Raw genomic sequence first — 230,686 nt, forward strand, 5'->3', positions numbered from 1 at the left:
TGAATAGTATGAGTACTTAGGAGTACTACTTTTTAATATATCTTCTGCTTGTAAACGGATCGTCATATCCTTCTTTTTGTTGGTATAATGTAGTCCAATATTCAACAAGAATGAATTTCTGAACTTTCGATAATTATAATAACCTGGTAAGTTATCTTCCATATATATCGAAGCCGACAATTTTTTATTTATGGCAATTGTATTATCCAGTGTGAAATTCACGCCCCATCCTTTTATGCTTTTAAATTGAGCTGCTTTAGAATTGTAATTGGTATAGGTAATATCGTTAGACAATTTTGATTCAATCGCCGTACCTATTTGAAGATTAAGCTCCGAGTTAATTCCAAACTGATATATATCTAGATAATTATCAGCCCTTTCTATTTGATTTTGGATATGGTCTGCATCTAGGATAACCATTTTTCCAAAGTCGTTGGTCGTGTTAGAGGAGTAAATTCTAGTAAATAAAAGATCCTTGTACATATAAGTAAGACTTGCCAAGTGTATATTTGATGGTTTCAGAAAAGGATTTCCTTCCGAGTAATCATATTTGCTGCTGTACCATCGAAAAGGATCTAATAAGTGATAATCAGGTCTTTTAATTCTTCCAGAATAGTTTACATTGATAACGTTGTTATCATTGATCACATACCTCATATCAATAGAAGGAAAACATCTAAAATAGTGATTCGTATGAGTTTGCTGGTATGTATATGATATTCCTTTCGTATAAGTGAGTTCTCCTCGAAGACCAAGATCTACAGATAAAGCCTTGTATGAAAAAGATGAATTCAGATATAAAGCATGACTTGTCTCTCGGTAGCCAAAGGTATTTTGTGGTATGGCATTAGGCGATAAAGTTTCGTTATTTTCATTAAATGATGTAGAGTTTGTATATGAAAATTTATAGCCTTCTGTAAAATCTATTTTTTTATATTGATTCTTACCATCTATCTTAAAGGTAAAAATATCATAATTCTGATGACCACGACTGAAATATGTTTCGTCTTCAGAAAGTAGTGGGTTGTAGGTCATAGATCTCCAACCTCTATAGTTTTTGATATAGTTATTAATATATCCTGCTGTTACATTTATATCTGAATGATCATTAAAGGAGTGTGCATAATTCATTTCTCCATTAAACTGATGATTTCCAGAATACCCCTGTCCAAGAGAAGACATAATCGAGTCTGTAACTGTATTATTTAAAGATTGGTACCTAGTAATGTTCTCGATATCATGATTTTTATCTTTGTCATACCATGGTATTTGCAGCGTAGCTGATAAATTATTTTTGTGATCAAAAACATAGTTGAAGTTCGTGAGCATCATTACATTTGTAATCTTGTTTTTTCTTGGATTATTGGTAGAAATGACCTCATTTTCGAAGTAATTAGAATATCTGCTATGTGTGAAATTATTGGAATGGCTACCTAAGATGATATTTCCTATCGTTAATTTCTGGTTAGAATAAATGATATTCGCTGAACCTCCAGCAGACAAATCATGAGCTGCTGATATTTTGCCTAATAAGCGAGTTTGCCATCCTGGATTAACAGAACGTTTCGTTATGATTTTCAAAATTCCGATGTTTCCTTCTGCCTCATATTTTGCAGGAGGATTAGAGATGACTTGGATACTTTCGATATTATCCAATCCTAGTGAATTTAAATATTCTAGTAAGTCGCTACCTTTAATATATAGTTGATGATGATTCAAATATACTAAAACGATGTCCTTTCCGGCCATTGTAATCGTATTATTTTTGAGATGTAGAGTTGGTATTTGGGGTAGGATATCAGAGAGTATTTTACCGTCTTTTTTAATAGCATCCATACGGACTAATAATCCATTATGTAATAGTTGAATAGGCCTTTTTCTACCCCTTATTTCTACCTCGCCAAGACTCAGGGCTTGATCATTTAAATAGACATCATGTTGGCTTTGATTAGTAACATGGAATATTTGATCTAAACATCCAATATAGCTATATACAAGACTATCAGCATGTTGGGCTTTAATTTCATAATAGCCTAAGCTATCAGAATAAGTTATTGCTTTAGAAGTAGCGTTTCTTACTGTTGCATAAGCGAGTGGTTCTTTTGAGTTTTGTAGATAGATATGCCCACGAACGATATTGTTTTGTGCATCAACGGGCATATATGCTATGAGTAGAAAAATGATAGTACTTAATAAAGTATGAAGAGATTCAAAAAATAAATCTTTCATTTTCTAATTGGTTTCTAATTGGTTTTGTTTTTTTATTGAATTAGTTGTCCTGGATATAACGTTTCTGGGTAGGTATACGCCTTTTTTACCAGACGGGGCTGGATATTATTCGCATGCAATATAATATCAGAATAATCGTTCAAATAGTAAGTAAATGCAGCGGTATAGTTGAAATTTTATTTCATTTGCAAATATATTATAACAATCTGAAACTTATAATGATTATTTTTTATATTATAATAATTAAGACTTGTTTTACACAATTTAAATTTTTAGTAAATTTTCGCGATTTGTGAATCCAACAAGCAGGTGTTCATTTAGTTGATGTTATTCATCAAGTACTTTTTAGGTATTGAAAAGTTGTATATCGCTTTTGGTCTATTGTTAATCTTCTCCCTTATCTTTGTAATTTGTGTTGGTTTATGTTTTTCCTTCTTAGGTAAGTTTGCTTTATTAAAGTTAAAAACTGTGTTCGTACACAAAAAAATTGATATAAAACAAGAAAAGGGTGAAAAATATGCTAAAAAACATATTTTTTACTTGTTAATTCAAAAAGTATTTGTACTTTTGCAGTACCAAACTAAGGTTAATTGATTGTTTAGGGTAATTAAGGGTTTTACATTAGGTAATAGATAGGTAAATAAAGATTGTATATATAGACTAGGTTAACATATAGGTTTTTAGGTTATAAGTAGGTAAAGATTCATTTTAGGTTAACAATTTGCGATTTAAAGGGGTTCAGCCAATTGGGCTGGATATCCCCTAAATTGGCGAGGGAATTTTCCTTCGTTTTTTTTGTTTTATACAGTATGTGATTTATGTCTATTCGTTTATTCATCAAAAGGTTTTGATTTGAATAGTTATTAATTCAAATTTTTTTATTATTTTTGCAATCAAACTTTATATAAACCAGAGAGATAATCTTTCTCTTGATTTAGAACCTGTAATAAACATGAAAAAAATCTTTTTTTTACTTTTCGTTCTAAGTTGTCTAAAACTCCAGGCAGCCCAGGAACTTAAATTGTGGTATAATCATCCTGCTTCTATTTGGCAAGAAGCCTTACCAATTGGTAACGGACGTATTGCCGGTATGATTTATGGTGGTGTCCAATCTGAGGAAATTCAACTCAACGAAGAAACCGTGTGGGGTGGAGGTCCCCATAGTAATGTACGTGCCATTCCCGTTGATACCTTGCGTCAAGTTCGCCAACTTATCTTTGATGGTCAAGAGAAAGCGGCTCATGCTATGATTAATCGGAATTTTATGACGGGTCAACATGGTATGCCCTATGAAAGCGTAGGCTCTCTAAAAATCGATTTTAATTATCGTGCTGGCGATACCCGTAATTATCGTAGAGAGTTAGATCTTAATCGTGCAGTTTCTACGACTACTTTCCAAGTAGGTAAAGTAACCTATAAGCGTGAAGTCTTTACCACATTCTCATCGCCAGAGCATCATGCAAATGTTATGGTAATACGCTTAACGGCTTCTAAACGTGGTTCTATATCCTTTAAATTACATTATACCTCTCCACTTCGCCATGCTATCACCTTGAATCAACAGGGCGATCTTTGTATGCTAGGTTATGGTGCAGATCATGAGGGCATAAAAGGAGTTATTCAGGCGAGTACCGTTACCCGTGTCTTGAATATTGGAGGTAAAATAAAGCGAAATGGAGAGTCGATTGAGGTGACGAATGCGAATCAAGTAGAGATTCGCTTGGCTATGGGTACCAATTTCAAAAGCTATAATGAGGTTAGTCTGGATGCAGAGGCACAAACCTTTGGCGAATTGCAGACAGCATCTCCATATACTTACGAAGCATTACTTCAGCAACATGAGCAAGTGTATCAGAACCAGTTTGGTCGTGTTTCACTCGATTTAGGCGAAAACACGAATGAAACTTCTTTACCAACAGATGAACGCTTACGTCGTTTTCAGCAAAGTAATGATCCAGCTCTTGCTACACTAGTATTTCAGTATGGACGATATCTTCTCATCTCTTCATCCCAGATAGATAGTCGAACCCCAGCCAATTTGCAAGGTATTTGGAATAAAGATATGAATGCGCCATGGGATGGCAAATATACCATAAATATTAATACCGAAATGAATTATTGGCCCGCTCAGACCACCAATCTTTCAGATAACGAATGGCCTTTATACCGTTTGGTGCAAAATCTTAGTAAGACTGGTGTAGAAGCAGCATCTAAGATGTATGGGGCGAAAGGATATATGGCTCATCATAACACAGATATCTGGGCAACTACGGGTATGGTAGATGGTGCCACCTGGGGTATTTGGCCGAATGGAGCTGGTTGGCTTTCTACCCATCTCTGGCAACGGTATCTCTTTACAGGAGATCAACAGTTCTTACGTACTTTTTATCCGCAGTTGAAAGGAGCAGCTGATTTCTATCTTACCGCTATGGTTCGTCATCCGAAATATGGCTATATGGTTACAGTACCAAGTATTTCGCCCGAACATGGTCCTCATGGCAAACCGTCTGTAACTGCTGGTTGTACGATGGATAATCAGATTGCTTTTGATGTACTTCAAGATGCATTGCAGGCAACAGAAGTATTAGGAGAGTCGGAGGCTTATGCCGATAGTTTGCGACAACATATTCGTCAGCTTGCTCCTATGCAAGTAGGTCGATATTGCCAGTTGCAAGAATGGCTTGAAGATGCTGATGATCCGAAGGACGGCCATCGCCATGTGTCTCATGCCTATGGCTTGTTTCCAAGTAATCAGATATCAGCTACCCGCACACCAGAGTTGTTCGAAGCTATTCGCAATACATTAGTTCAGCGTGGTGATGAAGCTACGGGATGGAGTATTGGTTGGAAAATTAATCTTTGGGCACGCTTGTTAGATGGAAACCATGCTTATCAGCTTGTGCGAAATCTGTTAAGTGTATTGCCATCTGATGCTGATGCAGCCAACTATCCTAAGGGTAGAATGTATCCGAATCTTTTTGATGCACATCCGCCTTTCCAGATTGATGGTAATTTTGGCTTTACTGCTGGAGTGGCAGAGATGTTGCTCCAGAGCCAGGATGGCATGGTACAACTGTTACCAGCTCTTCCTGATGTATGGCAGCAAGGACAGGTTTCGGGTTTGAAGGCTCGTGGAAATTTTGAAGTAGCCATGAACTGGAAACAGGGTAAACTGGTTACAGCCGAGGTGAAGTCTGTGATCGGTGGTAATCTTCGCATAGCATCGTATACACCTCTGCAGAGTAAAGATAAACAGCTGGTTGTTGCTCAGGGCGATAATCCTAATCCGCTCTTTAAAGTGGCACAGGGTAAAAAAGCTATCGTCTCTTCTGAAGCTCATTTGCAATTGCAGCCACAGAAGAAGTTGTTTGTCTATGATATCATGACATCACCTGGTGAGGTCATTTATCTTCAAGCCGTTCAATAAAACAATTCTATTGGATGATATCTCTGTTGATCAATTGGTTTAGCCAGTTGATGAACAGAGATTTCCATTTGATAGCCTCTGGAGAAGTCTTTTCTGCAGTAGCACCAAAACCGTGTCCACCCGTTTTAAATTGGCGATAAAAGTGTGGTTTATGATGTGCTGTCAATGCACTGTCCATTAGTTCTGAATTGCGATAATTTACGATAGGATCGTCCGTGCAGTTGATAAGAAATACAGGACAGGTGATACGATCCGCATGCTTTTCCATAGAAAGCGAATCGCACAACATCTTGTTGCGTTTACGATATTCGCCTAACAGTCCGCGACGAGAGCGCTTGTGAGTGCAAGCAGCAGATAAACTTACTACCGGATATATCGGAGCGACGAAATCGGGTGCGATGTCTTTAGGACTATATTCAGCCGACGTCAGTACCAGGTGTCCACCAGCAGAGAATCCCATTGCACCGACAAATTGGTAGCCTTTGCTACGAACCTTTTGAAGAGTCTTATTGAGCGCATTGATCTGATCGGGATACTGGTGACCTCGATAGATCAGGCGACTATGGTATGCAAAAGCCGCCCAACCGGCTGTAGGATAGTAGAGAACATAAGCAGCGATACCATTTTCGTTCAACCAGTGTGCCACATCTATCCCTTCTGTCTTTTTATCCAACCAACAGTAGCTGCCACCGGGACAAACGATAATTGCCGTTTTGGCTTTTCCTTTAGGCAAAAACTCGATTACTTTTTGTGCTTGTATGGAGAGTACCATCGAGCAGGCTATTGTGAAAGCGATGATTCGGATCTTTATATTCATATCTGATAAATCTTTCTATATTTCTCGTATGCAGACCAGTATTGCTCCGTTTCTAATTCATTCTGCATTTCAGCATAATGTTTTTGGTACATTTTGTGGATGAGCTGGGTAAGTTGACGAGCATTTATACTAGCATCATAAGGTATACGATCGCCAATCTCTAATGTGATTTGTCCGTTGCGTAAAATATGGTCGTACTTTGGCATAACATGTCCTGCTCCATGTAGATAGAGTGGTAGTATATCCGCTTTTAACTGTTGTGCAAGTAGAAAAGCCCCTTTGTGAAAACGTTGTATGTGACAGTCGCTACTTCGGGTTCCTTCCGGAAAAATACAGATGCTATAACCTCGACGGAATAAGTCGTTTAGGTGAATCATATTATCATCTACACCATTTGTTATCGGATAAAACTCGGCATGGCGAATAATTGGTCCGAAAAAAGCGTTATTCCATACCCAGTCTTTGGTCAGGAAAACCATTTTGGGTGAGAGTTGTAGTAATGTGATAAGGTCAAGATGACTCTGATGGTTGCAGATGATAATAGCAGGTTTACTGAAATCTTCCAGATTCTTATTTTTGATATTAAACTTTACACCAGGAAGGTTTCGTACCGCCCATGCATTCCAATACTGTATGACATGATGCAGTTTCAACTTACGTTTTTCATCCATCTTGCCCAGATGAGTGAGAAACCATGTATAAGGATAGCCTATACACAGCATGACGAAGGAAAAAACCGTATAGGTAAGACCACTATAAATCAAGCGTTTCAGCGTAAGAGGCACTTCCCGCTTAGCACCATGTTTCATCGTAAGCCAGTGGAACACAAGTGGAGGAAGATAATAGGCCATCATCACGACAGTAATCATTCCGATAATTGTCACCGCTCCCAATGATTGCAAGGCAGGATGTTTGGCGAAAACGAGGCAACCGATGCCGATAAACATCAGGATAGCTGATATCATGACAGAGTTTTTATACGATTCCAGTCGTTTGCGGCCAGTGGTATATTCATACATCAAACCTTCTGTGATAAAGATGGTATAGTCATCACCTTGACCAAAGATAAAAGATGCAAGAATAATATTGACGATATTAAACTGGATTCCGAATAATTGCATTATGCCTAAAATCCATATCCATGATACCGCCAGAGGAAGGAAAGATAAGGCCGAGAGTTCGATGCTTCCAAACGAAATCCACAGGAACAAAAACACGATAAATCCACAAACGATACCGATATAATTGAAAGAATCGTTGAGAATAGTGACCAGTTGATTACTGAGATCCTCGCTTGAGAAAGCCAGCGGTGTCATGGCCTTCGTTTTGTTTTTATCAGCGGTATAGACATAGTTTACTACCTGATAGCCCGTCTTATCCTGGAGGATATAGCTATCAGCAACCTGTCCCACAATCGGTTTGAAGTATGCTATCGGTTGAGTGGTGTAGTTTTTATCGAGGTTAGCAAGGAAAGGTGCAAAAGTTTCCTTATCGAAATCATGTATTTTTCCAGTTTTTATAATTTCATCTTTGAGTCGCGCTGCATATTTTTGCTTGAAAGCGTTCCAGTTTTTCAGTCGTTCTTCCTGTCGCTTGCGAGAAGGAACAAAGTCTCCTATACCCGTGATATGCGATATCTCTTGCTGTTGTGAGATTGTATCAATCAGTTTTTCGTTTTGTTGCAGCGCTTCTTCGAGCGATTTACCCTCAGCCACCATATACACCGGAGCCTCTTTAACGGTAGCGGCGAGTAATTTCAAATCATGTTTCTGGTCGCTCGTCATATAGTTAATATTCTGCAAGTTCGAGTCAAACGATGTAGACAGCGAGAAATAGCCTAGTATGATCGTTATGACGATCACTAAGGGCAGCAGGTGCGGAATATGTATATTCCATTTGATATGTTCAGCTACAGCCCTAGGTTTTAGCTTACTTCCTTGGGCATACACTGGTAGAAATACAAGTACAAAAAGTATCGTACCGATAAGCATGAGCGACCCAAAAAGACCTAAGTCGCGCATGGCTTGAGCATCTAATCCTATCAAACAGAAGAATGCGGCAACGGTGGTGATATTGCCGATAAGCAGTGGGGGTACCATATCTTTGAGGGCTACTTTACGATCGTGCTCCTCGCGAATATGATCAAGAAAATGAAGCGGATAGTTTACGGCGATGCCGATAATAACAGAGCCGATACCGAGTACGATAATAGATATAGAATCTTTAAACAGGGCCATGCCTGCCAAGGCAAAAAGCCAACCGAATGCCAGCGAACAGCCTATCCATAGCATATCAGCGATGCGGCGATAATGCCACAGTAGCAGGGCTAAGATAAAGAACACGGCTATTGCTACCGAGAGCATGGAGTCTGATTTGATCTGATTGGCATTGGTTACAGCGATGAGTGGAGCACCTACCATGGTTATTTTCAGGGTAGGGTATTGGTTCTGCATACTGTCGACAACCTGTTGTAAGTCATCGGCAAGCAAGGCATTCTTCTGGGTTTCACTCGATCCGTATGGGGTGGAGCAGGTAATCATACCATATTTTTCGTCGGCTGTAAACAAATAGCCGTCTCGCATTTTCACCTCATTATCGATTTTCAGATTTTTTAGTCGTTGTAAGAGCGGATTAAACAGGTGTGCGGGATCATGTCTTACCGTTTCCATGACCACGTCGTTCATAGGCATTTGTACCAGTTGTACGTTTTGTGCCATCTGTTCTTCCACATAGTCAGGATTAGCCAGAAGCGAGTCGATATGTTGGTAATCTTGCTCAGTAAGGAAATAAGGTGCATTTTGCAGGATAAACCCAAGCATATTTTGAGTTTGGATCTCATCGATAGTAACCTGCAGATTTTTTACCTTTGTCTTACTTTCGAGAGTTTCCCCAAGTTCATCCATAGCCTCTTCGAGTGTATCGATGTCAGCTTTCCGGGCAGAATCTTTCGATGTTAAGAGAAAGATAATCCTGTCTTGAGCAGAAATTTTCTGATAGATATTCTGGAAACGGGCGGTCTTCTCATTTTTAGGAAGGAATTTGGCGATGTCTTCCTCATAATGAATATGGAGTGCAAGCAGGGCAAACACTCCAGTCAGTGCCAGCAGAAGTGCAAGGGCAATGTACTTATGCTGGTTGAAAAAACGATATATTTTTAGAAAAAAAATACTCATGATATAATTTTTTTAATCATACGTTTCGGTATGAAATAGACGAGTGCTATCAATGTTAGAAACGTATTTAATATCGAGATTCGTGTAAAGTCATAACCGGGACGGAAATGACTGATACGTTCTTCTTTAGGTGGATAGTACACCTGGATAGGTACGCTGACAATTGGAGCGCCATGCCAGGCTGCATATACCAGAAATTCCAGTTCTGATTCGTAACGAGATGTTATAAACCAACTGGAGTGGATATAATGGAGCGGATACATGCGATAGCCACACTGGGTATCACGAAGATTAATACCAGTCTGCAGATGAAACCAGAAATTAGAAAATTTATTAGCAAAGTTGCTGCCATTTCTCATTAATTCCGGGTTTAGTGTACGTTCGCCGGTAATAAATGATCCTTTATTTTTAAGATGTGCATCTACCAATAACGGGATATCCTCAGGATAGTGTTGCCCATCGGCATCGATAGTTATCGCATATTCATAGCCTAGGTGTATAGCTTTTTTGAACCCTTCCTTTAATGCGCTCCCTTTACCTTTATTTTTCTTATTGGTTACCACTTCGATATGTTCGAAAGCAGCTTGTTCAAGGCTTTCGGCGGTCTGATCTGTACATCCGTCGTTAACCACGATGACATGATTGGTGTATTTGTAGATACGTTTGATAACGTCTATGATAGTACCTCCATTATTATAGGTAGGTACGATAACGCAAATTCTTTCTTTGTCAATAATTTTACCAGTATTATCCATAACAAGTCCAGTTAGATTTTGAATAGAATTGAAAATTTGGTGAAGATTTTATCACTTTTAATGTATCCTTTTACGTTGAGGTTTTCGCTGATATTCAAGATAACATCTAATTTCTGATGGTCTCCTGGTGATATAGGATTTACAAATTTCAGGTTGTTAACTTGGTCAAGTTGAAGTTTTTGGTGGCATTTTATTTCAGCAAGTTCTTGTATGATCTGCAGTATGCATACACCCGGAGTAATCGGTTTTTCAGGGAAGTGAGCCTGATAGATGATATGCTTTGCATTCAGTTTTATACTGAAGGAATCATCTTTCTCTTCTATGATGGTATATAATGACTGCAGTAATTTCATTGTAGATTTTTTATTTTGTATCTTATTTTGCGACCAGTACACAACCGGTCATGATCAGGAATATACCCATCCATCTCGTCATCGGGATATCCTCGTGGAAGATAAACATGGCTGCCAGCATTCCGAATATATAGCTTAGCGATACCATCGGATAAGCCATCGAGAAGGGGAATGTTTTGATAATATACATCCATAAGATGGATGCTGCAAGATAACAAAGGCCACATGCTAAGAACCACCAATTCGTAAGTTGGCTTGATATAAATTGCCATGTCCATGAGCATATCCCCATGCGACTAAGGGCAAATTTTAAGAAAACTTGTCCACTGCATAGTAGCAAACTTTGTATGATGGCTAATAGGATGAGTTGCATATCTCTTATTGGTTTGTACAGGGAATGGTGATGATCTTTGCTTCGTCTCCATGAGGAGTATGGTGGATGATGATATCGCTGATTTCAGCAATCGCGTGTTCACCTTTTTCCGTAGAAAGCATATAGGCAATCGCATCATCATTCACCAGGTTTGCAGGATGAAGTCCCGCTTTTTCGATTTTATCCTTTAATCCAGGAGTCAGTTCATCATTCTGGCAGACCAGTGCTGTCTTGATTTTACCCATTTGTAATTGCAGAAACGCATCGAGCATCGCCGATTCGAGCGACACTTTCCCCTGGCTGTAGGTATTGTTATACCCATGATTATGTGTATAGATGCCTATAATAGAAGCAACCGTATTATGGGTACAGAGCATAAAGTGTGTAGGCATACTTACGTCTTCGCCTTCTGCTGTCATACCGTCGAGAATCTTTTCTGAATCTTCCCAACTGCCTAATGCAGTACCGTTGATAATCGCATCAGGCTGATCTATACCACTCTCTTGTATACATTTTAGAGCAGTAGCCAGTGCACGCTTCACCAGTCGGCCGTATCGACGAGTCTTTATCGGATGAATATACTGTCGATATTCTTCTGGTGTTACAGCTTGAGTCTTGGCGATGATATATACTTTATTCATGATAGGTACCTATGATAATTGAAGAATCGTTTCCACCAAAACCAAAAGCATTACACATGACGTGTCGCAAGTCATGAGCAGTTTGGTCTTTATCGTCAGTAAAAGGTATGATACAGTTTTCGTCAGCTTCTTGCCAGTTGGCATTCAGAGGGATAAACTGATGCGCTAAGGCAAGCATACAGCATACACACTCTATACTTCCACTGGCGCTTGTCGTATGTCCGGTTAATCCCTTTGTGCTGCTTACAGGTGGTATAGCCTCGCCAAATACTCGACGAATGGCTTCACTCTCGCTCGTATCATTATTAGGAGTAGCTGTGCCGTGTGCATTGATATAGTCTATGTCTTGCGGCAGTAGATGAGCATCAGTCAGCGCCTGGCTCATGGCCAGATAAGCCCCATCTCCATGTTCAGACGAAGCTGTAGAATGGAATGCATCGCAAGCATTTCCTGCTCCTTCGAGTATAAATCTAGGGTGTATATTTCTTTGTTTTACTGAAGCTTCGCTTTCAAGAACCACATAGGCAGCACCTTCACCAAGATTAAGTCCAGCTCTTGTCTTGTCAAATGGTCTGCAAGGCTGTTCATCGAGGATAAGCAGTGATTTAAATCCATTGAGGTGGAATTTAGATAGACTTTCGGTGCCTCCCGCAACCACAATATCGTATCTACCACTTTCGATAAGCAGTTTACCCAAGATAATCGCATTGAGAGCAGAACTGCAGGCTGTAGAAGCGGTTGTGGTATAGTCGAAACAGCCGAAGTGGTCTGCTATGCTATTGGTACTGTTACCACATGGATGCTGGCAAATCATGTCGGCCGATAAGGCATCAGGATAGTAACATTCAGTCTGATCCATACCAGCCACCGTTGTTCCTGATATGAAAGCGATGCGCTGCGAACCATCGAGTCGGGCATCTGTCAGGGCTTCTTGAACGGCCACCATACCCAATAGAGCTGTTCTGGAAACAGCCTGAGTTACAGGTCGATGTAGTAAGGCCGCCAGTTCTTCATTGGTAGCCTTTACTTCTCCCAGCGGAAACTCCAGATGGGTTGTTTTCAGATAGACAGGAGCAGCAATGCCCGAGCGACTCTCTTGTAGAGAAGACAGCATCTCCGTTTGATTTTTACCGATGGCAGAAATCACACCTGCTCCAGATATAAATACGTGCTTTGTCACTTGCCTGCTAATATAAGTGAAGTTTACTTCGTACGGTTTTCTTCTACGAAAGTAGCCATGGTTTCAATATTCTTGAAAACCTCTTTACCCTTTTTGGCGTCTTTAATTTTGATACCGAAATGTTTTTCGAGCAATACGATAAGTTCAAGACCATCGATAGAGTCGAGGCCCAGACCATCTTCTCCAAAGAGCGGCATGTCGTCTTCGATATCATTTGGAGTAATATCTTCGAGGTTTAAAGCCTCGATAATCATAGCTTTTAATTGTTCTTTCAATTCCATATTTATATTTCCTTGATTATTGTTTATTGGGGTTGTTCGGTAAGAGACATTTTTAGCGTACCTTCAGCGATGAGGTCTTCGCCCCTTTTAATCTGAGCTTCTACGAGAAGCATCCCCATGATTTCTTCTTTGATCTCAACTTGTGTTTCGAGTAAATCACCAACGAGAGGCGTGGCATATACCTTCAGGTTTCTGATGGCTCCGATAAATCCCATTTGTATGGTACGTTTCAGTATATATTTGTTGATATATCCGATTCGTGCCGCACAGGTCTGGGCTATCACTTCTGCCAGCGCACAGGTTTGTAGTTTACCTTCTTCTACATAGAGATGATTTGGGCTGACTCTGAATAAGGATGTCGTTAATCGTTCATCGTAATAAGTCATCTGGTCGATAAAGACAAAAGGCTCTTGTTGTAAGAGCAGTTCATGCACATCTATCTGTCTGATATCGATACCATCGTCAGTTTGGACCTTTTTTTTATTTTCATCCATGATTATGCCCAAAATTCGTAATAGTTAAACCATTGAGTAGGATAGGCATTAACCACCTTCTCCAGTCCAGCCACATAGTCTCGCGCCAAATTTTCAGCACGTTCCTTTATATTTTTTCCTTCGCCATGTATCTTCTGAATGTAAATATGATACAGGTGTGTCTTTTCCTTCATCACATGGATAGCGATAGCAGGAGTCTCTCTTTGGGCGGCAATAGCAAACGGCCCCAGTGGGAATTTTGCTTTAGCTCCCATAAAAGAACAAGTAATATGTCGCTGACTGCCAAACATACGGTCGCCTGGAATACTTAAAGACTCCCCGTTGCTCAGAGCATTATTCATTTCGAAAAGATGGCTCAAGTCATCTTTCGTGACAATCATATTAATATTATTCTCGGCCATAAGTCTTCTTCGGTTTTCCATCACCGTTTCCGATTCGCCCCCATATACTAACGCATTATAGCGTTTGTTGTTCGCTTTCAACTTATATCCGGCAGCTTCATAGTTACCGATGTGTGCACTATAGATAACAAAAGCCTCATCGCTCTTCGCCAGCTGTTCGTAGAGTTCGAAATTATCGATTTCAAATTCCATTTTACCACCCGAGTAAATGTAAAATCTGTCCAGAATAATTTGAGCAAATTTACATTCATTACGGTATACATTCATAAACGCACCCAGCATACTGCATCCACGTCGCTGTCTGTAGAAATGGTACATGGCCAGATAAGCCTGATGCACAAAAAGCATATAAAAAGGAATCACAAAGATGTCGATGACGACATACATTATTCTCAGCGGAATAAACTCCATCATAGTGATGAGGCTCCGTTGCATCCATGTTGTTCCTCCTGTATTTCCTTTCCAAACTTTATCAGCCATCTTTCTGGAATTTGCTACAAATAAGCTGTTATTTATTCATTCTATTTTCGATATAATCGCAGAATTGAGCCAGCGTTTTTACCTGTCCCATTTCCTCCGGTTTAATTTTGAAACCGAATTTATCCTGCACAATAGCCACGATATCAACAAGGTCAAGTGAGTCGATTTCTAAATCATCCTTCAAACTTGCCTCAGGACTAATCATTTCTTCTTCCACTTCCAAATCTTCGATAAGGAATTCGCGTACAATCTCTTCGATTTTTTCTCTATTCATGTATCTGTTTTTTATGCCTTAATGGCTTTTAGGTATATATTCTGGTTTTATTTTTTCTGGCATACGATAATACTGTGGCCTTGCCCTAAATGGTCATGTATTTGAGTAACCTTTAACCCAGCTTTTTCGATGATTTTAATTAGGTCTTCACTGTGGTACATCTTGCTGTTGCCATTAGCGATATCTGTAAAATACAGACTGGTCAGTGTTAGGCATAAGGCGGCAGGTTCGTATTTCTGTCTGTCCCATAAGGTCTCCATAATATACAACTTAGCGTTGCCATCCATAATTTTAGCCGCTCTTTCCAGTATGCTTTGTATTTCTGGTTCTGCGAAACAATCCAGAAATTGACTCATCCAAATAGCATCAAAATGCGGTTGGGTAGGAAACTGATTGGTTGTATGAAGCATATCAGTACCATATCCATGGATACGGTCTGCTCCAGGTTTACCAGCGGTCTCTTTTTCCATCAGTTTTATCTGTTGAGGCAGATCCATGATCGTTACCTCTACATCCTGATTATAGTTTACGCACTGCAGCGCCCATCTTCCGGTATTACCACCTACATCGAGTAAGGTCTTCGGATGATTCGCAAATACAATCTGCAGCGCCTCTTCAAAACTACTGTCACTATAGAAGTGGTCAAAATTAAACCAGCTCTTCTGTGCGTCGGCCGGCAGTTGAGAAAGTCCTTCGTATACCGTTTTCCAGTTGCCAAGATATTTTAAACCTTCCGGTTTACCATGGTCAAGCGCCTGTTCCAGTTCAAACATGCCCAGATAGTTTACATCATGGTTGAAATTCATGTTTACCACCGTTGCCGGGTCGTTGATAAGAAACCATCCCGTCTTGGAGATAGAGAACCGGTCAGTTACGTCGTTAATCAGAACCAGTCCGATAGAGAGAGAGGCCTCCATGAGGCATTTGATAGCATAAATCGTTTTGCCAGTCGTTTCAGCGATTTCGTTGATCGTCATCTCCTTATCGCGAAGCATATCCAATATTCCCCATTTCACCATAATGCGGGCCACCTGGAAAATGATTGGACCAAAAGCGATAAACTCAGCATTACGTTGAGCTTCGCGTGCAGACAAATGTTCTGTTGTATATTGTTTACGAACTGATTCTGATAAATGCATATGATATCTAAAAAAAACTCCTAATTTAGTTATTAACTCTTCATGTCCTTATATAAATAAGGTATAACTATCTTTTGTATTGGTTTATCTGATGTCTTTGATCACGAGTGCAGAGTTTGTACCTCCAAATCCAAAACTATTAGACAGAATATAATTCAAGTCGGCATCTTGCGTCTGAAGAGCCAGATGAAGAGGTTCTGAGTATTCGTCCGGGTTATCGAAATTCAAGTTGGGTGCCACAAAATGATTTTTCATCATTAAGATGCTATACACGATTTCGCTAGCACCAGCCATCCAGCATTCGTGTCCCGTCATACCCTTTGTCGAAGAGATAAGTGCATGCTCACCTTGGAAAAGCTTTTGGAGTGCGATAGCTTCAAACATATCCCCCTGTTTGGTACTTGTAGCATGCGCGTTGATATAATCGATATCACTCGGTTTTACTCCAGCCATATCCATCGCTCTCTGCATCGCCACAGCACATCCCACATCGCTAGGCTGCGAAATATTACCACCATTAGAAGAGAAACCATATCCAGTTACTTCTGCCAAAATGGTAGCTCCACGATTAACAGCATGCTCATAATCTTCAAGCACGAGTGCGGCAGCTCCGCCACTTGGAACCAGTCCGTCTCGGTCTCTGTCAAAAGGTCGCGATGCTTTCTGCGGTTCATCCATGTGCATAGAGAACGTGCGAAGAGCATCAAAAGACGACATTGCTTCATAGTTTACCTCTTGGGCACCACCACAGAGTATCATATCCTGCATACCTTGCTGTATGAGCATCATACCCATACCGATAGCATGGCTGCCACTGGCGCAAGCAGAACTTACCGTAAAGTTGATGCCACGAAGGTGGAAGATGGTACTTAGATTCATCGTTACCGTAGAATTAAGCGATCTGAATACGAGTTCAGAGCCCAGGAGCTCAGAATCGTGCTTTTCCTCCATAAGCTTAGACGTCTCAATGATAGGTTTTGCTGATGTATCGTTTCCGAAGAGTATGCCCACCTCGTTTTGGTCAAGATAATCCTGACTGATGCCAGCTTGCTGAAAAGCCTCTCGGGCAGCCATATAAGCATATTCACCCTGTTCAGCCAAGTCAAGACGAAGACGACGCTTGAGAAACGGTTTGAGTTGTGGACGCTCTACAATACCAGTAAGAGCAGATCGATAACCATATTCTAGTCTTTTCTGGTCCAGTCCGATGCCCGATTTCCCTTGTCTCAGTGCCTCAGCCACGCAGTTCTGGTTAGTACCGAGACAAGACCAAATTCCCATACCCGTGATAACTACTCTTCTATTCATTCGCATCGTTTATTATTATATTCCTATCGACAATATTTCTTTTTATGCTTTTTGCTAATTAGAACGACAAAAATACAAACTTTATTCGACTAGTACAAATATATTCAGCAAAAAGCGTTTATTCTTCTGTTTAAGGCCTTATAATCGGGTCATGTGATAGCCCAGGCGATGCAATTGGATACCCATACCCATGAGATACATTTGGTGTATACAAGCCACATAGCCTTGAAAAGCTTCTTTGGTACCAGGCTGGATATCTGCATGTTGCAGGATATTGAGTACGCGAGCAGCACACTCGCTGATCATTTCAGAGGTAGCCTTTTGCTGATCTTTTTCCAGATGGAGTACTTCTTCACAGATATATTCATCGAGATGGTCAAAATCTCTTTTGTCGCGCATATAAACATACAGATCAGGTACTTGGTCATAGATTTCCCATTCTGTGTCCCAGTATTGAGCCAGCGCCATGCCGATAAACATCATCCAGCCGAGAGAGGCTGTAGGATAATTCGCAAATTCGCGCATACCATCTGCCAGATAAGCGTTAGCTATAGCTTCCCATTTTTCTTCTACGTCTGGGCATTCTGCAAATCGCTCATCGAGTTCTTTTTTTCCCTTGAAATATTCATGAAGATCATGATGAAGATCTTCCTCAAACTTTTTAATGTCCATTTTCAGTAAATTTTATGCAAAGTTACAATTTTGATGGGATATATCGAATAGTTTAGCAAAATAATGTCTGAGCTATGTCATTTAACACTTTTCAGGATGTATCATGGATAATAGCAAAAAGGCATTGAAATCACTTCAACACCTTTTTTGTTTTTTTGAGCGGTTTTTGTTTCGGAGTGTACTCAACAAGTTCCCTTGTTGAATTATATTCGCATCAAAACTTTTCTATAGGCAAATATACTATTTTATTTGATAAATAGTACACTTCGTGCCAGTTAATAATCGTTAAAAGATATTTGGATTAAACTTGCTACGCTTTTACTTGACTCGCCACACTTTTAGTGAGATGTAGTCTTTTACCTGTGGAATGCAGACAAAGATGGCATGATTAAGCCAATCGTACTTACTGTCGTTAGGGGCTTCAAACTTGGGAGCAGTGCGAAAATAAAAGTTGCCGTTTTTGGTAGACAGTATACCTTCGTTGCAAACATGGATGTATACGCCATCGTCAGTCTTAATGTCATAAATAGCCTTGAGCTCAGTGCGTTCCTGATTTTCATCTACCAGCTGATAATCAGCTCCACCTCTTACCACAGTACCCTTGAGTTTGGGACCTTCAAAGCTACCACCGACAATCGGAATGATAACACGCTTGCCATGAGAAGTTTTTCCCACACTATAAGCAGGGTCGCACTTTACTTTTAATTCGCATACATACTCTAGTTCTGGTATTTTCTCCTGAGCGTTCGCTGCGAGCGTTAAAAAGCTCAAACATACGAGTAATAAAAATTTTTTCATAGATTTAAGTGATTTATTTTCGCAAAAATAAGTGTTTTTGAGTAAATATACAATACAAAATACGTTTTGCAAACAATTTGATACATCGTGCAAAGCTCTTCGTATTTATTTTACATATGTTTGCCACGATTAATAACCTAAAACATTTTATAAATCTAAAACAATTTATTAACAATGAAGAAAATTTTAGCCTTTATTGGCTCGTTGCTTTTGTTGCCTATGGCAGCACTGGCACAGTTCGGAGTTGTAGCGCCTCTGCATGTCTCGGGCAATCAACTCAATGATCAGTATGGGAATAAGGTTGTGCTTCATGGCGTTATGGACACCCCAAGTCCTTATTTTAATAAGCACAGATGGGGCTGGAACTGTAATGATGAGGCTGTACCTGGATGTATTAATTATTTTGACAAACTCTTTACTGCGATTACCAAGACCAGCTCGGGTGCGTATTGTAACTTGTTTCGTCTCCATCTAGAGCCAGGGTGGACGAATGACCCTAATAAGAAGGCTACTAATGGTGGTGGAGAGAATGATATCTCACGTTTCAGCTCTGCTCGCTTGCAAAAATATCTCGAAACACTTTATCTGCCTATTGCTCAGAAGGCTCTGAATCATGGTCTTTTTGTTGTGATTCGTCCACCTGGAGTGTGTCCTCAGGAATTGCGTGTAGGTGATGCTTACCAGAACTATCTCAAGACGGTTTGGGATATCGTCTCTAAGAGTCAGACGCTGAAGAAGAATAGTGGTGTCATCTCGCTCGAATTGGCTAACGAACCTATACATATTAAGAATCAGTATGGTCAGAACTCGGCTACGGCGATGCGCGATTATTTCCAACCAATCATCGATATCATCCGTCATAATGGCTATACGGGTATTATCTGGGTACCAGGAACGGGCTATCAGAGTCAGTATGCTGACTATGATAAATATCCGGTTAGCGATAGTAATTATGGTTATGCCGTACATGTATATCCTGGATGGTATGGTGCAAGCGACAAGAGTTATGATCACAATGCTTTTATCTATAATTTCCAAAAGCAAGTACCGGTTGTCACCAAGAAACCTATCTTAGTAAGTGAGATAGACTGGAGTCCAGAACAGCCTGGTACAGGTAAACTGAATGAGTTCGGTCAGTGGGTAGCAAGCAACTATGGTACGTGGGGTACGGCTTCTACATCTAAGTGGGGTAATGCCTGGAAGGCTGTTATGGATCATTTCGGCAATATCTCGATGAACCTTACTTCTGTAGACGATTATATCGATATTGACGCTTATATTAATAATGGTGTGGTAAAACCTGCTTTCAATGGTATGAAAGAGGCTTGTAGTGGTGCATGTTGGGATTGGTATCGCGAATATGCCAAGGTAAACTATGCACATGCATCTGGTAATACTCAGCCAAGTACCGGTGGCAATCAGGGTGGTTCTACTTCTGGCTCAACAACAACCCCAACGGGTACCAGTCTGATTCCTGCATGGGCTAACACAGCCAACTATATTCCAGAAGGATGGATCGTAGCTGATAATGGCAGTCAGGTATATCCAGGCAGCGATATTACCCGTGGCCCTCGCATAATGACATTTGCGGGTGGCGATTTCAAGAGCGCTTTCTATTGTCGTGAAATAGCAGCAGATAAAGCTGGCTATATCGAATATGGTGCCATGGATGGTCATCGCTTGAATCTTGGTTTCGGCGAATATCTCCTTACCTGTAATGTTGCTGCGTGGAAGGGTACACCTTATCTTAAAGTAGAAGTGTTTAACCCTGACAATCAGATATTGTGCTCTACAATAGTTAATGCTACTCCTAATATGGATGGTCAACAGGGTACTGTATCTAAATCAAAGAAAGTGGCTCTGAGCTTCTATGTTATGGATAAGGGCAATTATCGTGTCCGTTTTACTCCTGTAGCCGATGCTCAGGGTAATGGTGGTGCCTGGGAAGAAGTGCTCGTCGGTAATGTAAGTCTTATCAATATGGATAATCCTCTTGCTTTCAATACAGAGAATATGGTGCCTGCTGGTTGGACTATTGTCGATGATGGTGAACAGGTGGCTACAGGTGCTCTGGCTGGTGTAGGTCCTCGCATATTTAAGTTTACTCAGGCTGGTCAGTTGCCTACAGCTCTTTATGTACGTCAGAAGGCTGCTACTCGTGCTGGTTACGCTGAGTTTGGTACAGCGCAAAACTATGGACTGAGTCTTGTTGCGGGTAATTATAACTTTAGTTATTTTGCTGCAGCATGGCAAGGGGCTCCTTATCTGAAATGTGAAGTCTTTGATAAGAACAATCACTCTTTAGGCAGTCAGATTATTAATGTTACCAAGAATGTGGACAGAAATCTAAATACAGGTACTTACGATGCAAATTATGGTGTAGTAAACTTTACGGCTCCATCTACAGGGTATTATCATGTACGTTGGACTCCTGTAGCTGACCAGTGGGGTAACGGTGGTGACTGGCTTGAAGTAGTTTTGGGTCATATTAAGATCTCTCATGGTACTGCTAATGCGAAGTCTAATCAATATAATTCTTCAGAGACTACAGCGATACAAGGTGTTGCGACTGAATCTGAAGTTACCGATGGACCTGTATTCAATTTGCAGGGTATTCAGGTAGCTCCAGCACTTCATGGTGCTTCGCTCCCAGCGGGTATATATATACATCATGGTAAGAAAATTACCATTCACTAATCATTTTTTTTAGTTGATATTAGATTAACTTTCGGGTATGTGCTTGTCGCATACCCGTTTTTTTGTAGGTGCTATTAACGATAGTGTAACATGATGTGTGCATGGTGTAACATTGTATTTTTAAATTTATCAAAACGTAACATTTTTGGCTGATTTACTTGCATATTAGAATGTATTAGCTTATTTTTGCAACGAAAATTAAATAGACTTAACAGGAATATTACAAGAACTACTAGTTACATTTTGAGACTTTATTGTGGTTTGACTTAGGATATCACGAGGAAAAATAGAGTTTTAAGAGAGAAATTAGAGTCTAAGAGAGAAATTATAAACCAACACAAATTACTTATGAATAAAAAATTAGGTTCAATAGCATTGAGCCTGTTCCTTTGTGGAGGGACAGCTCTAGCTCAAAACGCAGTGTCGGGAACTGTAGTAGACGAAAACGGTGAGCCCGTTGTTGGTGCTTCTGTTATCATCAAGGGTACCCGTTTGGGTGTAGTAACTGATGTCGATGGCAAGTTTGTTTTGCCTTCAGTACCCAAGTCGGGAAAGTCTGTTACCATTTCGTATATTGGTATGGAGACGAAAGAGGTACAGATTAAGCCTAACATGAAGATTACTTTATCAGAAGACGCCAATAGTCTTGATGAGGTAGTGGTTCAAGTAGCTTATGGTTCTGCCAAGAAGTCTACTCTTACAGGAGCTGTAACTCAGGTTGGTTCAGAGCAACTCGAAAAGCGTCCGGTTTCAAGTGTTACAGCAGCTCTCGAGGGTTCTACTTCGGGTGTGCAGATCAACAGTACGTATGGTCAGCCAGGTGAAGATGCTTCTATTCGTATTCGTGGTTTTGGTACCGTAAATGGTAACAGCGATCCTCTCTATGTACTCGATGGTGTGCCTTATGATGGTAATATTTCTGACTTGAATCCGAATGATATCGAGAGTATTACGGTACTCAAGGATGCTGCTTCATGTGCCCTCTATGGTAACCGTGCTTCCAATGGTGTTATTCTTATTACGAGCAAGAAGGGTAAGAATGGTAAGATGCAGTTTGAGTTTCGTGCGAATTTAGGTACGTATAATCGTGGTATCTCAGAGTATTCTACGATGAATGCCAACCAGTTTATGGAGGCCAGTTGGATGGATCTTCGCAACTCTCGTATCTCTGCGGGCGATGATGCAGCAACAGCGGCTGCCTATGCTACCAATAACTTGATCAGCGAGCGTCTGTATCTCAACATTTATAATAAGGCGGATAATGAGCTTTTTGATTCTAATGGTAAATTAGTATCTGATGCTCAGATATTGGATGGCTATCTTGACGATCTTGACTGGTATGACCAAACCATACAGAGTGGAGCTCGTCAGGAGTATAACTTCAGTGGTTCACAGTCTAGCGAGAAGAGTGATTATTATTTCTCATTGGGCTATCTCGATGAAAATGGATATGTATCTAATTCTGGATTCAATCGTCTGACAGGTCGTGCCAATATGAATTTCCGTCCAAAGAAATGGTTTAATACAGGTTTCTCTATCAATGGTAGTCATCAGACCACTGATTTCTCTAATGGTGATGCTTCCAGTTCATATACGAATGCCTTTATGTATTGCCGTTATATTGCACCGATCTATCCGGTTCACTTGCATAATTCGGATGGTACCTATATGCTTGATGCGAGTGGTAACAAACAGTATGATCCGGGGTATTATACCGATTCTGACGGTAATATCGTGTTTACCCGTAACCAGTTCTCTGACCGCCATGTCATCTGGGAGAATGAGTTGAATGAAAATCGTACCTATCGCAACACCTTGGCTAGTAATGCCTATTTTACCTTCAAGCTACCTTATAATTTCAGTTTCACGGTGAACGGTAGTTTAAACACAGTAAACAAGGAAAACCGTTACTATAACAATGCTACTATCGGTGATGGTAAGGGTAATAGTGGTCGTGCTATGCGTGAATATTATCGCTATAAGACGTATACGGTACAGGAGCAGCTGAAATGGAATCATGAGTTTGGTAAGCATAGTGTAGATGTGCTCTTGGGTCATGAAAATTATTACTACAATTACGATTATACTTACAATTTCAAGACAAACGAGGTCTTTGCAGGAAAGGATAATCTGAGTAACTTTACCTCGATTACCGCCGCAGAAGGATGGGAGAACAATTATCGTACAGAGAGTTATCTGGGACGTGTACGCTATGTATACGACGACAAGTATACGGGTGAAGTGTCTTTCCGTCGCGACGGTTCTTCACGCTTCTCTAAGGATAACCGATGGGGTACCTTCGGTAGTGTAGGTGGTAGCTGGATGATTAGCAAGGAAAACTTCATGAAGAAGTACAGATGGATAAACAGCTTGAAACTTCGTGCCGATTATGGTCTTGTCGGAAATGATGCCGGTGCCAACTATTATGCTTATATGGCTCTCTATACTTCAGACCAGAATGCCAACAAGGGTGCTTATTATCTTTCTCAGAATTCTAACAATGATTTGAAATGGGAAACGGGTTCGTCACTAGGTATCGGTCTGGAAGGACGATTCTTCAACCGTTGGAATCTGAGTCTGGAATATTTTGACCGTCGCAATCGTGACCTGCTCTTCGATGTGTATATGCCACTATCAGCAGGTGCTACATCGGTTACTGAAGCAGAGTCTACCATTACCCAGAATATCGGTACCATCGCCAATTATGGTTTCGAACTGAATACTGATGTTGATATCGTGAAGAAAAAGGACTGGGGACTGAATTTTGGCTTCAACGCTACAACACTGAAAAATAAGATTACTAAACTACCAGAACAAAATAAAGACGGTATTATCAGTGGTATATACAAGATAGAAGAAGGCAAAAGCCGTTACGAGTTTTATACCTACACCTATGTCGGCGTAGACATGATGACGGGTAACTCGCTCTATAAGGCTAATCTGGAAGATTACTGCTATACCGAGACAGATGGTACCATAGTAGGAAACGCATCGGGTACCGATATTACTTCAAAGGTAACTAAGATTAATGGTGAGTATTACGTCAATAATACAAGCTATGCGCTTAAGGAATATCAAGGGTCTGCCATTCCTAAAGTATATGGAAGTTACTCTCTCACCGGTAGATATAAAGACTTTACGCTCAGTGCGATGATGACCTATTCTATTGGTGGTAAGGTGTACGATTCTATCTATCAAAGTTTGATGTCAACCTCTACGAGTGCTTCGAATATGCATACCGATTTGCTTCGCTCGTGGAGTGGTGTACCTGAAGGGATGACCGAAACTTCCGTGAATCGTATTTCAGCCGATGCTATTCCACAGATTAATAGCACGCTGAGTGCATATAACAATGCCACCTCTTCTCGCTGGCTTACTGATGCCAGCTATCTGGTTATGAAAAATATCTCTCTGGGTTATAAGTTGCCACAAACACTGGTTCATCGAATCGGTCTCGACCAGGTAAATCTTAATGTTACCTGTGAGAATCTCTTTACGATCTCAGCACGTCAGGGACTTAATCCACAGCAGTCGTTCGATGGTTCACAGAGTAATTATCTTGTAACTCCACGCGTGTTTACATTCGGTATAAATGTTAAGTTCTAAAGTATAGCATCATGAAACAAATAAGATATATATTCATAGCATGTATGGCCAGCATGCTTTTCAGCTGTAGCAGCGATTATCTTGATACTACTCCTACAGCTTCGGTAAGTCCTTCGGTTATCTTCGAGACGACAGACAATGCCAAATTAGCCATTAATGGAATCTGTAAAATGATGACGACCCAGTATCTCGAGTCGCAGGGCTTCAATGGTGAGGGTACTATCAAGACCTACTATGGTAATTATCCTGGCAATGACTATCAACGCTGTCAACTTACGGGATGGGCTCCTCTGATGAACAGTACCTATCATGAACGTTCTACCAGTATCTACTGTTACTATCCTTGGTATTATTACTATAAGATTATCGGTAATGCCAATACCGTTATCGCTAATATCGATGCTGCAGAAGGAAGTGATGCAGATAAGGCTTTCATTAAGGCGCAAGCTCTTACGTTTAGAGCGTATAGCTTCTTGATGCTCTCGCAGATATATAGTCATCGCTGGAAAGACAGCAATGAGGGAGCAAGCCGTGGTATCGTATTGCGTACCGATGTGAGTACAGACAGTATGAGCTGCTCTACACTTGGCGAAACTTATGCGCAAATCTATGCTGATCTTGATGAGGCTATCGCCGACTTTACAGCATCGGGAGAAGATCGTGATGCAGATGATAATTATTCTCCTAATTTGAGTGTGGCTTATGCGGTATATGCCCGTGCAGCATTGACACGTGAGGATTGGAGTAATGCTGCTAAATATGCACAGATGGCCCGTGAGGGTTATCCGTTGATGAGTGCTTCTGAATATAAGGATGGTGGTTTTAATACTCCGAATGATGAATGGATATGGAGTGTTTATAGTTCATCTGAAGAAACGCTTTATTATTACCAGTATTTCGCTTACGAAGGTAGTAATTCGAGTGCGAGCATCGCACGTAACTATCCAGCTGCTATCAGCAAGGAACTCTATGATGTTATTCCAGAGACAGATATCCGTAAAGATATGTTCCTTGATCCTAAGGAATATGCATATAATACCAGTACTTCTGTGGCGGGTACAGACCTTAATACGTATGCGAAGAGTAAGTATGGTGATAAACTGTATAGTACTAGTATTGTGTGTGCTTATATGCAGTTTAAAACTCAGAATACAGATCAGCCTGGTGTCGGTCAGTTGAATTTGTTCCGTTCTTCAGAAATGTATCTTATTCAGGCTGAGGCCGACTGTCATCTGGGAAAGGATGCTGAAGCACAACAGTTGTTGCAGACATTGACCCGAGATTCTGGTCGTGATGAGGCTTATACTTGTACCAAGACCGGTGATGAACTGCTTGAAGAAGTGCGGTTGTATCGTCGTATCGAACTATGGGGTGAAGGCTTCGACTGGTTTGATTATAAGCGTTGGGGTATCACTATGGTTCGCCATTCTGCCGAGGATGGTGGCAGCTTCAATATCAACTTTGTTATTTCTCAAGCTCCGGAAGATAATAACTATTGGACATGGGTTATTCCGAATAAGGAAATCGATTACAATGCAGCCATTTCTTCTACAGTAGAGTAGAAGTTTAACCGTGTATTTATAATTGTAACGAGCGGACAGCATAAAGCTAGTCCGCTTTTTACTTTTTATCTTAAAACCTTTTTCCGCCCCAAAAGAATGGAAAGATGAGACCAATCTAATATTTTAGCTATATAGATGCTACCAATAATACTAATCAAAATCGTAAAAACAGCATGTAATACCCCAGTCGAATCAAATCTGAAAGCAGGTAATAGATATTTTGATAACATTGTAAATATCGGATGGAAAAGATAAATCGGAAAAGTGTTTCTACCTATATATTCTACAGTGAGTTCAGCCCTTCCTTTTATGAAAGAGAAAAAGTATGATGAAAAAGATAAGAAACAAATGACACATATCAAAACAGAGATAGTACCCCAATCATAAAAAATGGTATTTGTAATGATTAATCCAAAAGGAATTATGGGCCATAAACTTCTCTTGTATATTCGCGAAAAGTCTTTACTATATTGTCTTATACCAACGCCAATAAAATAGTAGATAGCTATCTTGATATTCAAAAAAGGTGTTAGTAATGAAATAGCAATAAGTAAAGTAGCAAATATGGAGTATTTTGCAGTGATATTGATTTTGTGTGTAAAATGAAAAGCAAAGTAATATATGATTCCACATACTATCATTGCATGTAAAAACCAATAAGGACCAATGGATTTGATAAAAAGAACATGAAGAATGGTATATGTATTTAAAACTTTAATACCATCACGAACCGGAAGAAACAATGATAATACCGCAAATCCTGTTACAAGAATCATATATGGTAGCCATATTTTCAGTATATAAAGAACATAATCTTTTACAGACTTGTTGATATTTACTAAATATCCGGTAATCACAAGAAAAGTAGGCATTATAAAAGCTAAAATAGCCTCCTTTATGGATGGATATATATTACCAAAATTTACGATGTGTACAAGTATGACTAATCCAATAAGAATAGTTCTAAAAAAATCAATTTCGTTATTGTATTTCATGTGGAAATGTCTTTATTCTGTCCATAGGACAGAAAAAATTATTCAACAATAAATGTAGCACTTATCGTTATTTGTTACTTTTACTTGTACAAAACTTTGAGTTAAAAATGCGGAAAAAAAAGTGAGTATTACTATTTTATTCATGTTAGAATTAATAAGATTTAATTTTTTTTTTGCAAAATTAGTTATTTTATTTTAATATTGCAAATGGAATGTAATTTTTTTACTTTTTATATCAAGTTTTCTATGTATAAAGCTTTAATAAAGTGTAAGTTAATGATGGTTCTTAAAAAAACTTAAAAGGGGTGCATTATCGCTTGCGATGTGTGGTAATATATGTATATTAGTGCAATAAATGTGTGAAATTATTAAGTCGTAGAAAGATAGTCTAAGGAAGGAGTGTAAAATCTTAATAGAAAAAATAGAGTACGACTTTTCTGTTCAATTATTAAAAGAAAGAATTATGAATTACATCAAAACTTTTTTTCACTTGCTTTTAGGGGTATTTATGACATTTGCAGGATTTTCGCATCTTACACTTAGTCGTTTGGAGTTTGTTGCCCAGGTACCAACATGGATTCAGTTTTCACCGGAATTTACTGATTTTGTTGTATTGGCATCAGGGGTAGTAGAGATGATACTTGGTTTAGGTATGCTTTTCCTTTATAAGCACAAAGGAACAGTAGGTATTTTGCTGGCCTTGTTTTATATCGCAATCTTCCCAGGTAATCTGAATCAGTATTTTAATCATATCGATGCATTCGGATTAAATACGGATTCCGCTCGATTGATAAGACTCTTTTTCCAGCCAGTACTTATCTTCCTCGCTCTTTGGTCTACAGATGGATATGCTGAGCTGAAGAACAGTCATTTCTTAAGAAGATGAGTCTTAACTTCGTATAAATAGATATTTCATTTTAGTGTTTGAAGTTCCAAGGTACTTATATGGAACGTAGTGATACCCTCGATGTCATACGATGATGCGTCGAGGGTATCTTTTTAAATGTTCTATATGGGTATTGTAGCAAATCTAACTTTTTTGTAACTTTGCATGGGAAATGGAACATATTATGGTATTAAAAGACAAGGTATTAGGATTTGTATGGCAGCATGTGTTGCTGCTTTTTTCTTTGTATGTAATGACTTTAGGAGTAGCTGTATGTGTGCGCTCCGCTGTAGGGTCAAGTGTTATTTCTACGCTTCCTTACGTTTTTCAGCAGGCTGGATCACAAGGTATTCACGTTCCCCAATGGAGTATAGGTGTTTATACTATTGTGGCTAATTTCATTTTTGTACTTGTGCAGATGATGATACTTCGTAAGCAGTTTGAATGGGTACAATTGTTTCAACTTGTTATCGGTGCTTTCTTTGGTTCGCTGATAGATGTAAATATGCTGCTTACTTCGTGGCTTGTTCCTACTGTCTTATGGAGTAAATTGCTGGCACAGTGGGTTGGCTGTACCATTTTAGGTTTAGGTATTGCGTTGGAAGTACGATGTGGTAGTGTCACGATGCCGGGTGAGGGTATGCCGATTGCAATTAGTCGCGTTACAGGTGTTGAGTTTCCTAAGGTGAAGATAATGGTCGATGTTACTTTAGTGGTTCTGGCTGTAGTATTCAGTTACATATTCTTTGGTACATGGCAGTGGCATATAACGGGTGTGGGTACGCTTTTTGCCATGGTTTATGTAGGTATTGTTGTAAGAATTGTAGCTAAACATCTTGGATGGTTCGATAGTGTACTCAACTATCGCCCTGGTTTTCGTCGTTACATTTACGGTTTGGCGCGTTACATCAAGCCATAATTATAAATATACATGGCGGCAGCAAATCGGCGAGGAGGGTGAAGCAAAAAGAGTTTGCGAAGCCCTCTTATGAAGGCAGAAAAAGAAAAAAGGATGTAAACCATTATGATTTACATCCTTTTTCGTGGGTAGTGATGGATTCGAACCACCGAAGCTAGAAGCAGCAGATTTACAGTCTGCCCCATTTGGCCACTCTGGAAACTACCCAAAATGCTTAAAAGGAAAGAAGTAATTTATGACAATCACCACGTAAAACGTGGGTAGTGATGGATTCGAACCACCGAAGCTAGAAGCAGCAGATTTACAGTCTGCCCCATTTGGCCACTCTGGAAACTACCCCCGTGCCTTAAAAGCGAGTGCAAAGGTAATAAAAAATTGCGAAATGCCAAATTTTTATTATACTTTTTTTATTAAAATCTATAAAAAAACTACTTATAACCATAGTTTTGTATCCATCCTTTATGCAATTGCAATACATCATACGGAATAGGGAACACTGTGGTAAAGCCTATTGTATCGTCAATAGCATTGATTCGGTCATTATAGTGGCTGGTATATTTGCCAAATCGTATCAAATCATTACGGCGCCAACCTTCCCACATCAGCTCAAGCAGTCGTTCGTTAAGTATATTGTCAAGTGTAGCTGCGATATGAGGCATACCTACGCGATCGCGTATTCTGTTCAGTTCGTTGTCACCGTTTTGTCCGTTTCGTACTAATGCTTCCGCTTTCATCAGTATGGCATCAGCCAGGCGATATAAAACGATATCATTGTTTTGTACTTTATGGTCATCGAGTGCAGTATAATCTATTTCATATTTACGCATACGAGCACCAGCGATCTTTTCGTATACACTTCCGGTAAGGTCTTCTGTTACTTCCATCGGATGGTATACCAAGGCATGTCCGTAGCCATCGTTTACCAGATTGCCACGATCATAAACGGTATCGATAAAGAAATTGATGGCAAGCCGGTTATCAGGTGTTGTCGTGCGACGGTTAGAGTCGTCCTCGGTTATGCCATAAGCCTTCATTGTACTGATCGTTGCACATGTGCCGTTTTCTGCATCCATACCAATAGCAGATGCGTGGGCATAATGTATAGAGCGGAAGATATACTTGAATCGGTTGGTGTTCTGATAGTTATTCATCGGGATGGTGAATATGTTCTCCTTAGAATTCTCATTGTATACGCTAAAATTTGTTTGATAATCTGATTCAAGCTGATAATAAGGTTGTCTTGTTTCGAGTGAGTCGCAATAAGCTATTGTGGCTTCCCAGGCATTTAACTTTTTTTCGCCTACCTGTATCGTTATTTCTTTGCCGTCAAGGTGGTTACCGTCGGTCCAGTTATCGTCCATATATATTTCTGCATTGAGTGCCAATTTAGCCAACAGGAAATATACTACTCCCTTGGTTATCCGGCCATACATTGCGCCTTCATGGTTACTGGCTTCTGCTGATAAATAAGGCAGTGATGCCTGTAAATCGGCGATGATACGTTGGTAGGCTTTACTACGGTCGAGAAGTATAAGGTCGTCATCCATCGTGATGCGTCCAAAGAGATCCATCGTGTAGAAATAAAACATGGCCCTTATACTTTTCACCTCGGCGGTGTAAGCCTGATACTGTGCATCGGTGAGTGTGCTACGATGTTTCTCGATGATATTGAGCGAACGGTTAGCCAGTCCGATTACCTTATATAGATAATTCCAAGTATCGTTGAGTTCAGTCTCAGTCGGTTTCCAGGTATGGTTATAGAGCCGGTTCCAGAATCCGCCGTCTTCCCAGTCACCGCCTCTTACGGGTATCATCTGTTCGTCTGTGGTAAGCGAATTAAAGTCGTATACTCCTCGTTCGGTTCCCATTAGTCCTTCACTGACATTTCCTGATCCGATATAGTTATACAGATCGCCTACACAGTTGCGTTCAATATCGGCAGCAGACTGGTAGGCCTCGTCTTCCGTGAGTTGTCCTTTAGGATACTCTTTCAGGCAAGAGGTTGTAAGAAGAGCAATGGCTATAAATGCGATATATTTTTTCATAATCATCTGAATATTAGAATTGTATGGCGAATGATACACTATATGAGCGGTAAGGTGGATATGAGCGTTTGTCATCGATACCAAGTGTATTGTTTACGGCAAATGAGTTAATCATTGGAGTAAGCCCGCTATAGCTGCTTATTGTACCCAAGTTATTAATGCTAAGGGCAACACGAAGGCTGCTGATAAAGCGGTTTTGGTTAACAGGTACATTCCAGCCGATAGTGAGATGTTCAAAGTTAAGATAGTCGCCACTTTCGAGCCAATAGTCAGTAGCTGTCTGGTCTTGTATACGATAAAGCGGAGCATCGTGCATCACATTATAGTCTGGGAATGAAGACATATTCATATAAGTTAAACTCGTACCATTATAGATTTTATGTCCGAAGGCTCCATTCATTTGTAAAGCGATATCCCATTGCTTATATCTGAAGCTAATATTGCTACCCAGCGTCCATTTCGGTGTAGCCTGCCCGGCAATGTATCGGTCTTCGCCATCACTGATGTCTACTTTGTCATCATGGTTCAAATCAGCTATCTTATAGCTGGTGGTACCATCGGCATTGGTTTGTAAACCTTCACAGTGGGGCAGATAGAATACTCCTAGTGGTTGACCAACTATCTGGTATACGATATTGTTATTGCCTCCATGGAATCCTGCACCATTCAGTTGACCGATACTCGTACGATCGGGCGCCGTGAAGTAGTTACCATCGTAATCGCCACTGAGCGATAACAGTTTATTCTTCTGCCACGCCATATTTACGTTGATATTGAGTTCCATATCCTTCTTGTGTATCGGAGTATAACCGATACCAAATTCCAAACCTTGGTTACTCATGGTACCCAGATTGGCGAGCATTTTATTAAAAGGATATGGTGGTACTGGCACATCGTAAAGATAAAGCATATCCCAAGTCTTACTGTAGTAATATTCAGCTTTGAGTACCAGCTTATTATTCCACAGTGCCATGTCTGCACCTATATTAAAAGTACCACGACTTTCCCATTTCAGGTTAGGGTTGGCATTATTAGTAATATTATAGGTGGTAACCATACTTCCTTTCCACGGAATCAGGCCAGACGGATTAAGCAGAGAGAGAGAATTATAAGCCTCAACACCACCGAGATTACCCGATATACCATAACCGGCCCTTACATCGAGTTGGGATAGCCAGTCGATATGCTTCATGAAGTTTTCCTGCTTCATATTCCAGACTAGCGATACAGAAGGGAATACGGCCCACTTATTTCCATCGGCAAAGAGACTTGAACCATCGGCACGCGCATTGACCGATAGGGTATAGCGATCCATTAGGCGATAGTCTACCTGTCCCAGAAATGACATCAGACTCGTGTTTATATAGTCGGCAGTGGTTCCTCCGAACGGCATAAGATAACCTGCTTGCAGATCGTAAAAGCTAACTACGTTATTGGCGAATCCTTTGACCAGTGTACCAAATCCATTGGTATTGCTGCTTTGATATTCAGCCATGGCTTTGGCTTCGAGATGATGCTTGCCCCAGGTATGTTGATAGTCAAGCATGACATGACCCAACCAGTCTTCCCGTTTGCTTTCGTAGCGTGAGGCTTGTCCTTGAGCCCATACCCATGTCGGTTTAAAGTTATCGTTCTCGTCAGAGGTATACGAATAAGAACCGAAAAGGGTAGCGGTGAGGCTCGGTGTAAGTTGGAAAGTGAACTTCATATGGGTATTGAAGTTCATGATCTTGTCTTTGTTTTCTCGGTAGAGGGTTGCCAGTGGATTATTGATCTGTGAAGCATTGGTGTTGCGATCCCATCCACCTGATGCGTTCATGGCAGCAGGATAGGTAGGATTTTGTGCGGCAGCAGAGTAAAAGAGTTTCTGTATATCGTCTATCTCATTATTCTTTTGTGTACTGCCTGTTACCCCCAAATCGATAGTAAGCAAATCGTCGAACGCTTTCTGTTTTACATCTATTTTAGCTACAAAGTTCTTGTAACCATTATTCTTAATGACGGTATTTTCCTGCATTAAGGCCAGTGAGGCACGATAATTTTGAGTATCGCTACCTCCACTGAAGGCGATATGATGGTTTTGTACGAAACCGGTACGTGTCAGAACATCGCTGAAGTTGGTATTATATCCTCCGTCTACATAATCCTTACCAAGTGCTTGTGCTGTGGCCACATACGACGAGGCATCGAGCATGTTGATATTATCGCTGACCGATTCAATACCGATATTACCATCATATGAGATATGAAACTGCTTACTCTGTCCCTTCTTGGTAGTCACCACGATGACACCTGAAGCACCACGTGCTCCATATGGAGCTGTCTCTGCCGCATTCTTGAGAATACTGAAGCTCTCTATATCTGCAGGATAGAGTATATTGAGTGCTGAGATATCGCTATATACGCCATCGATGATGATCAGTGGGGCATTGCCACCAGTCAGGGATGTGGTACCACGTACTCGCACACTGTTTAGAATGGCCATACGGTCGGCACCCGTCTGCACATTAAGTCCGGCAGCCTGACCGCTGATGGCTTGTAAGGTATTGGTTACCAAACCTTTATTCATGCGTTTTTCGTCAATAACATCTACCGAACCAATCTGATGTTTTGGAGCGACACTGTCTATGGGCATAATCTTTTTATATTGAGCTTTTGCAGGCATAGCTAAAGCTGTAAGCGCCAAGACGAGAAGCGATGTTTGAGTATAGCGAATGTGCTTCATATCTTTATTTTTGGTTGAATGTTTTGGTTATATGCTACAAATATAATAAAAATATCGTATTATTTTTATATCATGTCTTCTAAAAAAAACGAACTTTGCATCATAGCGTTCTCTGTGAGAACTATATATTATCCAGTTGGGTGCTATAATAATGTTTCGAGCATCGCTTCAGCTCGCTCCATATCTGCAGCGAAAGTGGCATGTGAGAGCAGGAAGTCGCGATTACCTTGACTCAGTTTTGCATAAAGTTCAGGATTCATCTGTTCAACAAAACTGCTGATAGCGTATTCGATTTCATCCTTTTGAGTTTCACTGTTAGAGTGAGCATACACTCTATATTTCTGGTGAATGAAGCAGTATGCAGCTTCTATTCCGTCTTTACTTATCATATTTTTTCAATTTAGAAAGCAAAGTTACTAAAAGTTGCCAAAAAAGCAGTACAATTGATTAGCGAATTTGAGCAATCCCATTTTTCATTAGTATAAACAACTGATGTTTATCGTTGTAAAACAGTTTTATATGATTTGAACAGGTAAATGCATATTCCACCTCTTTACTGTCTTTTTTCATTTTAGGCAATGGAGATTTGTCAAAGATGGAAGTTGTCGTTTTTACACAAATCGTACGTAATCCTAAATTGTTGGCAGTTTCATTGATGCCTAACATAGAAACGTGACAGCCACCTTCATATTGTCATATACCATCGTATGAGGGACACCGTGCACATCGTGGAAGAAATTGCGGTGAGACTCCATAAAGGCAAGATTATCCTGATAACGGAAAAGGTATGCCCATCGCCCCTCGCTGTGACACAGAGCAAACACGGCCATAGTAAACGTAACAGGCTTGCTTCCTATGCGTAGTTTAACCTCTCCCCAGTCAAATTCGCACTCCTGTCCTGGCTCGTAGTACTGTTTGACAAATACATCCTTGGGTTTCTTTGACTTCTCCGTCTTGCGCCGTTGGATGTACTTGCAAACGCTGGAGTAGCTGATGTTGAATCCCTTCTCTATCAAGACACGATGTATGTCCTGTTTTTTCAGGCATTGCTTACGCATGCCTGTCTGCCGGCGCTTTGCATTTTCCTGAAGCCAGTATTCTATCTCGGCACATACAGGCTCAGTCATGCGGGTACACTCCACATTGCGTGCAGGATACTTAGGCTTACTGGCAAGACAGATGTCTAACCCCTCTTCAGGATTCTCCCTGATAGATGCTTCATAATCACGGATGTAGCGTGTTACGGTCTTTCTGTTAAGACCAACTCTACGGGAAATCTCCCGTAAGCTCAAACCATCAACACGATGGTAATGAAGGATTTGTTCTTTCTGATCCATCTCAATCATTTTTAAACTCTCTGTACGTTAAACAGCACTCATGCGAGCTATTATTTTATAACGTAAACTCTGATTGGATGGTATACTTTTCGATTATTATGGTGGTATACTTTTCAATTACTATTTACATATAACATGGAATAGTGAAACGTTCCCTCTGTACCAAAGATGTAATGAGACCTCGCTAGACCTCATACAGTTGCAAAGGTAGTTATTTCTATTGAAATAAACCTTGTATTTGAACAGTTTTGTTGCATAGATTATATGGTTTTGTGCAAATGATGGTGAAAAAAGGAATGAAAAATGTCATTTTGTAAGCAACTATGGAATGTTTTTCGTAATTTTGCGCTATTATATTGTAACAAAAAAAGATTGATATGATGAAGAATCTATTAAAAACAGTCATGGTGATTGTGGCAATTTCATTTTGCTCATGTGGAAGTGGTGAGGATAAGTATGCCATAGAAGATGCTTTGCAGAAGGAATGGGATATTAGTAATTCAAACAGTGCTGTTGGTGCAGTGGATTGTAATGTATTCAGTGTTAAGGTTGATAAGGTCGAAGGAAACACTGTGTATGTTTCCTATAGTCTGAAATCTCAATATGCCTCTGGTGATAAGAAGATTGTTAAGTTGAAAGATGCCAAACTAACAAAAGATAGTAACGGTAATTATAAGGTCGAATCTACTGGGTACTGATATGAATAAGATTTTATATACCTCTATCGGCATATTCATTCTGCTAATTGTTGGTTGCAAGAACACTAACAAGGCAAACGCCTATGTTGAGGAACAAGCCAAGAAAGATTCCGTAGCATTAGCTCTAAAAAATGATTCTACTGATAGGGAACGTAAATTCGCAGCTAAAGGAGATACTGTATTTGGAAGAGTATGTTATGGCATGAATAAGGTACAGTCACAAAAAGCTGCAAAAGAGTTTTGTGAAGCATTAAAAAGTAGAAGCGGCTACGGATTCATTTTTGATACTTATGAATTTTTTCCTATAGATTACTTTGAAGATATAGAAGAGTTTTCTGCCTATGACCTCAAACATTCTTCAAATAATAATAGATTATATAAGGGAAAACTCTATTCTGTAGAATGGAAATCTTTCCGTAATTACGGAAAATCTGGCCAAGACATTGCTAATAGACTAAACCATTTAATTGAACTATTTGAAGTCAAGTATGGCAAGTGCAATGAAAAACCTCTTGACCTATGTAATTATTTCGGTCAATATATATCCAATAGGGAAGTTGAGGTTCATGGCTATGTGGCTAAATGGGAAACAACTCAAAGAAGGATAGTTATATATATTGATGAATTGATAGGCTCAGATAGAGGAAGTGAAAGCGCAAATGAGCCATATCAATATAAGGTTTCTGTTCACTTTGTTAATAAGGAAGTAGAAAAGGAGGTTGATGAATACAGTGAGAGGGCATATAAAGCTGATGAAGATGCTCAACGTCAAAAACAAATAGAAGATAGCATTAAAATGGTTAATTCTTTATAAGTTACAAACATTTTCATTCGAGTTTATGAAGAAATTATTAGCCTTGGTTAGTTTTGTTCTTTCTGTTGCCTCACTTGCGGCACAAAGTCACCACGATTATATGGATGACAGTGCTGTTGCTGGCGGTGCAGATAGAGCGCTGACTGCATTACAATATATCAACTACATTAACAATAAGCCCATAGGCAGGATTAAGTACGCACTAATTTAATTCCGCCAACGGGTAAGACTACATCTTTTGTTCTTGCCATAGCTTATGCTGTTTTATTTGTTAGTATAGTGGTCACGGTTTGCACCATTGACCGATTGTCGGGTGCAAAGTAAGTGTACTGAGTGCAGCCATGCAACTGATTGGGTGTAACGTGGCAATTTAGTTGTGGCTTGCTTATTTGCATAGTTGTGAGAACTTCAACGTATTTCTCAACTCTTCATTGTTCATGTATTCGTTGCAGTCGTGCAAGTTTTTCTTGTTGTTTTTGGCGTTGAAGTCGGCAACCCCCGGCAACATACTGCCACAAAAATTGAAAACGCTTGTTTTTAGATTGCCGTGCCTTATCTTTGCACTCACAAACGTGGAGCACAGCATATGCGTGGAGCTTTGCGCCAGGCTGCAACTGAGCCGAAGAACCCTGCAGGACTACCGAAACAACGGTGTCATCCCGTATATCCAGCTTGGCGGAAAGATACTCTACCGCGAGTCCGACATTCAGAAGATTCTGATGGCTAACTATCGTGAAGCGTACAGAATGAAAGGTGTGTAGGAGAATGTCCTTGATGAGTGTGTGAAATGAACAAGGCGACAACGTATAACTTACCGAGTGTGGCTGTTATAGGTTGTCGCCTCGTTTTATTGGCTATACCGAGTTGTTCGTGTTTGCCGGGTATCATTTGTGTTACCTGTATAAATCTAATACCATGCTAAAACACTGCGGTGGTTCGCCCAAGTGGCTGGAGGCGCAAAGCCTCCAAGGAATGTTGCGTTATGGCAGGCCTATGCCATTGCATTCTCTGTAAAGATACAGACCAGTTTAATGCGGCTTGTCTGTCTGCCGATGACGGACTGCATGATGAATTCCCGAAAGGCTCTGCTCTCAATGCTGTCAATACGGAAGGCTACCGCAATGACGAGTTCAAGGCTATACACATCATAGCTGATGCGCTCGTTCTTCCTGACATGACGACGCACACCCTGCTCTTTCAGAATGCCATCCTTGAATATAGCCTTGACAGCCTTGCGCACATAGCAGCCGAATACATTATACGTGTCGGCAATCTCATGCATGGTCATCCATACAGTATCGGTCGGCATGGATACCGTTCCGCTCTTTTTTAGGTAGAGCAACACCTTGAATTTTTCGATTTTCATAACGCTTACATTTTGAGTGTGCAAATATAATCATTTTGCAAGCGTTCCTTGATACGCAAAACATTGAGAATCAGCGCAATAAAATCCGTTGATGCACAAAGTTGCCTTTCCGCATTGTTACCTGCTTTGCATAGGTAACTGTGGCTCACGATTTAGTAACTGAACTACTTCAATATTCCTCACTCGCTTGCTTTATGCCGATTTGGCAACTTTGTGCAAATCTACTCATTCCTAACTGTTTACGTTCCAACCTCTCTTATTCTCCTTTGGCTGCTTTAGAGCTTTATGTTAATCGAAATATCCCTTTGTTTTTCTCCTCTTTTATAAACAGAATTGCTTGAATTCTCTCAAATCTGTCTTTAGTTACAACCTTTTTTGCTAACTTTGGAAGAATTCTCAGCTTTTCTTTGTATAAAGGCAGTTTGTGGGATTGAAGGAAAATGGGGTTACGAATTGGAGACCGTTCTCAATTCCACATTCTGCTATGAAATGCACTCAATGAACACCCGATGATGTGGCACCCGCCAGGAAAGTGCGTATTAGGCTACGTCCTATTACTGAAATAGTATGTGGCATAGGAATCTTACTCACCATCAAAAGGTAACTCACCTAAATACTTATCAAAGTCGCTTTGGAACAAACGATCTTGAACGATGCGATATTTCTCAAACTCAGTCTCAGCGTGTAGCACTGCCTCTTCATGGCTTACGCTACCTGCATTGTCAAGCAATGGGCGTTCGTCACTGCTCAGATAAGCATCTATACGCTTAGCCCAATATTCTCCATACGTTTCCTATCAAGCACATAGCCACGAATGGCGTAAACCTTTAAAACACTTGTTGCCCATTGACGAAATTGCGTGGCACGAACGCTGTTTACGCGATAACCCACAGCGATGATAGCATCGAGTGAATAAAACTGTGTCTGGTAGTTCTTACCATCAGAGGCAGTTATTTCCATTTTGGAAACAACTGAATCAGCCTTCAACTCTCCCGATTCAAAAATATTCTTCAAATGCTTACTGATAGCAGGAACATTGACATCAAACAACGTAGCCATCGCTTTTCACTACTTTCTGCTTGCAATGCAGCAATTAAGTTCCGTTGAAGGGTGTAGCCTAATACGCACTTTTCTGTGGAGTGCCACACAAAGATACTTGTCTGCTTTCTGATGAGCAAACTCGGCAGACATTAGGCTTTTGTTTCCCTGAATTGTTATTTCACAACAAGGAATTACCTAACTCCTTCACCAATCCTCCCCAATTTGCTTTTAGTCCAAATTTGAACTTCCCCGTTCTTCCCCGTATTGCCTTTATTATAGGCCGAATTGCGTTAATGTTCCAAAATCCGTCTTTAGTTACAACCTTTTTTGCTAACTTTGCCGAGCAATTTTTTTTCATGTTATGGAGAAGATAAAGAAAATCGTTCTTACTGGAGGTCCATGTGCTGGTAAGACTACAGCATTGGTTAAAGTTATTGAGCACTTTTCTAATTTAGGCTGGAAGGTGTTTACTATACCCGAAGTGCCTACTATTTTTACCCAGAGTGGTATGGATTACCTTACTACCAACAAGGAGTTCTTCTATGAGGGTGAGAAGGCTACTATGGAGATGCAGTTGTCTCTTGAAGATAAGTTTATGAAAATGGCTGAGGCTTATGGTGATAAGAGTATTATTATCTGTGACCGTGGTGCACTCGATATTTCGGCTTATATGGATCCACGCCTTTGGGCACAACTTATGGACGATTTAGGTACGACAACAGCTCAACTTCGTGATGAGCGCTATGATGCGGTACTCCACTTGGTTAGTGCTGCTGATGGTGCAGAACAGTATTATACGACAGCCAACAACTCTTCTCGTGTAGAGAAAAATGATGAAGCTGGTTTGGCTATCGCTCGTATGCTTGACAAAAAAGTGATTACTGCGTGGAGTTCACATCCACATCATCGCGTGATTAATAATCACGATGATTTCGATACTAAGTTACGTCGTGTTATCAAGGAGATTTCAGGTGTGCTCGGTTTGCCACAACCTATCGAGGAAGAGCGTAAATATATCGTGGAACTTACAGGTGAAATGCCAGAGAGTATCGATAGCGAAATCGTACAAACCTATCTTGTAACTGAGCCAGGCAGTGAGGTACGTATGCGTAAACGTAGCTGGCAGGGTGGCAAAGTCGTGAATGTACTTACCACGAAGAAAAAAATATCTGCTACTTCGCAGATCGAAACGGAGCGACAAATTGGTAATAATCTTTATGAGAGTTTGTTGCAACAGGCTGATCCTTATCGTCAGACGATTCATAAGATGCGTAGTAGCTTTGTATGGAAAGGACAATACTTTGAACTCGACCGATTCGTTGCTCCTGTAAATAATCTGATGATACTCGAAACCAAGGGTGTCGCTGCACAGGAGTGCGTTAATTTCCCTCCATTTATCAAAGTAGTGAAGGATATTACAGGCGATACGCAGTATTATAATTATAATATCGCTTTGAAGTAATATACCAGAAGAATTGATGTGTGTTATTGATACATATCATGTATACCGGTAGAAAAACTATATTATGATGTAAGCCTTCGGCTGCATCGTATAAAATATGTACCTTTGTTTTGTGTTTACAGTTTTGCTTTAGCATTCTAAAGCATTACTGTAGACCATGATTGATTTTAGAATAACATAAATTAAGGTATAATGATTATTACAATAGCACGACAGTGTGGATGTGGAGCTCTCCATGTGGGGGAAATATTAGCTCAACATTATAATATTCCTTTATATACGCGTGAATCGCTCAAGGAAATGGCAAGGCAGAAGGGGGTCCTTTCAGAGATGGATGACTTCTTTGATGAGCGACCGGTAGACGATTTGATGTTTGCCATTTCTTATGATTATGCTGATGCTGCAGGTAAAGTTCATCAGAAAGCCATTCATATGTTGGCTGATCTTATAGGACAGCAAGACTGTATTATTATCGGCCGATGCGGTAACTATATTTTCCGTGATCGTGAGGATTTAGTGTCAGTCTTCTTGAAAGGTGATGAGACTACACGTATCAAAAATACGATGATAGAAGAAAACATGAGTGCCGAAGAAGCTATGGAGTTTAATCATCTCATGGACGAGCGTCGAGTATTTTATCATCGTTATTATACCGGTTTGATTTGGGGCGATGCCAAGGACTATGATTTGTGTATAGACAGTTGTCGTCTTTCGGCGGAAGATGCAGCTCAGATTATCGAGAGTTATATTGCAAGTGTGCATTTACAGTTGAAGTAATATGAAATTTTTAATTCAGTTTTTGATTATCGTTACCTTTGCCTTTGTCGGTGAAGTACTCCATGATATTATCCCATTACCTATTCCTGCCAGTATTTATGGTATAATCTTGCTTTTTGTCTTCCTTCAGAAGAAATGGATTAAGGTGAAAGATATTCGGGAAACAAGCATATTTCTTATTGCGATAATGCCGGTTATGTTTATTCCTGCTGCTGCCGGATTAATTAATTCGTGGGCGGTTATCCGTCCTTCTCTAGTACAGTATATCTTTATTACTTTCTTTACCACTTTCTTGGTTATGGGGGCTGCAGGTATTTCCACCCAGTATGTCATAAGAAGAGGTAAGGCGAAAAATAATCAAGTCAAGCAGGTGGTAACTAAGGGAAAGGAGAGTGCTGAATGAATACGATAGTAGCGCTGGCTTCAGTGTCAGCATTAAAGGCAATGTTAGAACAGTCTGTTTTTTTAGGTGTTTTTTTAAGTTTAGGTTCGTACGGGTTAGGTATGTGGCTCAAGCGCAAAACTGGTTGGGCTTTGATGAATCCGTTACTGATTGCTGTCGTACTGGTAGTAGCTTTTTTGGCCATCAGTGGTGTGAGCTATACTTCCTATAGTAATGGAGCTCGTATTCTGGATTATCTGCTTACGCCGGCTACAATCTGCCTGGCTGTACCTTTGTATCAGCAGATAGAACTATTAAAGAAGAATTATAAAGCTGTGGTGGCAGGACTTGTTTCGGGTGTGCTTACTTCCCTGATATCTGTATTCCTTCTTGCTTTACTCTTCCAGTTCGACCATGCTTCTTATGTTACATTCCTACCGAAGTCTATTACTACTGCGATAGGTATGGGTATCAGTGACGAGCTTGGTGGTTACGTATCTATTACCGTAGTGGTTATCCTGCTTACAGGTGTGTTTGGCAACATTTTTGCCGATAAAATATTGAAACTCTTTCATGTAGAAGAACCTATTGCCAAGGGTATTGCCATAGGTTCAGCTGCTCACGCTATGGGTACTGCCCGTGCGATGGAAATGGGACAGATAGAAGGTGCTATGAGCGGTCTGTCTATCGTCGTTTCGGGTATTCTCACGGTGATCGGTGCCAGTGTTTTTGCTTGGTTTATTTAAATAAAATCGTTATCTTTGCGTCCGATAACATGCAATTTTTAAAAAAGGAAGTTGATATAACAGCAATATGAAGTATCAGATAAGTGTTGCAGAAATGCAAGATACGGAAACATTGGTACAGTTTCAGTTGGCTATGGCGCAAGAGAGTGAGGGTACCCAGTTAGATTATGTTACCGTACGCGAGGGAGTGAAAAATGCCATTGAGGATGAAAGTAAGGCAATCTATCTTATTGCTCGTAATGAAGATAACGAGGCGATAGGTTCGTTAATGCTTACTACCGAGTGGAGCGATTGGAATAATACTCGATATTACTGGATACAGTCGGTATACGTGCATCCTGAATTCAGACGTCAAGGTGTGTTTCGTGAACTTTTTGAGTTTGCGCGTGTTATAGCTGAGAATGATAATGCTGGTGCCCTTAGACTTTATGTAGATAAGGAAAACATCGTGGCACAGAAGGTTTATCAGAGTCTGGGTATGCACGACAGTCACTATCTGATGTACGAACTATAATGTGATAGGAAACAACGATGATATAGAAAAAGTCCTGTTAGTATTTCTTAGGGAAGAACTAACAGGACTTTTTTCTTGTGTATGCTTCAGAGATTTTCTATCTTTCTAATATACTTGCATATCTCAAAATATTGGTCTCTTCAATACACTCATATCTTCATGACTTTTAGTACTCTATAGATACCATCTCACCGGCAGGAATATCGATAACATCGCGACCTGGCAGATGCAGATGTCCTAAACCTTCTGTCGATTTGATGATGATACGATTCTCATCCATGCGAAGCACGATAGCACCGTTAGGCGTAGGTACGCTTCCTTCTATCCACTTCAATCCACCTAATGAAGGACGAACATCATACTCCTCATATCCCGGTTTGGTAGGTTCTACACCCATGAAGTAACGACCTAAGAGATAGATAGGACTGGCACCCCAAGCATGACAAAGACTCTTGCCGTATGGACGACCATACATAGAGAGATGATTTTCAGCGTTCGGGTCATAAGCCTCCCAGAATGTAGTAGCACCATTACGAATCATACCACCCCAATAGTCTTTCATCTGGCGGAGTACGTCAGCCTGTTCGCCCATCTTACACATGGCTTCCATTTCGTAGAAACGCATGTAAGGCGTGGTAATCGGCATGATCGCATCATTATGAAGAACATGCTCCATTACCTCTTTCTTCTGCTGTTCATCGAGATAGTCGAAGAAAATAGCAAACATATTGGCATAGCGAGTGATAGCAGCATCGGTCGATGGCATGCGACAGTCTGATGGTACACTGTGTACCAGTGCATGACGTGTTGCATCCCAGAAAGTTGGCAATAACTGTTTGCGCAGATGATTAGCCAAACGTTCAAATCGCAGATGATCATCGCCTTCGCCTGCTATTTCAGCACAAAGGGCCATGGTCTCCAGGCTCTTACAGAGCAATATCTGCTCAAAAGAGAGTTCGCCCTGCTTAGACATCGGTTTTGGACTCCAGTCTACGAATACCCAGTCACCACTTTGACCTTCAACCATTCCATTACTATTGGTTCGGCCGAGAACATACTCCATCAGCGTCTGCATACGTGGGTATATCTGGGTTACAAAGTGAGCATCGCCTGTATAGAGATAGTAATCGTAAATACCCATAAACCAATAGAACGTATAGTCCATAATGGTGTTGATATGAGCGGTTACAGGGTCTTTGCCACGTAATTGCCAGGTGGTACGCTTTACGCATTCACTGTTGAAGAAGAGGTAATAGTTCATCAGATAACTCTGATAAGCATCACCGCTCCATGTCCAGCGATCACGCTTGATACCATCGATAAAGAATTCGCGTGTGGTGAGATGTAGGGTATAGATACCGATGTTCCACATCTGGTTTACTTCCTCATCATTGCACTTAAACGATCCACGGATATCAACCGGTAGGTATTCGTATTCCATACTTATACGGTCTACCGTTACGGTATCATCACATTCGATATAGACATAGCGGAAGGCTTTGTTATTCGGTGTGATACCATCGGTAAAAGGTGTATTCGATTGGAGATCGACCATCGTACCGTCTTGCTTTACCTCAAACTGGTCGAGGGTTTCGCAGAAGTCCTTATCTTGAGCCTCTTCAGCACTCTCTCCGTAGTATACATAAATAATACCTGTGCCCTTGACACCATCAAAATGCAGATAACCAAAGGTCTCTTTGCCGAAGTCATAGAGTCTGCCGTTAGACTTAGGCTCCATGGCTACCGGTTCCTGGTGTTGACGTGTAAGTTTAAACTGCGAAGGCAACTCGTCTATCGTGTTGAAATTCCAGTAACCAGCGTCCATGTAGACACTGGCACTGGTATCACTTGCCTTGCCCGAATCGTCTATCCATTCTTTATCCTCATTGGTCACCTTCCAGGTGCCATCGGTATGGACAGTCTCTCCCTCGACAAAGAGGGCAGGCGGAGTGAGTTGATTCCACACTTTAATATTGAGTTTGTGCTCACCAGCAGGAAGCACCAAACGGGAAGGCATGCCAAAAAGCATCTTCCCGTCGATTTTAATATTATATTTACCTTCAGCTGCAAGAGTTACAGTTTCTTCTTTTGCAAGAGAAAGGGTCGTGCTAAACTCTACCGTGACATAGTGACTATCCTGTTTCCAAAAAGGTGGAAAGAATGCACCACGGTCTGTACGGCGATTATTGACTTTGTTACCTAACCAAATCTCGTAATCGCCAGGATACCATATCCATGTCGCTGTAGAGTTGGCACTGTTTTGTTGATTTGTCATATTTGCTTATTATTCGTGTACATAGAGATCCCATCCGAGATAGTTCTCGATGGCATCCTGCAGAATGTCGGCTACATCGGTGCGAACGAGCGCTACGTGGTGCTCGAAACCATTGCGACAGATATGTTTCATCAACTTCTGCAGATTGTCTACCTTCGTTACAGCGATACAACCATCCATACCATAAGGTTCGTTGGTTATTTCGCCTTCGCCTACGTAAGCTCTAATCTTACCAGCAGCATCGTCAGTAGATATACGGAAGAAGGTGAAGTCGCCTTCGCTTACTTTAGCATCGATAGCACCGAAAGTGCGTACCTTACCTAAAGTACGACCGAGTACACCTAATGGGGTAAGTTTCAGATCGCTGTTGCCGATAAAGCCGCGTGGGAAGTTACCACAGTGTGTACATACGCACTTGTTGCGGTCTTCAGCGAAGTTATTGTTCCAGTCTGCCAAAGCTGCAGCCTCGCCTGAAGCCAAGTGGAGTGCCAACATAGATACAGCACCGGCGATATCTGTTTCGCATGCACATGGTACACCCATATCACCGAGCATAGCCATAGTGATACATGGAGCGCAACCATAGTTCTGCTCCAAAGAGTCCCAGCACTGTAAAGCTAGAGCGTCTACCTTATTATCTTTTACCCATTGCTCTACAGCTACACCAAACTTAGCCTGAGTGCGGAGCTTATCTTCGTAAGCCTCTGGCACCTTAGCATAGTCGTGAATGTCTTTAAGCTTCTGGATGAGAGCAGGATCATTGTCCTCAATCTTCTGAGCAGCGAAAATAAGCTCAGAGAGGTCTGCAGGAACTACAGTAATGCCGCTGCGCTGTAATAATTTCTCGCTAGCGCGACAAGTGTTGAAACCGAGTGGGCGTGTACCAATCTGTCCGATACGACAGTGGCGTAAGGTATTAACTACGCGGCAAATACCAGCAAACTTGTTAATATCCTTAACCAACAAGTCGCTATAGATACTGTATGTATGTAGAGATGTCAGAGAGAAAGGAATGCCATACTGATAAAGGTTGTTGCAAACAGAAATCTTACCACAGAAAGCATCACGACGGCTGTCGAGATCTACCTTGTCGTTCTCATCGTCACAAGCCTGAACCAATACAGGTACATTCAATTCTGCACGGGCAATCGTATTGATAATACCGATTTCGTAACCGAAGTTTGGCAAAGATACGATAATACCATCGATCTCATCGCGATGAGCGCGGAAGAGTTCTGCATTCTTGATACCGTCTTCGATGGTCTCAATAGAGCTGGCTCCTGTTGGAGTAGCATCCTCAGGAAGGATAATATACTCATAGCCCTGTTCGTCGAGCACTTTGAGCAACTGCTTCTTCACGTCTTTAGCCAACTCTGAGTTGAAGTAGGCGCGAGTACCAATGATCACGCCAAAACACACTTTACCATTTTTCATATCTTGTTCGTATATAGTATATAGTTTTTATTGCTTTATAAGATGCTCTACAGCCTGTCTCCAGCCTGCATAAGCCTGGGTTGTATCATGAGTTGCATCGGGGCTGATGCGCTTCGTGATATTCTTTAGACGGATAACCTCGTCTGTTTGTAACCACACTTTACGCGCAAATCCGTTAACGACGACTGCTCCAAGGGCTGAAGCATCTTCTACATCGGTGCATACGATGTCGGCACCAAGCAGATCGGCTTGCATCTGCATCAAGAACTGATTGTTGGTCGGACCGCCATCGGCAGAGAGTTCGCTGATACTGATGCCGGTGGTTGATGTCATGGCTTTCACAAGATCGGTTACTTGATAAGCGATGCTTTCTACAGCTGCACGTACGATATGTGCTTTTGTTGTGTTAAAGGTCATCCCCACGATAGCTGCCTTTACTTGATCTTGCCACCATGGTGCGCCTAAACCGGCAAAGGCTGGTATGCAGTATACACCACCATTGCTGTCTACACTATTGGCCAATGCTTCGGTTTCTACCGGACTGTTGATGAGTTTTACCTGATCAGTGAGCCATTTCAGAGTAGCACCTGTGCTGTATATATTACCTTCATAAGCATAGTAGGTTTTGCCTTGCAGGGTAAAACCAATACTGGTAACGAGACCTTCTGGAGCCTTCTGGGCTTTTTCTCCGATATTAATCATGACAGAAGAACCTGTTCCGTAAGTTACTTTACCAGTACCTGCTCCGAAACACATTTGTCCGATGAGGGCTCCGTGACTATCTCCTAATACACCAGCTATCTGTATAGGTTGCTTAAATAGTCCTGCTACTGTAGTCTCGCCATAGAGGGCGTCGCAGGCGCGTGTTTCAGGCAGAATAGCGGCAGGGATATCCATCGCTTTCAGAATATCGGCATCCCAGGTCAGGGTGTGGATATTGAAAAACATGGTACGCGATGCATTGGTATAGTCGGTGGCAAATACTCGACCTTCGGTGAGTTTCCATACTAACCAGCAGTCGATGGTACCCACGAGCAGTTTGCCTTGCTCTGCTTTTTGGCGAGCCCCTTCTACGTTGTCAAGTATCCAACGTATTTTACTTCCACAGAAAGACGGATCTATCTTCAGTCCGGCATGTTCTGTTACCAACTGTTGTAAGTGGGCATCTTGACGCCATTCCTGACAATAGTGTGTGCCGCGAGTGTCCTGCCATACGAGTGCATGGTATATCGGTTCACCTGTTGCTTTATCCCAAGCAACGATTGTTTCGCGCTGATTGGTGATAGCTAAAGAGAAATGGTTGTCAGTCAGGAATGTATCCAATGAAACTTGACTGTTGGCAGCTTCGCTCTCTAACAGTTCGCGAATGGCCTGCACCATGTTATGGAATATTTCCTCAGCGTCATGCTCCACCCATCCTGCTTGAGGATAATGTTGCTGATGAGCCACAGAGGCTCTGTTCTTCAACTTACATTGTTCGTCGAAAAGCAGTGCCTTAGTAGCCGATGTACTTTGGTCTATAGAGATGATATAATTCATAGAAGTAGTCGTTTAGGATAGAATTACTTCAACAAATCTTCAGCAGCTTTCATGATGCCTTCGTAATCGAAACCGTAATAGTGGAATACTTCCTGTGGTTTAGCGTGGATTACGTTCTCATTAGGCACACCGAGGATACGCATCTTGGTAGGACATTCTTGAGCGAGAATCTCTGCACAGATACCGCCTAAACCGCCGTATACACTGTGCTCCTCTGCCGTTACTACAGCACCTGTTTCTTGTGCAGCCTTAATCAAGGCTTCTTTGTCGAATGGCTTCAGTGAATGGTATGCCAAAACACGAGCCTTGATACCTTTCTTAGCCAACTGATCTGCAGCTTCTACACAGTGTGCTACGGTTTCGCCACAACCTACGAGGGTAATATCGTTACCTTCGCGAAGGGTCTTGGCTTTGCCGAGTTCAAATCCGAAGTTCTCGTCATCGTAAACATCAGGTACAGCGTTACGACCTACACGGATATAAGCAGGTTTGTTGCGGTTAACCAAAGCTTTGCAGAGCTGGCGAGTCTCCCAGTAATCGCATGGCAGATATACTTCCATACCAGGGAATGTGCGCAATACTGCAATATCGTGCAAACTATGATGGGTTGCACCCAACTGACTGTAAGCTACACCGCCACTCACACCGAAAATCTTAACAGGCATCTGTGAGTATGCCATATCTACCTTAACCTGTTCCAAAGAACGTGCTACATAGAAGCAAGCTGGACCAAAGATGAATGGCTTTTTGCCGCAAGAAGCGAGACCGGCAGCGACGCCTACTGAGTTTTGTTCTGCAATACCTACTTCTACAAACTGTTCTGGAAGAGCCTTAACGAAATCACCCAGTGTAGCACTACCAGTAGCATCAGAAGTAACAGCAACGATATCTTTATCTTCACGAGCCAATTCCAACAGAGTACCTGTGAAACTATGGCGACATGATAACTTATTGATTTCTTTCATTTTCGTAGATGAGTTTTAAAGTGCATTGATTTGTTCGTCCAGTTCTTTCATGGCTTCTTCATACTGCTCCTTAGTAGGAACACCATGATGCCACTTGGCAACATTCTCCATGAAACTTACGCCTAATCCTTTGGTAGAGCGAGAAATAAAGAGATGTGGCTTGCCATTGCTGTAATCTACGGCATCAAGAGCTGCCTTTACTTCTTCGATGTTATCTCCATGAATAGTTTTAACATCCCAACCAAAGGCTGTCCAGCGTTCTTCGATAGATTCGAGTGGCATAACATCCTCTGTAGAACCGGAAATCTGCAAACCATTACGGTCGATGAAAGCTACGAGGTTATCTAGTTTATACTTGTTGGCAGCCATAGCAGCTTCGTAGATACTGCCTTCTGCCTGTTCACCATCACCCATAACGACATACACGTGGTAGTTTTTCTTGTCTAGTTTGCCTGCTAATGACATACCTACACCTACAGAGAGACCGTGACCTAATGCTCCGGTATTGATTTCGACACCAGGAATGGAATTGTCTGGGTGACCACCAAGATGTGCGTGGAATGTACCATATGCATCGAGTTCGCTCTGCTCGATGAAGCCTTTATCGCAAAGTATGGTATAGAGGGCTTCGGCACAGTGACCCTTGCTCAGAATGAAACGATCGCGATTTTCCATCTTCGGATTCTTGGCGTCTACATTCATCGTGTGATAATACAATGTGGTGAGTACGTTGAGTACTGATAGGTCGCCACCGGTGTGACCTGTACCACCCTTATAAATCAGTTCTATCAGATTCTTTCTGAGAACTGCAGCTTTCTTTTTTAGCTCAAGAGCTTCCATATTTATAGGTTTTTGACGTGTTATATTTCTTATTTTTACGGCAAAAATAGAAAAACGAAAGGAAATTCGAAAGAAAACGAAACGTGTTTAACATAGTTTTAACTAAATTCATAGATGTGAAGGTTGGCTTACATCAGCGATCTCCCCCTTTGTGAAAAGGGGAGAGTCACTGCGATATCTCTTATTCCATAAGTTTGGTTCGCAAGTCATCATCAGGCTTCAAACCGAGTTTTTTGCGAATACGTCCTCTTACGGTACTTACGTTTGATTCGGATTTACCTGTAATTCGGGCTATATCTTTCTGAGTATTTCCCTCGATAATATATTTACAAACTTCTATTTCAGTCGGAGTGAAGTCGGGATAGCGCTTTGCCAGATCAATTTTTTCGGAATCTATTTCTGCCATTCTTATCTTTACGGCTTTAATAATGTTGTGTTCGGCCCTTTTATCCATTTCGCTAAAAAAAGCATTGATAATATGTTTATCTTCTTTTTTGTTACGACTGAGTCGTGCATAGGCGATGAGTTCCTGGCGGGTCATATGGAAAGAATGGAGCAAACCGTTAAGGGTGTCTTGATATACGGTGTTCTCTTGCTGCAGGCTGTTCACGGCTTTTTGACTGAATCCTGACATGATATATGTTAATATCGTCATGATGGTCATAAAGATGACTAGGTCCAGACCAAGTCGGCCACCGTCGTAAAAACCGGCAAACGCTAAACTTATCAAACTCATAGCAGTAATGTAAAAAGGTGCTCGTGGTACAAAACAGATGGTTATATAGAGCAGTATGGTGTACGAACCAATTTGGTTTATAATCAGTAGAGGAAGCACATTAGGCGGATTGATAATGCTGAGATATACCACACGAAGTGACTGTATTAACTGTGTGAGATATGCTAAGCAGACTATATTCATCACCAAGTCAACTTTCTTACTGAGATATAACCACAAACTTGCAAAGTTTGCTATCAGTAGAATAACAGAGAAAGTATAGAGTACGGAATCTTTCATGCCTGTTAAGCCTGTCAGATGTAGGGTCCAGAAAACGACCTGTGTAATACAACCACAGATATACACTACTAGTCTTACTCGCTCCAATGCATTTTGTGTGCGAGATGTTATAAATGACGTGATTCTTTTTTTTAATGCCTGTTGGGTCATATCGCTTAATTGAAGTATATATATATTAAAATTTTGCACAAAGATAAGACAATTTTAAAAATTGTGCGTTAATTTGCGTCACTTTTTTTAGATTGTGGGTCTTTTTGCGTCTTGGTTTTCTTGGTATGTATTGTTTTCTTTTATATATTTGCATCGTAAAGTTAAGGTTATCTGTATCAACATGTGTTCTAAAAATAACAGTTAACGATATATATATTATTACGCACAACTTTTTAGATCTTAATTGAATGTATTTTACGGAAAAAACGAAAGTGAATAAAAAAGGATTTCCTGTGAAGGAAGTCCTTTTTTGGTTCGCCCAATATGCGTACGTTATAGGGTGAAAGTCCCGAACGAGTCTTGATCGTGGGAAGATACTATAATGAGTTTTCTATTTTATTTTTTAGAAAGATTGATGTTTCCGCTACCTGTTTTATTTTCCTTTATTTTTTGATAGCTCAAGTTTCCGTATATGCTTCCAGATCCAGTGACATCTGCATCAACTTTTGTAATGCTACCGTTTACTTCAGTAGATCCGCTTCCGATGATGTTGAGATCAGCTTCGTTAGCTTTTATATTGTTGATGTAGATACTTCCGCTACCACATACCTCGGCGTCAAGTTCGTCACATATTAACTGGTTAATGCGAATATCCCCGCTACCAACTTCATTGAGGTCTAAATCATGCCTTAGCTTCAGTGTCTTGCAGATAATGTCACCACTACCGGTCTGATTGATTTCTTTGATGTCATTTGAATAAATGGTTATTCTCAGCCACAAGTTGTGATAAGTACCTGGTTGCATGCTAATGGTAAGGTTAGAACCCTCTTGCTTGGTTTGTACTTTATTAAATAGGGCAGTGTCTCCTTCTAAGACAACGGCTGGTTTGTCTGCATAGGCATAGTATATCTGCAACGGTCCTTCGTTGGTTATGCTATTAAAATTCTTAACTTTTATCTCCTTTTTAGGAGCATTGTCGTAAGCTTTTGAAGAAAACGAAAGAATATTTACACTTCTTCCAAAATTAATAGAGCAGCTACTTAATAGCGAAATGCATAGTAATGATAGTATCAGTTTTTTCATTTTCGGTAATATTTGGTTTATAATTATTTGCAAAGTTATATATTTTTGTGATAAACTGTAATTGATCTTTGCACTTTTTTTAATTTTTCTTATGCTTTTTGATGTTATCTTAGTCTTGTTGTTTTTTTTATGGTCTTTCAAGGGTGATTCCATTCCCATTATAATGCTTTCAATACAAATTGAACAATATTTGTGTACGAAATCGTGTTAAATTCCTTAAAATTGCAGCTTTTTTAATTTTTTTTTTGTACTTTTCACCAAATTATATATCCGGTGAGACCCACCGACGACGTGGACGTGGAGAGGGAGTGCCAGCTCATTCTTATCGACAGTTTATAATCATTATTTCATTTACTAACATATTAAATTCTTTCAATTATGATTAAGAAAAGATTTCTTTCAATGTTCATGCTGCTTGCAGCAGTAGTGATGGGCGCATGGGCACAAGAAACGCAGGTAACTTTTGTGCCTGGTGAATTTGATGCAAAGACAAGTGTTGAATACCAGTTGGTAAAGCAAGGTATTACCATTGCAGTCAGTAATGGTACAGTAACCCAAGATCAATTTCGTGTCTTTAAGAATGAAACTTTCACGGTTACCTCCACCGTTGGCAATATCAAGAGTGTTGAGTTAACAGCTTATGCTACGGGTGAGAACAAGTATGGTCCCGGCTGCCTCACTACTCCCACCACAGGCCAATACACCTTCGAAAGTGAGGGATATAAAGGAACGTGGACTGGCGATGCAGCAACATTTACACTGACTGCATCCAAAAATCAAGCACGTGTGACGCAGATAGTAGTTACCATCGGAGAAGCCGCTACAGGTATCAGCGATGTGAAGGTAAACGGCGCAGAGAAAGCCAACTGGTATGACCTCAGCGGCCGCCCATTGAATGGCAAGCCAACCAAGACTGGTGCCTATGTAAAGAACGGCAAAAAGGTTGTGATTAAGTAAACATTCTTATACCCAATATCATTCTGGGACGGAGCACTTTCGTATGCTTCGTCCCCGATCTTTTTGTGCCAACGCCATCAGGTAGTACTATGCACATCATTATCCGTTCACAGAAGAGCTTCTTTAAAAGTCTGTATAGCTGATTCTATTTGATCATCGCCGATATATACAAACCCTTTTTTCAGTAAGCTACTTAATGTTGAGTCCATATTCGATTATTCTAATAAATATTTTAATTCTAATTTTTCGGCAACGATATTCATCGTTGTGGCGATTTGTGTACAGAAGTTGGAACTATACATTGCTTCTTTGCAAATTTGATAAAGCTCTTCTGCTTTCTTAATCAGCTCCGACGTTATCGGAATGTCTGTTATCTGATTCATACCATATAGTTCTTTTAAATTTAAGAATTCTAAATGATTTATTATCATAATTTTATGGAAAATCTCTGTAGGCATATGGTTTTCGAATCCAAGCGTTCTCTTTTCTATTCGTTTATTTTCTGCAATGGTAGATAGTACCTGTAAAGGTCTTAATTCTGGAATCTTATAGTATATTTCTTTTTCAATAAAAAGATCTATAATGTTCGTTATAAGGAGTGCATAAAGTTGAGTGAAGTCATTTGACATTCTCTTGTTAAGATCTGTTGGACTAAACTTTTTATACTTATTTTGATATGTGGCAATGTTTTTGTAATAGAAAAGTTGGTAGGCTTTATTACTAAAGGTGTATGGCAGTTTGATGCCTTTTTTATGATTCTCTATCTTGAACTTCAAGTGAATAAGTTCGTGGAGTATACGATATTCTGAATCAGGCAATGCTGAATTATAAACAATGTTGTGGAAGTCTTGATTATAATCTGGACCAAATCCCAGAAAGGAGGATATTTCATCTTGTTTAAAATCTTTACAATATATTTTGCAATTTCCTTTTTGCTCCAGTTCTTTAAATACCGAATTGTTATAACTTACAATATTGATTTTTTCGGCAAGTTTACTTGCAGAATCCAACATGATTTGACCTAATTCGAAATGTATTGGATCATGATATTTACTATAGTCTGCTTCTTTTACTCCTTGACAACTCTTTTTGAAGGCGATGTCATATGCGCCTTGTTGAAAGTATATATAGGACATGCCATACCAACCATGAGGGCATGTGGAATCTGCAGTGATGCTTTTGTTATAGAAGATAAGGGCGTCATCAGTATCACCAGCATCCTGACACTGTTTGGCGTAATTATACAGTGATATTGGATCGTCATCTGTTATTTGGAATTTGTAATCGTCTGTCATCAGTCCGAAGCGTATTTGGTTTTTTGTTAATATTTATGTTGTATATAAATTTTAAGTCTGATAATGAAACAGTTATATGTGTTATTATCAAATTGTAGCTGCAAATATACAATTTTTTAGAAAATTTACAGTAATACTATGTTAATTTATTTCACGCGTTAAAGATAGCCAATTATATTCACAAAATAAGACTATATGCATAAATTTGCAAAATCAATCGTTGTCGTGATAACAATCCTATATTATAACATTAAGAATTTCAATCGTTTTATGGTTTATACCTCTCGTATAGATTTAGTTTAATATTTTTTAAAATGTTTGTTACTTTATGAAAAAAGATTTATATTTGGGACGTCATTTATAGAAGGTTGGCTTGTGACTTCAATGACAGATATAGATAGAATGTTGATAGCGAAAGCTAGAATAAGGACGAATTCCTCAATTTTGATGAACTGATCTGCAAACTATGAAAGACTTTAAAATAATTCTGACTATCCTTTTCTTGATGGGGTGCATCTTACCAGGTGTTGCACAAAAACCTTCACGTGAATTACACTATTATCCTGAAGGTGAAGATATCGTTTGTGTTAATGGAGATAATCGCTATACGAGAGCGCTTTATGGTACCCATACTCCTTTCAGACTCGAAACTTCCGACCGTCCTGTGTTTGCTTGTTGGGATAAGCAGAAAAATTATCATTTTCAGTTTATCGTCAGAGTAGGGAATACCACCAAAAAACTAGATGTTACTGATTATTGTGAGGCTCGTTATCGTGGTGGTCGACGTACCTATTTGCTTCAAGATGCAAGTTGGGGCAGTCAGGCTACCCTACAGATTGTCGCTTTAGCGTCACAGTTTGAGGACGGTGCAGTGTGGCAATTTACGGCTAAAAATTTTGAAGAGCCCTTGCAGATAACCCTCATCACTTCTCCTGTACGCAAGACAAAGATGGAGCGAAATGGTGATTTGGGTAAAGAACCACGATCTAGTTTTGAGGCTTCCGATGTGGCATTAGATTCAGTAAGTTGCACCGTTTTTTCTAAATCTTCCACATCGCGTCGTAGAAATAGGCGTTTACTTTATCGTACACAGCGTAATTCCGAGCAGACAGCTTATTTCTTTTATCATCATGAAGGATGCAAAATTGAAGTCGCGCTTACAGACAAGGCCAAGGCGCAGATGGCTCGTGAGGAAAAAGCTTTAGATCAACTTACCTCTATCATCTCTTTTCAGACGCCAGATGCTTTTATCAATACCTTAGCCCCTAACCTGGTTGCGGCAGCTGATGGATTATGGGATGGCGAAACCTGGCAACATGGTTGTATTGGTTGGCGTACACCACTTGCCGGTTGGCGAGGAGGATATGTCGCTGATGTACTGGGATGGAATGATCGGGCTGTCAGTCATTTCGATGCCTATGCCAATAGTCAGGTTACCGATATTCCTGCTGTCGAGAAGCATCCTACTCAGGATACAGCGAGTCATCTGGCTCGTGCCGTAGAGCGATGGGGAACACCGATGTATAGTAATGGTTATATTTGTCGGGTGCCCAACAATAATCATAAGATGCATCACTACGATATGAACCTGAATTATATCGATGAACTCTTGACTCATTTCGAATATGATGCAGATACGGTCTATATGCGCAAGATGTGGCCTGTGTTGCAGCGCCATTTGGCGTGGGAGAAACTGAACTTTGACCCGGATGGCGATCATCTGTACGATGCCTATTGTTGTATATGGGCTAGCGATGCCCTATATTATAATAGTGGAGCTGTTACCCATAGCTCAGCTTATAATTATCGAGGTAATGCTTTGGCTGCCCGTATAGCACAGATACTTGGCGAGGATGCAGTGCCGTATCAGCGTGAGGCCGAAGCTATTCATCGTGCGATGTGTGAGCGACTCTATGATGCGTCGGAAAACCACTGGGTGGAATTTCAAGATTTCATGGGTAAAAAGCGATTGCATAAAAGTGCTGCATTGTGGAGTATCTATACTCCGATAGACTGTGGTGTCGATTATAAAGATTATGAAAATACGAAATATGTCGATACACAGATTCCTCATATTCCTATAGCGTATATCATTCCGGAAAAATATCGTGGTAAGATCTTTATCGATTGGACCCCTCATACATTGAGTACTACCAACTGGATGCCTTATGACTGGAGTACGAATAATGTAGCTCATGAAGAGGTGGCTAATATGGCTTTAGCTTATTTTCAGGCTGGTCGACGTCAAGAGGGCTTCGAACTGCTAAAGAGTGATTTGCTCGATGAAATGTATCTCGGACAGAGTCCGGGCAATTTCGGTCAGATTAGTTATTATGATGAGGCTGTCAGTGAGGCTTATCGTGATTTCGGCGATAATATAGGTATTACGGCGCGTGCTGTTGTTAATGGACTGTTTGGCGTTCAACCGAATGCCTTAGCGGGTACATGCACGATTCAACCGGGATGGCCTGAAGAGTGGGATAGTCTCTCGTTTAAGTCTCCTTATTTGTCGTATAAGTTTCGTCGTGAGGGTGATAAGGAGGTCTTTGAGATTCATCAGCATTTTAAGCAACCTCTGAAAATGCAAATTCAGGGTAAAGTTCATGGAGTAAGGTATTGTGTCGAAGGAAATAGAGATTCGGTTCAGATCATCGAAATTTCCGATGAAGAAAAACATCGTTTTGCCCATATACAGTCGCCAGCTACGTCTGCCGTGATTGCATCAAGTATCAATTATGGTACCGTTCCTCCGGCAGTATCGCATCGTCCTTTCCGCATGATTGATCTTTCCACCTTATATAATAGTAATATAGACGATATCTTCAAGAACAAGTATCTCAGTCCTCGTTCGCCTTATACTACCCTTGAGATACCAGTGCAGGGTATCGGACAGTGGTGTATTCCTCATCGAACGGCAGCAATCGAAGACGAAGGCTTCCGGTCTAGTCTTGTATCTGATGCAGCAGCATTGAAGGACAGCAAGACCATCGGTTTGGGAGTCTTTCAGGCGAAGCTCGATGATCAGACCGTCGATTTCATGAGTGCGAAAGAAGGTAAGAATATCATTTACACATCACTTTGGGATAATTATCCGGATAGTGTAGAGATACCATTAACAGGCAAAGCCAGTTGTGCATGGCTGCTCTTGGCCGGAAGCACCAATAATATGCAGAGTCGTATCGACAACGGCGAAATCGTGGTAACCTATAAAGATGGTACAACGGATATATTACCTTTGCGTAATCCAGATAATTGGTGCCCGATAGAGCAAGACTACTTCATCGATGATTATGCTTTCAAAGTAGAAACCCCAAGACCTTATCGTGTTCATTTGGGCAGTGGTTTAGTGTCTCGTCATCTTACCGATGCCTTGCAACTGCATCAATCTCCTCAGTTTAATGGGGCTAATCCCTATATTCCGGATGGTGCTGCAGAGATATTGTCCATGCCGCTCAAGAGCGACAAAAAACTGAAAAGTATTACGATCAAAACACTTAGTAATGATGTAGTTATCGGACTCATATCACTTACTCTTCAATAGAGAAAAAAGTAAGTGAAACTACCTATATCTCTTGTTATTTTTTCTTTCAAAATAAATATAAATATTCTTGTTATTTCATAAAAAAATAGTACTTTTGCACACGAATAAAGAAAGCCTCCATAGAAGTGGCTCTAATGCGTTTAATTAATAATCTTTCTTCTGAGTGCGAGAATCAGATTTACATGAAATAGTATAAGGTGTTAGCATGGCATAGAATGCAGCATAGTATTTATATATCACTTTCGTTCGTATAGCTTGTTCTAGAATCGTACTAAAAGAGATTGATTTTTTATTTTTTACTAATAAGAAGAGATTTAATGAGTTTAAAAAAGAATTTTTCACCTCATTCTGAAGAGCCCCATTTCGGGATTAGAAGAGTTATTGTTGAGATTTTGTGTATTATCAGCTTGTTGTTGATGCTGTTTTTTAGCATATTTTAAATTTGCAGTTGTACGAAATCATTTCGAATTACGATAAAAAGTTGTATCTTCGCAAAAATTATAACTAGAATTGAGAATGATGAATACAAAAGAAGTACCTGTATTGTTACTTACAGGTTATCTAGGTAGCGGTAAAACGACATTGGTAAATCGCATCTTGGCTAATCAGCAAGGTATTAAGTTTGCAGTTATCGTAAATGATATCGGTGAGGTAAATATAGATGAAACACTTATTCAGCAGGGTGGTGTTGTCGGTCAGAGTGAGAGCGACGACAATTTGGTAGCCCTTTCTAATGGTTGTATTTGTTGTACACTGAAGATGGATCTTGTACAGCAGATTACAGACCTTGTCAACGAGGATAAGTTTGATTACATCGTGATCGAAGCCAGCGGTATCTGCGAACCTGCTCCTATCGCTCAGACCATCTGTTCTATTCCTACTTTAGCTCCACAGATGATTAAGAAGGGTGTACCTCGTCTTGACAGTATCGTAACTGTAGTCGATGGTCTTCGCATGATAGAGGAGTTTGATAATGGTAGCGCACTCCAGAAAGCTGATATCGGTGAAGATGATTTGGAAAGTCTCGTTATCCAGCAGATAGAATTCTGTAACACGATACTTCTCAATAAAGCAGAAAATATGACCGATGAGCAGAAGGGTAAACTGAAGGGTATTATTCGTGCCATCCAGCCTAAAGCCGAAATTATTGAGTGTAATTACTGCGATGTTCCTTTCGACAAACTGATTAATACGCATAATTTCGATTTCAATAAAGTTGCCACTTCTGCTGCATGGCTTGAAGCTGTAGAGGAGGATGTCGACCTTGAGAACGAGGAAAGTGGTGAGGCTTTGGAGTATGGTATCGAAACTTTTGTTTATGAAAACCGTCGTCCTTTCGACTTGGGTTCTTTCGATGAGTTTGTTTCTACGAAGTGGACAAAGAATATTATTCGTTGCAAGGGTTTGGTTTACTTCCGTGATGAACAGGAAACTTGTTATGTATTCGAACAGGCTGGTAAGCAGATGAATCTTACCAATGCAGGTCAGTGGTATGCTACTATGCCAGCTGATGAACTGAAACAACTGCTCGAAAATAATCCTAAGGTGAAGGCACAGTGGGATGACAAGTATGGCGACCGTATGCAGAAGTTGGTTTTCATAGGCCAACATTTGGATCGTGAGGCTATTACTAAGGGACTCGATTCTTGTCTTGAAGACTAAAAAAAATGCTCGCTATTGATTCACAATAGCTTGAGTTATATCAATAAATAGGCTTGATCTGAAATTTCTTATTTTAGGTCAAGCCTTTTTTTATGCTTATTTGCATAATAAACTGTTCTTGATGAGAATAATATGGTTATATATGACAATTTTTTAATTTATTTGTCGAAAAATGCAGAAAAATTATGTTTTCTTTAAAAAAACAGGTTTAAAATTTTGGTTGTTTAATAAAAGTTGCTATCTTTGCAGTGTTATCCTAAATACAATCTTTTTACCTTAAATAAAAGCTAATACCTATTGAAGATTTGGAGCGGGAGGCTGTGAAGTCCACCGCTTTTTTTTTGTGTTTTTTATGATTACATTATTGCCTAATTAACAAATAAGTGTTATATTTGCACTCATATAGCAATAAACCATATTTTTGATACTCATTTAACCTAAGAAATGAAACCTTTAAAACCAATCGTATTCATGTCTGCTTTATGGATGTCAGCGTCGCTGTCAGTGCAGGCTCAGAGTCAAATTTATCCGAATCACTTTGATCTTCAGGATGTTCAACTTCTTGATGGTCCGATGAAATCGGCCATGGAAATCAATTTTAACACGTTACTAGCTTACGATGTGGATCGACTGCTTACCCCATTTGTTCGTCAGGCGGGTTTGCACGAAGGTCGTTATGCTGATTGGCAGAAGAAGCATCCTAACTTTAAAAACTGGGGTGGTGACGGCTTTGACCTTTCTGGTCATATTGGCGGGCATTATCTTTCAGCGCTGGCTATGGCTTATGCAGCTTGTCAAGATGCTGCCACCAAGGAGCGCCTACAGTCTCGTCTTCTTTACATGATTGATGTTTTGAAAGATTGTCAGAACTCTTTCGATCAGAATACCACGGGGCTTTATGGCTTTATCGGTGGACAGCCTATCAATGAAGATTGGGAGAAACTCTATCAAGGCGATATCTCAGGTATCTGGCAACATCGTGGATGGGTGCCTTTTTATTGTGAACATAAGGTGATGGCTGGTCTGCGTGATGCGTATCTTTATGCGCATAATCAGGATGCTAAGTTAATGCTGAAGAAGATGGCAGACTGGTGTACTCAACTTATCGCTAAGGTAAGCGATGCTGATATGCAGAAGATGTTAACCATCGAGCATGGTGGTATCAATGAGAGTATGGCCGATTGCTATGCTATATTTAAGGATACTCGTTATCTCGAAGCGGCTAAGAAGTATAGCCAGCGCGAAATGTTAGAGGGTTTGCAGTCGCTCAATGCTACTTTCCTCGATAATCGTCATGCTAACACACAGGTTCCTAAGTATATCGGGTTCGAACGTATCGTAGAGGAAGATCCTGCAGCATTACAGTATGCTACTGCTGCTTCAAACTTCTGGCAAGATGTAGCTCATCATCGTACGGTATGTATCGGTGGTAATAGTATATCTGAGCATTTCCTATCTAAGACTAACAGTAATCGCTATATCGATAACCTCGAAGGTCCAGAGAGTTGTAATACCAATAATATGCTTAAACTCTCTGAGATGTTAAGCGACCGTACTCATGATGCTGGTTATGCTGATTTTTATGAGTATGCCATGTGGAATCATATCTTGTCTACTCAGGATCCTCAGACGGGTGGCTATGTGTACTTTACCACACTACGCCCACAGGGGTATCGTATCTATAGTGTGCCTAACCAGGGTATGTGGTGCTGTGTGGGTACTGGTATGGAGAATCATAGTAAATATGGCCATTTCGTATATACTCATGATGGTGACCGTACTTTGTATGTAAATCTTTTTACGGCAAGCAAACTTGATGGTAAGAAGTTTAAACTGACTCAGCAAACGAATTATCCTTACGAGCCTAAGACCACGATTACGATAGAAAAGTCTGGACGTTATGCCATCGCCATTCGTCGACCATGGTGGACGACATCAGATTATCGTATCCAGGTAAATGGCCAGACGCAGCAGTTGAATATTCCATCAGCAGGAACTTCTGCTTATGCGACACTCGAGCGTAAATGGAAAAAAGGAGATGTTATCACTGTCGATATTCCGATGACCTTGCGCCAGGAAGCGTGTCCGAATTATGAGGATTATATCGCTTTGGAGTATGGACCGATACTGTTGGGCGCTCAGACCACATCACAGAATGAGGCCGAAGCACGTGCTACAGGTTTACAGGTAGAAAAATTGCAGAATGAGTATGCTGGTGATGGCCGAATGGATCACTCTCCTGGTGCTGTCGGTAGCAGTAAAAGTCTGATCAGTGCACCGATGCTCATTGGTGATCGTAGTGAGGTTCTCCGTCGTGTGAAAACGCTTGACCCTAGTAAACTTACCTTCACCATTGATGCTTCTCGCACAGACTCTCTGATTGGTAACTATGCGTGGAAATCGCTTACTTTGAAACCATTCTATAGCATCCACCATTCACGCTATATGTGTTACTGGTATCAGCAGACCTTAGGTAACTATGCCAAGAGTGATATTGCCATGCATGAAGCTGCCCGTCAGGCACTCGACGCACGTACGATCGACTTTGTGGCAACAGGTGAGCAGCAGAGTGAAGCCGGACATGAGTATAAGTATAGTGATGACAGTAATCGTGGTAACTGGCATGGCGAAACCTATCGTGATGCACAACCTAATGGCTATATCCAATATGCCTTATATAATAAGGATAAACAGAAGGATGGCTTGTCGCTGCTTTGTCGTTTTGCCACAAGCGACCGTGGACGTATGGCTACGCTTACGGTAGATGGAGTAAAAATAGCTGATATCAAGATACCTTCTCATGTGGAAGGAGCTGAAGGAATATTCTTTAATGTAGAGTATCCGATACCTGCTAACTTGTTGGTAGATGCTAAAGGTAAGGTAAAAGAGAAAGTTGCAGTTAAACTGACGGCTTCATCGTCTACACCTTGTCCTGGATTTTATTATTTGAGATTATTGAAAAGTAATTAAATAATTATTTGGTGCAAACCAAAAATTGTATTACTTTTGCATTGTCAAGAGACATACTATCGCTGGAAGCCATATAATATTAATATTATTGTTTTCAAATCGAATGGCTATCCAGCGTTTTTTATGCTTTTTGGTTTAATATTTTTTTACATTTTTCACTCTCCACTTATTTTCGTCAGAATCCATGATTTTAATCGGTCAGAAACATTTTATTCTCTTGGTTTAGATGCTATATCTTCATTGGTCAGAAACTTGGTTTTAAGCATTTCCCTGACCGTATTTTGGATATTCTTTGTTGCTATTTCCGGTTTCATTGCTTCTTCCAGAATGATTCCTGGTGGATTAATACAGGCAACTTGGTTGAAACCAGCCTGCAGAAGTTCCTGATGGTCACTTATCTTACCGGCTATCAGCCACACCTTAGCCTGGCCCGCATGATGTAATATACCTATTGGCAGTTTACCCATTAGCGTTTGTCGATCAGCAGCTCCTTCCCCAGTAATAACCAAGTCTGCATCTTGGGTCAGTTCGTCAAACCGAAGCGTTTCAAGCAATAATTCGATACCAGGTTTACAGTCAGCATGCAAATATTGCATCAGTGCATAGCCCAAACCACCTGCCGCTCCTGCACCTTCCTCATTCTGCTTATCATAACCAAAGTGGGAAGCTGAAATTTCAGCAAACTTTCGTGCCCGTTCGTCCAACAGCTTTACCATTTCCGGCGTAGCGCCCTTCTGCGGTCCGAATACAGCCGCAGCCCCGTACTTACCACAAAGTGGATTCTTTACATCAGAAGCAATTGTAAACTTTACATCATCAAGCTCCTCGATACTATTCCAGTTGCCATGAGGTGCAAAGGTATCTATGAGCGCTTTAAGCATCCCCATTCCGGCATCACTGGTAGCACTACCTCCCAAACCGATAATAATATGTTTGGCTCCCCGTTTTACAGCATCAGCGATAAGCAGACCTGTACCGTAAGACGTAGTCCGCATCGGATTGCGTTCTTTCTCCGAAAGCAGAGTAAGTCCGCTTGCTTCAGCCATCTCAATAACCGCCAGTTTGTCTTTTAACATATATTGAGCCGTAATAGGTCGCATCAACGGATCTCGTGTAGGCACTTCAATGCTATTTCCATCTACAGCATCACAGAAGGCTTCTCGATACCCTTCGCCTCCATCGCTTACTGTAAGTATTTGTATATCAGCATCTTTTATGGCATCTTTTATACCTTTTGCTGCAGCCATACCTGCTTCGGTAGAGCGGAGACATCCCTTAAACGAATCTATGGCTATGATAATTTTCATGTTTCTCTATTTCTATTACTATCTTACCACGTTATGTTTCTCGACCTGCAATAATAAATACGCATCGGTATTCATCCTGGTCGATTATTTAGCAAATTTACATATTTTTTTTAGGAAAGAGATATAATGGCTGCTTAGATATCAACAATTACGGCTACGGAACGTTGTCCGTACAGGAAAGAATGTCAAATAAAATATCAAAAAAACATCGTCACTAAAAATCGTCATCTAGCTCAAAATATTCAACTTTTGGTTAGCCTCTTTGGACTTTTTTCCACCCCTCGATTTTCTCTCCCGCCAAAACCCAAGCTCCTGGGGGTCGAAACCTAAGACTTTGTTCGCTAAACTCTATGACCTTATCGCGTCAACCCTAAGCTTTTGACCCCTAGGAGCTTGGGTTTTGGCGCCCCTTTTTTTAACCGACGAAACGTTAAGTCTGTAACGTGTTGATATTCAGATAGTTACAAATATACCGCATAATTTTCATATTTGAGACCATCTGGCATACCGAATCCAAATACGCAAACCTCAAGGCGCCTAATGTCAAATAAATTCAATTATCTTAGCTTTTAAAAAAAGCAAATAAATTCTCAAAAATAGAAAAAATAGAGTGTGAATGAGATTTTTTTTGTAATTTCACAAAAGATAGTAGGTATCTTAGCGCTTTATTGCAATAATGAATAGACCGCGTATCGGTTAGTTGTTGCAATAAATAACATTATTTGTAATATAAAGAGTAAGAATTATGATTAAAATGTATGTGATGGAAACTTGCCCCGACTGCGAATATGTAGAAAAACAGGTGGTAGATAATCCTAATTTCAAAGTGATAGACATTGGTAAGCACGTGAGGAATCTAAAAGAGTTTATCAAATTGCGTGATACGAATCCTGCATTTGATGAAGCTAAAGCTGCGGACGATTTGGGTATTCCATGCTATGTGCTCGAAGATGGAACGGTAACACTCTATTCAAAGGATGTGGGTCTTGAACCTAGACCACAAGAGGAGGGTGCAACTTGTAGTATAGACGGAAGAGGATGTTAAGTATATGAAGAAGTTTTTTATGTGTATGTTGGCCACACTTGGTCTGACCACAGCTTGTGCCCAACAGAATTTTGAGAATGTCGATGTTCAAGGGTTTGCTAAGCTGCTCACTGATACCAGTGTCGTAGTACTCGACGTAAGGACGAACAGTGAATATGCAGAGGGACATATCCAGAATTCTATTTTGATAGATCAGGGACAAAGTGATTTTGTGGAGAAGGCTAAAGCCACCTTACCGCTTCACCGAAAGATTGCCGTCTATTGTCGTAGTGGTCGTCGTTCAGCCAATGCTGCCAGCAGGTTGGCCGAAGTCGGGTATAAATGTGTTAATCTGAAGGGGGGCATTATGGCCTGGCGAGCTGCCAATATGCCTATTACGAAAGAGTAAAGCGTATACAGCGATGAAATATTTTACCACCTTTTAAGGTGTATGATAAAAGCATCGTCGAATAGCTCAGACGGATAGGTTACAGTCGCATCCTTATCGCAGCTATTGATGTATTTCGACTTATTTACGATAATACTTTTGTAATCTGGTAGTCGCTCGATATTCGTCACCCTTATTTTATAGCTACTGAAAATTTCATTCAAATCTTGTCGAAGTGAAGTTTCCGCTACTGCTTTTTCAATCTCTTCTTGAGTAGGATGAAGAGGGTTCTTAGCGATTCTCTGGTAGTTTTTCGCGTACTCAGCAGCCAGTTTGGGATAGGCGAGTGATGACATGGTAATACTCTCCAGTCGGCGGAAGTTATATTTTTGTGAAGCCGACTTCAGACTTAAACGTAAAATATGTAGGAACTGATGAGAGTTAGGTTTTTTACCAATACACTTAACGTCATCAGTTTCTTCCGACAATAATCTGGTATTGATAATGATTCCTTTTTTACTAGGTACAAACTGAAAGCACAAATCGTTTTTGATACTGTCATGATCCAGATAATAATATTCTATGTTTTTGATATCATAAAACTTTTTGATAGTTTCATGAGTTGTTATCTTTTTGTCGCTACAGGCATCGGCTAAACAGACTATTAGCAGCATCATTAATCCAGAGAACCATTTGTTGTATTTCATAGTTGATATAGAATGTCAAATCTTAAGCAAAAGTACTTAAAATAAACGACATTTACAAGTAAAAAGTAAAAAATGCATTCTCGATGCCTTCTTTCAATAGAAGGATGCGGTATCTGAGTCTCCAGGTATAAGGATACAGCGTAGGGCAGTACGGAGTATGTTCCAGACCACTTTCTTGTACCACGGTTTTTAAGTTAGCATCCATAGTCTTAAGCTCATAATGATAGCTCGAGTCAAGAAGTTCCATCTCGTCTTCATTATCAAAAGGGATATAATTAGCCATCAGCCCTATCAGTAATAGACATGCAGCGATGAATCGAACTATGATTTTTATAAAAGTTTTCGATTTGTTCATATTGCAAAGATACAAATAGTTATTAAAAATCTTTTTTTCTGATGATTCTTTTTCTATACACCATTATCGTTTTATGGTGTTATCCTGTTATTTTGTATAAGTTTGTTATTCTAAATATCCATAATTTTAGCGTACTTATTTCTTGATGGTTCACGATAAAAACGCTTGTGCTCGCACACTAGAAAACAGGTGTATATTTTCCTATTGAAAAGTTTGGAATATATTTAAAAATAACCTATCTTTAACCATTCTCCAATGCCCTAGATATCAGCGTGTTGATATTGTGAACTAGGCTTTATGATATAGTATTTACAAATGCCGAATATGGAGGCTGTAGGCATCAAAACAAGTTCAAAGACCATGATGAGATTATTATTTATTTTGACAATGGCCTTGATGACCATGACTATGTCAGCTCAAGAGGCTGTAGTGAGTTTTAAGAGTGCTGTTCCTATGCCTAAAGAGATGAAGGGTAAAGATTGGAATGTACTGAGTAATTATCAAGATGAGTTTATCATCTACTCCTTTAAAGAGGGCAAACTACATTTGGTAAGACTTGATGTTAATGGCAATGTAAAGCAGTATGTGCAACATAAGAATACGCAGTTTACCCTGATGAATATCTTTTCTAATGAGCAAGAGATAGCTGTATTATCATATGATTCAAATATCGGCGGACTTCAGTATAATACTTATGATGCGAACACGTTCGCAGCAAAGGGGCAAAAGGCTTTGACCGAAAAGCGTAAGGATGTTTTTGATAGTTATTATTTGAGCGTCTCGAAGAATGGGCAATATATTGCATTGTTGACGAATTATGTTAAGAAGTTTATAACTTGTCATAAACTCTATATATTCGACCGTGATTTTAACATATTGACCACCTGTGAAGCGCTGCCTCATCCAGATATTAAGAATTTGGCTACATCTTTAGAGGCCGACATGGAAGTTACTGATGATGGAAAAGTAATTATAACGGCTTTTAGAACCCTGTTTAATAATGCTCGTCGTTATGATGGAGATAAGTCTAAACTTAATTTTGGCAAAGCTGGTTTAGCTACAGCAGATTACTCTGTGCAAATGTTTGTAGATATCATATCCAAGGATGGGCAACAACATTTGGATATCGAAACACCTGTGAACGGTTTGGCTTTACGTCCTAATGTGATGAGTTATGATGATAATCATATTTTATTGGGCCTTTTTGTTGGAAATATTCACGGTATGTATGCAGGAGCATTTGCTCTGACCAATGATTATATTACCTTAGATTGTGATCTTACATCCAAAAAGGCTATCGAGAAAGGTCGCCTATCATTGCCTGGAGCTCCTTGGTCGTGCTTGTTAATGTATAACAATCGACCTGTAAAAATGAATAATGTTATCACCATGGCAGATGGCTCTTATATCGTACCTACCGACAAGAATCCGCGCGATCCATATAACCGTTTTGAAGTAAATTTCAATCGGGAGTTTATTTGGGCCGATGCAGATGGTAGCAACCTTACCTTTGGTAGTTGGGGCAGTATGGCCGTTAAAAAACAATTCTTTATATTAGGAGGCGTCACTACGGATGGTGGCTTAAGTGTTCGTTTCCCATTCGCAGGCCGATACTGGCTGATAGATGTACCAGATACAGAAGTAGGAACAGGCACATTACGTAGTTGTACGCGTGATGGTAAAATGACGGAAACTACACCAGAAGGTTTTCAGAATATTAAGATAAATAGTCATTTCTTCAGTAAGGGAGGCGGTAATTTTGCTATTCTAAATATTGGAAAACAGAATAAAGAAGACATCATCCAGGTAGGATCTTTCGAGTTGAAATAATATTGAATTTTAGCGTCCTTAAAAAAATCGCAGTGAGACTTATTTAATTCTCACTGCGATTTGTCTATGATTTATATTTTACTCAAATTCTTTCCAACTCTTGATCTGTAAGTCATTTAGACCTAATGTACAGAACGACTCAATAAATGCACAGGCAAGACGTGCATTCGTAATCAACGGAATATTGTGGTCGATAGCACCACGACGGATACGATAGCCATTGGTCAATTCACGTTTGGAGTGATTTTTCGGAATATTGATAATCAAGTCAAATCTATGGTCGTGTATCATATCCATAATGTTTTCTTCACCCTTCACATGTTCGTCTGGCCATGCCACAGCGGTAGCCTTTGCACCATTTTCGTTCAGATAACGAGCTGTTCCTTCTGATGCATAGATCGTATAGCCCGCTTTCACAAGCATGATGGCAGAGTCGAGTAGAGCAGCCTTTTCTTTGGCGCCACCACTGGAAATCATGATACCTTTTTCTTTTGATGGAATCTTGTAACCTGTGGCGATGAGTGCATCGAGCAAAGCCTCTTCGAGCGTATCGCCTATACATCCCACTTCACCCGTACTACTCATGTCTACACCCAGTATAGGGTCGGCATTCTGTAAGCGAGCAAATGAGAATTGTGAAGCCTTTACACCTATTCTGTCGATATCAAACTCACTCTTGTCTGGTTTACTATAAGGCGCATTCAGCATAATCTTGGTAGCTGTCTCTATAAAGTTGCGCTTGAGCACTTTAGATACGAATGGGAATGAACGAGAGCTGCGAAGGTTACATTCGATAACCTTGAGAATACGCCCTTTGGCGAGATACTGAATGTTAAATGGTCCCGATATATTCAGTTCCTTAGCTATCGCCCGTGATACCTTCTTAATATTGCGTACTTGAGCGAATGAGATATTCTGAGCCGGGAATACCATCGTAGCATCGCCAGAATGAACTCCGGCATATTCCACATGTTCAGAAATCGCATATTCTACGATTTCACCATTCTGTGCTACCGCATCAAATTCAACCTCGTTGGTGTCTTGCATGAATTGAGAGATGACCACCGGATATTCCTTACTTACTTCGCTGGCCAATGCCAAGAAGCGTTCTAGTTCTTCGTTGTCATAGCATACGTTCATGGCTGCACCAGAGAGCACATACGATGGGCGAACCAATACAGGGAAGCCTACACGATTTACAAATTCTTTCACATCTTCTAGAGAGGTCAGTGCACTCCATTCTGGTTGGTCTACCCCCAGTTTATCGAGCATGGCAGAGAATTTGCTTCGGTTTTCGGCGCGGTCGATAGATACCGGAGAAGTTCCGAGAATAGGTACACCCTGGCGATAGAGTTTCATAGCCAGATTGTTTGGTATCTGTCCTCCTACACTTACGATGACGCCATTCGGATTTTCTAAATCAATGACATCGAGCACTCGCTCAAAAGAGAGCTCGTCAAAGTAGAGATGGTCGCACATATCATAGTCGGTACTTACGGTCTCTGGATTATAGTTGATCATGATACTCTTATAGCCCAACTTGCGTGCGGTGTTAACAGCATTAACCGAGCACCAGTCGAACTCTACAGAGCTACCGATGCGGTAAGCACCAGAACCAAGTACGATAACCGATTTCTCATTGGTATAGTAATTGATGTCATATCCTTCGACGGCATAAGTCATGTAGAGATAATTGGTCAGGTCAGGATGTTCGCTGGCTACCGTAGGAATACGTTTTACGGCCGGTAAGATACCCAGTTTTTTGCGATAAGCACGAACCGCCAGATTCTCTTTCTCCATATTCCCCTCAACCTTGCCCAAGACAAAACGAGCTATCTGAAAGTCAGAGAAACCTAATACTTTAGCCTGGCGAAGTACATCAGTAGAGAGATCTTCCAGACGATTGTACCCCTCTAATACCCGTTTATAGTCTACGATATTCTTGAGTCTTTCCAAGAACCAAGCATCTATTTTGGTGAGTTCGTATAGACGATCTATGGTATATCCTTCTTCGAGTGCCTGAGCAATGGCGAATATACGAAGGTCGGTAGGATTGGCCAGTTCTTCATCAAGATCATCAAATCGGATGTGTTCATTACCTACAAAACCATGCATGCCTTGTCCTATCATACGAAGACCTTTCTGAATGAGTTCCTCAAAACTGCGGCCGATAGACATGATTTCGCCGACAGACTTCATCGAACTACCAATCTTGCGACTTACACCCGAGAACTTGGTTAAGTCCCAGCGAGGTATCTTGCAGATTAAATAGTCAAGAGAAGGAGCTGTATAAGCAGAATTGGTAGTACCCATTTCACCAATCTGATCAAGTGTGTATCCAAGGGCAATTTTAGCGGCAACGAAAGCTAAAGGATAACCGGTGGCCTTAGATGCCAAGGCAGAAGAACGACTTAATCGAGCGTTGATTTCGATGATACGATAATCATTCGTATCCGCATTAAAAGCAAACTGAATATTACATTCGCCTATTATATTGAGGTGTCGAACACATTTGATAGTAATATCCTGCAGATATTTCACCTGCTCATCAGTTAGCGAACAAGTAGGGGCCACTACAATACTCTCACCCGTATGGATACCTAATGGATCGAAATTCTCCATTGATGCTACGGTAAAACAGTGATCGTTAGCGTCTCGAATACATTCAAATTCGATTTCTTTCCATCCCTTCAGACTTTCCTCCACTAAAACTTGAGGGGCGAAGGTGAAAGCACTCTCAGCAATCTCTTTAAATGTTGCCTCGTCGGGACATACACCAGAACCGAGGCCACCCAGTGCATAAGCAGAGCGAATCATGATCGGGTAGCCTATCTTGCGGGCTGAAGCAATGGCTTCGTCGAGAGTTTCGCAAGCTTGAGATACAGGAACCTTCATATCGATCTTATTCAGCGCTTTGACGAATAAGTCACGGTCTTCTGTGTTCATGATGGCTTCTACACTAGTACCCAGCACCTGCACACCATATTCTTTCAGTACACCCGTTTTATAAAGTTCTGTACCGCAGTTAAGTGCCGTTTGTCCACCAAAAGCTAACAGGATACCATCGGGGCGTTCTTTCTTAATAATCTCGGTAACGAAGTGTGTATTTACAGGTAAGAAATACACTTGGTCTGCAACCCCTTCACTCGTCTGAATGGTTGCAACGTTAGGATTAACCAGCACCGATTTTATACCTTCTTCACGTAAGGCTTTGAGAGCTTGACTTCCTGAATAGTCAAATTCACCAGCTTGTCCGATTTTGAGGGCGCCAGACCCCAGTACAATTACTTTCTTTACTTGTGTCTTCATCTTCTAGTTTATAATCTTGGATATTAGAAATATTAGTTTGCGCAACAAATATATAAATAATCACGAATAAAAAGGGAAAAATAAGGTAGGAAAGTCGTAAAAAATAACTTGATGAATATTTTTTTAGAAAAAAACATAGAAAAAGTTTGTGGGTTTAAAAAAAAGTGTTACCTTTGCACCCGCAATTGAGAAATTACTTTTCATGGTGCGTTAGTTCAGTTGGTTAGAATGCCTGCCTGTCACGCAGGAGGTCACGAGTTCGAGTCTCGTACGCACCGCATCAGAATAGGGAAGTAGCACAGTTGGTAGTGTTCCTGGTTTGGGACCAGGAGGTCGTCGGTTCGAGTCCGGTCTTCCCTACTAATTTTGAAAGGTAAGTTCAGTATTGTATAATAGGGAAGTAGCACAGTTGGTAGTGTTCCTGGTTTGGGACCAGGAGGTCGTCGGTTCGAGTCCGGTCTTCCCTACTATTATCATAAGGCTTTAAATACCAGTCGGAGAGGTGGCGGAATTGGTAGACGCGCTACTTTGAGGGGGTAGTGTTAATTGTGACGTGGGAGTTCGAGTCTCCTCCTCTTCACTTGATATTTAAATGCGGAAATAGCTCAGTTGGTAGAGCACAACCTTGCCAAGGTTGGGGTCGCGAGTTCGAGTCTCGTTTTCCGCTCATAATAGAGGTGATTATGAATTTAGTTCATAGTCACCTTTTTTGTTTTTGTGCATATTAACAGTTTCTCGCTAAATGCGCAAAGGTGTAAAGTCGATGCTACTGATAGGGAGAATCAAGTCGCCCAAATCCATCATGGCATTGATAAGAGCCACTTTTTCAAATGAAGCTATATCTTTTTTCGTTATAGGCGATACTATTATCTTTCCCTCGTCGAGCAAATGCTGACGCATAGTACCCTTGAGTAGGGGAGTATCAGGAGTGAGCCAGCGATGACCATCATAAAAACAGAGATTCGTATAGGAAGTATCGGTAACTTTACCATTTTTAATGATAATCACTTCATCATACTTTGGAGCTTTATCGCGTTGTGCAGTAAGTACATTTCTATCCGTACTTTTCCAAGTATAGTCTATCCTATTATCTTCTACCACACAGATAGATTTTACGTCGCGAATGGTGTACGCATGATATTCACGAAGCGTAATGCCAGATGCGTCATATACCACACGAGCCTTCTGCAGACCCATGACTTGAGGTATATCGGTAAGAAGTTCCGATTCAGAGATAGGTTTACTTGAAGGCCAGAAATGATTTCTAGTCTTGTTCAGTCTTTCGATATGATAGCGAGTGTTCATGGCAACGCCATCTTTAATTCTTATGGTTTCAACAAATTGGCACATATATCTTTTCTATGATTTCGTTATATTCACTTTCCTCATCACTCCTCGCTGTTATGCCACCGCCCGCTTTATAATACAGCTTATTATTTTCTTGGTCGATAAATCGTATCATGACAGCGCTATCGATATCGCCATCCTTCCATATCCCCATAACCCCTGTGTAAAAGCCGCGGTCATAGTTTTCAGCCTCATGGATAATCTCCATCGTTTTCGGTTTCGGCGCACCCGTTATACTTCCTGCAGGAAGTTGTTTCATCAGCATATCGCCTGGGTGTTGGTGATAATAAGGTAGGATATTTCCTCTAATTTCAGAACTCGTTTGAAGAATGGCACCATGATTCGTTTCGAGTCGTTCTACATAGCGATAACGCGGTACATGCACATGATTGGCCACCATACTGAGATCATTACGTATCAAGTCTACTATCGTAGCATGTTCAGCAGCTTCCTTTGCATTGTTTATCAGTAGGTTCTGTGCATCAGGTAGTGTGGCATCGATTGTACCTTTCATCGGAAAAGAACTGATTTCATTTCCTTTTACTTGAATAAATATCTCCGGAGAAAAACAAACAAGGGTATCTTTAATCCAGAGTCGATACCGTGCTGATGAGCGTAAAAATATCTCTTTCAGAGTGAAGTTGGTATGTATAGGAATCTTGCATGTCAAGTTGGCCAAATAACTATTACCCGCCTTCTCATTTGAAACAACCGTATTGAAACTATCGTGATATTGTTTGCGGTCAGGGCGTAAGAAATCCCATTCTAACTTGTGTTCTTGAAGATAGCTATGGTCAGGAATATTCCCCTCCTGACCAAACTGATACATGATTGTATTGGGGTCGATGCTATCTAATGGCTCAATATATGCTTGTGTTCTGTCATAGTTAATGACGAAAAGGAAAGGGATGTTAAGTCTTGCCAGTTCATTCATCCTGGCAGCTATATCATCTTTTTTCAGTAATTCTTCTTTTTTCAAGAACTTCATGATACCATTTATCATTAGAAAAACCATCTCCTAAGGGATTAGAGTCCTCAAGAGATGGCTATAGCTTATTTTATTATGCAATAATATGTCTACCTTCTTCTACCGCTTTCATATTCAGCGGAATAAGATCATGATGACGTTCAGGCAGCGTCTTATAAAGAGCCTTTTCGAGTGCAGAGTCGGGTACGATAGGACATACCTTGAGCAAACCACCCAATACGATCATGTTAAACACTTTCGCATTTTTCATCTCGGCAGCTTTTTCCATAGCCGAGATAGTGTGAATCTCAATATCAGTACGAGTAGGAGGGTTGAGTATACCATAATCATCGTAAATCAGAATACCACCCGGTTTTACCTTAGATTCAAACTTATCAAGTGATGGTTGATTGAGCACGATAGCAACATCATAATTACTTAAAATCGGCGACGAAATACGTTCATCGCTGATAATGACCGTTACATTTGCCGTGCCACCTCGCTGTTCAGGACCGTATGCTGGCATCCAAGTCACCTCTTTATCCTCCATAAGCCCAGAGTAGGCTAAGATCTTACCCATAGAGAGAACTCCCTGTCCACCAAATCCAGATATAATGATTTCTTTTTTCATTGACGTATAATTTTCCACATGAAGTCAGTATCACCAATCACGCTGACTTATTCTTGTTTTGTCGTATCTTTTAGATCACCCTTTGTATAAACCTGCATCATATGGTCTTCGAGCCACTTATTCGCTTTTATCGGAGACATTTTCCAACCACTGCTACAGGTAGAAGTAATCTCAACCAGACAACTGCCTTTACCCGCCATGTTAGCTTCGAAAGCTTTACGGATAGCCTTCTTCGCCTTATTGATAGCGCCAACCGTTTCCACACTCTGTCGGGTTACATAGCAAGTACCTTCAAGCTGAGCAGCTATTTCAGGCATCTTGAGCGGGTAACCATGAAGTTCAGGGTCGCGACCATACGGACAAGTAGAAGTTTTCTGTCCAACCAGTGTAGTAGGGGCCATCTGTCCACCTGTCATACCATAAATCGCATTATTGATAAAAATAATGGTAATATTTTCGCCACGATTTAAAGCATGGATCGTTTCTGCTGTACCGATACAAGCCATATCACCATCGCCCTGATAAGTAAACACCAAGCGGTCTGGCCAAAGTCTCTTGATAGCAGTAGCCAAAGCAGGAGCACGACCATGAGCAGCTTCCTGCCAGTCGATATCAATATAGCGATAAGCGAAAACAGCACAACCAACCGGACTGACGCCCACCGTTTTATCCTCCATGCCCATCTCAGCTATGACTTCAGCCACGAGCTTATGTACCACACCGTGTGAACAGCCTGGGCAATAATGCATGTTCACATCGTTCATCAATTTAGGTTTCTCGTACACCAAGTTTTCTGGTGCTATTATATCGCTATTCATGATTCATCATTTTTTTGAGATTGTCAACAATTTCCTGTGGTTCAGGAACGATACCCCCTAAGCGACCAAAATGTCGTACTTGCGTAGCCCCATTAGCTGCCAGTTTTACATCCTGAATCATCTGTCCGGCATTGATTTCAGTTACCAGTATACCTTTAACTTTCTGCGCCAGTTCTGCTATCTGTTTTTCAGGGAAAGGCCAGAGTGTAATAGGTCTGAACAGTCCCACTTTGATACCTTCACCACGAGCGATTTCAACCGCTTTTTCAGCGATACGGGCAGCACTACCGAAAGCTACGATGATATAATCAGCATCATCGCATTGCTGTGTTTCGAATCGTACTTCACGTTCTTTACAGCGTGCATATTTTTGCTGAAGGGCAAGGTTTCGTTTTTCCATTTCTTCAGGCTTCAGTTCCAGAGAAGTGATGATATTAGGTTGACGGTCCTTAGTCCTACCGATAGTAGCCCAAGGACATTCTTTCTTAATTTGCTCTTCAGTGCGACGAGGCTTCATCGGAGGCAAAACCACTTTTTCCATCATTTGTCCGATGATACCATCACTTAGAATCATAGCAGGGTTACGATATCTGAAAGCCAGTTCAAAGGCCAAGTCAACGAAATCAGCCATTTCCTGTACACTGTTTGGAGCCAGTACGATAACCTGATAATCACCGTTACCACCACCACGAGTAGCCTGGAAATAGTCAGCCTGAGATGGTTGGATAGTGCCCAGACCAGGACCACCACGCTGTACATTTACGATGACGCCAGGCACCTCGGCACCAGCCATATAAGCGATACCCTCTTGCATCAAGGCGATGCCAGGGCTAGAAGAAGTGGTGAGTACACGTTTACCGGCACCAGCACCACCATAAATCATATTAATAGCAGCCACTTCGCTTTCAGCTTGTAATACCACCATACCAGTGGTTTCCCAAGGTTTCAAAGCAGCCAAAGTTTCTATAATTTCAGTTTGGGGAGTTATCGGATAGCCAAAGAAACCGTCAGCTCCACAACGGATAGCAGCGTGGGCGATAGCCTCGTTGCCCTTCATTAATTTTACTTCTTGATTCATATCAGGTTAATCTTCTGTTTTTTTACGATACACAGTTATGCATCCATCTGGACATACGATAGCACACGAAGCACACCCTACACACGAGTCACTCTGTGCATTAGGTTCAACATAAGGATAACCGTGAACGTTTACCTTTTTCTCCGCTATCGAAATACAATTTTTCGGACAGGCTACAACGCAAAGGCTACAACCTTTGCATCTGTCTGTATTAACGACGATAGCGCCTTTGATTATTCCCATTTTTATATTGTTTTAATCTAATTCTTTTTTCCCGTTATGTCTGAGTACAAGTTTATGGATTATACATATCCTTACAATAGAAGCTGTAAATATCTTCCAGCATCTTCTTGGCTTCAACAGCTTTACTATTCGGATCTAGTGCAATAGCCTCCATGTAGCAATGCATCGCTTTCTGGAAATCTTGTTCTTTGCGATATACATTTCCCTGCTGATACCATTCTTCACTTGTCATTGACGATTCATTCATAATTACAAAGTTATATATATATAAGGTGAAAAAAGAAAGATTCTTTAATTTTTTTGCAATATGAAGTGTATTTCTTTCTCAATTTGCACACATCCTTTTTGTTATGTGCAAAAATATGTAATAAAATAGTTATGTTCTTGGTAGAGTTAAAACAGGATAGTAAAGAATTCGAAAGGGGAGAAATAAAAAATCGCTTCAACGAAAATTTCATTGAAGCGATTAACAAGTAGTCCCTAGGAGAGTCGAACTCCTCTTTAGAGAATGAAAATCTCTCGTCCTAGCCGATAGACGAAGGGACCTTGTCTCATTTGCGGGTGCAAAGGTAGTGTTTTATTTTTATTCCTGCAAGTTTTTCTCAAAAAAAATCGCAAAAAAGTTCTATTTTCTTGTTTTCTTACACTTTTAAGACCATTTTATGTCTATTTTTTCACGCTTTATCTACTTTTCTCGCGTATAATTTTACTTCACTCAAGTTTATCAAGTAATAGAAGTTTTTCAGAATAGAGTAAAGGAAATAGTGTTAAAATATGTATAGTGCAATTCTATTGCACTATACTTCTCGAAATTTGCAATTGTAAAGAGGTTGAACTTACTCTTTCATCTAACATTATTAACTTTTTAATCAAGATCAAATGAAAAATTATTTAAAAGATTCTGTACACAGCTTGACAGCTGAAGAGATGAAACAGATTAACGGTGGTGAAAAATGGAAGACACATTGGTCAGGCACAAGTAATCCTCTAATCTACTTTGGTGAAGCATGTTACAATGGAGTTGTATTAATTCATAATGCAATCTTTGATTGATAATCATTTTCTAATTAACTAGAATCTGATTTTAATAGAGGGTGTGCAAAAAAAACTAAATTGGCACACCCCCTCTTACCATATATTGAAGTATCATCAGAGATGTAAGCAATCTTGGTGATCATTTTTCTTTGATAGAATATTAAAATTTCTTTTTGCAAATCAAATAATTTGATATCTTTGCAGTAATAAAGAAGATTTGTTAGTCTTACCTTTACGCTTAGTTAAAATAACCTGACACCATACAAAGGTGTAAATTAATATCATATGTTAGAAAACAATAATGTGAGCAAGTTTTTCCCCAACAGAATTTGGGAAGTTATTGCACTATTGATATTGTCTATAATACCAATTGGTGTTATCATGTCAATCTTGATAGAGAAGTCTTTTAGCCAACGATTTATAGAAGTGGCTATTGTATTTATTATGGCGGTATTTGTCGTAGGAGTATCCTGTCTTGTTAACCGTGTTAAGGGTTGGCATCATGATGGATGGTCTGTCAAAGATTTCTCCTTTTTTGGCCATGCATTACTCCTTAATGTCATATTTACGGCTCTGTTAGCTTTCCCTTTGTTTGGCATTATAAAAGATGGCAACACCCAAGATTCAAGTGATTTTCTTTCAATTTTGGCAATATGCCTTATTGGTCCTGTATCAGAAGAAATCATGTTCAGGGGTGTTTTTCTAAGGGGCTTATTGAGCCAATATAAACCGCTGACAGCCATTTTGGCTACATCTCTAATCTTCTCCATAATGCATTGGCTTCCATTGCAAATATTGTTCGCCTTTCCTCTTTCTGTCTTATATTGTTACATTTATTTTAAAACACACAATTTGCTCTATACCATCATTTTGCATGTCATCAGCAATAGTATCACTACACTATTAGCTATTGAGCTAGGCTACTCTGTCTTCACCGGACATGTATTAATTAGTATCTGCTTATCATTGGCAGGTCTCGCTTTGACGGCTTATTTTTCGCACAAGCTTTATATGAAGTTCAGTAGACAGTAATGTTTTTAAATCATGATATTCCAGAGCCATATTGATGGAAGAGACTATTGGGCTACCAATCTATCTCATGGATATAAGTATAATGGCAAGGAATTGAACAAGATACATGGCCTGAATACTTTGTTACCGAGCTTTTTGAAGGTAAAAATATGTTTTTTTTGAAATTTTCTTGGAAAAAGTTTGGTAGTTTCGATTTTATGTCTTACCTTTGCACCCGCAATCAAGAAATGATGCAGGGCTTAAATAGGTCTAAAAAATGGTGCGTTAGTTCAGTTGGTTAGAATGCCTGCCTGTCACGCAGGAGGTCACGAGTTCGAGTCTCGTACGCACCGCATCAGAATAGGGAAGTAGCACAGTTGGTAGTGTTCCTGGTTTGGGACCAGGAGGTCGTCGGTTCGAGTCCGGTCTTCCCTACAAATTGCGGAAATAGCTCAGTTGGTAGAGCACAACCTTGCCAAGGTTGGGGTCGCGAGTTCGAGTCTCGTTTTCCGCTCATATATTTCTTAATAATAAAAAAAGAGGTGGTTATGGATTTTATTCATAATCACTTTTTGTTTTATAGTATGATTCTTATTTTTTGTAAGCTTACAAATTGTTGAGATTAGCAAATTTTTATTTTCTTTGCTGATACAAAAACAACAGCGTATAAGTAACTAAGTAATCAATATTTTTTGTATCTTTGTGGCGAAGCATTCAAACTAAGTGTTATGGAAAAGGATTGTAAGAGCATCAACCACATACCAGAAGCCGCAACAAACGATGTAGCGAGTAAGCCTGAAAACGAAATCAGGGTAGAACTTGTTAGTGTCGAAGTCGTAGGCGAGGATACGCCACACAAGCATTCAAAAAAGTATGAAGTTTGGGGCGTAATTGCCTTGTTGTCTCTTGTTGTTTGGGTTATCTGTCTGGCGTATTTTGCTTTTTTCAATAACCAATCAGTCAACGGCTTGTTAGCACTTGGCGGCTCTTCTGCATTGTTTTTCTATTCCATCTGTCAAATGTCTTTTATTAGTTCGGATGAACGAACGAATAGATAACACTATTTAGTCGTTTCCTACTTTTCCCAACACTTCCTCAAAACGCTTTAACGCATCTTCCTTAGATATTGCCGGGACTACTTTCGTATGCTCCGGCTTTTTCTTCTCCCATGGAAAGGGTAGAAGTCCGTGGGGCGTTAGCCCTTTCTTGGCATACGGCTGTATGGTTATTGCCGCAAGCATACGCATACGTTCCCAACGGTCTTGATACTGCGCCGTCCGCCTTGTATATGTGGCTGAACTCCTCGGGCGTGAGGCTGTCGGCAAAGTCCATAAGCGACATATCGAACTCTACGCCATCGTGCTTATAGGCTGACGCCACGCAACAAAACAGATAGGCGCACATATTGGTAAACTTCGTTAAACGCCTTGTAATTTCAAAATATTATGTGTAGCTTTGCAGCAAAAGCAATAATAAAATGAAAAGTAAGTTAGTAAAACGGATTGACGGACCTACACCTAACGGAGGTGTTTATGCCGAGGTTTCTTTCACCAACAAGGATGGCAAACCATGTGTCGAGGAAGAAGCCGCAAAATGTACCATCAATGAATTTGCCGAAGATGGTACTCTGATAAACTCCGTTTATAGTATTGTACAGGTAAAAAAATAATTAGCTGAATTTTTACTATCTTTGCTGATACAAAAACAACACCCACATTAAAGCTAACATCACAATAAGGATTATTCCGTTGTGAAAACAAATGGACGGGGAGACTCGCCCTTTAACTTGAAAACATATAAAAAAGCCTTTGCGTCTTAGCGTACTTGGCGAGAATCATAACTTATCCAAACCTTCTTAGATAAGTATTTCATTCACGCTAAGAGTGCTAAGACGCAAAGGCTTATGAGAGAACTTTATTGTTTCTTAACTTGCTTCTTGCAACAAGCCTTAGCCTTTTTATCACAGTTGGCTTTGTCCTTCTTACAGCAAACTTTATCCTCCTTTTTCTCACCGCAAGTCTTAGCTTCCTTCTTGCAACAAGCCTTAGCATCCTTTTCACAGCAAGCTTTAGCCTTCTTCTGGCAACACTCTTTCTTGCTCTGGTTACTCTCGTTAGATTGTGCGCTAACGGTTGTTGTCATGCACATCATTGCCATAACCATGGCACTAAATAAAATTTTTTTCATGTTGGTCTTTTTGTTGATGTTATAAAATGATTCGCTTACAAAACTAACCATTTCATGATAAATATTGACAGATGCTTAATTCTTTTTAACTTAAATAATCTAGATGAATCTTTTACTGTATTATACCCACGGCCGAGAGTATGTTGTACCGAAAATCAGCGAGGGATTATTTTTGCAATGTTTTCTGTAAACGCAGACGTCTCTATCGTGTTAATCTTTTTAATACCCCTGAGCCATCTTCAAATTCATTTCCTTCTTAAATCGAAGATAATACTGTATGCCAGCAACTGAAAGTGAAATAGGGAAGGCTGTCCAAATTCCTACTAAGTCAAACTTCAGATGAATACCTAACAAATATCCCAAAGGTAAACTAATTACAAAATATGCGATGAAGGCATAAAGTACCATCGGACGCACACAAGCAATACCTCGAAGTGCATTTGCATAGGTATACTGTAAACCGTCGCCAAACTGATAGGCTATCAAGGTGAAGATAACTATTGACACCATATGCTGAACCTCTGTATTATTGGTAAAGCAACCGCCTATTTGATTGCGGAATATAATAACCGGTATCGCAATAATCATTGCGATAATCAGTTCTAACCGAAAACAATCCTTGGCATTCTCGATAACTGCCGAATAATTATTCTGTCCATAAAATACACTGATACGGATAGATGCTGCTGTGGCAACACCCGAAAGAATCAGACAGAACAACTGTCCGATGGTAACCATTATTTGATGAGCGGCAAGAGCAGTGGTGCCTATCCATCCTACCATAATACAACTCAGCGCAAAGGCTGCTGTCTCCATACCCAACTGCAATGCTATAGGCCATCCCAGTGCGTTCAGATCTTTCATATCTTTACGATTAATGATACCTTGCATCAGGCCTTGCTTGTATATGGCAAATTTACGACTTCCAAGTAGAATGCATAGTAGTGCTATGCCCATAAACACGCGCGACCCAAGTGTGGCTATACCGGCACCAAGCAGTCCGAGTTCGGGAAAACCAGCATATCCATAGATGAGTAAACCGTTAAATAGGATGTTTAGCAGATTGGCGATAATCATAACCCACATAGATACCTTAGCATGGGTGATGCCATCAAAGAATTGTTTGAGACCATTAAAAAGGCCGATAAAAGGAAGACTTATCACATTAACGATAAAATACGGACGTATCAGTGATAAAAGTTCTTTCGGTTGCCCCATGTTCTCTAGATTAAAATAAACAATCGTCATCACCAACATCAGCAATAGGCCGATCAAGAAATTAGCCAATAAACTATTCTTTACTTTCTGACCGATTTCTTGATGTTTGCCTCTTCCATATAAGTTGCCCACTAATGGAATAAGACCATACGAAAAGCCGAGATAAAACAAAAGTACTAGGTTGAATACGTTATTCACGAGTCCTGCTGCAGCCAAGTCTTCTGTACCATGATGACCAATCATCAAGGTATCTGCAAACCCCAAAACAATAGTACCCAACTGGCCGATAATAATAGGAATACCTAACTTAATTAAATCTCTATAATAATTATTTTTGCTGAAATTTTTCATATTTATTGCAAAGTTACTCATTTTTTCTTATTTCCCTTAAATAATTGCTAAATATGTAGTAAGAATTTATAATATTTTATGAATATACTATCAATATTAATACACAAATCTTCAATATGAAGCAAATAATCGATAAATGCTAACTATTTGATAACAAAAAAAGCAAGTTGTATACCAAATGTACGGTATATTCAACAGAATTAGCGTTAAAAAATGTAAAGCATTTGATGTTTTCTATACAAATGTTTGGTTATGCAAGTAGTATACTCTATCTTTGCATACGTTTTCAATATAGAATCATATACCACTATATAATAATAGACTGAAAGTAGATGTCAACTATTAATGTGAATATATAAGTAACCTTCGGAAAGACCAAACGTGAAAAATCACTAGTAAATAGGATGAAATTAATTGCATTTTCAGTGATACTTACACCATCGTCTCAAGAAGTATTGTTTAATTTTTAATTTTTATGAGAGAGATTTTTATGGAAAAAAGACTAGCAATGTTTTTCGCAAGTCTGTTCCTTTTCGTAGGAACCGTTCTTGCCCAAAACAAAGTTACAGGTACCGTTGTCTCAGCTTCAGATGGAGAACCGATTATCGGTGCTTCTATCATCGTGCAAGGTACGAAGACTGGTGCTGTTACCGACATTGATGGTAATTTCACCCTCAGTGTACCTTCGGGTAAAAAGTTGATTGTCAGTTATCTTGGCATGAAAACCATTACGGTTTCTCCTAAGGAAGGTATGAAGATTAGCCTTGTTGCTGACGACAAAACACTTGGTGAAGTGGTGGTAACGGGTATGCACAAAATCGACAAGCGACTTTTCTCTGGTGCTTCTACCAAGGTGGATGCTGCTAAAGCCAAAATTGACGGTGTGGCTGATATCAGTCGTTCGCTCGAAGGTCGTGCTGCTGGTGTAAGTGTTCAGAATGTTTCTGGTACCTTTGGTGCTGCTCCTAAAATTCGTGTTCGTGGTGCTACTTCTATATATGGTAGTAGTAAACCGTTGTGGGTGGTTGATGGTGTCATTATGGAAGATGTTACTGAGGTCAATGCTGATCAGCTTTCTTCGGGTGATGCTTCTACCGTTTTGTCATCTGCAGTTGCAGGTTTGAATGCAGATGATATCGAGAGCTTTCAGATATTGAAGGATGGTAGTGCTACTTCTATTTATGGTGCGCGTGCGATGGCTGGTGTCATCGTTATCACAACCAAGAAGGGTCGTCAGGGTAGTACCCGTATTAACTATACTGGTGAGTTTACCATGCGTCTTCGTCCAAGCTACAGCCAGTTTAACATCATGGACTCTCAGGAGCAAATGGGTGTTTACAAAGAAATGGAAAGTGCTGGTTTGCTATCTTACAGTAGAACCTTACGTGCTGAATCGAGCGGTGTCTATGGTAAGATGTATCAGTTGATGAGTACTTATAATGCTTCTACCGGCACTTTCGGACTTGCGAATACTCCTGAAGCCCGTGCTACTTATTTGCAGGCTGCAGAATTCCGCAATACTAACTGGTTTGATGAGCTCTTCAGTTCTGCTATCATGCAGAATCACTCTATCAGCATGTCTACAGGTACGGATAAGGCACAATATTATACCTCTTTCTCTTATTTGACAGACCCAGGATGGACAGAAGCTAGCAAGATGCAGCGTTTTACTGCAGCTATCAATGCTGACTATAAACTTAGCTCTAAACTGTCTTTAGGTCTTCGTGCCAATACTTCTTATCGTATGCAGAAGGCTCCGGGTACAACCTCTCAGAGTGTAGATGCTGTAACTGGTAAAGTTAGTCGTGATTTCGATATCAACCCTTACTCTTATGCGATTAACTCTTCTCGTACTCTTGATCCTAATGCTTTTTACGTGCGTAACTATGCTCCGTTTAACATCCATCATGAGTTGGCTAACAACTATATGGATTATGACATCGTAGATCTTAGATTCCAGGCAGAGTTAAAATATAAGCCTATCTCTAAGGTAGAATTGTCACTGATGGGAGCCTATAAGTACTCTACTACCACACAAGCGAATACCATCACAGAGTATTCTAACATGGCTCAGTCTTTCCGCGCTATGGATGATGCTACCATGATAGATTCTAACCCTTGGTTATATCAAGATCCTGATCAGGTAAATACACAGAAATTCTCAGTACTCCCTGAAGGTGGTTTCTATCGTGAAACCAAATATAAAATGAATGGTTATGATTTCCGTGCCTCTGTCAACTATAATGATGTATGGAACGAAGATCATATCTTCAACTTCTATGGTGGTATGGAGGTGAATAATATCGAGCGCAACCGTAGCTATTTCAATGGTGTAGGTATGCAGTACGACATGGGTTATCTCGGTGCTTACAGCTATTATTACTTCAAGCAGGCTTCTGAACAGAACGATATCTACTATTACCTTAAAAACTTCTACAACCGTAAAGCGGCATTCTTTGGTAATGTAAACTACTCTTACAAAGGTCGTTATAGCTTGAACCTTACAGCTCGTTACGAAGGTAGTAACCGTCTGGGTAAAGCTACTTCTGCTCGCTGGTTGCCTACTTGGAACGTTTCTGCTGCATGGAACCTCCATGAGGAGAAGTGGTTTGAACGTATTGAGCCAGCCTTCAGTCATGCCACTTTGCGTGCTTCATACTCACTTACCGGTGATGATCCTTCTGTATCTAATGCCGAAGCGATTATTAAAAGTACCAATGTATGGCGTCCTTTTGCTTCAGATAAAGAGTCTGGTCTTGAAATCAAGGATATCGCAAACCCTGATTTGACATACGAAAAGAAACATGAGTTTAACGTGGGTGTAGATCTTGGTTTCTTAAACAATCGTCTTAATGTAGTCTTCGACTGGTATACCCGTAACAACTACGATTTGATTGGTTATCAGACTACGAATGGTACCAAGGGTGCTATTCGCCAGTTGGCTAATGTTGCTGCCATGAAATCGCATGGTGAGGAGCTTACCATTTCAAGCAAAAACATCGTGACTCCTAAATTCCAGTGGAATACAGACTTCATTTTCTCTCATGTAAAAACGAGAGTAACCGAACTGGATGATAATAGCCGTATCATCGACATGATTGCTGGTGAAGGTGGTGTCGGTTTTACTCGTAAGGGTGATCCATACCGTGCCCTCTATTCTCTTGATTTCAGAGGCTTGAACAATGATGGTATCCCTACCTTTATTAATGAAGAAGGCAACTTGACTACCAGTGATATCAACTTCCAGTCTACTAATCTTGATTATCTGATATATGAAGGTCCTTCAGACCCAACTGTCACTGGTTCATTTGGTAACAACTTCACCTATAAGAACTGGCACCTAAATGTCTTCATGACTTACTCTTTTGGTAATGTAGTTCGCTTGGCAGATTCATTTAACTACAGATATTCAGATCTCGACGCAATGCCTAAGGATTTCAAGAATCGTTGGACCCAAGCTGGTGACGAAAAAACAACAAACATTCCTGCTATTGCAGATCTTCGCCAGATACAGAATGATCTCTATTTGAAATATGCCTATAATGCTTACAATCGTAGTACAGCACGTATCGCTAAGGGCGACTTTATCCGTATGAAAGAAATCTCTCTGAGCTACGATTTCCCTAAGAGCTTCGCAGAAGCATTACGTATACAGAATGCAAGTATTAAACTTCAGGCTACTAACCTCTTCTTGATTTATTCTGATAAGAAGTTAAACGGTCAAGATCCTGAATTCTTCAATGCTGGTGGTGTAGCAGTTCCAATGCCACGTCAGTTTACATGTACTTTGCGTTTGGGCCTCTAATTTTTTAAAAGAGTATAATAATGAAAAAATATAAATATTTCTATATAGCTGCAGCCTTATTGAGCTTGACTTCATGTGGTGACTATCTCGATAAGATGCCTGATAACCGTACAGAAGTCAACTCTGTAGAAAAAGTAAAAAGCCTTTTGGTTACCGCTTATCCGAATAAATCTCCTCTTCTGGTAGAGGAATTCTCTTCAGATAATGTAACCGATAACGGTACACAGTATGCTACCTACGATTACATCGACCAAATCTATCGTTTGCAGGATGTTGAAACGATATCTTATAACGATTCACCGTATAAAATTTGGAGTGATACTTACCGTTCTGTAGCAACTGCTAATAATGCGTTAGAAGCACTCGATAAGATGGAAGATAACGCTTATAATCGTGGTCTTCGTGCTGAGGCTCTTCTTTGTAGAGCGTTTGCCATGTTCCGTCTCAGTAATCTGTTTTGTATGGCTTATAATCCTGACAAAGCCGAAAAATACTTAGGCTTGCCCTATCCGAAGCAGGCGGGTGTAACAGTGCCAGAGCGTGGTACGCTGAAAGAGCTGTATGCAAATATTAATGAAGATATTGAGAAAGCTCTGCCAATGATTGATGACAGTCATCTGACTTCAGCAAAATATCATTTTAATAAGAGTGCTGCTTATGCTTTTGCTGCTCGATTCAATCTGTACTATCTGAATTTCAAGAAGGCAAAAGAGTATGCTTCTGTTGTAGTAGGTTCAAATCCTGGTTCTGTACTCCGACAGATGTCTAGCTATTCCAACCTTGCTGGTACAGAGGATATCGGTAATAATTATATCAAGAGTGGCAATCCATCCAATCTGTTGCTTTTGACATCGTATTCTCTGATGGGACGTGCTTCTTACGCGACAAGCACGAAACGATATAACCATAATATGGATGTCGTTTCATCACAAACATTCTGGGCACTTATGCCTTGGACCAAGAGCATCGGTTCTTCTGCCAATACGCTCTATGAATCTCATATGATGTATGGTAATAACCAGACGGTATGGATTCCTAAGCAGATAGAGTTTTTCGAAGTTACGGATAAGATTAACAACACAGGTTATGCTCACATCGTAGAGGCTGCTTTCACCACCGACGAAACGCTGCTTGTTAGAGCTGAGTCAGAAATTCTCCTGGGTGAGAACGAAGCTGCTATTGCCGATATGAACAGCTGGTGCGATGCCCACTGTGAGGCGTCACATGGTGGCTATACCCGTCAAAGACTGACGGTCGACAATGTGAATAAATTCTTTAATCAGTTAGATACTGTGGCTGACAATGAAGTGGAAGTAAAAAAGCAGAATGTGAAGAAGACTTTGCATCCTCAGGGCTTTACCATCAGCAATGCCACCCAGCGTAACTTGTTATACTGTTTGTTGCAGATGCGTCGTATCGAAACTTTCTGGCAGGGACAGCGATTCATGGATTTGAAACGTTATGGTATACCTTATACGCATTATATTTCTCACGAGAATCCAATCTACATTAAGCCGGGCGATCTTCGTTTGGCTATCCAGATTCCAGCTGATGTGTTATCTACTGGTCTCGAAGCTAACCCACGTTAATTTTCTAAGCATATTATACAATGAAATATATTAAATTATTATTTATAGCCTTCTTTACCATCGTCTTGGCTTCTTGTCAGGACAATGGTATCGAGAATGAGTCTATCTTTGATACGTCTTCTCCGAAACGTACCGAGTTTGATACCTGGATATTAAATAATTTCACACTACCTTATAATATTGATTTCCAATATCATTATAATGACAAACTCTCTGATAATGAGTATAATGTAGTTCCTGCTCGTCTGGATAATTCTAAAGCGATGGCCATTCTCTTGAAGCATGTATGGCTTGACTCTTATCGTGAGGCAGTAGGAGAGGACTTTGTGAAAGCTAATACCTTCCGTGTTGTTCAGCTTATCGGTTCACCAGAGTATAGTGGTCAGGGTAGTATCGTGCTGGGTACTGCAGAAGGTGGTATTATGGTAACTTTATTCCGCCTGAACGAATTGGATATTCATAACATCCATATCGAGCAGGACGATCCTTTCCGCTCAAGAGGTGCGCTTCCACTCGACTTAAACCACTGGTATTTTCATACCATGCACCATGAGTTCTGTCATATCTTAACTCAGAAGAAGCAGTATACTACCGATTTCCAGGCTATTTCAGCTGGTAAGTATCATTCTACAGACTGGATTAATGTGTCTGACGAAGAATCAGGTCAAGAGGGTTTCGTTACTGGTTACGCATCAGATCAGTATAACGAAGATTTTGCAGAAACTTATTCTACATATATCACCCTTTCAGATGAGGGCTGGAATGCACTGCTCAAGAAGGCTGGCGATGAAGGCGCTGCTATTATTCTGAAGAAACTGGATATCATCCGTACCTATATGCAGGACTCATGGGGTATAGATATCGACAAGTTGCGTACTGTCGTAAATCGTCGATGCAATGAAGTAAAAACCCTTGATCTTACCAAATTAAACTAAAGACGTATACGTTATGAAAAAAATATCATATATACTTTTAAGCTTTGCTGCTTTATTGTTGACAGCATCTTGTACCAATGAGGTAGATGATCTGTTTGAAAAATCATCAGCTCAGCGTATTCAGGAGGCTATTACGACAGATCAACAAATACTTGAGAGTGCTTCAAACGGATGGGTTGCACACTACTATGCTGATACACGATATGGTGGGTATAACCTCTATCTGAAATTTAAGGATGACCAGGTAACCATCGGTAACGAGTTGTTTGGCGATTCTTTGCAGACCTCTCATTATAAGTTTGAACAGAGTGATGGTGTTATCCTGTCAATGGACGAATTTAATAATCTTATTCATATTTTCTCTGAGCCATCTTCCAAGCGTAATGGTGGTGTTGGTAAAAGTGGAGAAGGCTACTTAGGTGACTTTGAGTTCCGTGTACAGCAGTGTTCTGCTGATAGTGTTATCCTTCAGGGTAAAAAGCATGGTTCCAAAATCGTTCTTATCCCATTGGCGAAAGATGAGACATGGGCTGGCTATATCAACAAGGTTGCTCAGGTAGAAACAGTAATGAATTATAAGAAATATCAGTTGGTATTAGGCGAAGATACATTAGCTTGTGCCAAGTCTCATTATCGTAACCTCGCAGTAACATACGAATCAGACGGGACGACAAAGACTCTTGATGTGCCTTATATCATTACTCCTAATGGTATCGAGTTGTATGAAAACAATACCATTAACAACTATTCTTTAGATGGATTCAACTATGCGAAAGGCACGGAATGGTCAGAGAAGAAAGGTAAGTCTGATATCAAATTAATTGCCGTTTTACCATCATTAGCAGACCAGATTGCAGATGGAACATTCTATCTTACTTATGATGCTATTGGCAGTTTCGGTAAAAAATACTTTAATGTTGCCATTAAAAATGCTGGTGATCTTGCCGAATCACTCAAGTATGTTATCTTTGGTAACTTTGCAACAAGTAGTTATGGTGAAGGTTTTGGTTTAAGCTTCTATAGTGGTTCAGCGGAAGATGGATACTATTATGGTATGTACACGATGAACTGTACCATTAAGAGCGAAGACGAAGTCGTATTATCATTTACAGGTCAAGGTCTGGGCAATGCTTCATGGTATTCCAAGAATGCTAACTACGACTATATGGTTTTCCCATTAGGCTACGTCAATCAGCCTCGTACCTTTAAGCTTACAGCCGACGACACGAGAAATCCTTCATACATTTTGATGACGGATGAATCTAATCCTGAAAATACCTTCAAACTTGTACCTGATGGTAAGGAAGTATTGTTTAAATAATACGATACTCTCAGTCTCTTAAGAAAGAATTAGACAGAGTTCTTGGGTATGGTGAGGCTTTGCAATAGCCTCACCATATATACATCATTCGGGGATGTTATTTCTGTGTCATATTTAAGTAATAATCAATTATGAGACGATTTTTCATCATAACATTTTTTCTGACGGTTGTGGCATCGACATTCATTTATCTTCATCACAGAGATAATGTAATACCGATTGCTAACTTGCTGCAACAGAAAATTAATGGTGCTCATATGAAAACTTATCATGATAGCACTTTTGGTTATATCATGCGATATCCAGACTTTTTCGTACAACTTCCTGATTCTCTTGATCCAGAGCCTGGATGCTGCACTTTCCGCTTTTGGAATGTAGAACAGATCAATCTTTCTGGTTATGTGCTTGGTAATCCTGAACAATTAACAGTACAACAGATGAAAGACAGTCTTGTGCATGAAAATCATGATGTAAAGATACGTACTCTTGCGGATACCCTCATCATCTCAAGTCCACTGTATGCTGAAGATGGAGTCGTAGATGGGTATCGTAATTATGCTAAATATGTAAGACACCGAAAACTGTGGTTTGTACAGTCGCTCTCTTATCCTGTAGAGTGCGAAGATGCTGTTCGTCGAATAAAACATCAGATAGATAGCTGGACAGTTTGGGAGAATGTTATTCCTCAAAAATGCTTTATACCCAAACGACGTAGACAGACGTTCATGTATAGCCACAAATCATACTCTTGAAATGACACCACGAAATGAGATCATAAAAAACGTACCGAATAATAACATTAAAACAAAATAACAATGAATAAACTATTAGGATGTATTTATATATTTGCAGGTGCACTGCTTTGTGTATCTTGTGAGAACGATGATCTGCCAACACCTACCACACCGTTGGCGATTGCTTCTCAGAATGTCGCCTTTACCAGTGTCGGCGGTACTGGAAGTGTTGTAGTAGGTATTCCTGAAGATACTTTAACAACGGTTAGAGCGGTAACAGATGCAGACTGGGCAACCGTTTCGGTATCGGGTAATACCATAACGGTCGAAGCAAAAGAAAATCCGAATATTACCAGTAGAGCAGCTTCGTTGAAAATCTATTCTGGTAGTGACTCCGTGACGACCTCTATTTCGCAGTTGGGTCTTACGTTCAATATAGAAGCTGATAAGGAGAACTATCTGGATGATCAAGCGCAACAGGGTGAAGTTACTATTCAACACACTTTACCGGTACAGTTAGTACATGTACCTGAGTGGGTGGATATTACGTCTACTGACAATGGGTTTGTTTATCAAGTTGAAGAGAATAAAACGGGTGCTTTCCGTAGAGATTATATTAAGATACAAACGGGTAATGTAGCAGATTCTATCCTGATTGCTCAGGGTGAGTTGGCCGATTTAGTAGGCGATATTATTCTTACAGGTTATAATAGCAAATTTAATACAGTTAGTTATTCTGCATCTATCCAAGTGGCAAAAGACGATAAGCCTTACTTGGTCGTTCCAGATTTAGGAGTAACTTATCCATTCCAATGGAATCAGAAGTCACATCAAGCTATATTCTTGAGTGGAACCCAACTTGGTACGTTCAATTATCAGAATACAGCTTACAGCATTTATCCGATATTCGTTTCTTTGACAGATGGTGCTACAATCTTTGAATCTGGTTATGGCATTGGTGCTGATTTCGTAGGTGAAGACGGAATAACATTATCGGAATTTAAATTATTAGGTCTCAATAGCAGTGACGCAACAGAAATGGGTATCGCCTTTGGTCTTTTTGATGGAGAGGAAGCTACAAAAGACACCTATACAGGTATTAATCTTGCATTTTTGTATTATCCATCACTCATCAAATTGCCAGCCCAAGCTGCTGCAAAAAGTAATATTCCAGCAGCTTTGCTCAAAAAGAAGCAAAAAGCGAATAACAAGCTTATTACACCATTTGTCAAATAGTATTTTTTTAGCATAAATCATTAAACTTTTCCTTTTAAAGGAAAAGTTTAACGAAGAAATATGAAAGAATTAACAATGGATGAGAAGAAGGGCTTGCTGGCCGAGGTTAATAAGCTCTTAGCTACAATCCCCGACTATCAAATGGCTATGCCCGTGATTGAGATGGAAAACAATGATATTTTCTTCACCGATGGAGCATATATTAGGCGTTTATTCATTGATCACGGAGAAATATGTTACGATTTTCTTGGCGAAACGTGCGAGGAAGCAATAGCGAGTCTTGCCCACGGAAGTATGGTCTCGTATGGCTATGAACTTTTCCCACCACGGCGCAAATGGTCTTGGGAGAAAAGCAACTCTCAACTCAACAAGTTTGAAAGCTTTCGAGCCTACTGCGATTCCTATATCTTTAAAAACATAGATCAAGCTTCACTTACCTATATGATTACTAACAGTCCAGTCTTTGATGCGATCAACCAGAAAGCTGCCGCCATACTCCAGAAGATTACAGCATACGATGTGCCGCTGGTTCGACTAATGAACAATAATTTTTCCTCCCAACTCGTTTGGTGGTATAAGAAGGAAGGGGAACGTTGGTTGTATTGTACTTTTGAGCAGGGAGAAGTCCACACAAGTATCTGTGCGGAGAATGATGATGAAATGGTATATAAAACTGTTTACGACAGCTTGGCTAATTATGCACAGAAGGAATTCGTTGTGTTCAGGGAACGCAACGGAAAGAATCCGTATCGGAAATACGATGATTTTATGGAGGAATGCCTCCATAAAGTGTACCCCGATTATAAATATCACCGTCCTCCCGAATATGATGACCGGAAATACGAAGAGCTTGATGCTGACTATCTCAAAGGCTCGTCTCTTTCAAGTAAATAATGTTTAATGGGAGCCATTTTTTTAGCATAAATCATTTATCTATGCCAAAGTGAAATTATAAAACAGATAGAAATGAATGCTTTAAAGTTATCTATAATTACTTGTTTTTCAATACTATATTCTCTCACATCTTTTGCAGAGGTAAAATCGAATGTCAGCATTGAAATAGGAAGCTTCGACTCTATACCATCAGAGATAGATGGTGGATGTTGTGTCTTTTATAAGTATCCAAACAAAATGCGAAATAAAAGCTACATAATGGTGAATGACCTTGCAACCACGGCCTACATGGTGATTAATCGTCGTCTAGAAGAGTTTACTCTTGTATCCAATCGGAAAGACGTATTTTGGTACAAGAATAAAAGGTTTACTTTAAAAGTGACAATCAACCATACACAAAGCAAAGGTGATAGTGAATTCTATAATGTGAAAGGCATTCTTATTGTGGAAGATCGTAACAAGAATCAACGGAAACTAGCTTTTTGCGGGAATTGTAGCTGGTAGTTTATACTTTGTAGCATTTGATGTAATTGATGTCTTACCCATAAGTAGTAATGAATAGCAGGTGTGTGGGGATTAGCATTCGCAAGTCCCTACACATTATGTCCTAAGACTCTGTTGGCAATTGGGTGTCTCGCTGACTATTGCTTCTTATATACCTACAACAGTAATAACCAGCTGTCATTATTAGTGCTATATTTTATAGCTATTACTGAATATTATCCTTTAATAAGATTATATTAAGTAGTACAAATTTATGAAATATTTTATTTTAAAGTGGTCATCAGAAAAAAAGCAGAACAATAAAACAAAACGAAGCTTATGGTGTCGTTTGCTGCATAAGATGATCGTTCCACTCAGTGCAAATCCTGATTTTGATGATAAAATAGAGGATGTTACTCTATGGTTTATTGAATATGACGATGTGGTAAATCATATTGCAAACAGAGAAATTGGATTTGCTAAAGATGGTAGGATTATTGTAAAAATGCCAGACGATAGAAATTATGGTTATTGGCTGGATACAAATTGCGAATTGGAAGATTTCAAAAAGATGGGTATAAATATGATAACCGAAAAAGAATTTAACGACTTATGGAATTCGGTCTATTACGATAGAGAAGCAAAAGAATTCAAGCAGACTGTTATCAAAAATGGAGACTAAAGAATGTATGCAATCTTGCCTTCACGGACATTTTAATTTAGAAATTTTATGATAAGATTGTTAATATTGTCGATATCGTTCGGCATAACATTTAATTCATTGGCTCAATCAGCTAAAATATATGATCATAATACTCATAAAGAGTTGGTTAAAGCTGAAAAATACATCCCAGGATTTGTCAAGGATTCTGTGAAAACATGCTTTCCCATATATCGTGTGCTTATCAAGAAAGAATATCGTAGTATGAAATTTGAAGCAGTGCCCAAATATATGCGAATAGAGACATATCTCGATTTCGATCATGCTACATTAGATGAAGTAATCGCAACCACATCAAATTGGGACTACATATTATGGGGCAAATATTCAAACTATAATTCTTACTGCTATTCTAAATCGAAAGATAATCCCTTGCTTTCATTCGTCAATGGTATTAAGCCTGATAAATTATACTTTTTATTTGGTCAATCCGATTTTCTGCTTGTCGAAAAATCCGCAGAACGTTACCTTGTACAATATGTAGATCATATGTGGAAGAAATGCGATTTACCAGAACTTACAAATAACATTAACGAATTCAACACCTACATATTCCCATATAAACAGAAAAAGAAGTTAGTATATTCTAAGTAGGTCTATAGTAGTACTAACTTATTATTTAAGGAAAAGTTTAACGATATATGAAAAAAATATTTTTTATTTCAATAGTAGCTTTTGCCCTGTTGTCTTGCATGGCCTCTTCGCCTCAACAAAGTCTACAGTCCCGATTATTTGGTTTTTGGGCGCCAAGTGGTGATGAGGTTACAGTGTTCAAAATCGATAAGGATAGTTTGTATTATGTAGATGAATATCCTATTGTGGCAGTCCCTTATCAGTTTGCAGGCGATAGTATGTCCCTAGATTATTGGGGAGCAACTATCGTACAACATATTTCATTTCGCAAGGATACACTTGTTATGAAAAATAAATTAGGCGAGGTTAATTGTTTTGTACCTGTTAAATGAGCTTATAATAAATCCTGAAAGAAGCATTTTCTTAAATAATATGCTATCTTTCAGGTATTTACATCGCTTTAAATCTACAATTTTAGTTATTTACACTTATGCCACTTCTATTTTTTTTGTGTTATGGAGCTCATTATTTTGCTTTCGCAAGTACGCTCAGGTAAATAAAGTGAAACTGAAAATGATTCGGCATTCTGATGCACCACTATTTTCTTGCCTTGCAATTCATATTGCATAGCTAGATTCTTTAGGCCGATACCACTTTTTACCACATCATATCGTAATTGCAAATTATTGGTAACCGTGATGATGCCTTTTTGATAAACGATGCTGATATGTAGTGGAGTGTCTACCGTGCAACGGTTATGTTTGATGGCATTCTCTACGAGAACCTGTATGCTTGCGGGAATAACTGTTCGCTGCATCGCCTCTTCTGGTATGGCATATTCCACCTGTATACTTTCACCAAAGCGTACCTTTTGCAAATAGATATAATTATTGACGAATTCAAGTTCCTCTGCCAGCGTTACCGTAATATGCTTGTCTGTACCTAGAAGATAACGATACACTGCTGACAATTTCTTGGTGAATACATTCGCCTTGTCGGCATCTTGATAAATCAGAGATGAAAGCACATTCATACTATTAAACAGGAAATGCGGATTCATCTGATTCTTGAGTGCCAGAAATTGATAATGGGCTTTTTTACGCTCTGCTTCTACGGCCCTCTGCTCAGCTATACGTCTGTTGGTATAGTATATATACAGTTCGATAAGCAACACGAAGAGCACATTACTGAAGATGGCCGGCACAATCAACCTAAGTAAGTCGACCGTACGATTAGGATACATGAAGGAGAAGAGTAGACGGCCCTCGATGGTTATGATCAGCGAGGTCATAAGACTAGTGCACACCACATCAAGCAGAAATCCCAAGACGGGATGTTTGCGTAAAACTTTTTTCAGCAGTGAGATAATAACATAATCTATCAAGAATATTAAAAGACCAGGGATAATGTTGTGTTCCCAAATATGTAGCACCTCTTGCCAATCAAAATTATTGGCAATAACTAGAAAGGTACTGATATTCATAAACAGTACCAGGATGAGTCCCAGGACCACAAGAGGAATATACTTCATTTCCATTTTAATCATAATGACTTACATATTATCATCCATCCATCGGAGTACATCAGTAGCGCGATTTCTACTGACAATAATCTTTGCTGGTGCCTCTGGCGATAGGGTTATACTCAGACGACCTGCAAAATAACGGGTACACTTGCGGATACTCTGAATAGATGCAATACAGTTACGGGAGACACGATAAAATGTATGCTTATCGAGCATATTCTGTAGCGCATCGAGGGTATACGACAGGATGTACTGCTTGCCTGCATGCGTATAAAGATAGGTATATTTTTCCTCACTGTAGAAATAGGCAATATCCTCTACCTCTACATGGCGGTATTCATCACCGATCTGCACCAAAAACCTGTTTTTGATGATATGCTGCTCATAATCATTGATTAACTGTCTTACCTCAGAAGAGCTGACGGCTGGCAAACCGTGTTTCTCCAATTTTACCAAAGCCCGTTCCAAATACTCTTCCTCCACTGGTTTAAGCAGATAATCCACACTATTGCTACGAAAGGCTTGAATGGCATATTCATCATAGGCCGTAGTGAAGATGATGGGTAGATCTGTAGGATGCTGAACGAAGATGTCGAAACAAAGTCCATCAGACAGTCTGATATCGGTCAGCAAAAAGGTAGGGTGAGTGGTATCCAACAGATTTAAAGCACTACCGATACTGTCGGCTCGCCCCACACATTCGTATGCAGGGCGCAGTTTATGCATCATACGCAGGAGTTCATCTGCAGCAAACTGCTCATCCTCTATAATAAGATATCGCTGATTCATACCGACAAAAATAGGAAAATTTACTTGAAATGAGCCGCATTATAGATAATTTCTTTTTCCGTCATGCCATAGGCAGAAAAATAACCCATGCATAGTCCACCGAAATTAAGATATGGATTACTTCGGTTATTGGTACTCATACGCAGACTGGTGAGGTAATCATAGGTTCGCTTATCGATAACCAGCAACTGTAGTCGGATACGGTCACCTTCGTACACCATCTTATCGTGATCCTCATCCTCGTTCTTCTCCAACTTCGACTTTGTAATCATCGTCAGGGTACGGTCTATGCACTGATTTTCATATCCCATATCCTTCATGACATTCCACATATAGATGGTATCATTGCGATATACTCGCAGACAGTAATAATTGCTGTCGTTCTTAATATCATCAAAATTAACATGAAGACCCAGTATTTCCTCGTTCATCACTTTTTCCCAAGTAAAGTTAAGTGCATTGATCGTTGTCGTATCCTGCATGGTAGAGGATGACTGGAAAGTATTACCACCCACATTCACCTGCAGGGTATAGGTAACACCTTTCTTGCCACAGAACCCTTCTTCTGCAATATACTTGCCATAACCTACAGATTGCAGCATCTGCATACTTCCATCATCACCGGTAATGATAACCCGAGCATCGTTTACTGGTACAGAGTCAGACGTACTCTCCATGTCCTGACTCATGCTTACCGAAACAGCAGCATCTGTATTCGTAACCCTACCTTCAACCACATACATCGGATCAGTAGAATGATACTCAAAATCTATATTATCCTTGCACGACCACAGACACATGGCCAGCAATATACTAAGAACATACTTCATATTCATCAAAATTTAATACTGTAAGCTACAGATGGGATAATGCCAAAAAGAGAAAATTGATAAGCCTGAATACCAGAAGCGGTACGAGAATCATTCTCAAAACCCACGATAAACGGATTTCGGCGGTTATAGGCATTATAGATGCTAAATGACCAGGTACTGGTATATTTAGCTTTCTTGACCGTGTAATTAGCACCCAGATCAAGACGGTGGTAACTTGGTGACCGATAGCCATTGCGTTCACTATAATAATAGAAATACTCGCCATTGATCTTGTATTTGGCGCTTGGCGCTGTAAGCGCCTGTCCTGAATTGTATTTCCAGCTGGCACTAAGATCCCATTTGTCGGTCAACTTATACATGGCCACTATCGACAGATCGTGTCTCCGGTCATTATTAGCAGTATACCAGCGACCGTCGTTGATGCCGTCAATCTTATTCTCTACCCAAGATAGAGTATAGCTGAGCCATCCTGTAAACTTGCCAGTATTCTTGTGCAGTCCCAGTTCTATACCATACGCATGGCTCCTGCCCTCCAGAAGCAATCGTTCTATTTCGATTTCAGAATTAAATGATTTACCATCACGATAGTCGTATACATGGTCTACATCCTTATAATAACCCTCCAGTGAAAAATCGTAAGCACCATGTTGCAACAATCGGGTATACCCCAGACTCACCTGTTGGGCCATCTCCGGCTTAATGATGTTACTGCTCATGGTATAACGGTCGAAAGGCATTGACCAGGAACTCGTTCTTACCGCACGTATTTGTTGTGTAGAGAACGTATAGCCCAATTTCAGGCTCTGAGATGAGGTAAGTTTATAGTTGACAGATAGACGAGGTTCCAACGTGGTATATGTCTTGACGAATTTGCCTGATGAAGAAAAATAAGTAGACAGGATATTGCCGTCTGCATCGAGTTCATAGTAAGGCGATCCACCCAAAACAGTAAACAGATTGAGTCGCAGACCCGAAGAGAAGGATAGTTGACTGCATGGTGACCAGATACCATTCATCCAAATTGCATTCTCCCAAGCTTTTCGCTCCTCATTCTGATGAGTATTACCCACATTCCAATCAGCAGAGCGCAAATGGATAAGGGCGGACTGCAATCCTATATTCCATTGGAGATTCTTCATAGGAAACCATTGTAGGGTATGGTTCAGACCATAATGACGTATAAAACCATTCTCATCGAAATCAAGCCCAAATCCGTCTATTTCCATAAAACTCTTATAATTGGAGTAGTATAGACTGGTCGTAGAAAGCAGTTTGTCACTATACGAATGCATCCATCGCAAATTAAGTGATGTATTCATCCAGTTAATATGAGACAGGTTCTGCACAGCCATGACATCCTTACCATTGAAAATAGCCAGAGACAAACGGTCTTTCGCATTGGCTTGCCAGTCTATCTTGGCATTGATATCATAAAAATAAAGTGAAGAATTTTTATAATCATGTGATAACTTCAGAAAGAGATCGGCATACGAACGTCGAGCTGTTACCAGGAAAGAAGCCTTATCCTTGACAAGCGGTCCTTCGGCAAACACCTTGGCAGAAAGCAACCCCAAAGAGCCTCCAAAGTGATGATCGTTCATATCACCCGATTTGGTCGATACTGTGAGTACCGACGATGTCGCATCGCCATACTGTGCCGGAATCATACCTTTGGAAAGCACGGCATTGGTCAGGGCTTCATCATTGAAACTGGAGAACATACCCATAAGATGACCGGCCTGATATATTGTAGTATTGTCCAGCAGCACGGCATTCTGTGCAGAAGTACCGCCACGTACCTGAAAACCACTCGAAGCTTCGCTTTCCGCCTTGATACCCGGCAACAGCTGCAATGACTTGAAAATATCACGCTCACCTAGAAGTGAAGGCACTTTCACGAGATCGGACAGTTGGATCTTCTCCTGACCTATCTGCACATTATTCAACCTCTGCTTGGCCGAACGAGAACTTACTACAACTTCATTCAACTGTTGCACCTGGTTAAATCTGGAGGTTGTATCCTGCTGTTCCTGCGCCATGGCAGGAACAGCACAATCTAATACTATACCTAGAAAATAAAACCTATGAAAATTAGAAATCATTACGAATTATTTGATTAACGAAAACAAAGATAATGCTTTCTATAATCAAAATAAAAGTGATTCTGATGAGGTGACATTTCCGTAAGATGAAATGAAACATAGCTGAGATAAAGTTTATTTTCAATCCATGAAGATACAATATGAAAGAATGTAATGAAAAATGTTGAAGCAAATCCCCAAATGTAACATAGAGAATAGTAAAAGGTACGTTTCACAAAGTTTATCTCATTGGTTTTTGGTAATTTTGCAGCCGAACTAAAATACCTAAACCAATGAAACAAATTATTTTTGCGAGTAAATGTATGCTTACGCTGGCTTTAACCTTGGCCAGTGTACATGTAGCCCCGGCATTTGGTCAAACGATAAATGTACCAGCAGATGCTGTTGTCGCTTCAACTGCAGAGCCGGGTAATCAATTTCCTAAAGTAGACTCACAGCGCCGTGCTTATTTTACTCTTTCTGCTCCGGAAGCGAAAGATGTAAAAGTAGATATTTGTGGCAAAAAATATGATATGAAGCGAGATGAGAAAGGCGTGTGGAGCGCTGTTACTGATCCGCTCGTAGTGGGCTTTCATTATTATTTTATGATTGTTGATGGTGTGCGTATGTCAGACCCTGCCAGTGATACGTTCTTTGGCTGTCATGTGCAAGCAAGTGGTATCGAGATACCGGAAGGAAAAGAGGGCGATTACTATCGACTGCAGCAGGGCGTGGCTAAAGGACAGGTTCGTTCTATGCAATATTTTGCGAAGAGTACAGGGCAGTGGCGCAGAGCAATGGTCTATACTCCGGCAGAATATGAACAGGGTAATAAGCGCTATCCTGTACTTTACCTGCAGCATGGTATGGGTGAAGATGAAACAGGATGGAGCAAACAGGGTATGATGATGAATATTCTGGATAATGCGATTGCCAAGGGTGATGCCGTTCCTATGATCGTGGTCATGGAGAGTGGTGATGTGAAAGCTCCTTTCAATTTTGCTTCAGGGGCAAGTAATAAAGCGGGTAATAGTCAGTATGGTGCCAGTTTTTATAAGGTTTTGCTCAATGACCTGATTCCTACTGTGGAGAAGACTTTCCGTACGTATACTGATCGAGATCATCGTGCGATGGCTGGTCTCTCTTGGGGTGGTCATCAGACTTTTGATATGGTATTTACAAATCTTGATAAGTTCTCGTATGCGGGTGCTTTCAGTGGAGCTATCTTTGGACTCGATATTCATGCTACTTACGATGGTATATTCTCTCGTCCTAAGGAGGTGAACAGTAAGTTACATTATTTATTTATGGGGTATGGTTCTGAAGAACACTGGATTGGTACCCAAGGGTTGGCTAAACAGCTACAGCAAGCGGGCATCAAGTTGGATACCTACGTTTCACAAGGTACAGACCATGAGTGGCTTACGTGGCGTCGATGCCTGAATCAGTTTATTCCTCATCTTTTCAAGTAAATCGTAATCTATAATTAAAATGAAAAATATTCTCTTAGGTTTAGCTTTGACAGCATCAACTTTTGCTCAAGCTCAAAATCCTGTTATCCAAACCCGTTATACGGCTGACCCTGCTCCGTTGGCGACAAAAGACAGACTTTATCTCTATGCTGATGTGGATGAACCGCATGCAGATTTCTTCTGGATGTATCAGTGGCGTGTGTATTCGACAACAGACATGGTGAATTGGACTGATCATGGTGAAGTTATCGGACTGAATACATTTTCATGGGCTGATGACCGTGCCTGGGCCACACAGTGTTGTGAACGTAACGGCAAGTATTACTGGTATGTATGTGCCCATAGTAAACTCTCTGGTGGTATGGCTATCGGCGTAGCTGTAGCCGACAGTCCGACGGGGCCTTTTAGGGATGCACTCGGACATCCACTATACGATGATGGTAAGTGGGATAATATCGACCCTACCGTACTTGTAGATGGTAAGAAAGCCTATCTGGTATGGGGTAATCCAGAGATTCACCAGGCAGAACTTAACGATAATATGGTTAGTTTTGTAAGTGATGTCACCCTCGTGCATCAAGATGAGAAGAGTTTTGGAGCACCTTCTCCGCTGTTCCGTGATTCTGCTAAAGTAGCTAATCATGCATATAAGGATATCTATACCGAAGGTCCATGGCTTTCTAAGCATGGTAAAAACTATTATATGCTTTATGCTGCAGGTGGTGTACCAGAACATATCGCTTATTCGATGAGTAAGAAACCTATGGGACCGTGGACTTACAAAGGCACGATTATGCCGCAACTGAACAGTACGCAGTCGTTTACTAATCATTGCGGTATTGTCGATTTCAAAGGACATAGTTATTTCTTCTATCATACTGGAAATCTTCCTGGTGGCGGCGGATTCGACCGCAGTACAGCCATCGAGGAGTTTACTTGGAATGCTGATGGTACTATTCCAACGATTATGCCTACTAAAGAGGGTGTAGCTCCTGTAGGTACACTTAATCCTTTCGAACGTGTAGAAGCTGAAACCATCGGTTATTGCGATGGACTTACGACCGATCAGAATGACAAAGATGGTGTGTATGTGAGCGAGGTTAAGAATGGTAGTTGGTTAAAGGTACGCGAGGTCGATATGAATAGTGGTGCCAAGAATATTACCGTTCGTGTGGCCAGTGCTACACAGGGTGGCTACATAGATATCTTTGCTGATAGTATCAGTAAAACTCCTCTCGCAACCATCGAGGTGCCATCTACTAAGGGATGGGAAAACTGGATAACCCTTTCTGCTCATCTCAAAGACAGCCCTGTCGGTGTGCATGATATCTATTTTGCTTTCCGTGGGCAGAAGGGACGCAAACTCATGAACTTTTACTGGTGGAAGATGGATTAAAAGTCTATAATCCAATAGTATTCATATTAATATAAGATAAAACCTGTGCAGAAGCAAATGGACAACTTCTGTACAGGTTTTATCTTATATTTTATGTCATTTCCGAGATATTTACACGTATTTTTAAAAAAAATAGCAAGAAATCTATATACTATCCCCAAAAAAATGTATATTTGGCAATAGTATATAGAGATGAAAAAGTAGTATATATTCGCTCAAGAAAACATAATTATATCAAGTAATAGCTTATGAAGCACTATTTTTATATTTGCATTTTACTAGTCGTTTTGGTTTGTTCTTGTACAGAACAAAAAGAACATAAATACGTTATTGGTGTTTCTTTATCTAGCATGGACAATTGGAGAAATCAATTGAGTAAGGAGATGAAGGAGTTTAAGTATTTCGATCCAAATATTGATGTAAATATTGTTTCTGACGAGGACTATTCGCAAAAGCAGTCTGATCAGATTAATATGCTTATCGATGAAGGTATAGATGTGCTGGTGGTAGCACCTAATTATAAAGACTCTCTTGTCGAAGCTATCAATCGTGCGTATGAAAATCACATTCCTGTTATTTTTTACGGTCATAAGGTGAATACCAATCATTATACGGCCTATATCGGTGCTGATAATTATAATATCGGCTATTCTATCGGGCAATATATGTGTGCCCGACTTCGTGGCAGGGGTAATGTCGTAGAATTAAAAGGCTTTAAAGATTATATGCCTACCATAGAGCGCCATCAGGGTTTTATGGATGCTATCGCTAAATGCCCAGGTATACGTATTATTGCATCAGAATATGCCGACTATAAAGCAGAACCGGCTACTAAGGTGATGGATAGTATTCTTAATAAGCGTACGGATATCGATTATGTCTTCGGACATAATGATATTATGGCGCATGCTGCATACAAATGCGTAAAGAAACATGGCATTAAGCGTACTATTCTTTATTCTGGCGTAGATGCGCTTAACATACCTGGTGGTGGAATGGAATTGGTGCGTGATGGTAAAATCAGTGCTACTTGTACTTATCCGACGCGCGGTGATAAGGTCATAGATTTGGCTCTGAAAATATTGCATGGTGAAAAATATGCCAAAGTTAATAAACTGAAAACGACTGTGATAACACCTACTAATGTGGGTATTATGATACAGTTTGCTGAGGAGTTAGAGCGTCAGGAAAATAATTTGGAATTGCTTTACCATCAGATAGATGACTACCTAAAGGAATACAAGCAATACCGCATGATTAATATTTTCGTTTTTGTTTTTATTCTATTTATTATTACACGTACAATCATTCTTTATATAGCTAATCGGAAAAAGGGAAAAAAGATTAAAGAGTTGCAAGACCGTATTATACGATTAACGAGAAAATAAACTGTACCAGAATAGTTCTGCAAGAGATAATTCTCGCCAAGAACGTCAAGACGCAAAGGCTTTTGTATCTTGGTGTCTTGGCGAGAAAATTTTTTATTTTTAGGAATACAAGCCGAAAGAGATCAACTTTAACATAAAAATCCTTTGCACACATAGTGCTCTTTGCAAGAATAAAATGTACCTTTGCAGCCGTAAAAAGATAAAACATGATTTCAGTAGATAATTTAACGGTTGAATTTGGGGTAAAACCACTGTACAAGAATATTTCTTATGTCGTAAACGAGAAAGATCGTATCGCCCTCGTCGGCAAAAACGGAGCAGGTAAGTCTACTATGCTCAAGATTCTCTGTGGGTTACAGAAACCTACCTCAGGCTCTGTCAATATAGGTACCAATACCACTGTGGGCTATTTGCCTCAGGTAATGAAACTGAGCGATGATACTACAGTTCGTGAGGAAACTCGCAAGGCTTTTGCTGATACCACCAAGTTGAAGGCGAAGATAGACCAGATGCAGGAGGAAATGAATACACGTACCGACTATGAAAGCGATAGCTATACCGAACTGGTTACGCGCTTTACAGATGCTTATGACCAATATATGATGCTCGGTGGTGATGGTTATGAAGCAGAGATGGAACGTACTCTTATCGGTTTGGGATTCGAACGTACTGATTTCGACCGTCCTACCAGTGAGTTTTCTGGTGGATGGCGCATGCGTATTGAGTTAGCTAAGATTTTGCTTCGTAAACCGGATGTGCTTTTGCTCGATGAGCCTACCAATCACCTCGATATCGAATCTATCCAGTGGTTGGAACAGTATCTGCAGTCTTTTGCCAAAGCCGTAGTTCTCGTTTCGCACGACCGTACCTTTATTAATAATGTCACCAATCGTACACTCGAAATTACATGTTCTCATGTAGAAGATTATCGTGTAAAATATGATAAATACTTGGAGCTTCGCAAAGAGCGTCGTGAACAGCAGTTGCGTGCTTATGAGAACCAGCAGAAGGAGATAGCTGATATCAGGGCTTTTGTTGATCGTTTCCGCTATCAGGCTACTAAGGCCGTACAGGTGCAACAACGTTTGCGCCAGTTGGATAAAATTGTACCTATCGAGGTAGACGAAGTGGATAATAAGGCTATGCACCTCAAATTTCCACCTTGCCTTCGCTCTGGCGATTTTCCTGTTATTTGTGAGAATGTGAGCAAAACTTATCCTAAACGTCTTTATCAGGAGCGTCAGCATTTAGAAAGTAGTGGCGATCATACCGTATTCTCTGGTGTAAATCTGACGATAAGAAGAGGGGAAAAAGTTGCTTTTGTCGGTAAGAATGGTGAAGGTAAGAGTACATTGGTAAAATGTATTATGGGACAGATTCCGTTTGAAGGTAATCTGAAAATCGGTCATAATGTGCAGATTGGTTATTTTGCTCAGAATCAGGCTCAGCTTCTCGATGATGATTTAAGTATCTATGATACCATCGACCGTGTGGCAAAAGGTGAAATCAGACTCAAGATTAATGATCTGCTGGGAGCTTTCATGTTTGGTGGTGAAACTTCAGAGAAAAAAGTAAAAGTTTTATCCGGTGGTGAGCGTTCTCGATTAGCGATGATAAGACTCCTCTTAGAACCGGTTAACTTGCTTATTCTCGATGAGCCTACTAATCACCTCGACCTTCAGAGTAAAGATGTGCTTAAAGAGGCAATCAAAGCCTTTGATGGTACTGCGATTATCGTCAGTCACGACCGTGAATTCCTGGATGGACTGGTAAGCAAAGTATATGAGTTTGGCGGTGGTAAGGTAAGAGAGCACCTTGGGGGTATCTATGATTACCTTCGTCATCACAATGCTGAAACGATTAATGATGCACTCCAAAAGTAGGGAGTGCATCATCTGTTTATTACCATTTCAATTCATCCTTCAAGATGACGCCATCGGTAGCATCTTCTGCAGTAAAAGTATTACCTTTATACTGTACGCAGAGCATGATCATTTCTTCAGAACCCGTGTTCTTGATAGCACGCTTTCCCTCAGGAGAAACTCGGATAATGCTTCCTTCAGATACAGGGATGTTTTCACCGTCTACTTGATAGAGACCTTCACCCTTGAGAATGAAGTAAAGTTCCTCATGGTTTTTATGAGTATGAAGAAAACCATTATCGTGTCCAGGAGCAAATGATTGGAATGAAAGTTCGCTGCCTGTTGTTCCCAGTGCCTGACCGATAAATACCTTGCCAGGAATCTGAATATCTCCCAATGGAAGAACATAATCTTTAATCTCGTTGAGATTGCCGACATTTACTGCTGTAAAATTCTTACCTGTTTTTGTAGTCTTTACTGATTTCATTTTCTTTATCTTTTTAATTGTTATATGTGTTAAACTCTAATTTTCGGTTGCAAAGTTATTGTGATTCAATAAATTATACAAGTAGGCACACTTTTGTAAGTCGGTTACTTTAAGGTAACTAATGTCTGAATACAAGGGAAACGCAATCATAGTTTTACATAGTTTAACATATATACTTTCTTGCTGAGCAATTTAATAGTTACTTTTGTGCAGTAATATAACAAAAAGAAAATATTGGAATGAACAGAACCGAAGTTAGAGATGCGTTATTTCCAGATTGTCCTATCCGTAATGTGCTGACTCGCATAGGTGATAAATGGTCATTATTGGTACTTTTCACGATGGAGCGCAATGGCAATCAGCGCTTCAAGGAGTTGCAGCGCAATATCCCTGATATCTCACAAAAGATGCTTACAGCTACTCTTAAAACGCTTGAAGCAGACGGATTGGTATTACGTAAAGCTTATCCGGAAGTTCCACCACGAGTAGAGTACACTTTAACAGATAAAGGTAAGAGTTTATTGCCTCATATCGATAGTCTTATTGGGTGGGCTCTTGACAATATGAATGACATTATGGAAAATAGAAAGAATTATCTCTTAAAATAAAAGGTGTGCCGATAATATGATGAAAAAAGAAAACAAACTTGAATATTATATTTCAGCCCATTTAGCTGTTTTATTAGGTGGTTTTACAGGCTTGTTTGGCAAATTGGTAACCCTTAATGAAGTTGACATCGCGTGGTATCGCATGGCTTTTGCCACCATTTTTCTCATGGTAATTGCAGGAATCCCAAAGATATCAGCCACGAAATTACTCAGATTAGCCGGCGTGGGTTCTTTATTAGGACTGCATTGGATATTATTTTATGCATCCATCAAGATGTCGAATATTTCCATAGGTGTAATCTGTTATTCTCTCGTAGGATTTTGTACGGCCATCATAGAACCATGGGTATATCATAAGAAGATATCGGTTACAGAGCTATTTTATTCGATGCTCACCATGGCTGGTCTATTACTTATCTTCTCTTTCGATTCGCGTTATCGTGCAGGTATTGCAGTGGGAGCCGTCTCAGCGGTTGTAGCTTCGCTTTATGGTGTACTTAATAAGAAGGAGAGTGAGGGTGTGAAGGGTAGAACGTCATTGTTTTATCAGATGAGTGGCGGTGTTACTATTTTATCGGCTATCATACCGCTTTACCTATATTTCTTTCCAAGTACACAATCTGTTGTCGTTATACCAGAAGGAAGTAATTTGTGGTGGTTGTTAAGTTTAGCATTGTTTTGTACAGTAGGAGAGTATTTATTAGTTATCAAGTCTCTTCGTGGCTTATCTGCTTTTACCATGAACTTAAGTTTTAATCTTGAGCCCGTATACAGTATCATCATTGCCTTCCTATTTTTTGGTGAAGGTCGCGAATTAAACTTTTCCTTTTATGTCGGCATAGCATTGATTGTACTGAGTGTGATATTGCAAACGATGCGATCGAAACATAAATAGGGGAGATTGAAATCTCCCCCCCCCAACAAAAACCTCCGTTAATTTCTTGCATTTCAGACGGTGTCTTACTCATCAGACAAGCCTTCGCTGTCGGCTAATTGACTCCGCCCATGTGTTTACAGTGCTTGAAATGTTAAAAATGCACTTTCTTCAGAAATTTTCTTCGATTTTTTTGGCAAATTCATTTTGATACTTTATTTTTGCGATATAATAGTAAAAGATCTTGGAGTATGGAATACCTGTAGACTATTTTGCTATATGCCTTGTACATGTCGCATATCCTTCCGATTCGTGGCGTTTGACTTTTCGGTTAGTCTATCGCAATTCCATTTTTTTCTTCCCCATAGTACCTTTTTGCCTTTATACTGGATATTACCAAAATATCCTTTATAAGTTTAATTTCATATTAACGTAAATGTTTTATAAGTATCCATTTAATAGCTAACTAAAATTATAAACCGATGAAAAACAAAGCCATTTTATCTATACTGCTATTTGTCTTTACATATACTAAGGCAGAGGGACAGACGATTGTTTACACATATTCAATGTCTCGGTAAATGGAAATGGACTGGCTTTTCCCGTAGAGAAAAAATGGTAAGTTTTTTCATAATATTTTAAATTTAAAGGAATGTATAAAGTTATATTTTTCTTAATATCGATAACTCTCTTATGTCTTTCATGTAACAATGAAGGCTATAAGGAGACAGACAGGTACATGGAGATAGACAATCAAGATTTGAAAAGGGAACTGGCTTTTTATGTTGACTCCTTGGATTCCATTCATAAAGGCGAGGACTATGTCATAAGAGTATATTGTCGGGATATCAGCAACATTCTGAAGCGATATACAATATCCGATGAGATTGATTATGATTCGTGGAATAGATGTCCATATAATTTTAAAAGCAAAGTTCATGGTAAGGACATCTTGTTTGTGATGTGGACGGTGGATCCGAGACAATCGCTGGCTATGAGCCCCGTTTTCAAATTAGATGACAAAAGCTTTGGCAAGGAGGTAAAGAAATACTTTCCAAAAATATACAAGAAATATGGCTTGAAAGATTCACGTTATCCTCAGATAATATACGAGCCAGACTTGATATATCTTACTTTCTTAGGGAATAAGCTCATTGGAAAATATAGAAGTAGAGGACTGCCTGGAGAACATGTTCCCGTCAACATTAATAAAAAAATAATATATATGTGACATCAATCAATCATTGGTTTCATCACTGGTGTATGGGGAAGATATAATCATAAATTCAGAATTAAATAATAAACCAATAAGTTTCTATGAAAAAAATATTGTATTTTTTTATTGTCTTCGTATTGATTGTAGTATGTGCCAAAGGACAGAATCAAGAAAATCTCAATACCCTTCGTGATAGTTTAGCCAAAATGGTCCTTTGGGGGAATCTGCGTAACGACACGACAATGCTCGAAAGAGCATTGAAACTTTCAGACTTCTTACTTAGTATTGATACTACGAACATCGGTAAGAGGCATTGTTATCATCACCGTTCCATGATTTTCTTTTCTTTGGGACACAAGGATGAGGCTATGGCCAACGCTGAACATGCAGTTTTGACCCTTCAAGCAAATAATCCGTTACGGCTTATCTTTATGTCGGCAAAATACTTAAGGGAACATAATAAAGACTCGGCTGCTTATTACATTGAAAAGACAATTGCTGTTTGTGACAGTTCATTGAATGAAGAGTATAACGAAGATATGGCTATTAATAAGATTAAGGCAATTTATCTGCGCGATGGAGAGAAGAAAGCAAAGATTTATTTGTCAGAACTATTAAGGACACATCCAAGCCCATTGCTAAAATTATTTAAGGAAGACTGGGATGAATGGGTTCGCATGAATAATGAGGAATTAAAACTGATGAATATTAAGATCTTGAGATAGAAATGGTATGTTGGAAAGCAAACTTAGTATTCTATTTAACAAATTCTTTGACTTTCACATATTCTTAAATTAAGATGAATAAACTCAATATATTATATATGCTTATCTCTACGATATTTACATTTGTTTCTTGTACCCGTGTCAAAAACAAAGACTTGAAAGTAAATATTCTTGCTCTGACTGAATCTGAAAGTGTCTATTTCATTCAGAAAGCAGATACAATAGAAAATAAATGTTATATTGTTACAGGAGATAACGATAAAATAAGTATAACTGTACCATATAGTACTAATTATATTATTGATGATTTAAAGAGAAAGGGCAAGGGCAAGGGCCTTTCAGCTTTTCCAATATCCCAAAGACAGAGGGGGTATAAAGAAACTTTGCAAGAAATGAATACATGTTTAAAAGTTATTTTAAGCAAGTATTCAAAAGAAAAAAACATCAACATACATTGTGATTTGTCTGATTTTAGTGATATTGCCATCATTGTTTCGCAATGTCTCCCAGAATATAAGTGTAAGAATAAATCTCAGATAGAAGAGTGTATAAACCATACTACATTAGCAGCAGATTTGACCGCAATATTGGGAATGTATAATATGAGCGTACAATCCATATCATTAGACTTAGAAGCAAAAAGTATTTATATGAATAAGGAATTATTTTTATCAAATCGCACTACATCTATTAAGGATATACCTCAAAAAATTCTTGCTGTTCCAATCAAAATAAATATCGTAAATAATCAAAGTGGTATAAATAGAATAACGAAGAAACAATGAACTGTAAAAGGAAAACGAATAAATTCGGTTCATCCGACAAATATCAGTTAGCGATGATATGAGAGGATAACAAAAAAAGTGGTTGTTTTTTTAAAAAAAACAACCACTTTTTTGTTGAGATTTCAATTTTTTTTGGCAATAACATCGAAGTTGACCCAAACTTCTAAAAAATGAGCAGCCAATCACGGTTGCTCATTTTCATTATACCAAATTCTTTTTTAGATATTTCTCTATTGTTTCTTTTATGATATTCCTTATTCGTATTTCTTCAGTCACAATTCTTCCATTTTCTGCTACCTCGTCAACAACAATGATAATATCACCATTTTTTTTTATTTTCTTGAAATATGAAAACATAAGTTTACCAACAACCAATACAAGTACATTGTCTCGCTTCCAAGCATAAGGTGCGTTAGCTACAGACGATGCATAAACATTGGCTACAGTTTTGTCTAAATTCAAAATGGCTGTTTGTGCTTTGGTATACAGAGACGGTATTTGACCATTATATGCTATTCCTACAAGGAAAATTCTGTTTAAAACATTTTCTACCTCATTACTTGCTATTACCATTACTTTCTATTCTCCTAAACATATCTTCAGCTAAACTATAGCCGTTATTAAGATACCAATCAACGTCTATATCGTAATTGGAATACTTTTGTTCATTCAACAACTCAGATTTAGAAAAATCTTTGCGTTCAACCTCTATTCTATCACCAGCTTCATTAATCAAGTGTACTTTCTTACCCATATGACTCATATATGTTTATAATTCTACAATAAATATCCTTATTTTTGCAAAAAAACATAAAAAATCTGAGAAAAACAAATTCTACGTGATATTTATATTAAAAATACGTATAGAATATGAATAAAAGACTTACAGAATCTGATTTACATAGAATTGTTAGAGAGTCTACTAATAGAGTTATAAAAGAAACAATGGTGAATAGTTTAAATGACATCATTATGGTTGCAAGTTTTCCGATGGATACATACGACAAGCATATCCTTGATAAACTTGGTGATGAGGAACTAAGAGAGATTACTAACCAAGATGAAAGATGTGGTATATGGGACATATACGATTTCGAAGACGAAATCAACAACAATAATATTGATAATGATAATAATTGGATTAAAGTAATAAGATAACATATGAGTAAGAAATTGATAAAACTAACAGAAAGTGACCTTCATAGAATTGTAAAGCAGTCAGTTAACAAAATACTGAAAGAAGGAGTTGGCGATAATGCATATCTTCAACAGAATATTCAACAAGCAATTTTTTCTTTATCGGCTGTTGCAAGTGTCTTGCAGAAAGAATCTGAATCCCATGTATATGGTGGCGATAGTGAAATGATTCCTGATGGAAATGCGCACTTTGAATACAACAAAGTATATGAACTTTGTCTAAAAACTATGAGGGCTTTAAAGAGCATACAGTAATATTATGCAGCAACCAAGCCAATTCTGATTTCAGACCACTTACGAACAAGTCCAATCGACTTGGCGAACATATGGGCGAATCTTGCTGATTCGCTCATTTTTCTTGTGTTCCAACGATACACAGCCTCGTCAATATACTGCTGTAAATGCTCATCAGATACATCGTGATAGCAACCCACAATCATACGTCTGAAGTGACTCCCAAAACCCTCAATGCTGTTGGTGAACACGTCACCATTGGCATACTCTTCAGCACCGTGATGTACTCTCTTGTGGTCATAACCCAATGCAGCGAGTCCGTTATAAGCGTTCAATTCATCAGTGATGACTCTTGAACCATCCTCAACAAACTGCTGAATATAAGGTAGCAAAGTAGCACCGTCAGTCTGTTCAACAACGAATGCGTGAACGTAAGTAATTGGCTCAATTTCGCCAACACCATTGATGAACTCACTGCGTTCCATCATACCAAACACAGGAGTCTTGGTCTTTGTAGAACGACCTTGTGTATGAGGTGTTTTCATTGACTTGTGCTTCCACTTCTCTTTACCACCAATGTACGCTTCATCACATTCTACTGTACCCTCGAAAGAATCTTCATCAGACTGTTTATACAGCAAGCGTACCTTCTGAAGCATATACCACGCTGTTGACTGCGTAACCTTGAGGTCACGACTCAACTGATGACTGCTGATACCCTTCTTGTGACTGCTAATAAGATACATTGCAACGAACCACTTGATAAGTGGCAACTTGGTATTGTGGAAAATCGTCTTGACAAGACAAGAGAAATTCTTGCCACAATGTTTACAACGGAACTTACCGTCTTTGCGTACCACACAGTGATGCTCGTGGCAGTATGGGCATTCAACATCTTGCTCATCACCCACACCCCAACGTGCTTCTGTGATAGCTTGCTTGCACTTCTCGTCTGTGTTGAAGTACATTGTCATATCAATGATGTTGTCGAATTTTGAAAAGTCTATCATAATATCTTTGTTTTTTAAATTATACTACAAAGATACGAAAAAGTCCAGTGTTAAGGGGCTATTTTATACGTATAACGTTACAAATTTCGACAAATATACGAATTTCAATTTACTTTGTAAATTGTATTTGATGATTCTATAGTAAAAATCAGATACAAAAATAATTTCCTCAGAATCTGTTTGACTCTGAGGAAATCTTAAAAGTTGGGTCAACTTCTATATCATTGCCTTTTTTTTATTCCTTTGTAATAAATAACTATATTATGAAATCTTTACAAGATACTCAATACATAAAGAATAAACGAAAGAAGTTAAAATTAATTTATGGTTTCATTGCATTTCTTCTTTTAATATTGTGCGTATTATTAAGTTATGTATATCGCCCTTATGTTTATTCTCATCACATAAACGATTATCATATAGCTGATTGCTACACAAGTTTTTTGGGTGTTCCCATTATTGTATTTTTGACACAAGCTTTACGAAAAGAAAAATGGAGTATACCTACTAATATTTTTTATGCCACAGTTTTTTTGATAGGGTGGGAAATCGTTGATGGTTTTTTAGCAAAGCAATATGATTGGATAGATATTATAGCTTGTATTTTTAGTGGAGTAATACTATATGTGATTCATCGAATTACTTGTTTTAAAAGTATTCATGAATAACTTCTGGTGATTTTCTATGAAATTTAATTTCTTGTTTATTTGGTTGTTTATCAGAAAGTTAGTATATTCGTGGCATGAAACGATATTTCGTGATATGCGTGTTCGTATAGGTGCAGAAGGCGGGCGTGTGCCAAATTCAGTTTTAACAGAACCTTTGAAGAGTGTCCTTGACAAACTTCAGCTACTCTTTTCTGACGGTCAGCCCAATAATGCAGCGGCAATGCTTTTTACGAAGAACGAGAAAGGTTATTATCCGCAGTTCACCATTCAGATGGCAAGGTTCAGAGGAACTGACAAGAACGAATTCATAGACAACCAACGTGCTTACGGCAATTTCTTTGACTTGTTGGACGCTGGCATGGCGTTTAGTTTCAAGCATTGGGAAGAATACAATGCCTTTGTCGGTATCGCTATTTATGATGACCGAATAGAGGTTCTTAATCCAGGAGCACTTCCCCGCGGGATGACGCCAGAGAACATCAAAGACCCTCATGGCTCTTTCCCCTATAATCCCATCACGGCTTTTTTAGGTCCCATCTTTGGAATGTAGGTTTTACTCATTGGCATAAATTGTATTAGTGAAATAAAAAAGTCGGCTCTTTTTAGGGTCGGCTCTATTCTTATCGTTCACAAAAATAGGAATTTAGTTTCAATTTTACAATATAACGCAATAATAACTTATTGTCTATTAGGATATTTTAGAATTTCTATGTGGTCTGTTAAGACCTCTGCGTGGTCTGTAAGTGGTCTGAGGGAAATTTATCGATTTGAGAGAGCTTTGAGACACGCTGCAAAGCAAAATATCCTTTTCTCATCATTTTCAAAAAAACTTTCTGATTATTCCCTATCCTTAAGGCAAAAGGAAGCGTAACTATGGGCTCAGCTGCCGAAGTTCTCGTATCTTCACCTTTTCGTCGCTCCCTTTCCCGACATTTTTTTTGCGTTTTCCTGTCGCATCGGTCGTTTCGTTTCAGGTGCCTTTCAAGGGCGGCAAGGCTGGAAATACAAGGTTTTTCGGAAAAATACTACCTAACGGTGTGGAGATTTTTTAGAAAACCGAAGGCTTGACTTTTATTTCCAAAGCCCGCTGCCATACCTTTACACCTGCACGATTATCGCAAACTCATTTCTGAGAAATGGATACAATTATTGTTTTCAAATGTTTTTAGGAAAATGGAAATCGCATACAAGAATGGTAAAGCCTTCAGAGAAATTTCGATGAAAGAATGTATTATTAGTTGATTATCAGTATTATACACTCTAAACGGTAGAAAAGTGCCCATATGGATTCTGATTAGATACGAAAAGGTAAGGATTTAACGTTTTTAACCTTTTGTTGCACCAAAATTACAGAAAATATGGGTGATGTGGGGTGGTTAGCAGTCACTCCATATGCCTTTTATTGCCACAGTGGTTCGTTTTCCCAACCAGAAGGAAAACCCAGGGCAACTTTATCTATTTCTGGAAACGTAGCAAAAAGTCTGTTCATCTTGTCAAGTATATCGTTATTTGGAGATATGATGTCGAGGAAGTACTTGATGATGCACATATCAAAGTACACTTTCAAAGGATCTGTCGGCAAGGTAATCCAAGGACGTGACATTCTAATTGGCATGGTAGCACGAATAGAGAATACCCTATTCCATACACGTGCATGATGACAACATGAGTTCCTTGTTACAGTGATAATGGTAAGCCAAGATTCAAAAGGTGCAACTTGCAAGCCAAAAGACTGTGCAATACGTTTCTTTATCTTCTTATTCTTGATGTTGGAATAAATATTGGTGATTACACCAAATGGCAATATCTCGGTCAGCATCCATGAAGGTGGGTACTGATTGGTATATGTCTCTTTGAAATGGTTGATGAAATCCTCTTTTGTATGGTTCAGTTCATCTTCTATAAGACGTATAGAGCGATTGAACTTGGACGGATTTGAGAAATTGTTGGCATCAGTCATCCAAAAAGGGTTACCTGTCATTTCCGTTCCAAAGTTCACGATTGCACAACGCACTGCGACCTCTATCTTTTCAATTTCATTGAATAAAAGTAGGCGTAGCTTCTTGTCAAAACGATACAACATCATAACCTTACCGAAAGTCACTCCTTGCTTGAATAGATGTTGCTCCTTGGGAATAGAAAGCAATGGGTACATATAGGCAGACAAGCGATAGTAACCGATGTGGGAAAGATAATGCTGAGCCTTTTCCTCATCAGTTATTTCCATACCTCTTGTTTTGAGAAGCTGCACTAACTCATGGGGTGTGGAATATGTTTTTATAAACGGAATTTTTGCTGCCATATACCTATAAAAACAAAAACGACCCGCACATTTGAGCATCGTTGAGAGGCTTGGCGGGTTCTCGTATTGCAAAGGTACGAATATTCATTGATAATACAAACTTTTTTGCAAGAAAAATCATACGAAAGTGGATTTCTTTGACTTAGACTAGAAAAAGTTGTCACTTTAGGAGTCAAAAAGAAAGTGACAATGAAGCACAAGACAAGAACAGAACGCGTGTATAATGAAGCCACAGGTTGGTATGAGACACGCGAGGTAGAATTGAAAGGTTACACATTCACGGACGATGATCGTATTTTGATTGTCCGTGAATACCTTGAAAATGGTGTGGCCGCAGAGAAAATCATCAAGAAGTATCACATCAGCAGCCGTTCAGTGCTGTTTTCTTGGATGGACAAGTTCCTGAATGAAAAAGATTCATTACCTTTGCAGCAGGAACCTGTAGACGATGATGATATGGCAAAGACAAAGGATGAACGCTTAAAGGAGAAAGACGCAGAGATAAAGCGCCTCCGCAAAGCTTTGGAACTGGAGAAGCTCCGTTCCCATGCCTATTCGACCATGATTGATCTTGCAGAGCAGACCTTCAATATCCCTGTAAGAAAAAAATCTGGCACCAAACAGTAAGTCTGCTTCGCGAAGACGGCTCAGGGGCGGCCCTGAGCACGCTTTGCGGGCTGTTTGGTTACAGTAGACAGGCATATAATAAGCGAGACGATAAAGACGGTTTTGCAGAGGATGCCATAGAGCCCATCATCATGGAGAAGGCCCGTGAGTATCGCAAGGCCAATCCTGGTCTGGGAGCATCGAAACTGCATGCCATCCTGAAGAAGATGTTCGATGACACAGGTTGCTTCCCGGGGCGTGACGCATTCACGGAAATGCTTCGCAAGCACGGGCTTATGGTGCGCATCAAGCGTCGCAGACGTTACAAGACGACAAACTCTGAGCACAACTACCGTAAGTATCCCAATCTCATCAAGGATCTCATGCCGACCCGTTGGAAAATGCTGTTGCCGAGCGTGCTAACGGCATATTGAAGACAGAATGGCTCTATAGGATGACCATCCCAACACGCAAGGCCTGCAGGAAGGAACTGACCCGCATCATCGCCTTCTACAACGACGAAAGACCGCATATGAGCATTGGAAACCAAACACCATCAGTAGCACATACTCAGAGCGGACCGCAGCAACGAATGTGGAAAAATCCTTGGATAAATCCTGATTCTTAAAGAATAGTTTGTATCTTTGCACACGATTCAGAACGATAAGAACGTAACCGAGTCAGTGAAACTACCGCGAAAGGGTTAACCCTTTCAGTTGTAAGAACAAAATGAAGACAACCTATATAGTCTAATTGAAAACTAATATCGTTATAAGCATCAGAACAGGTAAACGCTTTTAGAGAGATAGTAATTATAGTAATAACCAGTTAAGTTTAACTCTCTAAAAAGTGACAACCTTTTTCCGTTAAGGTCATATGATAGAACTTCTTTCTCGATAGCATTGTTTATGTCTGAAATAATTGCTACATAAGCAACATTATTGAATTAAATTTAGGAAATACGTATTTTTATTCGTTTGCTTTTCTCTCCTTAAGAATATCCACTATAAGACTCAGTCGTCGTCGCAGAAAGACAGTCATCGTTCCTCAGACTAACTTTCCCCGACTATGGCACGGTAAGAAAAATCCTTGGCGGTATGCCTTGAAAGACTTCAAGACTATACTGCCAAGGACTTTTCTTTGTTTGCCGTGCTGACAACGGCTGACTTTTATAGCCACAACTCGCAGTTCCATTTTCATCGCACCGCGAATTCAACAAGCAAGTGCAAATTTAGTTTATATTCTTCATAAAGCACTCTTTTGGTGTTGAAAAGTTGAGTTTTGCTCTTGGTCTATTGTTAATTTTTTCCATAATCTTTGTAATTTGCTGTTGGCTTATGTGTTCAAACGTTGTTGATTTTGGTATGTACTGTCTGATTAATCCATTTATATTCTCAATAGCTCCCTTCTGCCATGAGGAGTATGGATCAGCAAAATAGACAGGCGCTCCAATACTCTTGGTAATCTTCTCATGTGAAGCAAATTCCAAACCATTGTCGGTAGTGATAGTTTTGATCACATCTTTATATGGCCAAAGTAAATGTATGATAGCTTCAGCCAGTTTATCAGTGTTCTTGCCATGCTTCATTTTCTCATAAGTAGCAGATTGGTACTGCGTTCTGTAAGAGTAACAATCGCTCCATGATTACCTTTTCCCACAATAGTATCCATTTCAAAGTCTCCGAAGCGTTTCCCGTCAGCTTCTACAGGCCTTTCACTAATGCTTACTCTATTTGGAATAGCCTGTCTCTTACCTCCAACAGGTCTAGTTCGATGCTTCAGCCGATGACGGCAATTACGCTTCAATTCGCGTGAAATGGTACTTGGACTCACTTTTATTGCAGTTGCAATCTGCTTTTTATTTATTCCGTTTTGGAGTAAGATAAAAATTGTGTACCTTTGCTTCGAGTTTAACTGTTTGTACATAGCAATGCAAAATTAGTTATTCTTGGGGAAATTTCGGTCTCCCTTTTTTCTTTTTTATGCATTGCTTGTTGAAATTCCAAGTTTATGCTATCATGGGGGCTGCTCGCCCCCCAAACCCCACGGTGTTTTCAGGTATTAAGTTTTCATACCACTACACCTTAGAAAATTGCACTTCTATTGTGAACTTGCATCACATTCACTTGTTCTAGCAAATCCTTTTCAATTTGATCAGGAGAAATATTTCCGGAGTAAGTTTTTATGATTTTTCCGTTGTGAATATAAAAAATGACATCGCAAATATCAGTTAGCGATGATATGATATGAGAGGATAAGACAACTGTTTTTTGCTGAGCACCTATTTTTTTCAACCATTTTTTCAAGACAACTACACCTGTTAAATCTAAGCCATTAAAAGGTTCATCTAAAATATATAGATTGCTATCTCTTAGCATCATGATCATAAGCATGAGTCGTTTTTTCATACCCAAAGAATATTTTGTAGGAAAACGATTTAACGGTAATTTGAAAATCTGGTTCAGATGGTCTATATCTTGCTGGGTATATTTTATTTTTCCAGCTTCCAGGCAAAATTTTATAAATTCATTGCCAGTAATTAGTGGATAAAAATATAAAGTGTCAGAGAGAAATCCGATGTCTGTGCTGGAAGGAATTATAATTTCTCCTTCGTATTTTTCGAGACCAGATAAACATCGAAAGAGAGTACTTTTCCCAGCTCCGTTTTCGCCCATAAAGCCATAAATTTTTCCAGGTTCTAATGTTAACGAAATATCTTCGATAACATATGAGGTATCGTATTTTTTCTTAATGTGTTTCAACTCTATCATAAAAATCTTTATATTTTAATTGGATATATTTGATAAATATGAGTGATATTATGCATGAGATCACTATTATAGATAAGTATTTTAGTGCAGCTACATTCACTGAAAATAAAGTGGTAAGAAGAATTATTGAAATGAAATCATTTCCTATATATATATATCTTAGACAATTTGCTTCAAAGAGGAAAATAATGGATATCAATAGGAGTATAATACATGAAAAGAAATAATTAGGTTGATAAAATAAGGATATAATAAGAAATGGAGATAACAATACTATACTATTTCCTACAGAATATTTTAGTTTATTGAATATAATTCTATTAGCAGATTTGTACAAAAGTAAGTGTTGCTTTTCTGGTTTCTGAAATAAAGTGATTCCCAGTAAGTATATAAATGTCAGAACACTTACCAGAAAGATCTTATTATTTTCGTAGACTAAACCTATAAAAGAAGCACATATACCTAGAATGTATGGTACGATTAATATTCTTAAGCTATTTTGATATTCATAGCTTCCTTTTAAAAGTAAAGGGTGTGTAAATAACTTTAGATGAATATGCCAATTAGGAAAGAATGAAGGGATAAAAGCAAGTAATAAGCATAATATAGCAGTTAGTAGGGAATCTTTTAAAATACAAGTGATAGAAAATGGTATTAAGATGATAAGGTAATCTATGCAAAATAACCATTTTGTTTTTTTTCTATATATTTCTTTTACAATTCTTTTATCCCCTCGTTTAATATGTAAACTCAATATTAGTGAAAATGCTATAGCGATTATTTCTATTGGAGATAGTTTTGAGACAACATATAGAAAAATCGCTAGCAAAAAAATATTAAAATCGAGATTATGCCAAGCTGTTGGCATAATCTCGATAGTATCTTTACATGTAACTGTAAATAGTTGACCATATTATTCAATATTCAAATATAATATAGCAGATAGTGAGAAACTGTATAATTGCTATCACGATTCATATTATGGTATCTTTTAGCGATAAAAGAAGTCTTATTATTTATTCATATCACGTAATAGTTTCACAAACATAAAAACAATAATTAAAAATCCTACACCCATTTCAAGAATATAGGGTGTTGACATAAATTTGTTGTTGTTTGCACTTATAATCAAAATTACTACGAATATATATAATATATATGTTGGAATATTAAAGATCTTCTTCATTTCTAGCACAATATATCAACTTGTTTTATAATGGAAAATCCATTGGTGGTATATTCCAGATACAATAGATTGGTCCATGTTATTTAGAAATTTAAAATTATTTTCTTCGCAGCTTTATATTTGTGTAGATATAGTAACCTATTATGAAAAAGAGAATAGCTATAACTATCGTGGGTTGTAATTTTGTGATTTGCGCTGAACATACTGTAATATATAATAATACTAAAAGAATCAGTGATGCTACAATACTAATATATCTTGACAGAAGTTTAGTATTATCTGGTGTCACTTCTATCTTTGAAATCTGATTCATTTTATAAGGATTTCTCTTGTAATAGCGAAATAATGCATATATTATTAATGAAATAATAGGCAGGAATATTATGTAATATTTTGAACAATAACTTGTTATATTTCCCCATAAATCCCAATGTAAGATAATTTTTTCTGTATTATCTACTATTCTAACTATTGCTACTATAAAAATTGCAATAATTGCAGAAATCTGTAAAATTTTATTCTTCATATGACAAATTTTTAGATATATTGAGCAAGATTAAATTTCTTAATGTGTTTGCATCTACTATTTTTACTTTTGCTTTATGACACCTACTCCTTTTATAAAGTCTGGCCTGCTTACTGCGTTCCGAAATCCGGTATGTATCTTATTTAAATGTAAGGGACAATAGTAAGGGAGTATTGCCACTAAAAAAATGTATCTAATTTTCGAAAGTGAGCTCTTCTTTAATCGATGAATTCAACAAACTCATTTGCTAACTCATTTCCTTGTGATACAACAGAAATAGTATAGCTTCCAGCTATAAACAAGTCAAATGATAATTCTGTTGTAGGGTCAGCCTGTCCTTCATAGCTGTCAATTAATACACCGTCAAGATAAATTAGAACGGTAACATCTTCAATATTTTCATAGAAAGAAATATTAGCTATTCTGCTATTTTCATCTATATTTATAACAGATTTAGGAGTCGTGTTTTTAGGAGCTTTTCGCTTCATTGGCGGTGTTATAGGTTCACCTGCAGAAATAGGGAGAGTGCCAACTGCAATTATCACTACTAACATTGCCACTATTACTTTCATAGAATATTTGTTCATTGTATTTAACTTTTGAGGTTTACAAATTTTTAATTATTCGAATGGATTATTTTTAATTTCGATGGCAAATATAGGGCAGAGATTATAGAAAAGCAAATTTTAGCGTAACATTTTTCATTTCAGATTTGCATAGCGTTTTGAGCGTAAATACCTATAAGAGAGGCGGTTGCAGAAAATGCAACCGCCTCTCTTATACTATTTTGCAACCAGTAGATGCTTTATTGTGCTATTAATTTGGCTTTTATTCGGGTTCGATTACTTTTGATAGTACTCTTACTAATGGCAAGAATATGTTCACCAGTATTTAAAAAAGAGTAAGTCGATAAGGTCTTATTTTTCCACATGAATTTAAACTCATTTCTAAACAAGGAATCTGCGATAAAGTTTACCGGTCATAAATAAGAATATCCCACTCTGTAATAATAGTAGGATAGCTGATATCATTATGTGTTGCATAGATATTCCATAAGGAAGGACAGCTGGGATAACCAAATAGCTAGTTAGTGGAAAATATGATGCAAACTCTGTTATCCCACTGTTAGGATTCGTGGCAGCGTACATGCAGAAGTAAATGGCTGACAAATTGAGCATATTGCTCAGTACCATAGGAACTGACGAACTTTTACAAGAAGAACATATTGCAAATATCGTAGAAAGAGAACCATTAAGAAGAAAACCCATAATGAAGTATATGATCAACCATGCCAGCAATGAACTAGTAAGCGGTATTGAACATATGTCTATATTCAAAGTATCATTTACTTTGTCTATGAAATTGAAATGCTTACCTATCAACACTATTACTTTGCTATAGGTAAAAAATGCAACTAACCAAATTGTTAGTTGAACTAATGATGCTGCGCCCAATCCTAGAATCTTTCCGATCATTAGTCTTCCTGGCTTAACAAACATACACAAAACTTCTGCTAACTTGTTCGATCGCTCTTCTGCAATACTCTTTACAATATTATTATTGAAGAGAATGAACATGATATAGAGCAGTAGTCCCATTCCATAGGCCATAACCTTGGCATTTTCAGCCCCACCTTTGTTTGAGGGTGTATTACTATAGACAACAGATACTTTTGCAAAAGTCGTCAATTCCAATAATTCTTCTTCTTTGACGCCATGCATAGTCCCAAACTGATATACAAATTCGCTATTGATATATGATTCGATATCGTGTATGTATTCAGAAGATGTCTTAGCTTGAGCCTCCGGCATATACAACTGTACCTGTGTAGCACCATTCTGATGCTTAAAAGAGGCATTCTGCATATCTACTACTCCAACGTAATCATTGTAGCAAAAAGTACCATTCCTCACTTTTTCGACATCTTTCTTGTTTAGTAAGACAAATTTCAAATTTCGATAATCTATAGTGTCATAGGGGAAATCGTGACTAATGATTCCCACCAAGTGCCTTTGACTAATTTTAGAAGAATTAGGTGTCCCTGAAAAGATAGAAAAAATTACGGGTAGTACAAAAAGGAGTGGTGTTACTAAAGCAAAAAGATAAAAACTTCTGCTATTAAGTTTCACCATGATTTCACGGCGTATGATATAATATAACTGTTTCATGATTTTATCTTACAGAATTTATGAAGATTTCCTTCAGATCAGGAATTTTGTGATTTAACGAAAGTATTTCCGTATCATTTATATCTTTCATCAACTGTTTGTATGTGTATGCTTTATCAGTCTTTATAACATATCGGTATATATCAGCTGTCTTTTCTTTAACAACTAGATGTTTTTCATCAAACAATAATGGGGTCTGTGATTCTATCTGGTATTCTGACATTAGATGCATCAACTTCAGATGTTCCAGTTCGTCATCAATGATAAGATTTCCTTTATTAATCATGAATATGTGATCACAGAATCGCTCAGCATGTTCCATAAGATGAGTGGAAAGCAGGATGGTTACCCCTTCTTTCTTTTTTTCGAGAATTATCTTCTCCATCTCAATAACACTGATAGGATCCAAACCGCTGAAAGGTTCATCTAATATTGCAAGGGAAGGATGGATTAGAAAAGTGCAGACGAACTGAACTTTCCTAGCAGTTCCCTTTGATAGAGCCGCTATAGGAGTTTTCATATATTTTAATAGTCCGAGGCGTTTAATATTGTTCGATGCATTTTCCATTGCTTCTTTTGATGTTAGTCCCCTGAGTTGTCCGATGTATTTTACTTCATCTGCCAATGACATGTCTGTATACAGACTCGTTTGATCTGGCATATAAGCAATATTCTGCATAGAGTGGCCATCTTCATAGATTACATTTCCGCTGCTTAAAGGAAGTATTCCACAAATTGACCGTATCAAGGTTGTCTTGCCTGCGCCATTAGGACCTATCAGTCCATATATTATGGGCTTGTCTATTTGTAGAGTGATGCTATGGAGCACTTCTTTATGTCCAAAATTCTTGCAAAGTTTTTCAAGTTTCAGCATAACCTTATCGTCCTATAATTATTGATGAAAATGTAGGAGTGTTGCCTGAAAGGTCGAAAGCCTCTTCCACTTCATTTTCTACATATCCGAGAACCTCACAGATTTTCATATCCATTGCAGCGCACGTTAAATAAAAATTTTGTGCTACGTGACCAGCATCGAGAAGGCAGAGGCGTAAGGTACGTTGTCTATATTTCTGATAAAGACGAGTATAATCAGCAGCCAAGAAAGCAATGACAGAAGCATCAGCCCACTCAGATTGGTATAAGGCATCGTTTTTTACCCAGTCTCTGTAATCTCCTTTTCTAATGCATCTTATGGTAAAATCTTTTGCAGAGAAGTAATATAGTCCAGGTTCTACTTCTTCAGAGTTCAGAATAATAAAGAATACTTCTGTTGTATTGAAACCTCCAGAAGATGGAACATGTTTGCGTCCAGAATGCTCACTTCTTTTATAGCCAGCTGAATAAAACAGAAGTGTAGACAGTTCCTTTAGCGTTATTTTATAATTTTTGAAGTCTCTTCGGCTTTTTCTTCTCTCCATCACTTCATCCAGCGGCATCTGCAGTATATTAGGATTTGGTAGATGAATAGCATTTTTGCTCTCATAACCTTTCAAACCCTGATCCATTTCGAGTTTTACAATATGAGGGTCAAAATGCCTCAGATGCTCTGTTTTACCTGTGAACAAAGCTTTTATGTTCCTTGAAGAAAGAAGATACTCTATATCAGTTAATATTTGTTTATTTAACATAATTGAAGATATTAAGAAAATGGTTGAGGGTATGGGTTGATATCGGCTAACGTCTTACCATTCTTGAGCAAAGATGACAGCCAGCGAATATTATTATATTGGGTAAGGGGAATCATTTGGGGAATCATAACTTTATATACCATTCCTATAGGTTTGACCTCATCTATGGTAAGATCTTTGTAATATATATCAAATCCAAGCTCTTTCAGTCTTTTCGCTTGCTCTCGCAAATCATTCATAGTCCTAATTTCTATACAGTCGAAATCCTCTGGGTCAATTTTCTCTGAATCCTTGGCCATAATAGTCTGGATTACAGGTGAGTCCTTCCAATTGGAGTACAATACCATGTGGTCTTCCAACTTTTTTACCCAACTGAAATTATCAATATCTATTTGCTTCTGACCTACAAATTCTGACATATAGCGTATAGATACAGCTTCATCAATTGACTTGATTATAGCATGTTTAATATCTGTACAGCAGGAAGCGCCACATGAGAAATAAGGAAATTGATCGCTCTGCATCATACAGAAAACAACTGGGAATTTGGATATTGGTGAAATCTCAAAAAGACGCATTCTTATGTTTTTAGATTTGATACGGTCTACACGCTCATGGATATCAAAATCCGTGCAATTATCGAGATCTAGAGATCTCTCTTTTCTGTCTTTATCATACCACCAAGCCATGAGAGCATGGCGTTCTAATACTTCCTCTAATCCTCTTTTAAGAGCTTTAACTTTATCCGTCTGGAAAGCACATCCAGTAGAAATAGGAGAGGCAAATAATTTGTTTATATCTGCTTTACGATACCCAAGATGCACCAACTCATAAGGTAGGTAGTCCGGAGTATCGTCAATAAGTCTATGTACTAAAGCATGTTCTATGGGTACCGTCACTCCATTCTTCTTAAAGCTTGCAGGAGCGTTTTCTTCATCAGCACATCGAATGTATCCTTTGGAATAATCTACTTTTCTTATATAGGGTTTATCCTTCATGAAATAATTCATACTGCTATAGCGCTCAAATCCTTCACACACACAGCTAGTATAAGATTCTTCTAGATAGATCGAAGATCCTGCTGCACCTCCAAGATGTTGGTTCTCGATAGAACCAATTGGAGTATTGGCTAGAATAAGTGAAGATACAAACCAGTTCGGGTTATCGCCTCTTAGAGCTTTACACTTGAATTGACGAAAAGGATTCGGCTCCATATCCCATTTTTCAAATGGCTCAAAACCAGGTATTTTGATAAGTTTTTTATATTCGATTTCCATGGCATTTATCTTTTATTCGTATCAGAACAAGATGGACAACTTGGTACTTTGAAGAGATTTTGCAAAGACGTAACATAGGTAAGGCTATTAAATTTAAATACGTTACCTATAAGATTAGGTTGTGCTACTTTTGCTAGTGCATTCTTGAATTGACAAATTGCAATATTAACCACAATCGCTAGAGAATTGTAATCAAATCCTTTGATCTCGTCATCTGTCTTTTTTCCTTCATTATGCAGACCTTGCTGATAAATATACTCGTGTGCAGAATCTAATCGATAGCTCTGTTCTCTCAGATTGTAGCATGAAATACATGGAGAATCCATTTCTGGAAAATAGAAAGGTCCTATTTCATAATCATTATCCTTGATAGATATAGATAGCATAGGTATATTGAGAATAGTGCACATGCGACAGATCTCATTAAGGAAGAAAATGCTCGGGTTGTTTAAAGCTGTAAAGATATATTGATAATCTGGCATTTTCTGTGACAAAATGTTACGTATGTCTCCTCCTTTCAGGTTGGAAATATCTTCATAGGTCATGATGTTTATCAGATCGCTAATATAGTCTTTAGCACCTTTAGAATCTTCGCTAGTGATAACAAGAAATCCCATATCGGTAAATCCAGCCATTAGCATTTGATAACTTATCAATGGAGCAAATATCTCATTTGTAATCAGTAATACTTTGCAACTACGTATCCTCTCTAAAACGTCCATACCACTTTTATTCAAGCCAGACCGAGGTACTACGCGATTATAATACTGTGCCTGCTTTTCTGAGAATAGGTCCAAATCCATCTTAATAGGACTTTCTGCAATAAATGCATCAGGTTCCAATAAATGATAGCTATGTAGAGTTTTTAAAAAAGACCCTGTGTTTATTCGGTCTAGTTTGAACTCGTCCGCTCCTTTGCTCAATATTTCTTCCAAAGTATGCTTTCCGTCAAGCGTATTTTTGAGATACCCCCAGATTTGGTAGGCTTCGGCACCTCTAATAAGAAATTTCTCTGTTCCACCTCGGAACTGGATTCCTAGACCTTTTGGTGCTTCATACACGTGAATTCCATCCACCAACTTAGGCTGATGTGGAAATTTAACATTCTTATCTCCAAAAAATTGATTAAGAATGTTGTTTTTCTTACTTTTATCTTCCATAATGTTTTTTAGTAATTGTTTAAAATGTTTTGTTCTATCTGCATATCTTTCTCCATATCATGCTTTCCGAACTTATAGATAAAGAAAACTCTTATACCAGTATTTCGGTACCTGATACTTGAATGATACTCTTTGCCATCTATACAATAATCTCTTTTGACATTTACACCATTGCTAAAAGGGTTATCTACTGATAAAGCTAATCTGTAGTGATCATCATGCCAACTTTTTTGTACTGATAGATTGCTGTAAAGATAACTATTTTCGCTGCCTTGTAGATAAATCTTACGGTTCTGCCATGACCCATAGCAATTCACGTATAGTGTTTGAAAGAAACGATATGTTACGTTCATAGAATATTGCAGCTGCCATCCGCTATTACTTATACCATGATCTTTCAATTTCTTATACTTGATATCCATGCCACCATTGAAATTCAATTTTCCATTCATCAAGACTAAAGTAGACCATATTTCAGAACCCCATGAATGGCAACCGTCAATATTGACTGCATATTGCTGCATTACATTATTGTCCTTCTGCACCATCAGTGAGATAGATTTATCGGTATACCTGTAGTAAGGAGAAATCTTGAAAAAGCAGTCTCCTACATATAATGATGTTCCTGCTTCCAACAGGTAACTATACGATGATTCCACATTACTGTTTCCATATAGTATTACATTCCCTCCTTGGTAGTTTCCTTCACTAAGCAATGTTGAGTATGTCGGACGATCCGTACGTCTGCTAAATAGTAGACTCAAGGTGCAGAAAGGCGAAGTTTTATAATTTATCCCCAAATTATAGAATAGATCATTATATTTACGCTTTCTTTTGAGATCTGTGTCAATGTGATAATACTCATATCTTAGCCCTCCATTTATCGTCAACAAAGGTGTTGCCTCATATTTAAGTTCAGAATAAGCTCCGAGATTATTGATATATCTAATCATCGTACTGCGATATACGTCTTTGAAATGACTGTAATTGTTACTCAATCCTACATCGAATTCTAATTTCTGCCAAGGCTTTAGCGTACAATCTATTTGCGACATTTGTCCGAGTATGTAAGTACCAGTCTTGTTTTCAAGGTTATCCCAGTCGCCTATCTTATTTCTTGTTGGCAGATAATACCATTGAGTTTGAGCATTCATTTTTACAATTTCGCTTGCTGTCCAACTATAATCGATAGACGCACTCAAATAATGATATTCATTGTTTGTTTTTTTATTCTCCCCTGACGCCAATTTCTCCTTGTAAAATGCACCTTGGTACATATACAGTAGTTTTAAATTCAGTATAGATTTATTGTCGCTTCGTAAAGCTCCTGTCTGTAAACAATATATTTGACCGGTATTTTTTCCGTCTTTGCTGTCCGAAAAATTGCTATTACTAGTTGTTTCAGAATATCCAAAAAGTCCATAGAATGAATTTTGGAACGCCCAATGTTTATCAACTGCATAATTGAAATTGCCCATTAGGTGGCTTCCTTTTGTGCCTACACCCGTATTTAAATAGCCTGAAGACTTAAAGTACATTCTCCTATGGGTGATAATATTGACAATGCCACCAGTACCTTGTGCTTCATATTTAGCTCCAGGTGTAGTCATAACTTCTACCTTCTGGATGTCTGCTGGTGATAATTGTTCCAGAATTTGAGTAGATGAAAGTATTCCATAACTATGTCCATTAACCAATATTTTTATATTACTATTCCCTCTTATACTTACATTGCCATTCATATCTACAGAAAGCATTGGAACTTTTCTCATCAGTTCTATAGCCGATGTTTCAGATCGTACTTTATCTAGATAAGCATTGTAGACAATTTTGCCACCCTTGTCGTCAATTTTATGGGAGGCAGTTATGTTTACCTCTTTCAGATTGACAACATGTTTGACGGTATCGTTCGTTGCCTGTGTCTGAGGAATAGCAGAAAGCATACTAAGGGCGAGCGAACATATCATTTTTTACTTTGCTGTTTACTTTTATACTTGATACTACAGAAATAATAGTCCCTCTATTGTTGGTAACCTCAATGTAGCGTGGAATCATCACTTGATCAACTTTCTTATAGTTCCTGTATTTAAATATACCCACTGGTGATTCAACCTTTCGTATCATGTAATCCAAAGCAGAAAGATAAACAGTAGCTTTATATCCAGATTTATAAGTAACTCCGAGCTTAAAACACTTCTCTCGATCTATCGTGGTCTCTCCTTCTTTAGCAATTGATTTCACATCACTGTTACTTCCATTGATGTAATAGTCACATAAAGGGCCATAAAATTTAGAATCAATGATTAGTGAACGTGCCATATTTGAAGGAAGATCCGTCACCTTTGTTGGTTGAGCTGAAGAATAAGACCAACCTTTATTATCATAGACGCAGGTTGTGAATATTCCCATACTTGTTCGTACTTTCTGGTAGTATGCTTTGCCAGGCAGTATTACTGTTGTTGTTGGCATATTCAGACCATTTGATGTTCCAATCTGAGTAATCCTTAGAGTCTTCACACGTTCAATAGCTACCTTACCTCCTAACTTCTCCACATTATGTTCACAAAGTTCTTTTACACTTTGTGCATTAATAAGCATAGGAAAAGCAAGCATAAATGCAAGAAATGTATTTTTTTTAATACTAATGTTCATAGAATAAAATTTAAACTGTTTCTTGAATTGAGAGGAACTGTAGAATCTACAAATATCCTCTCAAAAGTCAGTGATAATAGCGACTTAACCAGCGCATCCATATGTCCCTAAAGTACCGATACAACCACTAAAAGTGCCCAATGTTCCTAAAGTTCCAGCACAAGCATATGCAACAGATTGATCTTCCATTGTTGTAACAGGAGCAGCTTCCAAATCCATTACTTCTAATGGCTCAGAACTAGTAGCTACTTCCATGTTCTCTACATAAATTTCATTCATTGAATTTGATAACATAATTTTATTTGTTTAAGATTATAAGTCATGTTTAAAGTCACAGACTATTTTCGACTTTTTTTTGATACGTTCAAGCTCATAATGAAGTTATTGACAGACCTATGGTTTTGTCGCCAAATATTGCATTTTAATTTTTAAGGTTTACAAATTTTTAATTATTCGAATGGATTATTTTTAATTTCGATGGCAAATATAGGGCATAGATTATAGAAAAAGCAAATTTTAGCATAACATTTTTCATTTCAGATTTGCATGGCGTTTTGAGCGTAAATACCTATAAGAGAGGCGGTTGCAAAAAATGCAACCGCCTCTCTTATACTATTTTGCAACCAATAGATGCTTTATTGAGCTATTAATTTGGCTTTTATTCGTGTTCGATTACTTTTGATAGTACTCTTACTAATGGCAAGAATACGTTCTACATCCTGATCATCTTTTCCCATGTGATAGAGTATTTCAAAAAATTTATATCGAGGGGATAAGTCGTCATAATCATTTTCTAGATGATTTACAAAAGGAAGATCTTTTACCTTATAGTATTCTATGAAATGTATAAAGTCACTTTTATTCCATCGAATTACGGTTTCGCCAGATTCTATTTGTTCAAACAACTTTTGACCTTCATACAGTATTCTTGATTGCTTGTCTTGTAATTCAGAAATTTTATTTTTAAGTTCTTTTATTTCATGATCAGATTTATCTTTAGACCCTTTTAAGGCATTAATTTTTTCATTATAGATATTGATTAGAAGTTGAGATTGTAATACATTTTTTTTGTCTTTACTCAATTTGTATTTTTTAAGAGTATATTGTATCAAAAGCAAGAGTAAGCCGATACTGACGATATAGATGATAATTAATATTTCCTGTTGATATTTTTGGGATAATATTTCATGGTCGTATATGGCTTGAATTTGGTATATTTCATTCATTTTATCTTTTGCCGTATTTTTATCTTTTAATTGTTCCATCTTGCGCATAAGCTCATAGGCCGTTTGATAATCATGTTGCTGTGCTTTCATTTCGGCAGCTGTTTGATACAGTTCAATCTTATGGTCATCAGTTGTAATATTCATACCTTTTGCCATAGTTTGATTGGCGAGATCATTTTTTCCTTCAGACATATAGATACTTGCCAGCTCATTATATGCGTAGGCTAAAGGTTTAATAGCAAGTGATTTATGCAGGTAATACTTAGCCTTTTGTCTGTCTTTCTTTTTATAGAGTAAAGATATATTATAGTAGAAATAGGCTTGATCTTCTTGATCAATAAAATTTATGTAAGGTTCACTCTTCCGGATATAGTATTCGGAAGAATCTATTTTATTGATATAGTGATAGTCCTCGCTGAGACTACTCATGGTATATGCTATCCAGTCATACTTACCTAATGCAGTTGTTATTTTCAAGCTTTTAAGATCATATTTCAGTGCGAGGGTGTAATTGCCTGTAGAACGATAGGCATAGGCAAGTAAATCGTATATTTTGTATTGTAGTGATTTGTTATCTGTTTTTTCTGCATGGTATTCAGCTTCCTTTCCGTTATATACAGCTTCCGTGTAATCGCCATCATAATAATGGCAGGCTCCTTTATAATAATAAGCCTCTGAAAGTCTATTATCGTCTTTCTCTTTTTGATAGTAGTTTATACTGTAATTTATCAGCGTATCAGATAATAGTGGAATGTTTTTGAGATAATCTGTCCTTGTTTTCAACAGATTATAGAAGGCACGGTCGCCTTCTTCTTTGAGATCAGAGGTAAAGATTGTTTGTAATTCCTGGAATGCAGAATCAGTTTTCTCTTGATTTAAAAGATTATCAATTGTATTGAGTTTTTCTGATATATTACTATTGCATGAGGTTAATCCGAGAATAACCAATATAATCAAGTGTATGTATTTCATGAGCATTGATATTTACTTTGCTACTTCTTGTCGTCGTATAAACTGATGCTGCTTATTGGAGAGCAGCATCGAGTTTTTCTTTGAATTTTTCGTCTGATGGTCTGAACGCATCTGCATCGTTTATTGTTCCATCGGCATTGATGAGTAGAAAGCGTGGTATTGACATTACACCGAATGTTTTTGATATCATCTTATTTTCTTCAGCATTGGCTATGAATTGTGGCCATTGAAATTTTTCTTTGGCAATTCTGTTTTTCCATGCCTTCATGTTTTCATCAAGACTGATGCTGATAAATTCAACCTTGTTGTTTCCTTGATATTCCTCTATGTGCTTGGCGAGTTTAGGAATCTCCATGGCACATGGTCCGCACCATGTGGCCCATAAATCGATATATACCAATTTGCCTTTGAATTCACTCAAGTGATGTTTGTTTCCTTCAGCATCAGAGAAAGTGATATCCGGACATTTCATACCTGCTTTCGTGTTTTTCTTGGCATCAACAATATATTGAAACCGTTCGATGATAGAAGGGTCTACTTTTTCCTTAACTACCTGCCAGAAAGCGTCTATATTGAAAGGTGTGGTTGTGCCCAACATATTGTTGATGATACCTTCCATGAGTAAATCGCGAATCTTCTTGTTGGTTACATACTTGTCAACCGTGTTGATATACCCGATGCCGTAGTTTTCGGCAGACATATCCTTCGTTATTCGTTCTGGGAAATGAGCATAGATAAATGATGTTATAAGGTCATTGCTGAGGCTCAGAGTATCGTTAGGGTCAATCTCTGCTACAAGCTGCATCACTCTGTTGTCTTCTCTTGGGTCACGATGGGTTAAGTAATCCTCATTTTCAAGGAGCGAGAGTCGATTTTTCAGATATGCCTTTTCGATGTCTACCAAGTTTTGCTCAACATCCTCCTTATTCTTGAGTTTTTTAGCCAAAATGACCAATCGCTTATATTGCTCATCAAGCTTATTTGAAGCTTCTGTGCTCTTTTTCTTGATATCTGCAGGACTTGTCTTCTCATTATAATCCATCTCTGGTGAGAATTTTGTATATTCGGTAAATAGTTCTGCCATATCAGCATTAGCCCCAGACAGTTTTCCTATCACTTTGCCCGTTTTGTTACGTTCCAGTTTTAGTTTTTGTGTCTTTTTAGGTTCACACACCATTACATACATGGTTCCATCTTGCAGTATTAGCGTTGTATTCGCCTTATCTTTTATGGTATTGCAGCTATATGTAGCCACTCCCTTTGCATTGAAGGCTAATTGGGTGTATTCGCCATTAGGTGTTGTAAACAAATGATTGCTTGTTATTGTGGTATCTGCTGTCTCAACAATGATTTGTTGGGCATTTACAGGCAGAATCATCATCATGCCTGTAAATGCCAATATACTTTTCAGTTTCGTATTCATTCTCGTTTTATAAATGCTGTTTCAATATTTCTTTGATTTCCTCTACGCTTTGTGGTGATTTCATCACCTTTCCGTTGGGAGCAATCAATACAAAATAAGGTACACCGTTTCCTATCTGATATTTAGTAAACAGATCTTTGTATCCTTGATTTGTGGTGCGATACTGTTGCCATATCTGTGGATGTTTGGCCATAGCTTTTCGCCATGCTTCTTCCTTCACGTCAATGGAAAGATCTATGATAGTAAAGTTATCTTGGTATGCTTTGCCGATAGCTTCCAATTTAGGGAAGGCTGCAAGACATTGTCCACACCAGCTTGCCCAAAAGTCAATAAGAACAAATTTTCCATTCTGTGGCACGACATCTTTGAGATGAGTAATCTTGTTGTTCGTGTCGTATATTTCCAGATCTATCAGCTCTGCCCCTACAGTAGTTTTCCTGGCAAATTCCACACGCCATTTGAATTCTTCAAAACGAGAAGGGTCATCTGGTACAGCTTTTATGGCCTGAGCCAAACGTTCCACTTCTGTTTTTTGCAAACCATATCCACGTTTCAGCATATTATTTACGAGCATGGCAGAAACAATAGATGTGGGATGTGTCTGAATGAATGACCACGCCAAAGTATCGTTATTCAGCCATTCTCCCATGGCCTGTAGCTCGTCAAAATCACTTTGTATTTGCGTTCCGTGTATTTTCAGATCCTTGTCAACTGTAATCTCATCATTTGAAATGAACATATCAATATAGTTCCAATGAATAGAATCATCAGGCCAATGATTTTGAGCTACCAAATCAAGATTATTGGTAGTCAACATGCCCTTAACAGGTCGTTTTACGCTTCCTTTCAGCGTAAAATGGCCGTTTTTTACTACAGTTGTAGCACACTCTGTGATAGAGTCTTCATTCTCGCCAATACCAACTACTGTTCCATCGGGTAGTGAGGGAACATATCCTTGGATAACAAAGCCCTTTTGGGCGTAGCTGCTAATCGTTAATGTAGCAAGTAGCAGTAATAATATTTTCTTCATACTTATTTTATATAACCTAATTCTGTGATGATTTGTTTCATCAGTTTATATTTGCTGATGATATCAGGATATTCTGTATATTTTTCTTCTACTTCTTCTAACGTAGTATTCATAGCCAAGTTAATAAACGCTTTTACGTCCTCGTCAAGAGTAGGGTAGGCAGTCCACCATACTCCCCAGATGTCCTGATGGGGTGCGATAAAACTCTTGGCATTTTGCAGAGGCATACCATCTTCTTCGCCCTCAACCCATCCTTCCATCCATACGCCATAGTACTTCTTACCATAGCTTGTGAACGCATTGAAGGTTTCTATAGTTTGATGTGAGATGATGTTGGCCAAGATTTCGATGATCAACTCTTTGGAGTAATCGTTTTTCTCGCTTTCACCCATTTCTGTTATAGCACTCATGGCTATGGCAGTAGCTCTGACACCCACGACAAACGATGGATTTGTGATTCCATCGTCAGGCTCCCGTAGTTGGCCATCTTCATAGGTGAAGTGGTTGATGTTATTGACAAGAAGGAAAGAGAAGGGACGCAATTTCTTTCCTAAATGTGGAAGAAGATACTGCTCTACAAATTGTGTTGCAAGGTGCTTTTCTTCTATTGTCGCAAGATAATCATACGTGTAAGCATTGTTATTCTGAGAAGCTGTCATCATATATCCTAAATCGAGCAGTTCGCCTGTATTTAAGGTGTCATTGAAAAGCAGATAACAGCTGTTTTTAGAATAGAATTCCTTACGTAGCAAACTCTCTTCGTCATCGGCATTATCATCGGTGATAAATGGATTTGTATCGGCGTTGCTAGGCTGTAACGGGTCTTCACTCTCGCAGGCTGTGAAACACATGGCAGCAGCAAAAAGCCATATTGTAGCTAATATTTTATTCATAAACTTTTTCCTTTATAGAGTTATGGTGGTGTATGTACGTTCTCCACGAGTATTCTGTGGCATTCCAACGTTATAGTCTATAACGCTTTGTGGCAGTGGCAATACCCATCCCCAGTCGTCAGCCGAAAGCTTGAATGTACACATAGATTTAATCACATCCGATTGACGATCTTCATAATAGTAATAGTGATGAGTGATTTCCGTCTTCTGCTGATATTTTGTATTTACGGCATAGCGGCGAAGGTCAAACCAGCGGTGCCCTTCGAGTAACAGTTCTCGTTCACGTTCATCTCTGATATCTTCTATCAGTTTGTTGCCTGTAGAAGTAATTTCGTAATCAGCTCCATCGGTGAAGCGATATTTTCTAAGGGTGTTCACTGCGTTGCGTGCTTCTGTTTCTTTGCCCATGTAAGCCATAGCCTCAGCAAGGTTTAGATAAGCCTCACTGCTTCGGAAGAAGTTTTTATCGCTGACACTATTGAGTTGTTTCTGCAAACCGTAATAATAGCCATTGAAATAATAGTTCACATCATCTTCTGATATTTTCTCTTTGCCGTCTTCTGTTTTTAAGGCATTGGTATTGGCGGGATGTTTCTTGTAGCCATGGAATTTGCCATTTGTCCAGATATACTGAGTTTTGCGCAAATCGTCATCACCATACATGTCATAAATATGCTGACTGATAGTAAATGATTTCGCTTCATTCATAGTATATTCCATAACACTATTGCTACCCATGCTGAATATAAGCTCTGGCGAGGTCTCTGAGATGATACCTGATGTATGACTCATGACTTTAAGATTAGCCAATGAAGGATGCTCGTTAATGGTCTTTTGAGCGTATTCAGCAGCTTTCTCCCAGTTTTGCATGTAAAGATATACTCGGCTTAAAAGCAAATGTACGGCAGTAGTGCTGGCACGATATTTGGAAGTCTGTGTACCATATTCTTCCAGTTCCTTTTCAGACGAGAGCAGGTCGCTGAGAATCAGGTCATAACATTCCTGCACCGTATTGCGACTGAAAAATCGGTCTTCCACCTCCTGAGAGGTTTTGATAGGTACAGCTAAGTCTGTGGAAGCTGTTGCGGGGTCGTATGCTTTTCCATAGAAATTGGTAAGCATAAAGTAGTAGTATGCTCTCAGGAAGTGGGCCTCTCCACATACCTTGAGCTTGCCTTTACGCTGCTCTTCTGTGTTGTCGTCCAATGTCTTTGCACTCTCTATTACATTGTTGGCCACATTGATAAGTCTGTAGTATTCAGCCCAACTGTCATTTTCTTTGTTAAATCCAGTGTATGTATCATTCTGTCCACTACGTGCCTGCCATGTATAATAACCAAATACACGTTCTTTGCCGTCATACTCCATGCTTCCTTCTTCGTGACTTGGACCATCGTATTCGTCAAGTTCGTCGGCCAGGAAATGAATAAAGTATTGATTATCGTTAGTTATACTCAGCAAATCAGCAGATATGATGTTCTGATAGCCAGAACCTATCAGCAGTTCGTCAAGATCTCGCCATGATCGCACATAGTCTGTGTCTTGAGAATATTCCTTCAGAAAGTCGCCACATGAAGTCAATAGCAGAAGGGCAAGTGGAATAATACCAGTTGCCATGATCTTCTTTCTTATATTTTTATTTATCTTTATCATATTTTTTATCTATTCTACGTATTAGAACTGAATATTCACACCGATGGTGTAATATGGGGTATCGCTTAATTGTACTTCGGCAAATCCACTCTGTGTTGGTGTTTGTCCCTTTAGCTTACTGTTACACCAGGTATAAAGGTTGTTTCCTGTGAGCGTTATTGCCAGGCGTTGCAGACCATAGTTGAGGAGTACTTTTACGGGTACTTCGTAGGTAAGACTAAGACTCGTAAGTCTCAGATAATCAGCGTTTACTACGCGTACGTTACTGTAATCGTACATACTCCACGCATCCTTTCCGAACGGTACGCCCTGATAGAAACTCTTCTCTGACCAGTGTGTAGTATAGTCATAGAATCCATATTGATCATGGCTCATGATAGAAGGAATATTGGTGAATTTCTCGTCACCAGGTTTCATCCAGCGATTGAGCAAAGCCCTATTCAAGTTATTTTCAGGATAAATATATCCAGGACCGAGGTTTGTTCCTGTACCTTGGTTAAACAAATGGAATAAGCGCACTTTGTTGCCGAGAGAGTAATCCATAAAGATACCCAGACGCCAGTCTTTGTAGGTGAGCGTAGAACTCAAACTGCCAGTTATATCAGGATCTCTTTTTCCACTCAGTTCAAGTACACGTGTAGCGGTTTCATATTTGCTGAGTCCAATCAGTTCATCTTGTCGATCTTTCCAGTCATCAAAGGTAGGACCACCATTTTCAGGATTCAATCCTGCAAAGCGATAGGAGTAAAACACTCCTATAGGTTCACCGTTTACAATGGCTGTACCATTCAGGTAATCGTTTATGTCATAGGCATCCTCTCCGGGAGCAGTGTTCATCTTGTTCATCACCTTAGACAAAGTAGCAGACACCATCCAGTTCCAGTCTGTATTTTGAACAGGTGTTGCTGTGATTGCAAAGTTGTAACCCTTATTGATAATCTGTCCAGAGTTTACGACATAAGAAGTAAAACCATTCACATCCGAGATGGTTTTGTTCATGAATGCGTCATTGGTCTTTTTATAATAATATTCTGCAGACAGCAGCAAGCGACTGTTGAAAAATGCTCCCTCGATACCCATATTGAAAGATTGCGTCTTTTCCCATTTCAGGTCAGGGTTGGCAAACTTATCTACAGTAGAAACCATCTCATCATAGTGTGCGTCGTAGGCTCCTTTGGTAATCGTGAGTTTTGGCGTTTGTCCTTCAAGCATATTTCCTTGGCCACCGTAAGACACCTTATAGGTAAGGGCGTCCAGCCAGTTGGCGTTGATGTGTGCTATTTCCTTCAGATTAGCATTTGCAGACACCGACCATACAGGTAGGATCTTTTCATTACTTCGATCACCGAAGCGGTTAGAGCCATCGTAGCGTGTGTTGGCATTTATGGTGAAATACTGCTTATAGCTATAAGAGGCTGTACCATAAATAGAAGCCAGATTGGTAATATTATCTGTGATGGTAGGCATATTTCCTGCTAACCAACTCAGATAAGCTGTATACTTCTCTGGGATGGATGTAGTGAATTTACGTCCACGATCGGCATAATAGCCACGCTGTGTAAATTGGTTGCCTTTATATTTACTTGAGCTTGCCTCCATACCGACGGCAATGTTGATGTTGTGCTCTTTATTGGCGCCAAAATCTTTGTTGATGTTTGCCTGTAAGCGGGCAGTCCAGTCATGTAATTCGGTGTTATCCTCTGAAAGTTCACCACCGAAAGGCATTTGTGAGTTTGTTGGTGCAGGTACACCATATTGGCTCATGCGCAAAGCAGCAGCATGAAAACTGCGTTCGCCATACCACCCTTCAATATTGGTATTCGTTCCGCTATATGCAAATATAGCATTAAAGTTTAACCATTCCTTAGGTACATAGCGTAAGTTGATGGTAGCTTTAAAACCGTTTGTTCTTTGGCTTACATAGCTGTTGTCAAGTTCGTTGAGAAAACTATAGTCGTATGCTCCAGAGCCTACAGAGTTCTTTTTATAATAATAGTAGTTGCCATCCGCATCGTATGCTGGGATAGTACGTGAAGTGTTATAGGCATAGTCAATAGGTGACAGCTCACTTTGGTTATAATGTTTCTTGTTGGTATACATAGACAGGTTCAAACTGGCTTGAATCTTATCACTAAGGGTGAAATCCAGGTTGGTAGCTGCTGTATATCGCTTGCCTGTGTTGCTGTTAATCACATCATCGTCACCCGTATAACCTAAAGAAGCATAATAGCGGAATTTGTCGGCACCACCAGAGATATTCACACTATGATCTTGCGAGAAACTATCATGAGTGAGGAGTTTAAACCAATCTGTGTTCTGTGTTTCAGCTTTAGCGACAGCCTGTTCAAATTCTTCACGTGTGTAAACTCCGCTGTAGTATTTTTGCAAAGCATCCTCATAGCCAACATACGACATATCGCTTGGGAAACTGTAATGCATATTGGCAAGTTCTCTTGAAACCTGAGTTCGTTCCTTCGAATTCATCAGGTCTATCTTTGAGTCAGTATATCTTGGGCGTTGACGTAATGTTCCTGTGAAAGAGTAGGAGATGACAGGCTTTCCTGCACGTCCTTTTTTAGTAGTAACAACGATGACACCATTGGCAGCACGTGTTCCATAGAGAGCAGTGGCAGCGGCGTCCTTTAGTACGTCAATACGGTCTATATCCTGTGGGTTAATGCCCGAAATAGCGTTACCAATGCGGTTGACATAGTCAGGGTCGTTGATAACATCCGACTTCAAGTTTACCGGGTCGTTGATAATAATACCATCAACCACCCACAGTGGTTCACGGTTACCAATGAGCGTTGATGTACCACGAATACGAATTTTAGGTGTAGAATTGATTTCTCCACTATTGTTACTCAGTACCAGGTCAGGAATACGACCTTGCAACATTTTATCGACCGACGAAATACCGGCTCTTGCGATATCCTCCATCTTAACGCTTGTAACAGAAGAGGTGAGATTTCTACGGTCAATCTGCTGGTAACCTGTAATGACCACCTCTTCAAGAGTAGCTTTGTCATCCAGCATAAAGATGACAACATCATCTTCGCCCGACTTTAAGGTTCGTTTCTGTGTTTTGCAACCAATATAGCTACACGTTATATTAATCGATTTACCTTTTGCAACCTGTATACTGAATCTGCCGTCGTAATCAGATGCCACACCGTTTTTGGAGCCGTCAATGCGGATTGTTACTCCAGGAAGAGGTTGTCCTGTTTCATCCAAAACTTGTCCACTAACTATACCATCATCCTTGCTAGTAGTCACCCCTTGAGGTGTTGAAGCCCATGAAGTGGTAATTGTAGTTGTGCATAAAGAAAGCAGAATTGGTAACATGATTCGCTTCTTACCCATAATGAAAAATCTTTAATTATATTTTATAAGTTCTCTAATAATACTAAATATCTGTGGTATATCCTTGTTTTATTATAAACAGAAATGATATAATGGCTGCAAAAGTACAAATTATAAGTAAAACATGCAAAACTATTATAAATTAATTTCATATTTTTTCTATTTTTCTTGAATGTGCAATCTATAGTCTTTGGGCGACATACCCATTAGTTTGGTAAAGAGGCGAGAAAAATAAAAGCTATCATCAATGCCGACCTTAAAGCTGATTTGGTTTATCTTCATGTTGGTACTCGACAACAGTTGGCAGGCATACTGTATCTTGAGCAGGTTAAAATAGTTGAGTGGGCTGTGACCGGTTTCCTTTTTAAAGAGCATAGAGAAGTGGCTGCTGGAGTAGCCTGTATATTGTGCCATCTGCTGCAACGAGATTTTTTTCTCCAGATTTTCCTTCATGAAATGTACAGAAGCGTTTACGATTTCGTTTTCTGCTACTTCTTCCTTATTTTTCTGATGTATCTCTCTGCTTCTATACTGGCCGAGGTAGCGCATGGAGGCCAGATAATAGTGTAGAAGTGAAGATGAATAGCGCAAATTCTCTCGTGTATAGCCGTTTGCCAATGTGAAATAGATATCTTCAAAGAGATGGTTTCGGTCGTTGATACGAGAATTCATGGCAGGCGTAATACTCTGGGGGGTAGCAGCTCCTTCCGCATAATATGATGCGTGGTTGCCACAAAAATGAATCCAATAGATAGTCCATGGGTGGTTTTCTGATGATGCGTATCTATGAGGTATACCTGCTGGTAAGATAAAGTATTGGTTGGCTCCGACGTCCTGACGTTTGCCTTGCCCTATCTGATACCAGCCTGTTCCCTCTACACAATAGATTAGTACATTCTGCTCGATAGGATCCTTGCGTTCGCGATAATGAAAGTTGGCTACGGGATAATAGCCGATATCTGTAATGTAAAGACTGGATACCAACGGATCTTGCTTTTCCATCTCTATAATCATCTTGGGTAGAACGATACAGCGTTCTCCTGTAAAACCGTCTTTTCGTTTCAACATGGTATTTTTTCCTTATTTTGCGCAAAAATACCAAGAAATCATAAAATAATCCATGTTTTTATGTTTTTTTTCTATTGTAAAGTGGGTTGATATTTCATACATTTGCAGTCGAATCTAATAACCTATACGAAACATGGAAAAATTAAACCAACGATTTATTTATTTCATCTGTGTTGTAGCTGCTTTTGGAGGTCTACTCTTTGGTTACGATTGGGTGGTCATTGGTGGTGCCAAACCGTTTTATGAGGTTTATTTCGGTATTACCGATAGCGCTGCCGATCAGGGACTGGCCATGACCGTGGCCCTCCTCGGATGTATGATTGGCGCTACATTATGTGGCACGTTGGCTGATCGAATCGGTCGAAAGAATTTACTTATTATATCTTCCTTAATATTTTTGTTTTCTGCTATAGCAACAGGTGCTTTTCATACTTTTACAGCATTCCTGGTTGCGCGTTTCTTCGGTGGCATCGGAATTGGTGTTGCCAGTGGTTTGTCACCGATGTATATTGCAGAAGTGGCCCCAGCTGCTATTCGTGGCCGATTGGTAAGTCTCAACCAGATGACCATTGTACTAGGTATTCTCTGTGCTCAGATTACGAACTGGCTCATAGCAGATGATATTCCTGGTGGAATAATCACTTTAGAGAGTTGGAATGCTCAAATGTCTTGGCGGTGGATGTTTTGGGCCGCAGCTGTTCCTTCGTTTGCCTTCTTTGTGTTGGCATTGTTTATCCCAGAGAGTCCGAGATGGCTGAGTACCCGCCATGCTGCCAAGGCTTTTGCTATCCTTGAGAAAATCGGCGGAAAGGAATATGCGCAGCGCGAGATGGATGCTATCAGGGCTGCCCAAGCTGAGGCCACGCAGACGGCAGGACTTGGTATCCTGTTTTCTCAAAAATATAAGTTTGTGCTTGTGCTGGGTATCATCATAGCTGTTTTCCAACAGTGGTGTGGTACTAATGTCATCTTCAATTATGCGCAAGAGATTTTTCAAAGTGCTGGTTATGAAGTAGGCGATGTATTGTTCAATATCGTTGTGACGGGTATCGCCAATGTACTGTTTACGATTCTTGCCCTCTTTACGGTGGATAAATGGGGGCGCCGCTCGCTGATGTTATTAGGAGCAGGTGGCTTGTGTCTGATTTATGCTATCCTCGGTATATGCTACTATTTCGGAGCAACAGGATTCGGAATGGTCATCCTCGTTGTTGCAGCCATCGCTTGTTATGCGCTGACCTTAGGGCCGTGTACCTGGGTGCTCATCGCCGAACTTTTCCCGAATCGAGTTCGTGCTGTTGCTGTGGCTACTTGCACCTTTATGTTATGGGTAGGCTCATCCACATTGACATATACCTTTCCATTCCTTAATCAGTGTTTGGGTAGTTATGGTACATTCTGGATTTATAGTGGTGTATGTCTGTGTGGTTTCCTGTTTTTCCTGGTCAGATTGCCGGAAACGAAGGATAAGTCATTAGAGGAACTGGAGAAGGAATTAGTAAAATAAGATATCAATATACGAAATAAGATACTATGGTAAAAGCTTGGAAAGAAATTGTAACGATTCCAACGTATCAGATTGGAGAACCTGAAAAGAATCCGATCTTCCTTGAAAAACGAGTTTATCAGGGATCTTCTGGTGTCGTATATCCTTATCCTGTCATCGAATCTATTTCTGATGAGAAGGAAGATGTAGACTATCAGGCGATTTGGATTGAAAATGAATATATTAAGGTCATGATTCTGCCACAGCTTGGCGGGCGTGTGCAGATGGCTTACGATAAGATAAAAAAGCGCCACTTTGTGTATTATAACCATGTCATCAAACCAGCCCTTGTAGGGCTCACCGGTCCATGGATTTCAGGTGGTATCGAGTTCAACTGGCCACAACATCACCGTCCATCCACTTTCCTTCCGGTAGATAGCACCATCAAGGAAAATGCAGATGGATCGGTCACGGTATGGGTAAATGAACAGGAGAAAATGTTCCACCAAAAGGGGGCTGCGGGGTTTACCTTGCGACCTGGTTGTGCCTATCTGGAAATACAGGGAATGGTCTACAATCGTACCGACTTGCCACAGACTTTTCTGTGGTGGGCTAACCCGGCTGTTTCGGTGAACGATCATTATCAGAGTGTTTTTCCGCCTGATATTAATGCCGTGTTTGACCATGGTAAACGTGCTGTTTCTAGTTTTCCGATTGCCACGGGTACCTACTACAAGATGGATTATAGTGCAGGGGTAGACATCTCCAACTATAAGAATATCAAGGTGCCAACCTCTTATATGGCTGTTAACTCGAAATATAACTTCGAGGGTGGTTATGAGAATGATACTCATGGTGGTATGCTGCACGTAGCCAGTCATCATCTGTCGCCTGGTAAGAAGCAGTGGACATGGGGTAATGGTGATTTCGGTCGGGCGTGGGATCGTAACCTTACCGATGAAGACGGTCCATACATCGAACTCATGGCTGGTGTCTATACCGAAAATCAACCTGATTTTGCCTGGTTGATGCCGTATGAGGAAAAGCATTTTACGCAGTACTTCATGCCTTATCGGGAGTTGGGTATTGTGAAGAATGCAAGTAAGAATCTCGTGATGAATATCGAGGAGACTGCTGTGGGTGCCCACTTGATGCTTCAGGCTACGAGGAAGTCTGTTTATCGCATCGTACTCTTCGGTCAGGACGATGAAATCCTTTTCGATGAGGTGGTAGAACTTTCACCAGAGGAAATCTTCGACACCACCATTGATATGAAAGGTTGTGCATGGCAGAATATCCGTTTCATGGCTTATAACCGGGAAGAAGGGCGTAATGCCCTGGAGATGGAATGGATGCCGGAGCCTGATGCTGTCCGTCCGATTCCAGACCCTGCAGAAGCGGCTCTGTTGCCACAGCATATAAAGACTAATGAGCAACTGTATCTTACCGGTTTACACATCGAACAGTATCGTCATGCTACGTATAGTCCGCTTGATTATTATGAAGAGGCCTTACGCCGAGATCCTGATGATTATCGTTGCAACAATGCTATGGGTTTGTGGTATATTCGTAAGGGTCGTTTCAAAAAAGCTGAAGAGTATTTGCGTAAAGCCCAACATGTACTTTACAAGCGTAATCCTAATCCATACGATGGGGAGCCATTGTACAATCTGGGTGTCTCATTGAAGTATCAGGGAAAACTGGACGAAGCCTATCAGTGGTTTTGGAAATCTACCTGGAATAAGGGGTGGGCAGATGCTGGCTACTTTGCAGCAGCACAGATCAGCATAGGTCAGCAGCGTCTGGATGATGCCCTTGACGAAGTAGAGCGTTCTCTTATCAATAACAGTCATAATCACAAGGCTCGTGCCTTGAAGGTGGCTGTGCTCAGATATGCCGGTAAGTCGTATGAGGAGGTGAAGGCATTTATAGAGGAGAGCCTTCAGATTGACCTTTTCAATTATGGTATTCTGTACGAGAAATACCTTTTTACTGGCGATGAGCATGTGCTCAATCAGCTTATCGAACTGATGCATGGCAATAGCAATAACTATCAGGAACTGGCACTCGACTATGCACAGGCTGGACTTTGGAAGGAGTGTATCGCTGTTCTCGATCTTGCTGTTCGTGAAAGAGCCGCTGATGCAATGACCTATTTTTATAAAGGTTGGGCTTATTTCAAGATGGGTGATGAGATGACTGCCGTTGCCACTTTTAAGACGGCAGAGACCATTAACCCTGCTTATTGTTTCCCTAATCGTTTGGAGGCGATTCTTGCTTTAAATACAGCCAAACATTTCAACGATAAGGGTAGTTTTGCTCCTTATTATTTAGGTTGTCTCTATTTTGACAAGCGTCAGTACAGTCAGGCTCAGCAAAACTGGCAACTTTCTGCTCAGTGTAACCCTGAATATCCAACAGTATGGCGCAACCTTGCCCTCTATTACGCCAACAAGTTGGCAGACCATGATACAGCACTCGCATATATGGAGCGTGCATTCTCTCTGAATCAGAATGATGCCCGTGTCTTGATGGAACTGGACCAGCTCTATAAACGTCTGCAGCGTGCTCCCGCAGAACGTCTGGCTTTTCTGAAGAAATATCCAGACTTGATTGCTCAGCGTGACGACCTTTTGTTGGAGCAGATTACCTTGTACAACCAAACCGGTAATTACGAAAAGGCGATGTCGTTACTTGATGGTCATATCTTCCATCCATGGGAGGGAGGTGAAGGTAAGGTTAGTGGTCAGTACCAAATTTGTCGTACAGAACTTGCGAAGAAGGCTCTTGTGAATAAAGACTATCCGTCAGCGGTGAAGTGGCTGGAGGAGTGCCTGGTGTACCCACATCATTTGGGAGAAGGTAAACTTTACGGAGCCCAGGAAAACGATTTCTATTATTTCCTCGGTCTTGCCTATGAAGGACTGGGTAATCTGGATAAGGCCCGTGTTTGTTGGGAGAAAGCATCTGAAGGTCATCAAGAACCGGCAGCAGCGATGTATTATAACGACGCCAAGCCTGATAAAATATTCTATCAGGGTAAGGCACTGCTCCGATTAGGTAGAGTAGGAGAAGCGCATAGCCGTTTCTATAAACTCATCACTTATGGTAAGAATCATCTTTTTGACCATGTTGTGATGGATTACTTCGCTGTTTCTCTGCCTGATCTTCTGATTTGGGATGATTCTCTTGATCTTAAAAATGTGATTCACTGTAAGTACATGTTAGCTTTGGGTTATCATGGACTTGGAGACCAAAAGCATGCTGAGCAGTATCTGCAGGATGTGGAAAAGTTGGATTGCAATCATCTTGGCATTATGCAGTTTAGAACACTTATTACTTTAGGTTTATAAAATAGATAGTTTTTTTTGAAAATGGTTATTTAATCTCACAAAGCATGTGTCAATGAACGATGTGACCCCGAAAAGTTTTTTGTCTAACTTTCGGGGTTCACTTCAATTGAAAGGGGGGTCTCACGAAGAAATAGAGCGTAAACAATCTTCTTGCCTTTGCAACCCTTTAGGGCAGCTTCCAAGCGGCCTAATTCCCTATTTCTATCGATAAAATTCATAAAATGTATGTTTTGAATATACTATTTTGCAAATATAGTTCTTTAGAATGAGAAAAGCATTTCCTGATTATATTCTAAAAGTCAAAAGGCTCTACCATACTTCCTTGAAGGGTGGCAGACAGTATGAAGAGGCCTTGAATAGGACTATGCAAAAGCAGAGGAAATCAGTCCTGAGACACTAGAATATGTTACCAGAAACCGGATACAACTGGCTTTTTTATAGGGAACGATATACCTGTTGGCAGTAGCGTCCTATTTTGAATAAATATACACGAATCTGCAAGACTAATAGAAATCTTGCAGATTCTTTTGTATCCATTTTTTACTGTACTATTATATAAGCATTTTTATAGTTATGGGAAAGAATAATAAGACAGTTAAAATTGACCTTGGCAATGGATGCTTGTTTGAAAATGGTGAGATAAAAAGCGTGCTGACAGAAGAACAAGAATCTGAAATTTGGATGTCGTGGGATGAAGGATGGCAATGGGTCATTAACTCTCTTCAGAAAATAGCAGATGAGTATGAACACCAATAAACCAATGACATTTAGTTTAACCGTATGGAAACGAATACTTCAATTCTATTGTAATGCAACCTTGAAATACCATATATACACTCTAATGGATGCTATCAAGGATGCACAATTAGCATACCAAGACAGAAGACTGTTAGACACGAACACAACGCTACCACAATGGGCAACACAAGGATATAAGGTGTGTAGGAACAAAAGAGGATGGTACTTCGCTTACATTGAAACAGAAGGAAATTTACGTTTCTATAGTTCTGAGAATTACAGGAATATGTCAGATAATGCAACTGTACAGCCTATCCCATCAGTACCATCAATGATAAAGCAAGCAAGTGATGCTTCTCAATCATATCTCAACTATGAGAGACCTTTTCAACCTGTATTTGGTGGATATGCACCTCCTAAAGTCATAAACACATATAGAGGCTTTACTATTGTCCAAGACTCAGATACAGAAATGTTTAGAATAGTAAGAAAAGACGGAAGCCCATTGCTTAAATATTCATTCCATAGTATTACTTAGAATAAGAACAGACAAAGGAAAGATATTCTTGCATATGGAATGATTGATAATAGGAAAGTAGTAATCTACACTACGTAAAATTCGAAAAACAGCACTACCTTATCAGATGCTCTCCAGAGGATAAGCAGTTCATCGATGAGCATTACCAAATTATCAATGATGAGATTGCCCGTCTGAGCATTGGAGAACCTGTTAGTGGGTTTGAAACACGGTTGATAGAAATTCAATAAATTTAAAAGACTGGGGTTGTAAAAACTTCCCCCGTCTTTTGCTTTCAAAATATTTTTTGTACTTTTGCAAGCAGTACAATGTAGGAATACAAAACTATAAACGTATCTATTATGAAAAAAGCACTATTCATATTAATGCTGGTGCTCTCAAGTATTAGCTGCTTTTCCCAGTCTCCAGTGAAATTTCTGGGGATCCCGGTTGATGGTAAAGAAGGCGAGGTAAATCTGCAATTGAAGGCAAAGGGGTTTAAACCTGTGATGGCTGGAGGGCATTTATGCTTTAAAGGGGAATTTGCTGGAGAGGATGTTCATGTCTTTGTTGCTTCATATCATGGGAAAGTTTGGAGAATTTATGCTTGTGAACAAAAAACTCGTGATGAATCTCAAATTAAGATCCGCTTCAATAAGTTGGTTGAACAATATTCAAACAATAGTAAATATCAGAGTTTAGGAGATTCCAAAATTTCAGATGATGAGAATCTTGAGTACGGGTTTGTTATTAAGCATAAACAGTATTCTGCGCCTTTTATCAAGAACTACACAGAAGATGAAACCAATATACTAGTTAAGGAATCCTTAGCCAAAGTTACAAATGAGCTTAAAGCTAAAGGTGCATTGGGTTCAACATCTAAAGAGGACTTGTTGGAACAGGTCAAAAATGCTTATAATCAAAGGCATTTAAAAGATATGGTTTGGATTCAGATTGAACGACTTTCGTCAGGTGAATACTATATAGTGTTCTTCTACGATAATCAGAACAATCATGAAGTAGAAAATGAACTTTAAAACAAAAGGCTGGGTTAACAATACTCCAGCCTTTATTCTTTATAGTCCCAGGTGATATCTGAGTCTCCAGGTATGAGGATAGTTATGAGGGCATGCTATATGATAGGGTCTTATCATATATTTTGCATAAGCAGTGTCTCCTTCAGCAATGGAATTATGATATGTAGTACACATATCTTTGACATATTGCTCATTATCGATAGGGGCTGTATTAGCCCACATTGCCCATAAGATGACTCCAGCTGTTAAAATACTCAGTGTGGTAATTAAATATCGTTTCATGTTTACATATTGTTTATTCAATACAAAGTTACGCAAATTTACGTAACACACAAAACAATTATTTTGTTATTTTGTAGAAAAGACTTACTTTTGCCTGAAGTATAACGTATAAACCAAACGATTATGAAAAAGTTTATTTTATTAATGTTATTAGCTTTGAATATCTGTGTTCAAGCCAATGCACAAAACGTAAAGAATGACGGAAAACCTTATGCTTTCTATTGTATAATTGTCGGTTCTCGAAATTTTGCTGGCCAATTACGATTACAGATTTTGTGGGATAATATGAAGACGGAAAACAATCTTCGTGATAAGGATGGTAAGAAAATAGAATTCAAGTCAATGGTTGATGCCCTTAACTATATGTCTAAACGAGGATGGGATTATGTAGAAAGTGTGACTTATGAAAAAGTTGTCCATTTTGTATTTAGAAAGTATGTTACCAAAGACGAAGATGCAAAAGAAGATTTGTATTTTCAATTTGATAATAAATAGTAGTATGTATTCATCATGAAAACAATTCTTATATAATAATAATGAAAAAGATATTATTTCTTCTCGGAGTATGTGTTTTAATAGCAGGATGTAATAGTAAAAAGACATCTGATAAAGCTGTAGTTAAGGATAGTGTTGTTACAAAAACGTTTGGTTCTGAGTCCGAAGAGGTAATGATGAGAGTAGTTGGTGAAAATTTTTCTCCTAACGCAGTTGGACTTCTTCCAATCACAAAGAAAGAGATCGTTGGCTCGGATGATTCGATGTTTGTGGCAAAACTAAAAATTGCAAATCCTAATGGAGGATTGGCTACAAATTATTGGTTTGTTAGAGTTAATTACGGTGATCATGTGAGACACGCTTTAAGCGAAGTTGACTACTTCCAGGTAACAGGACAGGTTGAGGGAATTGCACAGGCAAATGGAAAAGATACAGGTAATACATTTCTCACTGGAGCTAGGGCTTATTGCCTTGCTTATGGAGAAGGGGAATAAATGTTCTTAATTATTATTATGGAAAAATTTATTTTAGTTGTAGGTCTTATCTTTGGCATTCTATGTAATCATGTTTAATTAATTTATTCTCCTATTTATCATAACACTGATTATCACATAAAAGTGATAGTACTGATCTGGTCGATGATATTTACTTAGAATTATTCCGACAAAAAGTGTCGTGAGATTTGCGTTTTAGTCAGGAATCCGATAACGTGCTTTGAATTCGCGAATTTCAACGAGGTTGTAAATGTCTGTCAATCAGCGAGTTGCAACATGATGATTGAAGGACTAAATTATTTTAAGGCTAAAGGCGCCAAAACCCAAGCTCCTGACCTCTAAAACCTTAGAGTTTAATAAACTAACTCGCTCTAAATTGGACTTTGATTGAATATCAAGAAGTTGGGCGTTTGCCTATATTATATAGGTAACAATATGGAAACGAGCGGACTTCTGCTCGTTTCTGTATTTTGCAATATGCAAAGAACGCCTTAATTCGGGGACAAAGATACGATATTTTTCTAAATCTCGCATAGCTTACAAGGAGAAAAACTTGGAAATTAGAACTTTTTACGTTAAAATCCATATTTGACAAGCAGATTTTGAAGAAAATATTTGGAGTTTCCAATAAAAAAGAGTATTGTTTGCAGCAACAAATCCCACCACGCCTCTCAACGATGCGTACCACGGTGGGACTTCGCTTTTTATAAAGGGTATATGGATTACGACAAACAACCGATAAATGTAGATGAACAGGTTGCCTTGTTCCAGAACAGAGGGCTGGTGATAGAAGAGAGAGCCTGCGTAATAGGCAAACTGGAGAACGAATGCGTAAAGGCATTCCTCGACCACGAGGAAGAGATTCTTGCCGGCACCTTCGAGGGAGCCCTCATCGACCACATCTCGGAGCACGAGCGCAATGCCTACATCACCTGCACTCAGGTTTCGAGAAAGAAGATTTATGCCAGCAAGCCCGTTCTCGACATCGAACTTTCGGGTTACAAGATCATGGCTACGCTGATGGAGGTATTCATCGATGCCGCCGTCAACCCGTCCCGTTTCTACTCCAAGCAGCTTCTGCGCCGGGTAAGCAGCCAGTACGATATCGAGAACGAAAGTCTGGAAGAGCGAATCATGGCAGTATTGGATTACATCAGCGGCATGACGGATATCTATGCCTTAGATATTTATCAGAAGATCAACGGAATAAGTCTGCCGATAGTATAGAAACAAAACAGGCGTTTCTTATATTTTGAAGTAAAAAATAAAGTGATGAGAAAGGTACAATTAGTCTTTCTCATCCCTTTTATTTCAAATTTACTTACTTGGAGCAGCTTGGACTATATAAATTGTCTCAAAAACATCTCCTACTGTCATTTCCATTTTTATGGTACGAGGTACAGAAGATATATTCTCCGAAATAGTACATTTAAGTTGATTGGAAGCAACCATAGCATTGAACCAATCTTTATAAGATACTTTTTTATTGTCTATTTTAGGGACTAATACATAACTATTACTCGACAGTTCTTTTACAGAAAACGAATGTATCCACCAATCATCATAATTAGTAACTTTCAAACTAAACGTGCTTTCTGCCGCAGGAACATCTATGTACAGAGTTGCTTCACCTTTAGAATTATCCAACGTGGCATTTTCTGCCGATATTTCCATTATTTCCCCTTTACCTACAAGGGCTGGATCATCATCACTACTGCAACTAGAAAACGAAAACAGCACTGCAAAAAGCATTAATACTATTTTTTTCATCATAAATTAACCCTTTCTTTATCTCTATTAATCCTAAAATTTGCTATATATTGTAAATCCTTATACTTATTTGTGGCTTGATTACCATTATCTCCACCAGCAAATAATGAGGCAGAACCACCAAGCTGACCATTATTCAAATAAAAATAGCCATTATTGTCACCATCCCATCCCCAAATGCAATGAAATAGAACTGTATTATATTGAATCGAACTATTTTCTGCATCTACAACATTTGTACAATAGCCATCTATTACCCATGCATGGCGACTGTTTCTACTCACATTTTTACCACAAACAATCACTGGACCAAGTCCAGTTTGAAATCTATCAGACAACCAATTACAAATTGCTTTTTCGGAAAAATCTTGTAATTTATCAGGAGCATAATACCCCATTCTGACAAATGTACGCGAAACATTTTCCATATATGCCCCACTCGAACTAACACCATAGCTCATATCTAATTGCTTGGGTTCTCCCAACTTTCCAAAAACATAATCAATGTCATGATCAAAAGTATATTTCTTCATTCCATGCCACCCTATATGTTTGTCGTTTATATACACAGGCCATTCATAAAAAGTCATAACAATTCCACAAGCTACAGCTACACATCCTACCTTTGCTTTCTCACCCGACTTTGTAAAACAATAAGTATTATAAGGTTCTCCTTGTCCCCATTGTCTTGGAGCTCGCCATATTATTGGACTAACTTGAGGATTGACAACACTTGTTTTACCACCACTATTACGTAATAGAAGAGTATCGCTTGTAACACTTCCCATATCACTTTCTACTCCATGAAAGAATAATGCCAGACTTTTATTCGTAATAGTATCTGAAATTGCGATATTACCAGTATCAGAAATAGCATATAAAGGTCTTAATCTCTTATCACTTGAAACTATTGCAAAACCTTTATTGTCTTTATAATTAATGATATAAAGGGAAGAACTAATAGCATTTTCATTTTGGCTTCTTGTCGCCATATTTGAAGCAAGATTAACCAATTTCACACTATTAACTTGTCGTTTACTTTGTGAGCTTCGAGTTTCGCTATTTTCAGAAATAGCACGAATAGCTTGATTAGAAATTGCTATTGCAGAATCTGGAGACACAATAAATGAAGACACCTTGCTGCCTTGCACTTTCTCAACTTGCGAATCATCATCCGTACATGAGAAAAACAAAACTAATCCCAAAACTAGGAATAACAAACTTAACTTTTTTTTCATTTTTATTATAATTTATAGAGCTATAATATTATGGCGCAACTAGCCCTATAGAATTGCGTCTATAGCATAAAATTGCACATATCTATTTTATGTAAAGGTACAAAACTTACCGATACGATGCAATACCTAAAAAGCGTGATTTTTAAAAAAACAATACTTGCAAAACATCATCATTCAAGGTGATGCTTGGTAATCTCAAAAAATTTAGAGCCTTGGTAACTTGCTCATTACGCCTGTAATCATTCCTGTCTGATATGAGCTTGCCCTCGTTATTGATGCGGTTGTACACAATATGGCAATGTGGATTGTCCGTGTTGTGATGCCTTACGATGATGAATTGGGTATCAGTGATGCCCATCATCTGCATGTATTCAAGGGCTATCTTAGCCATGAGTTCATCCGTCAAACGAGGCTTGTCCTCGGGCTTGAAGCTCAAGGCGATGTGTCCCACAGGCTTTTTAATCTTTGGATTTAGTTGCCTTTGTAGCTCAAAACTTTGCGTCATCTCGGCATTCGTGCCGAGTAACACACCATCAGAGGCAAGGATTTTCGCCTCGTCCTTGCCTGTAACATAGCGGATGCAACCAGCAAATGAGCTGCCCGTAAGCGTCCAATTTCGACCCTTGTGGTAAAAAACGACCCTTTTTAACTTTGCATGGTCAATAAATAAAACGATTATGCAAACAGACGAAAGAACAATTTCTAATCAGGTCGATGATATTTACTTAGAATTATTCCGACAAAAAGCGTCGTGAGATTTGCGTTTTAGTCAGGAATCCTATAACGTGCTCTGAATTCGCAAATTTCAACGAAGCTGTAAATGTCTGTCAATCAGTGAGTTGCAACATGATGATTGAAGGACTAAATTATTTTAAGGCTAAAGGCGACAAAACCCAAGCTCCTGACCTCCAAAACCTTATATTTTATCGTGTAAGAGCTTAGGTTTTGTCGGATAAACCCTTAGGTTTTGGAGGTCAGGAGCTTGGGTTTTGGAGTCGGTCTAAAAAAAAATGTATTTTGTGGTATGGTAATATCTCAATTTTTTTTCTAGATGGTCCATTTGAAATGTAACAGATTTTGTGATATTATCTTAACATTTTAGAATTTAATCTATTGAACCGATTTTTGCAATAATTAAAAAAAATAAAATAAAGTTCATTACAAAAAATAAAAGCCATCGTCTTTAGGTTATATTTTCTTGAAAAACTTTTTATTAATCTAAAAACCTAAAGTAGACTTATTTATGAGAAAGTCTTTGAAGAGTGTCAGGTATAGTGTACCCATAAAAACACTACTTGCGTTAACATTAACCGTGCCTGCTTCTGCAGATGTTTTAGCGAACAATGAAAGCAGCACTAGTCTTTCAACCCAACAAAATCAGAGCGTACAAGGTCGTATCGTTGATGAATATGGCGAGCCGCTTATCGGTGTTACGGTAAGAGCCCTGAATGGCAACAAAGCTACTGTAACTGATCTTGACGGTAAATACACTCTGCAGATACCAAGGGGGGCTAAAGTGAAGCTCTCGTATACGGGGTATAAGGATAAAGTTATCACTGCTGGTGGTAACGCTGCTATGGAGCCTGATGTGCTCGGTCTTGACGATGTGGTTGTCATCGGATATGGTCAACAGAAAAAACGTGACCTTACTGGTGCGATAACTACTGTAAATGGTGCCGACCTTACCCTTAACCCTGGTAGTAATCCGATGGAAGCTCTTCAGGGTAAAGTTGCCGGTCTTGATATTACTCGTACCAGCGGTGCTGCCGGTGAAGGGGTCAATATGCAGTTGCGCGGTACCCGTTCGTTTACTGCCAGTGGTACTCCTACTTTCATTATCGATGGTATGCCAGGTGATTACACCAAACTGAATCCGAATGATATCGAGAGTATCGAGGTGCTGAAAGATGCTTCGTCTACCGCTGTTTATGGTGCCAGTGGTGCCAACGGTGTTGTACTCATCACAACGAAGAGCGGTAAGGCGGGTAAAACGAAAGTTGACTTTAATGCTTACCTTGGTGTAAATGGATGGTCATCACTTCCTGAAATGCGTTCGGGCGAGAGTTACCTACAGGGTATCAGAGATGCACAGCAGGCTGTAGGCAACTGGAATAGTACGGCAGACGATGAGACGGTTTTCAATAATGTGCTGGGTGATGGCGCTTGGAATTATCATAAAAATGGCCAGTATATCAACTGGGCTGATGAACTGCTCAAGACTGGTTTTACTCAGAATTACAGTGCTTCAATCTCTGGTGGAACCGAACGTACACAGAGCTATTTCTCGCTGAACTATTCAGATGAAAAGGGTCAGTATGAGAACGATAACAACAAGATCTATTCAAGCAATGTTCGTGTGAAGCATAAGATCAAAGACTGGTTGTCGGTAGGTATCAATTCGCAGATGAGCTATACTTATCGTAATCGTGCTTTCTCTGATCTGGAAACAGCTCTCCGTATGGAACCATTGGGTACCGTTTATGACGAGGCTGGCGAAGTTAAGGTGAACCCTACCCTAACCAGTAGCAACTATAACCTGTTGCTGAATAACTATAGCAACTATCGTAACAACAACCAGGGATTTAATCTCTATTTCAATCCATATATCGAGATTAATCCGGTGAAGGGTCTCACGATTCTTTCACGCGTTTCAGCCAATATCGGTTATAGCCGAACAAACTATTTCCAGGGTATCAATTCATATCGATTCTACAATTCCGGTGGTCAGACTGATATTACCGACGATAATGTTATCGCACGCGTTACCCAGAGTCACACTTATAATTATAAATGGGAAAACGTGATTACATATAACTTTAAGATCGCTGAAGATCATGATTTTACCCTTACCGGTGTAAGTTCATGGGATCACAATCAGAACGAAGCTACGATGCAGCAGGAAACGGGCATCACCGATAATGCTTACTTGTGGCATAATATGGGTCTCAACGGTAGTAGCAAGAGCACCATCACATCGGGTTATACCATGTCTAAGAGCTTAGGCTTCGTGGGGCGTCTTGCTTATTCTTATCAGGGTAAATATTTGGCAAGTGTCTCTGTACGTCACGATGGTAGCTCTCGACTCTCTGAAGAAAAGCGCTGGGATACGTTCCCTGCATTCTCGCTGGGTTGGCGTATCTCTGACGAAAACTTCATGAAGAACACTCGTTCTTGGCTCGATAACCTGAAAGTGCGTTTCGGTTGGGGTGTTACCGGTACAGCAAGCATAGATCCCTACTCTACCGTTTCTAATCTGGAACAGAGTACACTCGCTTTCAGTGGTAATACAGAGACCATCTATCGTTTCTCTCAAGAGTATACCAACAAGAATCTGGGTTGGGAGAAATCGTACAATACCAATATCGGTGTCGATGCTACATTCTTAAATGGTAGAATCGATTTCACCGCTGATTATTACTGGACGAAGACCAACGGCGTCATCTGGACTCGTGAATTGCCGATTACCGATGGTGGATATAATTCTACGACCTATTATACCATGGCTCAGAATATCTGTGAGACCAAGAATAATGGTATCGAACTGGCGTTGACAACGCGTAATATCAAGACCCGCGACTTCTCATGGGATTCCAATATCACTTTCAGTGCTAACCACGAGGAAATTACAGCGCTCACCGGTAATACGGCTAATAATATTACCAACGGACAGTATACACTCACTATAGGTGAACCGGTTAACTCATTCTATAACTATAAACTCGACGGTGTATGGCAAAAGGGTGAAGAGGCTGATGCTGCTGTATTTGGTATGCAACCAGGTGACTTGAAGATTAATATTCCAGGATTGATTCACGAAAGTGAAGGAGTATACTATAAGATTGATGAGGAAACTGGCGAAAAGGTTTATTACAACGCTGATAATCACTATACCGTCAGTTCGGCCGACTATCAGACTCTTGGTCACGCTTCTCCTGACTGGACTCTTGGCTTCAAGAACACGCTGCGATACAAGAATTTCGACTTGAGCATATTCATGTACTGGCGCTATGGACAGACGATGTACTATAGTCTGCTTAGTGACTATGATCCAACAGGTGTAAGAAACTTCCCTACCTACTTCGATTATTGGACAGAAAGTAATCCGTCTAACTACTTCCCTGCTATCAATGCCAGCCGTTCTATCGATAGCTATACCGGTTACTACTCATTGGGCTATGTAGACGGTTCTTACTTCAAGGTTAAGAATATCACACTGGGCTACACACTGCCAAAGAGCACGCTTGCCAAACTCGGTCTGAGCAACTGTCGTGTATATGGTACCATTACCAATCCGCTCGTTATTGCCAAGAGTAGTCTCGTCAAAGATTATGACCCTGAAATGGGGGGCAGTCTGAACTATCCACTTACCCGCCAGTTGGTATTTGGTATAAACTTAACATTCTAACACTTTATTAAACAGAAACACAATGAAAAAGATAAAATTACAGGTATGCGCATGGCTCAGTGCATCGCTCATGCTGGGTTCTTGTGGACTAGATGAATATAACCCTGCCGGTGGTACTGGTGGCGATAAACTGGCTACTTTCGAGGGCTGGTCGGGCATGGAAACGTATTGCTATGAACCGCTTTACGGTCAGCTCTTCTCTTCTTTCGACTTCCTCGCTGTGGCTGAAGGTGGTACAGACCTTTTCCTTACATCCAATAACCGTACATGGGGGCAGCAGGTATTCTACTATGAGGGGTTGACTACCAACACGAACTATACCAACAAACTGTTTAAGCAGGCTTACTCACAGATTAATAGTTGTAACGCTGTTATCGAAGGTGCCGACGATGTAGCCGATGGTAACGCAGATAATATCAAGGTGCTCACAGCAGAGGCCAAGTGTCTTCGTGCATATTACTACTCGCTCCTGGTAACTTATTATGGTAACATTACGCTCAACTTGAAGCCTTCTTCTGAGGGTAGTAATCTATCGCCACAACGTTCTACGTACGAGGCTCTTTATACCCAGATGGTCAAAGACCTGACTGAGGCTGCTGCCGACTTGAATGTAACGCCCTATAACGGCGATTATGCCCGTGTAACCAAGAAAACCGCTTTAGGTTTGCTGGCTCGTGTATACGCTCAGGGTGCAGGCGAAGGACTTACTGAGAACGGTGTAAGCTATTGGAAACGCGCTGCCGAAGTTGCAGAAGACCTGATTACGAATCAGGCTGCATACGGAGCTGATATGTATACCGATGTTGCGGATGTATGGGCTAATGCCAATAATAAGAACAACAAGGAGTCGCTCTTTATTGCAGCCGGACCGGCCAGCAAGGATGCTGCTAATTATACCAGCAGCAATATTTTCACTTATATGTATCCTAACCCATACAAGTTGAGTGATATCTATAAGACAGCCGACAAGTCTAACTATCTTTACGGTCGTATCAACAACAATATCATGGCGCCATCTAAGTATCTTATCGATCTCTTCGATGCTCCACACGATACCCGTTGGGATAACTGTTTTACCACTGCGTTTGGCGAAGAGTCTATGGTACAGGCTGGCTGGGGTACGTATGCCTCAATGAACCGTACACTGACTGCTGAAATTTGTCAGAAATATGGTATCGCAGATTCTAATGTAGGCAAGACGATTTATGCCTATGCTGACCTGGCTTATAATTCTACCAATGCCAATGGCAATCAGTATCCGGCTAAGGTATGGCCTAAGGGTGATCACTCGGGTAATGTAGCCAACCTTATTGAGGTGAAGAATATCTACGCTACAGAGTATCCTCTTCCTGAAGACGAAGATCGCTTCTCTATCTATCTCAGTAAAGACAAGCTTACCGCCGAAGAGAAGGCCAGACGTGCATATGTTACCATCAATATCGATGACCTCTTTGACAGTGAAGGTAAATATATTGAGAACTCTACCGATGGCACCAACTGCTATCAGATGTTCCCAGCACTCAATAAGTTCAGTTGGATGTACGATGGAGCTTTCACCAGCAACTTGCAGCGTAGAAATGGTGATGTAGCCATTATGCGTATGGCAGAAGTATACCTCATTGCAGCCGAAGCGGAACAGCAGTTGGGTAATGGCACCAAGGCAGCAGAATATCTGAATGTATTGCGTAAGCGTGCTTGTCGTCATGCATCAGATTACGAGAATTATATGAAGCTCGACACCGCATCAGAGCAGGATGTACTCGATGAGTACGCTCGTGAGCTTTGCGGCGAGTTTAACCGTTGGGCTCTTCTGAAACGTCATCATGCTTTCGAGACACAGTTAGCGAAAGGTAATCCTCGTGCCGCTGCATCATTCGAGTCTAAACATTATCTCCGTCCGATTTCATACGACTTCCTCAATCAGATTTCGAATGCTGATGAGTATGGTACCAATGGGTATTAAGGCCATGCACCGATAAGGGCATGAAAATGGCATCAGCGCTAAATGCGTGAACTTATCGGATAATATAAAATGTAAACGGAGGTGAACCCGAATCAAGGTGTTCACCTCCGTTTTTAAACAAAACGAAATTTTATCGAGAAATTTACAAACCGACATATTAAGCTGAATATTAGCTATAGAAAAAACATTCTTAAAGGATCATACCCTTTTTCTGTTATCATGTTTTACACATGTTAATTTGTGAATCTTCAGGATTTATTTGCCTTTATGATAACATTGAATGATATCCATTGTGCTTTATAATTAGAAGGTGTATCCCATACCATTTTTTGATATAGTATATCCTTTATAGCTGAAGTGATTTGCTCAGGTATAATAACCTTCGCCTGATTTTTATCTCTCGAAAATCTTACTTCAACAGTTTTTCCACCATGAATATTACATGATACGATAATATTCAAATCATGTTCAATGATGAGATTGTTATACAAGTTTACATCTTATATCCTCACCACTTTTGGAAGACATATTGAGTTTATTGAGTTCTTTCATTAACTTTTTAAGTCCATGAGGAGTACTTTCGGAATAGATCTTATAATCTATACAAGCTTCGTAATTTGTACAATCAACACTGATGTCCGTAATTAGATCCCATGATACATACTTTATAACAACACTATCTACTTGTGAGCTTATATTTTGGCTGAAAGCTGATAGTGAACAAGCAAACATTATGAATATTAATAAAAATCTCATACTATTGGTTACTTGGTGTAATAATTATTTTATTTAATTCCTCATTAGAAATGGGACTATTTGTTGGAAAAGGGCTTCCGCTATGACGATTACCAGAATTTATATTTCCATCTTTTTGTTTTCATGATAATTCATTTGGTCATAATAGAATTAAGTTATACGATTTAATCAGATATATAAAAATAAGTGATTAATTTTCTTACAAAATTATATATAAACTAGATACTTTGTTTATTTTTTTAACTTTTTTTGTATTCAATAGGTAACTTTCATATTCGAGACCACAAAGGTGGTACAGGTTCTGCGCTGCTGTCAATGGATACTCCAGGACGCTATCTTTTCTCATTTACACGTATGTATTGGGTTGTACCTTCTTCATTCTTCATAAAGAGCGTATCTTGGACTATATTATACTTGCTCTTTTGAATTATCCCATCAAAATACCAAATAATCGTATCTTTATTTATAGAATATTTGATAGGAGAAGTTCCTTCTTCGTCTACGAAATAGATGGAGTCACTCGTTATTTTTAACCATGTAACTCCCTCTAAACTCCAATAACCATATAATGATTTTGGGGGCATGCAATTATGTCTTGTCACATTAGCCAAACAGCTTGTTAATATAACAAAAAATACAAATAAAATAATATTTTTTTTCATCCATATAAGTTTTAATGTTGTGGAATCTCAATATGAAAGACAGGGTCATTAGAGGGTGTCTTTCGATAAATCTCAGCTTGTCTTATTGCTTTTTAGTTGCTGTAAGTTCGTAGTTAAACAAATCAAGTAGCTGGTTGACCTTATCCATTCTTAGCGTCGGCTTTCCCTGTTCCAGATTGCGTACAAAGCACAAGCCTACGCCAGACTTCATCGCCAGATCTTCTTGCGTAAGGCCATATTCCTTGCGCAAATCCTTAACCACCTTCGATAACTTTGTCTTTTCCATATAAATTATATTCTTTCGAATGCAATATTACAATATTATTTGCAAATTACATGCGTTCTGATATAAAAAGTGTGTCATCAATTTAAATTTGGTTCATATGTATAATTATTAGAATTTACTAAGCACATATATTCATTCAAGGTAATTTCAAGAGGAGAATACCAACTATCAGTTGGTATTCTTTAATTTTTAACTGTCTTACTTTAAAAAAAGCTGTATTCGACGATATGGAATGCCAAAATTAAAGTTGTCGCTACCTACAGTTCCTGCAAAGTTCACAGCCACAACATCACCATAAGCATTGACTACTGGTGAACCGCTTGAGCCTTGCATCGATGGCATGCTATAAAGCACTCTATCTCCATCAGGCTCCTGAGTTACAGTTCCACTTGTAAACTGGGCACGTACACCTTTATTCGTGTTTGCCAATTGAATTCCATGATTATATCCAATCATGTACAGTGGATCGTTGACTAGGAGTTGATTGCCTTCATCGCCATATGAGTCATTCAAGATGAATATGAACTTATCTTCTGGTGTCTTCTTACTCTTCAGCTGAAGCAACGCAAGGTCCGTACCCTCATCTTTTGAAGCTTTTACCAGAATACAAGGATTTTTCTGGAAATCAGCGAATGAAGTTACTGAAGAACCATCATATGCAATACCAAAGGTCGAATGTAGCTGAACAGAGAAATGGTCTCCCAGAAGATTACTCTGTAGATTCTGCTTATACTCTTCTGCTTCTGCATACTGGCTCTTAAGGGTATTGACCTCTTCCTCCAATGCACTGATCTCGCTATCATCCAATGATGTATATTGGTTGCCATAGTCATCGGAATACACACTGTTTGCAGCATACTCTCGAATAGCTGCATACTTTTTATTCATCTCCTCCTGAAGGCTTTCGATATATGCAGCATATCCACCAATAATCTGGTTGAGATTTTCCTTTACAGCTATCTTGTCAATTTCTGGAGCAACAATATGTCGATTAGTAAGAATTTTGCCTGTTTCGTCAATAAAGAAGCCTGTACCGTTGAGTACACCAGGCTTTTTCTTCACTTCATTAAGATCTTCGGTTAGGCCAATAATACCATCCTCTTTGTCAAGACCAGTGAAGTAGAGCGACTCACCATTTGGCATCTTGATCTCATAATAGTAGTTATTGAATATCAGTACAACGCCTGATCTTTCCTCCTCATATATTTGTGCAGGATCTTTAGGGGTATTACAACCTGTTAAGGTCATTATTAGCAATAATGCTATTAAAACTAAATTATTAATCCTTTTCATCACTTTTTTATATTTAACGATTTAACTATCAGACCGAAAAGAGCTATAGCAACTATTACATCAACAGCATTCCATATTGTTCTTCCCAACGCGACTTTAAGGAATGGCTGGAATAATAAACTATTGAAAAAGACTTCTTGGTGGATGTGATCTTCCTAAATGTACGGAGCCTTTGCTCAAGTAAGCCCATGAACATGGCGAATAGAATGTTCCACTTATGCCTAAAGCGTTGACGATTTGTTTGATGTGATGCAGGCATACCGTTTCAAAAGAATAGTCAGACCATGCTGCATATTCAGGTGTACCTATCTTCTGGAGCCAATATATTTTGGCATAAAGTTAATAAAAATATTAGATTATGCCAAATAATAATGCTATATTTTGGCGCAATCTATGCAAAATATTGAGATTATGCCAAGATATAGTACTATCTATTGTGTCAAGACTAATATACCATTTGGTCATTTGGCCTAATTTCGTTTGGTCATTTGGCCTAATTTCGTTTGGTCATTTGGCCTAATTTCGTTTGGTCATTTGGCCTAATTTCGTTTGGTCATTTGGCTTAATTTCGTTTGGTCATTTGGCAATGTCTTGTTAGGTGATTTAGAGCAAATTCATTCGGCCATTTTTGGAATTGAAGCATGAATGATAGTTGTATCCTATACCTATTGACTATTAGTCTGGAGACCATTCACTTCTTCAAAACCTATCGAGGTTGTATTTTCGTTCTTTTTCTTTGCCATATAATGCTATTATTTGTATTACTTCATGCACGATTTGTCCGATCTTCTTCGTTAATATGTTCTTGAAAGGCATTCATTAGCCTCCCATATTCAAGTTTATAGCGTTTCTGCCTTTCCATATCCTTTTCCGTTGGCTCTGCAATGCGGCTGATATCCATATTGTTGCGAAGATCATTCAACTTCACTTTGAGAGCAAGTTTATTAACACATATACGAGAAAGGTATTCTTCCCTGTTTGGTGCTGTGTGGTGATTGAGCAATTGAAGGGCGGTGGCAATTTCATCCCACTCTTCCTCGGTAGGCATATGGCACTGCTCCGCTGGATACTGAAAGAAGTCCTCTTCAAAGTCATCAATCCATGATTTGTCGTCTGGATTGTTCATCCATGTCTCTAATTTCTGTTTTACTAAATGCAAAATCGTGGATATGTCGTTGGTCGTGTCTTCCGCTGCGTCATGCAGTAATCCCACCACCTGTTCTTTCCAATCATATCCACTTTTTCCTACAGGAAGTAAGTGAGAACTAAAGTAGTCATTACCTCCTTTGTCTTTTTGCCCTTGGTGTAAATCTCTGGCTACATAGGCAGCTGCAAATACCACATGAATTTTATATCCTAAATGCTCATCTAAAGACTCTTCGTACTTCTTAGCCTTTTGAGGATTAAAAGTCGCTACATGAGCTAGGTAATCACGATAAACAGCCTCCGTGTCACCACCTGGGTCCATGAAATCAAACAGAGTATCCATGTAGTTATCCATGTATGAAAGATCCTGCTCATTGGTCGCCTTAAAACCCGCCACCAATGTCTTGCAAAGTCGGAACTGAGCATTGTGGTGCTCAGCTATCTTTTGAAACATATCATGCATATCTTTAGAAAACTCCATGTTGCTTTGTTATATTACGTCATTCATCATTTCACGATATCTAAGCAGCTCATCATCCTAATAAGCCTTCACCCTTTGTCTGTCCGACACAAGATGCTCTGCCCCCATGTAGTCCTGAAAGCACGACTTATTTTTTCATATTCCTTCTATTTTCAGCGTAGTTTTATAATGTCACTCCAGCGGGTGGTCGGATTCTTACTTCTAAAATCGTGCTTGATGGCATTGGCAAAGACTTCTGCCTTTCCCTTACCATTCTTCTGGGTGTACTGCTGGGCACCGATAACAATAGTCTCTGAGCCGTGCATGCGATTGATGCGGTCAATTACCTCATCGAGTCGACGCATCTTCTGAATCTGCTCGGCATTCAGGTCAAACAAGTCCTGCTGTATGGGTGAGTCTGGTGAGATACCCATCACAATAACACCTGCTTTCTTATACTGGTAGCCCTGAATGAAAATCCGGTCAAGCACATCGTGAGCAGCCTGAACAATGGGAATCGTTGAACTGGTTGGAGTGACAAGGCGCAGTTCCTGAAAGTTCCAGTATTGTGCAAGGTCTTCACGGAAGGCATTGGTATTGACAAACACGCCAACAATAGTGGCCACGGTCTTCTGAGTTCTCAATTTCTCTGCGCAGCGGGCAGCATAGTTGGCAATGTGAGTGCGCAGGGTGTCCTTGTCGCTGATCATACCGTTGAACGATCGGCTGGTGCAGATGCTCTTCTTCTTAGCCAGTTCCTCATTCGGCACAGCATCTTCGCCGTTCAGTTCTTGCCACGTGCGCATGATGTTGATGTTATTGAACGTCTGTCGTACCCAATCCTTGTGATGCTTGGCAAAGTCGAGGGCCGTTTTGCAACCTAATGACTGGAGTTTGGCAGCATAGCGCCTGCCGATGCCCCAGACATCCTCTATCGGACACCATTCGAGTGCCTTCTCCCGTTTGTAGTCCGTATCGATCATGCAACAGTGCTTATACACCTCGAACTTCTTAGCGAGCTTCGAGGCGATCTTCGCCAGTGTCTTGTTGGGTGCCAGTCCGATGCTGATAGGCAAGCCCACCTCACGCTTCACTCGCTTGTGCAGGTTTTCGCCCCACGTCTGCAACTGATCCAACGCTATGCCGTCAAGATACATGAAGCACTCGTCAATCGAGTAGCGGAAATAGGCAGGAGTTTCTTGGCGGATGATGCTCACCACTCGACCTGTCAATTCGCCGTACAGTTCGTAGTTAGAGGAAAAAACGGCTATCTTCTGGTTGGGGAACTGCTGGGCAAGTTGGAAATAAGGTGTACCTTCCTTGATACCCATCGCTTTGGCCTCGTTGGAACGTGCCACCACACAGCCGTCATTATTCGACAGCACAACAATTGGCTTCCCCTCCAAGTCAGGACGGAAAACCTTCTCACATGAGCAGTAACAGTTGTCCAAGTCAGCTATACCATACATCTGTTTTATATCTTTTCAAAAGTCCTTATCAGATGAATCACAGTGCCCCAAATCTGGAAGTTCTCTGGATCTTTGACCTTGAAGACTGGATAATCAGGGTTGGCAGGACGCAGTTCAATGTAGCCGTCTTTCCGATGTGTCAGGTCAAGGAACTTCATCGTGAAGCCACCGTCCCACCATGCCACGACGATGGAACCGTCATGTGGCTCTACAGCCCTGTCAATAATCACACGGTCACCGTCCAACAGTCCTGCATCCTTCATCGAATCTCCCTCTACGTCACCATAGAACGAGGCTTCAGGATGACGGATATAGTCACGGTTGAAGTCCAGCGTCTCATGGATATAGTCTTCGGCAGGTGAAGGAAACCCCGCCTTCACACCTGCATGTTGCAGTTCCTGTTTGGTGTCAAATACACCGCGTATGATCTTGATATTGCTCATTTCCTATATAAATATTTCCAAATGGATATTGCTTCATCGCTGAACTGGAGCTTTCGCTCAGACTCGCGGACCATTCGGAGTACACGACTTTCTGTAAGGGAATGCTTTTCGGCAATCTCTCCATTCAGGACTTTCACCTTAATCCGATTGCTTGAACCGTATTCAGGCTTCGTCTTCAGCAGTTTTTCGTAGAGTGGAATGCTAGCGTATGCTTCTGCATCAACAGACTGTAGTAGTTCCCTGAGTGTCATACTATATTCATGAAACATCCTAAAATCAGGCACAAAATTACGAATTTATCTCTGATATTTATCAGAAATGACTAATTTTGCAACAAAGTTTAATAATAAGGCAGATAAATTGGAATTTAGAAGCATTTGCCAAGCAACTCTACGACTACTGGTTTGTGCAGTTTGACTTCCCCAATGAGGAGGGCAAGCCGTATAAATCAAGTGGCGGAAAAATGGTATGGAATGAGAAACTAAAACGTGATATTCCTGAAGGATGGGAGAATACAATATTAGGTGATTTCTGTGAAATGTATCAGCCACAAACTATTGGTACAAACGAGTTGGTTTCGAATGGACTTTATCGTGTTTATGGAGCGAACGGTATTGTGGGAAGATACGATAAATATAATCACGAAGAAAGTGAAATTGCGATGGCATGCAGAGGCAATAGTTGCGGAGTCCTAAACAGAACTATGCCTTATTCTTGGATAACGGGAAATGCAATGGTCATTAGAATGAGAAACAATGATTGTTGTAATGAATTTATAAAACAAGCCCTTCCATATATGAATATCGCTGGTGCAATAACAGGGTCTGGTCAACCACAATTAACAAGGGAAAATCTGAGTGCGGTTTCTTGTATAAAGCCCATGAAGACTATTCTACAGGCTTTTTCAAATAAAGTCACTCCAATCGTTTCCTTTCAATTACAATTAACACTGGAGAACGAAGAATTGATTAAGCAGCGCGACGAACTGCTTCCGCTCCTGATGAACGGTCAGGTGTCGCTTCTAAATTGCGACTGACGTCGCCATTTACGGCATCGGCTCGGCATAGTGAAAACAAGTTTTCCCTCTGCTCTCGCCTCGCACGTAAATTCTGATTTATCGCACGGTTGAGGGTGATTTTTTTATCAAGATTTGAAAGAATGGAAGCAATATGTTTCTGTTCTTTCAAATCTGGAATCCATACAACACAATCTTTGATTTTGTCGGGAGAAGTATGGCGTATCTTTGTTTGTTGTGCAGCAGCACTCAATTGTTTCTTGACAGTTTCTGATGAAATGAGATAGTACGCAAACATCGGGTATAATAAGTCCTCATTGCATATTATCTTTGCTACATCTTGGCTTTGAATATATTTATCATCTTCTGGTATTATTGCCGTAGAGCCGAGCAAACCGATGGCTTGCTCAGTCAAAGGAGTGATAATATCGCCCTTCTTCATAATAAACTCCTTACGGACTGGCCCTGTATAAAACAGGTTGTCTTTGGATGTGTTTAACTTGAAAGAGTTATTTTGGTAATCAAAGTTTCCACAAGTTAAGCGTATATAGTTGCCAGTAGTAGCATAGTATTCTCCTGCAAGACTTGCCCCTCGCTTGACATCCAACAATTCCCCAAGTTTGTATTTCTTTAATTCCATTCTACTTTTCGTTCTTTAATCTGAAAAACTCCTTTTGCTGTTCTATCTCACGACGCAGTTCCTCTTGCGTCGGCATATAAGTGAGATACTTGGCAGCAAAGAGTTGGTCGTTGTTGTTGAGGATAGAATAATGTGCCACGTCCTCGTCGGTATCAGAACAAAGCAATATGCCAATAGTGGGATTATGCCCTTCGGGGCACACCAAGTCATCATACATCTTAACATACATATCCATCTGACCCACATCTTGATAACGTAGTTTGGTTGTTTTCAAATCGATGAGAACGAAGCAACGTAGGTGGTAATTATAGAACACCAAATCGATATAATAGTCCTCTTTCTCTGTGTGGATATGTTTCTGACGATCGACAAATGCAAAGCCCTTGCCCAACTCCATCAAGAAGGAAATCAGGTGGTCGATAATGCTCTGTTCCAAATCACTTTCAGAATAGTTGGTATTGTTTTTGAAACCCAAGAATTCTGCTACAACAGGGTTCTTTAGATACTCCAGCTTATCCTGTAAAGGTTTCGTTAACTGCACCATCTCATCATGTACGACTGCTTTGTCTTGTGATTGTAACAAGCGATGATAGTACTGCGAAGAAACATTGCGTTGCAGCGTACGAGTACTCCACATTTCTTTTGCAGCCTCATTCTCATACCATGCGCGACCTTCTGCTGTGAGTTCCTGTTGAATGATGTTGTAATGAGTCCATGACAAGCGAATTGGAGATTTTGCAGTCAGTGATTGCAAAATCTCTGTTACGGATGTTTTACCAAACACTTGTGGAACAAAATCTGATTTTGCAGTCAGTGATTGCAAAATATTTTTATCTGCATTAACTTCAGGCTTTTCTATCGCCAACTGAAAAAAGTCACTGTGATCTTGGTAGAAGTCTATAAAATAATAGAGGTTTCGCATAGAGAAGCCTCTGCCATATCGTTTAACTAATCCTTCTGACAATGACTTAATTACCTGCTTGCCATACTCTGCACGCTGATCTTTTAATACTTCATGTTGAATACGCAAGCCTAGCAACCAGTTACGTTTAATCAAAGTTTCGTTTACTGCACTATAGGCCGCATGTTGAGCCTGGTCAATGATTTGACAAGCGTCCTTGTACAGACATTCAACATCTAGTGTCTGTATAATATTGTCGTTGGTGATTATATTTTTGTTTGCCATTTGCACTCAATTTAAGCACAAAGGTACTAAAAAAAATGTCAAATATCAATCATTTAATTCAGCCAAGGTACTTTTTATGAGCCATTTTAACGTTGTTTTGATTTACAATGGCATATTGAAGTGTCGTATCAATACGAACATGGCCCAACAAACGCTGAACTTGTTCTATTGGCATTCCTTTATCTATTGCCATTGTTGCAAGCGTTCTTCGGAACTTATGTGGATGCACTTTTGGCATATTAAGCCGTTTGCCCATCGTCCTGATTCTGACTTCCACACCACTTACCAAATACCACGCATTGCCTTTCGTGGAAATCAATGTCGGCTCGGTTTAGTTTGACCAATTCACCAACACGAATACCAGTAGATGCAAATAAATCAATCATGGCAAGGTCGCGTTGATTAGTGCAACTATCACGAAGTTGTTCCAACTGTTCATCAGTCAGCACCTCCTTCACCAAAGAATCCGTTTTCACTTTGTGGATACGTCGCACAGGGCTCTTGGCGATATAATCTTCATCTTCTAACCAGGCAAAGAAGCTGGAGAAGATACGTCGCATATTATCGAATATCCATTGTGGATATATGGCACACGGCAACAGCAACAGTCATAAGCATCTTTTCGATGGTATGCCTATAGTATGCCAATGTCTTTTCAGAGCATCCTTCTATCTTTTTAGCTGATAGGAAGCTATCAAGAAGCTGTACTTTCTCTTCTTGATGATGTTCTTGGAAATCTCGCTTCTCGATAATCTCTACATCTTGCAGTTTCTTAAAGAGCACGGTTTTTAATCGTGCCATCTGTCGACAGTCCAAGTCACGCTGCATGTCCGCAACTATTGCTTGAATAATATTCTTTTTCATTATATATTCAAATTACTTGTTTATCTTTGCATTCGTTAACAACATCAAGGAAGTGGAATAAGGCCGATTTTTCATTCGTCATAAGACAGTAAGCAATGTTCAGCCCCCGCTCCTTAACATCCGAATCCGGACAGTTCACTGGGCTTTGACCCCGCATGCGTAATGATGGCTCCAAGATGTTTCGATGTTGCATATTTGTTTAAATTCGTTATAGTTATGACTTACATTGGTATCGACGTCAGCAAGGACACTTTCGTTGTCGCTTATTCTCCAGAGAAGAACAGCAAGACGAGGACATTCAAGAACACCACCAGAGGTATTCATGAGTTCATCAGGACTATCTCCAAGGATGAGCATCACTGCGTCATGGAGGCGACAGGCAATTACAGTGCTCTGCTTGTCTATCTGCTCTCGGAGGCAGGCATCACGACAAGCCTGGAGAATCCGCTTAAAGTGAAGAACTTCGCCCGTGCCATGCTATCCACCGTCAAGACGGATGAGATAGATGCCCGCCTGATTGCCCTCTACGGGGAGAAGATGAATCCAGCCCCTTACAGGCTTCGCAGTGACGCTATCCTCACCCTGAAGCAGAAGCGTACAGTCATTCGCCAGCTCAAGAAGCAGCTCATTGCCACAAGGAACCTCAAAGGCTCTATGGAGGTGTTGCCGTTCTTTGATGCCAAGTGTAAGAAGTCTATCGAGAAAACCATTGCCTTCCTTGAGAAGCAGGTTAAGGATCTCGAAGAGGATCTCTCTTCACTTGCCCGTTCTGAGTACAAAAAGCAGATGGATCTGCTCACCTCTGTAAAAGGTATTGGCGTCACCCTTGCTGCTGCACTCATCATGGCCACTGGCGGCTTCACTTACTTTGATAATGCCAAGCAACTCACCCGCCATTTGGGATTGTCGCCGACTTATCAGCAGTCCGGTACTTCAGTCAATTTCAAAGGTCACATCAACCGCAACGGGGACTCTTCTTTGAGGAGTCAACTCTACGTCGCGGCGTGCTCTTCGCTAAGATGCAACACCGAGTGCAGAGCCTGTTACGACCGTCTGCGGTCTAATGGAAAGCCTGGGAAGGTCGCTATCATTGCCGTAGCAAATAAACTCATCCGGCAGGCTTTTGCCGTTGTCACTCAGGAGAAACTCTATGTCGATGGTTATGTATCGTCAAAGAAGTAGCTCCTGCATTTCCCAGAAGTGTATCAGGATAGAAAATCTAATACCTGAAAACACCGAGAGGGTTGGGGGCGAGAAGCCCCCATGAGAGGCAACGATTCAGCACTAAGTGCTAATAATCGTTAACCATGTTCATTTTTCGTATTACAGTTCATTGCTTTCTGATTTTATTGTATACTATATAATATAAGATAAATCAGAATTTATGGAAGATATCAGAATATATCATTCAATTTGGAAAAACATAGTCTTAATGGCCGTATGTTTTGTAAAGAAAGAATAACCCACACACCATATTATATGATTACGGACGATGGCATCATCATGAACAGTGCTTTAAAGACTTATTCAAGCATTCATCGATGACAAGGAGGTTAAGATTCGTCATATCGAAAATATGACAGAACAATATGGCAATCAGAAAATGGGTGCATTCATTTTGATGCTGGACTATAATGTTCGTCACGATGCCGAAAACCGAGCCGAAGGAGAAGGTTACCAAGGCCATCGAGGTCTTGTAACGGATATTGATTAACCGCATATGCAAAAGGAGCAGCATCCAATCGCTTGCTCCTTTTTCTGTTATATAGCTACATACTTCTGAGTAGGGCTTTTCGGCGATTCCGGCTCTGTCATTCGAAGAGACTTGTTTAGAAGTGGATCAATATACCTTTTCTTGACTTTATATTTGTCGGTCATACCAAGGTGCTCGCAAATTTCAGATAAAGTCTTTGGCTCTTTGCAGAAAGCAAGAAGCTTTTGCTCATTCTTCTCTTTCTTACTTACTGCCTTTTTGCCGCTACTTACTGCCTTTTCATCATTACTTACTGCCTTTTTGCCGTTACTTACTGCCTTTTTGCCGTTACTTACTGCCTTTTCATCATTACTTACTGCCTTTTCGGTGTTACTCCCTGCCTCTAAGGCAGCAAGTGGACGGTTCACACGAACGGTAAACTGGTTCCCAGGTATTCCATTGTATTAAGGACACCGTCAAAATCGAGAAAAATGTATCGTTCTTCTATCTTATTATCCATCTCTCTTTCCTTTATGTGATATAATGCAAGTGATAGCGTAGTCGAGCACTATGGCACTTAGGGCAGAATAGCGGGTCATTATGACCTTTAAATATTGATTCCTCCTTTTTTCTTATTATTGTGCCACATTGTGGGCATACAAAATCTTCTTTTGCTTTTCCAAAGGTGTGGTACTCTTTACTTTCGTTATACTCGCAAGCAAAGGCATGACAATTAGGACATTGCCTGCCAATACTGCATGACATTATCCCATGAGTAAAACTAGTTATTTCCTCTTCATAACCACAATCGGCACATTTGATTACCCCGGCACCATGCATCATTGAAAAGCAAAGATAATGTTCATCTGGGCCTAACCCCAGAGATGCATTAAACTTTCTTTCTTCTTTCAGCTTTCTTCTTTTCTTGATCTTTCCAAACATATCGTTAAAGAAATTTCCAATGACTATGAATGGTAAAATTGCTATGACAAAGGGTCCCACAACTAATGTGATCAAAAATTGTTTTAGTGTTGTCCTTTCAGAATCTCGCTTCTTTTTTTTATCGTAGCAGAGAATGCGAATGCCTATTATAAGACTTGCGAACAAATATATAAGTATATACCACACCATAACACGAATAATTGAATTATTGTGCAAAGATATGAAGAAAAACGCAAAACGCGATATTTTACATAAAAACATAGCATCAGAATACGATATTTTACAAGAAATGACGTTTTAGAACGCGATATTTTACATAATAACGCCACAATTTTAAAAGTGTAGTTTTGACATTTTTCATTGAAAAGTGTAGCTTTTTGCCATCAAAAGTTATTGAAAAGTGTAAAAACCCTGCTGTAAGTGCTTTCTGAATAATAATTTGGCTATACCTCGTATCCAAAATGCTTTGGATATTGAAGCATATCATTTTGAAGGAAAGTATTATCTTACCAAATAAATGGTGGCAGATTTCTATGAAGTGGATTCACGAACCATTGACAATTATCTATCTTCATATGAGGATGAGTTGAAGCAAAATGGTTATTTTTTATGTAAAGGTAAGCGATTGAAAGACTTTAAGTTACAATTTGCTCACGAAAATAATTTCGTGAGCAAAATCACTCAGTTGGGTCTTTTCGACTTTCGTGCAACAAAGAACCTACTTACTCTATTTTTTAGATTCGTTTTTGCCCACTTGTCCCGCTTTTAATCTATCCAGTCGGGTAACTACAAGTTCCTCATACGTTTGTTTCTGCTCATCACTGAGGAAGGAATCTTTTATGAGCTGTTGCCATTTTGGAAACACCTTATGAAGCCCTGCAACGAGACGCTGTACAACATTTTCTTCCAGTCCCATTGTCTTTGCAGCATTAAGGAAGTCTGCCAAACGAAGTTTCGTCTTCTTTCCCGCAAGAGTAAGTGCCAATTCCTCCTTGTCCTTCGGATTGGCATTGGCAACATTCAGCAAGTCATAAGCTGGTGTCAGCTGATAGTCCTCTTTAGGTCGGTAAAGCGAAAAGTTCTTCAGGTGCATGTCATTGTTGCCAGTGACAAAACAGAAGAGCAGCAACTGCATGTAATTCGTAAGGTCGAGTTTTGGTGTGTTGCTGTACTGCAAGATAGTCTTTGCTATCTGCTCATGCGATCCTTTGTATTTGTATTCCGTAGGGTGCAGCGTGAGTTGGCACATATCCTCCATGTCTATCTTCTCGCCATTCTCGGTGCGGTCAATACGCTTTGTGATGTACCCCAGTTTTCCATCGGCCAAACGAATAAGACTATGAGGCACCACGCTAATCTTTGCGGCTTCCGCAAGATGCATCGTCAAATCCTCGTTTTCGGGCAACTGCTCGTAATTCTCCGTTTGTGGCTTGAAGATATAATCTCCCCAAAGTCCTACGATAGTCAGTCGGCTACATCCATCGTGCTTGTCGAGATTCAGAGACAATTTGGGTTGGACGCCTGTCAGAGATGTTTGAGCACGAATTACCTGCTCGGCTAATTGGTCGAGTTCTTCATGTTTGTACTCCAGCAAGGGCACATCCTTTGTTCCAAAGAATTTTCGGGCACAACTTGGATGAAAGTCTTTCTGACCTTCTTTCAATTCCTTATAACAGTATAGACATTTACACATTGTCGCCTCCTTCCTTATTTATAGGAACCACACTGACAGAACCGATACACTCCTTACAGCATAACAATAATAGTGACATACGGTCAAGAATACTAATGTCAGTATTGCGTAGTGCCACATCAAGCAGCCACCCTTCAGGTATCAACCCGTCAAAGAACGGAAATAGTATAGGACTTACGAATGTCTCCGTTTGTAATGGGAGTGTCAGACTTACAGGTAGCGCATCTCCACGTTTGAGGTACGCTTCATCATAACAGAAACGGTATTCGCCACCATCTTCTGTCAAGATGCCAGCAAGGACATCCTTTCGATAAATCTCAGCTTGTCTCATTGCTTTTTAGTTGCTGTAAGTTCGTAGTTAAACAAATCAAGTAGCTGGTTGACCTTATCCATTCTTAGCGTCGGCTTTCCCTGTTCCAGATTGCGTACAAAGCACAAGCCTACGCCAGACTTCATTGCAAGGTCTTCTTGCGTAAGGCCATATTCCTTGCGCAAATCCTTTACCACCTTCGATAACTTTGTCTTTTCCATATAAATTATATTCTTTCGAATGCAATATTACAATATTATTTGCAAATTACATGCGTTCTGATATAAAAAGTGTGATATTTAACATTTTTATATGCTTTCCACTATAGTTTTACGTTCTTTTCGGTGATTTGTGGTGATTTTATTCGGTCATTTGTGGAATTAAAGCATGAATGATAGTCGCCACTTATAACTATAGACTATTAGTCTGGAGACCATTTGCGTAAACAATGGGTAAACAAACTATTTCAGTTAGGGGTATTTTGTGAGTTTCAGCGAAAATCATAAAAATGTAACTCATTGGATATCAGTATAGTTACAAATTATAGACTATCACAGAATATCAATATATTGGTCTCATAATCTGGAGGCCCCAGGTTCAAGCACCGGCTGATTCACACTGAAAACCAAGCACTTACAAAGATTTTGTAGGTGCTTTTTCTTTTACGGTGACCTTCAGGTGACCTTTTTGGAGCAAAAGTGACCCTTCGTAACACCTTATGAAACGTAGAGTGATTTTTTGTGAGTTCAAGAAATGTTTTCGCAAAGATTACAGCGAAAACAAGGTGCATTAACTCAAAGCGGCAAGTAGGAGAAGTAAACCAGATACCAGATTTAGTGGTATGTGGTTTTGAGTTGCCCCATTAATCATCAAGAAAACCATATTTGGTGGATATATGAACAGCAAAAACACATAAAAAAGCATAAAATAGGGGCCAACCACGATTATTTAAAAGAGAGTGGCAGAAATTGAAAGTATTTCACTACCTTTGCAAGGTAAACATTACATTAAATATAATATACGGAAGATATTAACCGAATAAAGACGGTTCTGTTCGAGAAGAAGAAAACTGCTAGATGGCTGGCAGGTGAAATGGGCGTCACCCCCATCTACCGTCAGCAAGTGGTGCACCAACTCTTCTCAGCCTGACCTCGCCACGATACTCAAAACTGCAGATTTGTTAGAGGTCGATATACGAGAGTTGTTTGTGAGGGAGTATAAGCAATATTTGGTTTCACAGGAACTGGAAAAATAAGAGTATAATTGTATTATGGGCAAGAGTCTAAATTTGCAAGCTTTCCCTGAAGAAGTTACAGAGGATGGCATAAAAATATATGGTGAAACATCATATGAAAACCAGATTGCGGTGTTAAGCCACTATCTGCATAATAGTGAGGTAAAAGTTACAAGAAAACTGAAAGATGAAATTGTTTCATCTGTTCGGGAATTCCTTTCTCGGAAACAATTCCGTCAGGGATTAGTAGATGAAGAACTATCTGATGAGGAAATATGGAAAGTGGCAGAGGACGCTACGCAATATGATCTTTTCTCAGACTTCTTTGACATACCTTTCCCTGCACCAAAGAACCCTAAATTTACATTTATAGACTTATTCGCAGGTATTGGCGGCTTCCGAATTGCTATGCAAAACTTGGGCGGCAAGTGTGTTTATTCGTCTGAGTTTGATGCGAAAGCACAAGAATCCTATTTTGCCAATTATGGCGAAATGCCTTTTGGAGATATAACCAAAGAATCCACAAAGAGCTATATTCCTAAGAAATTTGACATCCTCTGTGGTGGCTTTCCTTGTCAGGCATTCTCGCTCGCAGGTCGCCGTCTCGGATTTAAAGATGAAACCAGAGGAACGCTTTTCTTTGAAATAGAAGCTATTCTGCGCAAGCATCAACCAAAAGCTTTTTTCCTTGAAAATGTAAAAGGATTAGCCATACACGACAAAGGACGGACGCTTAAAACCATATTAGAACATCTTGATGATGCTGGATATGACGTTGTGCCGCCACAAATACTCAATGCCATGGACTATGGAGTCCCACAGCATAGAGAACGCATCTATATAATTGGTTTCCGTAAAGACTTGGGGATAAATGTTGAAGATTTCCATTACCCTGAACCAACTACCCCTGGGAAACTGCGTCCAAAATTCAGAGACGTAATGGAAGAGCATGAAGTATCTGTCAAATACTATCTTTCAACAACATATGTTGAAACTCTAATCCGGCACAAAGCACGCCACGAAGCTGCAGGCCATGGTTTCGGCTATAAAATCATAGATCTTGACGGTGTGGCAAATGCCATCGTTGTTGGTGGCATGGGGCGTGAATGTAATTTGCTCATCGATAAACGATTGACTAATTTTACGCCAATAACACATATCAAGGGAGAAGTCAATCGTGATGGAATCCGCAAAATGACCCCTCGTGAATGGGCAAGGCTTCAAGGTTTTCCCGACTCGTTCCGAATAGTTGTTTCAGATACTTCGGCGTATAAGCAGTTTGGAAATTCTGTAGCAATACCTGCTATTCAGGCAACTGCTGAACAAGAGCTCAAAATGTTAAATTTAATTTAGGAAATATATGATACTCAGTGGTAATAAAGGAGAATGGAGCGAAATTTATGTATTCCTACGTTTGTTGGACACAGGGAAACTGGATGTTGCAGATGAGAACCTCAATGCGATACCTAATGAATTTTATCGTATCCTGGAAATCATCCGCAAAGAGACAAAAACGACCAACAACTATGTCCGCGAAGATGATAAGGTCACTATTAATGTTGTCAATGATCAAACAGGTGAAAATGAGCAATTCTCATACCCAATCACAGTGTTCGCGGAAAAAGCGAACAACTTGCTATCTTTGATAAAGAGCACAAGTGGAAGGGCTTTTCAGTTGCCACCTATTGCAGCCTTTCTAAAAGAATTGAGAATTGGGACAATTAAAGATGTCGGGCACAATCGTGACATAACGATAACTATTGAAGACTTTAGGACTGGGATGCCACAAACTCTGGGGTTCAGCATAAAATCTTACCTTGGTAGTGACTCCACACTTTTCAATGCTGGGACTGGAACGAATTTTATCTATGAGGTTGTGCTTCCCGAAGGCGAGTCACTCGATTGCGATGAGTTCAACAGAAGCACATATCCTCTGACAGGTCGTATAGGTGCACGACTCAAGAAATTGCGCGATGAATATAATGCAACGTTTGTTTTCAAAAAAGTGCAATCAGATTGTTTGTATCAAAATCTTTTAGCAATAGATGGGCATATGCCTCTTCTGTTGGCAGAACTATTGCTTATAAAATCGGAACTTGGATTCAATGATATTAGGCGTTGCACTGAAGAATTAACGAGGAGAAACCCTCTTGGTATTGACACTTCCACACACGGTAATATCTATGAATATAAGATAAAACGCTTCCTTCAGGATAGTGCACAGGGAATGACACCAGAAAAACCGTGGTTGGGTATTTATGATGCTACGGGTGGACAAATTATCGTAAAGGAGGATGGCGATATAGTATGTTACCACATTTACGAGTTAAACAGGTTCCGCGATTTCTTGTTCAACTCAACGAAGTTTGAGGGTGCATCAACGAGTGAGGACGCAGGAAATCCAGGTCATCCTCGTGCAGATGCGAAGAAAAAATTCTTCTATGGATGGGTGTATGAGGAAAATGAAAAGTACTATATAAAAATAAACTTACAAGTAAGGTCGAAATAAATATGAAAGATAATATAGAAGCAAAATATATAGGGAATCGTAAAATTATCATCGAGATAAGATTTGAACCTAAAGTCACCATGCTTGACAAAAAGGGGGAACTTGTTGAGGTGCTTCAACATACAAAAGCCTTTAATGTCTTTCATTAGGAGATTGACCAAGCAGAGGTGACATTACGCGATACAGTTGAAAAAGATGAAGCGGACAATATTGTTATCGTGGCATTCAACCGTTTTTCATTCATTTCAAGCAAGATAGATTCTGTTCGTGCAACAAAAATTCAGAAGATATTAAAGAAGTTAGAAATAGGATTGATAGCAAACTATCGAAACAATGGTATACTTGGACAGTTGTAGGACTCGTTGCAATAGTAACAGTCTTTTGGACATTCTCGTATTCTAAAATTGTGTCTTTCGTAGATTCGGCTGAAAAACGCTTAATGGAGTTAGAAATTCTACGTAAGAATACCATAACAACGGAAGCTACACAACCAGATAGCATCCAGATTAAAGCAGCATCAGAACCAGCCAAATAACACATTATGAGTGATATTCTGACAAACGCACAAAGACATACCTGTATGGCGGCTATCCACAGCAAAGACACGAAACCAGAGATGGTGGTGCGTCGCTGGCTGTGGGAGCATGGATTCCGCTACCGGCTGAATCATCCAAGACTTCCTGGGAAACCAGATATAGTGATGCGGAAATACAGGACGTGTATTTTTGTAAATGGTTGTTTCTGGCATGGGCATGAAGGATGTCGTTACTACACCAAACCAAAGACCAATACGGAGTTTTGGGTAAACAAGGTGAAGCGAAACAAAGAAAGGGACAAAACAGTTAAACATCAGCTCTCCTCGATGGGCTGGCACTCCATCACCATTTGGGAATGTGAACTGAAGCCGAAGGTGCGAGAAAAGACCTTGGAGTCGCTGGCCTTCACGCTCAACAAGATATTTCTGCAAGACCATAGCGTCAAGCAAGACGATATACTCGAAACAGAGCCAATGATGGCAGTAGAAGAAATGGAAAGATACAATAATAGAAGAAAATGAATAACAAAATACAATTATCGAATATATGGCAAAAGATTTAACAACATCAGCTATAGAGCGCCAGAATATTCTGAATAATAATTTGGCTATACCTCGTATCCAAAATGCTTAGGATATTGAAGCATATCATTTTGAAGGAAAGTATTATCTTACCAAACAAATGGTGGCAGATTTCTATGAAGTGGATTCACGAACCATTGACAATTATCTATCTTCACATGAGGATGAGTTGAAGCACAATGGTTACTTTTTATGTAAAGGTAAGCGATTGAAAGACTTTAAGTTACATTTTGCTCACGAAAATAATTTCGTGAACAAAATCACTCAGTTGGGTCTTTTCGACTTTCGTGCATTTTTGAATATCGGTATGCTTAGTATTCTCGATTTAACCATTGTCTCCTCTTTTCTTATTTATAGGAACCACACTGACAGAACCGATACACTCCTTACAGCATAACAATAATAAATAGTATAGGATTTACGATTTTGAATTCATCGAACCCACGTTATTTTAGTTTTTATAGAAAAACATGGCTAACCTTTCATGATTTTTAAAAAAATATTATACCTTTGTGAATGTTTTATAAATCGTAATCAATATAAACCTAAAAAAATCGAAGAAATATGAATATTTTTAAGAAATTGTTTGGTAAAAATGAAGAAAATGATTCACAACCTAAAAATGTAAATCCCGAAGTAACCTCTAACGTTCATGAGAATACTCCTGCTCAAGAGAATCAGGCAGAAGATACTAAAGTTGAAGAAACTAAAGCGGAAGAAAAGATAGAACAGCCTGTTGCAACAACAGTGGAAACAAAGCCTTTGGAAAATGCTACTGCTGAAGCCAAACCTCAACCTCAGCCACAGCAACCTCAGTTCCATATGCCAGAAGACTTTATTAAAATGGAAGATGTAGCCGATATAGATATCGACACGATGGACCATAAATTTACGATGGTTATCTTAAAAACCCTTCCGCTTCAGGATGATGAGGTAGAAGTTAATGGTAATGTACATGGCAAGATAGAAATCAATGACGAGGTATATATCTGCTGTCCTAGTGGTGTCATGAAGGCGAAAGTGGTTCATATTGAGGATAATAGTCAGATTTCTGCTCAGCACTTAGAGGATAAAGCTGCGAGAATCGTGATCAAGGGTATCAAGAATAAGCAGTTGGTAGCTCCACTTATGGTCGTTACTAATGTTCCACCAATGAAGATTATCAAGAGTCCAAACGATGTAGAAAATCCATTCCTGAAGGGTTTGATTCGTGATGTACCTTTCCTCAATCAGGATCCTAACTACATGAATATCGTTTCGTTCATGTTATGCCATAATATCTATGTTGCTCCTGTTATCGTAAGAGACGAAGAGGGTAAAGTATTGACCCAGGAGATCGTTAACGAGGCGCATGGTATTAAGGGAGGATGGACTCTCGATGTGAAATGGCTGATTTCTGATGATGCGATGATGTTCCCACTTTTTACCGACCATCGCTCTTACAATACGTATATCGAAAAGATGAAAGAAAGTGCCGGTGCAAATACTGAGATAGAAGCAAGCGTCATGTTGCCTATGAGTTTCCAGGATGCTTTGGCGATGACACAGCATATTCAGACTAATATTGCACAGGAGACAGAAAACAAGATTCCTGAGGAATATAAGCAGAAGATTCAAAATGCGGGTATGGTTATCAATGCTTATGATAATCCTAACCTGAATCTCGATAAGAATTTCATTAATAACTTGATTACATCAGAAGGTTATCAGCAGGAATTCAATCAGAAAAAATAATTCTGCAGAGATAAAATGTCGAACCGTCAGTAGACCCTCTGCATAAAAGATGCATAATCGCTTGCACAGGTAAAATATAGTTTGTACCTTTGCAGGCGATTATTTTTTGGCTGTGAAGCTAGGAAATAATATAGTTAATCTCAGATATTGAATGTTTATCCCCCTCCGTTTATTCGAAGGAGGATTTTTTTGTAGGTATAATATCAAAAATTAAAGTTAAAGATTTTTGATATTTTTTATTTTTGCACGTATAATGTGATGATGAGATAAAACGATGAAAAACTATTTGCATAAATTTATTCTTGGATGCCTGTTGTCTGCTTCTGCTGTTTGTGCTGAGGCTCAAAACCTACACGATTTTATCAATCCTCCTGCTGATAAGTGTAACCATGTTATCTTGGGTTGGGATGGAGAAATTAATCAACAGGTAATCCATAAGGATCTGGACGAAATTCAAGCCAAAGGATTTCGTAACGTGATTATTGAACCGGGGTATCACATGGGCATCGAATATCTTAGCAAACAATGGTTTGCTAACGTCAAGATGATGGCTGAGGCTTGTAAGGCCAGAAATATGAAAATGTGGATTATCGATGAGGGAAAATATCCTAGTGGTATGGCTGGTGGTAAATTTTCTAAATTGCGTCCTGATCTGTGTATGCAAGCTTTGGTGAAAGATGGCGACAGTGTGAAGGCGGTGCGACGTTCTTCGAATACGCGCTGCGTCAATAATCCTACGGGTGGAAAGGATGAAAAGAATTCGCTCTGTGATTATCTCGATCCAAAAGCGGTTGACCAGTTTATCGCGTGGACACACGAAGAGTACAAACGCACATTGGGTCCGCTATTGGGTACCACTGTATTAGGATTCAGAGGCGATGAACCAGCCTTTCAAAGGGTGCCATGGACCACAGATATCATCGATATATTTCGGACAAAAAAGGGATATGACCCTACCCCTTATCTTAGCTATATCATTCAAAACGAAAGACAGTCTATTGCTTTCCCTTACCTAAGAAGTAATTTAAAAGAGAATCGTCAACTGTCTGAGAATGAGATTATTAAGATTAAAGCTGCTAAAGCGGATTATTGGGATGTATGGAGTGAACTATTTGCGAATAACTTCTTTGCTAAGCCTGCGGAATGGTGTAAGCAGCATGGCGTAAAATCGATTACCCATCTGGATAAAGATGATGATCTGCCGTGGTGTATCAAGTTATCGGGTGAACCATTCAGACTATTAAATAAGGTACAAATACCGGGTATCGACGTCATCTGGACGCAAATATGGCCTGGTAATCCTGACACTGAATTTCCTCGTCTGGCTTCGTCTACGGCACACCTATATAATAAGGAGCGGGCTTTCAGCGAAAGTTTTGCAGCTTGGAGAGCTCCTCTGGATACCCGAACAGCGAAGTATGTAGTAGACTATCAGATAGCACGAGGTATCAACTTCTTTGAATTTATGTTCTGGATGAGCAAGTCGGGTGCGCATGGATATATGGCAGAACCGGGTATGAAAGCACTCAACGATTATGTTAATCGTGCTACCTATATGATGCAGTTGGGTAAGGCGAATGCCCAGGTGGCTCTTTATGTCCCTATCCCTACCCTGTGGATGGGTAACAATAAGGCATACGACCAGATGAAAGCAATCGGCCATCTGCTGACAACTCACCAGTATGACTTCGACTTCGTTACCGACGATGCGCTGGATGAGGCGATTACTCCTGTCAATGGGAAACTGATCAACAAGAGTGGACAGCAGTATCACACGCTTATCATACCGACGGCTGATGTTATCACCGCTAAAGCATGGCGACAAATCAAGGAATTTGCGGCGCGTGGCGGAAAGGTGGTCTATTGGGGGGATATCCCTACTCAGATGTCGACCCGCAACTTTCAGGAACTTACAGCTATTCAACCGATACAGACTGCTCTTCAACTGAAGGATACGGTTTGGACGGATCAACTGCGTAATTATTTGCCAACTGCACAGTTACAGATTATCGGCGAAGCCAACGACAGTATCGTGTATACATCGAGAAAAGTAGGTAAAAATCATATCTTCTTTGTCATGAATCAGCGACAAAAAGATGAAAACCTGATGCTTGAACTCAACTGTATGGGTGATGTAGAACTTTGGGATGCTATAACGGGTAAAACGACAGCATTATCGGCTACTGTAGTTGGCAATAAGATGCGTATCAACCTCCCTATTGAAGGTTGGGGCAGTAAAATCATTGTCGTTAAAAGACGTTCCCAGGAATATAACCTCAAGAAATATGCTACTATTCAGCAAGCTATCGACCAGGCACATACTGATGGTGGTGGTGTCGTCGTTGTGCCTAAGGGAAAATATCAAAGCGGTGCCATCTTTCTGACCAGAGGGGTTGACCTGAAACTCGAGAAAGGTGCTGTGCTGACGAGTATCGTAGACACGACTCTTTATCCGATTATCGAAACCCGATGGGAAGGTAGAATGAAAAAAGCCAGAGCGGCTTTCATCAATGTAGATGACAACGAAGATTGTAGGGTGTATGGACCGGGACTCATCGATGCCCAGGGATTAAAATGGAAGAAAATAGGTTGGTCGGTATATGGCAGACCTAAAGTGATCTGTTTTAACCGTTGCGATGGCGGTGAGCTACGTGATGTTGCTTTCAGGAATCAATCGTTCTGGTGCTTACATATCTTATATACGCATGGCTTTACAGTACACGGTATCCGTATCGATGCCGAAGATTATATACCAAGTAGCGATGGAATTGATATCGACTCTTCTACCGGTATCTCGATAACCGATAGTCATATTAAAGCCTACGACGACTGTATTTCTATCAAAAGCGGTAAAGGTGTGGATGGCAGACGAATCAACCAATATGCCGGTCAGATAAAAATCGAAAATTGCCACTTTGACTATGGCCACGGCGGTGTAGCCATCGGTAGTGAGGTAAGCGGAGATATTAAAGATGTAGTCGTAGCCAACTGCGACATGAAAGGTGAAAACTGGAATCCTATGCGCTTCAAGAGTCAACCTTCCAGAGGTGGTGTTATCGAAAATATTACCTTCGACAACATTGCTATCGCTAAAGCACAGAATATGATCAGTGTACAGATGGCGTGGCGAATGAAGGGGGAAGATGAACCGGCATGCTCACCACTCACCCAATTGAAAAATATCGTCATCAGGAATATTACGGGTACAGCAGATAACGCCGGAGTGATAGAAGGATACCCTGATGCTCCCATCAAGCGAGATGCCATACGATTTGAAAATTGCCTTATCAAAGTCAAAAAACCATTAATGATCAAAAACGCAGATGTCGACTTGAGTGGATTTACCTGCAAACTGTACAAAAAGTAAAAAAAATGGTATTTACGACAAAATAAGTTTCTCTCATATATCGTATCTTTGCCCAAGAATAACTAAAACCATATTATCTAATATACCTATTAAAATGAAGAGAATGCTTATTTTCCCACTGCTTGCTGGCAGTGTACTGAGTGTACAGGCTCAGAATCCTATTATCCAAACCAAATATACGGCAGACCCTGCTCCTTATGTGCATGGCGATACCATCTATCTGTATACCACGCACGATGAGGATGATGCTGAAGGATTTAAAATGTACGACTGGCTGCTTTATACTTCTACCGATATGGTAAACTGGCAGGATCATGGTGCGGTGGCATCGCTGAAAGATTTTGCCTGGAATGATAAGGAGAATGGCGCTTGGGCGGAATGTGTCGTTGAACGTAACGGTAAGTGGTATATGTACTGTCCGATACACGGTCATGGTATCGGTGTACTCGTCAGCGACAGTCCTTATGGTCCATTTAAAGACCCTATCGGCAAACCGCTGGTATGGCAGAAAGAGCACTGGAATGATATCGACCCATCGGTGTTTATCGATGATGATGGACAGGCTTATATGTACTGGGGTAATCCTAATGTATACTGTGTCTTGCTGAATGAAGACATGATCAGCTGCAAGAGTGACGTGATGAAACTACACGATGTGCCGGAACATTATCAGGAAGGTCCTTGGTTTTATAAGCGCGATGGCCATTATTATCTGGCTTACGCCTCTACCTGCTGTCCTGAAGGTATCGGTTATGCGATGAGTGATAACGCACTCGGTCCTTGGAAATTCAAGGGTTATGTTATGGCTCCTACTGATCGTACCCGTGGTAACCACCCTGGTATCATCGACTTCAGAGGTAAGAGCTATGGATTTGGATTAAATTATGATCTGAAAAACATCAGTATTAAAGAACATAAAGAACGTCGCTCTGTCGGTGCTTTCCCACTCCACTATCGTGAAGATGGCACAATCGTAGAATCTCCTTATTTCAAGGATGTGGTTGTCGCTCCTGCCAATACCTTTAATCCGTATCAAAAGGTTCAGGCTGAAACGATGGCTTGGGGATATGGACTGAAAACAATCAAGAGAGGGGTTGAAGATATCGTCGTTACCGATGTGAATGCCAATGAATATATCCAGCTCAAGGCGGTTGACTTTGGTAGAAAGGCTGCTCATACCATGAAGATGAATGCCGCTGCTGTGCTCGGTGGACAGATCGAGGTGAGAATCGACGACAAAAAAGGAACCTTGTTGGGTACGCTCAATATCAAGTCTACCGGTAGTGAAGAAACCTATCGCACGTTCGAAACCCGACTGAAGGCTGTAGAAGGTGTACACGATTTATATTTGGTATTCAAAGGCAAGGCGGGTAAGAGTCTGATGAATCTTGACTGGTGGCAGATGGATAACGAACCCGTAGGTCACGTGACCTATTCGCGTATAGTAGAAAATGGTGGTACCGGTAAGTATCCGGCTATCATGAGCGAAGTCAAAGGTTTAGAGGCGCATACCGTGTTTATGCCACAAGACTTGTCTGCCTTCAATGAAAATAATCCGTTGCCTGTGTTGGTGTGGGGAAATGGAGCCTGCTCTAACTCACCATGGGAACATTATAAGTTTCTGAATGAAATCGCATCACAGGGGTACTTAGTGATTGCAACCGGCTATCTTCCTAAGAACGATGAGGTTTATCATGGCGATATGTCTACCGCACAACAGCAGATAGAATCGATAGACTGGGCTTTGGCACAAAATAAAGACAAAAAGAGTCCTTTGTATCACAAAATCAATACGAAGGCAATCTGTGCATCGGGAATGTCATGCGGTGGATTACAGACGCTATACAATGGTGCCGATTCTCGCATTTCTGCTTATCTGATCTGTAACAGTGGACTGTTTACCGACGCTTCTTTGACAATTCCTAATATGCCTATGCCAAGTAAGGATCAACTGAAAAAGATACATGCACCTATATTATATATGTTAGGTGGAAAAGAAGATATCGCTTATAACAATGGTATGGACGATTACCATCGTATCAATCATGTTCAGGCGATTGCCATCAACTACCCTGTAGGTCATGGTGGCACTTATCGCCAAGCGCATGGTGGCGAATTCAGATTTCCAGCTATCGCATGGCTTAACTGGCAGTTGAAGGGCGACCAGGAAGCAGCGAAATGGTTTACTGGTAACTCACCATTACTATTACAAAGAAAAGGATGGACAATGGAAAAGAATTTTTAAAGCTTTTCCATTTTAGTTCTGTTCTTTTTTAGCATTTAAAATTTTTCGATATTCATTAGGAGCGATACCATATCGCTCCGTGAATATTCGATAGAATGTTTGGATCGATCCCATACCACTTTCCATGGCGATGGCATCTATCGTATAGTCCTCATGTTCACGCATCATCTCTATCGCATGCTTTAAGCGAAGATCGTTTACATATTGGATAAATGACTTATTCGTAAATTTCCTGATTATCGGACTGAATTGGGATTTCTGGATATGCGTTTTATTTAATAGCATGGCTCTGGAAAGAGAGGGATTAAGATACAGTTTTTCGCCCTCTATCAGCTCCTGAAGCATTTTGAATATCTTGGCATCTTTCTCTTCTTGACTTAAAATCAACTGTTGGCGGGCTTTAAGAATTTGTTCTTGAGTTAATTCATTAGAGTCATATTCCTTTTCTTCCTGTTTCATAGTGGGCATAACAGTAGGAGAATCGTTAGGCTCCGCGACCTGTTTCTGCTGAATTGTGACCTGCTCATCTCTATCCTGTTGATTCGGATAAACGGCTTTCGATGCATACGGATCACTTAAACCTGATGAAAAAAAATGATTCTGTTTATCCTTATGAATTGTGTGCTTTTTTACATGAATGGTTCCAATATAGGCCAGTAATAAAAGTATACAAGCCACAAGACCTATAATGAGCCAATGCTGCCAGCCCATGAGTTGTTTTGCATTTCTCATATGAATCGTCATGGTACTCAAATAACGTGCTCTAATATTATTATAAGTTGAAAGTAATACAAAATAATATAAAGTCATTCTAATATTCCGTTTGAATATAATATATGTTTAATCTCGCAAATATATAAAAAAATGTCCAAAACGCCAAATTTTTTTTTGGGTTACAACACTAAACGATGTTTTCTGTCGGTTAGCGAGAAAAAAAACTTTGCTTAATCTCAACACCTCACGCCGTTTGTTACTTGGTGGCAGTTTTTATGGTTAATATCAGGAATTAGAAAAAATAAGTGCTGAACAGGATGGCTTCATCGAAAAAGCGTGATCATAAAACCATTTTGTTCAGCACTATTGGGGATGCTATAACTGATTCAAAATTATAAATCAGTCTTGCAGTTATCGTAAAATCATGAGGCTATACCATGCTTTGCCAACGCCTTTTCGATCGCCTGAGCCAGTTGGTCTGGGCAAGAAGTGCTTTTCGCACCACAATGAATACCACGAAGTCGCTTCATCACCTCGTCGGCTTTTAAGCCCTCTACCATTCGCGATACACCAACGGTATTACCAGGACAACCACCTATAAACTGTACATTGTGGATACAGAGTTCATCGTCTAGTTCGAACTGAATAGCCTTAGCACATGTTCCGCAAGTTTCAAATGTTACTTGTTCCATCTTTCTTGTTCCTTTTTTGTGTTTAAATGTTTTTGTCTCTTAATCTTATGTATCTTTTGTCGTAAAAGATATATTTCGTTTTTGTGACTGCAAAGATACGATATTTTAAGTGAATCTAATCATAAACAAGACAAAAAGAGACCTTTTTCATTGTCTTTAAGTAATATATGACAACAGTCTGTTAGATGACGTACAGAAGGAACGTGAGACAATGGATACAATCTATACCAAATTGAGAGCAGTGCCCGAGACACTTACACATTGGTATTACGGTCACTTTCATCAAAGCTGGCATTCATCTATTGATGGAGTCCTATTCAAGATGTTAGACATCATGGAACTGGCTGAAATTACCCCTTGACTAAATCAAGTTTTATAACACTATTATGTACAAACATACTACTATTAGACAGAAGTGTAGTAGTTTTGTACAGTTATATAGATTCGGCAATAAATACATTTTGTTGCAGAAATTATATTTCCAAACAACCAAACATCTGTATTAAAGGAGTCTGGTTTCTGCCGTCAAAAAAGAAAGAGATGAGAAAGTCGGTATACTTGACCAATGAACGGTTTAGTTTATTCCCATATTAAATATCCATAACCTAAACTAAACCTTATTTCTTCCAGCAATAATTGACATCATACGTAGAAGGGGTAAAAACAGAGGCTGGAGGTACACAGAGGGACAAATAAATTGCTCCAACACTTTTTAACAGTCCGACTTTGAGATAAAATATGCTTCGATTTTTCGCCAGATTATAAAGATATACAAAGAACTACAAAGATAAATGCACCTAAAGGGACAGAAAATGGAAGTCACACTTCACTCGCTTCACAGCAATTTCCTTTCCCTTAAGGTTATGGTTACTTATGCCATCTCCAATTCTTCTTTGAGAATAGAAATGTGCAGACAGTCTTCTATCTTCGACATGGTTTCGAGAGAAAGATTCTCCTGACCTTTCAGAACCTTTGAAACGTATTGCTGACTGCACCCCATCATATCAGCCAACTGCTTCTGGGTCATGCTGAGTTCATCCATTTTCTCCAGCATTTTCACAGCAATACGCTGGGAGTGTCGCAACCACGATTTGTTCTGCTGCCTCCACTCTGCCCTTTCCCTCCATTTGGAAGGTGTGGGCGACTGATGTTCCTTCAGTCGTGCAATTACATCCTTCATAATTTCTTGCTGGAATACACTATAGTTTAGAAGCAGGCAGCTATCATCTCCTTACCAAGTTTATGAATATGGGCGAGGATTTCTCTTTCCCTTTCGGCAGAAGGCTTCTTGAAGCCATTGATATAGTTACGCAGTAGTGTGGCGTTCATTCCAATAGAACGGGCAAATTCTGCCACGTTGATTTCCTTGTGGGTCAGGAAGAAACGCTGAAGGGCTGAAGGCTCTGAATCTTCATAGGTAAAGCTCTCAAAACTGATGTCTTCATCGAGACTACGCCAATGGATGCCGTCATAGCCAAAGGTGTATTGGCTACGTTCGTCATCGGATGCTGTCCTCAACTTAGGGTACCAGAGCAACGACTGGCTGTACTCCTTTCCCTCTTCGTCTCTGCCGAATATATGATCAGCAGTAAACCAAATCTTTGTAATCTTCATAACGTATCCCCCTTTATTAACTATTTTCCGTTCCATACGAACTTAGCCATGCCACCGTTCCCTTCAACGTGGACAGGCTCATGCTCCTTACTGTAAAAGAAGAAGGAGAATCCAAAGAATCTAAATACTTCTGGCATATCTCGATCTCATTTTATAATGACAATGTAAAGATAGGAATTATTTTCGATACCAACAATTTTTTTGCCAAAAAAAATGTTTCTGGTGATTTTTCGTTATCTTTGCATCGCATACGTGCAGAACTGATGATGATACTCTTCTGAGTGATTTCCTAGAAGTCCATTTGTACGGTTCAAATCATAAACCACAGTCAGTCAGCACCGTATGATTACTGCTTTGAAAAATAGGTTGGAGCTATATATATATTTTAAAAACATGAATTAAAAGCATGAAAAAAGTAAAGCAAATCGCTCTTCTGCTCGTTTGCATCATTTTAGTGATGGGTGCAGCTTATCAACGTGACGGGAGAATATTCGGCAAAGAGCAAACAACAACAACACAAGATACTATCCAGGCGGCAGAACCTATGCGCACGCTGGATGATGGCACTCGAGTGATCAATACCTCTACGTTAGGCAAAGATATCACAGGATATGCCGGTAGAGTGCCATTGGAAATATATCTCAGTCAAGAGGGAAAAATCGTTCAGGTAAAGGCACTAAAGAATACAGAAACACCTGAATTCTTTAACGAAGCAAAAGCTCTACTGACAAAATGGAATGGCAAGACTCCTGAAGAGGCTTTGGCCTTAAAGGTAGACGCTGTGAGTGGTGCTACTTTTTCTTCTCGAGCTATTATCGGGAATATGAAAGTGGGATTGGCTTACGCTGCAAAAAATGCCAAAGAACCATCTATCTGGGACAAGTTTGATCTGAGTATAAAGACGATAGCAGGACTCATCGTTGTCTTGATGGCTGCTATTATACCTTTATATTATAAGAGCAAAAAGTATCGTACGATACAACAAATACTCAATACAATCGTACTCGGCTTTTGGAGTGGTAGTTTCTTAAGTTATACCCTCTTCTTGAGTTATGCGTCGAATGGTATCAACTGGTACGTATCCATAATACCGGTCATCATGCTGATTACGGCTTTCATATATCCACTTTTCGGCAAAAAGAATTATTATTGCAACTATATCTGCCCATGTGGATCTTTGCAAGAACTGGTAGGAAAGACCTCTAAGAAGAAGTGGAAGATCAAGTCCAAGTATATCGTGATGCTTAATCGATTCAGAAAAATATTATGGGCTGCGCTAACCGTATTGATGTTGTGCGGTATCGGATTTGAATGGATGGATTATGAAATCTTCAGCGCATTTATCTTTACCTCTGCATCAGTAGTCGTCTTGATATTAGCAGCTATTTTCATCCTATTATCCTATTTCGTGCCGAGACCTTACTGTCGATTTGTATGTCCTACGGGCACTTTCATTAAAATGGCTTAACAGAGAACTGCTCTAATAGTTCGCAAAGTACAATATTTTTTTTTATTTACCCTTGGTGATATTCTATCATCAGGGGTTTTTTATTTCCATATCTTAACCTTATACACCTAAGAAAAAGCGCTTATACACTCATAAATCGTGCTTTTATAGTAGTTTTATGCAATATAATACGTTTTGCAAAGTAAATGATACGTTTTGCAAAGTACTTTTTTGTTTTATTCCATATATTTGTCCGCAAGTAAACAAAATAATCTAATTACATAAACCTTAATAACATGTCTAAAAACTTTAGCAAAACAACCTTAATTGTTGGATTAGGTGCCACATTGGGACTTGTTAATCCACTCGGAGTGTACGCTGAGACAGGTGTTAATATGTCGCAATCCGTACAACAAGCTAAAAAGATTACAGGTACTATCAATGATTCACAAGGTCCACTGATTGGTGCCACAGTTTTAGAAAAAGGCACTCATAACGGTACTGTAACCGATTTAGATGGTAACTTTACGCTCAATGTCAAATCAGGAGCTACGCTTGTCATCTCTTATATCGGCTATGTAACCAAAGAAGTACAAGTAGGCGGTAAAAATTCGGTTCAAGTTACCTTAGAAGAAGAAGGTCGCAGCTTGAATGATGTCATCGTTATTGGTTATGGTACCCAGCGAAGAGAAGCGGTAACCGGTTCTGTAGCCAATGTAAATGGTGAAAAGTTAAATCAGATTGCTGCAACCAATGCTGCACAGGCTTTGCAAGGTAGAGTTGCCGGTGTGCTGATGACACAGACCTCTACCAAACCAGGTGCTGAAATGCAAATCAGAATTCGTGGTCAGCGCTCATTGACCGCAAGTAACGACCCTCTGATCGTACTCGACGGTATACCTTTCATGGGAACCATGAGTGATATCAACCCAGCAGACATCAAGAGTATCGATATCTTGAAAGACGCATCTGCAACAGCCATCTATGGTTCTCGTGGTGCCAACGGTGTTATTATGATTACCACCACCAAGGGTTACGAGGGTGCTCCAGCCAAAATTACCTATAATGCTTACGTCGGTTTCAAGAATACTTTCAAAAAGTATCCAATGATGGATGGAAAGAAATTTGCTGCGATGCGTAAGTATGCCGGTAAATATCAGAATACGATTGAGGAAGACGATAATACGAACACAGACTGGCAAGATCTGTTGCTCCGCACAGGTGTTACTACAAGTCATGACTTGGGCGTAAGTGGTGGTACAAAGGGTGGTAGCTATTCTATCGGTGCTGGTTATTATCACGATGAGTCTGTTCTCCCTACCCAGGGCTACGACCGTTATTCCGTACGTGCTAACTTCGATCAGAATGTAGGTAAATACTTCCATGTCGGTTTGACGACCAACAATAATTATAATATCACGAACGGTTCACAGGTAGGTATGTACAATGCTTTGAGTATGAGCCCATTGGCATCACCTTACGATGAAAATGGTAATCCAAAGCGTGTCGTTAATATGCCTATCGACCATACCTATATTTTCAGCCGTGATGTCGTAGAACATCTCGATGAACTTTATGTCAATGAGACACGAGCTTTCGGTAGCTACAACACCATGTTTGCCGAAGTGAAATGCCCTTGGGTAGATGGTTTAAGCTATCGCGTAAATGTCGGTTTAAACTACAAACAGTCTAAGAATGGTGCATTTACCGGTACTGGTATAGGCAGCGATAATGCAACCAGTCCAAACAACGCTTCTACACTCAATAATATTACGAAGAACTGGGCTATCGAGCACTTGATTACTTACGATCATACCTTTGCGAAAGATCATAAACTGAATCTCGTAGGTATGTATTCAGCTGAACAGACCCGTTTCGAACAGACCAACATGTCTGGTCAGCAGATTCCAGCAGAATACTTCCAGTATTATAATATTGGTGCAGCAGCTGGTGAAATAACCGTAAATCCGGGTAATCAGCGCTATTGGCAGAGTGGTCTGGTATCATGGATGGGCCGTGCGATGTATTCTTATGCCGACAAATATATGTTGAGTGTCGCTTTCCGTGCAGATGCTTCTTCCCGTTTGGCTAAAGGACATCAGTGGCATACCTATCCTGCTATCTCTGCAGGTTGGAATATTGCGAAAGAAAACTTCATGAAAGATTTGAAGTGGATTGATGCACTGAAGCTCCGTGTAGGTTATGGTGAAACCTCTAACCAGAGTATTAATCCTTATTCTACCTTAGGTGCTTTGAGTACACGTGCATATAACTTCGGTCCTACTACCTACAAAACTGGATATTATGTATCTACACTACCTAATACGGAGTTAGGTTGGGAGTACTCTTCTACCTGGAACTTTGGTCTCGACTTCACCCTCTTCGGTGGCCGCTTGTCAGGTTCCTTCGAGTATTACACCCAAAAGACCAACGACTTGTTGCTTTCTGTATCTCTCCCTTCTACATCGGGTGTAGACAGTTATACGGGTAATATCGGTAAGACACAAAATAAAGGTTGGGAATTATCATTGAACGGAACCATCATCGATAATAAGAATGGTTGGAACTGGGATATGGGTATCAACCTCTATCAGAATAGAAACAAACTGGTAGCTTTGGCTTCAGGTGCTGATCGCGATGAAGGCAACAACTGGTTCGTTGGTCATCCTATCGACTGTATCTACGACTATAATAAGATCGGTCTGTGGCAAGAGGGTGATCCTTATCTGAATATCCTCGAACCTAATGGTAACGTCGGTATGATTAAGGTGGCTTACCATGGTGAATATAATGAAGACGGCACTCCTACCCGCGCCATCAACGATAACGACCGTGAAATCATCAGCATGGAACCAGACTTGATGGGTGGTTTCAATACAACCGTAGGTTATAAGAACTTTGACCTCACTGTTATCGGTGCATTCCAGATTGGAGGTAAGGTTATCTCTACCATACACAGTGGTAATGGTTATCTCAATATGTTGTCAGGTCGTCGCGGTAACCTCGACGTAGACTACTGGACAGAAGAGAATACTGGTGCTAAATACCCTAAACCAGGTGGTATAACAAGTGGCGATAACCCTAAGTATGCCAGCACATTAGGCTATTTCGGTGCAGGTTATCTTAAAGTACGTGCCATCACTTTGGGATACAACTTTGATAAGCTAAGAGCCGTAAGAGATTTCGGTATCAGCCGTCTCCGCCTCTATGCTACTATCCAAAACCCATTCGTACTCTTCTCTCCTTATACCAACGAGTGTGGTCTTGACCCAGAAACCAACACCTTCGCTAACGATGGTAGTACATCAGCTGTTACCTCATGGACTGGAGCACATAAGATGCCTGTAATCGGTTATAACACACCATCTACACGTAACATCTTGTTCGGTATTAACTTAACCTTCTAAACGATTAACAAACATGAAAAATAAATATTTCAAAATATCAACTGTCAGCACGGTTCTCATGGGACTTGCGGTATTAAGCTCATGTAGCGATGTGCTCAATGAACAGCCAAGAAGTGATTATGACCCAGGTTTCTTCGAAAGTACTACGGGTGTTGAGGGTGGACTTACTGCCTTATATTCTTCGCTTCGCGATCTCTATGGTAATGCGTATTATTTTAACTATTGCGAAACAGGTACTGACGAATATACCTATGCACAGAGTGCAGACGGTAACTTTAAGGATGCCGACCTGACGAGCAAGGGGAGTATCCAGGCTGGTACAAGCCGTTCTGACGCCTTGTGGGGCACTGCTTTCCGATATATCAATAGTGCCAGTGGTGTTATTGAGAACGGTGAAAAGACCAATACGGATGTCGCTCTGATCAGCGAGGCTTATTTCTTCCGCGCATACTATTACTTCCAGCTGGTACAGGCCTTCGGTGGTGTACCATTGGATCTGGGTGCAGGCGAATTGAAATTTAATACCACTACGGCTCGTACTTCTGTTCGTAACACCGTTCCTGAGGTGTATACCCGTGCCGTCTTCCCTGATTTGGAGAAGGCTGTGGCGAATCTTCCTGAGACACCTCGCCTCACCGGTACCGCTACCAAGAATGTCGCTAAATTAGTTTTGGCTCAGGCATACCTTACTTATGCGTGGTGGCTCGAAAATCCGAATAATATCGCTACCTATCCTGAGTGTTCACGTACTGATCCTGATGGACACGATGCAAAATATTATTTCCAAAAGGCTTACGATACGGCTCTTGAAGGTATTAAGAATCCTGGTATCTATGGCCTGATGGATACTTATTACGAGACTACTTCGGGTGAATATGATCGCAACAAGGAGATGATGTTGTATGCTGACCATACCGAGACCAGCGAACAGTATAATCAGGGTAGTCTCACGTATGGTAGCGGTGGTGCTCCTGATAACTTCGTATCATGGATGGGCTGCTGGAACTATACCGTTATGGTATGTAAGAAGAAAGATGGCAGTAACATGAACCCTGTTCAGCGTGAAGCTGTTCAGGCATTGGGTCGCCCATGGACTCGTATGGCTACTCCTATCGATATCTTCCAAAACGAGTTTAAGGATAAAGTACACGATTCTCGTTATGATGGCACCTTCACCACTCGCTTCCATGGCAACTGGAATAAAGGTGGTATAGAAGATGCTGAGGTGGTTAATGCGAACGGCATGACTGTGAAGCCTGGTGATGTTATTTTGAGCTTCATCGATGAGCCACAAGGCGAAACTATCAACTATCCTGCTATTTCTACGGATGATCAGAAGAAGGATGGTAATCCTGGAGAAGATGGTATCGGCGCAGGTACCCTCCCTGGTCGTGCAGACTATGTTATCGGTACTGAGGGTATTAGCCGTCTGTGCTACCCTATGTTGTACAAGCAGGGTCCTTTCCGTACAGACAACGGTAACACCTTAGGTCAGCCAAATGCTGGTAGTACTCGTCCTTTCAACATTCTGAAGTTCTCTGAGTTCTATCTCGTCGCTGCAGAAGCTGCTGTGAAGGGGGCTACTACAGAAGCCAACTATTCTGCACGCGACTTGGTGAATACACTTCGTGCTCGTGCTGGTAAATGGGTATATAATGTAAACGATAACAAACCAGTAAGTGCCGACTACAGTAAAGAGATGGTTGACGCTACTCCTCAGGTCATCACCATCGATTATATATTGGATGAGCGTATGCGCGAATACTTTGGTGAAGGCAAGCGTCGTTTCGACTTGATTCGTACCCAGACTTGGGAGGATAAAGCTAAGACGTATCGTATTTGCGGTGACAAACCAGGTTTCCATACTCCAGAGACTCACACACGCTTTATCGAGAAGCACTTGTACCTCGCTCCTATCCCACAGGGTACACTAAATGCTCTCCAGATGACTCCTGAAGAGAAAGCTGCATATCAAAATCCAGGATATGACTTTAAATAAATATAGTTCAACAGATTAAGAGATGGAGTTCTGACCGATGGGATATCGGTCAGAACTTTTTTTTACTGGAAAGAAAAATATAAGAATATATTGTTTTTTAAATATAAATCTGTATCTTTGCACTAATTAGTCAACAATAAGGCACATTGAGACCATTTTTTTAGAAACGTGAATAATATATATAAAGAATAGCAACATCATAGAACGATAATAGAATTATTGTAAAAGGAGTTAAGCCATGAAATATATGAAACTCATATGGGGATTTGTCCTCTTTATTGCTACGCTCGACATGCAACATGGTTATTACGAATTCATTCGTTTAGCGTCAGCAGTATTTTTTGTCTATTATGCATTCTTCTATTTTAAAGATAATAAGAATGTTCTGGGAACACTCTTTACGGGACTGGCTATCCTTTTTCAACCTTTTTTCAAGTTTAAATTTGATAAACCGATTTGGAATACTATCGATATTGTTCTCGGAAGTTTCCTGATTATACTTTATTGTATAGAGAATGATTTGATTAAGAAAAAAAAGAAGTAGTCTTTATCCGTTTCATAAAAACTACTTCTTTTTTCATATACCTCGTGAATAGAACTTATTCCTTTTTATGGGATTGTCTTTTTGACGAAACTATCCATGTTTATTTGAGGCCTTTCTTTTCCTCGACAATCCTCTTTTCCTCGACATATTAATTATTTGACTAGCATCTTTTTCCTATTTTTTACGTATACACCGGCACGTGTAGGTTGCTGAACACGTACCCCCTGAACAGTATACCAAAGGTCATCAGAGTTTGCCGTCGTAGTATCTGCGATAGAAGTGATTCCCGTATTCACATGGTCTAAAGCTATCGAAAGTTCCCGATCGTTAGTTACATTCACGCGGTCGGTAAGATATGGAGACTGGTCGGTAAGCATACTCGCTATCATATCTTCGCCATACACAAAAAGTGGGAACATCGCAGCTGATTCACCTAACAAATTCTTAATGGAACCTAGGGTAGCGGTCAAATCGGTAATCACCCCTTCAGAACGTTCATTTAAATTTTCATTCCCTTCAGCCTGAAGGGTAGCTCCTTCTATCAGTCTGTCATAGATCGTTTCCAAACTTGAAGCCATCAACTGTTTCATGGATGCAGAAAGCGGATTCTGAGCTTCGAAAATCTTTCGAACACTCGACTGGAAACGTCCTTTGGCATAGTTTGAGAAATCAGATTCAGAAGCCAATCCTGTTACCATGCGAGTTTGAATGGTTAAAGTGCTCAAATCATCACTGAGTACCATATCTCTAAAGTCGCAAGGGTAAGAAATCAAACTGCCGGTTGAGATATCGTAGATTGAATTCTTTTCGCTGTCGACATAGTCTTTAGCAATATCGGAGGTGTGGAAATGACCTGTGAATACTGCGTGTACACCTGCACTGAGCAGTGAATCCTTTATCGTTTCGTGATATTCTGCCAAAGCCGTACTATTGAAAAAGTCTTCCTTATAGAAATGTTCGATGAGTCCATGGTGCATCATGGCGATGACCTTCTCACCCGCTTTACGCGCAGCAACAGCCTGCTGATATGCCCAAAGCAGTGTTCCGTCGGCTAATTTACCCTGACGTGAATCTATACAGAGCAACGTGAGCCCTTGAAAAGGCTTCACGATATAACTGAGCGAATGTTCGTCGCGTGCAGTAGCCTGCTGATACCCCATCGTAGCATATGTCTGTTCAAAAAATGAATCATCAGCCACCTCTACTGGAGTAACCACATCACCATCATAAGCTACCGCATTGCTATTCGTACCACGATCGTGGTTGCCTGGAACGACATACACTTGAATACCGGCATCCACCAGTTTCTGCAAGCCTGTAGCCACATAAGCATGACTCTGCTTTTCACCGTCTTTCGTCAAATCGCCAGCAACCAGCAACATATCAGGCTTTTCAGCCAAAGCGAAATCAACCATCCCATCGAAAATCTCCCAACTCTTGTCGACCATCTTTCGATCGGATGCCAGATAATTCTGCCATGCATTACCGGCATTGACCAGCAAAGCAGGATTCATGACATGCAAGTCGGTCCATAACATAATCTTTTTACCTGATGAAATAGATGAAACTGAACTGACTGTAAAGCCATTAGAGGCTGAAATAGATATTGATGCCAAAATTGCAACTAACATAGAAAAAAACTTCTTCATACATAAATACGCTTATATTGATCTACCCTAAAAAAACTAATAGCAAAGATACAATAAAAATTGAAACCGCAACATGATTTTTAATTTTTCGATTCGTATTTTTAATTTTTATAGCTAAAACGACTGTGTGCCATCCATTTAAGCCACATTTTTTCGGTAATAAAAGAGCGATTTTCTTGTTTTATCAATTTAAAAGCGTATATTTGCAATACAAGTTATTTTTTATATTACGCATTAAAAACACTATATTATGGCAAAAGTTTTATTGGTAACCGGTCACTCGTATCAAGACTATTCAGTAGCAAACAAGGAAATCGTTAAGCAACTTACAGAAGCTATTCCAGGTATAGAAGTGGATAATCTCGCAGAACTTTATCCTGACTTCAAAATTGATATTCAGGCTGAACAGCAGAAACTGCTGCAAGCTGATATTGTCATCGTACAGTCACCTTTATTCTGGTATTCGATGTCAGCACTTACGATGCGCTGGTGGGAAGAAACCTTCGCTCACGGGTGGGCTTATGGCAGCACGGGAACAGCACTCAAAGGTAAAAAGATTATATTCGGCATTACTGCTGGCGCTCCAACAGAAATCTATCAGGGTGGTAACTTGGGTATAACCGATCAGGATATCCTGAATCGCTTTAAGGTGAGCGCAGTCTTCTGTAATATGGAATATTTAGGTGGCGTCTTTACTGGAGGTTTACTCAATGCTGGTTCGGGGCATTTGTCTGAAGCTGCAGCCCGCGCTGTGCAAGAGCATGTCAATAAGATTGTAAAGCTCATCCGATAGAATAATCGTCATTTCAGTAAAATCTACCATCATTACATCATTTATTTCAAGCAAACATATTTGTTTTCCAAATAATATTCGTATTTTCGCATGAGAAAACGGAAGATATGATGAAATTATTACTGTGTACCTTTTTTTTATTTCTATATACATTGCATACTTGGGGCCATGGCACACAATCATTCAACTACTTAGAATCGTTGATTGGCAAACCGATTGTAATTCCTACCTACGAGAATGGCAATCGTAACTTGAAATATGTCTATGTTTCTGATGCATGGAATGATGGTACTTTTACTCCTGACGAGCAGGTCTCCACTGATATTCTGGGCAGACAGGTCGTAGTGCAAGAATATCGTTATATCTTCACAGGTAAGGTGGAGACTTCTTCGATCAATCTTCGTATTCGGGTGGATGATGAACTGGAGGATGTCATTTTGCATCTGCCCCTCTATTTGCATCGAAAGGATGGCAATGCTGCCAAGATTCTTGAAGATTTGTTTTACCAGAAACCGTATGATACCGATAAATCGCTCAAGGGAGAGATTATCGCCAACTATTATACACCTTTTGCTATTCGACTGCATGAGGTGCCCTTTGGACTTTTCGAAAAAGCCAAATCCTATTACCATCATCTGTACTTTATCAATGTGCACCAATGGTTAGCTCGCACACCTCATATCATGCGCGACCTCACCTTCCGCGGTTTTTCGTATCTTGATAAATATGCCAGTTTTACAGACTATGAGAAAGACCCTCATATCGTCTACCATATTCAGCCATACAAGGCGATTAATCGCGACCGTCTCGTAGCTGAGTTTATTTCGATGGATGATTATCGTATCAAACGCTATCTGGAAATCGAAAACGAGAGTACTTTCGACCATATCACCACACCAAGTGATTATGCCCGACAGTGCCTCCAAGCGTATGCTGGCGACAGTTTGTATCGTCATATCAACCAGCTCAAGGGGAAGACGTTTTACATTCGCCAATTGCCACAACAGAAGTATATGCCGGTTATCGCGAGAAATCAGCAGTTGGCTGGAATGAACGATTACGTAGGTGGTCAAATCTCTAATCGCTATTATAAAGTAGTAGGCATTCGCCCGGTTCTTCGTCCCGGCGAAGGGAGCAATTACTATTATATACCCTACCTCGTTCTTCAAGACAATGATGCGTTTAAGCCTTACAAAGGCATCGCCTTGACGAGCGACTCGTTGGCGTATTATCTGCAACCCGCTGACGGACATCCGCTTTCGGGTGTATCGGATAAAAACGAAAAGCAGCATTATTTCGACATCCTCGCCGACAAATATGGCGACAAAAATGCGAAATGGATTGTACAGGGTATGGTAAAACCAGACTTTACCAAACCGATGTGCGAGGCAGCGTGGGGTATGCCGAGAGACAAGACGAGCACCGTAACCGATAATGGCTGGTGGGAACTGTTTATCTATGGTACGGGTAATTATCTATATTTTAAGAATGGCAAACTGGCTGTCATTCAGTATTAAATAATTGGTTTTAGCTTATGAAATTACACACAAACAATCATTATCAAACATTTCGCACAAAATGGCTTTCTCTACGAACCAAATATACTTGCATATTGTTGCTCTTATTTTTTTCGGGCACCACGATGCGTGCTGATAATAATGCAGAAGAAGCCCGGAAACTCTTTAACAGTGTATACCATATGGTATTCGGTCCTGAAGGTTCCACACTGAGCTATGATGTCAATATCATCGGTTTATATAAGACGAAAGGCACCATCTGGTATAAAGGGAAGAAGAGTCGCTATGCCGAAGCCCGATATATGTCGTGGAATAATGGTGTAACGGCTTATCAGGTAGATAAGAAAAAGAAGACTGTAGGTATTTATCGGGCTGACGACGACAGCAAAGATAAATATTTGTCTAAGTTTAAATATGATCTCAACGATTATATCTATAGCTGGTCTTATTGCAAGGATGGCATTCAGATCTGTCTGAAACCGAAATCGAGTAAAATCTTTGGTATCCGTCAGGCAATTGGGGTAATCGATAAGAAAACTCACTACCCGCTTTACTTGCGTATCAAAGTGGCCTTCTTCTGGACGACAGTGAAGATTTTCGATTTCAAAGCTGGCAATATTCACGATTCTATCTTCCACTACCCTGCTGCTAACTTTAAGGGGTACACGATAGAAGACCATCGTAAAAAGTAAACGTATTTCCTATATAACCAGATCTGATCATTGTATATGAAATGATCAAATGTGGGCGACATCATGTTCTACAGAAACAGAACAGATGCCGCCCTTTATTCGTATTGATTCTTCTAAATGATGCAACCTGCATCCTTATATATACTTACAAAATACGCTATGCTTGGTTAGGGATTACTCGCTTTCGTGCTACTCCGATAGCCGAACGGGTACATACCAGTCGACAGAGGTGGCATCCCACACATTTGCTACCAATCAGTTTTGGTCTCCGTGTCTTGGTGTCGAAGGCGATAGCCTGATGCCCACCGTCCATACAAGCCACATAGCAGCGCCCACAACCGATACACTGTTCGTGATTAAATTGCGGATAGAGTATGGTATCGCGCTTTATCTGGGTATGACTGACCACCGTTTTCTGTGCTACACCGCTCAGTTTCTTCAACTGATCCATGTGGATGGCTTTCAGATAAAACTGTAAACCACTGATCATATCTTCTACTATACGATAACCATACTGCATAACCGAAGTCGTTACCTGTAGACTGTTAGCTCCTAAGGCGAGAAAATCTACGGCATCTATCCAACTCTCTATACCGCCCATACCACTAATATGCATATCGGCAAGTTCATCGCTGTGCCCCAAATCGCTGATAAAGCGCAATGCTATCGGCTTCACGGCTTGTCCGGAATAGCCGCCTACCATCGAGTAGCCGTGTACTTCAGGTTTAGCCACCAGACTCTCTAAGTCTACCCCTGTGATACTATTAATCGTGTTGATGGCCGCTATACCATCGGCACCGCCACGTTTAGCTGCAATCGCCATCGGTACCATGTCGGTGATATTCGGCGTCATCTTGGCTAGAATCGGCAAATTCGTACCTAAGCGTGTAGCACGGGTAAAGCGTTCTATCAGTGTAGCATCCTGTCCAATCGTGATACCCAACTTATCGTTTTCCATATTCGGACAACTAAAGTTACACTCGATGACATCCGCGCCAGCTTCCTCGCATTTTCGAGCGAGTGTGGTCCACTCTTCCTCATTTTGTCCCATAATAGAGGCCACAATCACCTTATTTGGAAATTCTGCCTTGAGCTGACGGAACACTTCCATATTCTCGTCTACACTATGATCGCTCAACTGCTCGATATTCTTAAATCCACAGAAGGCATTGGCATGGTTACTGATTGTACTGAATCGTGGAGAAGCCTCATGCTGAGGGAAATTGCAAATCGTCTTAAACGATACACCTGCCCATCCTGCCCGAAAAGCATTGGCTATCATCTCGTAATTGCTCGCTACCACAGAGGAACTGAGCATGAATGGATTTTCTAATTTTACACCACAGATATCGGTAGAGATATCGGGCATGTCAGCGGTTGAGGTCAACGCCTCATATTGCGAGAGCGACCCTTCTGTCAGATGATTCAGAATAGACTTGATCGGCAGCGGATAGGTGTGCTGATTCAAGACACAGGCCTGCTCACAAGGGGCTTCACAGGTAGCACAGGTCTTGCCATCCATCCTGTTTATCGCACCCATACCATTCGAGAAATATATCGAACGAAGGATATCGCCTACTGGCATCTGCTTGCAGCAAGAAGCCGTGCAAGGTGCATCATGACAAAGTAAACATCTGTTCACTTCAGAGATATCAATGAAGGGATAATTATCAAAATGAATCATAGTCAATAGGTGTTTTAAAGTTAACAATGCGAATAAATAACACGCGATGGCTCAATATATTACTTAAAGCTCAAAAAGAATTACTTCGTATACAAATATACTAAAAATACAGGTATAAACCAACGATTTAAGGCTCTATTTTAACAAAAATCGAATACCGACCGTGTCACCACCATTCTCGTTCTGCACAGAAACGACCCTCTGCCCGATTTTGGTGAAACGTGGTAGATTTATTTCTCCAACACATTGGCTGTTGCAGAGTTATTGTTAGAGACCACCATCACCGTTTTTCCCTGTACCAAGATGTTGGCAATGATATTCAGGATGGTCTGCGTCTTTCTTGTTCTAGGAGGTCCTTGAATCACGCTGATTTGGTTCTCAAAAGCACACCTTACGGCTTTCTCTTGACAGGAGTTACAGCCAAAAGGAAAAATCAAATCAGATACACGATGCCTCTTGACATGATATTCATTTGGGTTAAGATATGGGGCTGCGGCCAACTCCTTGTCAATGAAATCTATCTTTTCATAAAGCGCAAGAAGGATGCCACCATGCTCTTCATCCTTACCCAGTTCATTAACCTGTGCAATACGCTTTAGGAATCCAAAAGCATTATTTGCGATGTCGTCTGCCAGACGGCATCCTTCAACCAAACCACATCACTATAATGATATGTACGAGGTGAAGGCTTAAACTTCACCTCGTACACACCATTATCGCCCATCTGGAACTGCTCTATCTGCAAAGCCTTGGGCTGCCCTTTTATGATGATGAATGTGTTTGGCATTTTACAATCCATAATTACACCTTCTTCTTAGCGTCCTCTTCTATCATTTTGACAGATTCAAGATTCGCCAGTTCCACTACTGTCGCCACTATTCGAGTCATCATTAAGATTTTTCAACCGCTTCACGGGTTTCGACGCACTTGTCTTTTGCCCTCTTGACGAACTTGTAAGAATTTCTTTCGAGTTCCCTCTTCGCTCAATTCCTTAAGCGAGTATTCACACTCACCCTGCCTTCCTCATCCTTGTATAGTATCAATTTATTCTCTTTGTCCATATTTCGTATAACGCTTTTATCTGTTGAATATTACATTAGCCATCTTACACTTTACATCTTCCTTCAACAATCACGTGTCTATCGTGCAAAACGAATTAAAGCGGTTGCCGATTATATTATATTGTCCAGCTGAGTTACAAACGGCATATACCGTCCCTTGCCTTTGCGCTGCACTTTCATGATGTCGAACGCTCCGATGTCGGCAGGCTTGCCGGGGACATATTCCAGTAGGAGGAACTTCTGGACATTGGTGGCGAGACGTAGAAGATAGCCATCTGGAATATCTTGCTTGCTGACTATCCGCGGAGAGTTTGTGATGCGGTATGCTGTTGCCTCTTGGTTGTTCCAATAATGAAACATGATGTAGCCAATTTTGCTGAGTATCAAATCGTCCAGTTCGCCCTCTTTCATGCCAAGGGCCAACTTGCCAACAGGTTCTGTTTTTTTACGAGTGGTCATATTGGCTGCATACATCAGCACGTCGGTTCTCTCTACAATTTCTTCCTCCAAGAAAGGCAGACGCACTATCAGATCTGATTCATGGCACATGAACAGGTCTGTCTGTGTGTCCTCAGCCTTGACGATATCAGGTATCTTCCTTCTGAACGTGGCAAACGTCTTGACGTCCTCAATCTCTTCGCGACGGGCCTTGCTGATTTTTACGAACTCATCTTCCTTCTCTATACCGAGAAAACGACGGCCAAGCAGGTTGGCGGCTATACCTGTTGTAGAAGAACCTGCAAAGGGATCGAGAATCCAGGCTCCTGGCTGGGTGGATGCCAGAATGATACGACTCAGCAAGCTTAGCGGTTTTTGCGTGGGATGCTTTGTGCAGGCTTTCTCCCAAGGGGCAATAGCGGGCAGGCGCCACACGTCGGTCATCTGTTTGTCACCATTGATGTGCTTCATCAGCTCGTAATTATAGTAGTGAGGAACTTTCTGTGACTTTCGTGCCCAGATGATGAACTCCGTAGAATAAGTTGATTCCGTATTCTGATTGTAGCTCTTTTACAACAGAGCTACAGTTAGAGAAGAAGGAACAATCCATCTGGTCATATTTGATTTCATCATCCCAGAATGATATGAATTGAGTGTTCGGGTCGTATTTTAGAGTGATTCCCTCATCTGAATCCTCATAGATAATCCCTTTTGTATGCTCACCAGAAATCCCCAACTGATTTAGTATCATAGGATTCAATTATCCAATCGTTTTCAGCCAATCAATATACTCCTCAAGTTGTCTTTCATCCAATAAATTTGTGAGGAAGGAGAGTTTTGCCTCTGCATTGGCAGTAGAAGCCAATTCATTGCAGATGGTCTCATAAGGTTCAAAACCTCTCTCCTCTATCCAAGAATTTTCCTTCAACAAATTTGAGAGAGCATCATGTTTGTCTTTGCCAAACGCACGTCCAAGCAGCTGACAATTCTCTATGTCATCGCCGTCGGGAGCTTGCGTAAAGCCTTCAGTTGTGTAAAATATGTATTCTGTCATATCGTTTGTTGTTAAAACCCAAAGTTATCCTCTTTGTACTCATTAAGAGCGATCCATTGGCAGTTAGATACTGAGAAATGGAAACCTTCGGATAAGGCGTCAACCAATTCTTCCAAATCATCACAAGATGACGCGAATTGCTTATCTTCGTCCGAAAGTTTAATCTTGACAACTCTATTTTGTACGAAATCAAGGATAACTATGTAATTAGGTATCTGCTTCATAATTAAATCTTTCTATAAACACCATTTCCTTTGAACTCTATAATTCCTTTATCACGAAGGAATTGAAGTTGCTGGCGAATCTTATCAGGAATGTGATTGTTATCGGGATGTTTAACTTGTAATTCATCAACGAAAGAATACATTTGCTTGAGCGTAAATGTCTCATCAAGACGTTCAACGAGGTGTAGTGTATCCATCAGCCACCCTCTGCTCTCCAACGATTTTGTTTGTAGGTTGAACACTCTATGATAATGCGAAACAACTTCTTGAACAGGAAGGGCAATACCATTTCTGATGATAGGTATTTTCGCTGTTGTAGGTATTTCTCTCATCAAAATGTTGCATCCTTCCCAACCTGCTCGTCTTGCGGTGGCAGCTAATGCATCACGTTTCTCTATAACGGATGGGGTAAAGAAACACTTGGGAACAATCACCAGATTATTAACTTCGTATCGGTCATAGTGCATAAAGAAGAAACTGGGATTTTCAAGAGAGGTGATTCTTCCTATCATTGTTCGGTAAACTCCATCTGCAACCGTGGCTTGAAAACTCTCGCTATCAGACCTTTTGCTTTTCAACTCGTATTGTGATTTGCAATGTTCACACACATAGTCCTTAACAGGAGCATTAGGCTTAGCACGTCTAATAGAAACTTCACCACAAATAGGACAATACATATTGCGTGCCAACCAATCTTCAGTCAGCACACGCGCAATTTGACTAGCGCTCTTGTAGCCCTCTGCCAATGATGTGTTAAATCTCAAATCCATCTCTTACTTCAGAAATTTACGGTTTTCAGATTCTTCAAGCACCTTCATCTGCTGAATTGCTACTTGATTTAGTTTGACAAGTCTTTCTGTCTGCGGCATGCCATCGTTGATAAACACAGCATTCAAGTTCTCCATGTTTGAAAGGCAAATGAGCTCGTTGATGGTTGCATAGTCGCGTATGTTACCCTTCTTGTCGGGATTTGCCTCGCGCCACTCTTTTGCTGTCATACCGAACATAGCAACATTCAAGACATCAGCTTCTTCCGCATAGATGAGTGATTTGTGGTACGCATCAATCTCTTCAGGTACAATATTCTGCTTTATGGCATCAGTATGAATACGATAGTTGAGCTTTGAGAGTTCACGTTTGACCGACCATCCAATTTGCTTCTGTTCTTCTTCCTTGAGACGCTGGAATTCCTTGACGAGATAAAGTTTGAATTCCACAGAAATCCAAGATGCAAATTCAAAGGCAATATCTGTGCGTGCGTAAGTACCTCCGTAACGACCTGCCATTGCTACAAGTCCTTTTGCATTTGTTGATTCTATCCATCTTGATGGCGACATTGTGAAAGCATTGAGTCCTGCCTCTTTTCTAAACCCCTCGAATTCGAGGGGGTTAAAACAAGGATTGAATAGTTGTTCCCAAATACCCAGGAATTCTATCGTGTTGCGATTGCGCATCCAATTTGATATTACGCCATTTGGGTCACTACTATTTTTTTGGCGTGCAATATCTGTAATGCAAACAAAGTCCTCTCCTTCGTGTTTAATTGTACGAACTGTTGCGTCCTTTACTTCTATATTTGTAACCTTCTTTGCCATAATCAGTTTGTTTTGCAGTTTCTACATACAATGTTCGTTGTAGGCATCCTGTATATCCGTCAATGATATTATCAGCTCCTCTGGCATATCTCTTACCGTCTGATAACAGGTTGTCAAGTCTGGGTTTACATCGTTGATGACTGCATGACGGATGTTTGGATAACGCTGCAACATGTAGAAGAGCATGGCTCCACCACCCACGAAGGGTTCAATATACGTCACATCATCCCAAGTTTCAAAGTCTACAGGCAACAGAGCATCTAGTTGTTCTATGAGTTGTCCTTTGCCACCCACCCACTTGATAAACGGTTTTGCTTTTGAATATGTACTCATTCTTTCTTTGATTTAGTCAGCCGGAGCTACCTAGTTGTTCGTTAATACTATTTATACTAATCGTCAATTGCTCCCATATTGACTGTCATTTAATGTTCCATTATCTCAGGTAGCTCTTCGAACCTCAGCAAGTCATCTACCTGAACATCAAGGAGCTTAGCTATCTGCATGAGGGTTTCAAGGGAGGGCTGAGCCGCGTTAGTACACCATTTGCTGACAGTTGCGGGGTCTTTGCCCAGCTGCTCGGCAAGCCACTTGTTGGTTTTCCCATTATCAACTAACGCAGTCTTAATACGATTTAATTTTCTGTCCATTGCGACACATTATTAATTATTCATTGATGCAAAAATACTATTTTTTTCTTGAAAAATGTATATTACGCAATAAAAATGATGTTTTATGGCTGATTTTTTTTGATTACTACACGTTTTTCGTTGTTTTTGAGTATTTTTGCAGTCTAATAGAACGAATTTATAGTTAGCATGACAGTAGAAAAACTATTTCTCAACACACTCACATTTGAGTATCCGAAGGAACCTGTGAAGTTCTACTTCTCAGAAAAGGATGATGCCGAGCGAAAAAGCACTCCGCTCAAATCCCTTGTACTGATACCAAAGGAAGTAAAGCAGACACAAAAGTATATCGATTTGTTTGCGGGTTGTGGAGGTGTTAAGATTTACACCACTTTTGATTTACCAGCTGAAGGGTTTGATGCAATCTACATAGACTTCAACGCCGAGGAAAACGAATATCTGGTGAAGAGATACTACAATCGCAGATTGGAAAAGTATTTCAGATACTATGATGATGTTGTCGTAACGAAGTCTGGGATAACCGATGATATACAAATATGGCTTCTCAACAACGGAGAGAAGAGTCACGTTAACTATAATGGTAAGCAATACGAGCTGATGACGATGGATAGGTTTACTATAAGGGTGAAATATGACCGTTTCAACAATAGACCTTATCTTCTCGTCGCCAACGACAGACCTGCACTTTTGCTCAATGCTCCTCTTAAAAAACTCTTCAACGATTTTCCTGATGAACCATTTACGAATCAGACTGGTATTATACCGAGCATGATTAATTTCGTCATGACCCGTGAAGTCAAGAAAGGTTCAATTGGTAAAAACTATGTTGTTCGCAGGATTGACAAGTACGAATATCTGCAGAGTCATAACATGTTCTGTCCACTTGAAACAACCCTACCCATCATGGGTGGTGAGCTGAAACGGTTCTTCGGTTTGGATCGGCACGAGGCCCCCCGCTCGTTTGAAAGTAAATACATCCGCTACAAGGAAAAGATTGAAGCGTTTCGCAAGAGATTCCTCAACACGGAAGACATAGCAAAGATATTCCATAATCTGGCATACGATTTTACAGAAGTCAATCCGTTACAAGTCGGTCAAACCAGCAGTTCTAAACGAATGCTCATATTTGGAAAAGACGAGAACGGCAACGATGTGAAAAATGTTCGTCAGCAACATGGTGTCAATTATGGGCCTCACATAAAATGTCCACACACCGATGTTCAGATGATATTTATCTTTCCCAAAAACAGTATTGCAGAAGCAAGAGATTTAATAAAGTACATGCGTGTTGGTGGATATAAAGGTCAAAGCAAAGCCCTCTCTAACTACATTGGCAGTAATGTGGCTTATGCTGACAAATCCTTCCATATCCAATTTGAGGATGAAACAAATCCTGTTCCTGAAATAGAGAAAGCTCTACAAGCCGACTGCTACAGGAATAAGGATAATCGTATCAAATACGTTGGTATCTATATTTCCCCAATTCATAAGTTTTCTTCAGCGCGTGATAGTAAAGAGTGTTACTACAAAATAAAAGAACTTCTCCTTAAATACGACATCCCCACGCAATGTATCGACAGAGGCAGGATGAATGACATGATTGATAAAGACAATCGTAACCAGAAAGCCAATTTTGCCTATACCCTCCAAAATATGAGCGTTGCCATTTGTGCTAAATTAGGTGGTTCGCCCTGGCTGCTTGATGAAACAGAGAAGAAAGAGTTGATTATCGGTATTGGAGCCTTCCGTAGCGAAAATCAGCAATATATTGGTGCAGCCTTCTCGTTTGACAATACTGGTATATTCAACGATTACAGTTACTTCGAGAAATCTGAACTTGACGAGTTGGTTGGTGCAATTAAGTTAGCCATTATGCGCTACTCATCGGTAAACAATCCGCCTGAACGCATCATCATTCATTATTATAAGAAGATCAGCCGTAAACGAGAGTTCAAGAAGGTTGAGGACATGCTTCAAAGCCTAAACCTTGATGTACCTGTCTATATCGTAACCATCAACAAAACTGAGTCTGAGGATATTGTCTTGTTTGATGAAGAGAGCACTTATTCTTCTTACAATTACCAGAAAAGGCAGAGTGAAAGCGTGAAGAGTCTTATGCCGTATAGTGGTAAGTGGGTGAATCTTGGACCTTCAAAAGAAGGACACAGATATCTGCTATGCAACAACACGCGCTACGAAGGAGAAAGATTCAGCGCAATGGATGGATTTCCCTTCCCAATCAAGCTGACCATAGCATGTCCTAATCGTAATGACGAAATTGATACGCCTGTCGTTCAGCAACTGATAGATCAGGTTTATCAGTTTAGCCGCATCTACTGGAAGTCCGTTAAGCAACAAGGGTTGCCTGTTACCATCAAGTATCCCGAGATGATAGCTGAGATAATGCCCCACTTTTCAGACAAAGCTGTCTATACCGAAAGTAATTGTTTGTGGTTCTTATAATATAGATTATCTATGAACAACTTTGATTTGAGAAAGATACATGAGTTAATTCTTTTCCGAGATGTCTGCACAACAGACAATGGATATATGACAGAGGCAAGCAGCCTACCTCGCATCGAATTGGAAACAGAGGCTTTATATGTACTAACACCTAAAATGTCTGTACTCTTTACTCCAAAATTGCGTTATTATAGGCTTGTTGTCGAAAACGAAATCAATCGCCATATTAATGCTGCAACAGAGTTGTTGGAGGCTGATGGTAGTGAGGAACTGACTAAATTCATACTTAAAAAAACACGAGAATCAGTTACCACTTTGGTAAACGAGGCAAAGCGACTGACAAGATTAGATATCGGGGATAAGAATTGGAAGAATATCACATCAGAAACTCCTTATATACCCAGGTATTTAAAAGCAGCAATAGAACATGCGGTATTTAGTCATTATGTAATCGCAGAGTTGGCTCGATGCTGGCTTGAACTGCAAGACAGATACGCTTACGTTATAGGTAAAGCGGGGTGTTATGACGTGTCTTTATTCTATACATCTTTTGTAGGTCGTAATCCAGACAAGGAGTTTGAACTGATCCGTTTTGATAAATACGATGAGGAAGCAAAGCATTTCAAGAAAGGAAGAACCGATTGTTGTTTCTTTTATGATAATGACGAATACTTTGCGACAGCCATACAGGAGTTCACGAACAGACTTCACCTGCATCATTTGATTCCAGAAGGACTTGACACAAAATCTATGATGAGTCTTTTCCGTGGTCATTCTTGTAGGACTAAATACACTTGGCTTGGCCCAAACCATGTCCTAACACATATCATCAAAGGCTTAACCAAAGATGATAACCCGATTATTACAACATGGCCAGAAGGTACTTCAAAATGGGATGTCGTTTCTTGTCGCTTTGTAGATAAAGATGGCAATGCTCTACCAAACATCCGTAAGGAGACTGTACGAAAGGGGTTCGAGTCAGTGGTCAAAGAGGCTGTTGATGCCCTCGCTGGCTACCTCTAAGAAATCTAAACTTACGACGCAATCTACTCGTCGTAAGTTTTTCTTTTACTTTTTCTGAAAAATTTTCATAATCCATATCTTGCTTTTAATCAGCAGGGTATGGGTTTTTTCGTTTCTACTACGCTGATTTACTACGCCGCTTTTTTGATGGTGTCGTAAATCGGACTCTTGAGATATTGCGACCAAACGCTGATGTGGCAAACCAATCCACCGGCGTTGGTCATTATGTTTTATACAAATAGTATTTCATCTGGCAGAGGACAAGACAGAAGAGATTGCAGTCCTCGCCGCGTAGGAGACATCATCACAGAGATGTTCCTTGGTAATTCACCTCTCGCAAATGACTACCGCAAGTTCATTGCTTCCGAAGAGAATAACGCGGAGAAAGGAGGTGAGCTATGAAAACAAATACGGAGTTATGCATCGACTTGAAAACCAAGTTGCAGAACGATGTACTCATGAAGCCAGGAAAAGATTACCCTGGCATTCTGAGACGTGAAATCCCAAATGAGGAGTTTGGTTTTGATGATGGTCGCTATTCCTTTACAGAGACAATTCATCCAACTGCTGGCAAGCGCAATCCCCATGTGTTCAATGGGCTGTACGTCTCAATCACTCGTAAGGATGATGGCTCGTATCGCCCTAACTTTAAACAGATGCCAGAGCTTGGCGCTAAACTGAGTGTTGACAACTACTCCTTCGAGGTGTACCGTGAACTACGCCAAGGACTGAAGGGCCTTATAGAAAAGTAAAGTAATCACGGCCAAATCTGTTCCAGTTCCAAATGTTCCAATTAAAATTTGAGGGACAAAAGCTCTTCTTTAGAGTTTATAACTAACTAATATATAGATAGTTATGTATAGAATTAGGGCGTAATGGAACTGCCAGGAAACAAACTGGAACAACTGGAACTGGAACAACTGGTCATTCAAATTTCATCTAAAAAGCAATAAATCAATGAAATTCGATATTTCAAAAGCGACTGCGCACGCTATGCCTAACCTGGGCAAAGGCACAGAATGTATCCGTTTGCTGCTCTCGCAGACATCGAAAGACATGCACGAACCTTTTGTTCCGATGCTTTTCCCCGTACTTGGCGCACACATCAGCGGTGCAGAATTTCAGTACCCCGACCTCAGTTGGAAGGAGCCGACGAGCATGATGGCCCAGTTGGTGGGCGACAGCGGCTGTAACAAGGGGCAATTGTCCAACCTCGTGGAGGCTATTTGTCGCGACTTCCGACAGCACGACGAGGGCGAGTTGAAGAAACTGGTGGAATGGTCGAAACAGGTCAAGCAGAAAGCGAGCACAAAGGAGAAGCCTGCGCGTCCGGATGTGGCATTCTATTTTCCACCAAATGACACCACGCGTCCAGCGTTCTTGCAAAACGCGATGGCACTGGAGGCGCAGGGCGGTCGCACGCAATACCTCAACATGCCCGAGGTGGAGATGGCCGACGGCATGTGTGGCGGTCACAAACAGGTATCGCAGATGCTACGCAACATCTACGACCGTCAGCGTGCGGGTGCCCTGCGTGCCACTGCAGATGGTGTGACGGGTAACCCGATTCTCCGTGCCAACCTGACACTTTCGGCCACGCCCTTTGCCGCCAGAAAGTATTACAAAAACGACCTGTTCAACGGCACCTTCGGGCGCATACCCCGACAAGGCAAATACACGGACGAGTTCTACCAGAAGTTGGGCGAGTATCTGGTGCGGCTCGACATCACGAAGGGGCGCTTCATCATTCGTCCGCTGAACAAGTTGGCCGACAAGTTAGCTCAGAACATGGCTTCGCTGGCCGACCTATGGTGGACGACGATGCGCTCTGGGACTGCTCCAAGCGTGCGCTGGTATCGGCTTGGAAAGCTGGTTGCATCCTTTGGATTCTCAACAATCAGACCTACACACGCTCCATTGGTGACGTGGTGGAATGGCTGGTGTATCGCGACCTTTGGAGCAAGATGCAGCCTGAGCTGTACTCTGCGCTGACTCAGGACAAGGTGATAAGCGGGGCAGCTCTGCGTAGCGGGGTCAGCCAGGGCGTGATGCAGGCTTGCTAGGACGCTGCTGGCGAGGTCATCAAGGCATGGGCTACCGAGGGACATAGCGTGGCTCTGCCCGGACTCGGCACCATGCGCTTCGGACTAAGCGCAGGCACCGTGAGCAACGGCAGCGGCGACAACGGTTCGTCTGGCAACACCGGCACCGTAACTCCGAGCGGCGACGGCATAGTCGAAGACGAGTGCTAATCAACGTGGGGGCTGACACACAAATGATGTCAGCCCCTACACTTATCTATTATTTTATCGTTTTACTTTTTTACTCATCGTTATTCTTATTTGTCAGACTGATAACAACCTTTGCACCACGCTGAGTGGTATTCGCATATTATGCGACTACTACAGAATCTGCCCTTTCCTTCATTATCCACATGTTCCAAAAAGGAACATGTGCATTTTTTGCACAAGTTGACTCCCTGTCAAGTTCTTCCACTTTATAGAAATTCTTCTTTTGAACAGTCAAGTATTCCTTTTTAGAAAACAAAAACAGCAAGAATCCCACTATATCGACAGATGGAGCGCAGTTTCAGGCCAAAAGAACCAAAAAAATGCGTTTATACACAAATATCCCTTAAAATGTTTATTATATTAAACATTTTTATTTATCATTGCGCTCAATAAGATACAATTATGGGTAAGAATACATTTGGTAAAACGATGCCAAGGGCATTGAGCCAGAACCTGAAGATTATGGGCGAGCAAATCATGTTGGCCCGTAAGCGCAGACATTTGTCTATGCAGGACATTGCAGACAGAGCTACTGTGACAAGACTGACTGTCTCAAAGGTTGAACATGGCGATCCAACGGTTTCCATGGGCATCTATGCACGTGTACTCTTTGTACTTAACTTGGAAAACGACATTACCCTATTGGCTGCTGACGATGCACTTGGCAGACAACTTCAGGATGCAGAATTACTCAGAAAATGAACTATAAAAAAGATAGCATATTCTGCACGTTTTTCGTGAAAAATGTATAACTTTACGGCAGAATTGAAATATGTAGCGAACAAAGATAAACTCGTTGATATCCAGTGGGAAAATACATTCAGACGAGCAATACTAAAAATACAGGTATAAACCAACGATTTAAGGCTATATTTTAATAGGAATCGATAAAATTATTGTATATTTGCATCGTATATAGATAATTCTATAACAGATTTCATATATATAGAAGTTCAGGGTATTAGAGAAGATATTATTTTTCCAAAGAAAAAGATTTAGTTAGTTAAAGATAAAATGACACAAAACAGAATGAAGTCGATAATCTTATCTATGGTATGTCTGATGGCATTACCACTATCGACGTTTGCTCAAACGCAAATTTTTTACGAGAGTTTTAATGAGAATTCGGGTACTGGTGGCAATGATGACGCCTGGACGGGGTCTATTGCTAATAATAACAGCGTAAAGACCGATAACGAAGGATGGGAGTTGACAAAGGCTTATGGTGCATCTCAGTGTCTCAAGTTCGGAGCTAATTCTTCATTGGGCTCTGCAGTTACACCTGCTATTAATGGTGTCAAGGACACGACCTGGGTATCCTTCAGGGCTGGTGCTTGGGCTAATGATAGCAAGACGTTGAAAATCAGTGCCAGTAGTGGTACGCTCGAACAGACTTCTGTGGAGCTGGGCGATGCAACGTGGACAACTTATACCATCAAACTTATTGGTGCGAGCAATGGGGTTAAGATTACTTTCGCTGCTGCTCAGAAGAGTAAAAACCGCTTTTTCCTCGATGATGTAACGCTCACCGTAGATGGTGAGGCTGCCGGTTCTACAGATCCGTCAACAGATAATCCGACAACAGGCGATCAGACCGATGAGGCTGTTACGGCTTCGGTAAAGAGTATCAGTGAGTGGAATGAGTTGGCTGATGGAACTATTGCCCAACTCTATATCGCCGATAGCGAGAATGCACGTGTCATCGCTGTAGAAGACGATCAGGCTACTCTCAAAAATGATAAGGGTGATGTCCTCATCATGCGTGGTTTCACCAAGAATCCTACGATGAAGGTTCAGCAGCATGTTGCGGGCTATATCATTGGCAAGAAGAATTTTCAGGATGGTCTGTCTGTTCTCGATGGTATCAAGAAGACCAGCACATATCTGCTGCTCATCGCTGACCCTGTAACGGAATCGAATGTAGAAACGGCGATCCTGCAGATAGAAGCTGTATCTCGCAGCCATCAGGGATATTTCTTCGATCTTAACGGTGTCAACCGTGGTACCAATCAAGCGCTATTGCCTGCAGGAGTGTATATTCTCAATGGTAACAAAATAACGATTAAATAAAGGAGGTAAGCATCATGAAAAAAATTTTATCTTTAAGCCTCTGCCTCCTGTCTGCTTGGGTGGCTATGGCTCAGACGACAACTGAGAAACTCGCTCATTCTATATATCTTAAAAATGGGGTTACGGTTTCTTTTGACTATAATCAGCTCGACTCTACCCGTATCATCTATACGCCAGAAGGCGACTCTCTGGGTATCAAGGTGTATGTCCGTGGTAAAGAGTCTGCCGACTACTTGTACTCACAGATCAAGTATGTTGTATTCTGGGGCGATGGCGAAGCTGCTGGTGAAAACTTAAACCGTAATAACGAAGCTGACTTGGCAAAGAATAAGGAGGGATGGCGATTGGAATTCCCTCGTTTCTATCATGTCTCTAATCGTACTTTCGAAATCAGTCACTATTCTGATGTCGCTGGCGTAAACTACTCGCTCGAATGGGACGGCGATAAGAGAGCCAACCGATGGACTTGCTATGAAATGTACGATAAGGTTCTCCAAAAGGCCGTTGGTCGAAGCGACAATTTCCGCGAAGATTCGCTTATCGATGCCGATTGTCGCACCACGCTCAACGATTACAAGAATACCGGTTACTCACGAGGCCACCTCTGCCCTTCTTACGATCGTCTTTGCTCAAGAGAGTCTAACGATCAGACTTTCTATCTGAGCAATATGCAACCTCAAAATCAGGATCACAATGGCGGTGTCTGGGCTAATCTGGAAACGAAAGTACACGATGTTTGGTCATCTATCTGCGATACCCTTTACGTTGTTAAGGCTGCCACAATTGATAACGAAGACCAAATTCTCGGATATACATCCAAGAGCAATGGTGAAGACTCTGATTCATACTTCCACATGATTATTCCGAAGTATTTCTACATGGCTCTACTGGCTTATAACAAAGAGTTGAATAGCTACGATGCGCTTGGAATCTGGTCGCCACATCAGAGCAATTCTACAACTGAATATATTACCATTGATGAGTTGGAACGTCGTACGGGTATCGATTTCTTCTGTAATCTTCCAGATGCTATCGAACGACAAGTCGAAGCTACGGTCGATGAAGATTACTGGAGTGTCAAGGTCTCTCAATAAAACGATTGAAAACGTATATACCCAAAAAGATCGAGGGTGTGTTCAAACGATTGAGCACACCCTCGACTGTATTATCATCTTTCAAACATATGGATCTGCACATGACAGATTTACTGCTTACCCTTCTCCATATAAATCTTATAGGTTTCTTTAGCCCCATTCACTGCTGTACCAACAAAGACAAGTACAGGTTCCTTCAACCCTTTCAGGTTGACTTCCACTTTCTTCTCACCCTTCAGTGTGAGCTGGCGTACAGCATGACCTGAGAAACTGACTACTTCGAGCGACTTCAGTGGCTGGTCTGATGTAACTATCGCCTTATTCCCTTTCAGCGTAGCCGTAAGCTTAAAGGATGCTCCTTCAGACTTCGCCGTAGCAATGGAAGCAGCAGAAGCATCTACCTGATAGCCCTCCAAACTTAACATTTTCAGCGCATAACGCTTGCCCAGTTCCTCATAGCCCTCATGGGCAAAATGTAGATTATCCGGACCTACCTGACATCCATATGATGAAATGACATGGGCAGTAGGGATAACCTCCTGAATGCGGTCGATCATTTTATTTGCTCCGGCACATACACCATGTTGATCGTTGCCCACAACCTCACCTACCAGCAAAGGTACCTGCTTAGCATCCAGATGCAGTTCACTTAAGATATCCTGATAGATAAATTTCATTTTATCTAACCATCCCTCATTCCACGCATCCGTCTCGCCTTGATGATAAAGAATACCTTTAATCACACCCTCTTTCTGAGCCTGTCGAGCCATATCGAGCAGACGCTGACGCGGATTACCGTTATAAAATTCGATTTCCTTCTTCATCCAGTCGGCTGTAACATTCTTCACATAGTCTTGATAAAGATTCTTGTGAAAGAGATCACTGGCACATCCGTTTACTGCCACGTGTACGACACCCACACGAACTTTTTCTGGTAATACCTTCACCATCTGTCGGCCGAAGAAATCCGTTGGACCGATACCTGCATAACGGCGACAGAGTGGTGGCACAGCCTTACGCCAGGTGCCCATGGTTCGGTCTTGATCATTGACTGCATTAAGCGACTGGAAACGAGCATCCACAACAGAGTCTGCTGGCTGCACTTTAGCAGCACCTACCATATTCGACTGTCCGATACATAGATAGATATGGAAATTTTTGTCCTGGGCATGTGTTGTCAAGGCAAAAGAAAGCAACATTCCTGCTGCAATAAGCCATTTACGTTTCATTTGTACGTTATTTATAAGGTTTTATGATAAAAATTGATTTTATAGTTTATTGCAAAAGTAAATCATTTATCTTAAACTATAAAATATTTTTCTGCATTTAACAGTTTACTTAACATACCCATTCACTTCACCAAACCTAAAAATTTGAAAGGGGATGAACCTGAATGATAATACCAGGTCCATCCCCTTAACTTTCATAAACATGATGATAACAACATCACCATTAAAATAATCCACTGTAGGATTATGCGGAAGAGCGATAACCATCGCCATATGTTACTACGAGGAAGATGAGCATATTTACTCATCCGAGTCTTCCACGTTGCTCGCACCCACGATACCGAGAATACTCGATATCAGGGTGGCGAGTATCTTAAGTAGAAGCGTTACTTCATTCTTTTTCAAGAGCATACCTCCGTTTCTTTACTACTAAAATTCCTTATTGTCGTCGCCAGTGCTGCCTGAACCGCTTCCAGGGGTATTGCTACCAGAGTTATTATTATCAGTATTGCCACTTGCAGGTTTATCATCGCCTGCTGCAGCACCGTTACCGGCATTCTTACTTTTACGCTCATTTACGGCAATCTGGGTACCCGCATCCTGATAGTCAGCCAGATTCTCTACACGAATACCCTCTATCAGCGGATTATGACGCACGTGATTTGAACTGTCGACGGTTACTTCTGGACTGAATAGTACATGTAAACCATGAATGTTAGAAGCCGGGGAGAACGTAGAAGCCGTTTCGGCTGCAGAGGTTTTTAATCCAATCTTAAAACTGCCTAATCCATCCAACTTAACACGTTTTCCCTCCTGAAGCTGTAATGAGATTTCGGTCACGAGAGAAGATATAACGGCCAGGATATCCGGATAAGTCACGGTGCATCGAAGTCCGATATTCTTCGCTAATACTTTTGTGTCTGCCATGCCTACTGCAACAGCACGGGCATACCATTTACCTAGGTTCTTTGCGTTTTTTCGCTTTTCTTGTACCAATCGATATTTTACTGACATATATTTACTGAGAGCATTCCGACTTTTCTGTTTTTTGTCGGCAGAAGAAGCGTTGCTTCTCCACTTCGTTTGTGTTTATGTGAATTGTAATTATCTGATTTCGAGTTCCACATCCATACCTTTGGCGATGGCTGCATTCATTCGGTCGATCAGTATTCTGAGGATAGATGTACTGTTGATCACCATGCCTTTCAACTTGTTGAAGCCTACCAGCACACAGCCTCGTGTATCTTTCGGCCGATTGCCGGCATGGATACGAATGCCTTCAAAACCGGGTACAGCCATCAGCAGAGGTAAGATACAGCCAAACTTCGGACTCTTCGTGAGTGTCACGTGATAGATGCCCTGAGGTATCGCTGTCGGTCCTTTGCACTTCGCCAGAAGGATATCATCATACGTCGATGCCGATGTCAATGAGCGGTCTGGCGGTTCCAGGGTATCACAGAAGTAATGCCTGTCGATAAATAAGTGACCTATCGTATAAGAAGGTTTACGGGCCACACGTGCAATTTTTATTTTCATATTCATTTTGTGTTTGTGTATATGTTTCTGATTACGGTTGCAAAGATACGATAAGTATGGGTCAAAAAAATATCCGATATATCCAACAACTAGTTGAATATATCGGAATAACCAAAAAATCAGAATGCTGGTATCTTCATGGGCAAACGGCGTACCGAAAGGATAATATATCGGATAACAACTTCGGAGCACAAATAGGTGTCAATTTGCTATCTCAATATCTATCTTGTAGTTAAATATGTATAAAAACGTATCATAATTACGAAAATCAGAGATAGATATGCTGTCTTTATAAAATATTATTTATATTTTCGTAGCAAAATTACGATAACAAACAAAATATTGCGGTATGATACGAGATTTTTGGGTAAAGAACTATCTTTCCATTCGCGACAAACAGGAATTAAGCTTCGTGGCCAAGGGACCATCTTCGGAACTTGTCACCGAAATTGCTGATGGTGTGTTCTTGTATAAGTTAGGCATCCTCTATGGTTCAAACGCTTCGGGTAAGTCGAATATGCTGATAGCCATGAATGAGGTATTCCGTCTGTTGGTCATGCCTAAATCGGATGCGACAGTCGAAATTGGCGGTTGTATACCCTTTGTGCTTACCAAAGATGAGCCAACAGAAATGCACGTTTCATTCTATGCCGATGGCACCCGATATGATTATGATGTCAAGTTCAACGGCAAGCATATTCTGAGTGAAGCCTTGTACTATTATCCAAACAAATCGAAATCGCTGTTCTATGAGCGTAGTTTTGTGGGCGAGAATGTACAGGCAGACATCAAGTTTGGTGCGAGTCTCAAACTGCAAGTCAAGACGCAGGAAAGCATCCGCGAAAACACACTGAACAACCACAGTGTGCTGTCCGTTTGCCGAAAAGCTGCCTTGAAAGAAGACATAGCTCCATTCAACACACTTCACGCTTGGATTATGGCCAATTATCACGATGTGGACGGCAATGTAGAAAAGGGACTTGTTGAGATCTTGAAAGATGCTTACAGCAATCCAAAGAAACGTAAGTTCTATAACACCATGCTTCAGAAGGCCGACTTAAACATCCTAGAATATCGTCCCGTCGTAGAAGACCGCATTGTACCCAATGATTTCCGCGAGCGCATCCAGAAAGAGAACATCCCCGAGGAGATGAAAAATGTTCTATTAAAGCCAACCACAGATTCCATCACCTTCTTGAACCATTCCGACAATGGTGACTTTGATATTCCTCTTAGATGGCAGTCAAAGGGTACTCAGAAGTATATCCGCATATTGGATGCCCTATACGACTTGATAACGAGTCCTCATGTGTACTATCTTGATGAACTGGGCGAGGATCTGCACAATGACCTGCTGTACTACTATCTCAACGTCTTCATCTTCAACTCCGATAAGTCGCAGTTGATTATCACGAGTCAGGAGACCACCCTTCTGTCACAGGATATGATAAATGAGAATCGAGGTGTGGTGTGGTTCGTAGAGAAGAACAAGGAGACAGCTTCATCCGAATATGCTCGTGGCGACTCCTTCGGCTTACACAAAAACTTGTCGCTTTACAATTCATACCGCATTGGTAGATTGGGAGCCAAGCCAGAACTGGGCAGTATCTTTATAAATCTGGAGGACTGATATGGGAAAGCTACGACAAACAGCACTCATCCTGGGCGAAGGACCAACGGAGTTCTTCTATTTCAAGTCCTTATGCGACGTGTTCAAACGTCTGACCATCAAGCCGGACTATCCGAAGCATACCAATATCAAGGAACTGAATGCAAAGATAGCTGAGGGCGTGGAAATGGGTTACAGCCATATCTTCTGCATCATCGACATGGACACGAAGGACAAGGAGCCAGAGCGTTCACAATATCAGAAACTAAAGGCAAAGTATGCCAAGCCTATCAACAAGCCCAAGAAAGGTATCTACTGCGAGGTGGAGTTCTTCGAGACTCACCGCTGCACAGAACTGTTCTTCCTATACTATTTCCGCTACACCTCACGTCCATACGATACACAAGAGCCATTGCTCAAAGACCTGAATCAATGTGTGGAGTATCGAAAGACGATAGAATTCTTCATCAAGACCAAAGGACTGCACAGTTACTTCGAACGCAATGGTGGCAGTCTCGATAAGGCTATCGTCAATGCAAATCGTTCAATGGATGAAAAACAAAAAAGCGATAGAGATTATACTTACTCGGAGCTCGGAAGGTTAATGAAGAAACTGAAAGGGTTGGACTAATAATAATTGCACTTCTATTGTGAACTTGCGCAGATCAAAAATTAATCATGAATTAGAAACAAGTTCAAACTGTAAAGTTGACGGATTGGCTTGCAGGTGTTGCAATTGCAACTTTTCAGGCAGGAACATCTGCTTCAATGGAATCGTACAAGAACTTGTGTCATATAGGCTTCAAAACGATGGAGTCAACGCACAAAACACTCATTTCTTCCTAAATAATCTTAAATAACAAACTCAAAAAGTTCAAAAATTTCAATATATTAACAAAGGTATTTACCTTTGTACCTGATTAATTCTCTAATACGCATAAAATGTATTCGCAACCAGAACTTATATATAGTATAGCCTGCTCTGCATACGTGGTAACATGTTTAATGTTCGCCGCTGTGCGGTGGTTTCATGTTATCTTTCTCATATCCATACTGCCATCAAAGCGCAAAGGGAATCTTTTTGACTACGCACCTACTGAAGAGCAGCCTCACACGTGTTGCATAGAAAAAGCTGTAAAGGAAGAGCGTAAACTTAAAGAGATTCCACAGCAGACTCGTAAAAGGATTTCCGACGGTATTGAAAGGGTACTGGTAAAGCAACGTCTCTATCTGAATCCCAACCTTAGTCTGAAGGAGGTCGTTGAGGGCTGTGGCTATAGTCAGACATACGTATCGAGAGTGCTCAGAGAACAATATGGTGGATTTTACGACTATGTGAATTTGCTTCGTTGTCGCCACGTCGATAACTATGCTAAGCAACATCCGGAAGTCACTATGGAGGAGTCCATTGTTAAATCAGGCTTCAAAAATAGACAAACCTATTATCGCATCAAAAAACATCTGTTCTTTAATGATGCCCCAGCTGATTAAAGCCTGAATAGAGTGTGTATAATTTTCTGAAATTATAACCAGTTACGACAAAGTTATAACGAATTATGACAAAGTTATCATCAAATACACGTCTCGATGACGATTTCTTTAAGCTTCTGCGCCTGTCATTGGGACTGACGCAAGAGCTTCCTGCGAAGATGGACGCCCACGGATGGCGACTTTTGTATCAGATGGCATTACGGCAGTCGCTCGTTGGTGTCTGCTATAAAGGTATTTGTCTGTTGCCAGAGGACTGTAAGCCGCCTGTAGAGATTGCCATGCAGTGGGCTTGCGAAGCAGAAAGCATCAAAGGGATGAATGAACTGCTATACCAGGAGACCGCACGACTGACACGGGAGTTTGAAGAGCAAGGACATCGCACGGCGATACTGAAGGGACAGGCCAATGCGCGGCTTTATCCTGATAAGTATGCGCGACAGCCCGGGGATATTGACATCTGGGTGGAAGGTGGAAAGGATTGTGTATTGGCACTGCTGCCCCATCATTCGAAGGCTATATATCACCATGTGCATCTGCCAGTGAACAAGCAGGGCGTGACTGTGGAGGTACATTTCCGTCCATCGTCGGGCAACTTCAATCCGATGACTAACAGAAGACTGCAACGGTGGTTGGAACGAGAGATCCTTCTTGCAGCACAAGTGGAGGAAAACTTTCGTGTACCGTCTGTCAAGTTTGCACTCGTGATGCAGCTGGCGCATATCCAGCGACATTTCCTCAGTGAAGGTATCGGACTGCGGCATGTCTGTGACTACTATTGGCTTTTGCAACATTCCACAGTTGAAGATCGACGTATCGTATCGAGTGTATTAAGGAAATTTGGTTTATACCATATCGCCATGGCACTGATGTGGGTACTCGGTGAGGTGTTTCAGTTAGATAAATCGCTTATGCTGACCGCTCCTGACAGTTATCGCGGCAATTGGTTGTTGCGCGAGATGATGACCGACGGCAATTTCGGGTGGTATGCACAGCGACAACGGTTCGGACTGTTGCGGCGGGTGTACGAGAATAAACGGCGGCATCTGCGACTGATGAAGTTTGACTTCTGGGAGGCGTTCTGGCTGGAGGTGAAATACTGGAGTAACATTGTGTGGACCCTCCCTACACGCATCAGGTACAGAAAACTATCATTAAGAGACTTTCAGAGATGAAAAAAAAGAGATATTATAAAGTGGCTGGACATCGGTTCTGCGTCAGCGGCGAGAAAGATGGCTTGACCAACTACCAGCCGTTTGCGTGTGCTGATGGTGAGACGGTGTTTGCCTTAGATGTAGAAAGCGGTGATGCTCCTGAATATACCGAGGAAATGCGACAGGAGGACGAGGGACAGGTCATCATCTGCGGACATACGACTGCTGGTGAAGCGGTGTTCGAGTTCCTTTGGCGAGGTGTAACGGCGGGATGGCTCGTCTGCTCCAACAACTATAGCGAGGGACGACTTGTCACGACGGGCAGATACGAGAAAATGGCGATTGACAATGCGCTGATGATTATGTTCGCCCTGGCTACGGCAGACAAGGATACTGTACTATTCCATGCAGCTGTAGTGAGCTATGAAGGTCGGGGATATATATTTCTCGGCCCAAGCGGCACAGGGAAGAGCACCCATGCCAGTCTATGGCTGCAGCATATTGCGGGCACGGCATTGGTGAACGATGATAATCCTGTGGTGCGTATCGACGAGGATGGCTCCGCAATGGTGTATGGATCGCCTTGGAGCGGAAAGACACCTTGCTATCGGAATGTGCATTATCCTTTGGGAGCCATCGTCTTGCTGAGTCAGGCAGACTGCAACAAGATACAGCGTCTGAGCGGTGTCTATGCGTATGTGGCTCTCATAGAGAGTATCAGTGGCAAGCGATGGGATGAGCGTATAGCCGATGGTTTGCACCAGACAGAGAACGCACTGGCATCTTCTATCCCCGTTTGGCATCTGGAATGTCTGCCCGACGAAGAAGCGGCAATACTGTGTAACGAAACGATTACGCCATGACAGATAGTGAAATCATAGAAGAAGCCATCAGACTGGTCAAGGAAGGTGTGAGCGTGACGCTGCCCGTGAATGGCAACAGTATGCTGCCGTTTATCATTGGGGGCAAGGAAAGTGTCATCTTGCAACAGCCGCAACTTCCGAAAGTCGGCGACGTGGTGCTGGCATGGGCATCACCTGGTCGATGGGTGGTACATCGCATTATCCGTATCGATGGACATCAGGTGACGCTCATGGGCGATGGTAATCTGATGGGTACAGAACAGTGCACCCTCCATGACATCAAGGCCATAGCAACCCATGTGGTAGATGTCAGGGAGAGAACATTTTATTTATATAATAGGTGGCGGAAGTCAGCTGCTAAGATCTGGTTTTGGCTGCGCCCCATAAGAAGATATTTATTGGCAATATACAGACGATTATGAAACTGAAAAAAGGATTTGTGCTGCGTGAAGTGTGCGGCGAACGTGTGATTATGGGCGAAGGACTTGGCGCCATTAACTTCGGTAAACTGCTTACACTGAACGAGACGGCTGCATGGCTTTGGCAGCAGGCTCAGAACATGGGCGACTTCACCATTGAGGCACTGGCAAAAAGGCTCTGCGAGGAATACAACGTGACAGCGGAAGAGGCTAAGGTTGATGTAGCGGAGTTGGTAGCCGAATGGCAGAAAGTAGATGTCTTGGAATGAAACGATAGCTCTTGGCTGTGACAGAAGACTCTTGACATCCGAAAGAATAGAAAAAAAAATCCCGCCAGCAATTCTATGGAATGCTGGCGGGTTCTGTTATCGTTAGATACAGATTTTTTAGCGGTGTATATGATAATATTGATGATTAATTACTACTCTCCATTCGTTCAAGTTCGGCTTGACCTGCACCCGTGCCTTTGTATTTACTCTTCGATTCGTTAAAGGTATAACGGATAGAGAGGGCTACACGATGATTTCTACTGCGAGTAGTCTGTTCGGCATAGAAGAAACCACAGTCTTGAGCTACATCCTGTATACTGCGCTGTAACACGTCGCTGATGCTGGCTCGCACACAGAGGGCATCATTCTTCAACCAGCACTTCTGTACTACAAAGTGAAGTTTACAGGCGGTAGACGTTATACGATAGTTGAGCACATCGCCTTTGGTTACGATGTTTGCATTGGCTTCCAACTGCCAGCTGTGTTTCAGGCGGAAAGTGTTGTTCAGGTCGAAGAAGAAGATCGGTTTGGTATAGGTCACTTCTTTCTTACCGGTTGCTGTTCGTGGGTCGTCAAACTGCATGGTGTTCCAATACTTCTGTCCACCTATTGTCCACGATGGACTGTAGACGCCCCATGTCGGATTGGCCGATAGGAAACAGGTAAGATTTCTCACGGGATCCGTCAGATTAGTCTGTTTCAACAGCATCACACCTGCATCGTCATAGGCCATAGGCACCTGAGTGATGGTATTGTTGCGACGCTCGTAAGCTACATATAGATTCAACCATTTATAGCGGGCATTGACACTAACCTCTTGCATCGTCGCATTTTTCAGTTTGGAGTCACCTTGCTGTAGGGTAAACGAGTTGATATAGACGATACAGTCGTTAAGCGAACTGTAGTTTGGACGCACGGTCTTCATCGTGTACGCCAGCGAGGTCTGAATCTGTCCGAATTGCTTAGACCAGGAGAAATTCGGGAAGAATTCATCTTGACTACGTTTTATACTGTTCTTGCTTTCGAGAAGGTCAGTATAGTCGAATCCCACATGTTCGTAGCGAAGTCCAGCATTCACCATACCCCATTGCTGCAAGTTGGCCTGATAAGCCACAAAAGCAGCTACATTACTCTCTTTCACTCTTGAGTCATTAGATGGCAGCGGATAGTTGGTCATGCTCGAACCACTTTTACGTTTGGCGAAACTCATTTCGGAACCAGCCTGCAGTTTACCCTTCCACAGTGGATAATCGAGCACCAGTTTGGCAGCCCAGAGGCGAGATGACGATTTGCTGCGCTGATCCATCATCGACTCTGCAGGTAGTATCACATCGATACGATTATCCAGACTTTCCTTCTGGGTCAGGAAGTCGATATTCAGATCGATATTCAGTTTGCCCACCTGACCATTATAATAGGTATTAGCCCGCCAGTGATAAGGATAATGACTATGACTGTCTTGATGCGAATAATCCTGCCCTATCAGATTATTTTCTGATTCTACCGTCATGTCATCATACGACTTAAACTGGTTGTAACTTTCTAATCTTGCACCCAACGAGTGTTGCTCGTTGATTTGCAAGTTGAACCCCAGATTATAGTTCAAGCCCTGTCCGTGCCAGTCATCGCAAACATGACTATTCTGAAGAATATTCTTGATATGGCCATGATCAGTCAGGAAGGTAGACTGTTTGATACGGAAGTTGTTCGAATTATCCCATCGCCAATAATTCACCATACCGAAGAAATCGAGGTTATTATGGCGATAACGCAAGTTGAGCGTACTGCTTGGGTCTGTGAAACCACGAGTCAGTTCCTGACTATTATCCGCGATGAAGTCGAACCCGAAGCCCTCACCATGGCGGCGAATCGTCTTGATGCGAACCACCGCAGGGACCGTGGCATCATAGTCAGCACCAGGATTCGTAATCACCTCCACACTCAAAATTTCTTCAGAACGCAAACGCTTGAGTTCGTCCTTATCGAGCATCTTACGCCCATTGATATAGTAGATAGGAGTGCCCTTACCCAGCACTTCCAGTTCATCGCCCTTTGCCGTCATACCAGGCACCTTGGCCAGCATCTCCAGTACCGATCCCGATTGCGCCAATGTGGTACCCTTAATAGTCGTAATCATCGAGTTTCCCGATAGTTTGGTTTTCGGCATCTGTGCCTTCACGGTTACCTCTTGCAGCATCTCATGATCTGCTATCGTCATCACCGAGTCGACCTTTTCGCCTGCTGCCACAACAAACTTAGAGCGCTTACTGTTTTTTCCACTTTCACCCACATTATGAGCCTGAACATGCAGACTCATCATCGTGACAGCCATCATGGCTGTCATCGTCATTTTTAACTTTTCCATAACTACATCACTACTTGAGTCAGGATTAATCTTTTACCTCAAAAAAATTTAATGATTTTACGTATTAATTTTTGATATTCACACCACCGAGAAAATTATCAGCGATAATATGCAGATTGTGCACATCCTTGCCTACAGTCATTGCGGAATGATTATTTACCCCACCCATAAAACTGCGACTCTTCACGAGTATATTTACCGTTGGAGGTACATAGAGATCTACTCCACCACAAAACGTGTGAATCTCGATTTCTTCATCCTCTGTAATCGTAGCATTGCGCAAATCCATACGAATACCACCACAGAAGGCATCCAGACGCGCACCATGAAAAGGTTCACCGCTGAATACATACTCATCACCACCATAACGGGCGGAACAGACAATGCGCTTACCATCGTCGCCAATAGGCAGCGGACGCTTCAGCCACTGGTCAGGATGATGCTGATAACTGCTGACTATCAATTCTACACCTATATATATAATCAAAGCAGCACCGAAATAATCAAGAAAAATCTGTTGCTTCAACCATGCTAAGTGTACAATTCCCCAAATATCAGCCAACTTCAATAAACCGAATACTATAAAAATAATACCAAAAATCATTCTTCGCATAATAATAAAATTTAGTTGACGGATGCAAAGATATAGGGGTATATTGGGGTATCCAAAAAACTGGGATATTCTGCGTCAATTTGTGACAAATGGTAAGAAAAATGGGATAAAATGCAGAAATATGATAAATGGTTTGGAAATATCGGTGCTTACCGCCATATCGGCTCCTTGCGCCAGTCACCTACAAAACCATATTTATAATAAGGTATGTTGGGGCTGTGGTCAATCAAGGCAAGAAGTTTATCCTTTATCTGGTTGTCTGGGTACACGGCATTGCAGAGATAGAGCATTGCGGAAATCACTCCAAATGGTTTCTTCTTCTGGTTGTCCGTCAATGGATTCAACAACCACTTGTCACGATGTCCTTTGGGATTAGTCACTTGTTTGGCAAGGCTTCGGTTCCAGAGGCGTGAGTGGTGGGCTATGATGTTACGAAGCACAGAAATGGCTTCCAGCCAACTGGATAGCTCTTTTGCGGAATACAGCCCGAAGTCGTTGGCAATAGCAGCACGTTCTGGCAACTGGCTCTTCAAGTTCTTATACATCTTCGAAAGTGTGCCGAAGGTGGCAACCTCAAGAATCATCCATGCATCAGGATTGTCGCCCTCCATCGACTCCCTTTCCCAACTGGGATGCTCTGCAATATATTCTTTGGCAAACGGCTCGGTGCTACGGTCAAACTCATACATGAGGTCGAGTACGAAGTCCTCGTAATAGTCTTTACGTTCAAAGAGAGAAGCGTCCAAATACCAAAGTCCACTATCCTTTGCCTGCGATAGATGGTTGATAATCTTAGCACGTAGTGCCACCTCTATTATTTCAATGGCATCAAAGAGGATTAACCGTAGGTTGCGGTCAAAGTTATATCGGGCAATCACATCGTCAAACAAGGATCCTTCCTTGAAATCATGTTCCGTTTCTTCATCTCGCATATCCGTCCAATAGTATTTTAGACGGAAATAGCTGATGTGTGCTAGACACTTCTTGGCTTCCTCTTCATTGCCAAATGCCATCCCCCTTGAACGGAGTAGGCGGATTTGTTCGTCTATCGTACGTGGCTTCTGATTACTCATTGCTGCCTATATAAAAAAGTGACCCGCCAGCAGATCTAAGGGATGCCGACGGGTTCTGTTATCGTTTGATTCGGACTATCTTATCCGAGAATCTTCATAATTTCGAGAGCAAAGATAGCATAATTTCTTGAATTATGCAAGTTTTTCATAAGTTTTTTCACTAGAAGACTTCAATTCTTCCTAAATCGTTTTGCTACGTCAGCATTATTCTGTATTTTTGCGACTTACTATGAACCAAGCTAAAAAAGAAACATTAAACGTTAGAATCTT

Annotated in this window: 199 protein-coding genes, 10 tRNA genes and 14 pseudogenes (2 of these 223 running past the window's edge); 108 read left to right on the forward strand and 115 right to left on the reverse strand. The window is 40.2% G+C overall.

Annotated elements, in window-relative coordinates; all coding sequences use genetic code 11:
• Nucleotides 1–2,229, reverse strand: partial view of an outer membrane beta-barrel family protein gene (locus L6471_RS01200; RefSeq protein ID WP_094448541.1) — the 5' portion only. Its footprint begins 141 nt before the window's first position; only the first 2,229 of its 2,370 coding nucleotides appear in the window; it begins with the start codon at nt 2,227–2,229; its stop codon lies beyond the left edge, outside the window.
• Between the two features lie 952 nt (nt 2,230–3,181).
• On the opposite strand from L6471_RS01200, the gene L6471_RS01205 reads away from it, so the two are divergent.
• Nucleotides 3,182–5,656, forward strand: coding sequence for a glycoside hydrolase family 95 protein (locus tag L6471_RS01205; RefSeq protein WP_027454281.1), 2,475 nt, complete (start codon nt 3,182–3,184; stop codon nt 5,654–5,656).
• A gap of 7 nt (nt 5,657–5,663) precedes the next feature.
• Here L6471_RS01205 and L6471_RS01210 read toward each other — a convergent pair whose 3' ends face one another.
• The 15 genes from L6471_RS01210 to L6471_RS01280 form a co-directional block, all read right to left on the reverse strand.
• Entirely contained in the window at nt 5,664–6,473 is an 810-nt protein-coding gene (locus L6471_RS01210; RefSeq protein ID WP_398360843.1) for an alpha/beta hydrolase, read from the reverse strand.
• Nucleotides 6,470–9,646, reverse strand: a complete 3,177-nt coding sequence (locus L6471_RS01215; protein WP_237797068.1) for a 1-acyl-sn-glycerol-3-phosphate acyltransferase — start codon at nt 9,644–9,646, stop codon at nt 6,470–6,472. The genes L6471_RS01210 and L6471_RS01215 overlap by 4 nt, the downstream gene beginning before the upstream one ends.
• The gene (locus L6471_RS01220; RefSeq protein ID WP_074549892.1) at nt 9,643–10,401 is read right to left on the reverse strand and encodes a glycosyltransferase family 2 protein; all 759 of its coding nucleotides are present in this window, start codon (nt 10,399–10,401) and stop codon (nt 9,643–9,645) included. Before L6471_RS01220 ends, L6471_RS01215 begins: the two co-directional genes overlap by 4 nt.
• An 11-nt stretch (nt 10,402–10,412) precedes the next feature.
• On the reverse strand, nt 10,413–10,754 hold the full coding sequence (locus tag L6471_RS01225) for a hotdog family protein (RefSeq protein ID WP_006282142.1): 342 nt from the start codon (nt 10,752–10,754) through the stop codon (nt 10,413–10,415).
• 22 nt (nt 10,755–10,776) lie between these two features.
• The gene (locus L6471_RS01230; RefSeq protein ID WP_074549893.1) at nt 10,777–11,127 is read right to left on the reverse strand and encodes an EamA family transporter; all 351 of its coding nucleotides are present in this window, start codon (nt 11,125–11,127) and stop codon (nt 10,777–10,779) included.
• Nucleotides 11,128–11,132: 5 nt separating this feature from the next.
• Nucleotides 11,133–11,768 carry a beta-ketoacyl synthase chain length factor gene (locus L6471_RS01235; RefSeq protein ID WP_173652170.1) on the reverse strand — a complete coding sequence of 212 codons (636 nt, stop codon included), beginning with the start codon at nt 11,766–11,768 and terminating at the stop codon, nt 11,133–11,135.
• A complete protein-coding gene (locus L6471_RS01240) occupies nt 11,761–12,948 on the reverse strand; it encodes a beta-ketoacyl-[acyl-carrier-protein] synthase family protein (protein WP_237797069.1) in 1,188 nt (395 codons plus the stop codon). Before L6471_RS01240 ends, L6471_RS01235 begins: the two co-directional genes overlap by 8 nt.
• A gap of 23 nt (nt 12,949–12,971) precedes the next feature.
• Complete coding sequence (locus L6471_RS01245; protein ID WP_027454276.1) at nt 12,972–13,229, reverse strand: phosphopantetheine-binding protein; 258 nt, start codon at nt 13,227–13,229, stop codon at nt 12,972–12,974.
• Between the two features lie 23 nt (nt 13,230–13,252).
• Nucleotides 13,253–13,723 carry a pseudouridylate synthase gene (locus L6471_RS01250; protein WP_237797070.1) on the reverse strand — a complete coding sequence of 157 codons (471 nt, stop codon included), beginning with the start codon at nt 13,721–13,723 and terminating at the stop codon, nt 13,253–13,255.
• 2 nt (nt 13,724–13,725) lie between these two features.
• The gene (locus tag L6471_RS01255; RefSeq protein WP_027454274.1) at nt 13,726–14,604 is read right to left on the reverse strand and encodes an LpxL/LpxP family acyltransferase; all 879 of its coding nucleotides are present in this window, start codon (nt 14,602–14,604) and stop codon (nt 13,726–13,728) included.
• A gap of 28 nt (nt 14,605–14,632) precedes the next feature.
• On the reverse strand, nt 14,633–14,878 hold the full coding sequence (locus L6471_RS01260) for an acyl carrier protein (RefSeq protein ID WP_006282149.1): 246 nt from the start codon (nt 14,876–14,878) through the stop codon (nt 14,633–14,635).
• 47 nt (nt 14,879–14,925) lie between these two features.
• A complete protein-coding gene (locus L6471_RS01265; RefSeq protein ID WP_006282150.1) occupies nt 14,926–16,017 on the reverse strand; it encodes a methyltransferase domain-containing protein in 1,092 nt (363 codons plus the stop codon).
• Nucleotides 16,018–16,101: 84 nt separating this feature from the next.
• Complete coding sequence (locus L6471_RS01270; RefSeq protein WP_074549900.1) at nt 16,102–17,325, reverse strand: beta-ketoacyl-[acyl-carrier-protein] synthase family protein; 1,224 nt, start codon at nt 17,323–17,325, stop codon at nt 16,102–16,104.
• 138 nt (nt 17,326–17,463) lie between these two features.
• Nucleotides 17,464–17,997, reverse strand: coding sequence for a hypothetical protein (locus L6471_RS01275; protein ID WP_006282152.1), 534 nt, complete (start codon nt 17,995–17,997; stop codon nt 17,464–17,466).
• Between the two features lie 318 nt (nt 17,998–18,315).
• Nucleotides 18,316–18,795 (reverse strand): DUF3237 domain-containing protein, encoded by a 480-nt coding sequence (locus L6471_RS01280; protein ID WP_027454272.1) that lies wholly within the window; start codon nt 18,793–18,795, stop codon nt 18,316–18,318.
• Nucleotides 18,796–18,969: 174 nt separating this feature from the next.
• Between L6471_RS01280 and L6471_RS01285 the strand changes: the two genes are divergently transcribed.
• From L6471_RS01285 to L6471_RS01295, 3 genes are all read left to right on the forward strand, one after another.
• Nucleotides 18,970–21,492 carry a cellulase family glycosylhydrolase gene (locus tag L6471_RS01285; RefSeq protein WP_237797071.1) on the forward strand — a complete coding sequence of 841 codons (2,523 nt, stop codon included), beginning with the start codon at nt 18,970–18,972 and terminating at the stop codon, nt 21,490–21,492.
• Nucleotides 21,493–21,840: 348 nt separating this feature from the next.
• Nucleotides 21,841–25,098 carry a SusC/RagA family TonB-linked outer membrane protein gene (locus L6471_RS01290; protein WP_237797072.1) on the forward strand — a complete coding sequence of 1,086 codons (3,258 nt, stop codon included), beginning with the start codon at nt 21,841–21,843 and terminating at the stop codon, nt 25,096–25,098.
• An 11-nt stretch (nt 25,099–25,109) separates the two neighbouring features.
• Nucleotides 25,110–26,660, forward strand: coding sequence for a RagB/SusD family nutrient uptake outer membrane protein (locus tag L6471_RS01295; protein WP_074549904.1), 1,551 nt, complete (start codon nt 25,110–25,112; stop codon nt 26,658–26,660).
• Nucleotides 26,661–26,725: 65 nt separating this feature from the next.
• On the opposite strand, the gene L6471_RS01300 is transcribed toward L6471_RS01295, so the two are convergent.
• Nucleotides 26,726–27,655 carry an acyltransferase family protein gene (locus tag L6471_RS01300; RefSeq protein ID WP_094448533.1) on the reverse strand — a complete coding sequence of 310 codons (930 nt, stop codon included), beginning with the start codon at nt 27,653–27,655 and terminating at the stop codon, nt 26,726–26,728.
• 463 nt (nt 27,656–28,118) lie between these two features.
• Between L6471_RS01300 and L6471_RS01305 the strand changes: the two genes are divergently transcribed.
• Both L6471_RS01305 and L6471_RS01310 read left to right on the forward strand, forming a co-directional pair.
• On the forward strand, nt 28,119–28,541 hold the full coding sequence (locus L6471_RS01305; RefSeq protein ID WP_006282159.1) for a DoxX family protein: 423 nt from the start codon (nt 28,119–28,121) through the stop codon (nt 28,539–28,541).
• A 172-nt stretch (nt 28,542–28,713) separates the two neighbouring features.
• Nucleotides 28,714–29,460 (forward strand): YczE/YyaS/YitT family protein, encoded by a 747-nt coding sequence (locus L6471_RS01310; protein ID WP_237797073.1) that lies wholly within the window; start codon nt 28,714–28,716, stop codon nt 29,458–29,460.
• A 125-nt stretch (nt 29,461–29,585) separates the two neighbouring features.
• Here the strand turns inward: L6471_RS01310 and L6471_RS01315 are convergent.
• From L6471_RS01315 to L6471_RS01340, 6 genes are all read right to left on the reverse strand, one after another.
• Nucleotides 29,586–29,667: transfer RNA gene (locus L6471_RS01315), tRNA-Tyr, on the reverse strand.
• 50 nt (nt 29,668–29,717) lie between these two features.
• Nucleotides 29,718–29,799, reverse strand: a tRNA-Tyr gene (locus L6471_RS01320).
• 89 nt (nt 29,800–29,888) lie between these two features.
• Complete coding sequence (locus L6471_RS01325) at nt 29,889–31,505, reverse strand: RagB/SusD family nutrient uptake outer membrane protein (protein ID WP_237797074.1); 1,617 nt, start codon at nt 31,503–31,505, stop codon at nt 29,889–29,891.
• Nucleotides 31,506–31,518: 13 nt separating this feature from the next.
• Nucleotides 31,519–34,230: a SusC/RagA family TonB-linked outer membrane protein gene (locus tag L6471_RS01330; protein ID WP_404830153.1), complete on the reverse strand. Its 2,712-nt coding sequence runs from the start codon at nt 34,228–34,230 to the stop codon at nt 31,519–31,521.
• Between the two features lie 143 nt (nt 34,231–34,373).
• Complete coding sequence (locus L6471_RS01335) at nt 34,374–34,619, reverse strand: hypothetical protein (protein WP_006282164.1); 246 nt, start codon at nt 34,617–34,619, stop codon at nt 34,374–34,376.
• A gap of 270 nt (nt 34,620–34,889) precedes the next feature.
• Nucleotides 34,890–35,567, reverse strand: a complete 678-nt coding sequence (locus L6471_RS01340) for a helix-turn-helix domain-containing protein (protein WP_237797075.1) — start codon at nt 35,565–35,567, stop codon at nt 34,890–34,892.
• A 377-nt stretch (nt 35,568–35,944) separates the two neighbouring features.
• Here L6471_RS01340 and L6471_RS01345 point away from each other — a divergent pair, with 377 nt between their 5' ends.
• The 4 genes and pseudogenes from L6471_RS01345 to L6471_RS01360 form a co-directional block, all read left to right on the forward strand.
• Nucleotides 35,945–36,265: a hypothetical protein gene (locus L6471_RS01345; RefSeq protein ID WP_237797076.1), complete on the forward strand. Its 321-nt coding sequence runs from the start codon at nt 35,945–35,947 to the stop codon at nt 36,263–36,265.
• Nucleotide 36,266: 1 nt separating this feature from the next.
• Nucleotides 36,267–37,079: a hypothetical protein gene (locus L6471_RS01350; RefSeq protein WP_237797077.1), complete on the forward strand. Its 813-nt coding sequence runs from the start codon at nt 36,267–36,269 to the stop codon at nt 37,077–37,079.
• Nucleotides 37,080–37,104: 25 nt separating this feature from the next.
• Nucleotides 37,105–37,290, forward strand: coding sequence for a hypothetical protein (locus tag L6471_RS01355; protein WP_237797078.1), 186 nt, complete (start codon nt 37,105–37,107; stop codon nt 37,288–37,290).
• A gap of 382 nt (nt 37,291–37,672) precedes the next feature.
• A pseudogene (locus tag L6471_RS01360) lies at nt 37,673–37,840 on the forward strand (helix-turn-helix domain-containing protein); the annotation flags it as partial.
• Nucleotides 37,841–38,070: 230 nt separating this feature from the next.
• Here L6471_RS01360 and L6471_RS01365 read toward each other — a convergent pair.
• From L6471_RS01365 to L6471_RS14215, 3 genes and pseudogenes are all read right to left on the reverse strand, one after another.
• Nucleotides 38,071–38,445 (reverse strand): hypothetical protein, encoded by a 375-nt coding sequence (locus L6471_RS01365; RefSeq protein ID WP_237797079.1) that lies wholly within the window; start codon nt 38,443–38,445, stop codon nt 38,071–38,073.
• A 583-nt stretch (nt 38,446–39,028) separates the two neighbouring features.
• Nucleotides 39,029–39,175, reverse strand: coding sequence for a hypothetical protein (locus L6471_RS14210; RefSeq protein WP_404830154.1), 147 nt, complete (start codon nt 39,173–39,175; stop codon nt 39,029–39,031).
• Between the two features lie 47 nt (nt 39,176–39,222).
• A pseudogene (locus tag L6471_RS14215) lies at nt 39,223–39,510 on the reverse strand (virulence RhuM family protein); the annotation flags it as partial.
• Between the two features lie 337 nt (nt 39,511–39,847).
• Between L6471_RS14215 and L6471_RS01375 the strand changes: the two are divergent.
• From L6471_RS01375 to L6471_RS01395, 5 genes are all read left to right on the forward strand, one after another.
• Entirely contained in the window at nt 39,848–40,948 is a 1,101-nt protein-coding gene (locus tag L6471_RS01375) for an AAA family ATPase (protein WP_074549914.1), read from the forward strand.
• 192 nt (nt 40,949–41,140) lie between these two features.
• Nucleotides 41,141–41,725, forward strand: coding sequence for a cytidylate kinase-like family protein (locus tag L6471_RS01380; protein ID WP_006282166.1), 585 nt, complete (start codon nt 41,141–41,143; stop codon nt 41,723–41,725).
• Nucleotide 41,726: 1 nt separating this feature from the next.
• The gene (locus tag L6471_RS01385; RefSeq protein ID WP_006282167.1) at nt 41,727–42,128 is read left to right on the forward strand and encodes a CidA/LrgA family protein; all 402 of its coding nucleotides are present in this window, start codon (nt 41,727–41,729) and stop codon (nt 42,126–42,128) included.
• Entirely contained in the window at nt 42,125–42,853 is a 729-nt protein-coding gene (locus L6471_RS01390; RefSeq protein ID WP_006282168.1) for an LrgB family protein, read from the forward strand. The genes L6471_RS01385 and L6471_RS01390 overlap by 4 nt, the downstream gene beginning before the upstream one ends.
• A 67-nt stretch (nt 42,854–42,920) precedes the next feature.
• Nucleotides 42,921–43,367: a GNAT family N-acetyltransferase gene (locus L6471_RS01395; protein WP_237797080.1), complete on the forward strand. Its 447-nt coding sequence runs from the start codon at nt 42,921–42,923 to the stop codon at nt 43,365–43,367.
• 166 nt (nt 43,368–43,533) lie between these two features.
• Here L6471_RS01395 and L6471_RS01400 read toward each other — a convergent pair whose 3' ends face one another.
• The 7 genes from L6471_RS01400 to L6471_RS01430 form a co-directional block, all read right to left on the reverse strand.
• Nucleotides 43,534–45,642 (reverse strand): alpha-L-rhamnosidase-related protein, encoded by a 2,109-nt coding sequence (locus tag L6471_RS01400; protein ID WP_237797081.1) that lies wholly within the window; start codon nt 45,640–45,642, stop codon nt 43,534–43,536.
• A gap of 9 nt (nt 45,643–45,651) precedes the next feature.
• Complete coding sequence (locus L6471_RS01405) at nt 45,652–47,076, reverse strand: L-fucose/L-arabinose isomerase family protein (protein ID WP_006282171.1); 1,425 nt, start codon at nt 47,074–47,076, stop codon at nt 45,652–45,654.
• Between the two features lie 27 nt (nt 47,077–47,103).
• A complete protein-coding gene (locus tag L6471_RS01410; protein WP_237797082.1) occupies nt 47,104–48,615 on the reverse strand; it encodes an FGGY-family carbohydrate kinase in 1,512 nt (503 codons plus the stop codon).
• Nucleotides 48,616–48,638: 23 nt separating this feature from the next.
• Nucleotides 48,639–49,580 (reverse strand): transketolase family protein, encoded by a 942-nt coding sequence (locus L6471_RS01415; RefSeq protein WP_006282173.1) that lies wholly within the window; start codon nt 49,578–49,580, stop codon nt 48,639–48,641.
• 15 nt (nt 49,581–49,595) lie between these two features.
• Nucleotides 49,596–50,420: a transketolase gene (locus tag L6471_RS01420; RefSeq protein ID WP_237797083.1), complete on the reverse strand. Its 825-nt coding sequence runs from the start codon at nt 50,418–50,420 to the stop codon at nt 49,596–49,598.
• Nucleotides 50,421–50,601: 181 nt separating this feature from the next.
• Nucleotides 50,602–51,435: a helix-turn-helix transcriptional regulator gene (locus L6471_RS01425; RefSeq protein ID WP_237797084.1), complete on the reverse strand. Its 834-nt coding sequence runs from the start codon at nt 51,433–51,435 to the stop codon at nt 50,602–50,604.
• A 546-nt stretch (nt 51,436–51,981) separates the two neighbouring features.
• Nucleotides 51,982–52,668 (reverse strand): GIN domain-containing protein, encoded by a 687-nt coding sequence (locus tag L6471_RS01430; RefSeq protein WP_027454255.1) that lies wholly within the window; start codon nt 52,666–52,668, stop codon nt 51,982–51,984.
• Nucleotides 52,669–53,046: 378 nt separating this feature from the next.
• Between L6471_RS01430 and L6471_RS01435 the strand changes: the two genes are divergently transcribed.
• The gene (locus tag L6471_RS01435; RefSeq protein WP_237797085.1) at nt 53,047–53,625 is read left to right on the forward strand and encodes a hypothetical protein; all 579 of its coding nucleotides are present in this window, start codon (nt 53,047–53,049) and stop codon (nt 53,623–53,625) included.
• Between the two features lie 215 nt (nt 53,626–53,840).
• Here the strand turns inward: L6471_RS01435 and L6471_RS01440 are convergent, their stop codons facing one another.
• Nucleotides 53,841–54,920, reverse strand: a complete 1,080-nt coding sequence (locus tag L6471_RS01440; RefSeq protein WP_094448521.1) for a hypothetical protein — start codon at nt 54,918–54,920, stop codon at nt 53,841–53,843.
• 466 nt (nt 54,921–55,386) lie between these two features.
• On the opposite strand from L6471_RS01440, the gene L6471_RS01445 reads away from it, so the two are divergent.
• From L6471_RS01445 to L6471_RS01455, 3 genes are all read left to right on the forward strand, one after another.
• The gene (locus L6471_RS01445) at nt 55,387–58,461 is read left to right on the forward strand and encodes a DUF4450 domain-containing protein (RefSeq protein WP_237797086.1); all 3,075 of its coding nucleotides are present in this window, start codon (nt 55,387–55,389) and stop codon (nt 58,459–58,461) included.
• A gap of 519 nt (nt 58,462–58,980) precedes the next feature.
• Nucleotides 58,981–60,123 carry a GTP-binding protein gene (locus tag L6471_RS01450; RefSeq protein WP_074803279.1) on the forward strand — a complete coding sequence of 381 codons (1,143 nt, stop codon included), beginning with the start codon at nt 58,981–58,983 and terminating at the stop codon, nt 60,121–60,123.
• A 444-nt stretch (nt 60,124–60,567) separates the two neighbouring features.
• Nucleotides 60,568–63,093, forward strand: coding sequence for a glycoside hydrolase family 127 protein (locus L6471_RS01455; protein ID WP_237797087.1), 2,526 nt, complete (start codon nt 60,568–60,570; stop codon nt 63,091–63,093).
• Between the two features lie 209 nt (nt 63,094–63,302).
• On the opposite strand, the gene L6471_RS01460 is transcribed toward L6471_RS01455, so the two are convergent.
• Nucleotides 63,303–64,400, reverse strand: coding sequence for a glycerate kinase family protein (locus tag L6471_RS01460; protein ID WP_237797088.1), 1,098 nt, complete (start codon nt 64,398–64,400; stop codon nt 63,303–63,305).
• A gap of 745 nt (nt 64,401–65,145) precedes the next feature.
• On the opposite strand from L6471_RS01460, the gene L6471_RS01465 reads away from it, so the two are divergent.
• A complete protein-coding gene (locus L6471_RS01465) occupies nt 65,146–65,445 on the forward strand; it encodes a glutaredoxin (protein WP_027454249.1) in 300 nt (99 codons plus the stop codon).
• 4 nt (nt 65,446–65,449) lie between these two features.
• Nucleotides 65,450–65,833, forward strand: a complete 384-nt coding sequence (locus L6471_RS01470) for a rhodanese-like domain-containing protein (RefSeq protein ID WP_237797089.1) — start codon at nt 65,450–65,452, stop codon at nt 65,831–65,833.
• 23 nt (nt 65,834–65,856) lie between these two features.
• Here the strand turns inward: L6471_RS01470 and L6471_RS01475 are convergent, their stop codons facing one another.
• Both L6471_RS01475 and L6471_RS01480 read right to left on the reverse strand, forming a co-directional pair.
• Nucleotides 65,857–66,519, reverse strand: a complete 663-nt coding sequence (locus L6471_RS01475) for a hypothetical protein (RefSeq protein ID WP_237797090.1) — start codon at nt 66,517–66,519, stop codon at nt 65,857–65,859.
• Nucleotides 66,520–66,571: 52 nt separating this feature from the next.
• The gene (locus tag L6471_RS01480) at nt 66,572–66,874 is read right to left on the reverse strand and encodes a hypothetical protein (protein WP_237797091.1); all 303 of its coding nucleotides are present in this window, start codon (nt 66,872–66,874) and stop codon (nt 66,572–66,574) included.
• Between the two features lie 360 nt (nt 66,875–67,234).
• Here L6471_RS01480 and L6471_RS01485 point away from each other — a divergent pair, with 360 nt between their 5' ends.
• A complete protein-coding gene (locus L6471_RS01485) occupies nt 67,235–68,704 on the forward strand; it encodes a hypothetical protein (protein WP_237797092.1) in 1,470 nt (489 codons plus the stop codon).
• 78 nt (nt 68,705–68,782) lie between these two features.
• Here the strand turns inward: L6471_RS01485 and carB are convergent, their stop codons facing one another.
• Nucleotides 68,783–72,013: a carbamoyl-phosphate synthase (glutamine-hydrolyzing) large subunit gene (gene carB, locus L6471_RS01490; protein ID WP_237797093.1), complete on the reverse strand. Its 3,231-nt coding sequence runs from the start codon at nt 72,011–72,013 to the stop codon at nt 68,783–68,785.
• A 204-nt stretch (nt 72,014–72,217) separates the two neighbouring features.
• Between carB and L6471_RS01495 the strand changes: the two genes are divergently transcribed.
• The 5 genes from L6471_RS01495 to L6471_RS01515 all read left to right on the forward strand — a co-directional run bounded on the left by L6471_RS01495 (nt 72,218) and on the right by L6471_RS01515 (nt 72,680).
• Nucleotides 72,218–72,291, forward strand: a tRNA-Asp gene (locus tag L6471_RS01495).
• A 9-nt stretch (nt 72,292–72,300) separates the two neighbouring features.
• A tRNA-Pro gene (locus tag L6471_RS01500) sits at nt 72,301–72,373 on the forward strand.
• Nucleotides 72,374–72,407: 34 nt separating this feature from the next.
• Nucleotides 72,408–72,480: transfer RNA gene (locus L6471_RS01505), tRNA-Pro, on the forward strand.
• A gap of 29 nt (nt 72,481–72,509) precedes the next feature.
• Nucleotides 72,510–72,593: transfer RNA gene (locus L6471_RS01510), tRNA-Leu, on the forward strand.
• Between the two features lie 14 nt (nt 72,594–72,607).
• Nucleotides 72,608–72,680: transfer RNA gene (locus L6471_RS01515), tRNA-Gly, on the forward strand.
• A 71-nt stretch (nt 72,681–72,751) separates the two neighbouring features.
• Here L6471_RS01515 and L6471_RS01520 read toward each other — a convergent pair.
• The 7 genes from L6471_RS01520 to L6471_RS01550 form a co-directional block, all read right to left on the reverse strand.
• On the reverse strand, nt 72,752–73,363 hold the full coding sequence (locus L6471_RS01520; protein WP_237797094.1) for an aminotransferase class IV: 612 nt from the start codon (nt 73,361–73,363) through the stop codon (nt 72,752–72,754).
• Nucleotides 73,347–74,348, reverse strand: coding sequence for an aminodeoxychorismate synthase component I (locus L6471_RS01525; protein WP_074550011.1), 1,002 nt, complete (start codon nt 74,346–74,348; stop codon nt 73,347–73,349). The genes L6471_RS01520 and L6471_RS01525 overlap by 17 nt, the downstream gene beginning before the upstream one ends.
• Nucleotides 74,349–74,421: 73 nt before the next feature.
• A complete protein-coding gene (locus L6471_RS01530) occupies nt 74,422–74,958 on the reverse strand; it encodes a 2-oxoacid:acceptor oxidoreductase family protein (RefSeq protein WP_006281890.1) in 537 nt (178 codons plus the stop codon).
• A 47-nt stretch (nt 74,959–75,005) separates the two neighbouring features.
• Complete coding sequence (locus tag L6471_RS01535; protein WP_027454241.1) at nt 75,006–75,776, reverse strand: thiamine pyrophosphate-dependent enzyme; 771 nt, start codon at nt 75,774–75,776, stop codon at nt 75,006–75,008.
• Complete coding sequence (locus L6471_RS01540; RefSeq protein WP_237797095.1) at nt 75,769–76,854, reverse strand: 3-methyl-2-oxobutanoate dehydrogenase subunit VorB; 1,086 nt, start codon at nt 76,852–76,854, stop codon at nt 75,769–75,771. Before L6471_RS01540 ends, L6471_RS01535 begins: the two co-directional genes overlap by 8 nt.
• A gap of 6 nt (nt 76,855–76,860) precedes the next feature.
• On the reverse strand, nt 76,861–77,097 hold the full coding sequence (locus L6471_RS01545) for an indolepyruvate ferredoxin oxidoreductase subunit alpha (protein WP_074549939.1): 237 nt from the start codon (nt 77,095–77,097) through the stop codon (nt 76,861–76,863).
• Nucleotides 77,098–77,149: 52 nt separating this feature from the next.
• On the reverse strand, nt 77,150–77,329 hold the full coding sequence (locus tag L6471_RS01550; protein ID WP_006281887.1) for a tetratricopeptide repeat protein: 180 nt from the start codon (nt 77,327–77,329) through the stop codon (nt 77,150–77,152).
• A gap of 695 nt (nt 77,330–78,024) precedes the next feature.
• Here L6471_RS01550 and L6471_RS14100 point away from each other — a divergent pair.
• The 7 genes from L6471_RS14100 to L6471_RS01580 all read left to right on the forward strand — a co-directional run bounded on the left by L6471_RS14100 (nt 78,025) and on the right by L6471_RS01580 (nt 80,812).
• Nucleotides 78,025–78,150, forward strand: a complete 126-nt coding sequence (locus L6471_RS14100; protein WP_262914073.1) for a hypothetical protein — start codon at nt 78,025–78,027, stop codon at nt 78,148–78,150.
• A gap of 267 nt (nt 78,151–78,417) precedes the next feature.
• Nucleotides 78,418–79,164: a CPBP family intramembrane glutamic endopeptidase gene (locus L6471_RS01555; protein WP_074614461.1), complete on the forward strand. Its 747-nt coding sequence runs from the start codon at nt 78,418–78,420 to the stop codon at nt 79,162–79,164.
• Between the two features lie 258 nt (nt 79,165–79,422).
• Nucleotides 79,423–79,496 (forward strand) — tRNA-Asp (locus L6471_RS01560).
• 9 nt (nt 79,497–79,505) lie between these two features.
• Nucleotides 79,506–79,578 (forward strand) — tRNA-Pro (locus L6471_RS01565).
• Nucleotides 79,579–79,584: 6 nt separating this feature from the next.
• Nucleotides 79,585–79,657, forward strand: a tRNA-Gly gene (locus L6471_RS01570).
• Nucleotides 79,658–79,871: 214 nt separating this feature from the next.
• Nucleotides 79,872–80,201, forward strand: a complete 330-nt coding sequence (locus L6471_RS01575; RefSeq protein ID WP_237797096.1) for a hypothetical protein — start codon at nt 79,872–79,874, stop codon at nt 80,199–80,201.
• 419 nt (nt 80,202–80,620) lie between these two features.
• Nucleotides 80,621–80,812: a hypothetical protein gene (locus L6471_RS01580; protein ID WP_237797097.1), complete on the forward strand. Its 192-nt coding sequence runs from the start codon at nt 80,621–80,623 to the stop codon at nt 80,810–80,812.
• 245 nt (nt 80,813–81,057) lie between these two features.
• Here the strand turns inward: L6471_RS01580 and L6471_RS01585 are convergent, their stop codons facing one another.
• A complete protein-coding gene (locus L6471_RS01585) occupies nt 81,058–81,330 on the reverse strand; it encodes a hypothetical protein (RefSeq protein WP_237797098.1) in 273 nt (90 codons plus the stop codon).
• A 219-nt stretch (nt 81,331–81,549) separates the two neighbouring features.
• Nucleotides 81,550–82,899 carry an MATE family efflux transporter gene (locus L6471_RS01590; RefSeq protein ID WP_237797099.1) on the reverse strand — a complete coding sequence of 450 codons (1,350 nt, stop codon included), beginning with the start codon at nt 82,897–82,899 and terminating at the stop codon, nt 81,550–81,552.
• A gap of 490 nt (nt 82,900–83,389) precedes the next feature.
• Between L6471_RS01590 and L6471_RS01595 the strand changes: the two genes are divergently transcribed.
• From L6471_RS01595 to L6471_RS01645, 11 genes are all read left to right on the forward strand, one after another.
• A complete protein-coding gene (locus tag L6471_RS01595; protein ID WP_237797100.1) occupies nt 83,390–86,704 on the forward strand; it encodes a SusC/RagA family TonB-linked outer membrane protein in 3,315 nt (1,104 codons plus the stop codon).
• 20 nt (nt 86,705–86,724) lie between these two features.
• Nucleotides 86,725–88,293 (forward strand): RagB/SusD family nutrient uptake outer membrane protein, encoded by a 1,569-nt coding sequence (locus tag L6471_RS01600; RefSeq protein WP_237797101.1) that lies wholly within the window; start codon nt 86,725–86,727, stop codon nt 88,291–88,293.
• 20 nt (nt 88,294–88,313) lie between these two features.
• Nucleotides 88,314–89,228, forward strand: a complete 915-nt coding sequence (locus tag L6471_RS01605) for a zinc-binding metallopeptidase (protein WP_237797102.1) — start codon at nt 88,314–88,316, stop codon at nt 89,226–89,228.
• A gap of 13 nt (nt 89,229–89,241) precedes the next feature.
• Nucleotides 89,242–90,549 carry a DUF4302 domain-containing protein gene (locus L6471_RS01610; RefSeq protein WP_237797103.1) on the forward strand — a complete coding sequence of 436 codons (1,308 nt, stop codon included), beginning with the start codon at nt 89,242–89,244 and terminating at the stop codon, nt 90,547–90,549.
• Between the two features lie 131 nt (nt 90,550–90,680).
• Nucleotides 90,681–91,301 (forward strand): hypothetical protein, encoded by a 621-nt coding sequence (locus L6471_RS01615; RefSeq protein ID WP_144263809.1) that lies wholly within the window; start codon nt 90,681–90,683, stop codon nt 91,299–91,301.
• Between the two features lie 63 nt (nt 91,302–91,364).
• Nucleotides 91,365–92,519, forward strand: a complete 1,155-nt coding sequence (locus L6471_RS01620) for a BACON domain-containing protein (protein WP_237797104.1) — start codon at nt 91,365–91,367, stop codon at nt 92,517–92,519.
• Between the two features lie 60 nt (nt 92,520–92,579).
• Nucleotides 92,580–93,413: a hypothetical protein gene (locus L6471_RS01625; RefSeq protein WP_237797105.1), complete on the forward strand. Its 834-nt coding sequence runs from the start codon at nt 92,580–92,582 to the stop codon at nt 93,411–93,413.
• A 72-nt stretch (nt 93,414–93,485) separates the two neighbouring features.
• Nucleotides 93,486–93,917: a hypothetical protein gene (locus L6471_RS01630; protein ID WP_051214749.1), complete on the forward strand. Its 432-nt coding sequence runs from the start codon at nt 93,486–93,488 to the stop codon at nt 93,915–93,917.
• 253 nt (nt 93,918–94,170) lie between these two features.
• Nucleotides 94,171–94,578, forward strand: coding sequence for a hypothetical protein (locus tag L6471_RS01635; protein WP_036862139.1), 408 nt, complete (start codon nt 94,171–94,173; stop codon nt 94,576–94,578).
• A 48-nt stretch (nt 94,579–94,626) separates the two neighbouring features.
• Nucleotides 94,627–95,211: a hypothetical protein gene (locus tag L6471_RS01640; RefSeq protein ID WP_237797106.1), complete on the forward strand. Its 585-nt coding sequence runs from the start codon at nt 94,627–94,629 to the stop codon at nt 95,209–95,211.
• A 47-nt stretch (nt 95,212–95,258) separates the two neighbouring features.
• Nucleotides 95,259–95,582 carry a hypothetical protein gene (locus L6471_RS01645; protein ID WP_237797107.1) on the forward strand — a complete coding sequence of 108 codons (324 nt, stop codon included), beginning with the start codon at nt 95,259–95,261 and terminating at the stop codon, nt 95,580–95,582.
• A gap of 107 nt (nt 95,583–95,689) precedes the next feature.
• Here L6471_RS01645 and L6471_RS01650 read toward each other — a convergent pair whose 3' ends face one another.
• Genes L6471_RS01650 through L6471_RS01665 form a run of 4 tightly spaced genes read right to left on the reverse strand, consistent with a single transcriptional unit; the run spans nt 95,690 to nt 100,439 of the window.
• Nucleotides 95,690–96,736: a sensor histidine kinase gene (locus L6471_RS01650; RefSeq protein ID WP_237797108.1), complete on the reverse strand. Its 1,047-nt coding sequence runs from the start codon at nt 96,734–96,736 to the stop codon at nt 95,690–95,692.
• A gap of 6 nt (nt 96,737–96,742) precedes the next feature.
• Nucleotides 96,743–97,504, reverse strand: coding sequence for a LytR/AlgR family response regulator transcription factor (locus L6471_RS01655; protein ID WP_237797109.1), 762 nt, complete (start codon nt 97,502–97,504; stop codon nt 96,743–96,745).
• 20 nt (nt 97,505–97,524) lie between these two features.
• The gene (locus tag L6471_RS01660) at nt 97,525–98,334 is read right to left on the reverse strand and encodes a DUF4249 family protein (RefSeq protein ID WP_237797110.1); all 810 of its coding nucleotides are present in this window, start codon (nt 98,332–98,334) and stop codon (nt 97,525–97,527) included.
• A 5-nt stretch (nt 98,335–98,339) separates the two neighbouring features.
• Complete coding sequence (locus L6471_RS01665) at nt 98,340–100,439, reverse strand: TonB-dependent receptor plug domain-containing protein (protein ID WP_237797111.1); 2,100 nt, start codon at nt 100,437–100,439, stop codon at nt 98,340–98,342.
• Nucleotides 100,440–100,807: 368 nt separating this feature from the next.
• Between L6471_RS01665 and L6471_RS01670 the strand changes: the two are divergent.
• The 4 genes and pseudogenes from L6471_RS01670 to L6471_RS01685 form a co-directional block, all read left to right on the forward strand.
• A pseudogene (locus tag L6471_RS01670) lies at nt 100,808–101,890 on the forward strand (alpha/beta hydrolase-fold protein); the annotation flags it as partial.
• A 19-nt stretch (nt 101,891–101,909) separates the two neighbouring features.
• A complete protein-coding gene (locus L6471_RS01675) occupies nt 101,910–103,286 on the forward strand; it encodes a glycoside hydrolase family 43 protein (RefSeq protein ID WP_237797112.1) in 1,377 nt (458 codons plus the stop codon).
• A 248-nt stretch (nt 103,287–103,534) separates the two neighbouring features.
• On the forward strand, nt 103,535–104,674 hold the full coding sequence (locus L6471_RS01680) for a substrate-binding domain-containing protein (protein ID WP_237797113.1): 1,140 nt from the start codon (nt 103,535–103,537) through the stop codon (nt 104,672–104,674).
• 206 nt (nt 104,675–104,880) lie between these two features.
• Nucleotides 104,881–106,557, forward strand: coding sequence for an ABC-F family ATP-binding cassette domain-containing protein (locus L6471_RS01685; RefSeq protein WP_006281122.1), 1,677 nt, complete (start codon nt 104,881–104,883; stop codon nt 106,555–106,557).
• Nucleotides 106,558–106,576: 19 nt separating this feature from the next.
• On the opposite strand, the gene L6471_RS01690 is transcribed toward L6471_RS01685, so the two are convergent.
• Entirely contained in the window at nt 106,577–107,023 is a 447-nt protein-coding gene (locus L6471_RS01690; RefSeq protein WP_006281128.1) for a cupin domain-containing protein, read from the reverse strand.
• A gap of 239 nt (nt 107,024–107,262) precedes the next feature.
• Here L6471_RS01690 and L6471_RS01695 point away from each other — a divergent pair, with 239 nt between their 5' ends.
• The 5 genes from L6471_RS01695 to L6471_RS01715 all read left to right on the forward strand — a co-directional run bounded on the left by L6471_RS01695 (nt 107,263) and on the right by L6471_RS01715 (nt 111,231).
• Complete coding sequence (locus tag L6471_RS01695; protein ID WP_027454217.1) at nt 107,263–107,631, forward strand: winged helix-turn-helix transcriptional regulator; 369 nt, start codon at nt 107,263–107,265, stop codon at nt 107,629–107,631.
• Nucleotides 107,632–107,647: 16 nt separating this feature from the next.
• Nucleotides 107,648–108,526: a DMT family transporter gene (locus L6471_RS01700; protein WP_223918716.1), complete on the forward strand. Its 879-nt coding sequence runs from the start codon at nt 107,648–107,650 to the stop codon at nt 108,524–108,526.
• Between the two features lie 718 nt (nt 108,527–109,244).
• A complete protein-coding gene (locus tag L6471_RS01705; RefSeq protein ID WP_143067236.1) occupies nt 109,245–109,736 on the forward strand; it encodes a hypothetical protein in 492 nt (163 codons plus the stop codon).
• 86 nt (nt 109,737–109,822) lie between these two features.
• Nucleotides 109,823–110,446, forward strand: a complete 624-nt coding sequence (locus L6471_RS01710) for a hypothetical protein (RefSeq protein WP_237797114.1) — start codon at nt 109,823–109,825, stop codon at nt 110,444–110,446.
• A 74-nt stretch (nt 110,447–110,520) separates the two neighbouring features.
• Nucleotides 110,521–111,231: a hypothetical protein gene (locus tag L6471_RS01715; protein ID WP_237797115.1), complete on the forward strand. Its 711-nt coding sequence runs from the start codon at nt 110,521–110,523 to the stop codon at nt 111,229–111,231.
• A gap of 201 nt (nt 111,232–111,432) precedes the next feature.
• Here the strand turns inward: L6471_RS01715 and L6471_RS01720 are convergent, their stop codons facing one another.
• Both L6471_RS01720 and L6471_RS01725 read right to left on the reverse strand, forming a co-directional pair.
• Entirely contained in the window at nt 111,433–111,804 is a 372-nt protein-coding gene (locus L6471_RS01720) for a hypothetical protein (RefSeq protein WP_237797116.1), read from the reverse strand.
• Nucleotides 111,788–111,985, reverse strand: a complete 198-nt coding sequence (locus L6471_RS01725; RefSeq protein WP_237797117.1) for a hypothetical protein — start codon at nt 111,983–111,985, stop codon at nt 111,788–111,790. The genes L6471_RS01720 and L6471_RS01725 overlap by 17 nt, the downstream gene beginning before the upstream one ends.
• Nucleotides 111,986–112,176: 191 nt before the next feature.
• Between L6471_RS01725 and L6471_RS01730 the strand changes: the two genes are divergently transcribed.
• Both L6471_RS01730 and L6471_RS01735 read left to right on the forward strand, forming a co-directional pair.
• Nucleotides 112,177–112,389, forward strand: coding sequence for a hypothetical protein (locus L6471_RS01730; protein ID WP_237797118.1), 213 nt, complete (start codon nt 112,177–112,179; stop codon nt 112,387–112,389).
• 3 nt (nt 112,390–112,392) lie between these two features.
• Nucleotides 112,393–112,683, forward strand: coding sequence for a hypothetical protein (locus tag L6471_RS01735; protein ID WP_237797119.1), 291 nt, complete (start codon nt 112,393–112,395; stop codon nt 112,681–112,683).
• Nucleotides 112,684–112,685: 2 nt separating this feature from the next.
• On the opposite strand, the gene L6471_RS01740 is transcribed toward L6471_RS01735, so the two are convergent.
• Nucleotides 112,686–113,672 (reverse strand): IS1595 family transposase, encoded by a 987-nt coding sequence (locus L6471_RS01740; protein ID WP_237797120.1) that lies wholly within the window; start codon nt 113,670–113,672, stop codon nt 112,686–112,688.
• A gap of 263 nt (nt 113,673–113,935) precedes the next feature.
• On the opposite strand from L6471_RS01740, the gene L6471_RS01745 reads away from it, so the two are divergent.
• Both L6471_RS01745 and L6471_RS01750 read left to right on the forward strand, forming a co-directional pair.
• On the forward strand, nt 113,936–114,340 hold the full coding sequence (locus tag L6471_RS01745) for a hypothetical protein (protein ID WP_074549866.1): 405 nt from the start codon (nt 113,936–113,938) through the stop codon (nt 114,338–114,340).
• Nucleotides 114,341–114,356: 16 nt separating this feature from the next.
• Entirely contained in the window at nt 114,357–114,890 is a 534-nt protein-coding gene (locus tag L6471_RS01750; RefSeq protein ID WP_094449071.1) for an ATP-binding protein, read from the forward strand.
• An 849-nt stretch (nt 114,891–115,739) separates the two neighbouring features.
• Here L6471_RS01750 and L6471_RS01755 read toward each other — a convergent pair.
• Entirely contained in the window at nt 115,740–116,642 is a 903-nt protein-coding gene (locus L6471_RS01755) for an Abi family protein (RefSeq protein WP_094449076.1), read from the reverse strand.
• Nucleotides 116,643–116,831: 189 nt separating this feature from the next.
• Here L6471_RS01755 and L6471_RS01760 point away from each other — a divergent pair, with 189 nt between their 5' ends.
• The 3 genes from L6471_RS01760 (at nt 116,832) to L6471_RS01770 (ending at nt 117,876) form a co-directional block, all read left to right on the forward strand.
• A complete protein-coding gene (locus L6471_RS01760; RefSeq protein ID WP_094449072.1) occupies nt 116,832–117,269 on the forward strand; it encodes a transposase in 438 nt (145 codons plus the stop codon).
• 131 nt (nt 117,270–117,400) lie between these two features.
• Nucleotides 117,401–117,682 carry a hypothetical protein gene (locus L6471_RS01765; protein ID WP_144263870.1) on the forward strand — a complete coding sequence of 94 codons (282 nt, stop codon included), beginning with the start codon at nt 117,401–117,403 and terminating at the stop codon, nt 117,680–117,682.
• Nucleotides 117,679–117,876, forward strand: coding sequence for an integrase core domain-containing protein (locus L6471_RS01770; RefSeq protein ID WP_237797121.1), 198 nt, complete (start codon nt 117,679–117,681; stop codon nt 117,874–117,876). The genes L6471_RS01765 and L6471_RS01770 overlap by 4 nt, the downstream gene beginning before the upstream one ends.
• Before the next feature lie 603 nt (nt 117,877–118,479).
• Here L6471_RS01770 and L6471_RS01775 read toward each other — a convergent pair.
• The 19 genes and pseudogenes from L6471_RS01775 to L6471_RS01865 all read right to left on the reverse strand — a co-directional run bounded on the left by L6471_RS01775 (nt 118,480) and on the right by L6471_RS01865 (nt 142,244).
• Nucleotides 118,480–119,174 (reverse strand): annotated as a pseudogene (locus L6471_RS01775) (IS30 family transposase).
• Nucleotides 119,175–119,332: 158 nt separating this feature from the next.
• The gene (locus tag L6471_RS01780; protein WP_094449074.1) at nt 119,333–120,019 is read right to left on the reverse strand and encodes an ABC transporter ATP-binding protein; all 687 of its coding nucleotides are present in this window, start codon (nt 120,017–120,019) and stop codon (nt 119,333–119,335) included.
• Between the two features lie 1,283 nt (nt 120,020–121,302).
• On the reverse strand, nt 121,303–121,731 hold the full coding sequence (locus L6471_RS01785; protein ID WP_237797122.1) for a cytochrome c oxidase subunit II: 429 nt from the start codon (nt 121,729–121,731) through the stop codon (nt 121,303–121,305).
• 218 nt (nt 121,732–121,949) lie between these two features.
• A complete protein-coding gene (locus tag L6471_RS01790) occupies nt 121,950–122,318 on the reverse strand; it encodes a hypothetical protein (RefSeq protein ID WP_094448398.1) in 369 nt (122 codons plus the stop codon).
• Between the two features lie 360 nt (nt 122,319–122,678).
• Complete coding sequence (locus tag L6471_RS01795; protein WP_094448397.1) at nt 122,679–123,899, reverse strand: ABC transporter permease; 1,221 nt, start codon at nt 123,897–123,899, stop codon at nt 122,679–122,681.
• A 4-nt stretch (nt 123,900–123,903) separates the two neighbouring features.
• Nucleotides 123,904–124,773 (reverse strand): ABC transporter ATP-binding protein, encoded by an 870-nt coding sequence (locus L6471_RS01800; RefSeq protein WP_094448396.1) that lies wholly within the window; start codon nt 124,771–124,773, stop codon nt 123,904–123,906.
• Between the two features lie 4 nt (nt 124,774–124,777).
• Nucleotides 124,778–125,527 (reverse strand): SagB/ThcOx family dehydrogenase, encoded by a 750-nt coding sequence (locus tag L6471_RS01805; protein WP_094448395.1) that lies wholly within the window; start codon nt 125,525–125,527, stop codon nt 124,778–124,780.
• Nucleotides 125,528–125,538: 11 nt separating this feature from the next.
• Nucleotides 125,539–126,804 carry a YcaO-like family protein gene (locus tag L6471_RS01810; RefSeq protein ID WP_094448394.1) on the reverse strand — a complete coding sequence of 422 codons (1,266 nt, stop codon included), beginning with the start codon at nt 126,802–126,804 and terminating at the stop codon, nt 125,539–125,541.
• Nucleotides 126,805–126,809: 5 nt separating this feature from the next.
• On the reverse strand, nt 126,810–127,964 hold the full coding sequence (locus L6471_RS01815; protein ID WP_237797123.1) for a hypothetical protein: 1,155 nt from the start codon (nt 127,962–127,964) through the stop codon (nt 126,810–126,812).
• Nucleotides 127,965–127,972: 8 nt separating this feature from the next.
• On the reverse strand, nt 127,973–129,907 hold the full coding sequence (locus tag L6471_RS01820) for a TonB-dependent receptor domain-containing protein (protein WP_237797124.1): 1,935 nt from the start codon (nt 129,905–129,907) through the stop codon (nt 127,973–127,975).
• A 1-nt stretch (nt 129,908) separates the two neighbouring features.
• Entirely contained in the window at nt 129,909–130,616 is a 708-nt protein-coding gene (locus L6471_RS01825) for a hypothetical protein (RefSeq protein WP_094448391.1), read from the reverse strand.
• Nucleotides 130,617–130,700: 84 nt separating this feature from the next.
• Nucleotides 130,701–130,871: a hypothetical protein gene (locus tag L6471_RS01830; RefSeq protein ID WP_237797125.1), complete on the reverse strand. Its 171-nt coding sequence runs from the start codon at nt 130,869–130,871 to the stop codon at nt 130,701–130,703.
• Between the two features lie 380 nt (nt 130,872–131,251).
• The gene (locus L6471_RS01835; RefSeq protein WP_237797126.1) at nt 131,252–132,814 is read right to left on the reverse strand and encodes a tetratricopeptide repeat protein; all 1,563 of its coding nucleotides are present in this window, start codon (nt 132,812–132,814) and stop codon (nt 131,252–131,254) included.
• A 52-nt stretch (nt 132,815–132,866) separates the two neighbouring features.
• Nucleotides 132,867–134,237, reverse strand: coding sequence for a TlpA family protein disulfide reductase (locus tag L6471_RS01840; protein ID WP_237797127.1), 1,371 nt, complete (start codon nt 134,235–134,237; stop codon nt 132,867–132,869).
• A gap of 7 nt (nt 134,238–134,244) precedes the next feature.
• Nucleotides 134,245–135,267, reverse strand: a complete 1,023-nt coding sequence (locus tag L6471_RS01845) for a thioredoxin-like domain-containing protein (protein ID WP_237797128.1) — start codon at nt 135,265–135,267, stop codon at nt 134,245–134,247.
• A gap of 2 nt (nt 135,268–135,269) precedes the next feature.
• Nucleotides 135,270–136,160 carry a hypothetical protein gene (locus tag L6471_RS01850; protein WP_237797129.1) on the reverse strand — a complete coding sequence of 297 codons (891 nt, stop codon included), beginning with the start codon at nt 136,158–136,160 and terminating at the stop codon, nt 135,270–135,272.
• Between the two features lie 12 nt (nt 136,161–136,172).
• Nucleotides 136,173–137,813 carry a RagB/SusD family nutrient uptake outer membrane protein gene (locus L6471_RS01855; protein WP_237797130.1) on the reverse strand — a complete coding sequence of 547 codons (1,641 nt, stop codon included), beginning with the start codon at nt 137,811–137,813 and terminating at the stop codon, nt 136,173–136,175.
• 21 nt (nt 137,814–137,834) lie between these two features.
• On the reverse strand, nt 137,835–141,176 hold the full coding sequence (locus tag L6471_RS01860) for a SusC/RagA family TonB-linked outer membrane protein (RefSeq protein ID WP_237797131.1): 3,342 nt from the start codon (nt 141,174–141,176) through the stop codon (nt 137,835–137,837).
• 159 nt (nt 141,177–141,335) lie between these two features.
• Nucleotides 141,336–142,244: an AraC family transcriptional regulator gene (locus L6471_RS01865; protein ID WP_094448985.1), complete on the reverse strand. Its 909-nt coding sequence runs from the start codon at nt 142,242–142,244 to the stop codon at nt 141,336–141,338.
• Between the two features lie 133 nt (nt 142,245–142,377).
• Between L6471_RS01865 and L6471_RS01870 the strand changes: the two genes are divergently transcribed.
• The 5 genes from L6471_RS01870 (at nt 142,378) to L6471_RS01890 (ending at nt 149,375) form a co-directional block, all read left to right on the forward strand.
• Complete coding sequence (locus L6471_RS01870; protein ID WP_237797132.1) at nt 142,378–143,751, forward strand: sugar porter family MFS transporter; 1,374 nt, start codon at nt 142,378–142,380, stop codon at nt 143,749–143,751.
• A gap of 26 nt (nt 143,752–143,777) precedes the next feature.
• Nucleotides 143,778–147,083 carry a tetratricopeptide repeat protein gene (locus L6471_RS01875; protein WP_237797133.1) on the forward strand — a complete coding sequence of 1,102 codons (3,306 nt, stop codon included), beginning with the start codon at nt 143,778–143,780 and terminating at the stop codon, nt 147,081–147,083.
• 573 nt (nt 147,084–147,656) lie between these two features.
• Nucleotides 147,657–147,839, forward strand: a complete 183-nt coding sequence (locus L6471_RS01880) for a hypothetical protein (RefSeq protein ID WP_237797134.1) — start codon at nt 147,657–147,659, stop codon at nt 147,837–147,839.
• A 4-nt stretch (nt 147,840–147,843) separates the two neighbouring features.
• Nucleotides 147,844–148,359 (forward strand): hypothetical protein, encoded by a 516-nt coding sequence (locus tag L6471_RS01885; protein WP_237797135.1) that lies wholly within the window; start codon nt 147,844–147,846, stop codon nt 148,357–148,359.
• Between the two features lie 341 nt (nt 148,360–148,700).
• Nucleotides 148,701–149,375, forward strand: coding sequence for a hypothetical protein (locus L6471_RS01890; RefSeq protein WP_237797136.1), 675 nt, complete (start codon nt 148,701–148,703; stop codon nt 149,373–149,375).
• A gap of 39 nt (nt 149,376–149,414) precedes the next feature.
• Here the strand turns inward: L6471_RS01890 and L6471_RS01895 are convergent, their stop codons facing one another.
• Entirely contained in the window at nt 149,415–149,657 is a 243-nt protein-coding gene (locus tag L6471_RS01895) for a hypothetical protein (protein WP_237797137.1), read from the reverse strand.
• A 123-nt stretch (nt 149,658–149,780) separates the two neighbouring features.
• Here L6471_RS01895 and L6471_RS01900 point away from each other — a divergent pair, with 123 nt between their 5' ends.
• From L6471_RS01900 to L6471_RS01910, 3 genes and pseudogenes are all read left to right on the forward strand, one after another.
• Nucleotides 149,781–150,152, forward strand: coding sequence for a hypothetical protein (locus L6471_RS01900; RefSeq protein WP_237797138.1), 372 nt, complete (start codon nt 149,781–149,783; stop codon nt 150,150–150,152).
• A gap of 41 nt (nt 150,153–150,193) precedes the next feature.
• Nucleotides 150,194–150,646 carry a putative periplasmic lipoprotein gene (locus L6471_RS01905; RefSeq protein ID WP_237797139.1) on the forward strand — a complete coding sequence of 151 codons (453 nt, stop codon included), beginning with the start codon at nt 150,194–150,196 and terminating at the stop codon, nt 150,644–150,646.
• A gap of 783 nt (nt 150,647–151,429) precedes the next feature.
• A pseudogene (locus L6471_RS01910) lies at nt 151,430–151,873 on the forward strand (dehydrogenase); the annotation flags it as partial.
• 90 nt (nt 151,874–151,963) lie between these two features.
• Here L6471_RS01910 and L6471_RS01915 read toward each other — a convergent pair.
• From L6471_RS01915 to L6471_RS01925, 3 genes and pseudogenes are all read right to left on the reverse strand, one after another.
• Nucleotides 151,964–152,419 carry a hypothetical protein gene (locus tag L6471_RS01915; protein ID WP_094448969.1) on the reverse strand — a complete coding sequence of 152 codons (456 nt, stop codon included), beginning with the start codon at nt 152,417–152,419 and terminating at the stop codon, nt 151,964–151,966.
• Entirely contained in the window at nt 152,416–153,654 is a 1,239-nt protein-coding gene (locus L6471_RS01920; RefSeq protein WP_237797140.1) for a C10 family peptidase, read from the reverse strand. Before L6471_RS01920 ends, L6471_RS01915 begins: the two co-directional genes overlap by 4 nt.
• 205 nt (nt 153,655–153,859) lie before the next feature.
• A pseudogene (locus tag L6471_RS01925) lies at nt 153,860–154,234 on the reverse strand (relaxase/mobilization nuclease domain-containing protein); the annotation flags it as partial.
• Between the two features lie 663 nt (nt 154,235–154,897).
• Between L6471_RS01925 and L6471_RS01930 the strand changes: the two are divergent.
• Both L6471_RS01930 and L6471_RS01935 read left to right on the forward strand, forming a co-directional pair.
• Nucleotides 154,898–158,059 carry a SusC/RagA family TonB-linked outer membrane protein gene (locus tag L6471_RS01930; RefSeq protein WP_237797141.1) on the forward strand — a complete coding sequence of 1,054 codons (3,162 nt, stop codon included), beginning with the start codon at nt 154,898–154,900 and terminating at the stop codon, nt 158,057–158,059.
• 22 nt (nt 158,060–158,081) lie between these two features.
• Nucleotides 158,082–160,022 (forward strand): RagB/SusD family nutrient uptake outer membrane protein, encoded by a 1,941-nt coding sequence (locus L6471_RS01935; RefSeq protein WP_094448965.1) that lies wholly within the window; start codon nt 158,082–158,084, stop codon nt 160,020–160,022.
• A 1,088-nt stretch (nt 160,023–161,110) separates the two neighbouring features.
• Here the strand turns inward: L6471_RS01935 and L6471_RS01940 are convergent.
• The 8 genes from L6471_RS01940 to L6471_RS01970 all read right to left on the reverse strand — a co-directional run bounded on the left by L6471_RS01940 (nt 161,111) and on the right by L6471_RS01970 (nt 166,788).
• A complete protein-coding gene (locus L6471_RS01940; protein ID WP_237797142.1) occupies nt 161,111–161,440 on the reverse strand; it encodes a hypothetical protein in 330 nt (109 codons plus the stop codon).
• 82 nt (nt 161,441–161,522) lie between these two features.
• Nucleotides 161,523–161,726 (reverse strand): helix-turn-helix transcriptional regulator, encoded by a 204-nt coding sequence (locus L6471_RS01945; RefSeq protein WP_006281918.1) that lies wholly within the window; start codon nt 161,724–161,726, stop codon nt 161,523–161,525.
• A 198-nt stretch (nt 161,727–161,924) separates the two neighbouring features.
• Nucleotides 161,925–163,019 carry a S1 family peptidase gene (locus tag L6471_RS01950; protein ID WP_237797143.1) on the reverse strand — a complete coding sequence of 365 codons (1,095 nt, stop codon included), beginning with the start codon at nt 163,017–163,019 and terminating at the stop codon, nt 161,925–161,927.
• A complete protein-coding gene (locus L6471_RS14150) occupies nt 163,019–163,108 on the reverse strand; it encodes a hypothetical protein (RefSeq protein ID WP_317221433.1) in 90 nt (29 codons plus the stop codon). Before L6471_RS14150 ends, L6471_RS01950 begins: the two co-directional genes overlap by 1 nt.
• 677 nt (nt 163,109–163,785) lie before the next feature.
• Nucleotides 163,786–164,646 carry a hypothetical protein gene (locus L6471_RS01955; RefSeq protein ID WP_317221435.1) on the reverse strand — a complete coding sequence of 287 codons (861 nt, stop codon included), beginning with the start codon at nt 164,644–164,646 and terminating at the stop codon, nt 163,786–163,788.
• 152 nt (nt 164,647–164,798) lie between these two features.
• The gene (locus L6471_RS01960) at nt 164,799–166,094 is read right to left on the reverse strand and encodes a Y-family DNA polymerase (protein ID WP_094448707.1); all 1,296 of its coding nucleotides are present in this window, start codon (nt 166,092–166,094) and stop codon (nt 164,799–164,801) included.
• 5 nt (nt 166,095–166,099) lie between these two features.
• Nucleotides 166,100–166,537, reverse strand: a complete 438-nt coding sequence (locus tag L6471_RS01965) for a LexA family protein (RefSeq protein WP_006281909.1) — start codon at nt 166,535–166,537, stop codon at nt 166,100–166,102.
• Nucleotides 166,534–166,788, reverse strand: coding sequence for a hypothetical protein (locus L6471_RS01970; RefSeq protein ID WP_237797144.1), 255 nt, complete (start codon nt 166,786–166,788; stop codon nt 166,534–166,536). Before L6471_RS01970 ends, L6471_RS01965 begins: the two co-directional genes overlap by 4 nt.
• A gap of 98 nt (nt 166,789–166,886) precedes the next feature.
• Here L6471_RS01970 and L6471_RS01975 point away from each other — a divergent pair.
• Nucleotides 166,887–167,573, forward strand: a pseudogene (locus L6471_RS01975) (restriction endonuclease subunit S); the annotation flags it as partial.
• On the opposite strand, the gene L6471_RS01980 reads toward L6471_RS01975, so the two are convergent.
• From L6471_RS01980 to L6471_RS01990, 3 genes and pseudogenes are all read right to left on the reverse strand, one after another.
• Nucleotides 167,506–168,192 (reverse strand): restriction endonuclease subunit S, encoded by a 687-nt coding sequence (locus L6471_RS01980; protein WP_094448704.1) that lies wholly within the window; start codon nt 168,190–168,192, stop codon nt 167,506–167,508. The pseudogene L6471_RS01975 and the gene L6471_RS01980 sit on opposite strands and share 68 nt — an antisense overlap.
• Nucleotide 168,193: 1 nt before the next feature.
• Nucleotides 168,194–169,378 carry a PDDEXK nuclease domain-containing protein gene (locus L6471_RS01985; protein WP_094448703.1) on the reverse strand — a complete coding sequence of 395 codons (1,185 nt, stop codon included), beginning with the start codon at nt 169,376–169,378 and terminating at the stop codon, nt 168,194–168,196.
• Between the two features lie 58 nt (nt 169,379–169,436).
• Nucleotides 169,437–170,242: pseudogene (locus L6471_RS01990) on the reverse strand (tyrosine-type recombinase/integrase).
• A 216-nt stretch (nt 170,243–170,458) separates the two neighbouring features.
• Here L6471_RS01990 and L6471_RS01995 point away from each other — a divergent pair.
• Both L6471_RS01995 and L6471_RS02000 read left to right on the forward strand, forming a co-directional pair.
• Entirely contained in the window at nt 170,459–171,424 is a 966-nt protein-coding gene (locus L6471_RS01995; protein ID WP_027453902.1) for an IS110 family transposase, read from the forward strand.
• A 394-nt stretch (nt 171,425–171,818) separates the two neighbouring features.
• Nucleotides 171,819–171,956, forward strand: a complete 138-nt coding sequence (locus L6471_RS02000) for a hypothetical protein (protein ID WP_179226487.1) — start codon at nt 171,819–171,821, stop codon at nt 171,954–171,956.
• A 47-nt stretch (nt 171,957–172,003) separates the two neighbouring features.
• Here the strand turns inward: L6471_RS02000 and L6471_RS02005 are convergent, their stop codons facing one another.
• The 5 genes from L6471_RS02005 to L6471_RS02025 all read right to left on the reverse strand — a co-directional run bounded on the left by L6471_RS02005 (nt 172,004) and on the right by L6471_RS02025 (nt 175,101).
• Nucleotides 172,004–172,363: a Fic family protein gene (locus L6471_RS02005; RefSeq protein WP_237797145.1), complete on the reverse strand. Its 360-nt coding sequence runs from the start codon at nt 172,361–172,363 to the stop codon at nt 172,004–172,006.
• Between the two features lie 103 nt (nt 172,364–172,466).
• Nucleotides 172,467–172,877: a hypothetical protein gene (locus tag L6471_RS02010; protein ID WP_237797146.1), complete on the reverse strand. Its 411-nt coding sequence runs from the start codon at nt 172,875–172,877 to the stop codon at nt 172,467–172,469.
• A 727-nt stretch (nt 172,878–173,604) separates the two neighbouring features.
• Entirely contained in the window at nt 173,605–174,570 is a 966-nt protein-coding gene (locus L6471_RS02015) for a HipA domain-containing protein (protein WP_237797147.1), read from the reverse strand.
• Entirely contained in the window at nt 174,563–174,901 is a 339-nt protein-coding gene (locus tag L6471_RS02020; protein ID WP_237797148.1) for a HipA N-terminal domain-containing protein, read from the reverse strand. Before L6471_RS02020 ends, L6471_RS02015 begins: the two co-directional genes overlap by 8 nt.
• Nucleotides 174,898–175,101: a helix-turn-helix transcriptional regulator gene (locus L6471_RS02025; protein ID WP_006281918.1), complete on the reverse strand. Its 204-nt coding sequence runs from the start codon at nt 175,099–175,101 to the stop codon at nt 174,898–174,900. The genes L6471_RS02020 and L6471_RS02025 overlap by 4 nt, the downstream gene beginning before the upstream one ends.
• An 808-nt stretch (nt 175,102–175,909) precedes the next feature.
• Between L6471_RS02025 and L6471_RS02030 the strand changes: the two are divergent.
• From L6471_RS02030 to L6471_RS02075, 10 genes and pseudogenes are all read left to right on the forward strand, one after another.
• Nucleotides 175,910–176,135 (forward strand): annotated as a pseudogene (locus L6471_RS02030) (helix-turn-helix transcriptional regulator).
• Nucleotides 176,136–176,150: 15 nt separating this feature from the next.
• Nucleotides 176,151–177,467, forward strand: coding sequence for a DNA cytosine methyltransferase (locus L6471_RS02035; protein WP_237797149.1), 1,317 nt, complete (start codon nt 176,151–176,153; stop codon nt 177,465–177,467).
• A gap of 7 nt (nt 177,468–177,474) precedes the next feature.
• A complete protein-coding gene (locus L6471_RS02040) occupies nt 177,475–178,623 on the forward strand; it encodes an HpaII family restriction endonuclease (RefSeq protein ID WP_237797150.1) in 1,149 nt (382 codons plus the stop codon).
• Between the two features lie 2 nt (nt 178,624–178,625).
• On the forward strand, nt 178,626–178,772 hold the full coding sequence (locus L6471_RS02045) for a hypothetical protein (RefSeq protein ID WP_237797151.1): 147 nt from the start codon (nt 178,626–178,628) through the stop codon (nt 178,770–178,772).
• Nucleotides 178,773–178,790: 18 nt separating this feature from the next.
• Entirely contained in the window at nt 178,791–178,979 is a 189-nt protein-coding gene (locus tag L6471_RS02050) for a hypothetical protein (protein ID WP_237797152.1), read from the forward strand.
• Between the two features lie 185 nt (nt 178,980–179,164).
• The gene (locus tag L6471_RS02055; protein ID WP_237797153.1) at nt 179,165–179,680 is read left to right on the forward strand and encodes a very short patch repair endonuclease; all 516 of its coding nucleotides are present in this window, start codon (nt 179,165–179,167) and stop codon (nt 179,678–179,680) included.
• Between the two features lie 25 nt (nt 179,681–179,705).
• Nucleotides 179,706–180,053, forward strand: a pseudogene (locus L6471_RS14160) (DNA-binding protein); the annotation flags it as partial.
• A gap of 251 nt (nt 180,054–180,304) precedes the next feature.
• Nucleotides 180,305–181,474, forward strand: coding sequence for a hypothetical protein (locus tag L6471_RS02065; protein WP_237797155.1), 1,170 nt, complete (start codon nt 180,305–180,307; stop codon nt 181,472–181,474).
• A gap of 274 nt (nt 181,475–181,748) precedes the next feature.
• Nucleotides 181,749–184,841 (forward strand): glycosyl hydrolase family 28 protein, encoded by a 3,093-nt coding sequence (locus tag L6471_RS02070; RefSeq protein ID WP_237797156.1) that lies wholly within the window; start codon nt 181,749–181,751, stop codon nt 184,839–184,841.
• A gap of 94 nt (nt 184,842–184,935) precedes the next feature.
• Nucleotides 184,936–186,249: pseudogene (locus L6471_RS02075) on the forward strand (glycoside hydrolase family 43 protein); the annotation flags it as partial.
• Between the two features lie 849 nt (nt 186,250–187,098).
• Here the strand turns inward: L6471_RS02075 and L6471_RS02080 are convergent.
• Together L6471_RS02080 and L6471_RS02085 are read right to left on the reverse strand one after the other, a co-directional pair.
• Nucleotides 187,099–187,896 carry a helix-turn-helix domain-containing protein gene (locus L6471_RS02080; protein WP_237797157.1) on the reverse strand — a complete coding sequence of 266 codons (798 nt, stop codon included), beginning with the start codon at nt 187,894–187,896 and terminating at the stop codon, nt 187,099–187,101.
• Between the two features lie 326 nt (nt 187,897–188,222).
• Entirely contained in the window at nt 188,223–188,492 is a 270-nt protein-coding gene (locus L6471_RS02085) for a TIGR03905 family TSCPD domain-containing protein (protein ID WP_074614518.1), read from the reverse strand.
• A 211-nt stretch (nt 188,493–188,703) separates the two neighbouring features.
• Here L6471_RS02085 and L6471_RS02090 point away from each other — a divergent pair, with 211 nt between their 5' ends.
• Nucleotides 188,704–188,853 carry a hypothetical protein gene (locus tag L6471_RS02090; RefSeq protein WP_237797158.1) on the forward strand — a complete coding sequence of 50 codons (150 nt, stop codon included), beginning with the start codon at nt 188,704–188,706 and terminating at the stop codon, nt 188,851–188,853.
• 510 nt (nt 188,854–189,363) lie between these two features.
• On the opposite strand, the gene L6471_RS02095 is transcribed toward L6471_RS02090, so the two are convergent.
• Both L6471_RS02095 and L6471_RS02100 read right to left on the reverse strand, forming a co-directional pair.
• Nucleotides 189,364–189,672, reverse strand: a complete 309-nt coding sequence (locus tag L6471_RS02095) for a helix-turn-helix domain-containing protein (RefSeq protein WP_237797159.1) — start codon at nt 189,670–189,672, stop codon at nt 189,364–189,366.
• A 26-nt stretch (nt 189,673–189,698) separates the two neighbouring features.
• The gene (locus tag L6471_RS02100; RefSeq protein WP_027454302.1) at nt 189,699–190,106 is read right to left on the reverse strand and encodes a DUF2442 domain-containing protein; all 408 of its coding nucleotides are present in this window, start codon (nt 190,104–190,106) and stop codon (nt 189,699–189,701) included.
• A 406-nt stretch (nt 190,107–190,512) separates the two neighbouring features.
• Between L6471_RS02100 and L6471_RS02105 the strand changes: the two genes are divergently transcribed.
• From L6471_RS02105 to L6471_RS02120, 4 genes are all read left to right on the forward strand, one after another.
• Nucleotides 190,513–191,574 carry an FMN-binding protein gene (locus L6471_RS02105; RefSeq protein WP_237797160.1) on the forward strand — a complete coding sequence of 354 codons (1,062 nt, stop codon included), beginning with the start codon at nt 190,513–190,515 and terminating at the stop codon, nt 191,572–191,574.
• 374 nt (nt 191,575–191,948) lie between these two features.
• Nucleotides 191,949–194,960, forward strand: a complete 3,012-nt coding sequence (locus tag L6471_RS02110; protein WP_373886437.1) for a SusC/RagA family TonB-linked outer membrane protein — start codon at nt 191,949–191,951, stop codon at nt 194,958–194,960.
• Between the two features lie 13 nt (nt 194,961–194,973).
• Nucleotides 194,974–196,959: a RagB/SusD family nutrient uptake outer membrane protein gene (locus tag L6471_RS02115; RefSeq protein ID WP_094448675.1), complete on the forward strand. Its 1,986-nt coding sequence runs from the start codon at nt 194,974–194,976 to the stop codon at nt 196,957–196,959.
• 238 nt (nt 196,960–197,197) lie between these two features.
• Nucleotides 197,198–197,503, forward strand: a complete 306-nt coding sequence (locus L6471_RS02120) for a DUF6804 family protein (protein WP_006283112.1) — start codon at nt 197,198–197,200, stop codon at nt 197,501–197,503.
• Nucleotides 197,504–197,655: 152 nt separating this feature from the next.
• On the opposite strand, the gene L6471_RS02125 is transcribed toward L6471_RS02120, so the two are convergent.
• Complete coding sequence (locus L6471_RS02125; protein ID WP_237797162.1) at nt 197,656–199,152, reverse strand: metallophosphoesterase family protein; 1,497 nt, start codon at nt 199,150–199,152, stop codon at nt 197,656–197,658.
• 250 nt (nt 199,153–199,402) lie between these two features.
• Between L6471_RS02125 and L6471_RS02130 the strand changes: the two genes are divergently transcribed.
• The 3 genes from L6471_RS02130 to L6471_RS02140 all read left to right on the forward strand — a co-directional run bounded on the left by L6471_RS02130 (nt 199,403) and on the right by L6471_RS02140 (nt 202,154).
• Complete coding sequence (locus L6471_RS02130; protein ID WP_237797163.1) at nt 199,403–199,945, forward strand: NAD(P)H-dependent oxidoreductase; 543 nt, start codon at nt 199,403–199,405, stop codon at nt 199,943–199,945.
• A 107-nt stretch (nt 199,946–200,052) separates the two neighbouring features.
• Nucleotides 200,053–201,462 carry a hypothetical protein gene (locus L6471_RS02135; protein ID WP_237797164.1) on the forward strand — a complete coding sequence of 470 codons (1,410 nt, stop codon included), beginning with the start codon at nt 200,053–200,055 and terminating at the stop codon, nt 201,460–201,462.
• Nucleotides 201,463–201,560: 98 nt separating this feature from the next.
• Complete coding sequence (locus L6471_RS02140) at nt 201,561–202,154, forward strand: hypothetical protein (protein WP_144263844.1); 594 nt, start codon at nt 201,561–201,563, stop codon at nt 202,152–202,154.
• A 157-nt stretch (nt 202,155–202,311) separates the two neighbouring features.
• Here L6471_RS02140 and preA read toward each other — a convergent pair whose 3' ends face one another.
• The 9 genes and pseudogenes from preA to L6471_RS02185 form a co-directional block, all read right to left on the reverse strand.
• A complete protein-coding gene (gene preA, locus L6471_RS02145; protein WP_237797165.1) occupies nt 202,312–203,838 on the reverse strand; it encodes an NAD-dependent dihydropyrimidine dehydrogenase subunit PreA in 1,527 nt (508 codons plus the stop codon).
• A gap of 230 nt (nt 203,839–204,068) precedes the next feature.
• On the reverse strand, nt 204,069–204,491 hold the full coding sequence (locus L6471_RS02150) for an AAA domain-containing protein (RefSeq protein WP_237797166.1): 423 nt from the start codon (nt 204,489–204,491) through the stop codon (nt 204,069–204,071).
• Nucleotides 204,434–204,637 (reverse strand): hypothetical protein, encoded by a 204-nt coding sequence (locus L6471_RS02155; RefSeq protein WP_237797167.1) that lies wholly within the window; start codon nt 204,635–204,637, stop codon nt 204,434–204,436. Before L6471_RS02155 ends, L6471_RS02150 begins: the two co-directional genes overlap by 58 nt.
• Nucleotides 204,638–205,490: 853 nt before the next feature.
• Nucleotides 205,491–205,880, reverse strand: a pseudogene (locus L6471_RS02160) (DNA-methyltransferase); the annotation flags it as partial.
• 217 nt (nt 205,881–206,097) lie between these two features.
• Entirely contained in the window at nt 206,098–206,391 is a 294-nt protein-coding gene (locus L6471_RS02165; RefSeq protein ID WP_237797168.1) for a hypothetical protein, read from the reverse strand.
• Nucleotides 206,392–206,617: 226 nt separating this feature from the next.
• On the reverse strand, nt 206,618–207,385 hold the full coding sequence (locus L6471_RS02170) for a DpnI domain-containing protein (protein ID WP_237797169.1): 768 nt from the start codon (nt 207,383–207,385) through the stop codon (nt 206,618–206,620).
• Nucleotides 207,386–207,388: 3 nt separating this feature from the next.
• Nucleotides 207,389–208,210, reverse strand: coding sequence for a KilA-N domain-containing protein (locus L6471_RS02175; protein WP_237796693.1), 822 nt, complete (start codon nt 208,208–208,210; stop codon nt 207,389–207,391).
• 39 nt (nt 208,211–208,249) lie between these two features.
• Nucleotides 208,250–208,543: pseudogene (locus L6471_RS02180) on the reverse strand (DNA adenine methylase); the annotation flags it as partial.
• Between the two features lie 89 nt (nt 208,544–208,632).
• A complete protein-coding gene (locus L6471_RS02185) occupies nt 208,633–208,857 on the reverse strand; it encodes a helix-turn-helix transcriptional regulator (protein WP_237796694.1) in 225 nt (74 codons plus the stop codon).
• A 168-nt stretch (nt 208,858–209,025) separates the two neighbouring features.
• Between L6471_RS02185 and L6471_RS02190 the strand changes: the two genes are divergently transcribed.
• The 8 genes and pseudogenes from L6471_RS02190 (at nt 209,026) to L6471_RS02225 (ending at nt 217,798) form a co-directional block, all read left to right on the forward strand.
• Nucleotides 209,026–211,320: a Piwi domain-containing protein gene (locus L6471_RS02190; protein WP_237796695.1), complete on the forward strand. Its 2,295-nt coding sequence runs from the start codon at nt 209,026–209,028 to the stop codon at nt 211,318–211,320.
• Between the two features lie 12 nt (nt 211,321–211,332).
• Entirely contained in the window at nt 211,333–212,343 is a 1,011-nt protein-coding gene (locus tag L6471_RS02195) for a hypothetical protein (RefSeq protein ID WP_237796696.1), read from the forward strand.
• A gap of 398 nt (nt 212,344–212,741) precedes the next feature.
• A complete protein-coding gene (locus L6471_RS02200) occupies nt 212,742–213,095 on the forward strand; it encodes a hypothetical protein (RefSeq protein ID WP_237796697.1) in 354 nt (117 codons plus the stop codon).
• Nucleotides 213,096–213,300: 205 nt separating this feature from the next.
• A complete protein-coding gene (locus tag L6471_RS02205) occupies nt 213,301–214,335 on the forward strand; it encodes a hypothetical protein (RefSeq protein ID WP_237796698.1) in 1,035 nt (344 codons plus the stop codon).
• Nucleotides 214,308–214,511, forward strand: a pseudogene (locus tag L6471_RS02210) (DNA-binding protein); the annotation flags it as partial. The gene L6471_RS02205 and the pseudogene L6471_RS02210, both read left to right, overlap by 28 nt.
• Nucleotides 214,512–215,036: 525 nt before the next feature.
• Complete coding sequence (locus L6471_RS02215) at nt 215,037–215,336, forward strand: helix-turn-helix domain-containing protein (protein WP_237796699.1); 300 nt, start codon at nt 215,037–215,039, stop codon at nt 215,334–215,336.
• Nucleotides 215,337–215,663: 327 nt separating this feature from the next.
• Nucleotides 215,664–216,704, forward strand: a complete 1,041-nt coding sequence (locus L6471_RS02220; RefSeq protein ID WP_237796700.1) for a hypothetical protein — start codon at nt 215,664–215,666, stop codon at nt 216,702–216,704.
• Between the two features lie 14 nt (nt 216,705–216,718).
• The gene (locus tag L6471_RS02225) at nt 216,719–217,798 is read left to right on the forward strand and encodes a DNA/RNA non-specific endonuclease (RefSeq protein ID WP_237796701.1); all 1,080 of its coding nucleotides are present in this window, start codon (nt 216,719–216,721) and stop codon (nt 217,796–217,798) included.
• 110 nt (nt 217,799–217,908) lie between these two features.
• On the opposite strand, the gene L6471_RS02230 is transcribed toward L6471_RS02225, so the two are convergent.
• The 3 genes from L6471_RS02230 to L6471_RS02240 form a co-directional block, all read right to left on the reverse strand.
• Nucleotides 217,909–219,027 carry a sialate O-acetylesterase gene (locus L6471_RS02230; RefSeq protein ID WP_237796702.1) on the reverse strand — a complete coding sequence of 373 codons (1,119 nt, stop codon included), beginning with the start codon at nt 219,025–219,027 and terminating at the stop codon, nt 217,909–217,911.
• A 429-nt stretch (nt 219,028–219,456) separates the two neighbouring features.
• Nucleotides 219,457–220,041, reverse strand: coding sequence for an HU family DNA-binding protein (locus tag L6471_RS02235; RefSeq protein WP_074614529.1), 585 nt, complete (start codon nt 220,039–220,041; stop codon nt 219,457–219,459).
• A gap of 90 nt (nt 220,042–220,131) precedes the next feature.
• The gene (locus tag L6471_RS02240) at nt 220,132–220,755 is read right to left on the reverse strand and encodes a DUF5675 family protein (protein WP_317221427.1); all 624 of its coding nucleotides are present in this window, start codon (nt 220,753–220,755) and stop codon (nt 220,132–220,134) included.
• Nucleotides 220,756–220,912: 157 nt separating this feature from the next.
• On the opposite strand from L6471_RS02240, the gene L6471_RS02245 reads away from it, so the two are divergent.
• From L6471_RS02245 to L6471_RS02275, 7 genes are all read left to right on the forward strand, one after another.
• Nucleotides 220,913–222,193, forward strand: a complete 1,281-nt coding sequence (locus tag L6471_RS02245; RefSeq protein WP_237796703.1) for an AAA family ATPase — start codon at nt 220,913–220,915, stop codon at nt 222,191–222,193.
• Nucleotide 222,194: 1 nt separating this feature from the next.
• The gene (locus tag L6471_RS02250) at nt 222,195–222,803 is read left to right on the forward strand and encodes an RloB family protein (protein ID WP_237796704.1); all 609 of its coding nucleotides are present in this window, start codon (nt 222,195–222,197) and stop codon (nt 222,801–222,803) included.
• 311 nt (nt 222,804–223,114) lie between these two features.
• The gene (locus L6471_RS02255) at nt 223,115–223,663 is read left to right on the forward strand and encodes a helix-turn-helix domain-containing protein (RefSeq protein ID WP_237796705.1); all 549 of its coding nucleotides are present in this window, start codon (nt 223,115–223,117) and stop codon (nt 223,661–223,663) included.
• A gap of 65 nt (nt 223,664–223,728) precedes the next feature.
• The gene (locus tag L6471_RS02260) at nt 223,729–224,835 is read left to right on the forward strand and encodes a nucleotidyltransferase domain-containing protein (protein WP_094448508.1); all 1,107 of its coding nucleotides are present in this window, start codon (nt 223,729–223,731) and stop codon (nt 224,833–224,835) included.
• On the forward strand, nt 224,775–225,677 hold the full coding sequence (locus L6471_RS02265; RefSeq protein ID WP_237796706.1) for a hypothetical protein: 903 nt from the start codon (nt 224,775–224,777) through the stop codon (nt 225,675–225,677). Before L6471_RS02260 ends, L6471_RS02265 begins: the two co-directional genes overlap by 61 nt.
• Nucleotides 225,674–226,099, forward strand: a complete 426-nt coding sequence (locus L6471_RS02270) for a S24/S26 family peptidase (protein WP_237796707.1) — start codon at nt 225,674–225,676, stop codon at nt 226,097–226,099. The genes L6471_RS02265 and L6471_RS02270 overlap by 4 nt, the downstream gene beginning before the upstream one ends.
• 29 nt (nt 226,100–226,128) lie before the next feature.
• Nucleotides 226,129–226,365 carry a PqqD family protein gene (locus L6471_RS02275; protein WP_237796708.1) on the forward strand — a complete coding sequence of 79 codons (237 nt, stop codon included), beginning with the start codon at nt 226,129–226,131 and terminating at the stop codon, nt 226,363–226,365.
• A gap of 145 nt (nt 226,366–226,510) precedes the next feature.
• On the opposite strand, the gene L6471_RS02280 is transcribed toward L6471_RS02275, so the two are convergent.
• From L6471_RS02280 to L6471_RS02290, 3 genes are all read right to left on the reverse strand, one after another.
• A complete protein-coding gene (locus L6471_RS02280) occupies nt 226,511–228,730 on the reverse strand; it encodes an outer membrane beta-barrel family protein (protein WP_237796709.1) in 2,220 nt (739 codons plus the stop codon).
• 64 nt (nt 228,731–228,794) lie between these two features.
• The gene (locus tag L6471_RS02285) at nt 228,795–229,343 is read right to left on the reverse strand and encodes a LiaF domain-containing protein (RefSeq protein ID WP_237796710.1); all 549 of its coding nucleotides are present in this window, start codon (nt 229,341–229,343) and stop codon (nt 228,795–228,797) included.
• A gap of 149 nt (nt 229,344–229,492) precedes the next feature.
• Nucleotides 229,493–230,416 (reverse strand): Abi family protein, encoded by a 924-nt coding sequence (locus L6471_RS02290; RefSeq protein WP_094448504.1) that lies wholly within the window; start codon nt 230,414–230,416, stop codon nt 229,493–229,495.
• Nucleotides 230,417–230,645: 229 nt separating this feature from the next.
• Here L6471_RS02290 and L6471_RS02295 point away from each other — a divergent pair, with 229 nt between their 5' ends.
• Nucleotides 230,646–230,686: the beginning of a LytR/AlgR family response regulator transcription factor gene (locus tag L6471_RS02295; RefSeq protein WP_094448503.1), read on the forward strand. Its footprint extends 838 nt past the window's final position; the window shows 41 of its 879 coding nt (coding positions 1–41); it begins with the start codon at nt 230,646–230,648; its stop codon lies off the right edge, out of view.

It is taken from the genome of Segatella bryantii, assembly GCF_022024215.1.
In the GTDB taxonomy this organism is placed as follows: Bacteria; Bacteroidota; Bacteroidia; order Bacteroidales; family Bacteroidaceae; genus Prevotella; species Prevotella bryantii.

What these genes read in the sequence shown, in the direction of transcription:
- L6471_RS01355 (WP_237797078.1), top strand. Translation starts at nt 37,105, where the DNA reads ATGAAGAAATTATTAGCCTTGGTTAGTTTTGTTCTTTCTGTTGCCTCA.
- L6471_RS02270 (WP_237796707.1), top strand. Translation starts at nt 225,674, where the DNA reads ATGACAGATAGTGAAATCATAGAAGAAGCCATCAGACTGGTCAAGGAA.
- L6471_RS01955 (WP_317221435.1), bottom strand. Translation starts at nt 164,646, where the DNA reads ATGGAGTTTTCTAAAGATATGCATGATATGTTTCAAAAGATAGCTGAG.
- L6471_RS01420 (WP_237797083.1), bottom strand. Translation starts at nt 50,420, where the DNA reads ATGGAAGCTCTTGAGCTAAAAAAGAAAGCTGCAGTTCTCAGAAAGAAT.
- L6471_RS01895 (WP_237797137.1), bottom strand. Translation starts at nt 149,657, where the DNA reads ATGAAACGATATTTAATTACCACACTGAGTATTTTAACAGCTGGAGTC.
- L6471_RS01820 (WP_237797124.1), bottom strand. Translation starts at nt 129,907, where the DNA reads ATGCTTTCTGCTATTCCTCAGACACAGGCAACGAACGATACCGTCAAA.
- L6471_RS01470 (WP_237797089.1), top strand. Translation starts at nt 65,450, where the DNA reads ATGAAGAAGTTTTTTATGTGTATGTTGGCCACACTTGGTCTGACCACA.
- L6471_RS02200 (WP_237796697.1), top strand. Translation starts at nt 212,742, where the DNA reads ATGAAAACAAATACGGAGTTATGCATCGACTTGAAAACCAAGTTGCAG.
- L6471_RS01755 (WP_094449076.1), bottom strand. Translation starts at nt 116,642, where the DNA reads ATGGCAGCAAAAATTCCGTTTATAAAAACATATTCCACACCCCATGAG.
- L6471_RS01325 (WP_237797074.1), bottom strand. Translation starts at nt 31,505, where the DNA reads ATGAAAAAATATATCGCATTTATAGCCATTGCTCTTCTTACAACCTCT.
- L6471_RS01450 (WP_074803279.1), top strand. Translation starts at nt 58,981, where the DNA reads ATGAATACAAAAGAAGTACCTGTATTGTTACTTACAGGTTATCTAGGT.
- L6471_RS01455 (WP_237797087.1), top strand. Translation starts at nt 60,568, where the DNA reads ATGAAACCTTTAAAACCAATCGTATTCATGTCTGCTTTATGGATGTCA.
- L6471_RS01690 (WP_006281128.1), bottom strand. Translation starts at nt 107,023, where the DNA reads ATGAAATCAGTAAAGACTACAAAAACAGGTAAGAATTTTACAGCAGTA.
- L6471_RS01765 (WP_144263870.1), top strand. Translation starts at nt 117,401, where the DNA reads ATGGAGAAGGCCCGTGAGTATCGCAAGGCCAATCCTGGTCTGGGAGCA.
- L6471_RS01415 (WP_006282173.1), bottom strand. Translation starts at nt 49,580, where the DNA reads ATGAAAGAAATCAATAAGTTATCATGTCGCCATAGTTTCACAGGTACT.
- L6471_RS01405 (WP_006282171.1), bottom strand. Translation starts at nt 47,076, where the DNA reads ATGAAAAATGGTAAAGTGTGTTTTGGCGTGATCATTGGTACTCGCGCC.
- L6471_RS02095 (WP_237797159.1), bottom strand. Translation starts at nt 189,672, where the DNA reads ATGAAGGATGTAATTGCACGACTGAAGGAACATCAGTCGCCCACACCT.
- L6471_RS01945 (WP_006281918.1), bottom strand. Translation starts at nt 161,726, where the DNA reads ATGGAAAAGACAAAGTTATCGAAGGTGGTTAAGGATTTGCGCAAGGAA.
- L6471_RS01940 (WP_237797142.1), bottom strand. Translation starts at nt 161,440, where the DNA reads ATGAAAAAAAATATTATTTTATTTGTATTTTTTGTTATATTAACAAGC.
- L6471_RS01870 (WP_237797132.1), top strand. Translation starts at nt 142,378, where the DNA reads ATGGAAAAATTAAACCAACGATTTATTTATTTCATCTGTGTTGTAGCT.
- L6471_RS01585 (WP_237797098.1), bottom strand. Translation starts at nt 81,330, where the DNA reads ATGAAAAAAATTTTATTTAGTGCCATGGTTATGGCAATGATGTGCATG.
- L6471_RS01430 (WP_027454255.1), bottom strand. Translation starts at nt 52,668, where the DNA reads ATGAAAAAACTGATACTATCATTACTATGCATTTCGCTATTAAGTAGC.
- L6471_RS01425 (WP_237797084.1), bottom strand. Translation starts at nt 51,435, where the DNA reads ATGAAAGATTCCGTACTCTATACTTTCTCTGTTATTCTACTGATAGCA.
- L6471_RS01475 (WP_237797090.1), bottom strand. Translation starts at nt 66,519, where the DNA reads ATGAAATACAACAAATGGTTCTCTGGATTAATGATGCTGCTAATAGTC.
- L6471_RS01715 (WP_237797115.1), top strand. Translation starts at nt 110,521, where the DNA reads ATGAATAAACTCAATATATTATATATGCTTATCTCTACGATATTTACA.
- L6471_RS01935 (WP_094448965.1), top strand. Translation starts at nt 158,082, where the DNA reads ATGAAAAAGATAAAATTACAGGTATGCGCATGGCTCAGTGCATCGCTC.
- L6471_RS01520 (WP_237797094.1), bottom strand. Translation starts at nt 73,363, where the DNA reads ATGTGCCAATTTGTTGAAACCATAAGAATTAAAGATGGCGTTGCCATG.
- L6471_RS02155 (WP_237797167.1), bottom strand. Translation starts at nt 204,637, where the DNA reads ATGGATTGTAAAATGCCAAACACATTCATCATCATAAAAGGGCAGCCC.
- L6471_RS02230 (WP_237796702.1), bottom strand. Translation starts at nt 219,027, where the DNA reads ATGAAACGTAAATGGCTTATTGCAGCAGGAATGTTGCTTTCTTTTGCC.
- L6471_RS02090 (WP_237797158.1), top strand. Translation starts at nt 188,704, where the DNA reads ATGGATACAATCTATACCAAATTGAGAGCAGTGCCCGAGACACTTACA.
- L6471_RS01785 (WP_237797122.1), bottom strand. Translation starts at nt 121,731, where the DNA reads ATGAAGAATAAAATTTTACAGATTTCTGCAATTATTGCAATTTTTATA.
- L6471_RS01845 (WP_237797128.1), bottom strand. Translation starts at nt 135,267, where the DNA reads ATGAAGAAAATATTATTACTGCTACTTGCTACATTAACGATTAGCAGC.
- L6471_RS02000 (WP_179226487.1), top strand. Translation starts at nt 171,819, where the DNA reads ATGACAGAACAATATGGCAATCAGAAAATGGGTGCATTCATTTTGATG.
- L6471_RS01260 (WP_006282149.1), bottom strand. Translation starts at nt 14,878, where the DNA reads ATGAATAGAGAAAAAATCGAAGAGATTGTACGCGAATTCCTTATCGAA.
- L6471_RS01900 (WP_237797138.1), top strand. Translation starts at nt 149,781, where the DNA reads ATGAAAAAGTTTATTTTATTAATGTTATTAGCTTTGAATATCTGTGTT.
- L6471_RS01235 (WP_173652170.1), bottom strand. Translation starts at nt 11,768, where the DNA reads ATGAATAAAGTATATATCATCGCCAAGACTCAAGCTGTAACACCAGAA.
- L6471_RS01265 (WP_006282150.1), bottom strand. Translation starts at nt 16,017, where the DNA reads ATGCATTTATCAGAATCAGTTCGTAAACAATATACAACAGAACATTTG.
- L6471_RS02040 (WP_237797150.1), top strand. Translation starts at nt 177,475, where the DNA reads ATGATACTCAGTGGTAATAAAGGAGAATGGAGCGAAATTTATGTATTC.
- L6471_RS01905 (WP_237797139.1), top strand. Translation starts at nt 150,194, where the DNA reads ATGAAAAAGATATTATTTCTTCTCGGAGTATGTGTTTTAATAGCAGGA.
- L6471_RS02185 (WP_237796694.1), bottom strand. Translation starts at nt 208,857, where the DNA reads ATGGACAGAAAATTAAATCGTATTAAGACTGCGTTAGTTGATAATGGG.
- L6471_RS01625 (WP_237797105.1), top strand. Translation starts at nt 92,580, where the DNA reads ATGAAAGAATTAACAATGGATGAGAAGAAGGGCTTGCTGGCCGAGGTT.
- L6471_RS01540 (WP_237797095.1), bottom strand. Translation starts at nt 76,854, where the DNA reads ATGAATCAAGAAGTAAAATTAATGAAGGGCAACGAGGCTATCGCCCAC.
- L6471_RS01825 (WP_094448391.1), bottom strand. Translation starts at nt 130,616, where the DNA reads ATGAACATTAGTATTAAAAAAAATACATTTCTTGCATTTATGCTTGCT.
- L6471_RS01665 (WP_237797111.1), bottom strand. Translation starts at nt 100,439, where the DNA reads ATGATTTCTAATTTTCATAGGTTTTATTTTCTAGGTATAGTATTAGAT.
- L6471_RS02080 (WP_237797157.1), bottom strand. Translation starts at nt 187,896, where the DNA reads ATGACTTTATATTATTTTGTATTACTTTCAACTTATAATAATATTAGA.
- L6471_RS01985 (WP_094448703.1), bottom strand. Translation starts at nt 169,378, where the DNA reads ATGGCAAACAAAAATATAATCACCAACGACAATATTATACAGACACTA.
- L6471_RS01780 (WP_094449074.1), bottom strand. Translation starts at nt 120,019, where the DNA reads ATGATAGAGTTGAAACACATTAAGAAAAAATACGATACCTCATATGTT.
- L6471_RS02105 (WP_237797160.1), top strand. Translation starts at nt 190,513, where the DNA reads ATGAAAAAAGTAAAGCAAATCGCTCTTCTGCTCGTTTGCATCATTTTA.
- L6471_RS01805 (WP_094448395.1), bottom strand. Translation starts at nt 125,527, where the DNA reads ATGTTAAATAAACAAATATTAACTGATATAGAGTATCTTCTTTCTTCA.
- L6471_RS01860 (WP_237797131.1), bottom strand. Translation starts at nt 141,176, where the DNA reads ATGGGTAAGAAGCGAATCATGTTACCAATTCTGCTTTCTTTATGCACA.
- L6471_RS02120 (WP_006283112.1), top strand. Translation starts at nt 197,198, where the DNA reads ATGAAATATATGAAACTCATATGGGGATTTGTCCTCTTTATTGCTACG.
- L6471_RS01410 (WP_237797082.1), bottom strand. Translation starts at nt 48,615, where the DNA reads ATGAATTATATCATCTCTATAGACCAAAGTACATCGGCTACTAAGGCA.
- L6471_RS02215 (WP_237796699.1), top strand. Translation starts at nt 215,037, where the DNA reads ATGGGTAAGAATACATTTGGTAAAACGATGCCAAGGGCATTGAGCCAG.
- L6471_RS01225 (WP_006282142.1), bottom strand. Translation starts at nt 10,754, where the DNA reads ATGAAATTACTGCAGTCATTATATACCATCATAGAAGAGAAAGATGAT.
- L6471_RS01995 (WP_027453902.1), top strand. Translation starts at nt 170,459, where the DNA reads ATGACTTACATTGGTATCGACGTCAGCAAGGACACTTTCGTTGTCGCT.
- L6471_RS01635 (WP_036862139.1), top strand. Translation starts at nt 94,171, where the DNA reads ATGAAATATTTTATTTTAAAGTGGTCATCAGAAAAAAAGCAGAACAAT.
- L6471_RS01675 (WP_237797112.1), top strand. Translation starts at nt 101,910, where the DNA reads ATGAAAAATATTCTCTTAGGTTTAGCTTTGACAGCATCAACTTTTGCT.
- L6471_RS01245 (WP_027454276.1), bottom strand. Translation starts at nt 13,229, where the DNA reads ATGGAATTGAAAGAACAATTAAAAGCTATGATTATCGAGGCTTTAAAC.
- L6471_RS01890 (WP_237797136.1), top strand. Translation starts at nt 148,701, where the DNA reads ATGAAAAAAGCACTATTCATATTAATGCTGGTGCTCTCAAGTATTAGC.
- L6471_RS02250 (WP_237796704.1), top strand. Translation starts at nt 222,195, where the DNA reads ATGGGAAAGCTACGACAAACAGCACTCATCCTGGGCGAAGGACCAACG.
- L6471_RS01980 (WP_094448704.1), bottom strand. Translation starts at nt 168,192, where the DNA reads ATGGAATTAAAGAAATACAAACTTGGGGAATTGTTGGATGTCAAGCGA.
- L6471_RS01305 (WP_006282159.1), top strand. Translation starts at nt 28,119, where the DNA reads ATGAATTACATCAAAACTTTTTTTCACTTGCTTTTAGGGGTATTTATG.
- L6471_RS01865 (WP_094448985.1), bottom strand. Translation starts at nt 142,244, where the DNA reads ATGTTGAAACGAAAAGACGGTTTTACAGGAGAACGCTGTATCGTTCTA.
- L6471_RS02190 (WP_237796695.1), top strand. Translation starts at nt 209,026, where the DNA reads ATGACAGTAGAAAAACTATTTCTCAACACACTCACATTTGAGTATCCG.
- L6471_RS01815 (WP_237797123.1), bottom strand. Translation starts at nt 127,964, where the DNA reads ATGGAAGATAAAAGTAAGAAAAACAACATTCTTAATCAATTTTTTGGA.
- L6471_RS02175 (WP_237796693.1), bottom strand. Translation starts at nt 208,210, where the DNA reads ATGGCAAAGAAGGTTACAAATATAGAAGTAAAGGACGCAACAGTTCGT.
- preA (WP_237797165.1), bottom strand. Translation starts at nt 203,838, where the DNA reads ATGATTCATTTTGATAATTATCCCTTCATTGATATCTCTGAAGTGAAC.
- L6471_RS01915 (WP_094448969.1), bottom strand. Translation starts at nt 152,419, where the DNA reads ATGATGAAAAAAATAGTATTAATGCTTTTTGCAGTGCTGTTTTCGTTT.
- L6471_RS01795 (WP_094448397.1), bottom strand. Translation starts at nt 123,899, where the DNA reads ATGAAACAGTTATATTATATCATACGCCGTGAAATCATGGTGAAACTT.
- carB (WP_237797093.1), bottom strand. Translation starts at nt 72,013, where the DNA reads ATGAAGACACAAGTAAAGAAAGTAATTGTACTGGGGTCTGGCGCCCTC.
- L6471_RS01270 (WP_074549900.1), bottom strand. Translation starts at nt 17,325, where the DNA reads ATGAATAGAAGAGTAGTTATCACGGGTATGGGAATTTGGTCTTGTCTC.
- L6471_RS01250 (WP_237797070.1), bottom strand. Translation starts at nt 13,723, where the DNA reads ATGGATGAAAATAAAAAAAAGGTCCAAACTGACGATGGTATCGATATC.
- L6471_RS01275 (WP_006282152.1), bottom strand. Translation starts at nt 17,997, where the DNA reads ATGGACATTAAAAAGTTTGAGGAAGATCTTCATCATGATCTTCATGAA.
- L6471_RS01590 (WP_237797099.1), bottom strand. Translation starts at nt 82,899, where the DNA reads ATGAAAAATTTCAGCAAAAATAATTATTATAGAGATTTAATTAAGTTA.
- L6471_RS02135 (WP_237797164.1), top strand. Translation starts at nt 200,053, where the DNA reads ATGATGAAATTATTACTGTGTACCTTTTTTTTATTTCTATATACATTG.
- L6471_RS02165 (WP_237797168.1), bottom strand. Translation starts at nt 206,391, where the DNA reads ATGACAGAATACATATTTTACACAACTGAAGGCTTTACGCAAGCTCCC.
- L6471_RS01280 (WP_027454272.1), bottom strand. Translation starts at nt 18,795, where the DNA reads ATGAAAAAATTTTTATTACTCGTATGTTTGAGCTTTTTAACGCTCGCA.
- L6471_RS01440 (WP_094448521.1), bottom strand. Translation starts at nt 54,920, where the DNA reads ATGACAGACGATTACAAATTCCAAATAACAGATGACGATCCAATATCA.
- L6471_RS01730 (WP_237797118.1), top strand. Translation starts at nt 112,177, where the DNA reads ATGGTGAATAGTTTAAATGACATCATTATGGTTGCAAGTTTTCCGATG.
- L6471_RS01615 (WP_144263809.1), top strand. Translation starts at nt 90,681, where the DNA reads ATGAGACGATTTTTCATCATAACATTTTTTCTGACGGTTGTGGCATCG.
- L6471_RS01790 (WP_094448398.1), bottom strand. Translation starts at nt 122,318, where the DNA reads ATGAACAAATATTCTATGAAAGTAATAGTGGCAATGTTAGTAGTGATA.
- L6471_RS01555 (WP_074614461.1), top strand. Translation starts at nt 78,418, where the DNA reads ATGTTAGAAAACAATAATGTGAGCAAGTTTTTCCCCAACAGAATTTGG.
- L6471_RS02115 (WP_094448675.1), top strand. Translation starts at nt 194,974, where the DNA reads ATGAAAAATAAATATTTCAAAATATCAACTGTCAGCACGGTTCTCATG.
- L6471_RS01960 (WP_094448707.1), bottom strand. Translation starts at nt 166,094, where the DNA reads ATGTATGGTATAGCTGACTTGGACAACTGTTACTGCTCATGTGAGAAG.
- L6471_RS01480 (WP_237797091.1), bottom strand. Translation starts at nt 66,874, where the DNA reads ATGAACAAATCGAAAACTTTTATAAAAATCATAGTTCGATTCATCGCT.
- L6471_RS01535 (WP_027454241.1), bottom strand. Translation starts at nt 75,776, where the DNA reads ATGAATAGCGATATAATAGCACCAGAAAACTTGGTGTACGAGAAACCT.
- L6471_RS01295 (WP_074549904.1), top strand. Translation starts at nt 25,110, where the DNA reads ATGAAACAAATAAGATATATATTCATAGCATGTATGGCCAGCATGCTT.
- L6471_RS01970 (WP_237797144.1), bottom strand. Translation starts at nt 166,788, where the DNA reads ATGACACTCAGGGAACTACTACAGTCTGTTGATGCAGAAGCATACGCT.
- L6471_RS01725 (WP_237797117.1), bottom strand. Translation starts at nt 111,985, where the DNA reads ATGGGTAAGAAAGTACACTTGATTAATGAAGCTGGTGATAGAATAGAG.
- L6471_RS02045 (WP_237797151.1), top strand. Translation starts at nt 178,626, where the DNA reads ATGAAAGATAATATAGAAGCAAAATATATAGGGAATCGTAAAATTATC.
- L6471_RS01875 (WP_237797133.1), top strand. Translation starts at nt 143,778, where the DNA reads ATGGTAAAAGCTTGGAAAGAAATTGTAACGATTCCAACGTATCAGATT.
- L6471_RS01285 (WP_237797071.1), top strand. Translation starts at nt 18,970, where the DNA reads ATGAAGAAAATTTTAGCCTTTATTGGCTCGTTGCTTTTGTTGCCTATG.
- L6471_RS01335 (WP_006282164.1), bottom strand. Translation starts at nt 34,619, where the DNA reads ATGATAAGTAAAGACGGAATAGAAGCTGCATACTGCTTCATTCACCAG.
- L6471_RS01255 (WP_027454274.1), bottom strand. Translation starts at nt 14,604, where the DNA reads ATGGCTGATAAAGTTTGGAAAGGAAATACAGGAGGAACAACATGGATG.
- L6471_RS02280 (WP_237796709.1), bottom strand. Translation starts at nt 228,730, where the DNA reads ATGGAAAAGTTAAAAATGACGATGACAGCCATGATGGCTGTCACGATG.
- L6471_RS01300 (WP_094448533.1), bottom strand. Translation starts at nt 27,655, where the DNA reads ATGAAATACAATAACGAAATTGATTTTTTTAGAACTATTCTTATTGGA.
- L6471_RS01330 (WP_404830153.1), bottom strand. Translation starts at nt 34,230, where the DNA reads ATGAAGCACATTCGCTATACTCAAACATCGCTTCTCGTCTTGGCGCTT.
- L6471_RS02290 (WP_094448504.1), bottom strand. Translation starts at nt 230,416, where the DNA reads ATGAGTAATCAGAAGCCACGTACGATAGACGAACAAATCCGCCTACTC.
- L6471_RS01375 (WP_074549914.1), top strand. Translation starts at nt 39,848, where the DNA reads ATGGAGAAGATAAAGAAAATCGTTCTTACTGGAGGTCCATGTGCTGGT.
- L6471_RS02170 (WP_237797169.1), bottom strand. Translation starts at nt 207,385, where the DNA reads ATGGATTTGAGATTTAACACATCATTGGCAGAGGGCTACAAGAGCGCT.
- L6471_RS02100 (WP_027454302.1), bottom strand. Translation starts at nt 190,106, where the DNA reads ATGAAGATTACAAAGATTTGGTTTACTGCTGATCATATATTCGGCAGA.
- L6471_RS01645 (WP_237797107.1), top strand. Translation starts at nt 95,259, where the DNA reads ATGAAAAAAATATTTTTTATTTCAATAGTAGCTTTTGCCCTGTTGTCT.
- L6471_RS01545 (WP_074549939.1), bottom strand. Translation starts at nt 77,097, where the DNA reads ATGGGAATAATCAAAGGCGCTATCGTCGTTAATACAGACAGATGCAAA.
- L6471_RS01460 (WP_237797088.1), bottom strand. Translation starts at nt 64,400, where the DNA reads ATGAAAATTATCATAGCCATAGATTCGTTTAAGGGATGTCTCCGCTCT.
- L6471_RS02130 (WP_237797163.1), top strand. Translation starts at nt 199,403, where the DNA reads ATGGCAAAAGTTTTATTGGTAACCGGTCACTCGTATCAAGACTATTCA.
- L6471_RS01205 (WP_027454281.1), top strand. Translation starts at nt 3,182, where the DNA reads ATGAAAAAAATCTTTTTTTTACTTTTCGTTCTAAGTTGTCTAAAACTC.
- L6471_RS01465 (WP_027454249.1), top strand. Translation starts at nt 65,146, where the DNA reads ATGATTAAAATGTATGTGATGGAAACTTGCCCCGACTGCGAATATGTA.
- L6471_RS01720 (WP_237797116.1), bottom strand. Translation starts at nt 111,804, where the DNA reads ATGGTAATAGCAAGTAATGAGGTAGAAAATGTTTTAAACAGAATTTTC.
- L6471_RS01810 (WP_094448394.1), bottom strand. Translation starts at nt 126,804, where the DNA reads ATGGAAATCGAATATAAAAAACTTATCAAAATACCTGGTTTTGAGCCA.
- L6471_RS01695 (WP_027454217.1), top strand. Translation starts at nt 107,263, where the DNA reads ATGAACAGAACCGAAGTTAGAGATGCGTTATTTCCAGATTGTCCTATC.
- L6471_RS01210 (WP_398360843.1), bottom strand. Translation starts at nt 6,473, where the DNA reads ATGAATATAAAGATCCGAATCATCGCTTTCACAATAGCCTGCTCGATG.
- L6471_RS01550 (WP_006281887.1), bottom strand. Translation starts at nt 77,329, where the DNA reads ATGACAAGTGAAGAATGGTATCAGCAGGGAAATGTATATCGCAAAGAA.
- L6471_RS01930 (WP_237797141.1), top strand. Translation starts at nt 154,898, where the DNA reads ATGAGAAAGTCTTTGAAGAGTGTCAGGTATAGTGTACCCATAAAAACA.
- L6471_RS01290 (WP_237797072.1), top strand. Translation starts at nt 21,841, where the DNA reads ATGAATAAAAAATTAGGTTCAATAGCATTGAGCCTGTTCCTTTGTGGA.
- L6471_RS02245 (WP_237796703.1), top strand. Translation starts at nt 220,913, where the DNA reads ATGATACGAGATTTTTGGGTAAAGAACTATCTTTCCATTCGCGACAAA.
- L6471_RS01390 (WP_006282168.1), top strand. Translation starts at nt 42,125, where the DNA reads ATGAATACGATAGTAGCGCTGGCTTCAGTGTCAGCATTAAAGGCAATG.
- L6471_RS02220 (WP_237796700.1), top strand. Translation starts at nt 215,664, where the DNA reads ATGAAGTCGATAATCTTATCTATGGTATGTCTGATGGCATTACCACTA.
- L6471_RS01800 (WP_094448396.1), bottom strand. Translation starts at nt 124,773, where the DNA reads ATGCTGAAACTTGAAAAACTTTGCAAGAATTTTGGACATAAAGAAGTG.
- L6471_RS01445 (WP_237797086.1), top strand. Translation starts at nt 55,387, where the DNA reads ATGAAAGACTTTAAAATAATTCTGACTATCCTTTTCTTGATGGGGTGC.
- L6471_RS02255 (WP_237796705.1), top strand. Translation starts at nt 223,115, where the DNA reads ATGTATTCGCAACCAGAACTTATATATAGTATAGCCTGCTCTGCATAC.
- L6471_RS01885 (WP_237797135.1), top strand. Translation starts at nt 147,844, where the DNA reads ATGACATTTAGTTTAACCGTATGGAAACGAATACTTCAATTCTATTGT.
- L6471_RS01310 (WP_237797073.1), top strand. Translation starts at nt 28,714, where the DNA reads ATGGAACATATTATGGTATTAAAAGACAAGGTATTAGGATTTGTATGG.
- L6471_RS02065 (WP_237797155.1), top strand. Translation starts at nt 180,305, where the DNA reads ATGAATATTTTTAAGAAATTGTTTGGTAAAAATGAAGAAAATGATTCA.
- L6471_RS01920 (WP_237797140.1), bottom strand. Translation starts at nt 153,654, where the DNA reads ATGAAAAAAAAGTTAAGTTTGTTATTCCTAGTTTTGGGATTAGTTTTG.
- L6471_RS02010 (WP_237797146.1), bottom strand. Translation starts at nt 172,877, where the DNA reads ATGTTTGGAAAGATCAAGAAAAGAAGAAAGCTGAAAGAAGAAAGAAAG.
- L6471_RS01650 (WP_237797108.1), bottom strand. Translation starts at nt 96,736, where the DNA reads ATGATTAAAATGGAAATGAAGTATATTCCTCTTGTGGTCCTGGGACTC.
- L6471_RS02235 (WP_074614529.1), bottom strand. Translation starts at nt 220,041, where the DNA reads ATGTCAGTAAAATATCGATTGGTACAAGAAAAGCGAAAAAACGCAAAG.
- L6471_RS01760 (WP_094449072.1), top strand. Translation starts at nt 116,832, where the DNA reads ATGAAGCACAAGACAAGAACAGAACGCGTGTATAATGAAGCCACAGGT.
- L6471_RS01660 (WP_237797110.1), bottom strand. Translation starts at nt 98,334, where the DNA reads ATGAAGTATGTTCTTAGTATATTGCTGGCCATGTGTCTGTGGTCGTGC.
- L6471_RS01710 (WP_237797114.1), top strand. Translation starts at nt 109,823, where the DNA reads ATGAAAAAAATATTGTATTTTTTTATTGTCTTCGTATTGATTGTAGTA.
- L6471_RS02015 (WP_237797147.1), bottom strand. Translation starts at nt 174,570, where the DNA reads ATGTGTAAATGTCTATACTGTTATAAGGAATTGAAAGAAGGTCAGAAA.
- L6471_RS02225 (WP_237796701.1), top strand. Translation starts at nt 216,719, where the DNA reads ATGAAAAAAATTTTATCTTTAAGCCTCTGCCTCCTGTCTGCTTGGGTG.
- L6471_RS01655 (WP_237797109.1), bottom strand. Translation starts at nt 97,504, where the DNA reads ATGAATCAGCGATATCTTATTATAGAGGATGAGCAGTTTGCTGCAGAT.
- L6471_RS02035 (WP_237797149.1), top strand. Translation starts at nt 176,151, where the DNA reads ATGGGCAAGAGTCTAAATTTGCAAGCTTTCCCTGAAGAAGTTACAGAG.
- L6471_RS01740 (WP_237797120.1), bottom strand. Translation starts at nt 113,672, where the DNA reads ATGATAGACTTTTCAAAATTCGACAACATCATTGATATGACAATGTAC.
- L6471_RS02055 (WP_237797153.1), top strand. Translation starts at nt 179,165, where the DNA reads ATGAGTGATATTCTGACAAACGCACAAAGACATACCTGTATGGCGGCT.
- L6471_RS01395 (WP_237797080.1), top strand. Translation starts at nt 42,921, where the DNA reads ATGAAGTATCAGATAAGTGTTGCAGAAATGCAAGATACGGAAACATTG.
- L6471_RS02085 (WP_074614518.1), bottom strand. Translation starts at nt 188,492, where the DNA reads ATGGAACAAGTAACATTTGAAACTTGCGGAACATGTGCTAAGGCTATT.
- L6471_RS01880 (WP_237797134.1), top strand. Translation starts at nt 147,657, where the DNA reads ATGGGAAAGAATAATAAGACAGTTAAAATTGACCTTGGCAATGGATGC.
- L6471_RS01855 (WP_237797130.1), bottom strand. Translation starts at nt 137,813, where the DNA reads ATGATAAAGATAAATAAAAATATAAGAAAGAAGATCATGGCAACTGGT.
- L6471_RS01220 (WP_074549892.1), bottom strand. Translation starts at nt 10,401, where the DNA reads ATGGATAATACTGGTAAAATTATTGACAAAGAAAGAATTTGCGTTATC.
- L6471_RS02205 (WP_237796698.1), top strand. Translation starts at nt 213,301, where the DNA reads ATGAAATTCGATATTTCAAAAGCGACTGCGCACGCTATGCCTAACCTG.
- L6471_RS01600 (WP_237797101.1), top strand. Translation starts at nt 86,725, where the DNA reads ATGAAAAAATATAAATATTTCTATATAGCTGCAGCCTTATTGAGCTTG.
- L6471_RS01610 (WP_237797103.1), top strand. Translation starts at nt 89,242, where the DNA reads ATGAAAAAAATATCATATATACTTTTAAGCTTTGCTGCTTTATTGTTG.
- L6471_RS01640 (WP_237797106.1), top strand. Translation starts at nt 94,627, where the DNA reads ATGATAAGATTGTTAATATTGTCGATATCGTTCGGCATAACATTTAAT.
- L6471_RS01745 (WP_074549866.1), top strand. Translation starts at nt 113,936, where the DNA reads ATGAAATCTTTACAAGATACTCAATACATAAAGAATAAACGAAAGAAG.
- L6471_RS01750 (WP_094449071.1), top strand. Translation starts at nt 114,357, where the DNA reads ATGAAATTTAATTTCTTGTTTATTTGGTTGTTTATCAGAAAGTTAGTA.
- L6471_RS01340 (WP_237797075.1), bottom strand. Translation starts at nt 35,567, where the DNA reads ATGGATCAGAAAGAACAAATCCTTCATTACCATCGTGTTGATGGTTTG.
- L6471_RS01435 (WP_237797085.1), top strand. Translation starts at nt 53,047, where the DNA reads ATGATTAAGAAAAGATTTCTTTCAATGTTCATGCTGCTTGCAGCAGTA.
- L6471_RS01700 (WP_223918716.1), top strand. Translation starts at nt 107,648, where the DNA reads ATGATGAAAAAAGAAAACAAACTTGAATATTATATTTCAGCCCATTTA.
- L6471_RS01685 (WP_006281122.1), top strand. Translation starts at nt 104,881, where the DNA reads ATGATTTCAGTAGATAATTTAACGGTTGAATTTGGGGTAAAACCACTG.
- L6471_RS02020 (WP_237797148.1), bottom strand. Translation starts at nt 174,901, where the DNA reads ATGAGACAAGCTGAGATTTATCGAAAGGATGTCCTTGCTGGCATCTTG.
- L6471_RS01400 (WP_237797081.1), bottom strand. Translation starts at nt 45,642, where the DNA reads ATGACAAATCAACAAAACAGTGCCAACTCTACAGCGACATGGATATGG.
- L6471_RS01580 (WP_237797097.1), top strand. Translation starts at nt 80,621, where the DNA reads ATGAAAAGTAAGTTAGTAAAACGGATTGACGGACCTACACCTAACGGA.
- L6471_RS02070 (WP_237797156.1), top strand. Translation starts at nt 181,749, where the DNA reads ATGAAAAACTATTTGCATAAATTTATTCTTGGATGCCTGTTGTCTGCT.
- L6471_RS01680 (WP_237797113.1), top strand. Translation starts at nt 103,535, where the DNA reads ATGAAGCACTATTTTTATATTTGCATTTTACTAGTCGTTTTGGTTTGT.
- L6471_RS01950 (WP_237797143.1), bottom strand. Translation starts at nt 163,019, where the DNA reads ATGAAAAGGATTAATAATTTAGTTTTAATAGCATTATTGCTAATAATG.
- L6471_RS01350 (WP_237797077.1), top strand. Translation starts at nt 36,267, where the DNA reads ATGAATAAGATTTTATATACCTCTATCGGCATATTCATTCTGCTAATT.
- L6471_RS01230 (WP_074549893.1), bottom strand. Translation starts at nt 11,127, where the DNA reads ATGCAACTCATCCTATTAGCCATCATACAAAGTTTGCTACTATGCAGT.
- L6471_RS02285 (WP_237796710.1), bottom strand. Translation starts at nt 229,343, where the DNA reads ATGCGAAGAATGATTTTTGGTATTATTTTTATAGTATTCGGTTTATTG.
- L6471_RS01385 (WP_006282167.1), top strand. Translation starts at nt 41,727, where the DNA reads ATGAAATTTTTAATTCAGTTTTTGATTATCGTTACCTTTGCCTTTGTC.
- L6471_RS01365 (WP_237797079.1), bottom strand. Translation starts at nt 38,445, where the DNA reads ATGAAAATCGAAAAATTCAAGGTGTTGCTCTACCTAAAAAAGAGCGGA.
- L6471_RS02110 (WP_373886437.1), top strand. Translation starts at nt 191,949, where the DNA reads ATGTCGCAATCCGTACAACAAGCTAAAAAGATTACAGGTACTATCAAT.
- L6471_RS02260 (WP_094448508.1), top strand. Translation starts at nt 223,729, where the DNA reads ATGACAAAGTTATCATCAAATACACGTCTCGATGACGATTTCTTTAAG.
- L6471_RS01215 (WP_237797068.1), bottom strand. Translation starts at nt 9,646, where the DNA reads ATGAGTATTTTTTTTCTAAAAATATATCGTTTTTTCAACCAGCATAAG.
- L6471_RS01630 (WP_051214749.1), top strand. Translation starts at nt 93,486, where the DNA reads ATGAATGCTTTAAAGTTATCTATAATTACTTGTTTTTCAATACTATAT.
- L6471_RS01575 (WP_237797096.1), top strand. Translation starts at nt 79,872, where the DNA reads ATGGAAAAGGATTGTAAGAGCATCAACCACATACCAGAAGCCGCAACA.
- L6471_RS02125 (WP_237797162.1), bottom strand. Translation starts at nt 199,152, where the DNA reads ATGAAGAAGTTTTTTTCTATGTTAGTTGCAATTTTGGCATCAATATCT.
- L6471_RS01345 (WP_237797076.1), top strand. Translation starts at nt 35,945, where the DNA reads ATGATGAAGAATCTATTAAAAACAGTCATGGTGATTGTGGCAATTTCA.
- L6471_RS01605 (WP_237797102.1), top strand. Translation starts at nt 88,314, where the DNA reads ATGAAATATATTAAATTATTATTTATAGCCTTCTTTACCATCGTCTTG.
- L6471_RS01835 (WP_237797126.1), bottom strand. Translation starts at nt 132,814, where the DNA reads ATGAAATACATACACTTGATTATATTGGTTATTCTCGGATTAACCTCA.
- L6471_RS01840 (WP_237797127.1), bottom strand. Translation starts at nt 134,237, where the DNA reads ATGAATACGAAACTGAAAAGTATATTGGCATTTACAGGCATGATGATG.
- L6471_RS01620 (WP_237797104.1), top strand. Translation starts at nt 91,365, where the DNA reads ATGAATAAACTATTAGGATGTATTTATATATTTGCAGGTGCACTGCTT.
- L6471_RS01965 (WP_006281909.1), bottom strand. Translation starts at nt 166,537, where the DNA reads ATGAGCAATATCAAGATCATACGCGGTGTATTTGACACCAAACAGGAA.
- L6471_RS01735 (WP_237797119.1), top strand. Translation starts at nt 112,393, where the DNA reads ATGAGTAAGAAATTGATAAAACTAACAGAAAGTGACCTTCATAGAATT.
- L6471_RS01850 (WP_237797129.1), bottom strand. Translation starts at nt 136,160, where the DNA reads ATGAATAAAATATTAGCTACAATATGGCTTTTTGCTGCTGCCATGTGT.
- L6471_RS01525 (WP_074550011.1), bottom strand. Translation starts at nt 74,348, where the DNA reads ATGAAGTTCTTGAAAAAAGAAGAATTACTGAAAAAAGATGATATAGCT.
- L6471_RS14100 (WP_262914073.1), top strand. Translation starts at nt 78,025, where the DNA reads ATGAAACAGATTAACGGTGGTGAAAAATGGAAGACACATTGGTCAGGC.
- L6471_RS01705 (WP_143067236.1), top strand. Translation starts at nt 109,245, where the DNA reads ATGGAGATAGACAATCAAGATTTGAAAAGGGAACTGGCTTTTTATGTT.
- L6471_RS01595 (WP_237797100.1), top strand. Translation starts at nt 83,390, where the DNA reads ATGGAAAAAAGACTAGCAATGTTTTTCGCAAGTCTGTTCCTTTTCGTA.
- L6471_RS02025 (WP_006281918.1), bottom strand. Translation starts at nt 175,101, where the DNA reads ATGGAAAAGACAAAGTTATCGAAGGTGGTAAAGGATTTGCGCAAGGAA.
- L6471_RS01380 (WP_006282166.1), top strand. Translation starts at nt 41,141, where the DNA reads ATGATTATTACAATAGCACGACAGTGTGGATGTGGAGCTCTCCATGTG.
- L6471_RS02195 (WP_237796696.1), top strand. Translation starts at nt 211,333, where the DNA reads ATGAACAACTTTGATTTGAGAAAGATACATGAGTTAATTCTTTTCCGA.
- L6471_RS01485 (WP_237797092.1), top strand. Translation starts at nt 67,235, where the DNA reads ATGATGAGATTATTATTTATTTTGACAATGGCCTTGATGACCATGACT.
- L6471_RS01530 (WP_006281890.1), bottom strand. Translation starts at nt 74,958, where the DNA reads ATGAAAAAAGAAATCATTATATCTGGATTTGGTGGACAGGGAGTTCTC.
- L6471_RS01830 (WP_237797125.1), bottom strand. Translation starts at nt 130,871, where the DNA reads ATGGAAGTAGCTACTAGTTCTGAGCCATTAGAAGTAATGGATTTGGAA.